Genomic DNA, 230,686 nt, shown 5'->3' with positions numbered 1-230,686 from the left:
CTCGCCACAGCCTCGGCCTTCCAAGATCTCCATGACCATAGAGCGCGCAACGACGTCGCGACCGGCCAAGTCTTTTGCGTTCGGAGCATAACGCTCCATGAAGCGCTCGCCGTCTTTATTGATCAGGTAACCACCTTCACCACGGCAACCTTCCGTTACCAACGTTCCTGCACCGTAGATACCGGTTGGGTGGAATTGCCACATTTCCATGTCTTGCATCGGGAAGCCAGCACGTAACGCCATACCAATACCATCGCCGGTATTAATCAGCGCATTAGTAGTTGAGGCATAAATACGGCCTGCACCGCCCGTAGCAAGAACCGTGGCTTTCGATTTAACGTGGACAACTTCGCCAGTTTCGATGCACATGGCGATACAGCCGACCACATCACCGTTGCTGTTTTTCACCAGATCTACCGCATACCACTCATTCAAAAACGTAGTGTTGTTCTTGAGATTGTTTTGGTAGAGCGTGTGAAGCAGCGCATGTCCGGTACGGTCAGCCGCTGCACAGGTACGCGCTGCCTGACCACCTTCACCAAAGTTTTTTGACTGACCACCAAATGGACGTTGATAAATACGGCCGTTATCGAAGCGCGAGAACGGTAGTCCCATATGCTCAAGCTCAAATACCGCTTTCGGGCCTTCTGAACACATGTACTCAGCCGCATCTTGGTCAGCAATGTAATCGCCGCCTTTGACGGTATCGTACATGTGCCAGCGCCAATCATCGTCCGGATCTGAAGAGGCGATAGCACAAGTAATACCACCCTGAGCAGAAACGGTGTGGGAGCGCGTCGGGAACACTTTGGACAGTACGGCTGTCTTTTTACCGGACTTAGCCAGTTCAAGCGCAGCGCGCAGGCCAGAGCCACCGCCACCAATAATAATGGCGTCAAATGTCAGGCTACGAAGGTTAGACATGTATCAAGCTCCCCACAGGATTTGAATGCCCCACACCAGGTATACGAAGATGGCCAGAATAATCAGCGTCTGGACACCCACGCGCAGGCGAGTGGACTTGAGATAATCGGTGGTGACCGTCCACAAACCGATCCAGGCATGCGCTGCAACGGAAACAAACGCTAGCAGCGAGAAAATACGCATCCAAGTTTGATCAAACAGTCCGCTCCAGGCGTAATAGTCCAAATTAGGATTAAACAGCAGGTAGGCGACGATAAAGACGGCATATATAGCCAGAATTACCGCTGAAACGCGCTGCATTAGCCAATCGGAGAGTCCACTACGACCAAAACTAGTGATGTTAGTTACCATACCCAAACTCCTGCTAGGATAATCAGAACGACACTGACGACAACAGTGATCTGTGCTTTTTTCACACCACCTTCAAGGGTCACACCGATATTCGCATCCATTAATAGGTGTTTGACGCCTGCTACAAGATGAAATGCCAGTGCGGATAACAATCCCCAGGCAATGAACTTGGCAAAAAAGTTATTGGCCAACGCGTTGCTGACGGCATCAAAGCCAGCCGGAGACGATAGTGATTTACCCAGCGCCCAGAAAGCGAAAATCAGACCGACGAAGAGGATGACACCCGTAATACGGTGTGTGATCGACGTTAGCGCCGGTAGTGGGAAATGTATCGTAGTAAGGTCTAAGTTTACGGGTCGTTTGCTATTCACGGCGTTATACACACTCTATTGGCCCGCTCTGCGACAGGTCGGGCATAGCCCGAGCGGGCAGTGGTTGCTGGAAGGGGCTCGGCCGTTGCCAAGTCGAGCACGACCTCCTATCTGCCGGTCGCGCGCCGTGGATTATAAGAACCTTCGCCCCTGCTGACAAACCGAACTCAAGCTTAACTCGACTATGGTGCAATAAAAATGAGGTCTACCCGAGTCGATTTTGCGTTGCAGCATGGTTATAGTGACAGGAGATTGAGGGTTTGGTAAGTCCGTTGACGTGTCGACAATCTCCTGACGTCACTTTACTATGAACTCCACAATAATCATATACAATAATTATACAGCACAACAACAGCTGCACAAGGATACCTAGCGCTTAGGCTAATTGACAAAATGTCGAACAATTCTATAGTAGGCGAGCCTTTTCGCCGGCGCGGTATGCGAAACTACGACATTACGTCCCAAACCGAATTCGAAAGGAGGCCAGCATGGCTGACAGGAAAGCGACATTGACGGTAGACGGTCTAGAAAAATCGATCGAGCTACCCATGTATTCCGGCACACTTGGCCCCGACGTCATTGACGTACGCGGCCTGGGTGCTGAAGGCCTGTTTACCTACGATCCCGGCTTCATGGCCACTTCTTCCTGCCAGTCCGCTATTACCTACATTGATGGCGGCAAGGGCGTGCTACTTCATCGTGGCTATCCCATTGACCAACTGGCCAAAGAGTCTAATTTTGTTGAAATGTGTTACACCCTACTGTTTGGTGAACTACCTAATGACCAACAGTACGCAGATTTCGAGTCGCGCATTCGTAACCACACCATGGTGCACGACCAAATCAATAACTTCTTCAAGGGGTTCCGCCGCGATGCGCACCCAATGTCCATTCTGTGTGGCGTCGTTGGTGGCCTAGCCGCCTTCTACCATGACCACATGGACATCACTCAAGAAGAAGATCGTGTAATCAGCGCTATTCGCCTCATTGCAAAAATGCCTACCTTGGCCGCAATGTCGCACAAATATAACGTTGGTCAGCCGTTCAACTACCCGCGCAACGACCTGAACTACGCAGAAAACTTTCTCTACATGATGTTCAGCAATCCTTGCGAAGAGTACAAGATTAATCCAGTGTTCGCGAAAGCCATGGACCGCATCTTTATGTTGCACGCGGATCATGAGCAAAACGCCTCCACTTCTACAGTTCGCTTAGCAGGCTCGACCGGTGCCAACCCATTTGCTTGCATCAGTGCAGGTATTGCAGCACTTTGGGGCCCAGCACATGGCGGCGCCAACGAAGCCGTACTAAACATGCTTGACGAAATTGGCGACGACTCTGAAGAAAATATTCAGCGCTTTGTCGACAGAGCAAAAGACAAAGATGACCCCTTCAAGTTAATGGGCTTTGGTCACCGCGTCTATCGTAACTTTGACCCGCGCGCCAAAGTAATGAAAGAGACCTGTGACGAAGTACTCGCTGAGCTTGGCTTAGCCGACGACCCGCAGCTTAAAATCGCCAAGCGCCTTGAACAAATCGCCTTGGAAGATGAGTACTTCATCGAGCGTAAGCTATATCCAAACGTCGATTTTTACTCTGGCATTATTCTCAAAGCCATGGGCATTCCGACCAATATGTTTACCGTTATTTTCGCGGTATCTCGCACTATCGGTTGGATTTCTCACTGGCATGAAATGCTTAGCGAAAGTTACAAAATTGGCCGCCCGCGCCAACTGTATATCGGCCACGATATGCGCGACTATCCTAAAAAATAACGCCGCACCAACCATACAGCGTCATTAGGATAATAAAAGGCCACCCGCGCGGGTGGCTTTTTGCTTGTTATAAATTCACTTTTTTGCTCTCCCTGCGCACTGACAAGATGCTCTAGCGCATCATCACTACCGTTGCCTTCATTGGCCTGAGCAAAAGAGCACGACGGCACCTCCACGCTACACCCAATGGAGCCGCCAACATCGCAGACCTTGTATAATATGCGTAAGCAACAACGACGTTAGGCAAGTGACTACTCTGGCAACGATGGCATCTTGAGCAGCATGGCAGCTGGCACTTACCTAATCGACCACACCACTGCTTCTGCAGATCTCGCTTTGAAACTAGATACTACCTGCCGTTAATAAGGTGCCGTCTTCTTGGATGCTACTGTCTCTAGCGGGTTACAAGAGGTGAAAAGTAGTAGTTAACCAAATCTGTACTGCTGGCTTGGTACAAGGCCTTGCCGAAGGCTTGCACTTTGCAGAACAATCATGGCTTCGCTGTGGACTGAATGTGCAGCGTAAGGATGGTGGACGTTGGGACACTTCGTCACTATTAAAGCGCCTACAAAGGCCAGAATAACGCTTGACTTTTAAGCGCCTCGATCTTGAAAAAGGTTTTCCACACTATCTGTGGATAACCCTGTTCACAACCACTACAAAACGTCCCACAATCGCCATGAACAGTGACCCAGCCTTAAATTGGTCATTTTTTAACCTAATATAAGATACTGATTTAAAAGAAATAATTCTAAATCACTGATTTTTTGAGACAACAACACAGGGTTGTGCACAACCCCTCTCGCAAAGTTACAAAAGTGGACAAGTCAAGCACAAAATCGTTAAAAAAACGATTGAAATGGGAGTGATTTCAACCCGTAATCACAATAATAGGAACGCAAAATCTGACAGATGAGTGACCCCATTGCCTTTAATTAAAATGCGTGTTTTGAGATATGTTTGCCGACAATAAATCTGCAAATAAATTTCGAGGAAATAGAAGATGGCGTCCCATAGGGGGTTCGAACCCCTGTTACCGCCGTGAAAGGGCGGTGTCCTAGACCACTAGACGAATGGGACGTTATGAACCTAAAAATGCGGCCTTAAAACGCTATATTGAAATCTCAGTGCCAAAAACTTTAAGTCGCTAGTCAAGCATTGAAACTTCCAATATTGGTGGAGCCTAGCGGGATCGAACCGCTGACCTCAACACTGCCAGTGTTGCGCTCTCCCAGCTGAGCTAAGGCCCCACATGTCTCTAAGACGGAGCGTAGGTTACTGATTATGCCCGCCTTCGTCAAGCCTTTCAGACATAGGAAGCGCCAAATTCCGTGATTTATGAGAAATTGGCGCTCCCTTGCATTGATCTAAGGCACCAATAAAGCAGGCTTACCTAAGACACCCCTGGGCATCCGCCAGTGCTACGCTTAAGGTCCAGCTAGTCATTAAAGGCCACGAAACTCTTTCTCAAAGCGTTTCGCCTGCTTCTTGGAGACTCCGCCCAGCACTTCAATAGCATTGCGGAGCCGCGCCCGCGTCACATCGGATCCTAAGATCGCCATCGCATCCATTACTGAAGTGCTTGAAGTGCTTCCTGTAATGGCAATAAAGACAGGGGCCAGGAAAGCTTTCATCTTAATATCAAAATGCTCAGCGAGTGATTTAACGTCAGCCAAGAGCGCCTCTTTCGTCCAGGCAGGCACAACTTCAAAACGCCACACCAAGAACTGAAGCAACTTAACCAGCTCTTCTTTCTCAAGCTTGACACTATCAAAATCGTCTTCCGCTAATACAGGCAGCCCAGAAAAAAAGTGCCCAGCCAGCGGTATTACTTGAGAAAGCGTTTCAACACGAGGACGCACCTGAGGAAGTATTTGCTTCACGTACTCCTCATTGAATGCCCACTCCCGAAGCGCCTGAAGCAATGCATTATCATCTAAGTCTTCACGAATGTAGACGCCGTTAAGCCAAGTTAGTTTTTCCAGATCAAACACCGGCCCACCCAACGATACCCGCTGGATATCAAACTCAGCCATCATATCTGACAGGCTAAACTTCTCGCGCTCATCGGGCATCGACCAACCCATGCGGCCCAAATAGTTAGTGACTGCCTGAGGCAAGAACCCCATCCGGCGATAGTAGTTAATCGACGTCGGGTTTTTACGCTTGGAAAGCTTGGACTTATCGGGATTGCGCAGCAGTGGCATATGACATAACTGCGGCATTTCCCAGCCGAAGTATTCATACAGCAACTGATGCTTTGGCGCTGAGTTAATCCACTCCTCGCCGCGCAGCACGTGGGTAATATTCATCAGGTGATCATCAACCACGTTCGCCAGATGATAAGTAGGCATACCATCCGACTTCAGCAGAATTTGTGCATCGACTTGCGCCCACTCAACTTCAATGGTGCCTCGCAGCATATCGTTAACAACACAAACGCCCGCACTGGGTACGTTCATGCGCACAACATATGGCCAGCCCTCCTGCTCACGGCGGGCTTGCTCATCCGGGGCCATCGCCAGGTCAACTGGCTTCAAGGCCAAGTGCATACCAGCCGCTTTGCGTGCTTCTCTAATCTCATCTAGCTCTTCGCTGGTGCGATAACACTTAAAAGCATGCCCAGCATCTAGAAGCTGCTGAGCATACTGGGCGTAAATATCACCACGCTCGCTTTGCCGATATGGACCATGAGGGCCACCAACATCCGGGCCTTCATCCCATTCCAAGCCAAGCCAACGCAAAGAATCTAAAATCATCTGCTCTGATTCGGCGGTAGACCGAACCCGATCGGTGTCTTCAATGCGCAAAATGAACTGGCCACCATGCTGGCGCGCAAAACAGAGATTAAACAACGCAATATAGGCAGTACCTACATGCGGATCACCCGTTGGAGAAGGCGCGATACGAGTACGAACGGTCATCAAGATGTCCTTTTGACAATAAAGCGTCACGGCATTATACGCACCCTTAAAGCAACCAACAGCACCTTGCAGGGAACGAGTTTAACTTAAAAGCGTCTGAACGGTTGCTAGTGGCTTGCCGACAGCAGGATGCGCGTTAGAGCACAATCGCTTAATATGGCGTAGCACCTATGATTCAAGTTCATCCTTCAAAGCGCCACGCGTTTTTTAGTATGCACCGAACGCCGCCGAATAGGGTGGAGGTCATTTAACGAGCTTATTGGGCTCATCAATAGGAAAACGAAATGGAATCGCTAGGCTCACGTATAAAGCAACTGCGACTTAGGGCCAAGCTCAACAAGGCTGCCCTCGCACGTAAAGTAGGCGTATCAGATGTCACCATTTCTTACTGGGAATCCGGTGCTATCAAACAGATCGGCCATGAGCGCCTTGTGGCGCTCGCCGATGCTCTTGAATGCTCTTTGGCAACGCTCTTAGAAGGTGACAGTGCACCTCCGCTGTTGACCCTGACGCATGCTGCTCCCCTCCCCTGGGAACAGGTTCAGGCAACAACGATGACGGTACCGCACCACCTGCCACTGAAAATTGACTGGAAAGCGCCCTGCGTAATGGTAACTCCCGGCCCAGAAACGGATTTCTCACCGGTGTCAGCAGGTGACTTAGTGCTATTAGGTCCTACCCATGTGTTTCACAAAGCTGGCCATTATTTAATCCAGCGTGAACAAGGTTATGTTATTGAGCACTTTGCAAAAGCGCCCAGTGACACCACCATCCATGCGGTACTGTTAGCACACTGGTCTCCTGCCTAAAGCACCTTTATCTCCCCACGTCCTACATTTCTTCAACCACGTCCACTTGGTCGCGCGTACGTCTTGGTTCACTGCCCACCAAGAAACTGCGCGAGTAAGTGGCAACCTGCCCTAGACCATGGCGAGTCTGGCTTACCAGCTCGCCAGCTAGGTATTCCCCTTCACTGCCGATGCGTGCTTGAACTGCGACTGGCTGCACTGAAGCTTCTGATAGCTGAACGCTCACAATGTACCTTCCATCTGGTAAGCCACTGCCAGAACCAAGAGGGCCAGCATTAAATTTTCCTTGCGAAACACTCGTGCGCTCCTGCCAGCGAACGCGGCTTATTTCACGCTCAATAGTTACCTGAATAAGAGCGCCATCTGGCAGGTTGGTTTCGCCTTCCACCATTAAACGACGATCAGAGCGCAAAGAAGCCATTGTCGAAATGGTCACAATGAGAGGGTCAACCGCCTCTTTGGGTTCAGCACTTTTTTGCGGGCTAGGTGTTTCGACGACCGCCTCAGGCGGCACAGAGGTCGGCTCCTCCTCCTGGCCGCCACAGCCAGTCAGCAGCAACACGCTCGCTAACACTAAACTGATACCACCTAGTGTCTTATGCATAGAGACTCCTCAACAACGTACAATCAGCTTACCACTGCCTAGCCCTCATCACATTGAATTAGACCGCTAAAAAAGCAAAGCGCTGCAAGGCTTACAATACTTATACAAAAACTAATCACAAATAGCACGACCCAGCACTTCCCTCTCCCGCATTTCGTCACCAATCTAGCTAAAATAGTACGGTTAACAGCATCGTTGCAGAAGGTGGATAGCAGCGCACTGATCATGGAACTAAAGAAGAGTAACTAGGAACTGATCAGAGTTAACATCGACCATCATCACATCGTTGTGACCCGCTATTCGGCACAAAACTCACTCCGTTTTTTTGCATGTCGCCATGGCTGAATTGGCTAGAGCACGCAAAGGGGCATAATTTATGCCTTGAACTTCTATCGTAGGTTAGCTCGGGCTGCCGATAATGTGCTTTGTACTCACCCCCGCTTTTTGCGTACAATCGCTCGCCGACGACTCCCCCGCTGCTAAGCAATTACGACAGGCTCATACCGCATTGAATGATGCAAGTGATTGATATGACCAAAGCAAGCCAAGCAGATGCAGCCCGCCTGTTTTCTGTGGCCCCCATGATGGATTGGACAACCCGAGATTACCGCGCGTTTGCACGCACGTTAACCAAGCGGACATTGCTGTATACCGAGATGGTGACCACCGGTGCCATTTTGCATGGGACACCCCGTGAGCGCTTTTTAGGCTATAGCGATGTTGAGCATCCGATTGCGTTGCAGTTGGGTGGCAGCGATGCGGGGGAGCTGGCCGAGTGCGCGGCTATTGCCGAGGCGTGGGGTTACGACGAGGTCAACCTGAATGTTGGCTGCCCTAGCGACCGGGTGCAAAACAATATGATTGGCGCTTGTTTGATGGGCTACCCCGAAAAAGTGGCAGCGGCAGTGAAAGCAATGCAGGCGACGGTGTCGATTCCGGTCACGGTGAAATGCCGCATTGGAATTGACGATCAGGATGAAGACGCTGACTTAGCACGGTTTATTGAGATCGTGGCAGATGCGGGTTGCAATGTTTTTACCGTTCATGCGCGCAAGGCGTGGCTGCAAGGGCTATCGCCTAAGCAGAACCGTGATGTGCCGCCCCTCAACTACCCCCGCGTGCATCGCCTAAAGCAAAGCCATCCAGAGCTACATATTGGCATTAATGGGGGTATCAAAACACTCGCCGAGTGCAACGCACACCTTGCGCACGTTGATAGCGTGATGGTGGGCCGCGAGGCGTATCAAAACCCTTGGCTACTCGCCGGGGTTGATGAGCAGCTATTTGGTGAAACAGGGCCTGCACGCACGCGCCTAGAAGCAGCTAACGCATTTCGCCCTTACATTCAGCAGCGGCTAGATGAAGGGGCCAAGCTGAACCACATTACCCGTCATTTGCTGGGCTTATTTCAGGGCTGCCCTGGCGGCAGGCGTTTTCGTCGTCATCTCTCTGAGCACGCGCATAAAGAGGACGCTGGGCTACGCCTTTTCGATGAAGCGCTTAGCCTTGTACGTGAGCCTGAAATGAATGGGCAAGCAGCGCCTGCCCTGTTATCAGCAGATTAATACATAGCATCTGGCTGCGGTGTCAGGCTTGATTGAAAGTTTTCAATCGCCGTTTCAGCTTCTTCAATTTCATCAAAACGGGCAATGTGATAAAGCGCTTCGCCTTCGTTCGCCAGTGGCAGGCGACTCATACCAATAACAATACCGTCAGCCATAGAGAGTACTTCACCTTCATCATTACCGAAGGGGTCTGCCACTTTACCGAGCACTTCGCCTTTTGCTACACGAGCACCTAAGCGCACCTTGGGTCGTAAGATACCGTCGATAGGTGCTCTCGCCCAGCTAGAGCCATTGGCAAGTTCTGCGGGCATCGCCGAGCGGCGGCGCTGCTCCCCCGCCAGCATGCCTAAGCGGCGCATTACCCGCAAAACACCACGCACGCCGGGTGCAATGGCCCACTCATCAAAACGTAGCGCTTCGCCGGCTTCATAGGTAAGCACAGGAATACCACGATTTTGAGCATAGTGGCGCAGGCTACCTTCACGCAGCTCTGCATTGAGTACAACGGGTGCGCCAAACGCATCAGCCATGCGCTCGGTTTCGCTGCCTGGCTGTAACTGAGCACGAATCTGCGGAAGATTAGTGCGATGAATAGCACCGGTATGCAGATCGATAATGTGGGTGGCGTGATCGACAATTTCATCGCGGAACAGTGCCGCAATGCGCCCACCTAGCGAGCCCTTTTCACTGCCTGGAAAGCAGCGGTTCAAATCGCGGCGATCGGGTAAGTAGCGCGTTTGCTGCAAAAAGCCGAAGACATTCACCACAGGTACAGCGATTAGCGTACCGCGCAAACTATTGATTGCTTTAGAACGCAGCAGGCGGCGAACAATCTCTACTCCATTAATTTCATCGCCGTGGATACCACCACAAACGAGCATGATCGGGCCCTCTTTACGCCCATGCACAACTTCAACCGGAATATGCAGCTGGGTGTGGGTATATAGACGTGCCACGGGCACATCAATTTGTAAGCGTTGGCCAGGCATTATAGTGTGCCCTGCTAGAGTAAAAGGTGCTCGCGCCATGCTGAAAATCCTATAGCGTGCGTAATGACAGTTCCGTTTCGAAACGGCGTTTCCAAATGAATCTTATACGCTTTTTACCGATAAATAACGAATTTGTTAACCCACGCTATGGGCTAATGCAATTAACCATACAGTTTTGAATGTAAAAAGTGGTGCACATAAGATAAAATAAACAGTCACGTGTCGATTACTGAGGCTGCGTTTTTATATGGCAAGAAAAACCAAAGCGGAGGCTGCTGCAACTCGCGAAGCGCTGTTGGATGCCGCTGAAGAGGTGTTTTTCGCAAAAGGCGTAGCTCGCACATCGCTGGAGCAAATTGCGCGTCATGCTGACCTAACGCGTGGTGCCGTTTATTGGCATTTTAAAAATAAAGGCGATCTTTTTATGGCGTTGGTGGAGCGTGTGCGTATGCCCTTCCAGTCGCTGATGGAAGAGGTGAATAACGCTGACTCAACCGTCTCGCCCTTGGTTGCTATACAGCTTGCCTGCCATGCTGGCCTCAATCGCTTGGAACAGCCGTCACATCAACGCATTTTGTCAATTCTTCTGCATCGCTGTGAATTCTTTAGCGATATCAACCCGATTCAGATGCAAGATGAGATTGCAGACGAATGTTTCGATGAAATGCTGATAGTATTTCAACTGGCCCAGCAACAGCAGTTACTACGTGATGATTTAACACCTGAAGTAGCAACGCGCCTTGTGCAGGCTGCGCTGGGTGGCTTATTCCATGATTGGTTGCGAAATCCTGAGTCTTTTTCACTGCGCGAACGCGGCGGTGAGCTCATCGACACACTCATCAAGATGATGCAGCGCTAACTCTCTCGCTGCAATGCAGCAATACACCTACACTAAGTGGGGCCAGCATAGGACTACTTTATGGATGCATTAGAATTTGTTCGTATCCGCGAACTTGATATCGCTGTCCGCATTTGGAATCCCGATGCTCCCCGCACGCTGATTGCCTGGCATGGCCTTGCGCGCCACGGCGGTGATTTCGAAGCGTTGGCCCATCAGTTGGGCAGTGAATGGCGCATTCTTGCACCAGATACGCCCGGCCGCGGTCTTTCTAGCTGGTCACTATTTCCTGCCCACGATTATCTCTACAGCCACTACATGACGGTGGCGGTAGGTGTTCTAGATCATTTTCAATTAAAACAGGTCGATTGGCTGGGCACTTCTATGGGTGGGCTATTGGGCATGCTGCTTGCTTCCAACCCGGCGCATAAACACCGGATTTCCAGGCTTATCCTTAACGATGTTGGGCCTGAACTGAATAAAGAGGGTCTCACCGCGCTCTCCAGTTATTTCAGCCTAACCCACCGCTTTACAAGCTTTGCAGACCTGCAAAAAGAGTTAACACAACACTACGCAAGCTTCGGGATTACCAGTGATGCTGAGTGGCGAGCCCTGGCATTGGGTAGCGCACGCCGCCTTCCGGACGGTAGCTGGACTTATCACTTCGACCCCCGCATTGGCGAACAGTTTGTCCATGATACGCCGCGAGATACATGGGCTGATTGGGCAAACATCCGCTGCCCTGTGATGGTCATTCGCGGAGCCGAATCGACACTACTGGATGCCGCAACGCTGCCACGGATGAAAGAGGTACAGCCTGACTTGGTTACCTTCACCGCGCCAGACTGCGGCCACGCCCCAATGCTGAACAATGCTGATCAAGTAACACCCCTGCGGCAGTTCCTTAATGCCCCATTGATCACCTTCAGGCATAACAAACCAGTCAACACCGAGCCAACTTCTTTGCCAATTACGCAATGGTTCGTTAAGCAGTGGCGCCGCTTGTTTGGTTAGATAACACTTCCAAGTATTTCGCTAGCACTCGGCACCTACTGGGTTGCGGGCCGTTTCCCGCTTTGCAATGTAACCAAAATGTGTGTTGTTAACTTAACGCTCATCATTTGTTGCTCTAAAACTTAGCTATCAGTGCCGCCCGCGCAGCTTATCTCTTAACGCCTGGAACCGACCTTTGACGTCATCAAGGGTATAGTTTTCGCTCATCAAACCACGAAGAGCCTGAAGCTGATGCTCAAATAACCCATGATTATGAAGATCTTCAGGGACCTCTTCTCGGCCAAGCGGCAGGATATTTTCAAAGTAGGTTCCCCCCAAAACACGGCGTAAAACACCTTCACCCAAAAATGCCTCATCACTGTTCAGAGTGCGAGTAGCCCGTAACAAACGACGCACATCGTATTGGCCCGGATAAATGTCAGGCACTTGCTTCTTGAGCCCAAGCAGGCTGTAAACCCCAATACGGGCAGTTCTAACCGAGCTTTCCAGGGTAAACACAACGTCGTTATGTGTTTCCACAAACTGACCCATGCAGGCTAGGTTTGTACAGCCATCAGGAACTACGTTAGGGCGATCTCCTTTGGCTCTTGGCATAAATTGAGCGGTGATATACGGCATTAACGCGATACGGGTTTTGGTGGCAGCCAGTATGGCATCGAGCTGATCAATCAAGCCAAGGTGATAGCACATCTCGGTCAATACTTCTTTCCCGGTACACTCTGGCATTGGCTTTTTGACATAATCGCCAGGCTTGTCAATCAACAATGCGTACGTCCACAGCACAATCACATCGTCGGGCTGGTCAGGAAAATGCGGCTGGCGGTTACACGTGAAGCTCATCAGCCAGGAGGAGTCGGTAAAGGTAATAATCCCACCTGTGGCTGTGAACCCTGAATAGGGGTCGTTAACCGACAGCGCTTTAAGCTTATCCATCAGAGGCGAGGGCTTACAGGTTAATGTTACTGACTCCCAGGTTGAGCGAGGGACATCCCCGCAGAATTTTTCTGGCTTTCCGAAGCTATCGGATTTTTCTGCGAGATTCTTCCAGAGTTGCCAGCCTGACCCCATGCCAGCCTGACGTTTATCTTTCAACTGAGGGACGGTGTCATCATCCCCGTAGGCCGTGTCTTCCGTCATCGAGCCGGTGGTGATAAACACCAGATCGCGGGCTTCAATATTGACCGTTTTGCGGCCTTCAATGCCGCGGCACTGAAGGGCGGTAACGGTTTTGATGCCATCCTGGGTAGCTAACTCCAAGTTCTCGACAACCGTGTCGTACTGGATAGTCACGCCCTGGTCTTTCAACCAGCTCATCAGTGGCCGGACAAAACTGTCGTACTGGTTGTACTTCGGAAACACCAGCGACGTCATGTCGTTAAGCCCATCCATCAGGTGGAGAAAACGATGCATATACAGTTTCATTTCAAGCGCTGAATGCCAGTTCTGAAAGGCAAACATGGTGCGCCAGAAGGTATAGAAATTGGTCTCTAGGAATCCTTCACTAAACCACTGCTCTACGCTGACATCATCTAGATCCTCTTTGCGCGCTAGCAGTAGCTTGATGATTTCCAGCTGCTGGCGTTTGGTAAGGTTCATAGTAGAGAAGTCTTTAATCTGGCCCTGTTTTTCCAGAAGACGCGCTTTTGACCAGTTTTTGTCGGCGTCATTTACAATGCGGTACTCATCCAACACTGTGAATGGCGGCGGCAACTCCAGCGCCGGTATTTCCGAGAAGACGTCCCAGAAGTTCTGATAGGTCATCTCCATTTCCCGACCTCCTCGCACGATATATCCCTCTTCCGCGTTACCCGCGCCATCTAGCGAGCCACCCTCTATGCCCTGCTCTTCAAGGAAGGTGATATTACCTGCGGGCATGTGCCCGTCACGAATCAGGAAGAAGGCAGCAGACAACCCTGCAATACCGCCGCCAACGATCCAGGCACGACGCTCCTCAATACCCTTAGACGGAAGTGGACGGTTATTGGTATAGCTTCCGTGCAGATCTGCAGGTGGAAATAGCGTGTCGACACCGTTGTGCAAGCGCCTTGAGGAGGCGTCTGGTGCGATATCGAGAGGCTGCTTCTCAAGTGCATCAATATGGACTTTTAACTTTGAACCTAATGCATCTGAGGCGTTAGAGTCGCTCATTGATAGATATCCTTTTCTGGGTAATCTCTATCAATCAAGTGTAGTTTAAAAAACTCAGCAAACGCTCAAAGCCATCAATGATTAACATAGAAAAGCGCTTAACTACCCGAATTTATTACAATAATTGGCAGTAACAGGGATAACGCGCTGCAAAAAAAGCGGGCACCATGAAAAAACATGATGCCCGCTAGCAGGTCGCCATACAGCGTTACGGTTGGTCGTTACCTAGCGCTGCCTGCTTACTGCTACTATCACGGTCAGGGTGGCGTTTGCGATACAGCCAATCGGACACCGTAGCAATCATGGCGTAGAAGCTTGGAATAAACAGGCTTCCTAGCACGGCCACAGACGCCATACCGACCGCGACGGTGGTACCTATGTGGTGACTGCTCACATCGCTCGCGCCAGAGGCCAGAGCCAACGGTAAGGTGCCAAAAATAAAGGCCAGTGACGTCATAACGATAGGACGGAAGCGAAGCTCTGCGGCAGTAACCGCTGCTTCACGAATCGATTTACCCTGCTCTTTACGCTGCATCTCAGCAAACTCAACGATCAGGATCGCGTTCTTAGCGGCTAAGCCCACGACCACCAGCATGCCGATTTGAACATAAACACTGGTATCCAGGCCGCGCAGCACAATGCCACTAATTCCCCCTAGGAAAGCGAACGGCGTAGCGGTCAGAACCGCCAGCGGTAGCGACCAACTTTCATACTGCGCCGCCAGAATCAGGAATACCATCAACATACCGAAAACGATGGCAAGCGTGGCGGTATTACCCAGGTTGGATTCTTGATACGCGGTACCTGTCCACCCCATCCCCCAGTTTCTACCTAACGTTTCCTGAACCACTTCTTCCATGGCTTCGATCGCCTGGGCAGAGCTGTAACCTGGCGCGGGGTTGCCCTGGAACTGAGCCCCCGCATAAACACCGAAACGAGAGACCACAGAGGGGCCCGTTTGGCGTTCAAGCGTCACAAACTCAGAAAGAGGAATACGCTCGCCATTGCCACCGCGAACATAAACGCTACTGACATCATCCGGTGTTTTACGGAATTCATCTTCATTCTGTAAATAGACCTGGAAGTTGCGGTTTTGGTAACTGAAGAAGTTAACAAAACCATTACCAAAGGTATTGGCTAGCGCCGAGTTGATATTCTCAAGCGCAACGCCATAGCTGAGCGCTTTTTGCTGATCTATATCCGCACGGTAAGAAGGCACGTTGACATTAAACGTGGTGAACACGCGGCTCAGTGCCGGATGCTGATTAGCTGCCTGCATAATTTGCAAAGACGCTTGATAAAGCTCACGTGTGGAAGCGCCCTCAAACGATTGCAGGTAACCGGTGAAGCCCCCCGTTGTCGAGAGCCCCATTATCGGCGGCACGTTAAACGCCATCGCCGACCCACCGTCAATGCTCGCGCCCAGCTGCATAATGCGGCCTACCAACTCATTTGCCGTCAGCTCTCGCTCAGCCCAGGTTTTCATGTTGATAAACATGATCCCTCGCGCGGTATTAACCGCACTCGAAAGAATGTCATAACCCGCGACCGCTGAAGAGTACTCAACGCCAGGAATGTCTTCGATCTGTGAACTAAGCTCGGCCATATAAGCTTGCGTTCGGCTAAGCGACGCGGCATCCGGCAGGGAAACGCTGACCAGTACGATACCTTGGTCAGTTTCGGGCACTAGCGTGGAAGGCGTATTCATATAGAGCCAGTAAGCGCCAGCCCCAACCGCCACGGTAAGCGCAAGCGCTAACACCCAGAAGCGCACCAATTTTTTCACGAACCACATATAAACGGCAGTAAAGCCGTCGAAGAAGCGGTCAAACAAACGCAGCGGCATGGTAATTGCCCGCCGAAATGCGGACTGTTTCGTTTTATGCAGGTTATGCTTGATGAAAATAGCCGACAGCGCGGGAGTAAACGTCAGTGCCATTAACGCGGACAGCGCCACCGATATCGCCACGGTAATCGCAAACTGCTGATAAATTTGCCCGGTGAAGCCACCCAAGAATGCTACCGGCACGAACACCGCCGCCATAATAAGCGATGTCGCAATCACCGGACCACCGACCTCTTTCATCGCGCGAATCGTCGCATCACGCACCGAAATATCATCTTCTTCGCTCAGTACCCGCTCGACGTTCTCGACCACTAGAATCGCATCGTCCACCACTATCCCTATCGACAGCACCAGGGCAAACAGCGTTAGCAGATTGATTGAGAAACCAAACAAGTAGAAGCCCGCAAAAGTGCCGATCACCGATACCGGCACAACCGACATCGCAATGACTGTAAAGCGCCAGTTCTGCAAGAAGATAAACAGAATAACAATAACGATCAGGAACGCTTCAATGAAGGTCTTGAGTACAGTTTCTACGGAGGCATCAATAAACAGCGTGGTGTCGTAAGGCGTTACATACTCAAGTCCTGGCGGGAAACGCCCGGCAAGCTCTTCCATGGTGGTGCGTACCGCATCTGCGGTTTCCAAGGCGTTGGCACCAGGCTGCTGGTTAATAATAATAGGCGTCATGGTGGCGCCATTTAAGCGGGCATCTACACCATAAAATGAAGCGCCTAACTCAATACGCGCCACATCTTCTAGACGCAGCGAAGAGCCATCCGGATTCGTCCGCAAGAAGATAGTGCGGAAGTCATCAGTACCCGATAGACGCCCACCGGCGGTAATTGTATAAGTATAAGCGCGCGGCTCACTTTGTGGCGTTGCCGCTAAGTTACCCGCAGGAATTTCGGTGTTCTGCGCCCGAATAGCGCGAGCCACTTCACTTGGCGTAAGGTTGTACTGAGCCAGCTTATCGGGGTCCATCCATACCCGCATCGCAAACTCACCGCCGCCTAACACTTCGGCATTACCTACACCGGGCACTTGGCGTAGCTCATCCAGGACATTAAGCGTGGCGTAGTTCTGCATATAAATCTTGTTGTAATCACCACTGGGTGACGTCAAAGCAACAAGCATCAATATAGAGTCAGAGCGTAATTCGACCGCCACCCCTTGAGACTGAACCGCCTCGGGTAGTTGCGAAAGCGCCCCCTGCACGCGGTTATTCACATTGATGGTATTGATATCGCCATCCGTGCCGATATTGAAAGCCACGCTGAGGCTCATGGTGCCGTTATCGGCGCTGTTTGAGGTCATGTACAGCATGTCCTCGACACCATTAATAGCCTCAGCAAGCGGTGCTGCTACCGTCTGCGCAACCGTTTCAGCATCTGCGCCAGGGAACTGAGCTTGCACCGACACCGTGGGAGGCACAACGCTGGGATACTGCTCAATTGGCAGTATCCGCATCGCCATCGCACCTACCAGCGTCAAGATAATCGCCAAAACAGTGGCGAAAATCGGTCGGCTAATAAAGAAGTTGGAAAAGTTCATTATTGCGCGCCCTCTTCCCCTTCAGCGGGCTGTGCCTCAGCCGCTCCTTCCTGCATGGCTTCGGCCTGCTCGGCTTGTTGCTGCGCTTCTTCTTGCTCAGCTTCTTCCACTAGCTCGCCAGCATCGCCTCGGAACGGTTGAGGGTCGATGGCCCTACCTGGCTCCAGACCCGCAGGGTCGCCGACAATGACGCGCTCGCCAGCGTTAAGGCCATCACGAATAATTTGCCATGGGCCAGCCACTTCACCGAGCTGAATCGTGCGCTCGCGGGCTTTATTGTCATCATCAACAATAAACACCTGCGGCCCCATTAACCCCTGTGTCACCGCTATCTCTGGCACAGCCAGTACATCGAAGCGTTTCAAGCCTTCAAGACGAACCCGTACAAACTGACCAGGCAATACCGCGCCATCTGGGTTTGCGAACGTTGCCGATGCTTGCACCGTGCTTGTGCCGGAATCTACACGTGAACCAAGGAAGTTCAGGCTGCCTACCAAATCAGCGTTATCGTCGCCATATTGTCCTGGCACGCTCAAATGTGCAGTGATGTCTGATGCGCTGCCGCCTTCGCCTAACTGGCGACGCAGCTCAAAGGCGTCACGCTGGGGTAGTTGAAAACGTACTTCAAGGGGATCAAGCGGCGTGATAGTGGCCAACTCAGTCCCAGGGGTTACCAAATTACCGACGTTTATCTGGCTCAAGCTGATCATCCCAGACACAGGGGCGGTGACGTTTGAGTAGCCTAAATCAAGATTAGCGCTGGTTAAGGCGGCTTCTGCCTGGGCAACACTTGCTTGGGCCACGCGCTGGTCAGCCAGTGCTTGGTCATACTGCTGGCGGCTCACTGAGTTTTGGCTCAGCAACTGTTCAAAACGCTGCGCATCGCGCTGGGCACGGGACAACTCAGCACGTGCACTTTGCAGGTCGGCCTCACGTTGATTAACCGTTGCCTGATAGAGGTCAGGTTCAATGGTATAGAGACGATCTCCCTGCGCTACCAGCTGGCCTGGCTCAAAATGGCGCTCTTCGAGAAACCCGTTTACACGCGCTACCAGCGTGACTTCACTATCGCTGCGCAGCAGGGATGGATAGGATTTATTAAGCGGAATATCCTGTCGCGCCATTTCGGTTACTTCTACTGCATAAGGCGGCGCTTCCTGCTGCCTTGCCTGCTGTTCTTTAGGCTGCTTCTGACCGCATGCGGCTAGCGCCAATGCCGCTATCAGCGTCACTAGACTCGCTCGACCTGAGTGAATCGTTTTCTTCATACGTCGGTTTCCCATTAATCTTTTCAACATTGACGGATAGCAGCACAGCACTTGATTGGTTTAGCGTGTTAGAAAACCAACGTCTCTTAACTTACGCACCCGGCGAGGGGGGAGCGCCTATCTCCATCGCCCGCTGGTAAGCGTCAGGTTCGCCGCTTTCTGGAAGCGTGAAGTTCACCTCATCGCCCGTTAGCCACGCATTAACGTCTTCAATCGCTGCAACGTCTAGCAAACCGGCCTGTTGACGCAGTGACAGCAGATTCACTACGTAGTCATAACGCGCTTCAGCATAGTTGGCGATGGCGTTATAAAGGTTTTGTTCAGCGTTCAACACATCAACAATATTGCGCGTACCTACTTCGTAACCCGCGCGGGTGGCTTCCAAAGCGCTACGGTTAGAGACAATGGCTTGTTGACGAGCCTCAACGGTATCGACGTTGTTGCTGACCTGCGTATAGAGAGAACGCACCTGTTGGATGGTGGTACGGCGCTGAGACTCGAAATCGTATTGGCTGCTTTCTAGCTGAAAAGTACCCTGACGAATACGCGCACTGGTGCTGCCGCCGGTATAAATAGGCACGTTTGCCGAGACGCCCACTTGACTCGACGTGTTGTAGCCACTCACCTGATCACTATCGCTATCCGAGTACCGGTAGTTAGCAAATGCCTGCACCGTTGGCATGTTTCCTGCTCGCGCAAGCTCCACACCTACGCGGGAAATCTCAATGCCCGCCTGCTGGGCCAATACCTGCGGATTACGCTCAATGGCTTGCTCTACCCAATAGTTACGATCCGTGGGCGTTGGCAAAGCAATCGGCATACTATCGCCCAACGCATCAATACTGGCGTAACGCTGCCCCGTCAGCTGTTCAAGCACCTCGAATGCCACCTGAAGATTACTTTCTGCTGCGATGCGATCAGCGCGAGATTGATCAAAGCTGGCCCGCGCTTCTTCTACCTCGGTGATCGCAATAAGGCCAACTTCAAACTGTTCCCGGGCTTGCTCAAGCTGGCGGCCAATCGCACGTTCTTGGGCTAAGCGCGCTTCGAGCACTTCATGAGCGCGCAAAATATCAAAATAGGCGCTAGCGACATCAATCAGCAACTGCTGCTCGGTGGCGGCCAATAGGTACACTTGTTGATCAATCTGACGTTCAGCCTGATTCACTTCCTGACGCGTAACGGCATTGAATAGTGTTTGGGTCGCTTCAAGCGTTAACGACACCGTGTTGAAACGATCGTCGCCCCCACCAGCCGCATTGATGTCGCCGCCGGCTCCAGCACCCTGCGCCCTAGAGGAGGACTGGCTTTCATACTGCTGGTTATGCGCGATGTTGCCGGAAGCATTTACCTGGGGTAACAGGGCGCTACTGGCCACATCACTTGCCGCTTCAACACTTGAAAATTCAGCGCGTGCCGACGCCAAAGCAGCGTTATTGCTGAGCGCGTCACGGGTGATGTTAATCAAATCTGCTGCGTGGGCAGGCAGTATGAAAGAAGATGTAAGCACTGCTAATAGCAGAGGACGAAAAGGGGCATTGACTGCCCAGTGTGCCAGTCGCATGGGATTGCCTCTAGGTGTCAACGAAGGGTCGCGAGTTTGGTAGCCATTCTGAGAGGGGCATTATAGTTACATTCATGTATGTATGCTAGACTTGAACTTAACTTAAATATATGAACAGCGTTAACTATTAATAGCCGCACTGTACAAAACTCTCTTTTACCTTAGTTCAAAGCCTTATGGACATGCCGTTTTTTAGCGGAAAAATTAATCCTGATAAGCTTCTAACGCTGCCACACAGCGCTCAACGGCACTGCGATAGCCCGAACCAAATAGCAGCAGATGATTAAGCAACGGGTAAAGCTGAAACAGCGCCTCACGTCTTGGCCAGTCGGCTGGCTTATCACCGTCCCAGTAGGCATCAAAAAAAGGCGCGCCTGGCGACCCAAATAGGGTCAGCATGGCCAAGTCAACGTCGGGATAATGTCGATAGACAGCAGGATCAATCAGCGCCGGGCCTTTTGACGTAGCCAGCACATTTCCCGACCACAGATCCCCATGAATAAGGCTGGCAGGCGCGTCTTTTAACCATGTTTCTAGTTGATCGGCTTGGCACTCAATGCGCCTACGCAAGGCAGCATCCAGCAGACCGTGCTGATAACAAGCTTGGCTGAGAGGCAGTAAACGCCGTTCACGTTGAAATACCCGTCCGTCTGCCAATGGGGAATTGGGCTGGGGCGTACGCCCGCAGGCATTGTCTTGATGCCAGCCATGGGTAGCACCTATCACACCATGCAGCTCACGCAGCCCTTCTCCCAAGGCAGCAAAATGGTGGGCATTTGCTGGTTTCGTATCAAGCGACTCTATCACCAGCCAGCCCATTGACTCCCCTAGTACCTCAGGTATTACCAGCGAAGTACCCGCCTCCTTAAGAGTGCGTAGCCCCTCTGCCTCTCCATGCAGTCGCGCTGAATCATCGTGCTTAATAACCACTTTTCCCTGGTGGGTAGCCAAGGCATAAACAGCTGCGCTGTCGCCGCCGCTAAGCGCCTGAAGACTGCCAGCCGGGGTCAATCCCAGCGTATCCAGCACGTCACGCAAATTGTCATCCATAGCACTCTCTCCACTTTGTCATCTTAAGTAGTCGTTACCCGCTTTAAACGTTACAAGTTGGTTCCACTGGTGAGCAATGCCACAGGTTAAGTTACTATTCCTACAGTAACGTTATCTTACTCGCGCTAACGTGGAGGCAGATTGAGATGTACAAGCTTGCTTTTTTTGTGCCCGTTGAAGATGCAGAGAGTGTTAAAGAAGCTGTATTTGAAACAGGCGCCGGCCGACTGGGTGATTATGAGGCCTGCTGCTTTCAAACCCACGGCACCGGTCAGTTCCGCCCGCTGGAAGGCGCGCAACCACATATTGGCCACGTAGGGTCACTTGAAGTCGTCGAAGAGGTTAAAGTCGAGCTCGTTTGTCAAGATGAGCATATACGGGCAGCGATTGCGGCACTAAAACTAGCCCACCCCTATGAAGAGGTGGCCTATGATGTTTGGCAACTGGCCGATCTGTAAGTCGGCGATGCACGGTACTCGTAGAGCGCTGTATGACTAGATGACTAGAACCTAGGCACTGCCAAAATAACGTTCCCTATCCTCAGGGGTAATCGAGCTAATGTGCAGTGGGTAGTGTGCATTTTTACGATCTTCATAAAAGTGCCGCAAGGTGCGTTCGATGGTAAGGAAAGCAAGTTCATCCCAAGGAATTTCATGCTCTTCGAACAGTGCTACTTCTAAACTTTCTGGACCTGCGCTAAAACCACCTAGAAGCTCAGCCCGAAAAATCATATACACTTGATTGATATGAGGCAGATCAATGAGCGTGTATAACCCCTCTAGTTTGACCTCTGCAAAGGCTTCCTCCCAGGTCTCGCGCGCGGCAGCCTGCTGAGTGGTTTCGGCGTTTTCCATATAGCCTGCAGGAAGTGTCCAATATCCTTTACGGGGGGAAATCGCCCGTTTGCACAGCAATATTTTATCGCCAACCACCGGCAGCGTACCTGCGACAATACGCGGATTTTGATAATGAATAACGCCACATGCATCGCATAAATAGCGCGAACGGTCATCGCCTTCAGGAACAGCAAAACGGACTTTTTCACCACACTGACTACAAAAATTCATCGCGTTTTCTCTACGTCTGATGGGTCAAGGCTTTGACGTACTTGACGCCAATAACCGCTGCTGAGTAAAAGAGAACAAAGCAAATGGAAGCCCTATGTTAGAGAAACTGCGCAAACAGCTGCAACAGCACTCTCCTCAACGACTAGACCACGTTGTGATGCCAGAGGCTGCCGTGCTAATGCCCATTGTTGAGCGTCCATCGCCCACACTACTGTTCACACGGCGGGCTAGCCATCTCACAACGCACAGTGGCCAAGTGGCGTTCCCCGGAGGCAAACGCGAGCCCTGTGATGCCGATCTCTATGCCACCGCACTTCGCGAGGCAGAAGAAGAGATTGCGCTAGCGCCCTCCTTTGTACAACCCTTGGGGAGGTTATCAGACGTTATTTCGCTGCATGGCATTCGAGTAACGCCGTGGGTCGGCATTATTCCACCAGATTTACCATTGGTAGCAGACCCTTCCGAATTAGACATTATTTTTGAAGTACCCCTCAGCCATTTTCTAGACGACAAGCGCACCCACACCGATGTAATAACGGTGGATGGCGTCGCTCATTATGTACCCAGCTATCATGTCGATGGCCACGTAATTTGGGGGCTTTCTGCCATGATGTTGGTGGAGCTGCTGGCTAAAGGATTTGGCATGGCTATTGATCTCCACCAGCGCCCGCCTGGAGCGTTACGTCACTATCCTGAACGACACAGCCGCTTGCCGACCAAGAGAACCATGAAATGATTGCCTATGCAGCGCCTAACTCTTCAGCAAATAGCCCGCTCGCGATTAACCCTATCGCCCATATTGCCCTGGTTGATGCGCTCGTTGAGCAAGGCTGGTACGTGGGTAACAACGTGATAGATCTTGCGCTTTGCCAAGCGTTACACCGTGAGCTGCACCATATGGCTGAACACCAAGCACTTGATGAGGCTGGCATTGGCCGTGGCAAAGAGCACCACCTTCGAAAAGACATTCGTGGCGATGCCATTCACTGGTTGGATAGGGAAAGCGAAGCCCAGCGCCGCTACCTTGACGCCATGGCAGAACTCCAACACTCCCTCAATCAGTCACTTTTCCTGGGGTTGTTCGAGTACGAGGCACACTTTGCCCACTATCCACCGGGCGCCTTCTATCAGCGCCACTTGGACAGTTTTCGAGGGCGAGCCAACCGGGTTATTTCAACCGTTGGTTACTTAAACCCTCAGTGGCCCACGGATGGCGGCGGAGAGATGATTATTTATCACCCCGACAGCCCTTCTCAGGAAGTCGCCCGCGTAGTGCCGGAAGCAGGCACCTTTGCCTGTTTTTTATCCGAAACCATTCCCCACGAGGTGCTGCCCACCCAGTATCCACGCGCCAGTATTGCCGGCTGGTTTAGGCGCAATGCCTCAATGGGTGGCGTGCTCGACCCGGCGAGCTAAATTGCTATGGATAACGAAGCCAAATTAATCGCCAGGATCAACGCGCTGGAAGCACAAAATGCGGCCCTGGCAGAAGAGAAGCGACATTATCAGTGGTTGGCCGAGAGCACCACTGATCTGATATCTCGCCACGCCCGCGACGGTACTTTTTTATATGCCTCCCAGGCGGCGCGAGATTTACTGGGGTACGAACCAGAAGCGCTGATCGGCGTATCAGCATATCAGCTGTTTCATCCTGCCGATTTAAGTGATCTGCTGAACAAATCACCCAGGGTCTACTATCACGACGGTTTTTATCAGCAAACGTATCGGTTTCGAGCGAAAGCAGGTCACTATATATGGTTTGAAACAACCAGCCGTACCCGCCGCGATGCGGCTACAGGCGAGCTAATTGATATTCTTTGTGTCTCTCGGGATGTGAGCCGCAGAGTCCATGCCGAAGCGACGAGAGAGCGCTTAGCGCAGGTGGTCGAATCCACCACCGACTACGTACTTTTTTTAGGGCCAAACCAGCAGATTTTTAGCGCCAATGAAGCGGCGCGGCGCTGCTTCTCACTCCCACGAGATACCATGCAAGTTGCCCTATCAGCACTTTACCAAGCGGACTCGCTAGCTCTGCTGGACCAGGTGGTCTTCCCTGCCGTTGAACGCTACGGCTCCTGGAGCGGCGAACTGGAAATGCGCAGCGCGAACGGCTCTACTCCCGTGCTTAGTGTTGTGCTTGCCCACCGCAGCCGAGGTGCTGAACCCGGGCACTTTGCATTGATTAATCGCGATATTAGCGTGCGTAAAACTGCCGAGGCCCAGGCGCGCAGGCACCAGGAACAAATTGCCCACGCCAACCGGTTAGCCGCCGCCGGAGAGCTTGCGTCTAATATTGCTCATGAACTTAATCAGCCTCTCGGCGCTATCGCTAACTACACTAGCGGCGCTCTTTTGAAAGCAAAGCACACGCCAAACTTACCCGCCAGCGAGCTACAGTTGCCACTGGCCCGCATCGATGAACAAGTACAGCGCCTTGCCCAGCGACTCCGTCATATGCGCAGCTTTGTGCGTAAACGCAGCCACTGCGTCAGGCCATTGATACTTGAACAGGTTGTTGCCGCGGCCTTTGAACTGTGTGACTGGCAGTATAAGCAGGCGTCTGTTCACCTAACCCAACAGTTGCCCCACGGGTTGCCACGTATTTATGCCGACCCTATTGCCCTTGAGCAAGTAATCGTTAACCTATTGCTCAATGCGCTAACCGCCAGCCGCGACACTCTTGGGGCCAACCAAGTCGTCGTATCCGCGCAAAAAAGCGGCAATCGGCAGCTTACCCTTAGCGTTGAAGACCAAGGCCCTGGTGTAGCACCAGCCCATCAAGACACTATTTTTGATGCCTTTTTCACCACGCGCGATGAAGGGCTGGGAATGGGGCTAGCGATTAGTCGTTCGCTAATGGAAAGCATGGGAGGAGCACTTACTCTGCGCTCTCAGCCAGGCACGAAAGGCACTTGCTTTGATATGACACTTCGCACAGAAACAAGCGCATGATCGCGCCATCAGTGCATCACCAGGAGCCTGTAATGACCAGCTGTGTTGAACGAAAATCTACCGCCACCATTGCGGTTGTTGATGATGATCAGGCACTGCGCGAATCGCTGATATGGCTGCTCGAATCAGTCGGATTAACCGCTCAAGCGTTTCATGGCGGCGAGCAATTTTTAGCCAGCCAGCATGATGAGCTAGGTGCACTGCTGCTTGATGTTCGTATGCCTGGAATGAGCGGTCTTCAAGTGCAGCAGCAACTGGTTGATCAAGGCGCTACCCTGCCCGTCATTATGATGACAGGCCATGGTGATGTCCCCATGGCGGTGGCTGCGCTAAAAAACGGCGCGTTTGATTTTATTGAAAAGCCGTTTAATCACCAGCAACTAATCGACAGCGTGCAGCAGGCGTTAGGCAGCGCTCAACAGCAGCAGCATGCCCAACAGCAGTTGGCACTACTGCGAGCACGCTACCAATCCCTTCGCCCCAAAGAGCAACGCATTGTCATTCATGTTGCAGAAGGCATGACCAGCCGGGAAATTGCCAAACACATGAACGTAAGCGGTAAAACCGTCGAGGTTTACCGACTTAGAGCGATGAAGACCATGCACGCTGCTAACTTGGCAGAGCTGGTGCGACAAGCGGTGGCGCTAGCGCTTGTGTCTCCGCTTAGCACCCCCCATTTTGACAGCGAACAGCCTAGCTAAGCGGAACAATCTGGCCATTGGCTTTTTCCAGCACATGACTCACCTGCTCGTAATCAATACTGTGCTCATCCCCTTCATGGGCCTCAATTAGGCTAACCACGTCTAACAGCATTTCCATACCGAAACTCTGCGCATCCGTGGGCGTAAAAGCCTGAACATAGACGTCACCGTTGCTGCCCCAACCCACTTTGACAGGTGTATCGATTATGTTCACCTGCGTTCCTACCGGAACACGCCAGAAAACAGACTCAATGTCTTCAGGGTGCATACGAATACAGCCTCGGCTAGCGCGCATGCCAATACCGTCTGGCTGATTAGTGCCGTGAATAAGGTAACCGGGAATATCCAACAAAATAGCGTATTGCCCTAACGGATTATCCTCACCGGGTGGAACAACCGCTGGCGCAGGGTCTCCGCGCTCGGCAGCTTCACGACGAATAGACTCAGGTGGGTACCATGCAGGGTTCTCAAGCCGCATAGTCGTCTGAGTAATACCCAGCGGCGTGTTAAACGCATCGCGCCCAATTCCAATGGGGTAGGTCTCTACCCGTTGAGCTTTGCCCTCTTCTACCTCTGGATAATAATAGAGGCGTAGCTCAGCGACATTAATCACAATGCCAGTACGTGGCTCGTCCGGCAGAATATATTGGCCAGGAATCGTCACCTCAGTACCTTCGCCGGGTATCCAGATACTCGTATCCGGATTGGCCATGCGAATCTCTTCGTAACCCACATTATGCTCACGGGCGATGTCGAGCAAGGTATCCTCTTTTGTAGCCGTAACGGTATACATCTCGCCCACTATATTTCCCTCTTCAGGAAACAAAAAGTGACCTTTGGGCAATTCGCTTTCACTAGCAACGGCACCAGAAGCAAACAGCCAAGCACCCAGGGCCGCGCTGCTAGCCCACATTTTTTTAACGTGTCGAAGCGTTTGATACTTCTCGGTAAGCGTCATGGGGGGTTTCCTTTATTATATGACCCCGAGGCGCTATCTGCTCGGGGGCAGCCTGCTTGGGGCAGTTTACGTACAAATATGGGCAAGGGGCCAGAGTGGGCCAACTCTACCGCCTGTCGCAGCCATCTCAACGCCCAACGCGGAAAGAGCGTTTTACTGACATTTACTTTAACGTTCGTTAATAATTCTAACACGCCTAGGTTTAACGCTGACGAGCAGTTGAGTTGATCTTAATTAAGAGTTCTTCACCGGCATTGCAAAACAGCACTCAGCACCTACCTTTATAAGTGCCTACGCACAGCAACGTGCAAGGTTTCACTCATCATCAACAGGAACAGTAGCACCACCCGATAAAAGGAACCTACCGGGTAGGGTTTGGCCAGCAGGAAGCATGAATAACGCCGACCAGCTTGACGCTACGACGTTACCTAGGGATTAACAGATCAACTGTTAACATCCTTTATAGAATTGCACGGAGCAAAACGATGAAAACGACTTTCCTTAGCACGCTGATTATCCCTACATTCATTGCCGTCGCTGGTGTTGCCAACGCGAGTGACGACAATCAGATTGGCATGGAAGCCTCTTATTTGACCCATGCGCCGCAAGGCACTTTCCACTCAGATTCTCTGACAGGCAACCAAGTAAGAAGCAGCGTTGAAAACGATGAAGATATTGGCACAATTAACGACCTTATCATCGACGAAGATGGGCAAATCAATGCCGTTGTTGTAGGTGTTGGAGGTTTCCTCGGTATGGGCGAAAAAGATGTCGCTATCGAATGGGATTCTCTTGAACTTACCAAAGATGAAGATAGCGAAAATTACGTTATATCGGTTAATGCATCTGAGGACGCCCTGAAAAATGCCGAAGAGTACAACCGTGAAAATGACATCGAGTAACGTGCGTTCTTAAAGCTGCTTTTCGCTAACGTAGCTTCCACTGCATTAGCTGCCCACTCTTGCGACTTACAAGGCCTTGCCTAGCAGCAAGGCCTTTTTCATGACTAGACAAAGCTAAAAAAAGCGCTGCTATTTTGCAGCGCTTCTTAGCGTTACCCCACGCTCGAATCAACCCTTCAATGTTGCTTCCATGGTAATGTCAGCATTTAGTACTTTGGAAACAGGGCAGTTCGCCTTAGCCGTTTCAGCAGCTTCTTGAAAGGCCGCGTCATCGGCTCCGCTTACGCTGGCCACAACGTCCAGATGAATATTGGAAATATCGAAGCCTTCTGCACTTTGTGAAAGCGTTACACGGGCGTTGGTATCAATCGCCTCAGCGGTAAAGCCTTTTTCGCCAAGAATCATCGAGAGCGCCATTGAAAAACAGCTTGCGTGAGCGGCGGCAATTAACTCTTCCGGGCTGGTGCCGGGCGCACCCTCAAAGCGCTGCTTGAACGAATAGCCAGCATCCAATGCTCCACTTTCCGTCGCTACAGTACCTTGTCCATCTTTAAGACCACCTTCCCAGCGTGCGCTTGCTTTACTATCCATTCCGTTCTCCTTTCCTTTGATAGTTAGCGTCAACTCGTTTTAAAGACGCATGCATTGCGTCTGTCAACTAAATCAGCGTAGCTGATTCTATCGTTGCTGCCGAATTTACTCGGCAGCCGTAATGACTATGGAATAGACTGCGCTGCCACTTCACGCTCTGCGTTGATCTGTTCTGAACTGCTCTGTTCTGAATTGCTCTGTTCTGAACTGCTCTGCATTGACCGTATAGAACGCTCCCCCCGATCTTCAAAAGAGTCATCAAGATCGATCTTTAACTCAACGCGGCGATTGACCGCTCGCCCTTCAGCTGTGTTGTTGGAAACCAGCGGCCTTGTATCGGCAAAGCCTTGTATCATCAATTTTTCTGGCGTTAGTTGTTCAGTAGCAACAAGCACATTCGCTACGGAAGAGGCTCGCAACGCGGATAAATCCCAGTTGCTTTGAAACCGAGACGTTTGAATTGGCACATTGTCTGTATGCCCTTCAATCGAAATCGTTCCGCTGACAGCAGCTAATACGGTCGACAACTCCGCTAGCAGACCAGCAAACGCAGGCATAACATCGGCGTTACCTGAACCAAATGTGCCTTGCTCCGAAATCCTGACAACCACGCGAAACTGATCGACCTCTATGCTGGCAACACCTTCTAACGACGATGCTTTGAGCAACGCTTCTAAGCTATCTGCTACTTGTAGAGTTCGCTGCCGCCGCTGGGCATCCAGCATGCTACGCATAGATTCCAGCTGTGGTTGCTGTTGAGTAGTTCGTTGACGCACTTCATCTAGTAAGGTTCGGTCAGGGACTGCGGGAGAAAAATGTTGAAGTACCGCACTGGTGCCCATGGGAATTTGGGTAGCCTCAACATCACGCTGCACGCCGAAGGCTTTTGACAGTTCCTCCGCTACACGGCGGAATTTTTCCGCATCAATTTCTGCAAACGATAATAGCAACACAAAAAAGCATAACAACAGCGACATTAAATCCGCGTATGTCACCATCCAGGCAGGAATATTGGTTTGTTTTTGCGCCATGGGGATTACGTTCGCTCGCCAGCGGAGCTGGTTTCATCTGAACCAGATAAGCCTCGGTGCTCAGGGGGCAGATAGATCGTTAGCATTTGCTCGAGAACACGCGGATTTTTATCGCTCTTGATGGCAATCAACGCGTCGATCCACAGCTCTTGCATTTTGGCTTCCTGATTCATTCGTACCCAAAGCTTTTGGGCAATCGGATTAGCGATCATCGTTGCAATCATTGCACCATACAACGTAGTCAGCAGAGCAACCGCCATAGCAGGTCCAATTGAAGAAGGGTCACTCATATTGGAAAGCATTTGTACTAAGCCCACCAGGGTGCCAATCATTCCCATGGCAGGGGACACTTCACCTAACGCCGAAAACACTTGGCCACCTGCTTCGTTACGCTCTAAAGTGAGCAGGCGCTCTTTTTCCATCATGTCTTTGATCATTTCGGCGCTATAACCGTCAGCCAACATTTGTAGGCCTTTTTTAAGAAACGGCGAGTTAACCTCTCGATTTTCTAATGCAATCATTCCTTCACGGCGGGCAACCTTGGCCAGCTCGACTAACTCATCGATACTTGCTTGAGTGCTAGGTAACTGGAATTTAAACGCCCGCGCCGCCGCTTTAAAAGCAAATTTGAATTGGGTGATACTAAACTTTGCCAGCACAACAAACAGACTTCCCCCAACCACTAGCAGCAGCCCAGTGGGGTTCATAAACACTTCAGGCGAAGTGCCCATGATGACAGAAGCCCCCACTAACACAGCAGCTCCTACCAATCCTATCAGCGTTGCGAGATCCACGGCCTTCCCTCAAGAATGTAAAAAAATGCTAACAAGCAATGGGCCGAGACATTAGAGTTTCCTTGTCACAGCGTCAACGCCAAATCCACAACGTTACGAAGATTGACAAACGTTTTAACTGCTTTTCATTAAAAACGATACACGACCAGTCTTGAGTATTCGCTTTCAGACACTTTATCGCTAAGCTAAGCGGCTCTATGACACTCGTCACACTTATGATCGCCGCAATTAATCTAAGGACACATCATGTCATCGGCTGATGCGCTGCGTTTGCTATTGCTATCTTCGCTATGGGGACTGTCTTTTATTTTTATGCGCGTTGCAGCACCCGAGTTTGGGCCAGTTCCGCTCGTATTGATAAGAATGGGCGTTGGCGCATTGCTGTTGGTGCCGTTGCTAATGAGCCTGCGCTATCTAACCCTCATATGGCAGCATAAAGGGCCGTTATTGATACTGGGCATCATTAATCATGTGTTGCCATTTTCATTACTGGCGTTAGCAACGACTCGTTTAGAGGCCGGTTTTACCTCACTGATTAATGCCACTACGCCGATTTTTACCGCGTTATTGGGCGCTGCTTTTTTTGCCACGCCCATTCAGCGCCAACAATATCTAGGGTTGGCGTTGGCGCTGTTTGGTGTGTATGTGCTTTCTGCTAATCGGCTAGACTTCGCCCTGGGGGGCGACGGCTGGTTTATTGTTGCCGTACTCGGCGCAACATTTTGTTATGGGCTCGCCGGTAACTACTCGAAAACGCGCTTAAGTCATCTTCCCAGCCGCGTGCTGGCGGCAGGCAGCAGCGCAATGTCGGCATTGGTGTTGCTTGTGCCTGGCTTATTGCTCTGGCCTAGCGAGCCAGTCAGCACACTTGCCTGGGGCAACGCCCTGGCGCTGGCAATGCTAAGCACCACACTCGCGTTCCTGCTTTACTTCGGGCTTTTAGCCAGCGCAGGCGCTACTGCCACCTCAACTGTCACGTTTTTAATTCCCGTTAGCGCACTGCTGTGGGGATATTTACTGCTAAATGAAACGCTCAGTCTTCAAGTGGTGACGGGCATGGTGATTACCCTGTCAGGCACCGCCATTGCTACCCGGTTACTACGGTTCAGGCCTCGCGGTGCGTTGACACCACCTCGTCCCCCACACGAATAGTGCTGCCTTGCCCTGCGGTTAGCGTGGCGTTTTGGCCAAAGTGAGCGCCTTTCAAGTGAGGCTGAGTGTTCAAGGAAAGCAGTGTTTTAAGCGGTTCTGCCTGCGCGGGTATACTGCCGGTCAGCTGATCAACGGTAGTGATTTTGCAGCGCTGACAGGGCTTGCGTAGCGTTAGTTCATAGCCACCCTGGCTTGTGAGTGTTGTCCACTGGTCTTCTGCCCAGGCATCGCTACACTCGACCACGATATTTGGCCGGAAACGGTTCATCGGTACGGGGGATTGCCCATTGGCAACAAGCGCTTGATTTAAGGCATCCAACGAGCCGGTGGTCGTTATCAGAAAAGGGTAGCCATCAGAAAAGTAGGTATGCGCCTCGCCTCCGGCCAGAAAATCCTCTTCAACAGCACGTGTAAACTCGGTGGCAAAGCGCACCAGACTGATGCCTTGTGCTTGCTCACCCAACGCCGCTTCAAGCCAGCGGGATACGTCCTGGCTTTCAGGCAATGCTTTGCAATGGTCATCCCAGACCTTTACCAGCCGCAAATTGCCCCGGGGTTCTTCAAGGGGAATCGAAATTGGGGCAACATTCGGATGAGAAAGCACCAGTGCTTGATCCGTTAACTCAACCGCAATAGTGGCAAGACTAGGCAACTGGCGTTGAGTGACAAACCGCTGCTGGGCATCCACCAGCATCCAACGACGATCCCAGGCCAGACCATGGCCGTAGAGTTCACTTTTCGTCAGATCAATGCCTTTCAGCGACTTCACCGGATAGACGGTGAGTTGGGTAATTTTCATGATGATCTCGCACGCGATATGGCAGTCTTTTTATGGCTTTTTAATGGCCAATCTTTAATTAGTAGCCTATCGAGTTTGTCGACTCGCCGCTAGCTAACCAAAAACTAAAGCGTGTTACCTGCCTCTATCCGATATCCTAAATCCATCACTTGGTGCTCAAGTAATTCGCCACGAATGCGCGACAACAGCGCTTTTGCGGCGGCTTCACCAATGGCTTGCCTAGGCGTAATAACGCTGGCAAGTCGCGGCGTCATCGCCTGGCCGACATCGTGCCCATGGAACCCGGCAATCGCCATTTGTTCAGGTACGTTGACATCATGGCGTAAACATTCGAAGTAAGCCCCCACCGCCACATCGTCATTGGTACAGAAAATACCATCGGCCTGCGGATAATCACGCTGAATGTCCTGCATCAGCGCCGCCCCGACGCTATAGGAAGAGCGCTGGCTGCTCTGCAGCGTTATCGGCATTAAGCCCTGCTCTTCCATGGCTTGGCGATAGCCTTGCTCGCGCTGGCGTGTCCGCTCATCCAGGCGCACCGCAAGATAAATCACCTGACGCCTGCCACGACGGATCATCTCACTCACCATATCGTACGCCGCTTGAACGTTATCGTAGCCCACCGCCTGCTGCAGTGGCGGGCGTCGAGTGTCCATAATTTCGACAATAGGAATACCCGCTGTCTCCAACATTCGCAGGCTTCGCGGCGTGTGGTCGCGGTCTGACAAGATGACGCCGTCCACGTTATAGGAGAGCAGCGAAGCTAGGCTACGTTCTTCAAGCTCTGGGCTGTAACCATAGTGAGATAGCATCAAGTGATAGCCTGCTGGTTCGGTATACGCTTCGATACCGACAATCACATCCGCAAATACTTGGTTGGTTAACGATGGCACCAACACGCCGATAGAATGGCTGGTAGCACGAGAAAGCAAATCTGGCGCCCGATTGGGAATATAGCCAAGCTGTTCAGCAACGCTAAAAATACGTTCGCGAAGCCCTTCAGATACCGTATCAGGGTCCCGCAAACAGCGGCTGACGGTCATTTTTGTCGCGTCAACGCGGTCAGCAATATCTTGTAATGTCGGGCGTTTTTTCTTCAATGGCGTCACTGATTATTCTGTTAAGCACGTAAGGCTGTTGGATATACATGTCTGTTAAATACACAGGTCTGTTAAATACGCAGGGGCCATACCATAGCGAATAGTAAGGCCCCTCGCCTATCCCATTCTTTAGCCTAATGAACGTGCGTTTTGGGTGCTAGCGCTGCCGTAAAGCGCTCGATAATCTCGCTAGGCGATAGCGCAATCGATACGGTCACCGCTTCTTCACTGCTTGGCGGCTCTAAATCAGCAAGCTGACTTGCCAGCATGCTATCACCTTTAAAAAAGTGACCTGCCCTGGTTTCTAAACGTTCACGCAATAACATTTGGCTTCCCTGTAGATATAAAACACGTAGCCCAGGATCACCTTCACGTAGCCGTTCACGGTAGCGTTTTTTAAGGCCGGAACACGCAATGACCACCGTTGTATCCCGCGCTTTATACGCCGCAAATAAATCGGCAAGCGTTGCCAGCCAGTCACGACGATCATCATCATTGAGCGGCGTACCGCTAGCCATTTTCGCCACATTAGCCGATGAATGATGGTCATCACCGTCAATAAACGTGGCCCCCAGCTCTGCCGCCAACTGCTGCCCAATATGGGATTTTCCCGACCCAGAAACGCCCATGACAAGAATACGATGTGATAGTTTATTCACTCGATGCTCCTATCAATTACCGCGCACGGCGGTGAGGTCAGGCAGCCAGGTAACGATGCCTGGGAACGCAATCAGCACCACCAGAACAACGATCAAGGCGGCGTAGTAAGGCAGCATGGCTTTTACCAGGGATTCCATTGAGACCTTGCCGACGCCACACCCTACATACAGGCAGGTACCCACCGGTGGGGTCAACAGCCCAATGCCTAAAATAAAAGCCATTAGAACGCCAAAGTAAGCAGCATCAACACCCACTGATGTCACGATTGGTGCGAGCATTGGTGCCATTATCACCATGGCTGGCGTTAGGTCCATCACGAAGCCCACCAACAGCAGCAGTCCCGCCACAATCAGCAGCAGCAAAAACGGCTCTTGGGTAATCGCCTGCACTTGGCGCACTAAGGTTTGTGGCACCATATTAATGGTTAAAAACCAAGCAATCACGGTGGCAAATGCTAGCAGCATCATCACCATGCCGGTAAGCCTTGCCGTGCGAATCAGCATACCGACTAACGCCGTTAGCTTAAATTCACGATATACCAGTAGAGAAATGGCCAGCGAATAAAGCAATGCCGCAACGGCTGCTTCGGTGGCGGTAAACACGCCGCCAATAATGCCGCCAATAACAATCACGGGCAGTACCAATGCTAGCCAGGCATCTTTAAAGGCTTGCCACAACCGGTCCCAACGGAATTGACGGACGCCGCCACCCTGCTTACTCGCCAGAATAAAGGTGGTCACCATTAATGCGGCACCTATTAACAGGCCCGGAATAATTCCTGCAATAAACAGACGACTGATCGATGTTTCGGTAACGATGCCATATAAAATAAGCGGTATAGACGGTGGAATAATAATGCCAATTACCGATGATACGGTGTTAATCGCCGTGGCGTTGGCAGCGGTGTAACCCTGCTGCTTCATCGAGGGAATCATCATGGCACCGGTGGCTGCAGTATCCGCTACCGCCGACCCGCTGATCCCGCCAAAAAACATCGAACCGGTAATTGCCACCTGGCCAAGCCCGCCACGCATAAAGCCAACCAACGCTCCCGCAAGCTCCATTAAGCGCCGTGCAATACCACCATTACTCATCACTTCGCCGACGAGAATAAAGAACGGTATCGCCAGCAACGGGAAGCTATTTACGCCACGGATCGACTGCTCAATCATAATCGATAGCGGGATATCAGAGAGCACCGCCATTACCAGGGCAGCTACCCCTAGGCCAAAGGCAATCGGCAAACCAATCACAATAGACGCCAATAATATGGCGAGAAAAATCCACAGCATGATTAATGCTCCCCTGGTAAGTCAGTCGATTGGCGATGCGGTTGACGAATAACACCCACGCTAACCCACATACGCCAGAGCGAAACCGCCGCGATAAAAATGACGCATATCACCAACGAAAGGCTGACCAAGCTTAACGGCACTCCCATGATGGCAGAGCGTCCGCTTGAGCGTGTGAGTACTTGATAACCACCCCAAATCATCACCAGCATCAGCCCGGCAATAATCAGGTGTTGCAAGAAATACAGCATGTGCGCGACACGCAACGGCAAACGCCTTACCAGCGCATCAACCGCAATATGCTCATAACGGGCAAACGCCGCCGCTGCGCCAATAAAGACCAGCCAAATAAACAGCATGCGCGCCAGCTCATCAACCCAAGGCAGTGAATGATTGAACACAGCGCGGCCAACGACATTACTGGAAACCGCCACAATCAACGCCACCAAAATAGCGCCAATCAAATACTCCATAGCGAGTGTTAACCAACGAAATAGCAAGGGGCCCTGGCGTGTCTCTGTATCAAGCTCAAGCAGCTTGCGATTAGGGTCGTTCAAATAAACCGACGGATCTTCCAAGGTTGGTGCTTCTGAGATCACCGCGTTTGGGGGTGTAGGAGAGGTAGTCATAAGAACTCCGAGGGGCACTGACAAGACGGGCAGGCACATGGGCCTGCCCGCTGGCGCGTTATACGAACCAGATTATTTGCTGCTTTCTTCCGCAATTTGCTGAATTTCAGCGATCAGATCTTCACCGATACGCGGTGCCCACTCTTCATAAACAGGTTGAACTGCGTCTTGGAAAGCGGCTAACTGCTCATCATCTAAACGGGTGATTTTCATACCACGTGCCTCTAGCTGTTCACGCGACCAGTCGTCATACTCGGCAGAGAGCTGGATTTCGTACTCAGCTGATTGACGAGCGGCTTCCTGAACCAGCGCTTGATACTCAGGCGCCATGCGGTCCCAGGTGCGCTCAGAGAGCATCATGATAAATGGCGTATACACATGGCGTGTTTCGGTGCCGTAGTCCTGCACTTCATTGAAGTTTGAAGTCAGGATAGTGCTCCATGGATTTTCCTGACCATCCACAACACCCTGCTCAAGCGCTGAAAATAGCTCACCGAAAGCCATTGGCGTTGGATTGGCACCCAGCGCTTCCCAAATTGCCAAGTGAACCGGATTTTGCATGGTACGAACGCTTAAGCCGCGAACATCCAGACCAGCCACATCGTCAGGCGATTCAACAGGACGCGCACTATTAGACAGCTGGCGGTAGCCGTTCTCAGAGAACGCCAGCGCCTTCATGCCAGTGCCCTCAAACGCATCCAGCATCCCCTGGGCCACATCACTTTGCATGACAGCAACCGCGGCTTCGCGACTCGGCAGCAGGAAAGGAAGGTCAAACGCAGAAAGCGCTTCCACATAACCAGTGGTAGCCGAGCTTGAAGGATAAGTCATATCCAGCGTGCCAGTTTGCAGCATTTCCATCATTTGGACGTCATCGCCCAACTGGCTATTGGGGAAAACATTGACCGTGATACGACCGTCAGTGCGCTGTTCAAGAATTTCGCCGAAGTACTGGCTAGAAAGAAACTGAGGTGACGTTTCCGACAGGCCAATTCCCATACGTAAGGTGTGGCTGCCATGGTCGGCCACGACCTCGCCTTCAATGGCGGGCGGATCAGAAAGCTCAGGGCTTTGAGCATGTGCCATGCCAAAAGTCAGGGTGGTCGCACCCACTAGGGTAAGCGTGCTGCGCCAAATCGTTGTCATGACGTTATCTCCAAAATAGTCGTTGTTGTTGGTGGGCTATTTACCAAAAGTCTATCGAATCGTATCGGCCAGCAGATTTGCGACTTATATTTCACTAAATTGTTACCGGTAACATCCGATAGAAGAAGGCTAGCTACCCCAGCACGTGGTGTCAAAACAAAACGTCCAACTTACGACTAACGTCTAGGGATGGCTACTCACTGCCCCCCGCGCTACATTACGCGTTATGCATCCTGTCTCGGAGTCGACATGCCTGCGCTAGACCCTTGTAGCGAACTAGAGCTAGATCACCAGCTTTGCTTTGCGCTTTATTCAACATCGCTGATGATGACCAAAGTGTATAAACCTCTGCTTAAAGAGCTAGGACTCACTTACCCGCAATACCTTGCCATGCTGGTACTGTGGCAAGAAGATGGCCTGACGGTAGGTGCCTTAAGTAAACGCTTACTAACAGACCCTGGCTCGTTAACGCCATTACTAAAGCGGCTTGAAGGTGACCAGCTACTTATTCGGCAGCGTAGTCTTCAAGATGAACGTGTCGTTGAGTTATTACTGACAGAAAAAGGCCGTTCGCTTCGTGAGCAGGCCCGCCATATTCCTAGCTGTGTCGTCAATGCCAGCGAAACGTCGGTGGAAACACTCAACCAGTTGAAGGAGGATTTAGTCCGGCTGCGCGAAAGCTTACAAAAAGTAAAATAATCCGTTAATCGCTGAGGTCAGAAGGTCACTTTCTTAGCCCATTTACTTGCGCACAAAATAAAGCTGCACTAAATTAAAAGCCCAAGCACGAGTTGTGACCCATAACAGCCATTCCATAACAACCATGCTTTAACAACCATGTAGAGGAATTGATCTATGTCTATTGAAACTGTTGCTTACCGCGCACACGCACACGCCACCGGTGGCCGCGAGGGCCATGCGAAGTCCTCTGACGGCGCACTGGATGTTCAGCTCAGCACACCTAAAGAGCTAGGTGGCGCAGGTGGTGAAGGCACTAACCCTGAACAGCTGTTTGCTGCGGGCTACTCCGCTTGCTTTTTAGGTGCCCTTAAACACGTAGCGAGCCAAGAAAAAGTCACTTTGCCCGACGATACTCAGATCGATGGCAGCGTAGGTATTGGCGCTATTCCCACCGGCTTCGGCATTGAAGTTGAGCTGAAGATCAGCTTGCCTGGCTTGGAAAAAGACGTTGCCCAAACGCTGGTCGACAAAGCCCATATCGTCTGCCCCTACTCTAACGCGACCCGCGGCAATATTGATGTCACGCTGACGCTGGTTTAATTACTCAGCGCCCAGTTCACCGCCTTGCTCGCGTGCAGGGCGGTGGTGTCGTAAAGCGGTACCTTGGTATGTTGCTGCTCGACCAACAACGCTATTTCGGTACAGCCAAGAATCACGGCCTGAGCGCCCTGCTGATGTAGCGATTCGATAATTTCCAGATAGCGCTGACGAGATGCGTTGTGGATACGGCCGTGGCACAGTTCGTCAAAAATGACCTGATGCACCACGATGCGTTCTTCTTCATTGGGAATAACGACGTCAATTCCAAAGCGCTCTTGTAAGCGCGCCTTGTAAAAATCTTGCTCCATGGTGAAACGGGTGCCTAATAACCCAACCCGCGTCACGCCATCTTTCTGGCATTGCTCCCCGGTCGCATCGGCAATATGCAAAAACGGGATTCGAAGTGCAGCTTCTATCGCAGGCGCGACGTTGTGCATGGTATTAGTAGCCAACAGCAAACATTCTGCCCCCGCCTTTTCAATACTGGTAGAAGCGTTTGCGAGTAGCTCGCCTGCAGTCTGCCAATCGCCCTGTTTTTGCAGTGCTTCTATCTCAGCGAAATCGACACTAACCATCACAATTTTCGCCGAATGGAAACCGCCGAGCGCCTGATTAACCCCTTGGTTAAGTGCCTGATAATAGCTTTGTGTTGACTCCCAGCTCATGCCACCTAACACGCCAATAGTCCGCATAACAACGCTCCATGGTTAATAACTATTTATTATCAGGCTAACAACCCACTATCCTTGTACCAGCGTTTTACGGTCCCATACAATCGTGGGCAGCCTAACAACACCGGGTGAGTCGCTGCACCACCCTTTTTCACTTGATTAAGAGAGTAGAAATCATGAGCGACAACACGACCTATACGCCACCGAAGGTTTGGAAATGGGAACCAGGTAACGGTGGTGAGTTCGCTAATATCAACCGTCCCGTGGCGGGTGCTACCCACGAGAAAGCATTACCCGTGGGTAAGCATCCGCTGCAGCTCTACTCGCTGGCAACACCCAACGGCGTAAAAGTCACGGTAATGCTTGAAGAGCTGCTGGAACAGGGAATTAAACAAGCTGAATATGATGCTCACCTGATACGCATAGGCGAAGGTAACCAGTTTGGCAGTGGCTTTGTTGAGATAAACCCAAACTCTAAGATTCCTGCGCTAATGGATCACACCACTACCCCGCCCCAACGGGTATTTGAATCAGGTGCGATTCTGCTTTACCTAGCAGAAAAGTTTGACGCCTTTTTACCCAGTGACCCAGCAAAACGCACTGAGTGCTTATCCTGGTTATTCTGGCAAATGGGCAGCGCGCCCATGCTTGGCGGGGGCTTTGGTCACTTTTATGCTTACGCACCAGAAAAATACCAGTACCCAATTGATCGCTACACCATGGAAGTAAAACGCCAGCTTGATGTACTCGACCGCCACTTAGCACATAACCGCTTTATGGCGGGTGATGAGTACACCATTGCAGATATGGCGATTCATCCGTGGTACGGCGCATTGGTAAAAAACCGCGTTTATGAAGCGGCGGAGTTTTTAGAAGCCCATACCTATAAAAACGTTTTGCGCTGGACCGAAGATATTGACGCGCGCCCGGCCGTTCAACGTGGACGCATGGTGAATCGCACCTGGGGTGAATCGAGCGAACAGCTACATGAACGCCACGACGCCAGCGACTTTACGCTTCAAACCCAGGACAAAGCCTAGTTAAATAATAAACTACCAAACGGCCCGGATGGGCCGTTTTGGTTTGCCTAGAGGTTATTAACCACGCCTTATCGGTGTTTGGATTAGAACGAGTATCGAACATTACCCATGATACGACGATGGTCGCCATCGCTAAAAACGAAGGCGCCTGAAGACAGCGGTTGCTTACTGGATGCGAGAGTTATTCAGCGCGTAATTCCATACGCGATAGAAGTAAAAAATATAACCAAGCCCAACCGTTAAAATCGAGATAATCATCCATAAAATGATATGGCCAATATTGCTAAAAATATTGATATCACAGACCATTTTACGCTCAGCACCGGTTACAAGATCCACCACTGAGGTACGATTAATCACAAAGCGTGAAAACGAATAGGGAAAGAAAAACAGGGCAATTCCAAAGGTAATGATGCTTAGCACTACCCAAATTAGTAGATGACCAATAATGTCTAAAATAGAGAGATTTGCTTTGATGTTCACGGTGCGTCCTTAACGTTAAAAAACGAAGTGGCGCAGATTACCACTCACGTATGTAAGCGTGAATAATAAAACACCGCAATAGCCATAAATTGATGGTTTTTAATAGTTTAGTGAGGGCCGCGAACACCGTTCAAGCTTGAACCCGTACCGCCTTCTTCCTGCTTAACGACGCTTAGCGATCCATCCGTTTCAAGCACCACGGCTTGCGCTGCTTCTAAGCTAGCGAGACCGCTGCTGCGGACAGCAGAGCGCACTTCGTCCTTGGTAACCCGCGCTCGGCGTAGCGAGGCCGTTAAAAATTTGCCCCGATACAACAGCATCAATGGTTCACCAGTCACCAATCGTTTTACCCAACTAACACGCGCACTGAGCCACGTGATTACAAACTGTAGTGAAATCAGCAAGCCCAGCGCTAAGGCCCCTTCCGCTAAGGCAACATCTTTTGAAAGCAACACGGTAGCCAACGTAGACCCCAACGCAACGGTCACAATCAAGTCAAAAGCATTCATTTTAGACAGCGTGCGATTTCCCGAAATACGCAAAAAAGTGACCAGCACGCCATAGGCAAGCACCCCGACAATCAACGTGCGCAGCAAACTTTCCCAGCCGCTATAAAAGGCCATATCCATATGAATCAACTCCCAAAGAGTTATTGATGGAGGTACACCTTGTGCCTCCCTGCATTCAGAATAGCAACCATCCTCTAGGAGTGCGATGCCTACCACTCTGCGTAACGTGGCCAACACCTAGTACTAAACCCGCTAGCGGTCCCTCAGTAGCCACTGAGGCGTTACTTCATGCTGGCCGTTTTCATCGGTAATAAATAGCGAGCCGTCGCTGATCATTACGGCCCAATTAATGGACCGCGGCAAACCCGCTGCAATGGTTACAAGTGCCTCTTGGGGTAGTCCCGCCACATGAACATTCTTAAGCGCTGCCACCGCCGGTAGCACTTTATTTTCCCACACATCGATTCGTCCATAAGCCAACAGTGACACCCGTTCTGCACGACGTGAACACCAAGTAAGGCGCTCGGCATCTGGCAAACCGACTTCTATCCAATGCAGCACGCGGCCATCCAAGCTTTTTTCCCACAAAGCAGGCTCGTCCACATCAGAAAGGCCGCGACCAAAAGCGAGCGCTTCGCTGTACCACAGTAAGTAAGCGATTAGGCGTGCGCACATCCGATCTTCAGTTTCTGAAGGGTGGCGAGCCACCGTAAAACGCAGCGTCTCAAAGACATTGCGATCAAGGTCCGTCAAGTTGACATCAACTTTATAAGGGGTAGCACTCAACGCCATTGGAGATATCCATCAAAAATTTGCGCCAGTGTAGCGGATTTATCCAAACACGGGGCAGTTCGAGGCGCAGATAAACGCGGCCCTTTGCATCGTGGCAGCTCGAAAGAAATCAGAAACGGTAAGCCTGAGCATAAAATGGGGGTGACGTTACCGCCACCCCTGAGTCCAACTACCTAACAGACTACCATCAGAAATTAGGCTTACGCTTTTCGACAAAAGCACTCATGCCTTCTGTCTGCTCTTCTCCTGCGAAACAGAACGCAAACAGGCTGGTTTCCAGCGCCAGCGCGCTATCAAGATCCTGATCCATGCCATCGTGAACGGCTTGCTTGGCACCGCGCACTGACTGCGGGCCGTTGCCCATCAGTTGCTTGGTCAACTCTGCCACGTAGTCTTCCAACTCCGCCTGCGGCATAACGCGGTTGACCAGGCCAATACGCAAGGCTTCGTTGGCGTCGATCTTACGGCCGGTGGTGACCAGATCCAGCGCCATGGCGGGGCCAACACGACGCGGTAAACGTTGGGTGCCGCCAAAGCCAGGAATCACGCCCAGCAATACTTCAGGCTGACCGAAGACAGCGTTGTCGCTAGCTACCGCCCAGTCGCAGGCCAATGCCAATTCGCAGCCGCCACCAAGGCAAAACCCGTTCACTAGCGCGACCACCGGCACGGGCAATGTTTCTAAGCGTTTGATCGTCCGCAGTGCTTGACTGGCGAAAGCACGTGCTTCTTCTGGAGTTTTATCGCGCATTTCAGCGATATCGGCGCCGGCAACAAACGATTTTTCACCGGCACCGGTAATGATGACGGCGCGTAAATGGGGATGAGCTTCAAGCTCCATAAGATGAGCTTCTAAGGCGCTTAGCACTTCACTATTAAGTGCATTCAATGCCTTAGGGCGATTAATTGTTAGGCGTACAACGCCATCGTTATCAACTTTTTCAATCACTGCATCGCTCATACAGGCTCCTTAATTGTTATTGCGCATTAACTATGAATACCTACCAACCCTAGCGAACGCTTGATTGGTAGGCAATCACTTCTTTTGTCGCGCTTGACTGACCTAATGCACTTCCCGCTGTTTACTCGTATATATGGAAACCGCGGCCGCTTTTTCGCCCCAGATACCCCGCATCCACCATGCGCTTTAGCAATGGGCAAGGACGATATTTAGGATCGCCAAACCCATCCTGCAATACGTTCATGATCGCCAGACAAACGTCGAGACCAATCAAATCCGCAAGCGCCAGCGGCCCCATTGGGTGGGCTGCGCCCAGCTTCATCGCTTCATCGATGGCCTTCGGCGTTGCGGTTCCTTCTTGAACGATAAAGGCGGCTTCGTTAATCATCGGCACCAACAAACGATTAACCGCAAAGCCCGGAGAATCGCCAACCGGCACGGCTGTTTTACCCAGCGCTTTTGCTAACGCTTCTATGCGCTCAACGGTGGTATCAGAGGTTTGTTCGGCACGAATCACCTCCACTAATTTAAGTACCGGCACTGGGTTGAAAAAGTGCATACCCACTACCCGCTCGGGTCGTTCGCAAACAGCGGCTAATCGCGTTAGCGAAAGTGACGAGGTGTTAGACGCAAGAATCGCGTCGCTACTTAAATGGCTAAGGTCACGAAACAGCTTTTCTTTCAGCGCGGGCTGCTCTGGGGCGGCTTCAATAATAATGCCGCAGTCACTCAACGCTTCGAGATCGGTAGTAGTAGAAAGCCGTGCCAGTGCTTCCTGCTTAGCTGACTCGCTCATTTTTTCTTTCGCGACCAGCTTGCCAAGGCCTTTCTCGATGTTGGCCAGGGCACGGGTAAGCTGTTCATCGGCGACGTCGTAAAGACGAACCGTAAAACCACTGGCAGCGACTACCTGGGCAATCCCCTGCCCCATGGTGCCTGCTCCCACTACCCCTATTGGTTGTTCACTCATCGTTGTTTTCCCCTGAATCAGTGCTGTTTTGCTTCTTCACGCAGCACAAATTTTTGAATTTTGCCTGTTGATGTTTTAGGCAGCTCACTAAAAATGATCGTCTTAGGTACTTTGAAACTCGCTAAATGCTCGCGACAGTGAGCAATAATGTCAGCTTCGCTAACCTCACCATAACCGATTTTTAATTTAACAAACGCGCAGGGTGTCTCGCCCCACTTTTCATCGGGCTTAGCCACAACGGCAGCTTCTTCTACTGCGGGATGACTATAAATGGCATCTTCCACTTCAATGGTAGAAATATTTTCACCGCCGGAAATAATGATGTCTTTCGAGCGGTCTTTAATCTCGATGTAGCCATCGGCGTGCCAAACGGCCAGGTCACCTGTGTGATACCAGCCCCCCTCCAGGGCTTTCTCAGTGGCTTCGGCATTCTTCAGATAGCCTTTCATCACGTTGTTGCCGCGCATCAAAATTTCACCAATGGTCTGGCCATCCTTCGCGACGGGTTCAAGGGTCAACGGGTCGGCGACACAAAGCGCTTCAAGCATGTGATAGCGCACCCCTTGGCGAGCCTTGATCTTGGCGCGGGATTCAAGCGGCAGCTCATTCCACGCCTCACGCCAAGCGCAAACGGTCACTGGGCCATACACTTCCGTCAACCCGTACACATGGGTAACTTCAATGCCAAGCTTCTCAACGCCAGCAATCACTGATGCAGGCGGCGCAGCACCTGCAGTAGTTACTTTAACGGGATGATCAAATTCGCGTTTCTGATCAGCCGCTAAATTCACAAGGCCGTTCAGCACAATCGGCGCACCGCTAAAGTGCGTGACTTTTTCATCCACAATCAAGTCGTTAATTCGTTTTGGATCCACTTTGCGTAAACACACGCTAACGCCGGCATTAGCGGCAATTGTCCAGGGGAAACACCAGCCGTTGCAGTGGAACATCGGCAGGGTCCAAAGGTAGATCGGGTGATGCGGCATGGCCCACTCTAGGATATTACTGACCGCGTTTAAGTAGGCGCCACGGTGATGATAAACCACCCCCTTTGGCTTGCCCGTGGTACCAGAGGTATAGTTCAGCGAAATGGCTTGCCACTCGTCCTCGGGTAGCTTGTAGGCATAATCAGCATCACCTTCTGCGAGCAGTGCTTCGTACTCAATCTCACCAACGCCTTGGGTTTCGCCTAAAAACTCCACATCGAACACGTCAATCATCAGCGGCTTATCATCTAATAAGGCAACCGCTTCTTTAACGACTTCAGCAAATTCCGGGTCAACAAGAATGGCTTTTGCTTCACCGTGGGCCAGCATATAGCTGATCGCCTCGGCATCCAGACGAATGTTTAAGGTGTTGAGCACACAGCCTGCCAGGGGCACCCCAAAATGGGCTTCAAACATGGCTGGAATATTCGGTAACATCGCCGCCACCGTTTGACCGGGTTTGAGGCCGCGTTTTTCAAGCGCTGACGCTAACTGGCGACAGCGAGCCCAGGTGTCTGCCCAGGTGCGTCGTGTCGCGCCATGCACCACCGCTGGATAATCGGGGTACACCGACGCCGAACGCTCTATAAACGTCAGCGGAGATAGCGGTACGTGGTTAGCCATCGCGGGCGGCATGCCTTGCTCAAAAATAGAAGCGTTCATAAATCACCTGTATATTATTGGTCAATAAGCACATTAAAACGATCGTTTAAAGACAGCTAAACGTAAGCCGCCGACCCAGAGGGCCGGCGGAAATTAACGAATGAAGCCATCCTGCTTCCTATCATCGTTTATGGCGTTAATTCGAAATCATTCAGGCATTGCATACCCGCTTCGATAACCGCGCGTTGCGCACGGCCAGCAGGCAGCCACTGGGTGATAACAAAATTGGCGCTGCACAACTTGGCGCGATAAAACGGCTCATCGCTGCCCTTTTGTAGCGCGCTGGTCGCGTGAAGTGCGGCATTGCCCATTTGCCAGGCGCACAGCACATGGCCGGCTAGGTTGAGCAACGGCGTTGCATAGGCCTGCACCGCATCCGGGCCAGTTTCCGGGTCACTACCTTGCTCAAGTACAAGCTTCATGGCGGCACGCAGGTCGTCAGCTCCCACCGCTAGTGCGCTGCCCATTGCTGCCAGGCTAGGCTCTGAACGCATGGCTTCAGCGGTTTTTTGCACCTCATCAATTAACGCAGATAACGCGGCACCACCGTCACGCTGTAGCTTACGCCCTGCTAAATCGAGAGCCTGAATGCCATTCGTGCCTTCATAAATAGGCGCGATTCGTGCATCTCGAAGTAGCTGGGCGGCACCCGTTTCTTCCACATAGCCCATACCGCCATGCACCTGAATACCCATTGAGGCAATATCCACCGCCTGGTCGGTCGAAAAGCTTTTGACGATAGGAATCAGCACATCGGCGCACGCCTGGGCAGTTTGGCGATCAGTGTCGCTTTTACTGTGCCGGGCAAGGTCGAGCTGACTAGCGCAGTAAAGCGCCAGGGCACGAAGGGCATCGGTACGGGCGCGCATCGAGAGCAGCATACGGCGTACATCTAAGTGGTCGCTGATCGTACATTCGCTGCCGCCACGAGATTTGGGAGAACGCCCTTGAATGCGATCCAAGGCATAAGCAAACGCATGCTGGCAAGCACGCTCTGCCACACCGATACCTTGAATACCGACCTTATGGCGTGCCTCATTCATCATGGTGAACATATGGTTCAAGCCACGCCCTTCTTCCCCTACTAAATAGCCAATAGCGCCGTCATTCTCGCCAAAGCTTAAGGTACAAGTAGGCGAGCCATGAATGCCCAGCTTGTGTTCGATAGAGGCACAGATCACGTCGTTACGCTCGCCCAGCGAGCCATCCGCGTTAACCAAGAACTTGGGCACTAGAAAAAGCGAAATTCCCTTGTTGCCTTCGGGCGCATCGGGTTTACGCGCCAGCACAAGGTGAATGATATTGTCGGCGGCGTCGTGCTCACCCCAGGTAATATAGATTTTTTGGCCGCTAATGCGGTAATGATCACCTTCGGGAACAGCTTTAGTACGCACTTTAGAGAGATCAGAGCCTGCCTGGGACTCAGTCAGGTTCATGGTACCTGTCCAGGTACCTTCAACCAGCTTGGGGAGATACGTCGTTTTTAGGGTTTCACTGCCATGATGCGCCAGCGCTTCGATCGCACCTGCCGTCAACATCGGGCAAAGCCCCAGGGCCATATTGGCACCGTGAAGCATTTCTTGAACGGCGCTGGCGACCACTTCGGGTAGGTTCTGACCACCTAGCGCTTCAGAAACACCAATACCGTTCCAGCCACCTTCAACATACGCCTGATAAGCCGCTGCGAAACCCTCTGGGGTGGTGACACTGCCATCCGTGTGGCGTTTAGCGCCTTGCCAATCACCAACGCTGTTTAGTGGTCCCCACACATCGCCTGCGAGTTTTGCTGCTTCTTCCAGCACCGCCTCGACTAAGTCGGGCGTGGCTTCTTCGAAGCCTGGCAGTGCAAGCGAGCGATGCGCAAGTAACTCTTCGAGCACAAAGCGCAGATCGCGAACCGGCGCGGCATAATAATTCATGGCAAAACCTCAGCGAAAATCGGTGATAAATAGCAATTAGTAAAAACACTATTATGAATAGTAGTTTCACTACTTTCATCACACCATTAGCCCAAGGTCTCACCTGATGAATTAACACCCGTTCTGCTTGCTGCATTTTTTGATTCAAGGCGGCCCTATTCAACTAAGCTGGTCATCATCGAACCGCTTATCAACGAACGTCAGTTTCCACATCATCGTAATAAGCAATATGGGTTTGATCTTCTGAGGGCGGGCCAACGATGGGTTCAACAGCATCCACGTCAGGTACGACGTCCGAAAGGTCTTCCAGGTGCTCGTGCTCAAGCGCGCCTTGCATCAGTTCCTCGGTAACCACTAATTCGGCACCTGCCGCCGTCATTGGCGTTGTCGGAGTAAAGGGAGCCACAGGTACAGGTGCAGGCCGCACGCTGCGCCGCCAGCTGAAAAACAAAACAAAGAACAGACTCAGCGAGCCAAACGCCCAGAACAGCCCCGCATCGCCCATGGCGGTCATTACCGGGGAAATCATTAGCGGGCTGATGGTAGCCCCAATCGAGTTGATCAACAGCAAGCCCTGGCTCATGCGAACCAACGCGCCTGCCGGGGCACGGTCGGCGGCATGGCTAACCGCCACTGGGTAAAGCGCAAAGACACCGCCACCCAGTAAAAATAGCAGCGCGGCCAACAAAGGAGTCGACAGCGGTAGCCATATCATGGCCACAGAAATCACCACACAAAAAGCGCTGATTCCGATCAAGACAATTTGGCGGTCATGACGGTCAGACCAGCGGCCAATAGGGTATTGGAGCAACATGGCGCCAAGAATCACGACGGCCATCATTTGCCCTACTTGATTGACGCTCATACCAATGCGCTGCAAATACAATGGCAGCAAGGTGTAAGCCGCCGCCACCACCATGCCAGAGCCTAAACTCCCCATTACCCCCGTCGGCGTCATGGTGATTAAGCGGAGCGGCGGAAGTGGCTCAGCGTGCTCAATAATGGGCGATACGCGTGGAATCATTGCCATTGGTAGAACGGACAGAGACGCCAATAGGCCAATTACCATAAAGGGAGCCGTCACTCCCATCGCATTGGTGACACCTAACAACAGCTGCCCCAGCACACCCGAGGCATACAGCGAGATCATGTACATCGCCAGCAAGCGGCCACGTACTTTTTGATCGCCTGATGTCAGCAACCAACTTTCAATTACCAAGTAAACGCCCACGGTGGCCCAACCGCCAATTAAGCGCAGTACAAACCAAGCCCAAGGGTCGAAAAACAACCCTTGCAGCAATACGGTGACAGCGACCAGCGAGGCAAAGCTACCGTAAGCACGGATGTGACCTATTCGCAGCAATAAACGGTCATTGACCAATGCACCTAATGCCAAGCCAATAAAATAAGCCGAGGAGACAATACCAATCACCGTTGCCGACTCGCCCGCAGCGTCTAAACGCACGGTAATCAGCGTGGCGAGAAAACCATTGCCAATCCCAAGAATAAACAGCCCTAGTAAGGGCGCTAGCGCCATGGCTAGCAGTTGCCGCGACATGTATACCTCACGTAGCCTGAATAATAAGAGCAGTTGGCCGCTAGCTCACCTATCTCAAGTAAATCGATCTCAAGTACGTCGATCTCACCAGACAGGCAGAAAACGGGCGGGCAATTATTGCTTTGGACGTCGCAAAGTCAATGTTTTTTCATGACATTGTCATATAAGTTAATGCTTTTTAAATATCGCCGTGTCATTGCCAGGAAATTCCACTGATAAACCTTGCTTTTCAGCCCACCAATAAAACGTCGTTTCACTAAAAAAGCATACATGGGTTGGGTCGTTAATGTAGTGCCAGCGGGCAAACGCTTCGGGAGTGCTGACACGCTTTGTCATTACCCCAAGATAACCACCAGGAACTAATTTCTCGGCCAGTTGATTAAGAACTTCGCCAGGCATTGCAAGGTGCTCTACCACCTCGGTGGCAGTAATAAAGTCATATTGCCGGCTGAGCACATCAACGTTTGGGGCATAAAAAATATCGTAAACCGCCATCGCGAACCCCGCCTCTTCAAACATCACCGACAACGTAGGACCTGGGCCACAGCCAAAGTCCAGCCCTTGAGCACCTTGCGGCAGTTTAGCCATGAGCGGGTCAAATAAACGCCCCAGGAAACGTCGATATCCCGTATCATGCGGCGAATTCTGGTGCTGGTCGTACTCTGCTTTTTCTTGAAATGCATCTAAATGCTGCTCAGCAGGCACAAACACTAAGGCGCACGTGGCACACTGGTAATAATCACGGCGACGGTCTTGGTGATAAAGCGTCGGGTGAGACGTATTGCATAGCGGGCAGCGTCGCATCATCGTATTCTCATGTTTTACGTTTGTATTTAAGGAAAGCGGCATGCTCTCAGGTTTAGATCATCTTGTTGTCACGGTGACCGATATGGGTCGCGCCGTGGATTTTTACTCCCGTGTGCTGGGGTTAGACGTGCGCTACCGAGATGCGCAGCGAGTGGATCTTATCCTTGGCGATACGGCACTGCGTCTACATCAAACCGACACCGATATTGCTCCTGTTTCTGCCACTCCCACCCCTGGCAGCCTGGACTTATGCTTACGCTGTTTGCTGCCACTGGATGAGTTCAAACAGCATCTGGATGCACTTGCTGTTGACGTAGAGCTTGGTCCGGTTGCCCGCCAAGGCGCTACTGGCCCCATTGAGTCGATTTACTTACGCGACCCCGACGGTAATTTACTGGAAATTTGCCGACCTGCTGCCCGCTAATGATAAGCCGCGCCACCCGCGTTATCATAATCAACTTAAACGGCGCCCCTGGGGCGCTTTATGGCGAATAGCAAAAAGGATCGGTTATGCGTGACGATGCCAACAAAGCACCGTTAGAAAATGAAGTAATCAATGAAAGCAAACCTTCAGAACAGCCTGACACCACCATGGCGATGGTGATTTATGCACTTTATTTGGCAAGCTTTTTAGTCGGTTTTACCTCACTGGTCGGCGTTGTTATCGCCTATGTTTATCGTGGCAAAGGCCCTGAGTGGTTAGATGAACACTACCGCTATCAGATCCGCACGTTTTGGATTGGACTGCTCTACGGCAGTATCGCCTCTCTTCTAACGTTTATTCTGATCGGTATCCCCATGCTATTGGCACTGGCCGTATGGTTTATTGTTCGCTGTGTGAAAGGCTTCAAAGGCCTGCAGGAGAAGCGTGCGCCAACCAACGTTGATAGCTGGTTCCTGTAACTTATGACTGAACAGTCACCTTCTAAAAAATCGCTTTTCCTGGCACGTACAATTACAAGCCTTTGGAAGCTACTGGCGGGTTGGTCACTTGCCGCGCTGTGGCGTATTGCCATGCTGTTAGGCCCGCTGGTCTATCGCTTTAGTAAACGAGAGCGCCAGGTGACACAAATCAACCTGGAAGTGGTCAACCCTGAAGCGACTGCCAGCCAGCGCAAGGCACTTGCCATACAAAGCCTGCGCCACTCAGCAGCTACTATGCTGGAACTTGGCCATGCGTGGATGGCGGCACCCAACAAAGTAGAAACCAGCATTTTATCAGTTCATGGCCGAGATAAGCTGGACATCGCCCGTGCTGATGGCCGCGGCGTGATTGTACTCGCCCCACACTTTGGCAACTGGGAAGTGCTTAACTTTTGGCTCTCAAGCCACTTTCCTTTCACCGCCATGTACGAGCCACCCAAAATTGCCGGTCTTGAGCCTGTTATTCGCCATGGCCGCGAACGCATGGGTGCACGTTTAGTACCCACCAATGCCAGGGGAGTCGCTGCCCTTCTTAAAGCGCTAAAGCGTAGCGAAGCCATCGGCATCTTACCGGATCAAGAACCAAATTGGGGCAGCGGCGTGTTCGCCCCTTTTTATGGACGCGATGCCTACACCGCAACACTGCTACCCAAGCTAGTCGCCCGCACTCAAGCAAGGGTGGTCACTGGCGTTGCCTTACGGGTGCCCGGCAAAGGCTTTGAAATTCATTTCCTTGATGCCGATGAGCAGGTGTACAGCGAGGATGATGTGGTATCAGCAAGCGGCGTTAACGCCAGCGTAGAAGCGTCAATTGCTCTTGATCCGGTGCAGTATCAATGGGAGTACAAACGTTATCGCAAAGTTATAGAGCAGCAACAAGGTCTGCCAAATGCAGACGATTTCCGGCTGTATTGATTAATCAAGAGGTAGTTTATGACCCAGCGTTATATTCCCGAAAAGGAAACGCGCCCGCTACAAATCATTTACGCGCTTTACTTAGCAGGCCTGGTAACCGCGAATATTACGCTGTTGATTGGTGTTATTGTCGCGTATGTATATCGCAATGAAGCAGCACCTTGGTTGCAGGCTCACTACCGCTATTTAATCCGCACGTTTTGGATAGGCTGCCTCTATTTTATCGTCATCTTTACCCTTAGCTTAATGTTAGTGGGCACCCTTTTATGGCCACTATTAATGGTGTGGCTCGGGGTGCGCTGCATTATTGGCTGGGTCGCGGTGCGCAAAGGACAACCGCCCGCACGTCCTGGCAGTTGGCTCTGGTAGCGCCATTGCCGTTACTCATCACTGCGGCGGGCGTATACGTCATCTAGCCGTTCGATATCGTCCTCCCCTAGATAGCTGCCCGACTGCACCTCAATCAACTCTAACGGAATTTTCCCAGGGTTTTCTAGCCGATGTAGCGCGCCAATGGGGATATACGTAGACTGGTTTTCACTGACGAGAAAGGTTCGCTCGTCAACAGTGACTTGGGCTGTGCCATTCACGACCACCCAGTGTTCAGCTCGGTGGTGGTGACGCTGCAGTGAAAGCCGCCCTCCAGGTTTCACCGTGATGTGCTTCACCTGATAACGTTCGCCACTATCCATGGCTTGAAAGCTTCCCCACGGGCGATGAACAAACGGCGCAGTGTGGGGCTCACGTCGCCCCGCTTGAGTAAGTGATACTACTAGCTGCTTAACCTGCTGAGCCTGATTGCGATGGGCAACCAGAACGCTATCGGATGTTTCCACCACGATCAGGTCTTCAACACCAAGCGTTGCCACTAAGCGGTGCTTGGCGATAACAAGCGAGCGTTGCGTGTTAGTCAACATCCCATCACCGCTAACCACATTGCCTGCGTTGTCGGGCGTTTGCGTTGCCCATAAAGCATCGAAGCTGCCAATGTCGCTCCATTGAGCATCCAGGGGGACCACCGCGGCGCAGTCACAATGTTCCATGACAGCGTAATCAATTGACTCGGCCGGAGAGGAGCAGAATGCGTCTTCGCCTAACCGTAAGAAATCCAAGTCACCGTGAGCTTCATCGACAGCTTTTTGACATGCCGCCAGCATGGCGGGCTGCAGTCGCTCAAGTTGAGAGAGATAGGTAGATGCTTGCAGCAAAAACATGCCGCTATTCCAAAGAGTATTACCTTCCTCTAACAAGTGCTGAGCACGCGCTGCGTTAGGTTTCTCGATAAACGATGAGACCTGGTGGCCAGCGCCCAAGGGGCTGCCGCACGCAATATAGCCATAGCCTGTTTCTGGATAGGTAGGTACAACGCCAAACGTGACGAGGTAGCCTTGGGCCGCAAGCGGTTCCGCGCAGCTTACGCTTTGGGTAAACGCCGCCAGATCGCCAATAACATGATCCGCTGGAAGCACCAGCAGCAGTGGATCTTCGCCCGTTTGGCGGGCTAAGAGCGCAGCACAAGCAATCGCCGGTGCCGTATTGCGCCCTTCTGGCTCTAACACCAACGTCCCTGACAGACCGCTCTCCCGCAACTGCTCTGCCATTAAGAACCGATGGGCATGGTGCCCCATCAATATTGGTGGCTGAGCACTTAACCCTTTCAAACGCGCCAGCGTTTGCTGCAGCAGGCTTTCGGACGACGTTAAACGCAGGAACTGCTTGGGCATTTGCTCGCGTGAAAGTGGCCACAGCCGCGTGCCGCTGCCACCGCTAAGAATGACGGGCTGGATCATGGTGCTTTCTCTGTTGTAACTAAAGACGTGGTTACTGAAGACGCATCAGACATTGACGTGCCAAAGTCTTGCTGCAACCAATGGCGCAGTTGGCTCATTTTCTCGGCATCATCTGGGTTTTCCAGTGCTGGCAGCATGCCATCAATAAAACCGCGAACCTTAAAAGGGGCTAACAGACTAGGGTTCCCGCTAATCACATGCACGGGAACCGCAGCGCTGGCGTTATCGCCGGTAATCAGCGGTGCAGCCTGATGATCACCCAATACAATCAGTAAGGTGTTGTCATCAACCACCCGCTCGGCCCAACGCCCGGTAACTTTCACAGCGTAGTCTATTGACCACGCGTAATGATCACGAATGCGCTCGATATCCTGCCAAAGCACTTCTGGCGGGTCACCTGCCGTTTCCCAGGGAGCGAAAATACGCCCATCGTCAATCAACGACCAATCTTCAAGAACAGGCAGAATTGGTGTCCAAGGCGCATGGCTAGAGATAAGCGCAAGCTGCGCGAATACCGGCGTATCACCCAGCAAATGTCGCTGGGTATAGTCCAACGTAAATTGGTCTGGCATTGTGACCCAGTTCAGCGGCGGCCCGGCATAGGGAATATCTTTTGCTGCTGCAATCTCGTCAAAACCATAGGCAACCCCTTCTGGCCAAGCCATCGTAATCGCCGGCATGACGCTGAGCGTCCGCTGCCCGGTGTTACTAAAATCATCAATCAATGTTGAATGATCGCTTTCCAGCATTAGCCGATACCATAGCTGGTTATCAATCCAGCGCCCGCTGAGTACCGTTGCATGGGCAAGCCATGACTGACCTCCCCGTATAGGCGCTTCAAGCAACCCAGAAACAACATGTAATTCTCTTTGGCCGAGCCGTTGCTGTATATCATCTAACGTTGGGAGTAAAACGCCGCTGTAACGCGGATTATTAATCGCCGATACACCATAAGATTCAATAAAAGTTAATAAGACGTTGCGCCCTAACAAACCAGGTAGTGATCTTGGTTGTAAAGGTGTACTTTCAAGCTGCTTTGCGAAAGCCTTTCTTGCCTGATGCGTCGCCACGATCTGCTCCCACTGGAAACGCGTGGTGTTGACAGCAGGCAACGTTGATTTAGCAATCAATCGTTTGCCGTTGGCTTCAGAAAACGCAAACCCTGTCGCAGAGATCGTTATCAGGATGGCAAGGATTCCGGTAGTCCGCCAAACCGGTAAATGTTGCGCAGGTAACAGCAACCGTAGCATCACCCATAAAACACCTAATAAAACTACGCTGCCCAACAACATCAGGAAAGTTGCGGCCAGTTGTCCTACATTACCTATTAACAAATGGTAGATAGAGCGTACCAACGGCACGTCCAAATAGAGGTTTAGTGATCGGCCAAACGCGGTGTGTGTCGCCGCGTCGCCTAGATTAGCTGCCGTTACTAACGCAAGCCAACCTACTATTAAGATGGCCAGCCAGCGACGGAAGTAGCTTGGGGGAACCAGCAACATGGCAGGTGCAATAACCCATGCTTCCCAAGCAATCAAAGGGGAGCCTATCTCGTTAAAGCGCCACCAAAGCGGCACTACCAGCAGAAAGTTGAGCGTTATACATGTGAGTAGAAGTCGAATCATGAGCGCTCCAACAGCATAGCAATCAGTTAAATGTTACACGCTTAATGGAGCTTAAAGCTTGCACGTGACCCTAAAAATCATATACCAATAGGCATCATGGTATAACTTTTGTTGAAATATTTCATATACTGATTTTATGGTTATCACGTTGGCATGTAATCGAAAGGAACTCGCCTATGAGTATTCGTACCGCTGCAAGATGGTTGTTGTCATTTAATTGCCTGATCGCCGTTGGCGCAGTTGCTAATGATGATGTTTTCGACCACGTAATTGAACGCGCTCAAACACTAGCTGATGCACCTTACCAAGCACCAGAGGCTTCGCTTCCAAGCGCTTTGGAATCTTTAAACTACGACCTATACCGACAAATCCGTTTTAAGCCCGAGCGCGCCTACTGGCAAGATGAAAGCCCTTTCAGTATGCAGCTATTCCACAGCGGGTTTATCTTCCAAACGCCTGTCACTATTAATGTGATCGAGAATGGAGACGTTCATCCACTCTCTTTCACGACAGATGACTTTCAGTACGATGGTGATGCCAGCCGCTTATTAGAGCACGACTTAACGGGAATTGGTCATGCTGGCTTTAGGCTGCACTACCCCATTAACAACGATGATTATGCCGATGAGTTCGCTGTTTTTCTTGGGGCAAGCTACTTTCGCTTGATTGGGCGCGACCAAGCGTACGGCCTTTCTACACGCGGACTAGCCATTGATACCGCGTTAGCCAGTGGCGAGGAGTTTCCTGAATTTCGCGAATTCTGGCTTTACAAGCCTGACTCACATTCCAACAGTGTCACGTTCTTGGCATTAATGGATAGCCCTTCGTTAAGTGGCGCCTATCGCATTACGTTAACGCCGGGCGAAAACACGGAAGCCGACGTAGAAGCAACCTTGTTTGCCCGCGCTGACATAGAAAAACTGGGTATTGCTCCTCTTACTAGTATGTTTGCCTTCGGGCAAATGAGCGCCGAGCGGCCAGATGACTTCCGCCCCCAAGTACATGATTCTGATGGCTTACTGATTCAAACAGGTGCTGACGAATGGATTTGGCGTCCATTGCAAAACCCCTCGTCGGTTCGCGTATCAGCGTTTATGGATGATAGCCCCACTGGGTTTGGTTTAATGCAGCGAGAACGCGACTTTGGCCGCTACTTGGATCTTGAAGCCCATTACCATCGCCGCCCCAGCCAGTGGGTCGAACCTCTTGATGACTGGGGGCCAGGTCATGTAGAGCTAGTGGAAATTCCGACGCCAGATGAAACCCACGACAACATAGTAGCTTACTGGGTGTCCGGGGATACGCTCAGTGCTGGCGAGTCTCGCCATCTTCGCTATCGAACGTTTACGCTCAATGAACAGCCCGAAGCTAATGCGCTGGGCAAGGTAGTGCGTACCCGTCATGGTAACGCCGCGGTTCCAGGTGAGGCCGATTCCCCGTCTGCTGATCAGCGGCAATTTGTTGTCGATTTCCAAGGCGGCAAGCTGGGTACACTTTCTTCAAGCGACACCATTGAGCTGGACATCAGCGTGCTTAATGGCGAGGTATCACTCCCTCAAGTCAAAACATTACCCAATAACGGACGACGAGCCACTTTCCGATTACCCCCTAGCAGCGAGCCTAGTGATATTCGGTTGCGCCTGATGGTTGAAGGAGACCCTATCACTGAAACCTGGAACTACGTGTGGTATCCCGATGCCTGACCTCCACGCGTTACGGCCTTCGATGCCATGGCTAAACGGGCGCCGAGCTTTTCTGGCGGTTGCGGTATTATCCACAAGCGTTGGTGGCTGTATCGCAATGGCAAAGGTCGTTGCCAATCTGGCCATTGGTTGGCAACTCACCATGCTGATACTGTTTGCATTCACGTTTAGCTGGATAGCGCTGGCTTTCTGGGGGGCACTATGTGGCTTTGTGCTCTGCGCACTACGCCGTGACCCCCTAAGCTTGCGCCGCCAAACCATTACATCCCCCAGTGCCAGCCTGCTAGTAAGCCGCACCGCGCTGGTAATGCCGATTTATGCAGAACCGCCCATTCCCACCATCGCGGGACTGGAAGCAACATGCCGCTCACTTTTACAACAAGCAAAAGAGTATGGTGCAGGCACGCCCAGTGCTATCCACAAGCACTTTGATGTGTTTGTATTAAGTGATACCCAAGATGCGGCAATGGCAGACGTCGAAGCGGCTCATGTGGCCGCCTTGCAACAGCGTCTTGCCGGGCAGATAGCCATTTATTATCGTCGACGCCCTAATAATGATGGCCGCAAAGCTGGCAACATCGCAGAGTTCTGCCGACGCTGGGGCCGCCGTTACGACTACATGGTCGTGCTTGATGCCGACAGCTTGATGAGTGGCGCCACACTGCTGCACTTAGTACACCGCATGCAACGCCAGCCCAGCGTAGGCCTTATTCAAACGGTGCCTATCCCGGTTGGCCAACGCACGTTATTTGGCCGTTTCACCCAACTAGCTTCGGCACTCTATAGCCCCATGCTGGCAGCCGGCCAAAGCTTCTGGCAGGGCGATGCAGCGAATTACTGGGGGCACAATGCGATTATTCGTACGCGGGCATTTATGGCCCACGCAGGATTACCTACCCTTTCGGGTAAGCCACCGCTAGGGGGCGAACTCTTAAGCCACGATTTCGTCGAAGCGGCACTGCTCAAACGAGGCGGCTGGCAGGTACTGCTGGATACTTCTGCGTCCACCGCCGTGTCGCGCCACAACCCTTACGCCAGCGCGTCACACAATAGCTTTGAAGCGATGCCAAGCAATATGCTCGATTTTGCCAAGCGTGACCGCCGCTGGCTTCAAGGCAACCTACAGCACTTACGCTTACTGACCGGCGCCGGTTTTCACCCGATTAGCCGGCTGCACTTTTTGTTTGGCGCGTTTGCTTATATTTCTTCGCTTGTTTGGCTTGGACTTTTGCTTTGCACCAGTCTTATGGTGGGCTATCAAGCCATCGACACCACCTCGAGCCCCTTGTTGCCTAAAGCGCTATCACTGGGACTGCTGAGCGTAACGCTGGGCATGCTGATTGCCCCTAAGCTGCTTGGTCTGTTACTGACATTTTGGCAGTGTCCCCATGCTTATGGAGGGCGACTAACGCTTATCACTAGCACGGTATTGGAAATTCTGTTTGCTGCTCTGATTGCACCGCTGATGATGGCGTGGCATAGCTTATTTATCATTAACGTGCTAACTGGCCGAGCCATTGACTGGCAAACCCAGCACCGCGGGGAACGTTCACTAAGTTGGGGCGAGACATGGCACCACACAGGATGGATGACACTGTGCGGTGTTGCTTGGGCAGGCACCATGATGCTTTTCTCTCCCTCAGCATTTGGTTGGTTAACGCCCGCTTGGCTTGGGTTGATCGGTGCCGCTCCGTTAGTGAAATATTCTAGCAGCGCCACCTGGGGAGGCGTTGTTAGTCGGAAGTTCGGCTTACTGCAAACGCCAAGTTCAGCACAACAACCGCCGCTTTTGAAGGACTTTGCCGCCTTAGAAAGCAATAGCCATCAATCCAGTGCCACGTTATCTCCCCCGCCCTTGCCACTGGCAGTTCCTCAAGAGCAGCTAGGCGATATGCCCTGCCAGTCGTTTCGAGATTACGTTCAAACAACCGCCACGCATGCACCCTCTGTTAAGGAGCCTTACTAATGCCTTCTGCTTTTTTGCAACGGTTGCGCAGTTCTAGTGGCATGGCACGCTCACTGTTTGTCTACTGGCGGCCAGGAAGGCAGCGGGGCCTGCAGCGCCTATATCGTTCATTTATTCAACCGGGTGATATCGCCTTTGATATTGGGGCTCACTTAGGCGACCGCAGTGCCGCCTTCCACGCACTAGGTGCCAAAGTAGTAGCGCTTGAGCCACAGCCAGCACTGGCCAAATGGTTTAAACGGATACTTAATCGACCTAACATCACACTCTTACCCTTGGCCGCCGGGCCACAGCCTGGTCATGCGGATATTGCCATAAGCGTTGGCAACCCAACGCTCTCCACCTTAGCGACCGACTGGCGTCATCAGGTTGGCGAGCGAAACCCCGGCTTTCAACACATACGCTGGGAACAGCAGCTAAGGGTGGAAGTCACTACCCTCGACCAGCTCATCGCCACTTACGGCGAACCAAGCTTCATCAAAATTGATGTGGAAGGGTTTGAAGCAGAGGTACTAATGGGGTTGAATCACCCCGTTGCGGCGCTTTCAGTGGAGTTTGTTGCAGGCGTGTTAGAGGTTAGCCATGCCTGCGTTGACCAACTGAAACGCCTTGGCGACTATCGCTTCAATGCGATTGCCGGTGAACAACGCCGTTTTCGCTGGGAAACCTGGCAATCCCCTGAAGCAATCACCCAGTGGCTCAACGATGGCGTTGACGGACTGGCGTCCGGGGATCTTTACGCCTGTCGCGTCGACCACCCGTTAGTAAACGCATCGGCTTAATTTCAAAGAACGAGAATCACTGCATGATTTATCACTGGCAAACCCTCACCGCCCCCCAGCTCGCTACGATTGCCAATGGTGATCCAGTCGCAGTGATCACCCTAGGGGCAATTGAACAGCACGGTACGCATCTGCCTCTGGGCACTGACCTGATCATTGGGGAAGGGTTACAAGCTGCCATGCTGGACCTGATCGACCCAGCGCTCGATGTGTTTTGCCTGCCAGCAATTGCCGTCGGCGCAAGCGACGAACACGCCAGTTTTCCAGGAACACTCAGTCTGCCCGCCCCGCTCGCCATCGCGACGTTAGAGGCTTATGGCGCGAGTGTGGCCCGTGCAGGTATAAAAAAGCTGGTGTTAATTAATAGCCACGGAGGAAATAAAGCGGTGATGGACCTTGCCGCCTTGACCCTGCGCCAGCAGTTTGAGATGCGCGTGGTGAAAGCCACCTATACACGCCTTCCGCCCCTGGAAGGCGCTATCGGAGCCGATGAGCTGCGCTATGGTTTGCATGGTGGTTTACTGGAAACCGCCATCATGCTGCATTTAGCGCCTGAGTTGGTGCAACTCGACAGCTACCAACCTACTTCACCGGCAACGCCTGAAGGTGGCGCCTTGGTCAGCCCAGAGGGTAGCGCTGCCTTTGCCTGGCTTGCCGAAGACCTCAGTATGTTTGGCGTTGCCGGTGATGCGACGGGTGCTCACCACGCACTGGGTGAACGGCTTGTGGCTCACTACGCCACCCAATTGGCGCAGGTGGTGGCTGAAACCGCCCACCTGCCGCCGCTCTCTACACGTAAAACGGTGAATTAACGCCCACGCCCTTCAAGCACCTCATCTAAGAAATGCCCTGCCCGGTTGGCTTTGGCACTTAGGTAGCGATGATTGTGGTCAGTCACGCTGCCATAGAGCGCTTGGCGCGAGACAATCTCAATACCGCCTTCACGCAGGGCTGCCATTTTTAGCGGGTTGTTAGTCAACAGCTGAACCTTATTTACCCCAAGCGCATTAAGCATATCCACCGCGACAGCGTACTGACGCTCATCTTCGCCAAACCCCAGCACTTGGTCAGCATCGACGGTATCTAAACCACCATCCTGCAGCGTGTAAGCGCGCAGTTTATTGGCTAGGCCAATTCCCCGCCCTTCTTGTGCCAAATAGAGCAACACACCGCCCCCCATGGCTTGAATATCGGCCACCGCATTGCGCAGCTGCTCACCGCAGTCACAGCGCAGGCTGCCGAATAGGTCACCAGTGAGACAAGCCGAGTGCATGCGCAAAGGAACCGCCTCAGGAATGGCGTCCAGATCGCCAATCACCACGGCCACGTGTTCTCGCAGGCCATCAGGTTCGCGAAACAGCACGAAGCGGCTCTCAGGTGCATCTTCAAGAGGAATACGCGCTTCGCTTACTCGCTTTAGCATCCCCGGCGCACCGGCTAAACACTTCTCTGCATCCCGGGCATTAACCTCTAACAGTTCCCCTTTCGATAGCTGCTGGGCAATATGATCGGCTGATGCTTCACTTACCTCAGCGCACAGCGCAGCGGGTATCAGTAGCGCGCGACGCATTAGTGCTACCGCACCTCGCTCTCCGACACCCGCAGGTTTCAGCCCACTTAACAGTGAATGAGAAATCTTAGATGCATCATGAGAAACAGCAAGATAATGCAAATCACGCTCACTGATTTGCTCGGTGAGCGGTAAGCAAGCCGCATCCGCTTTTAATGACATGCCCAGGGCTTCCAAACGATGACGCGTTAGCACCAGCGCTGGCCGTGAGCCGGAAAGTGTTGCCAGTGAATCTACTGAGACACTGCCTTCAAGTGCCTGCACCAACAGGCGTCGCTCTCCGGTATTGATGACGACGGGCAAGCCGCGGCGAATATCGAAAATAGCGCGTTCAATGTGATACATGTAGGCCTCCAAGTTGCCTGTTGGGGCGGACAACGTTTGCTTGCGTCGGGCAACATGGCCCCGCATGATGGGTTGCTGTTTTTTGAGTGGAGATACCATGCCTAACACCAATGAAATGACGATTGATATCGACCAAGCGTGGGCATGGCTGCTGGACGCTCAACAGGGCATTAAAAGTGACGTCACCATTAGCTTTGATTCTCACGGCGACTGGCACTCCCCTTACTCTGTGACAAGTGCTGCTCAGACGTTGCTGACGTGTTTGCTGCCACTGGTGCGTCATTCGAGCTGGGTGGTTGCCCAACTGGGGCAAAGCCTGGATGGGCGCATCGCCACGGAAAGTGGGCATTCCCACTACATCAATGGCTTTGAAAGTTTGGTGCACCTGCACCGGCTGCGAGCGCTGGCAGATGCCGTGGTGATTGGCGCGGGCACGGCGAGTGCTGATAACCCCCAGCTCACCGTACGTCATGTGTCGGGTAAGCATCCCACCCGCGTGGTGATTGATCCACGTGGCCGTGTTCCTGCCGAACTGACGCTGTTCACCACGCCTAGCGCACCGACGTTGCACCTCACTGGGCCAGAGGCAACGGTAGCGCGAACGACGGCCGAACACTGTGTGCTGACGCTGGATAAAAACGGGCAATTCAACCCTGCCGACGTTGTTGCCTTGCTGGCGGAGCGTGGCCTTACGCGGGTATTGGTCGAAGGTGGTGGCGTCACGGTCTCGCAGTTTATTGAAGCGAACACCGTCGACCGCCTGCATTTGTTGGTCGCACCGTTGCTGATCGGCTCCGGCAGACCTGGATTGCAAATGACCCCCATCGATACCCTTGAGAGTGCGCTGCGCCCTTCGATGCGCTCTTTCCGGTGTGGCGACGACACGCTGTTCGACGTACTGCTGAGCGGCCTCACTGCCTGACGACGAGTTGGGCGGCGCAGCGCGTGTTCGACTAGCCAGCGCTACCCAAATGCCGGGCAGACTGGATACCAGCACTAAAACACCATAAGCCATTGAAATTGCAACACCTTGCGCCGAAGGCAAGCCAACGAACATCCAAATGCCCGCAGCGGCACCTTCACGCAGCCCCCATCCAGCAATCGAAAGCGGCACCAACATGGCGAGCAGTAACACCGGTGCCAGCGCCAAAATATCTAACGCTGCCAGCTCCACTCCGATTGCCCGAGCAGCGCATACCATTACAAGGCCGTAGCTAAGCACAATAGAAAGCGAGGAGAGCAATTGCCGCGGCCAGACGCCACGCTGCAACAGTCCACGGCGCACATCCCTACCCAACGCTGAGCACCAAGCGGGTTGCGTTACCGCCGAACGGCGCAGCCAAATCCCCAGCGTCACACCAATCACCATCGCGATGCCCACCACCCCTGCCACAATCGTCAAACCACGCAGACCCAGAGCTGTTATCCAGAGTGGCGACGTCAACAACGCCACCAGCGTGTACAAGGCAATCGCCAGTTGCCCGGACGCACGCTCAATCACCACCGCACGCCAGGCGCTTCCCTTGGAAGAGGATTGACGAGCATGACGATGGGCACGACCGGCATCACCTAACACTCCGCCGGGCAGCAGTTGGTTGACTAACAATGCCAAGTAGTACTCTCGCAGTGCATAACGATAGCGCAGCGGCACGTCGATTAAGCCTGCGGTGAATTGCCAGCGCCACGCACTCAGCATCACTTGCAGCACACTGATTAACAGCGCCAGCGCCATCCAGCCCGGCGAGAAACGCTGCACTTGTGCTATTACAGCGTCTGGCTCTACCCACACAGCAACAACCGCCAGAAGACCTAAGCTAACTAGCCCTTTTTGCACCCACGGGATTTTCAGCCAGCGCCAGAGTCGCATCGCGTTAGCCCTCGTCCGCTGGTAGCGCCAGCAAGTCGCGATGCCCCACCCAAATACCCATTTTGCCCTCGGCCACTTTACGCAGGCGTTCATCTCGCCACTGGGCAATACGTGACGCCGCGCCAGGGGCTTGCTCAGTGGCAGCACTCGCCCACCCTTCAATCAGCGAGCACATTAAGGGGTACTGCGCTGATTTACCCGCCGTTAAGCACCACGGTGTTTCAGCCTCGCTAACACGGTAATTGTAGTGAGCCATCGCGCTGACTAGCGCTTGATGAGCATCGCCCCCTAGCGCCTCGCCTAACCCCTTATCTCGCCGCTGATGCGCGTTGAACAGCTCACTGATCCAACGATCATCAGGATCATTCAACGGCTGTTGTTGAGGATTGGTAAAGCACCATTCGCCAGTAATGCTTAAGGTAATAAGAAGTGCTTGCCGGTGTTTAGCACACTGGGCAGCCAAGGCATCAATCCATTCTTGAGACACCAGATCAATCAGTGCAGATGCCGTTACCACATCGCAATGGGTTAGCGCGGGATGATCAATGTTTTCAAGAGAGACACAGTGGGTTTCCACCTGTAGCGATTCACTTTTGCCTGTGCTCAACTGGCTGGTACGCGAATAGGCTTCGTTAAGTAAGGCATCGTCATGATCAATCAGCATCCACCGCTGCCCATGGTGCAAACGAGGCGCAAGAAACTGGCTATTGCTACCGCGTCCGCAGCCTAGATCTGCCAACGTAATGGGTTGCGAAAATGCTGATGACTGAGAAGATTCTGCTAACGACGAGTGCTCTACTCGCCGTTGATTTTCTGATAACAATTTAGCGTCTAACCAGTTCGCTAGCGCACCCACTAGCGCCTGACTACGTGAGTTAACATCGACGTTTTCACGCAGCGATAACCAATCTGCGGCAAACTGGCTTCCCGCCGTTAATGTCGAAGGTGGCTGCATTAGCGCCTGTGAAAACGCCACCCCGGCAGCCTGCCAGTCAGCTAGTCCGCCGCGCGCAGCGGCGGCGCCTGCACATAGTTCAGTGCGTAGCGCCTCATCATGGCAGAAATTTTCCAGAGCTCTCGTCAGCGCCTCAACATCACCAGGCGTTACACTGATGCCAGCCCCGTTGGGCAGCGTATCCCGCAGCGCCCCACCAGTGGTGGTAATAACCGGCAAACCGTGGGCGAGCGCCTCGGTCACCACCATGCCGTAACCTTCATACCAAGAAGGCAATACCAGGGCGTGGGCATGCTGATAAGCGTCCTCCAGGGTCGCGCCATCGCACTCGCCGTGCAGCGTAACCCAGTCGCCCAACTGGTGTTCGTCGATCAGCGTTTGAACGCGTTCCGTGAACACCGCATCACGCGCACCGCCAAAGCAGTCACATCGCCAGTGCCCGCGCTCAACGCCCGCTAAGGCTTGAACCAAAACATCCTGCCCTTTACGCGGCGTCAGCGTTGCCACGCATAACAGGCGAATAGGTTCGTTGGGCGGCGCTGCTGGGCTGACTGGAGCACGCACAACCCCTGGTTCCACCACGGTGATAGGAGCACTGAAAGGTAGCGCATAGTGTTCGGCTAACGCCTTTACGCGACGTTCGGTAAAGCAACTGGTCACAATCACTCTATTCACATGTGCCAGGCCGCGCAGTTCACTTCGGTGGAAACGCTGCTGATCCCTATCACTCAAGCCCTGCTCGTCCCCCAGCGGGTGATGCAGCAGTGCAGTGATATCAAGACGTTTAGCGTGGACAGCGACCACGCCGGGTAGCGCCCCCATGGCAAGGCCATCGATAATCACCCGCGCATCATCCGGCAACGTCGCCAGCGTTGCGGCAAGCGCCTGGGCAGCCTCATCATCGGCATCCGGAAAACGCCCCGCCACCCCCATCACATCGATATAGAGGCCACGTTCGCGCAGTGCAGCGACAATATGGGCATCGTAGATGTACCCGCCGGTACGCTGGTCAGGATCGCCAGCCACTACCAGCGTCCATGTCTGACTCATAGCGCCCCTTCAAAGCTTGCCCACGCTACATGAGACTCATGCAGCTTGATCTCCATGTGCGTGAGCCCTTGAGCAGTGGCGCCCATTTTCCCCGCTTTAATGGCCTCGGCTAGCTGGTCAAAAATCACCTTAGCCATAAACTCTGTGGTGGTGTTTTTACCGGTAAATTCGCTCACTTCATCGAGGTTGCGGTAGTTGTAGTCTGCCAGCACTTCTTTGACAGTTTCACTTGCCAAGCCGATATCAATCACCAGTCCGTCTTGATCAAGCTCAGGGCGTTGAAACACTACATCAACCACATAGGTTGCGCCGTGGGTTCGTTGGGCAGGGCCAAATATTTCCCCATTAAAACTATGGGCAATCATAAAATGGTCACGAACACATAAACGGTACATAGACACTCCTATCGTGTTGGTTACGTCTTAGTAACTAAATTCAAGTAACTAAATCTAAGCAAATAAAGCTAAGTCATTAAATCTAAAAAACAAAGCATGTTTGGTTAAGCGGGCAATGGGTAACGAATTCGATGACAAAGCGCTGTACTACCAGGGCCGAACAGAGCAGGTGCCAGCGTTGGAAAATCGGCAAAATCGCTTTCACCACTGATCAGCGCATCTAACCGCTGGTCGGCGAGTAAGCGAAGGGCGAGCGCTAACCGGCGGCGGTAATTCCAACGCGGCACCAGCTTGGCAGGCAACTGCCCTACTTGGCTGGCGCTAAGCGTTAAACGTTGAGAATGAAAAGCGCCACCAAGTGGCAGCAACACATCGCCCTGGCCAAACCAACTCATTTCAATCACGCGGCCTTCGTTGCCTAGCAAACTCATAGCCAGCCGAAGGCCATCTGGTTGGCCACTGGCGTGAATCACACAGTCCTGATCGGTGGGTGCCTGCTCGGGCATACAGAAAGGGACGCCTAAATGCGTTGCCAAGGGTTCTCGCTCGGGGTTAATGTCGATCAAACGCACATCTACACCAGGAATTTGCGCACACAGATAGGCCACAAGCGCACCAACAACACCTGCACCGACCACACATATGCGCTCGCCAAGCATGGGGTTAGCATCCCACACGCCATTAATGGCAGTTTCCATATTGGCTGTTAACACTGCACGGTAAGCGGGAACGTCATCGGGGAGCGGCAAAACAGCGTCTGCAGGTACTACATAGTGGTCCTGATGCGGAAAGAGGCAAAAGACAGTTTTATCGAGTAGAGAGTTTGGCCCTTGCTCCACATAGCCAATACTGCAGTAACCATATTTAACAGGGAACGGAAATTCGCCCGCCTGAAAAGGGGCACGCATACGCGAGTATTCACTTTCGGGAACTCTTGAATTAAACACCAGCGATTCGGTGCCACGGCTAACGCCGCTGTAAAGGGCACGTACCCGCACCTCATTTTCGCTGGGTGACGTTAATGGCTCCTGCTTTAGCTCGCCATGCAGGGGGCGGGTCACCCAAAAAGCCGTAGCGGTATTAGGCGGCAACATGACATTTCCTTATGGTTAATGCTTCATCCATCCTCATAGCGTAGCTCAGGAAGCGAAGCGGTTGCTTAACCCATGTAAAGGCTTGAATGATTTTAAACAAACGTGATCACATCATGGACAACTTTACCTTCTTATACAAGAATGGTACATAGTAAAAAAATTGCACATTTTATTTCAACCGCAGGCCATTGCGCCGCTTTGCGAGTAAGCATGTCCTCTTTTTCGAATACCTCCAGTGCCTCAATACCCAAGCGCGTTTACACCCTGGCGGAAACGGTGCTGGCTAGCTTATTACTCGTTAGCCTGGGCATGCTGCTATCGACAATGGTTGCCAGCGCTGCGAACTGGTGGCTAGCCACTGGCTTTTACCTAGTAATGAGTGCGCTGGTAGTAAGTTTTTGGCCTTATGGGCCGTTAGGTTGGGCAAACCGCGTAACACTTGTACGCGGTGTATTAGTAGCCATAGTAATAGGTGCTCTGCCAGCGAATGCTTTTACTAATGCGATTTGGCTATGGCTAGCAGTGGCCGTTATTGCGCTGTTACTAGATGGAGTAGACGGCTGGATTGCCAGACGCACAAACACCCATACCCCGTTTGGGGCGCGCTTTGACATGGAACTGGATGCGGCATTGATTCTGATACTCTGCATCGGCTTATTGCAGAGCGAGCATTTGGGCGTTTGGGTACTGCTGATTGGCGGCATGCGCTATTTATTCGTTGCCGCTAGCTGGCCGTTTCCATGGCTAAAGGCACCGCTGTTTGCAAGTTTCCGGCGCAAAGCGGTGTGCGTTTGGCAAGTCGCTGCCCTGCTGCTGGCATTAACGCCGCTCACTTCCCCCTTTGCCACCAGCCTGCTTGCGCTGAGTGCGCTACTAACCCTTATCTACTCATTTGGGTTTGATGTGTGGTGGTTGTTTAAACAGCACCGTTAATTGCTTTATCGACACCAGCCCCCGCCACAAACCCGCCACACAGCTGGCTTCAAGCTGTACTGTTCACGCCTAAGGGAGTAGGGTAGCCATCCGGATCGGCCCACCCTGCGCTTTATTAAAGCTCACTGTGTGCGTTAATCCGACCCTTCTTAAGGCGCTTTTAACCAACGCCTGACTTATGCACGACCAGACTGCCAACCGCAGTCACCTTTCGCTGCAGATAGAAAGATAATCTGTTTTTTTGCTTACTTCCTGTGGCACCGCTCCATTAATGGATCGCTGGCTGCTATTTAGGATGCTAAGGCTGCAAAGCCTATGGGTATTCAATGAACGAAGAAAATTTCTATCAATTCTCGACGCTGACTGTTCTCGCCTTATTGGTGTTTTTTTACGGCGGCACTTACCTGCTGACCCTGCTGATTAAAAAGAAAAAGGAAAATACTGACGCCTTTATGGTGTCCAATCATCAGATAGGCTTTGGCCTAGGCGCTGCCAGCATGACCGCCACCTGGATATGGGCAGCCTCGTTCTACGGCGCCGCCACCTCGGGTTATACCTACGGCATTTCTGGGCCTTTGCACTACGGGCTATGGGGTGCGCTGATGATTCTGTTCATCTACCCCTTCGGCCGTCGTTTTCGCAAACTGGCACCCAATGCGCACACCCTGGGCGAGCTTATTCATGCTCGGCATGGTTCTTCCAGCCAACTGATTCTAGCCTCTTCTAACATCCTGGGTAGTATCATCAGCCTGATGGTTAACTTCACCGCTTCCGGCGCGCTAGTCTCGGTGCTTTCGCCCCTCTCCTTCCAGGCGGGCGTGATCATTGCGGGGGTTGGGGTGCTTTGCTACACGCTGTGGTCGGGCTTCCGCGCCTCGGTGCTGACTGACTTTGCTCAGCTAATGGCAATGATGGCCGTCGCCATTCTGATTATTCCAGCGGTGATGTTCGCCCTCGGCGGCCCGCAAACGCTATCAGAAGGCATGAGCTTACTCACGCCAGAGCAAGCCAACCTGTTCTCGATGGACGCGATTCTCAATCAAGGTGCCCCCTTCTTTGTGGCGGTGCTGGCCTATGCGATTGGTAACCAGACAATCTCCCAACGGCTATTCGCCGTGCGTGAAGACCACATTAAACCGACCTTTATCACCGCCACCATTGGTTACGGCGCGATTGTTATTGGGTTGGGCATGATTGGTTTGATGGCGCTGATGACCGGCATGGAGCCCATCGGTGGCGACATGAACAACCTGATACCGCAAATGGTGTCGATGTACCTCTCGCCGGTGTTTATCGCGCTGTTCTTTATTCTGGTGATTGGCTCGCTCTCCTCTACTGCCGATTCGGACCTTTCCGCTATGTCCGCGATTGTGATGGCCGATGTGTACGGCAAGAACATCGCTAAAAACAAACCCGACCCGACCAAGATGCTGTTTATTGGCAGGCTGACCATGATCGTCGCAACGCTGATCGGGGTAATTCTCGCCAGCTTCTCGATGGATATTCTGATCATGCTGGTCTTCGTTGGCGCACTCTGGGGTGCCATTGTGTTCCCAGTTATCGCCAGCTGCTTCTGGGATCGAATCACCAATACAGCCTTCACCTCGGCGGTAATTGCAGGTTTAGTAATGTTCTGCATCGCACGCTTTGAGTTGCTGCCCTTGGTCGGCGTAGTCGGCGGACTATTCGAATTACTCGCCGCCGTGGGCGGTGGCGTGGTGCTCGGCCTAATGGCATTCGGCTTCTGCGGACGCCGGGTAGGGTTGGTGTTCGGCACACTCTGCGCCATCGCGCTGGCCTACTTCAGCATTGGCTTCCTGAGGGACTACACGGTGCTGCTGGCTTCACTGATGGCCTACGGCGTTAGCACGATTGTTTGCATCGCGGTCAGCCTGATGAGTTCCAGTAAGTTCGACTTCTCACAAATTGATCAGAAAGTGATCAACTACGACCCAGCCAAGCCCGCTGCTAAAGGCTGAGCCACGTCACGCTAGCGTCACTTCAAATGCTGGTGTGCCATCGCGCACCAGCCAACTAACGGGAAAGCACATGCAAACTTTTATATTAGCGCTATATGTCCTTATCTGGCCGTTAATCTCCCTCGCCATCTTCGCGGTTATCGGCATCGCCACCGTAAAAGACATACGCGCCGCTAAGCGCAATAAGCGAGAGCTGGTGTAAGCGCCACTTGGTTAACTAAACAGCCCACTAGGGCTGTTTTTTTAAGGGCGCATTTTAGGGCTGGGTATTCTCCATCAAATATTCAGCTACCGCCTGATAGGCAGGCAGCGATGTTGGGTCGTTAGCGGCATTGCCTGCCACTGGGTCCTCAATATAGCGAGAACCACTGCGGCATTAGCGCCTGAACCGCCTTTTAAACCTTGTTAGATTGATCCACGTTAGATTGATCCACGCACTGGGATGGCAATGGGATGTCAGAGCAGCATAACAAGAGGAGATAGACATGCAGACGATTGATCTCTACCTGCTGCACTGGCGAGGCCAGTACCCACTAAGCGAAACCGTGGAAGCCTTTGAGCGGCTGCGCAAGCAGGGCAAGATACTGCGTTGGGGTGTATCAAACTTTGACGTTGACGACCTAGCCGAGCTAGACGCGCCAGCGTGCGCCACCAATCAGGTGTTCTACAACCCCGAATCACGGGGCATTGAGTTCGATCTGCTGCCTCGGCAAGCCCAACACAACATGCCGCTGATGGCCTACTGCCCCATCGGGCAAGGTGGCGCGCTGCTGCACAACGCCACCCCGGTGTGATTGCTATTCCGAAAGCCGTGGGCCTGGACCACCTCAAACAGAACGCCAACGCAGGTAGCATCCGGCTCGACGAAGACGATTTGGCACAGATCAACGCCGCTTACGCGCCGCCAACACGCAAACAGGGTTTAATGATGGTGTGACCAGACGAACCTTTCAAAGATGTTGGCAAACCAGCCCCCAAAAGACAGACTCGCGAGTTAATGCAGAGCGTTGCGGCAATTTTGGAGCCGCGAGGCGGTGGAAAAATCGTCCGGCAACAGCGGCTGGTTGTGCATTATTCGTAGTGGCTCCAGAGCCTAAGAACTTTCACCACTCGCTCGTCCTCAAGCACTTGGTAGACCAAACGATGCTGAATAGTGATGCGGCGTGAATAGGCCCCCGCAAGATCACCAATGAGCTTCTCAAACGGAGGCGGCTTGTGGAATGGATCTTCCGCTATCAGCGCTAACAATTCTTGGGCGTTTGATTTGAGGCCGCTGGAGGCCAACTTCTTTGCATCTTTCTGGGCTTGCTTGGTGTAAACCAACGTCCATGTCACCAGTCCAGCTCCTCATCGCATTCATCCACGGGGGTATCCATCCCCTCACGAATGGACTCCCTCATACCTGGCACGGAGAGCAGGTAAAGTGTTTCCTGAATGGCGGACCAGTCTTCTTCGGAAACCAGGACGGCTTTGTTGCGCTTACCCATGATGACGATGGGTTGGTGGGACTCGGCGGTCTCGTCGATCAACCGATAAAGGTTGCTCCGCGCCTCAGTGGCTGTGATTCCAGTCATGACGCACCTTTTGCGTGTTCAACATTCAACAAAGTGTACGCCTTTAGGTACGTACGTCAAGACGGACGCTCTGCATAACGCGGAGCGCACCGGTGGCCTTGACTCAGCGAAGCGGAGGCAAGGGCGTCCGAGTGCCGCGTTTGGTTAACTGGTTTGCTGGATATTGGCACGGCGTTTCCGCTCCTGCTCAGTCAGTTGTTCCTGGCGCTCCTCAAGGGAATTCAGCCCAAGACGCGCACGGCGTTCATTAACCGTAGCAGAGTCTTCAATGGGAAACGGTGTTGGCCACCCATTCTCATCAGTATCAAACTGGGTACCGTAGTATTGAGGCTTCCCAGATAAAGTGAGCACCCGATCCTGAAGGAACGCCAATTGCCAACCCGCCACATCCTCTCTGGCAACGGCCTCTTCAAGCAGATCAACACATTTCGCCATGAACTCGGCATCTGAAACAGAATGCTGAACGACTAACCAAGCAGCTTTCGCACCCTCTTCCCAAGCTAGCGAAATGCCGGGCCAGCCGTGATCACCAATAATCTCCTTCAGCCGGGAAGCATTGTGCTCATGCAGGGCTTTCATCCGGGGATGATAAGACTCGGATGGTAGCTCTCCAGAATCGAAGAGTTGCTGCAACAACCGCTGGTCTCCCGTCATCATTGTAACCAGCTCATCCGCAAGATTCTGTTTCATGGGCTCCCTCCCAGTTAACGCTTTGCTCACCGGCACATACTACGGAGAGCGTTTTTGTGTAGAATGGAGCGCAGCGACTACACAAAAACGAGCGTGGTAGTATGTGTCCGTGTGCAGCATATTGTTAGCTCAGGAGTTTGGCTACAAGAGCCGACCCCTTTGCAACTTGGTCGGTTGCTCCTAATTCATTAAACTCTGCAAGTACTTGTTGAAGTGATTCACTAAGAATTTCACTAGATAAATCTACGTTTGGTAATTCCGAAAATTTTTGCTCTATTTCTTGATGAGCACCTGCTATTTTTATACTAGCCACCATTGCCACATAAAATTTGATATTCGTGGTAGTCTTTCTTTCTAACTGAATCTCGCAATTTTCTGGCTTCAGGTATGCTTCAACAGCTTTCATTATTTGAACTGCTTTGAGGTATATATCAATGGGCTTATCTAAGCTAAATATTTTTTTATATTCGACGTCAGAATTTATCAACGTTGAAGGGCGAGCCCTTGCGCTATCAGGTTTTAAAAGCATGATAGCCATCATTGCTTGCGCCATATAAGAAATACTTATGATCTTAGCAACTGGCATTCCCTGGTTTTTGTAAAAATTTTTCTTCCTGTCGTAGTAATAACCGTTTGACTTAAGAAAGTCTTCAATATTTCTATGGATGTCATCGGAGCTTCTTAGTGAAGCAGGCGGAATAGATGTTTGACTGTTGGTGGCTCGTATAATTCGGTCTCTAGCTTCTTCATCTTGTTCGCATATCACTCTTACAAGCACGGCTCTTTCATCACCATCGTGATTCTCCAGCTGCGAGAAATATTGGTATAATTCATGTGATGTCTGCAGCCCATTAACAATTTGAGGATCTTCAATTGTAAGTTGTTTTCCTGCCATTACTGCTTTAGGGGTAATAATAGTTACGCCATTATTCAGATACCAAAAGTTTTCTGATTCTTTATTCTCAAGTGTCTTCCTTATTCCCGTATTGACTACAACGCTACCCTGATAATCTCGAACATTCGATTCGAATATACTGCGTGCCAACGACCCAGAATCAGATATGAACTCGTAGTATTTAGACAGACTAACTAGGCATAGATAACTACCGGCAGTTGTGCCAATTGGTGACTCCGCAACCTCAAGCACTCTCGAAGTAGACGGTACATTCCTAGTCATCTCAAGAAGTTCAGACGCACCTATAAATTCAAATGAAAATTCAGCACCACCAAACATTTTTACAATATCTTCTTGAAGCTTTGACACTTTCCCTGACACATTATGGTGCACGTCATCGCCCTGCGTAGCATAAAAATATCGTATTTCGATTTTTGGAAATGTCTTTGCTAACTTTGCATATAAATCTCTAAAAAGCTTAACCTTATCAATCAGATCAGCATTGTAGCGTGCAGCATAATCGTCTGGATTATTCGCCAAGTTAAACAAATCTTGAGCTGACTCTCTGAATTTTATTACAGCATCCTCTTTAAAGGAGGCCGAAGTCTTCGATTGAATTATAATCAGTTCAATATGGTTCTTTTTCTGGTTGGTATTTACTGGCGTATCTTCTTTTAATGGCTCGCCATTTATAAAGGTATAGATTGAATCAATTCCACCATCCCCACCATCACCTACTATCCCATAGAAAATGTCATCATAGGTAAGGTCATAATTCTTAAGTATTTCTGATGCAGAATATATCTCGAAATACTCCGACAGGGTCAGTTCATCGCCAGACTCAGCACATCGTTCCTTGATTATCTGCTCAAGAATTATCTGATCATTTGTCTTTTGGGCCATTTTTATTCCTTGGTAATGTGATGCTTACGCGCCCTCAAGGAGCTAACGCCCGCGTCACAGGCAAAATTTTAGTTACGACTTTTTTGCGATAGTGGCGAAGCCACGCACAAAAGGCGTGACAGAAATTTTGTCCTTGTGCACGCGCTTTTTAGTTTTATTCTGGATTAACATACATAAAATAAAACACAAATAAGCACTTAATCAAATGATTCAGCTTGTGCATTTCTCTATAGGCTAATAATATCTTCCGGCTAAAGTCTAAAAAGTACATTTCTTCGGACTTCTCTTGCTTGATGCCTTCTCTCTTTGGAAAGTAGGTCAATTTTTGGCTTACATCATCATACTCTGCTTTAAAATGAGCAATTGAATTTCGTAATTGATTATCAGCCACTTCTTTCGATATTGAATGCCAAGGGTCATCTAAAAGCTCAAGCTTTTGCCCAAAAGCTACGTCTGCATATTTATTTAGAGATGTAGGCACTTTCATTTTTTCGAGTGGCGCAAAAGAATTATGATCACCTCTCTTTTCTAAATTATTAACTGCTGCAATCAAAACGAGTTGTCGGGATAACACTTCCGATATATCTTTATATAGGTCTTTTATTTCATCAAAGTCATGTGAAGACACCCTATATGCCATTCTTGAATTTTCATATGTATTGTCAAAATCAAGAAACAAAGCAGGCCTAAATATTAGCTCAAAGTCCAACATTTTAGGGTATAACTGCAAGCAATCGTCTTGTAAGTTTTTCAAGAAGCCTGACCCTACCAACTCCTCAAGTAGTTTTTCGAATTCCGTTCTTTTATTTTCAGCGAACCATATGATCTTCTCCGTATAACCTTCAACGGTTTCAAGATTCTTTGTGGGTTCATTGAACGGAGAAAAACACCTTTCAAGTAAGTGATATAACGCGTAGTTCTGATCGATTTTCATTTTACAGTCAATATTAGACTCCAAAAAAGACAAGATCCGTTTCCTGTATAGTTTTTCCTTATTATTTCGATATAGCTTGATGATCTTTTTTATTTCAGGAGTTCTTTCAGAAATCTCATTCAAGGTATTCACACGAAAAGCATGAATTTGCATATTCTCATGACCGCATCTTTGGGATGCCATCATGAAGGGTGTCATACCCATTATATATTTATCAAAAGCAACAGGAAAATCCAAATGTAAGTCAACAAATGCAGTTTCGGAATCGAAAGGCCCTTTTGTTTCGATTTGATTTGCCCCTTCTATGGTTATTCCTTGGCCTAAATTTACGTTAATATCAATTGGCGAAAGACACTCTTCACAGACAAAGCGCAAGGGCTGAAGCCTTCGGTTCGACATGCCGACTCTACAATTTATGACTGTATTACAATCATCACATACTACAGACATATTAATATTCATCGAGATATATCCTTACTGCCGAAAACTAACAGTGATTATATGCCTCGCTACAAAATCCCAATAAACGCGACGTCACATTTATTGGGGTTTTGTAGCCACCCAATTTGACTCTACCCCATTGATTCCCATGAGGGCAAAGCCAATTTTGGCAGCATATCCAAAATTCGCGTGCTTGCGCGTGCCCCTTGCATCTCGTCTCTCCTCCTCCTAGACTGCTTTCACTAATTGCTTGACGGGGTGCCGGTGAATCCGGCTGAGATGGCGCAGGGCGTATCAACTTGATACTGCCAAAGCGTTGGTCCCGCTGAACCTGATCCGGCTAATGCGCTGCGGCTTACATAAGTTCGCAATGCGGGTACCGGCGTAGGGATCAAGCGATGGCCCCGGCTAGCTCTCTCTCACGATCGCACGCCACCTTCCGCGCCATCTTCTCGATCTCCGCCTACCTCCGGATCACGACTACCGGAGGCACCATGGGCTACCGCTTTACCGATCTTACCGATGCTTGCCAACACGACTGGCGTGCCTATATTGAGCACGATTTTGTCCGCCAGCTAGGCACCGCCGCGCTACCCGAACCCTCGTTTCGCCACTATTTAAAGCAGGATTACCTGTTTTTGATTCACTTCGCCCGCGCCTACGCGTTGGCCGCCTATAAAAGCACAACCTTAGCTGACCTGCGCCAAGCCCATGAAGGTTTAAAAGCCATTGTGGATGTGGAGCTGGGCCTGCACGTGGGCTTTTGCCGCGAGTGGGGCATCAGCGAAGACGAGCTAGCCACGTTGCCGGAAGCCCGAGCCACGCTGGCCTACACCCGCTATGTATTAGATACCGGCAACCGTGGCGACCTGCTTGATTTGCACGTGGCACTGGCCCCTTGCCTAGTGGGCTATGGCGAAATTGCCAACTGGTTGAACGCTCAGCCATTCACCCTGCGCGGCGCACGAAATCCTTATGACGCCTGGATCGCCATGTACGAAAGCGAGGAATTTCAGACCGCCATGCAGGCGGAGCTTGAATGGCTCAATGCTCGCCTTGCCGATGTCACCCCCACCCGCTTTGTCGAACTGAGCAAAATCTTCCGCGATGCCACGCGCCTGGAAATCGATTTCTGGCAGATGGGCCTAGACCTGATAGATGACGACCTTACCCATTAAACCAACACAACAACCATAATCAACAACGAAGGAAGACCGCCGTAATGACTAAGACGTTAAAAACTGAGACCTCAAAAAGTAAAACCAGCCACTTTCTCGCCGAAACCGCCCAAGTCGATGCTGCTGCTATTGCGCCGCTACCCGCCTCGCGCAAGGTGTATGTTGAAGGCTCACGGCCGGATATCCGCGTGCCGTTTCGGGAAATCACCCTGTCGCCGACCAAAACCAGCAGCATTGATGAAGAGAACCCGCCGCTGCTGGTGTACGACACCTCTGGCCCTTACACCGATCCAGCGGCCAACAACGATTTACGCCAGGGCTTACCCGCGCTGCGCCAGGCCTGGATTGAAGAGCGTGACGATACTGAGTTCCTAGCTGGCCCAACCAGTGAGTACGGCAATCGCCGCGCTAACGACCCAACGCTAGCCCAGCTGCGCTTTGATTTAACCCGCACCCCACGCCGGGCACTCTCTACAAAAGACGGCAGGCCAGGAAACGTCACCCAGCTGCACTATGCGCGCCAAGGCATTATTACCCCGGAAATGGAATTTATTGCCATCCGCGAGAATCAGCGTCGCCAGACGTTAGGCACTGCTGAGGTTGAACGCATTCTGGGCCATCAGCATCCCGGCCAAAGCTTTGGTGCAAAACTGCCAGACGAAATCACGCCGGAATTTGTGCGCGACGAAGTGGCCCGTGGGCGGGCGATTATTCCCAATAATATCAACCACCCTGAGTCCGAGCCGATGATTATTGGCCGTAACTTCCTGGTCAAGATTAACGGCAACTTGGGTAACTCAGCGGTCACCTCGTCGATTGAAGAGGAAGTCGACAAAATGACCTGGGGGATCCGCTGGGGATCGGACACCATCATGGATCTCTCGACCGGACAGAATATCCATGAGACCCGCGAGTGGATCATCCGCAACTCGCCGGTGCCGATTGGCACGGTGCCTATCTATCAGGCGCTCGAAAAGGTCAACGGCGTGGCTGAAAATCTAACGTGGGAAATCTTCCGCGACACCTTAATTGAACAAGCAGAACAGGGCGTCGATTACTTCACCATTCACGCAGGCGTACTGTTGCGCTATGTGCCACTGACGGCCAACCGCGTGACCGGTATTGTCAGCCGTGGCGGCTCGATCATGGCGAAGTGGTGTTTGTACCACCACCAGGAAAGCTTCCTATATACCCACTTCGAAGAGATCTGCGAGATTTGCAAGCAGTACGACGTAGCGTTTTCTCTTGGCGACGGCCTGCGTCCCGGATCAATTGCCGATGCTAATGACGCAGCGCAGTTCGCTGAGCTCGAGACGCTGGGTGAACTGACGAAGATCGCCTGGAAGCACGATGTTCAGGTGATGATTGAAGGCCCCGGCCATGTGCCCATGCACCTGATTAAGGAGAACATGGACAAGCAGCTCGAAGCGTGTCACGAGGCGCCTTTCTATACTCTAGGCCCGCTCACCACTGATATCGCCCCTGGCTATGATCACATTACCTCCGGCATTGGTGCGGCGATGATCGGTTGGTTTGGCTGTGCGATGCTTTGCTATGTCACGCCGAAAGAACACTTGGGCCTGCCAAATAAAGATGATGTTAAAACCGGCATTATTACCTACAAAATTGCCGCCCACGCGGCGGACTTGGCCAAGGGCCACCCGGCGGCACAGCGCCGCGATAATGCGCTTTCCAAGGCGCGCTTTGAATTCCGCTGGGAGGATCAGTTCAACCTGGGGCTGGACCCGGACACCGCCCGCGAATACCACGACGAGACCCTGCCGAAGGATTCCGCCAAGGTGGCGCACTTCTGCTCGATGTGCGGGCCGAAATTCTGCTCGATGAAAATAAGCCAGGAAGTACGCGATACCTACCGGGATCGCACGCCGGAAAATGCATCCGAAAGCGACGCTGACGCTGTTAAGCGCGGTATGCAGGAACAGGCGGAGAAGTTCCGCCGGGAAGGCAGCGAGCTGTATCAGGAGATTTAAAACGTCTCCTTAAACAGCCTCGCTGTCTAACATGGCCCTTGAGTGTTACTGGAGAATTACGAGACCTCAAGGGCTATTTTCAACACGCCGTCGCGCTGATGGGAGAACAGATCATAAGCATCAACAATATTTTCCAGGGCGTAGCGGTGGGTCACCATGGGGCCAAGATCTAATCGCCCTGCGGCAATAATGCTCATCAGTCTGCGCATGCGCTCTTTGCCGCCAGGGCAAAGTGACGTGATGATTTTGTGGTCGCCAAGGCCGGCACAGAAAGCACCCAGCGGTATTGTCAGGTCTTCGGAGTAAACGCCAAGGCTTGATAGCGTGCCGCCGGGTTTTAGCACCCGCAAGGCAGATTCAAAGGTTTGCTGCAGGCCGAGTGCTTCAATCGCCACATCAACACCGCGCCCACCCGTGAGTTTAAGAATTTCTTCGACGACATCTACTTTGCGGAAATCCACCGTTACGTCAGCACCCATCTGCTTGGCCATTGCTAAACGCTCATCGACACCGTCGACAGCGATGATCATGCCCGCTCCGCGTAACCGTGCCCCCGCCGTGGCACACAGCCCAATCGGGCCTTGCGCGAATACCACCACGATGTCACCAATTTTAATACCCGCTTTTTCGGCACCGGCAAAACCAGTTGACATAATATCGGGGCACATCAGTACCTGTTCGTCAGTCAGGCCGTCGGGGACAGGCGAGAGGTTTGCTTCGGCATCGGGCACCAAAAGGTACTCGGCTTGGGCACCGTCGATGGTGTTGCCAAAGCGCCAGCCACCCATCGGTTTGTACCCATGGCTATGGTGGCCACCATCTTGCGAGGAGCAGCCATCTTGGCAGGCGTAAGAGGTAAAACTCGGACAAATTGCTCCAGCGATGACTCGCTGGCCTTCTTGGTACCCTTTTACGTTGGCACCCAGCTTTTCAATCACACCCACCGGCTCATGGCCGATGGTTAAGCCGCGCTCAACCGGGTATTCACCTTTAAGGATATGAATATCGGTACCACATATGGTGGTGGTGGTCACGCGCATCAACGCATCGTTGGGACCGATCTCGGGAATGGGTTTGTCGTCAATTTCAATACGACCAGGCTCGACAAAAATGGCAGCTTTCATCATGGTAGGCATGGAACACGTCCTCAGTGAGGTTAGTCATGGCACATGATCATTAAGCAACAGCAAACAGCCAGTAATAGTGAGCTATGTCATCCTTTGTATCGCCATAAGAAACCACATAGCGCCCCTTCTTTTACGCTCAACAACCGGAACCCTGGGTTCCGGTTGTTGATATGAGAAAAGCGTAAAATATTACTTTTTCTTAGTCTTCTCCTTGAAGTCACCTTTGCCCTTTTGCAGTTCGCCTTTTACTTGCTGGGCTTTTCCTTTGGCTTCTGTTTTGCCACTTCCCGTTACTTTACCTGCCATTTCCTTTGCTTTTCCGGCGACTTTATTAGCACTACCTTTTGCTTTATCTTCTTTGCCGCTTGCCATGACGAACACCTCTAATCCGTTAGTGGGGATAATGTCGCTCACTAAGTGAATAATGACTTCGAAAGGCGACTCCTTTATTAGCGTAGCCTTTGCTGGAAAAGTTACCTCAATTACTTTCAGGTAGACGCGTTAGCACCCAATAATTCAGCAAGCGGTGCAAACACGCCTTTACCAATAAGATGCCCTCTAACGCCAGGAAGGCCCACCCATAACATCGGGTAACCAAAGCGCAATTTCTGGAAACGATAACACCAAGGCCAACACGACAAGCTGAGCCAGGATAAAAGGCACAACGCCTTTATACATATGCTTCAGCGTCACTTCAGGCGGGGTAATCGCTCGGAGGTAGAAAATAGCAGGCGCTAAGGGTGGTGTCAGATAGCTAGTTTGCAGCACCACCAAGAATGCGACACAGAACCAGATCTCATCAAAGCCCAGCATCCTTACAATAGGCATGGCCACAGGGATAATGATAAGTACCACCGAAATCAAATCCAGCACGAACCCTGCGATAAACGCAATCAGCAGGATCAGGCCTAAAATCATCCAAGGGCTAAAGCCTGTGTCCATCAGCAATGCCTGAACCGTCGCCATTCCGCCTGAGGCAAAAAACACCCCAGCAAACATACTGCCGCCCATCACAATCAGCAGAATCATGGCTGAAATACTCACGGTCTTAACCGCAGAACTCCACAATACCGGCACGCTCAAGTTCCGATAGGCAGCCGCCAGAATAATCGCGCCTAACGCACCACACGCCGCAGCTTCGGTGGGCGTTGCCATGCCCATCAGAATGGTGCCTAGCACGGTAAAAATCAGCAGCATGGTCGGCACTAACGCGACTAGCGTAATACGTATTTTTTTACCTAGCGCAATGTCCGGTTCCTGCTCTTGGATGCGTGGCGCCATTTCTGGCTTGAAGTACGCAACCCCGATGATATAGGCCATAAACATAAAAGCCATTAAGATCCCGGGGATCAGCAAACCACTAAACAGTGATCCCACCGATACCCCTGCGACAGGTCCAAGTATTACCACGGTAATAGAAGGCGGTATTGCAGTGCCCAGCGAACCACTGGCGCAAATTGTTCCTGACATCAGGCTCTTACTGTATTGATGTTTGAGCATAACGGGAATGGCCAGCATACCAATCACCGCTTCTGTGGCACCAACAACGCCACTGGAAGCAGCAAACAGGGTGCCTAAAATAATGGCACCGATACCTAGCCCGCCGGGCAGGCGGCGCGTCCACATATGAATCGCTTCAAACAACCGCTCGGCAATGCCTGAACGCTCTAGCATTGCGCCCATAAAGATAAATAGCGGTACTGCTGCAAGAATTGAATTAGATGCCGTGTCTTCAATCTTGGTCAACAGCTGATAAGCCGCAACATCGCCAAACTGAATGATGCCGAAGCCGGTTGCCACTAGAATCATCGAGAAAGCGATTGGAAAACCAGCAATGATTAACGTCATCAAGGCAGGGAACATCAGCAACGCAAGATAGCTACTCATTCGGCTGACTCCTCAGATTGATGTCTACCGGTTAACAAACACAGTGATTTCAGTAACTCAGCGAACACTTGAAGTGCCAACAGCGCAAAACCAACAAACCATACCGTGAAAATTGGCCATACCACTGGGTTCCAGGCGGAACGTCCTGAACGCTCATTGGTTTCAAAAGCAGAGAGTGCGTATTTAGAAAGCTCCCATACCAGCCATACCAACACCGGCAGGAAAAGCACATAGCCAATTGCCCGTATGGCGGCATTTGCGCGTTTGCTCAGCTGTAGAGAGACAATGTCCACACTGACGTGTTGGCCTATGCGCAAGGCATTGGCCATACCCAGCATAAACATCGCTCCCATGACCATGTAACTGACTTCAAACGCCCATAACGTAGGGCGGCCTGCCACGTACCGGCTCAGCACTTCAATGATCAATGCGCCAATTAAAGGCAGTACAAGAAGAGCGCCCAACCAGCCAGCAAAGCGGGTCAGCGCTTCTATGGATCGGATTAGTTTCATGACGGGATCTCTGCGTATAGGGAGGGGGAACAGGAAGCAGACGCCAACAAAAGAGAGGCCCGCGAAGGCCTCTCTGATCATTTACTCAAAAAATGCTAGCGGCCCATAACACCGATCGGCAGACGATATTCCGACCAGCTGTTCATGCCATTCTTAAAGGAGCGCTGAGATTCAAGAACACGGGCAAACCACTCGTTTTCAGCGGCGTATTCATCTTCCCACTTGGTCGTTTCTTCATAGATAGCATCGATGAAAGACTGGTCTAACTCGACAATCTCATTAGGACCATCAACTAGCTCTTGATAGGCTTCCAGGTCAGCATAAGAGCTAGCAAGCCATGTATCGAAAACCGACAATTTACCAGCAAGGCGCAGCATGCTCTGGTCATTTTCGCTTAGCTCTTCCCAGGTGTCGCTATTGACCTGACACTCAAGAAAGCCACCCGATTGGTGCACGCCAGGCGTAATAACGTACTGCGCGACTTCCTGGAACCCTGTTGGACGGTTCATTTCAGGGCTTCCCCACTCGGCAGCATCAATCACGCCACGTTCAAGGGCGCTGTAGATATCACTACCTGCCATAACAACCGTAGAAGCACCTAAGCGAGACGCAATTTCAGCCCATGCGCCGGAAGTACGCAGGCGCAGCCCCTGAAAATCTTCAAGCGTTCTGACAGGCTTATTTGAGTGAAGGAAAATTTCGGTGCCGAGAATGGCACACGGGAACGCGACGACATCAAACACTTCAAGACGATACTCTTCGTAAAGGTCAGCACCACCACCTTCGTACATCCACAGCATGAACTCTTCAGGCGTTAGACCGCTGGAGTGGCCAGCTAACAGAGCGGTGGTCGGGTCGGTGCCATAGTCATAGTTAATATAGTTATGGCTTACCTGAGCAACGCCCGATTTCACGGTGTTGGTAACACGCAGTGCACTGCCTAGCGTGCCGCCAGGATAGACTTCGATTGCGATCTTTCCGTTTGTCAGCTCGGCAACGCGGTCTGCAAACATCTGCGCATCGCGCTCAAGCCACGGGCCACCGCTCCATGGTGTTGCCATACGCCAATCAATTTCAGCGGCACTTGCAGTTGTTGCAAGGCCAGCACTAAGTCCTACTGCCAAGGCAATTTTACTAATGTTATACATGGTAGTTTCCCTTTGTAGAGCGTTATGAGGTTGTTCGCTGGCTACCTGTAGTAATAGTTATTAATTATTAACACTATCAGCTTCGCAAGCGCAGCATTTGGCCCAAACTCTGAAAAGATATGCTCATCCTCAGGCATGCGGGCCAATGCAACCCACTACCTTCAGCGAAGAGAAAACCGCCACCTATCGAACGACAAATATTCACTATTTTTCAACAACGAGCACATATAAAAAGCCCCTACTACGTCAATGCGTGATAGGGGCTTCGCTATGTGGCGGTAACCAAACGGGTATACCAGTACAAATTAATGTCTATGCCCTGGCACATTTCGGTGAGGGCTCACCTCTGTAAAAAACGCAATTTTCCGACCCAACTTGCGTGTAATTTCTTTTTTTCTCTCTTGCTTACCGACCTTTAGAAAGGCTAAGCACCACAATGCCGCCAACGACCACTGCCCCACCAACCAATTGGCTTGGGCTTAGCATCTGACCTAACACGATATAACCGAGCAACAAGGACGCTACCGGCTCGAAGTTCATAACCGGGGCGTTACGGGCCATATCCAGGCGCGGCACAAAAATAAACAGTAAGGAAAAAGCGCTGCCATATAGCAAGGCCAACAGCGACAGCCCAATCCAGCCGGCGCTGTTATCCGGCAAACTCATGCCGCCGGGTACCGCACCGAGCAACCCACCAATCATCATGACAATAAAGACAGTTTGCATGGTCAGCAGGCTGCGTAACGTGCTGCCCACCCCGGCTAAACGGTGCTCGGTGACCCACAGCGCGCAAGCAAACGCAAAGGCAGCACTTAACCCAAACCCAATACCGACTACCCACTCAGGCCCCATAGCATTGGCATCCGCGAACCAACTCGGTATATCGAGCACCACTAACAGACCAATCAAAATAGTGCCCATAATCAGGCAGCTGCGCAGCGAAGGCCTAGGACCGCCCAGCACCCAACTTAACAGCGCTAATTGAATGGGAAAGGTGTTGACCAGCAGCAGCGCAATAACCACTGGCAAGCGTGCAACCGCTGAATAAAGGCTCACGCTTTGAATGGCAATCAGAAGCCCCACCGCCAACTGCCACGGCCATGTGCCGGGCGGCAACCAAAGTCGCTTTTTCTGAACCACTACTAGCGTCAGCAAAATCAAACATGCCACCCCGGAGCGCATCAGCACCGCAAGCAGCAAACCAGTGCCGTTATCAAACGCCAGACGCGCGGACACATGGTTAGCTGCAAACATGGTGGCCACCGACATCATCAGCAAAATGGCTAGATGGCGAGGCAATAACGTGGGTAACGACGTAGTAGACATAGAAAAAAAAGGCTCGCGATAAGTAGAGTAACAACCAGAATGACGACATTTTATGGCGAAGGCTAACGAATACTGCGCTAATATCTTGCAGTGCAGCATGTTAAACTAAGGTCTACCCTTATTTTATGCTAACTACTTTACAAAGGTTGTTATGAATACACCGGTGCTGGTCATTAACTGCGGCTCTTCTTCTATTAAATATGCGTTGATTGATTCAGACCCTAAGGCACCGCGCTTAGCCGGTCTAGCAGAGCGTTTAGGCAGTGGCGAGGCACGATTGAAAGGTAAGAACAGTGCGGGCGAAGGTTTTACCCAACCGCTGCCTAATGCTGATCACGCTGAAGCGCTAAGCGCTATTCTAAAGCGCCTGGAAGGTCGAGTACCCGGCGCGGTTGGGCACCGTATTGTTCACGGCGGTGAGCGCTTCACTCAGGCAGCCATGATTGACGATAGCGTAATTGCCGCCATTGAAACGACGGCAACACTCGCGCCGCTGCATAACCCGGCTAACTTAGCGGGCATTGCTGCCACTCGACGCGTTTTTCCAGACCTGCCCCAGGTAGCGGTATTTGATACCGCTTTCCACCAAACACTACCGCCACGCGCCTACCGTTATGCCCTACCGGAAGCGCTGTATAGCGAGCATGGCATCCGTCGATACGGTTTCCATGGCACTAGCCACGCGTATGTCAGCCAGCGCGCCAGCGAACTCAGCAGCCGTGGCGCAGGTGGCTGGCTAACCGCTCACCTGGGCAATGGTTGCTCTACCAGCGCCATATGGAACAACCAAAGCCTGGATACCAGCATGGGCCTTACGCCGCTGGAAGGGTTAGTGATGGGAACCCGCAGCGGTGATGTTGACCCTGGCTTGCATGCTCATCTTCACCGTCAGCTTGGCTGGTCGCTGGAAGAGATCGACAACGTGCTCAACAAACAGAGTGGTTTGTTAGGCCTTTCTGGGCTGACCAATGATATGCGTGAAATAGAAGACCAAGCACTGGCTGGCCATCAAGATGCCAAACTCGCACTGGAGGTATTCTGCTACCGAGTTGCTAAATCGCTGGCCGCCCTCTCTTGTGCTTTACCTCAACTGGATGGCGTCGTGTTTACCGGTGGCATTGGCGAGAACTCACCGTTCGTTCGCCGTAACGTATTGGCGCTATTGCCCCATTTTGGTTTCAGCTTAGATGAAATGGCTAACGAAGCCACTATTCGCGGTAAAGAAGGCACGCTGGACAACGCTGACCACACTGGTCCCGAAGTGTGGGTAATTCCTACTGATGAAGAGGGCCGTATCGCCATGGAAACCCGCCACTGCGTGGAGACATCTAAATGAACAGCTCTGCCGAGCAGCCTCAAGCCATTTTACTGGTACCCACCAGCATGGGCGCTGGGCTAACCTCCGCTTGCCTGGGGTTAATTCAAGCACTGGATACCATCGGTCTAAAAGCCGGTTTTTTGAAGCCATTTATGCAAAATGAGCTGAACGGCCCAGGGCTTGACCGTTCAACCGCGCTGGTGTCGCGCACGCTGAATCAACGCCCACCGTCACCCATTTCCCAAACGAGACTTGAACGCTTACTGCGCGATAATCAAACCGATGAGCTAATGGAAAATGTCATTGAGCTTTTTGAACAGGTCACTCAGCAAGCCCATCGGGACGGCAGCGCGCTAGACTTAGTAGTGGTAGAAGGCGTTGTTCCCACCCAACACACCACCTACGCCACCCAAACCAACGCCCAGTTGGCAGATGCCCTTAACGCGCGAATTATTCTGGTGGGCACCGGCGATTTAAACGAGCCGCAGCGGCTTGCCGAAGAACTGGACATGCATGCCAGAAGCTTTGGCGGCGTTAGCTCCAGCCGTACCCTGGGTGGTATTTTAATGCGCATGAAGAACCTGCCTTATGGACAGGAAGACGACCTTTCTGCGGCCCCAGGTACAATTAAGCCACACCTTGAAGAGCCAGTACTGAATGAACTGCGCCGCTTTTCTCCAGCGCTAGCAACAGACCGTTTTCATCTGATTGGCGTGGTACCTTACAGCAATACCTTGAGCGCACCGCGCACGTTAGATGTGGCGCGAGCGCTGAATGCCAAGATGCTCAATGAAGGGGAAGCCGCCACCCGCCGCGTGCTGTCCACCAGCCTATGCGCACGAAGTGCCGCCAATGCGCTGCATATTTTCAAACCGGGTAGCTTGGTCGTCGCCTCGGGTGACCGTGATGATGTTGTTTTGGCATCGGCGTTGGCCACCATGAATGGCACTCAGCTAGCAGGTATCTTGCTGACCAATGGCTTCCTGCCAAACGACAACATGATTGAAATGTGCCGGCCGGCTCTTAAAACGGGTCTTCCGGTACTGGTAGTGGAAACTGACAGCCTGACCACCGCTCAGAATCTCAGCCAGCTCAGCCGTGAAATCCCCATGGATGATTTCGAAAGAGCCGAACAGGTGGCACGCTTTGTGGCTGCCCACATGGATTTAGAGTGGCTTAAAGCCAAACTCAACCTTGGCTACATTCATCGCCTATCGCCATCCGCATTTCGCCACCAACTTGTCAAAGTTGCTCAGCAGGCTAAGAAGCGCATTGTGCTGCCTGAAGGCGATGAGCCACGCACCATTGAAGCCGCGATTGTTTGTCAGCGGCGAGGAATTGCCGACTGCGTGCTGCTCGGCAAACGTGAGGACATCGAAAACGTTGCCCGTCATCGCGGTCTGACGCTACCCGATACGCTAACGATTATTGACCCTGAAAGCACCCGAGCCCGCTATATCAGCCCAATGGTAGAGCGTCGCCGGGGCAAACTTAACGAATTAACCGCCGAAGCCCAACTGCAAGACAACGTGGTGCTGGGCACTATGATGCTGCAGCTAGATGAGGTTGATGGCCTAGTATCAGGCGCTGTGCATACCACGGCGAACACCGTGCGCCCAGCATTTCAGTTGATCAAAACGGCGCCTGAATACAATCAGGTGTCTTCGATCTTCTTTATGCTGCTGCCTGAACAGGTGGTGGTGTACGGCGATTGCGCCGTTAACACTGACCCAGACGCAGAAACCCTGGCCGAAATTGCCCTGCAAAGCGCACGCTCCGCCGAAGCGTTTGGTATTGAACCGCGGGTGGCGATGATCAGCTACTCCACCGGCGACTCTGGCACCGGTGCGGATGTTGATAAAGTGCGCGAAGCTACTCGCATTGCCAAGGAGCGTGCCCCACATCTCGCTATTGATGGACCGCTACAATACGACGCCGCCGCCATTGAAAGTGTTGGTAAACAAAAAGCACCGGATTCACCTGTCGCGGGCAAAGCGACCGTGTTTGTGTTCCCTGATCTCAACACCGGCAACACAACCTATAAAGCCGTACAGCGTAGTGCCCGTGTGGTCAGCGTTGGCCCGATGCTGCAGGGTTTAAACAAGCCAGTGAATGATCTTTCCCGCGGTGCGCTAGTAGACGATATCGTTTACACCATCGCCCTCACCGCAATTCAAGCCAGCCAGCGGGAAAGCTAGCCCGCCAGCAACTTCCTATACGCGCTGATAAAAACGCCCCGAACAGTGATGAACCGTTCGAGGCGTTTTGGGTTTAACAGTGAACCATCACACCCACATAGGCACCATCGCTTCCAGCACCATCACTAAGCTCATTGCGGTAATCGTCAGAATCGAGACGCCGAACACCTTTTTGGCCCAGCGCACGTCATCACCCAATCGAAAACCACTCAGGGCTAGGTACAGCCAGTAGCCGCCCATTGCTAATGTGACGCACAAATAGCCAGTGCCCGCTTTGCTCGCTAACACCAAGGCAAGCGACGCGGGAATAAATGCAACGATGTAGCCCAGGATGTGATGTTTTGCCCGTTTGATACCATGCACCACTGGTAGCACAGGAATTGATGCCCGGCGATAATCCGCATAGCGGAAAATCGCAATGGCATACGAATGCGGCATCTGCCACAGGCAGAAGATAACCAACAGCATGAAAGCACCGCTATCAAACTGCCCCGTCACCGCGCAGTAACCGACAACCGGCGGCATCGCTCCTGAAAGGCTACCTACCAACGTGCCGTATTCAGAGTGGCGCTTCATATAAAGGCTGTACACCCCAACGTAGACACCCCAACCAATCACCGCTAACGCCACGGTCAAACCGTTGGTGCCCAGCGCCAAACACACAACGCCGGCAACCCCAAGCAGCGCAGAAATGCCTAACGCCTGAGTAACAGAGATACGTCCCTTGGCTAAAGGTCGATGTCGCGTGCGCGCCATCAGCGCATCAATATCACGGTCAATAACGTTATTACAGGCGCAGCCGGACGCAATGACCAGTGCAATACCCAACATGACCGCACTAAACGTAACCCAATCGAATGTACCGTGGGCAGCTAAAAAGTACCCCCCTAAAGTAGCAATCAAATTGCCGCCAATAATGCCGGGTTTTGTCAGCGCGAGTAGATCACGCCAACGGCTAGGCACCACCGTTAGCTGATCACCATGTTGAGACGCAGATGCTGCTTGATCCATAAAGACCCCCCTACCAACAGGACGGATATCGCCAGTATGTAGACAAAGAAAACTAAGCCTTTGCCTGGTTTGTTGTTCTTATACGTGATCTCAGTTAGCAATAAAGATAGCAGAAGTCTGTCTACTTACGATTTAACGCTTCTCAGGGGAAAATTAACAGTGCCCATCTCACCTGTACGTAAACGATGTCAGGCAACCGTCACGCTTAGCGATGCCTTCGGTAGACAATCTAATAACTCAGGAGCGTGCTCGTCATCGGTCACGACGATGTCGAAATCGGATAGCGCGGCAAAATAGGCGGGGCGCACTAACCCAAATTTACTAGCATCGACAATCAACAGGCGCTGCATGGCAGTCGCAATGGCGGCCTGTTTTGGTGCTACTTCGTGAAAATGAAAACAACTAACGCCTCGCTCACAATCCACCCCCGCCGCTGAAATCAGTGCTTTATTAATGCCTAAACGCTCAATAGCCGCTCGCATACCATCACTGCCAAACGACTGGGATGAAGCGTAAAACAACCCACCTAGCAGCACTAACCGCACATTAGACAGCGTGGCCACTGCGTTAGCCACGTTAAGGGCATACGTTACCACGGTGAGCTCGCGGAAATGGCTAAGCTGGCTAAGCAACGGAATCAGTGTCGACCCGCAGTCAATAAACAGCGTATCGCCTTCTTCAATAAAACTGACAACCCGCTGACAGAGACGGTGCTTTATCTGGTAGTGGCTCGCCTGCTGTTCAGTCAAATCGTACACCGGCGTGACGCCAGGGTAATTTGCCATGACTAACCGACCGCCCAGCAAGCTAATTGCCGAAGGCTGCGTCGTAACATCCCGGCGGATCGTCATTTCAGAAACGCCGCACAGCTCAGCAGCATCGCGCACATGCAATGTTCCCCCACTGGTAAGCGCTTCTTGCAACATTGCCAGGCGCTGAGCGCTTCGGTCGTTCATAGCAACTCTCCTTAGTTTATGTTGAAACCTATGCTGAGCCAGCCCTCACATTATTTCCACTACCAAACACCGTAATTCGACTATTTGAGAGCTTTATTACACCTTGGTAGCGTTGATGTTGTGATACTTGCAAATCAGCGTTAAAAAAATAACACTGAATGTTATAATTTTAACATTAACGCCAGCCCACACGACCCATCACAACCCTGTTGAGGCTTTCATGTCCGTTCATACTTGTTCTCGTTCTTCCTTCGTCGCGCTTGGCGCTGGCGTTTTTCTGGCAAGCTCTGCACTAGCAACTCCGGTATTGGCAAACGATACTCAGCCCCAGCCACTTGACCGTCTATGGTCATTCGCCAACGTATCGGTCAATTACCTGGATTGGTCAAACGGCACTGAAGCACGTACGGCTAGCAACGCCGCGAAAAGCGATTTTACGTTTGTCGAAATCGAAGGTGGCGTCGGCTATCGCTGGGGTGAGTTCTATGGTTTCTTCGATTTCGAGAACCCCACCAATGATCAGTTTGATAACGCCAGTGGTGGCACAGATAACTTCCGTACTGCGGGTAAAATCACTTCACACATTTATTTAGGTGACGGCCCACTGTCAATCTACGCACACCTTTACGACTTCCGCGATTATGGCTACAACGCCCGAGAGCAAGATCAAATTCTCGGACTTGGCTACCGCACAACGTTCGACAATGGCCTATGGTTCAAACCCTTTATTGGCGCAGCGCGCGTACAGAGTGACGGCTACACCGGCATGAATGGTTATATGGCGGGCTGGGTCGCTGGGTATGACTTTTCAACGCTCAACCAGAACTTCAGTGTCACCAACTGGCATGAACAAACCTTTGGCCGTGACGACGAGTACCTGGAACAAAACTACGTGAACGGTAAAGCAGGCAGCGTGGGTACCAATGGTGCATTCAGCTTGTGGTGGCACCCTTCTGATCTAATTACCACTGGCGTGCAGTATCGCTACTCAGAGAATAAGCTGGGTACCCCGAACGCTTACCAAAATGCGATGATTTATTCAGTAAAGCTAAACTTACTGTAATCGCTCCACTTTACACGCTCGGAAGGTACTGAAATGACCCTCATCATGAGCCTGGTAGGTATGGTTACGCTGGTAACCATCGCCATCATCTTCTCTTATGACCGTAAATCGATTCGGCTGCGCACCGTGCTTGGCGCATTTGCTATTCAAGCGGGTATCGGTGCATTTGTTCTTTACGTGCCATTTGGCCAAGCCGTTCTGCAGGCTATCTCGTCGGGCGTTAGCCAGATACTGGTCTACGCCAATGATGGTATCGGCTTTCTATTTGGTGGCTTAGCCGATGTCGACAACGTCGGCTTTGTGTTCGCCATTAAAGTATTGCCTGTGATTATCTTTTTCTCGTCACTCATTGCAGTACTTTATTACATAGGCATCATGCAGTGGGTCATTCGGATTTTAGGCGGCGCGCTGCAAAAAGCCCTCGGCACCTCGCGTACCGAATCGCTGTCCGCTACAGCAAACATCTTTGTTGGCCAAACCGAAGCGCCGCTGGTGGTACGTCCGTTTATTGCCCGCATGACCCCTTCTCAGTTATTTGCGGTGATGTGCGGTGGCCTGGCATCAGTGGCCGGTTCAGTACTGGCGGGCTACGCCGCGCTGGGTATTCCCATGGAATACTTGGTCGCTGCTTCGTTCATGGCAGCGCCGGGTGGTCTACTATTTGCCAAACTGATCATGCCTGAAACCCAGGACGCAACCGATAGCGACAGCGTTTCTAAAGTGGAAGAAGAGCTTAAAGAGCAAGAAGACAAGCCCGCCAACGTATTGGATGCGGCAGCAGCAGGTGCAACGTCAGGCATGAAACTTGCCGCCAATGTGGGCGCCATGCTGTTGGCGTTTATTGCGCTTATCGCCCTAATTAACGGCATTTTAGGTGGCATTGGCGGCTGGTTTGGCTTTGAATCACTCAGCCTTGAACTGATTCTCGGCTGGCTGTTTGCTCCGCTCGCCTTCTTACTGGGCGTTCCTTGGGAAGAAGCCACGCTGGCGGGTTCGTTTATCGGTCAAAAGCTGGTGGTTAATGAGTTTGTGGCCTTTATCAACTTGGCCCCCTACATTGATGGGGAACAGGTCGTGGCCGCTACAGGTCAAATGATGACCCCACACACCATGGCGATTCTTTCCTTTGCGTTATGTGGCTTTGCTAACCTGTCGTCGATTGCCATTTTGCTAGGCGGTTTAGGCAGCATTGCCCCGACTCGCCGCAAAGAGATCGCCCGTTTTGGCGTGAAGGCCGTATTGGCCGGTACACTCTCTAACCTAATGTCGGCCTCTATTGCTGGCTTCTTTATTGCGTTGAGTAGCGCCACGGCTTAACACAGCAAGCACGACACTCTGCAACGGGCGCTGCTGTATTCACGCAGTGCCCGTTTTGTCTTTTATTAATTTGCGAGATTTCCATGACTGCGACTGCCCCTACCCAGCTTACTCAAGCCCAACTTATTCAGGCTGCCCGCCAAGCACTCACCCTCATGGATTTGACGAGTCTGAACGATAGCGATACCGACAGCACGATTGAAGCGCTGTGCCAGCAAGTTAAAACACCTTTTGGAAACCCAGCAGCGGTATGCGTTTACCCGCAGTTTGTAGTCACGGCGCAACGCGCACTCACCGCTCACAAGCTCAACGACAACGTTAAAATTGCCACGGTGACCAACTTTCCTGACGGCGGTGACGACATCATGGGCGCCGCCCGTGAAACCCGTGACGCCGTCGCTTCCGGTGCCGATGAAGTCGATGTGGTATTTCCCTACCGCGCGTTGATGGCAGGCGATGAAGCAACGGGTCTTGAGCTGGTCGAAATGTGCAAAGCCGCTTGCGCTGGTCAAGCAAAACTAAAAGTCATTATTGAGTCAGGCGTACTCAAAGAGCCCGCGCTTATTAAGCGTGCCAGTGAACTGGCCATTGAAGGCGGCGCTGACTTCATTAAAACATCGACGGGTAAAGTCGACACGAATGCCACCCTGGAAGCCGCCAAGATCATGCTCAACGCGATTAAAGCCAGCGGTGAAGAGGTAGGATTTAAAGCCGCGGGCGGCGTTCGTACCACCGAAGAAGCCGCCGAGTATTTGGCACTTGCCACGACCATTATGGGCGCGCAGTGGGTTACGCCTGCCCACTTCCGGTTTGGCGCCTCTAGCCTGCTGGGTAATTTATTAAAAACGCTGAGCGGCGCTTCACAAGATGTTCCGCTCTCCACCACTCGTGGAGGCTACTAAGATGTCGTCGACCGCATCTCATCATGCGCTGTTGCCGCAGGAGCTAATTCGCCTGAAGCGTGATAGCCAGCCACTACCGGCGGAAGAGATCAACGCTTTCGTGCAAGGCATTGCCGATGACCGCATCAGCGATGCTCAAATCGGCGCCTTCACGATGGCGGTGTTCTTAAACGGCATGAGCCGTGAAGAAGTGGTGGCACTGACGACGGCAACCCGCGACTCCGGTCATGTCATGCAGTGGGATTCATTGAATCTGCCCGGCCCAATTGTCGATAAACACTCAACCGGCGGCGTCGGCGATTTAGTGTCACTGGTACTTGGCCCTTGGGTGGCCGCTTGCGGCGCGTTCGTACCGATGATTTCAGGTCGTGGCCTAGGTCACACCGGCGGCACGCTGGACAAGCTGGAATCGATTCCTGGTTACGACCCCTACCCCACTCCCGAGCGCTTCAGCGACATCGTCAAATCAACCGGGGTGGCGATCATCGGCCAAACCGGCAACTTGGCACCCGCTGATAAACGTATTTACGGCGTGCGTGATGTCACCGCCACGGTGGAATCCATTCCGCTGATTACTGCTTCTATCCTGGGCAAAAAGCTAGCTTCTGGTTTAGATGCCCTGGTGATGGATGTAAAAGTCGGCAGCGGCGCCTTTATGCCTACGCCGGAAAAATCCCGCGAGCTTGCCAAAAGCATCGCCAACGTGGCCACTCAGGCCGGCACTCCGACCACGGCCCTGCTCACCGACATGAGCCAGCCGCTGGCCCCGTGCGCGGGTAACGCGGTTGAAATCGTCGAGACCCTGGCCCTGCTGCGCGGTGAACGGGCCAACAGCCGTGTAATGCAGGTTACCCGTGAACTCGCCGTCGAAATGCTGATCGCAGGCAAGCTGGTTACAAGCCGCGAAGAAGCGCTGACCAAGCTGGAAAAAGCACTTACTTCTGGTGCCGCCGCCGAAGTTTTTTCCCGCATGGTACGCGAGCTGGGCGGCCCCGCCGACTTTATGGAACGCCCAGATAGCTACCTGGCGACCGCGCCGGTCATACAGGCGGTGCACCCCGAGCAAGGTGGCATCGTACAGCGCATCGACACCCGTGCTGTCGGCATGAGCGTAGTCGAGCTGGGCGGTGGCCGCCTGCGCAACGACGCCAGCGTCGACCACAGCGTCGGCTTTAGCGATATCGCCGAAATTGGCGACCGCGTTGATAACCAGCGCCCACTCGCTATCGTTCACGCCCGCAGCGAAGAAGCGGCCGCTCGCGCCACTGCTCAGCTGCGCGCTGCCATGACGCTTGGCGAAGAGGCTGCCGTAGCGGACACACTGCTTCAAGACACCTTTAGAGGAGAAGCCTAATGCGCCGTGCGATTGTCTTAGTCCTTGATTCCTTCGGAATTGGCAGCGCCCCGGATGCTGAAAAGTTCGGCGACCAGGGGGCTGACACCCTCGGCCACATCGCTGCCGCCTGTGCCCGCGGTGACGCCGACACCACAGAGCGTTCAGGCCCGTTGACGCTACCGAACATGGCCGCGCTAGGCCTGTTCCATGCGCACCGCGATGCCACAGGGCAAGTGGCCGAAGGCGTTAACCTACCGGCACAATTGGAAGGCGCGTACGCCCACGCTAAAGAAATTTCCAGCGGCAAGGACACGCCTTCCGGCCACTGGGAAATTGCTGGCGTGCCAGTGCGTTTCGACTGGGGCTATTTTCTTGATAAAACCAACAGTTTCCCCGCTGAGCTGTTGGAAAAAATCGTACAACAAGCCAACCTGCCTGGCGTGATTGGTAACTGCCACGCCTCTGGCACCGAGATCATCGCCCGCTTAGGCGAAGCGCACATCCAAAGCGGCAAGCCGATTGTCTATACCTCGGCAGATTCCGTGTTTCAGATTGCTGCCCATGAAGAGCACTTTGGCCTAGAGCGCCTCTACACGCTGTGCGAAACCGTGCGCGAGCTTCTCGAGCCCTACAACATTGGCCGCGTGATTGCCCGCCCCTTTACTGGCGATGACCGCGAAAGCTTTGCCCGCACCGGCAACCGCCGTGACTACAGCGTTGAGCCACCCAGCCCCACTGTGCTGCAGAAACTGGCAGATGTGGGCGGTGAGGTCGTCTCAATTGGCAAGATCGCGGATATTTACGCCCATTGCGGCATTACCCATAAGGTTAAGGCCAGCGGTCACGACGCGCTAATGGCGGCCACACTTGCCGAAGTAGCGCGCACCGCTAAAGAAACCAGCGACCACCCAACCATGATCATGACCAACTTCGTGGATTTTGATTCGGTTTACGGCCACCGCCGTGATGTGCCGGGTTACGCAGCCGCGCTTGAGCATTTCGATGCCCGCTTGCCGGAACTGCTTGCGGCACTCAGCGATGACGACCTGCTGCTGCTCACCGCCGACCACGGCTGCGACCCCAGCTGGGAAGGCACCGAACATACCCGCGAGTACGTGCCGGTGATGGTGCATGGCGCAGGGTTTGCTCCCGGTCCGCTTGGCGAACGCCATACCTTTGCCGATATCGGCCAGACGTTGGCGGAGTTCTTCGCGGTTGAAGCGATGGAAGACGGCAAGAGCTTTTTACCCAACGCTGCCTGAACCGCGGCGTTTAACGAATTAATCTGAGTAAAAAACGATCAACAGGAGCGTTTAATGGCGACACCACATATTAATGCCGAACAGGGCGATTTCGCGGATACCGTACTGATGCCCGGCGACCCGCTGCGCGCCAAGTACATCGCCGATACTTACTTGGAGAACGTGCGCCAGGTAAACGATGTGCGCAGCATGTTCGGCTATACCGGCACTTATAAAGGCCGCGAAATTTCGGTCATGGGACACGGCATGGGCATTCCATCGGTGTCTATTTATGCCAAAGAGTTGATTACCGACTACGGTGTTAAGTCGATTATTCGTGTAGGTTCCTGCGGCGCAGTGCGCGACGATGTTAACGTGCGTGACGTGGTCATTGGCATGGGCGCCTGCACCGATTCCAAAGTCAACCGCATGCGCTTTAATGACCATGACTTCTCGGCCATTGCCGATTTTGACCTCACCAGCCACGCTGTTGATGCCGCTAAAGCGCAGAACGTAGCAGTGAAAGTCGGCAACATCTTCTCAGCGGATCTGTTCTATAACCCGCAGACCGACATGGCCGAACTGCTCAAGCGCTACGGCATCGTGGGCGTGGAAATGGAAGCAGCTGGCCTTTACGGTGTTGCTGCCGAGTTCGGCGCTCGCGCACTGACGATCTGCACCGTATCCGACCATATTCTTAAAGGCGACTCGCTCTCCAGCGCCGACCGACAGACCACCTTCAACGATATGATGGTAATTGCACTGGACACTGTACTGCGCGATGACGCCGCTAAGGCCTGAACGCCACTAACGCAGCGCCAAAAAAGAGGATATAACGCCATGACTCAAGCGAATCAGGCATTGGTGGACACGCTGTTAACGACCCTAGGCAATGCCTATGCGCCCTACTCCAACCACCCAGTGGCAGCGGTAATGGAGTGCCCGGATGGTCAGCAGTTTGCCGGCTGCAACGTGGAAGTGGCGCACTATAAAGGGCTCTGCGCGGAAGCCTCGGCGATTTCTGCGATGGTTACTGCTGGCCAGCGCACGCTTGCCAAGGTGTACGTGATGGGCCCTGGCGAGCACCTGTGTACGCCGTGCGGCGACTGCCGCCAACGCATCCGTGAATTCGCCACACCAGATACGCAGATCATGGTACTTTCACATCAGGGCGAGGTGCTAAAAACCTACACCATTGAAACGTTACTGCCCGACGCCTTCGGCCCGGAGCAACTACAGCCGCGTTAATCTTAACGTTGTTATAAAACATAAAGAAACCGGGCAATTAATTGCCCGGTTTCTTTATGTTTATGAAACTTAACCAGCTTTTGATACTTAACTAGCTTTTGGTACTTAACTAGCTTTTGGTACTTAACTAGTAGTAACCCGTTCCACGCGGCATCATGCCAAGGTGGTTTTCAACACTCTTGACGCCCTGGGTATTCTCAGCCGCGACGGTTACCGCTTGCTTCTGTTCTTCTGACTCTACTAGCCCCCAAATTTCTACGTTTCCGCCATCCACAATCACGCTGAAGCTTTCGGTTCGGACACCGGTGTTACTGTCAATCTCTTCAATAATGGCTTCACGGATAGAGCGATCATCCTCAGGCGACCGAGTGGGTGCGACAACCGCATTAGCAATCCCTTGAAGTAAGTTTGCGCGGCTGACAATGCCAACGAGTTTACCATCTCGCAACACTGGCACACGCTTGATGTGATGCTTTTCCAGCAAATGAGCAATGGTATGCAGCGGTGCATTTTCTTCGACGGTTAATGGATTCGGTGTCATTACCTCATGCGCTTTACGACCATGGGATTTAATGTATTCCCCCGCATCTTTGCCGCCACTGAAGAGCGATAGCCACCAAGAACGGTTGTCATCTGTTTCATCCTTCACTCGACGCATCAAATCGCCTTCGCTCACAATACCCAGCACCCTGCGCTCATCATCGACAACCGGCACGGCACTGATACGGTGTTCAAGCAGAAGCTGCGCTATGTCACGCACGTTTGCATCGGGGTCTACACACACCACGTTGGGTGTCATTATGTCGATAGCTTGCACAGTATCCTCCTGGCGACAACGTCGCAGTCGCAAATTACATTGCCCACCTTATGAGATTAGTGTGCTATCGGTGGTTTCGCTATGCAGGGCTAACTTCAGTGACATTCTATTGATCCAACGCAGTTTATTTGCTGATTTTATCGACACTTTCCTCAGCGACTTTCTCGACATCGACAATGCCTGAACGGCTAACAACCACTTTCCAACGAGCTAGATAGGTTGTGTCTTCGCTACCGGTCTCACGGATGACCAAGTTAAACAGGTGACGCCTTTCAACACTTTCTCTAACGGCCTGCCCTTCCTTTAGGCGATAAATGTGGTGCTTCTCTTTGCTCATTAAGCGCGTCAGCATAGAAAGGTCTATGTGCAGCGTTTCACGGGTATGCTCATAACCACTTAAAAAGCGGGTCGGTGACATACGCGAGCTGGAACGATAATGAAGTACCACTTCTTCACGCTGAGCGACCGTGCGACGGCGCATTTGCTGGATATCAGTATCCAGTGCGGCATAGCGTTTATAGTCGAACCACTCTAACTGCCGGCCCACCGTTTGATCACGAGTAGGGTCGATATATTGCCGACGCCATTTTGGCCTACCGCGACGTAACCAACGCCACAACGTGTTACGCAGATCGTCTTTAAACACTTCCCGCATGGCATAAAGTAACGCCATGGCAAGCACAAACAGTGCGGTAATATCACCGATCACATCACGCAGGTGCAAAATTCCCAACGACACAAACGCCATCACTACCGCGGTAGCAAGAGCCTTGACCGCCTTTTGTTCACCACTCCCCAGCTCAAGCGCCCGCTGTTTTAAGGTAATAGGGTGTTCAATAAGCCGCCGTAGTAAACGCATTTTATTCGAGATGCGGGTAGGGTCTTCCATCACCCGTTCAGAGTTGTACTCTTGCTCTTTTCGATAGTTACTCTCACGCTGGCAGACAATGATAAAACGACGCTTTATCTCACTAAACTCGCCGCCACGAGGCATATGGGCTACCAGCGCCAACAGTTGCTGCTCAGTAAACCACGAAAGGTAATTATCAATGTTGGCAAAATATTTATAGAGCCGCTCGTCGGAGGGGGAATTGCGACGCAATCGTTTAAGAATGCCTTCGCTTAAGTCGCTCATTTCATACAGTTGATCACGTAGCGCATCGGCCAGTTCTTGACGTTCACTGTTTTCTTCACGCTGATCACTGGTTGCATGGCGTAGTTTTCGGGCGCTGACCAACATTGCCTGTGTTGTTCGCTCTAACGCCCCAACGTATTGGTAAGCATACAAACTTAAGCTTAACCGATAAGAATCACTGCCTAGCTGGTTACGGCTCGCTAAACGACTATGAACCAGCGGCAAATGATATTCATCACTGTAATAAGTGCGTGAAACACTGATCGCGCCGTGATAGAACGCCTCTTCTGAAATCACATGGATGCTAAGCCCAAGCTCTTTAGGCACAAATAGGTAAACATCGAGCGTGTGCGACGTTTCTTCCTTGAGCCGTCGAGTGAGCCTCAGCTGGAAGCTATTTTTACGCTCAACATTGATCACCTAACGAATCTCCTACTTCATTGCCTAACGCGATGATATACCATGAACAATCATTATCAGGATGGCTGTTTAAGCGACGCTGCGGTCACCGTTTTCACCTTGGAGCCAGGGAATGTCCATTGCCCGTTTTTCACCCTTTGAGCTGTTGCTGCTAAAAAGCCGCAGCCAAGTGGATACGGCAACACTATTACTGCTAGCCTGGGTGCTTGTGCATCGCCAACAGGTGTCTGAAGGCCAGCGGCGGCGGCGACTGGCCCAGGTCACCGCGCAATTTCGCCACGGGCACGAACTCGGGCCAGTAATGGGTATTGCCCATAGCCAAGACCTTCAAGCCATTCAACTAGCCGCCGAGGTGGTGCGCAAAGAGTGCTCCAGCGAGCGCAGTCTCAGCATACTTCACCAAGCAATTACCGTTGCCACGGACGATGGTGAGTTATCTCTGAGTAACCATTATATTCTGGGCTTTCTTGCAGATTTACTGAATGTCACGCCCGCCACGTTCAACATCCTCTTTCATGAGTTGACGGGTAAACCTCTGCGACCAGCAGAAGACCCCAGTCGAGACGCCTACTGGCAGGTGCACGATCCAGAATATCACGCACACAAGGCAAACACTGCTAAGCAGAAAGCAGATGAGGCCCGTGCGAAGGCCGAAGAGCGCCAGCGTGCTAATGCAGAACAACAGCAACAAAATCAGCAAAATAAACAACGCCAAAAAGAAAAAGCACGCCGCGAAAAAACAAAACAGGAGCAAGCCAAGCAAGAACAGGCCAAGCAAGAACAAGCCAAGCAAAAAGAGCGCCGCAAGCGACAAGAACAGACTCAACAGCAAGAGCGTCGGCGCTGGCAACAAGAGCAGACGCGACAGGAAGAATCACGTCGCCAACAGCGACAGCGGGAACACCCCTCTTCACCGCCCGACCGCACCACACGGGCACTAGCTGTTTTAGGGCTGACACCTGGAGCGAATCGTGCCGATATACGCCGCGCCTATCGCCGCATGGCCCAGCTACACCATCCCGACCGCTTCTATTCGGGTAGTGAACATCAAATAGCACTGGCATCAACACGCTTTCAGCGCGTCAAAAGTGCCTATGATTATTTGATGCAAAACACCTAACTGACAGTGAGTATTTACTCGACCATTATGCGCGATTTGTATCAACGACTGACATTGACACCCGACGCGAGTGCCCAAGACATTAAAAGCGCGCTGGCACGCTGCCCAAACAGCGCGTTGCGCCAGGATGCCGAAACGGCGCTGGGCGATGCGGAGCACCGCGACGCTTATAACAAGCTCCACAAAACGGTCAGTGATATAGGTCAACTGCGGGCAAGGCTTGGACTAACCCACGGTGCTCATTGGCAGGGAGATGTGGCCAACGACTTTTCCCTGCCGCCCGACAATGCGATTTCACGCCATGACGAGCTGATCGATCGCGTTAGTCTTGCGGTATCACTTTATAACCGTTGGAGACGTTTTAAAGGCCCCTGGCTACTCGTCACCCTCTTTGCCATTGGTGCTGGCATAGGCCTCGCCTTTGGGCTCACCTTGGGCATTGGGCTTGGTATGAGATGATACCCCTGCCCTCGCGCGCGCATCTTGGCGTGTTTCTGCCTCTGTTGGGCGCGGAGCAGGTTTAGGCGGCGTAGGCCGCTTATGCGAGCTACCATCGCTAGTCTTACTTCCCGCATATGGTTTTCCCTTTGGCTCGTCAAGCGTGAAATCCGTGCCGGTGCCCTCATCAGGCATATTATCTTGCGAACGGTCTTCTGAATGCGCTTCCATGCTGACGCTTAGACGCGGCACACCTAGGTCAATTTCTTGTGCTTCCATGCGTTGCTTCAATAGTAGGTTAAAGGCACGCGATACGTCCCACTGCATTTCGGGTGCCGTGCGAAAACGCATCCGCAAAATGGGGCAACCATCCTCAAACCCTTGAATACCCTGCATCTCTAAGGGCGACCAAATATAGTGGCGCATCATCGGGTCTTTGCGTAGCTCTTGCGCTGTTTCTTGCATCAACGTAATTGCATCGTCAATTTTCATCGTGTAAGGGATACGAATCCGCATTAGCGCAATCCCGAACTGGCGCGACATATTATGTATCGACTCGATGCGGCTAAAAGTAATGATATGCACAACACCATCTAAGTCGCGCAGCTTCACCGTACGCAGTGTTAAGCCCTCAACAGTTCCCATATGGCCATTAATCTGAACAAAGTCGTCCACCGCCAGTGAGTCTTCAATCAGAATAAAGATGCCGGTGATCAAATCCTGCACCAACGTTTGGGCACCAAAACCAATCGCCAAACCAATAACACCCGCACCCGCAAGTAACGGTGTAACGTTAACGCCAAGATTTGCTAGCCCGGAAATCACCGCAATGATCAAAATCGTGACAAAAATCACGTTGCGAATCATCGGGGTAATTGTTTGCGCACGGGCTTGATTCACTCGCCTACCCCGAGACCGCGCAGATGACGTTAGTGCTCGCTGAATAGCCGTATCAGCAAAAATCCATACCAGCCACGCCAGCAAAATAGTTGAACCCAAACTTATCAGGGCTTGGCCGATACGGGCACTGGCTACCGCTTGCTGGCCAAGCCCGAAAAGCGACCCTCCCCAAACCTGCATAAACAGTTCAGCGAACACCATCCAGGCACAAAGATGGGCAAGGACAAAACCGAAGCGCTCTAAACGCTTACGATATTGGCTGTAACGGCGGCGATGGCGGCGTTTACCTAAGCGCTCCGACTGACGTCTCAGTAAGCCAGTCACCACTAACGTCAACACCAATAAGCTTGCCGAAATAATCGAGCGTGCAAGCGCTGTTCCCACATCACCCACGGTGATAAAAATCGCCAATAATGAGCCACCCACCATCAGCAGCGCTGGTATATGCCAGAGACCTCCCAACGCACGAATCATCTCAACCGCGGCACTGGCATCTCGGCGCTGCTTGTAAGGACGGTTACAGATCAGATGACGAACAGGCCGTTTAAATTTAAAGATAAAACGAGCCGAAAGCAGCGCAGCCAGCATATTGGCAAGGACAGAGACTAAACTCGAAAGCTCGCTACCCAACACCTCGACCAAGCGGGTGGAGTTAACCGCATCACCCAAAGCGATTAGTGCACCAATAACAAACAGGCCACGCAAGGCTTTATGTTGCAGCACCTGCACCGCGGTAAAACGATGGCCTCGGCTGAAAAATGCAATAACCGTTTCTATCACCACCGACAACGCGCGACCGCAAACACACACGTAAGCGATAACCAACACCATCGTTCGACCAGGGCTGTAAGGTAATATCTGCCCAATCCCCAACGTAATCGCGAACGACAACGCCCACGGCAGCATGCGGCGTAAAAAGTGGACTGCCAACAACCATCCTTTTGGGTCTCGAGGCAAGTCCAGCGGCCACTCCCGCCGCGTAGCGATCAAGCGCCCAATGGCAATCATCACAATCAACAGTACAATCCAAATAAACGCAAGAACGGCACCATCTGCCACTGCGCGTACAGCTTCTCCCTGGTCAGCACCATCATTTAATGCGCGTAAATCAGCAGCCCCCTGAACCAATTGACGTGACCATTCGTCAATCGGTGAATTTCCTGCCTGGGCATGCGCGCCAATATCGGTCAGCGTATCTGCTAATGCGCCCAGCAGGCCTTGGTGAACAATGCCGTCCTCTTTAGACGCTTCGGTGGCAAGCTGCAATTCACGCAGGGAGTCGAGCAGCGCTCTACGCTGCTCTTCGTTATCCAGCATTGTGATCACATCGTTAAGCGAATTTTGGAAGCTTTCACTACTCACGTTCTGCTCTTCCGACGCATCATTACCCCCACCCAGGCTAGGCAGGGAAACGCCCTGCGCCTGGGCTTGAGTCATCAGGCCTATGAGTAGCGTCAGAAAAACGCTCAACACGATATTGATTGTCCAGTGCTGTCGCACGTGTGACTCCTAGAAATGAACCGACACGACACGTCGGTTGGTTAGCGTTTACTTAACTTAATACCCTCAGCCTTAATGCGTGACTATGATAGGCTGACGGCCTAAACGTTCACCTCAAGGATACCGAGATGACACTGCAAGCTCCCCCCACGCTTACCAACAGCGACGGAAAAACAAGGCGTATCGGTGTAGAAATTGAATTCGCCGGACTTCCGCCGCGTGATACCGCTGAATTGGTACGCGAGCTATTTGGGGGTGAGCTTAACGTGGTAAGTCCCCATCGGCTACTGGTAGAAGCGACGCGATGGGGAGAGTTCGGTATCGAACTGGATACTCAATATGCTCACCCTGATAAGACGCTACTGGAAGAACACCATGAAAATGACAGTGAATGGGCTCGCCAGCAGCACCAGCGGCGAATAGAGTTCCACCAAAAAACCCGTGAGCTTATTGGTGATATGGTGACAGGGTTAGTGCCTACAGAGATTGTCTGCCCGCCGGTACCATGGGACGAGCTTGAAGAATTGGACAAACTTTTTGACGCGCTGCGTGATAAAGGCGCGAAAGGCACAGATGCCAGTTTACTCTACGGATTTGGACTTCATCTAAACCCTGAAGTAGAACGACTTGACGTTAATTATCTTCTAGCAATGATACAAGCGTATTTGCTCCTCGCCAGCTGGCTACGTACTGAAATCAAAGTCGACATTACCCGTGAAGTACTGCCTCACGCGAATCCGTTTCCTAAAGAGTACGCGCTTAAAGTGCTGGATTCCGGTTATCAGCCCGACTTAGATACGTTTATCGATGACTATTTACACTACAACCCCACTCGGAATAGGGAGCTAGACCTACTGCCATTGTTTGCGCACCTGCGCCCTGACCATCCTCATGAATTGTTGCATAGTCAGCTCACCAAACCGCGTCCGACGTTTCATTACAGGCTACCGAATGCGCAGCTTTCACAGCCCGGTTGGGGGTCAGTTGTAGAGTGGAACCGCTGGGTTGAAGTAGAAAAGCTAGCCGCAAACAGTGACGCACTGCGTACACGCTGCGATGAGTATATTGCTGAGCACAACCAGCCTTGGTGGAGACGCTGTAAAACAACGCTACTTGGCCTATTCAAATCGTCTTAAACACACTGCCTTCGTGAGAACTTGCCAGCATGCCTCGACCGCTTATTGGGATTACCACTTCTGATCAAAAAAGCCACTTAGCATGGTGGTTTGACTGGTTTGCCGTATGGCGGCATGGCGGCAAACCGCTTCGCTTGTCCCCTTCACGCCCCCTGCCCGCGCACTTAGATGGGCTAATTATTGGTGGCGGCGATGATATTCAAGCACATCTTTACGGCGGGGAAGTGCAGCTAGACGTGCGGCTGGACCCAGCCCGCGATGAACTGGAACTCAACCTACTTGGCAAATTTATTCCACAAAACACCCCCGTACTGGGAATTTGCCGAGGGGCCCAGTTAATCAACGTCCACTTGGGCGGCACCCTCGACTCGGATATTTACACCACGCATGAAGGCTTGAAGCGACGGCGCACGGTTCTACCGCGCAAGACAGTGGATATTGTCGGGGGGAGCAAGCTTTATCAGCATTTAGGGGTGACGTGGTGCCGCGTGAATAGCCTGCACCACCAGGCGGTCGATAACGCAGGTAACGGCATCAATATTGTTGCTCGCGACCGGGACGGACTGGTGCAGGGAATTGAATCCACAAAACATGATTTTTTGATCGGCGTTCAGTGGCACCCAGAGTGGCTTATTTTCAACCGCCCCCAGCAGCGCCTAATTAGTGCACTGGTGGCGGCGGCTAAGCGTGACAGTAAGGGTAACGGTTAAGCACATACGCGCTACCCCTCGTGCATAGCTTGCTAATTGGTCTTTTTTGGCTAGCTTTTTAGAGACGCTAACGCTGAGTCATAATCAGGTTCGTTTTTCAGCTCGCTCACCAGCTCACTGTGCAACACTAGGTTGTCCGCATCGAGCACGACCACGGCACGGGCGCACAGTCCTTCCATAGCACTATTAGCTAACGCGACACCCCAGGCTTCTTGGAACTCTCGGTGGCGAAAGGTAGACAGGGTTTCAACATTATCCAGCCCCTCTGCGCCGCAAAAGCGCTTGGCTGCAAACGGTAGGTCAGCCGAAACGACTAACACTACGGTGTCATCCAGTTGAGAAGCCAGCTCATTAAACCGTCGAGTAGACACCGCGCAGGTGGGGGTATCAACACTCGGGATAATATTCAGCACTTTGCGCTTGCCCGAATAAGTATCGAGAGTGACATCTTCTAAATCGGCATTGGTGAGCGTCATCAGCGGAGCCGTTTGGCCTTTGGCAGGCAGCGTACCTGAAACGTCCATGGGCTCGCCAGCACGCGTTATCTTTTGCATAGTAGGTTCCTAATATAAAGTGAAAAAGGTGTATAGTGAGCATCATCACCTTACAGGGTAATGCCCTGATTGGGCTAACCTTTCCTCCCTAACCTTTCCTCTGCTAATCTTTCCTCTGACAGAACAACGAGAACGCCATGGCCTCTTTAGTCATTATTAAAACCGGTGATGCCTTCCCTGACGTGGTCGATCATTACGGTGATTTCGAGCAACTCTTTATCAATCAGCTTTCGACGGCACTGCCTGAACATTTATCGCTCGAGGTTTGGGATGCCCGCCAACAAGGTGTTCCCCCTGCTCCGTCATCCTTTGCCGGTATCATGCTAACAGGTTCCCACAGCATGGTGAGCGAACAGGCACCGTGGAGCGAGGCGCTAAAACCTTGGCTTCAGCAGGCGTTGGACGAGAACGCTCCCATGTTTGGCGTATGCTATGGCCACCAGTTAATGGCGTCAGCATTCGGCGGCATTAGCGATTACCACCCCGCAGGAAGAGAGTCAGGAACGCGCAGCGTAAGGCTTACCCAAGCAGGTCATCAAGACCCTCTTTTTGGCAAACTGCCCACGCCCTTCCCTGCTCATTTGAGCCACGCGCAATCCGTCATGCAACTTCCCCCCAACACCACTGTTCTGGCTCATAATAGTCACGATGCCCATCAAGCATTACGTTATGGGCCTCGCCAGTGGAGCGTGCAGTTTCATCCAGAGTTCACTCCTTCCGTCATGCATGCTTATATCGAGCGCCAGAAAGCCGCCTTGCGCGACCAAGGTGAGAACCCTGACGCGCTCATAAACGCTATTACCGACACTCAAGCGGCCACTGGCTTACTGCGACGCTTCCTGCGCTTTACGTAGCTCACTTCTGGTCACGTCGTGAAGCAAGCCGGTCCGCTAGCCGCGTGGGTTCTGGTAACTTGGTGCGCCCTAAACAGCGCACCACCCAGTCCAGTGACGTTTCAAGGGTTAATCGATGACCAGGCGACACAAACACGGGCTTTACATTTGCTCTCGAACGCAGCACAGCACCAATCACGTCGTTACCTGATGTTAGAGGTACCCAGTCACCTCGCGTATTGCCCACCTTTCCATGCAGGCCTGTTAACCGGGACTTAGCAATGCCGATAGTCGGCAAATTTAGCCACAGCCCCAGGTGAGCGGCAACACCAAGTCGCCGTGGGTGGGCGATTCCCTGGCCGTCGACCATGACTAGCTGTGGTGTGATTGTCAGCTTAGCGAAGGCTTCCAGCGCTGCTGGAATCTCGCGAAAAGACAGCAAACCAGGAATATAAGGTATACGCGTTGGCTTGCGATGAACCACCTGTTCCACTAGCGCCAAGGGCTGCATGGCCTCAGGTTGCCACTTTAGAACAACGACCGCCGCGCGAGTGATCTCCCCGCCCGCTTCAAAGCCGATATCCACCCCAGCAATGTGCTGAACAGGCTCGATACGATCAACCGTTTCGAGCCGCTTCGCCAGCAAAGCTTGCAGCGCGATGGCTTCCTTTGGAGCTAAATTCCATTCATGTAACGGAGCGTCCATGCACCCTCCTTTCGATAATAAAAAAATCCCCTGATGCCGTTGGGCATTAGGGGATAGAACGATCGTTAAACGTCGTTTAAAGCGCCATTATGTGGCGCTATACATCACATCAAGCGCGTTCGCGACGACGAACCGGCGCATCACCTTCATCACGACGACGACGTGGAGCACGCTCAGGTGCGCTGTCTTCACTGATTTCTAACGGGCGGCCAGCAACGCGGGCACGTGCCATTTTCGCTAGAATAGTGGAAGGCAGGCCGCTGGGTAATTCAACTACCGAGAATGCGTTGCGAATGTCGATACGACCGATACGCGCGCCTTCGATACCACCTTCATTCGCCAGCGCACCAACCAGTTGACCAGGCTTAACGCCATCTTTATGGCCAACGGAAACACGGTAGCGAATCATACCTTCGCTGGGCGCGCTTGAACGCTCGCGACGGCCACCTGGCTTACCACCAGGCGCGCTATCACGCGTGGTACGCTCTTTACGCGGTGCCTGCAAGCGACCAATAGGCGCTTCATCAGCACGCGCCATCGCGGCAAAGGCACAGGCTAATTCAATGGCGTCGTGGCCTTCTTCTACCAGCCGCTCAACCAATGCACGTTGCTCTTCAGCACCTTTAGTCAATGCCGCCACAACGCGATGATGGAATACTTCATCGCGGTGGGCACGAATAGCCGCTTCGTCCGGAAGTGGCATTTCGGTCATTTTCTGACCAGTAGCCTGCTCCATCCAGCCCACTTTGCGGCCTTCACGGAAACCAGCAAACGTAATCGCGATACCGCTACGGCCGGCACGACCGGTACGGCCGATACGGTGCGTATACGCTTCTGCATCTTGCGGCAGATCGTAGTTAATAACGTGCGTGATACGAGACACGTCAAGGCCGCGCGCCGCTACGTCAGTGGCGATCAGTACGTCGACTTTGCCACGCTTCAAACGCGTAATGGTACGCTCACGCAGGCTTTGGTCTAGATCACCCGACAGGCCAGCGGCGTTAACGCCACGAGCAGTCAACTGCTCTACTAGTGTGGTACAAGCTGCGCGGGTACGTACGAAGACAATAGCGCCATCGACCGGCTCAACTTCAAGAATACGCGCGACCGCTTCCAGCTTGGCGCCACCATCAACGCGTACAATACGCTGTTCAATGTTTTCGCCAGTGGTAGTGCCAGACTCAATTGCAACTTTCACTGGGTTAACCAGGTAACGGTTAACAATGCGCTCAATTTCAGTCGGCAGCGTTGCCGAGAAGAACACACGCTGAGCATCTTTAGGGGTATCGGCAACCACGCGTTTTACGTCGTCGATAAAGCCCATGCGCAGCATTTCGTCAGCTTCGTCTAACACTAGCGCCGACAAACCGTCGAGTTTCAAGCTACCGCGGTCAAGGTGATCGATAATACGGCCAGGGGTGCCAACAATGACTTGGGCACCGCGCTTTAGCGCGCCTAACTGTTCACGGTATTCTTGACCACCACAAAGGACCGCTACTTCAAGACCTTTAAGGTTTTGACCATAGTTACTGAACGAAGCCGCAACTTGTTGAGCAAGTTCACGGGTCGGAGCCATAACCAATACTTGAGGCTCGCGACGGGTAAGTTCTAAGCGCGATAACAATGGCAATGCAAACGCAGCGGTTTTACCAGTACCAGTTTGTGCCTGGCCTAGCATATCGCGGCCTTCCAGCAACGCAGGAATTGTCTGCGCCTGGATCGGCGAGGGAATTTCGTAGCCTTGTGCTTCAACAGCAGAGAGAACGGCAGGCAACAGAGCAAGATCGCCGAAGCTCGGCGAAGCGACAGAAGTCGAGGTCATTAATCACACCTTGGTAGGCCGGCTGTACCGGCAAAAAACATCGTAAGCGTCTCTGACTCTGCTTGTTAATACGCGTGACAGTGCATATTAATAAGCAAGGGATCCGCGAAGCGGATATCATCATCAGTGGAGTCGGAGACGCCGGTCGCACCTAGCATCCGGTTAGCAAACACCGCAGTAGCGGGCTAACCGCTGTGGCGACCTTCTGCGCCGATTTCACCCGTTTGGTGAAATACTGGAGGCGCGCCATCTTCACAGCAATGAACATCTGCAGTTGGCAAGATGTTCCCGCAAGCGTTTCACTGCGTAGTCAACGCTACATAGGAAATCGCTTATCGTCATGATGGAGGGGTCAACACATGCGAGGAAGACGCACTTTAACACTGCCAGTAGCTCATGACTAGTTTTTTCACATTAATCGTTATTAACATTGTGGCTTGCACATATTCACTGCTCGTCTAATCTGAAGAGTGCCTAATGATGTTCACTATTCTCAAGGAGCGATGCAATGAACTGGGATCAAATTGAAGGCAAATGGAAAGAGATGAAAGGTAAAGCCCGTTCTCACTGGGGCGAACTCACCGATGATGAGTTAGATCAAATTGGTGGAAAGAAAGACCAGCTTGTCGGGAAGCTTCAGCAAAAGTACGGCCTTGAGCGCGAAGAAGCAGAGCGCCGGGCAGACGAATGGGCTGACAAGCACTAGTTACTGATTTATTAGTTGTCATTTATTTATCGTAGCTACATGGAGAGATGCTATGCGTAAAACAATTGTTACAACAATCCTCACAACACTGATGGGCACCGCCCTGATAAGTAGCGTTGCTTCGAATGTTCATGCATCCAATGCACCGCAAGGCATGTACTCTGCCGACGACATTCTCGATGCAGACGTTTTTTTCGCTGGCGGTTCTGGTGAAGAGATTGGTGAAGTGGAAGACATTCTTTTTGATGAAGACATGCGCGTTTCTGCGCTGGTGGTTGAAAGTGGTTCCGTACTAGGCTTGGGTGGCCGTGAAATTGTCATTAACACCGACCAGTTCACACTTGAAACCCATACCCAAAGCGACGGCGATACCGAACACCGCATCATGCTAGAGGCTTCTCAAGAAGAGATTGAAGCATTCCCAACCTATGACCGTGATTGGTGGGAACAAACTAAAAGCAATGCACGTGATGCATGGCAGACGACGAAAGATGGCGCTCAAAGCGCTTGGCAATCGACTCGCGACGCCGTTAACGATAACAAGTAGGCTGCCAGCTTAATCTCGCGGTAAATAAGTCAAGAGGGCCATCCAGTTGCTGGATGGCCTTATTTAGTTGCAGCGACTTTTCACAAAGCTATTGTTCGTTAACCATCATACCCGGCGACGAATGCCCTGACCGGGTAGACGTTCACGGTCATGAGGGCGCTCTAAACCCAAAAGCGGACCGGCAGGCACAATACGTGTTGGGTTGATGGCGTCGTGACTGTAGTAATAATGGCGCTTTATATGATCCATATTGACCGTCTCTGCAATGCCCGGCCACTGGTATAGCTCGCGAACGTAATTGGCGAGATTCGGGTAGTCTTCAATACGTTTTAAATTGCACTTAAAATGGCCGTAATAAACGGCATCGAAGCGAATCAGCGTGGAGAAAAGCCGAATATCCGCTTCTGTTAACCACTCGCCCGCCAAATAACGATGCTCGCTCAACCGTTTTTCCATGCGCTCCAAGGCATCGAACAGTGCCTGCACATGTTTCTCATACACGTGCTGTTCCGTCGCAAAACCCGACTTGTAAACACCATTATTAATGTGGTCATACACGTCGTCATTGACGTTATCGATAAGGCTACGCAGGTCTTCAGGATAAAAATCTAAATCGTTACCGGTCAATTCATCGAACGCACGATTAAAAATGCGCATCAAATCAGCCGACTCATTATTAATTATCGCACTACGCTGCTTATCCCAAAGCATGGGTACTGTGACGCGCCCCGTATAGGCTGGGTCAGTCATGGTGTAGAGCTGATGATGATACTCGACGTGATTGATAGGATCTCCGCTGGCGCCTTCGCTTTGGTCATACGTCCAGCCTTTATCCAGCATTAGCGGGCTAACATGCGAAGTACCGATGAGTGACTCTAGCCCTTTCAACTTACGCATAATAAGGGCACGGTGCGCCCAAGGGCAGGCTAGGGATACATAAAGATGGTAACGGTCTGCCTGCGCGGGGTAGCTCTGCCCTTTTCCCTCTTTATCTGCTTTTGTGTCCATCAAGGCATCGTCACCCACCCAGTCGCGAAGTTGGGCAGACTCACGAACAAACTCTCCACCATGCTTCTTGGTGTCGTACCACTGATCAACCCATTCGCCGTTAACAAGCAGTCCCATCGGCCGCCTCCTGTCATATATCGCATGCGATAAACGTATTAATATTGCTAAAGACGTTTAGCATACGCCCGCTTCCTCGATGCTCAAGCGGATGTTTTACGGCGATTCATTCGAGGAAATCGAATCCTTAGGACAAAGCTCCCTTACCCCTCGCTTCAACGCCTGTGCCATAGCATGAGCTGCGGGACCGGCCCGATCTCGGTCTCTAAATATTAGCTGCATGGGCACCACTCGTATCCCGCCAGCACTGAGCGGTAAAGGTTTGAGCTGCCCACTTGAAAGTTCATCGGCAATACGGGTTTCTGGCATCCAAGCAAATCCTAACCCACGTTTCAGCATGTCTAATGATGTGTGCAAATGGCTCACCGTCCAACGCTGCTCAGCTTTAAGCCAACCCGCATTGGTTGACTGACGTAGCGCTGAGTCACGAACCACTAATTGGCGATGCTGCGCTAGGTCGCGTAAATCCAGCGAACGTCCAATCTGGTGTAACACGTGGCTAGGGTGCGCAACCGCTATAAATCGAACATTAACCAACGGCTCCCCTAAAAAACCTTGCGCTTCAATACCAGAGACCACGAGGTCAGCACGGCCATCGTGAAGCATTTCCGTACCGCCATTTAGCACACTTTCATGCAGCTGCACTCTGACCTGAGGGTACGCCTCTGAGAAGCGCTCAAGTGCTTTCGCTTGGGCAGCGGCTGGAAAAATCTGGTCAATTGCGACGACCACTTCCGCTTCCAGACCTGCAGCCAAACGTGTAGCAACATCTTCTAAAGAAGCAGCACTTTCAATTAATTGACGTGCCCGACGTAGCAAAAGCTCGCCTGCTTCGGTCAAGCGTACTTGCCTGCCTACCGGCTCTAGCACTTGAACGCCTAATTGTTCTTCTAGCTTGTGCACGGCATGGTTAAGCGTAGATGGGCTTTTGTGGATAGCTTCTGCCGCTCGCGCAAACCCACCATGGTCAACAACGGCTGCCAGCATCTGCCACTGTGCAAGAGTTACTCGAGACATTTCGATTCCCTCGACGCTAAACAGCGAAATAGTTCGCTTAATCTTCGAAAATCCTTATAGAATGCCAGGAAACAGCGCTGAGTACTTGCTTGTAAACAATTTTTTCCTATGAATCAGGCTACCAGGTAAGGATGTCTGATACTGCCCCTGCCCCTACCCCTGCCCCTGCCCCTGCCCCTGCCCAACAAATTACCGCCAATCGACAACAAATCTGTCAAACACGGCAAAAGAACAATTCATTACAAAAAAATAAACTTTGATACCCGGTAGCCCTTAAGAACTTTTAAGATAATTACTTAAAAGACATTTCACAGAAGTGATAGACTTTTAGGCATCCTTAAATTATACATTTCTTATACATAATTGTTACAAAAGCATTGCATTGCTAATTTAACCTTTTTATTCTTGCAAACAACGACGATTACCGTTAGTTTCCTATGGTCAATTAGTAAGCAAGCTAATCTCTCAAATCGTTTCCATTAAGTTACTTTTATTAGCGAACGGCGTTCATAAATAAATTTACTTACTCATTACTTTCATATTTCGATGGAAGTATCTTTAGTGTACGGGCATACAGTCTATTCTCGCCTATCGTCATAAGGTAAGGTTCCTGGGTTTACTTTCTTTCATGTTACTTATTTATCACGAACTCGGCGGTCCATTTACCCATGTTGCGAATTCTTCATTCGCTGCCCCGCACGCATAAATTGTTATTGTTACCCGTGGCTACGATGGTCACTGTGCTGGGCACACAAAAATTAGTTACTACTTATCACGACTTAAACCAACCCCACACATCGCTGGAAAGCGTGCTCGTACCGCTTTCCAATGATTCAGCACCTGGGATTCCTTCGTTGCGCCAAGAGCGCACTCCAGTTGCTGAAGCCATCGGTCGCGCTACGCGCGCTATTGATGCCACGCGTGAACATATCCCGCTGCAAGACCTCGCGGCCACGGAAATTGTCGATCTCGACATTATTCCAAGCGCGGAAGCTTCGATGGCTGGTCTCGCAGATGAAACTCATACGAATACCCAGCTTGATGACGGCGCGCTTCACATGGCGGTGGTGGTAGGAACGCTATCTAGCGGTATGCTTGATAACGACAACACCGCATCCGTTGAAATCGCAGATGCCACTTCTTATGAAGATTATGGTGTTGAGTTGTTTGGTGACATTTCATTTCTCGAGATGGAAATTGCTGCAGAAGAGCCCTACATTCCTGAATGGAAAACGCACATCGTTGAGTCGGGCGAAACATTTGCACTGCTAGCCCAGAATAAACTCGGTCTTGGTTACAGCGAAGTGCTCGCGCTGCTGGAGGATCTTCCTGATCCGCGCATTTTTACTCACTGGCAATCGGGGCACAGTTTCGATTACAAATTAGATGAAGATGGTCGTTTACTGTCTTTGCGCATGATGATGAATATTCGAGATGGTGTTCTGCTTGACAGTGAAGGGGAACATTTTGCAGTTACTACCATTGAGCGCCAGGGTGAAGCAGTACAGCGTCTCTATGCAGGAAGTGTAAGCGGCAGTTTTGCCCGCTCTGCTCAAGCCACCGGTTTGGCAAGCAGCAGTGTCACTGAGCTAACTAGACTGCTTGAAAAGAAGCTTGATTTTCGGCGTGACAGCCGCCGCGGTGACCGCTTTCAGGTGCTCGTCGAGTCGGACATGATTGACGGTGAATCACTAGATTCTCGTGTACTGGCCGTTCATTACGAAGGCGAACGAATGGATTTGACGCTTCTTCGTAATACGTCTGACGACAATTTTTATACGCCCGAAGGAAGTAGCTTAGACCCGGCTTTTTCGCGCTATCCGTTTGAAGGCAATTACCGCCTAAGCTCTAATTTTAATCCGCGCCGCAAGCACCCAGTGACAGGCCGAATAAGCCCTCATAACGGAACCGACTTTGCGATGCCTATTGGTACGTCTATTGTCGCGCCAGCCAACGGCCGTGTGGAAAAAGTGGGTAACCATCATGCGGCGGGGCGCTACATTGTCGTTCGTCATGATAATGGCTATCAAACCCGCTATCTCCACCTCTCTCGCCCTCTAGTTTCCGAAGGCGCGCGAATTGAAATGGGTGAGCGCATTGCGCTTTCAGGTAATACAGGGCGTAGCACTGGGCCCCATCTACATTATGAAGTCATCGTCAATAACGCCCCAGTAAACGCGATGAACGTAGAGCTACCTGAAAATACCAGCCTCAGGGGCGATACATTGATTGCCTTCCAGCGCCAAGCTGAGCCCATGCTGGCCGCATTGAATAGCGGTGAAACAGGCACAGTTAGCGTTGCAAACTACGAGCGCCAAGATGAGCAGTAAGCGTTTCGTTCAGCTGCAAACAGTAACGCCGCCCCAAAGGGCGGCGTTACTGTTTTAAAGTTGATCTTTTTAACAGCTGTTTAACACATCAACAGACCAACACGCTATCCGTCGCGTTATGCGGCCTGAGACAAAGCAGCTAACAGGTCGGCGTCACGACGGTAGATGTCATCACGAAATTCCACGTCTCCCTGAGCATTTGGCCAAGCAGTCAAGTAGTGCAATGCCACAGGAATACGCTGAGGCAAATTAACATTACGATCACTTCCACTGCTGTTAAGCAACGAAGATAGCTGATAGCGACTACCACTATCTTGCAGCAATAGCTGCGCAAATTCCGTTACGCCTTCAACACGCACACAACCAGAGCTTAGCGCCCGCTGATCGCGTTGAAACAAGCCTTTCGCTGGCGTGTCGTGAAGGTAGATCATTTCACTGTTAGGAAAACGCACCACTACGCGGCCTAGCGGATTACTACTACCCGATACTTGACGCAGCATCACCGCGCCAGGCCGCTGCCAGTCAATGTTATTAGCATCTAACCGCTCACCGGATAGACTTAACACTTGAATATTCCGCCGTGCTAAATAGCCAGAATCTCTTCGCACCTGAGGCAATACATCCTCGCGCATAATGGTCGGTGGAATCGTCCAAGAAGGATTGACCGTCAAGTGGCTAATTGCCGAATGAATAATAGGCGTTTCGCGCCGCGGGGTGCCAACCACCACGCGGGCATCCCAATGCTCACCATTGGGTCGTACGTAGTGCAATCGGTAACCTGCAATATCAACCCACACCCGCGGCTCATTGGTTTCAGTGGGCTTAATCCACCGGGCCCGCTCTAAGTTGACAATAAGCTGGTCAATGCGCGAAGTGACCGGCGTATTCAACGCAAGTCGCGTACGCTTACCCACAATGCCATCTTGTTGCAACTGATGACGACGTTGAAAGTGCTTAACTGCCCTTTCTAACTCAGCATCATAGATACGTTGATTGCTGACCGCTGATTGAGCTTCTATCTGTGGATAAGCACTTTTATCCGCCGCCAGTAAGTTGCTTTCTCCCCAGTATGCCAAGCGCTGCCGCAGTACGGGAACATCGTCACTAGTATCTCCTGGACGCAACGCCTCATCTTGGCCCGTCAGGTAGGGAACACTGTCTTTCTCGGCCAGCGTGCGATAATAACGTAGCGCATCGCGAAGCTGTGCGTACTCAGCCGATGAAGGCCTTACATAATCAAACACGCCTTGAATATCCCCATTTTCCAATGCATGGACAACACGCAGTAATGAGTAGCGACGTTCAGGCCGGGGGCGGTCCCATTTGGGCTCGACCTCATTTGGATTCACCTTACCCCGCGAAAGATGTTCAAGCGCAAGTAGTAATGCTGTTGTGGCCTGGATATCAAAATCAGCTTGCGCCAACATATCTGCTTGCTGGCTAGCCTGAAATGCATCCAGCAAGGTGTCCGCACGATAATCACTGGGAGCCAAGCCATCATCCTCAAGACTCGTTAACGCGTCCACCAGCGCTTCAACGCGATTGATATCTTGCCAGACGGGCTGTTGATTTAGCTGTTGGTAAAAATCTTCCACAGGCAGTAACGCGCTTGTTTGAGCATCAACACGCTGAGCTAACGCCTGCTCAAGTGAGCCTGTATCAGCTTGCGCGCTGGTGATCAGCTGAGGCGCTTGGATCAGCGCCAGACATAGAGCCACCCCTATCGCCCATCGTCTTGTTAACGTTGTCTCGTTCATGGCTCCTCCTTGCGTTACTATTCATCGTCGCTATTCATCATTGCTATTCATTATTATTACGCTACACCTAATTATCATAGCCGTTTATATGTCTCTTTCGTCGATATCCATTGCAGGATTACACTCTATGTCTTTTTGCCTACGCGCTTCTACCGCCCTTTTTTCGCTTCCACTGGTATTGCTGAGTATTCCTTTACAGGCCGCTAGCTTTTTTTCACAGGCAGCGTCTTCAGCACCTCCCGGCGTTTCGCCCTTGCATCATCAACTACTCCAGTTAGCGCCATCGGCGACACCAGAGGCGCTAAGACTCGCCGCGCAATCAATTAGCTGCGCTGACCCCACCGCTGAGCGTTTAGCCGTCATTGATTACTCGCTTCCTTCTACCGAGCCACGGCTGTGGGTCTTCGATCTACATCAACATAAACTGTTATTTGAAGAGCTTGTTTCCCATGGGCAAGGCTCCGGCGATGCATTGGCAGAGGTGTTCTCTAATACCCCCGAGAGTCACCAGTCCAGTATCGGTCTCTTTCGCACAATGAATAGTTATTATGGCCGTAATGGCTACTCATTACGACTGGACGGCTTAGAGCCAGACGTCAATGATCTTGCATTTGAGCGGGCGATCGTGATCCATGGCGCTAACTATGTTAGCGATGACTTCATTACGCAGACCGGCAGGCTAGGACGTAGCCACGGGTGCCCTGCTGTGCGCGAAGACATTACTTATCCGCTTATCGACAGCTTAAAAGAGAACCAGTATGTGTTTGCTTACTACCCAGATGAAGAGTGGTTAGCGACATCACAGTTTCTGCGCTGTCCAAGCGATAATGCTCCCAACTTAGCCCAGCGCTAACAACCTTCTCAATTAGAATACCCGAGCGGAAAAGTCGCCCGGTTTGTCAGACCGGCTCTTGAGACTGGTGCTTGAGACTGGTGCTTGAGACTGAACTAAAGACACTAAGAAACACAAACCTAAACTGCCCAAGGGACTGGTTTTCATCATTATTACAAGGTAACTCCAGCAAACGCGGCAACCACCTGCAATACTTTGTGACAAAACATCACAAAGCTATTTTGTAGGTACTGGCCATGTTTGCTTTTCTGCACCCTTATCAAACAATCCATCGCCTAGAGCAACAGGTGGCGGCATTGAATGCTCAGTTAGATGCCGAAAGAAAGCGTCCCCGCTGTCGTGCGATCAGCTTGATGACTCCCGTTGAGTCACTCAGCATGCTTCAGGCAAGAGGTGCGGATATGCTTTGCTCGTTGAGCAAAGGCGTGGAAGTGCACGCTCAGCATCTTGCTGCCGAGCAATCTACACTTACCGACACCTTCGAACGGCTTCATAAAGCCGAGCGAACCTTACAGACATTGCAACAACACCGCCAACGCTGCCAGCAAACAGACGCGTATTTGTCGTCTTCTTTAATGACTGAGAAAGCCTTTCACGATATACGCCAGCTAAGTATCGACTTAGGACATAACGCAGGCCACACTCGAGCGTTAGCTATTACTGCTGCCTTGGAAGTCGCCCACTTCCATGAGCAACCGGCAGGTATGCCTGCCATTGTTCGCGATCTGCAACAGATTTCCGAACACTCTCAACAATTAGCTCATCAACTAGCACAGTGGATTGAGCGCACCACATCGCAAGTCAACGAAAATGCAAAAATTCGAAATTATCAGCAGCAGGAAGTAACGGCTTTAACCAGCGCCGCCCAATCAGCCGAGCAGGTAATTGAGCAGCTGATAGACCAATCTCGCCATATGTATAAGGTCATACACCACAGCTCAACTACTGCTTATTTGCACGCCGCCAAACTTGAGCATGCCGTATGGAAAAGTCGCCTTTACAAACAGCTACTTTCTGCCCATCTAGAAGAAAGTTTAGAAGATCATCAACACTGCACGCTGGGGCATTGGTATTTTGTGGGAGATGGTCGCCGCTATAAACACACGAAAGCCTACAAAGCGCTGGCGGCGCCACATAAGCGTTTCCATGAAAGCGGTTTAGAAGCGCTTAAATTTGCCCGTCAGGGTGATCATAACGGCCAGCTTGCGGCACTGGCCGTTATGGAAGAGGCTAGCAGCCAGCTAGCGCTTCAACTTGATAAACTAATGGAGCATGCCGTTTATGAGGTTCCCCTTTCAACAGGACGCCCCTCGCCATTAGCAGATTCACCTTAATGACGTGCTGTGCGTATTTTGTGCTGCGCGCCTTCTTGGCGTACACATATCACACGCTTTTATGCCATGCTGAGTGTCTTCCTCTTTTAATCACCCACTCAGCAGGGAACAGCTATGCCGCAGATCAAAAAATTAGATCTCGCTTTACAGGGCGGAGGATCTCACGGTGCTTACACCTGGGGTGTCATCGACCGATTGCTTGAAGACGACCGTATCGAAATAGAGGGTATCAGCGGAACAAGCGCCGGCGCGATGAATGGTGTGGTCATGGCTGACGCCCTCACCCGCGGCAACAAAGAGACGGCTCGGCAAGCGCTGCACCAGTTCTGGAAAGCAGTTAGTCGAGCGGGCATGGCAAGCCCAATTCGACGCTCGCCATTAGACATGTTAACGGGCAACTGGAGCCTCGACAATTCGCCGGGCTACGTGGCCATGGATCTGTTAAGTCGGTTGGTATCTCCCTACCAAATGAATCCTCTTAATATTAATCCACTGCGCGATATTGTCGCTGAACATATTGATTTCGAACGCGTAAGGTGCTGCGAACAGCTTAAGCTGTTTGTAACGGCCACTAACGTTCGCACGGGAAAGCAGCGCGTCTTTCACCGCGAAGAGATGAGCGTAGATGCGGTCATGGCTTCTGCTTGCTTACCTTTTGTATTTCAAGCGGTTGAGATAGAAGGCGAAGCGTACTGGGATGGCGGTTATATGGGTAACCCAGCGCTATTCCCTTTAATGGAGGAGTGCAGCGCACGAGATATTCTGTTGGTGCAAATTAATCCTATCATCAGAGAAGAGGTTCCCACCTCTGCGTCGGCCATCATGAATCGCTTAAATGAAATTACCTTTAATTCAGCCCTGATTAAAGAAATACGCATGATTGCAATGCTCAAGCGCACGCTGGATGAACAAGGGATTGAAAACTGCTACCAACAGGCACTCTTCCACCGTATCAGTGGCGAACAGGCGCTGGAGGATCTCTCGGTGTCTAGCAAAATGAATTCAGAGTGGGCATTTCTATGTTATCTGTTTGACCAAGGACGCGACGCCACCGAGCGCTGGCTAGAGACGAATTTTGAAGCAATCGGTAAGCGCTCAACACTGGATATTGACGCTGTTTATTTGCACGAATAACCAGCTCTCACGTGTCGCAATTCTTTATCACGAGCGCCCAACTTGGTGACAGTGAACCGCTAGGGTGGTGTCTATTCAGATCTATTTGCCAAACTAGGCGGCTTAAAAGATCGAGTATGCTGGCTGTTCATCGCTTTGGCGTATGAAGGGATAGCGCTCATTGCTTTTCCACAAGTGAAGATGTTAAGCCCTTTATCACGAAAAAAGCACTGCAGGCCCTTCGATATTCGATCTCTCATCCATGCTTAAACGCAACAAGAAAAGTATGCACGCTAGCTAAAAAACGCGTTTGCAACAATGAGGGCTATTAGCCATTCTGATACTTCATCCAACCGAATGAGCTAGGAACCCATACTATGCAGAACCGTGTCTTGATGATCACTGGTGCCTCAAGCGGAATTGGTGCCGCCACCGCGCGAGCCGCCTCACGTGAAGGCTACAAGTTAATACTTGCCGCCCGCTCTACCGACAAACTCACTGCACTGGCCCAGGAACTTGGCCCAGAAAACGTGCTGACATGCGCCCTTGATGTCACCAACATGGCACAGCAGCAAGCCATGGTCGACCAAGCGCTTGAAAAATTTGGGCGTATAGATGCCGTCTTTGCAAACGCTGGCCGCGGAGGGTCTCCCGGCGGTTTCAGTAGTGCGGATCACGACGCCTGGCGCGACATGATCCTAACCAACATTTACGGCGTAGGGCTGACGCTTCAGGCGTGTCTTCCCGCGCTAAAGCGAAGCAAAGGGCATGTATTATTAACCGGTTCATCGGCTGGGCGAACCACCATTCCAGGCTCGATGTACAGCGCCACAAAGTGGGCTGTAACGGGTATAGGCTATAACCTGCGTGAAGAACTTCGCGGAACAGGTATGCGCGTTACCTTAATTGAACCCGGCATGGTCGATACTCCGTTTTTTGATAACCCCCCCGAGCATGCGCTTGTAGATCGCGATATTGCCAACGCCGTCATTTATGCACTTTCTCAACCAGCGCACGTCGATGTAAACGAAATTTTAATCCGGCCAACACCACCCACTGATTAATCGGCACTGACTTACCAACGCTGATTTACCAACACCCCTGACACCTTGCATTTCTATTGCCGTGCCCACATAACACCGGGATACCTAGCGTGCTAATTAACTGCACGAGTAACTTTAGCCAACCATTTGTTTTTAAGGCAGGTGTCCCATGAGTCAACTCGCTAACACCGCTCTTTCCGTGCTGGATCTAGCCCCGATTCGCCAAGGCGGTAGCGCTGAAGAAACCTTTCGCAACAGCGTATCGCTAGCTCAACGGACAGAACAGCTCGGCTATACCCGTTACTGGCTGGCTGAACACCACAACATTGCTGGCATCGCGAGCGCAGCAACTGCCGTATTGATTGGCCATGTTGCTGGGCAAACCTCCACCATCCGTGTCGGCAGCGGTGGCATTATGCTGCCCAACCATCCGCCCCTGGTGATCGCTGAGCAGTTCGGCACCTTAGAAACGCTTTACCCTGGCCGGATTGATTTGGGTCTAGGCCGTGCGCCTGGTTCTGACGGTGCCACCATGCAGGCAATGCGGCGCAATGCACAGGCAGGCGTTGATGACTTTCCACACCTGTTAAATGAACTGCGCAGCTACTTAACGGATGCCGACCCACAGCAACGCGTAAAGGCCGTACCCGGACAAGGCACCCACGTGCCTATCTGGTTACTTGGCTCTAGCGGTTATAGCGCGCAATTGGCGGCAAAACTTGGGTTGCCTTTTGCGTTTGCAGCACAATTCGCGCCTGGTTACTTATTTGAAGCATTACGGCTTTATCGTGATAATTTCCGGCCGTCAGAGCACTTAGACAAACCCCATGCCATGGTGGGGCTGCCCATTATTGCCGCAGAGAGCGATGCCATGGCTCATTACTTGGCAACGACCTCTCAGCAGAAATTTCTTAGCCTTATTCGTGGGAAACCAACGCAGTCGCTGCCCCCCGTTGAACAGCTCGACTGGTCACCGATGGAACGCTCTCAAGTTAGTCAATTCCTAGGTGCTGCCATCATTGGTGGGCCTAACACGGTCAAAGCAGAACTAGAGGCTTTTCAAGCGCGGACAGGAGCCGACGAGCTAATGATCAACAGCGACTTTTACGACCATGCCGACCGCTTGCGTAGCTACGAAATCGTGGCAGGCATCGCTCGGTCATCACTCAACTAAACGCAAAAGAAAAGGCGTTGCCCTGTGGCAACGGCTGGGGTTCGCAATAGTCGGCACTATTCCCAATACCTATCGGCATGCATCCCTTGGTTTAGTCGGTAGCTACGCGATGTATAAAGCGCTTTAATGGTCACGTGATAAAAAAGCGATGCTTATAGGTCGGGCATCATAAATAAGGCATGGGCTTATTTAAGGCAGCGCTGCAATAACTTTTCAGCAGTGTTGCTGCCTAACGCGGTTAAATGGGCAATATTGCGCTCAGGGATTTGCGCCGTATCACCGTAAAAAGCAATGGCTTTTTCAACGCTTTCCTCGCGCAGCAGATGAACCATCGCATAGGGAGAGCGGTTGGTGTAATTGGCTGCGTCTTCAGGTTCAGCATCGGCAAAGCAGTAGTCAGGATGGAAAGTTGCCAGCTGATAAATACCTTCATAACCCAGTTCAACCAGCAGGCTCTCAGCCAGCTCGACATAATCCAGGTAGTGATCAAAGCTTTTAAACAGCGAGGGAAACACCAACAGCGTGGTTTCCGTTTCAGGGTGTTCGTTTAACCACTCCACTTCGGTAATAAGTTCTTCCAGTGCCACGTCGACTTTTTTTGACCGTACCACTTCAACCCGAACGTTACCCCCTTCAAGCTCACGTTTAGCAAACGGGCAAATATTGTGTTCGACAATAAACGTGCGAACCCATGTTAACGTCTGCTCCGCTATTTGATTATTCGCCTCTTGCATTATGCCTGTTACCTTACATTAAAGTAGCTACAACCACGGCTATAAGCTCCCGTGTACCAATAGAAAGAGTGTACCTGCAAGAACATGCAAATGCTTCAGGCGTGCGCTTGGTACCGTGCCAGCGCCACCTCATAAGACTTATGGATATGGTCATCCATTAAGGCCCGAGCCGCTTTGCCATCTCGATTGAGCGCCAACTCAACCAATTCGTGGTGCTGCTCATCCAGCTCTTGACGTATAGAGGGCATTTTAGGCCCCAAACGGCGATAGCGATCAAACTGGTCGTGAAGCTGTTCTATAAACCGAAGCAACCACACCGATCCACAAGGCGCGACCAGCGTGCGATGAAACTGGGTGTGCAGACGCTCCCACTCCTCTCCTTTATCGAGTGACACATCCGCACGCCTTAAGCGGTGAGCCGCCGCTAATAAGTCGGCTTCCCACACCGCATCGCCGTGGATAATAGCCCGCTCAAGCGCCATTCCTTCAAGTTCTATGCGCAAATGCGCAATATCATCCAATTCCTCCCGCGATAGCTTTGGAACTTTAAAGCCGCGTTGATTTTCTTGGATTAATAACCCATACGCTGCCAATTTATTTAACGCTTCACGCAGCGGGCTAAGCCCTACTTGGTAATGCTCTTTCAGCGCATTAATGGCCAGTTTTTCTCCAGCCGCAAAGCGGCCGCCTACTAAATCTCTGCGCAACGCATCGTAAATAGGACTGGAAGCGGTATCAGCGGGAGGTTGGATGTGTTTGTTCATTCCGTGATCCTTTTGCGTGTCTTCGCGACCGCGTCTGTTAACGGAGATTCTACGACCATAGGTTGACGACTCACAACCGGCTACTTATATTCTATTTTAGATAAGATAATCGATTTTTTATAAAATAAACGATAACTAGGCAAACCTGATGCTTTTAATTGAAACAACGACTCTAATGGCAATGGGCACATGAAACAGTCGGCACTCTTTTGGGCTTTCTTCCGCGTAGGCATTTTTGGTTTTGGTGGTGGCCCCGCCATGATACCGCTGGTACGTGCCGAAGTCGTTACACGACACAAGTGGTTAACCGATGAAGAATTTGCCGATGTACTTGCCATTGGCAATACGTTGCCTGGACCTATCGCGACTAAGATGCCCGGCTATATCGGTTATCGGGTTGCTGGCGTTAGTGGCTGCGTAGCGGCGGTTGTTGCCGTCATTCTGCCAATGATCGTTGCCATGATTATTATGCTAGGCATTTTTAGCCGCTATCGTGACGTTGCCTGGATACGCGGCATGGGGCAGGCAGTCGTCCCTGTCGTTATGGTCATGATGGGGCAGTTGACCTGGGATTTTTTCGACAAATCTCAAGCAGCCCTTGGCTGGCTGGCGAGCGCGCTTATGGCAGTCATCGCAGGCGGGCTAATTTATTGGTTGGGCGTACACCCTGGCTGGGTAATTAGCGCCATCCTGCTAACCGCTTTGCTGCGGCCAACGGGTAAAAAACCTAGGGAGGGCTCTGCATGATCTATTGGGAGCTTTTCTTAGCGTTTTTCATTCCTAACATTGTTGGCTATGGTGGCGGCCCTGCAATTATTCCTCTCATTGAAGCCGAAGTGGTGGGTCGCTATGGCTGGATGACCTCTCAAGGGTTTGCTGAAACCTTGGCACTGGGCAATGCTCTCCCCAGCCCTATTGCGACTAAAATGGCAGGCTATGTTGGCTATGAAATTGCTGGCATTGGCGGCGCATTTGTGGCTGTTTCCGCCACCGTTATTCCCTCTTTACTGCTGATGCTCGGTGCATTGGGGTTACTTTATCGTCACCGTGACTCTCCTCGCGTCAAGCGTATGAGCCAGTGGGTACGCCCGGTAATCGCCATAATGATGGCCTGGCTAACCCTTGGTTTTTTGCTAGAAAGTTTAAACACCAGTGGTGCCATTCATACGCTGATTATTGGGATTGCTGCCGCTATCGCTTTAATACATTTCAAAACACACCCCGCTTTTGTTGTTATCGGCGCTTTGATTTACGGCGCACTTTTCATTAGCTAACAAAAACGCGAGACCCCCTATGCAAAACGATGCACTCTTTTACCCAAGCGCTTCACGTCGCATGGCAACGTTTGGCAAACGCGGTATGGTCGCGACCTCTCAGCCTCTGGCTGCTCAGGTAGGTATCAACATTTTACAACAAGGTGGCAACGCCATTGACGCTGCCATTGCCACGGCGGCGGCGCTCACCGTGGTGGAGCCGACCTCAAACGGTATTGGTAGCGATGCCTTCGCCATTGTATGGGTTGATGGCAGATTACATGGCCTTAACGCCAGTGGCCCTGCTCCTCAAGCCGCGTCTATCGATGCCTTTAAGTCGCTAGGGCTCGACGCGGTGCCTAACCACGGCATGCTGCCTGTAACCGTGCCTGGCGCGCCGGCCGCCTGGGCAGCGCTTTCTGAGCGTTTTGGTACGTTACCGTTTGCGCAATTGCTAGCCCCAGCCATCGCCTTGGCTGAAGAAGGCTTTGCGGTAACGCCCGTTATACATCAAATGTGGCAACACGCCTTCCACAACTATGCCACTTACTCCGACGCAACCTTTAAGCCCTGGTTCGATACTTTCGCGCCAAATGGTCGCGCCCCTCATCCTGGTGAGCTGTGGTCGTCACCTGATCACGCAAAAAGCTTAAAAGTCATTGCTGACACTAAAGCAGACGCTTTTTATAAAGGCGAACTGGCAGATGCCATTGATACGTTTTCTCGAGAGCATGGCGGCTTACTGCGCAAAGAAGATCTTGCGAGCTATCAACCCGAGTGGGTAGACCCCATTAGCGTTCGCTATAAAGGACACGATATTTGGGAAATTCCCCCCAATGGCAGCGGTATGATCGTGCTCCAAGCGCTCGGTATGCTAGAACATTTAGAAGCGTGTCCAGGTGATACCATAGAGACCCTCCACCGCCGCATCGAAGCCACGAAACTGGCTTATATGGATGGTTTCAAGCACATCACCGAGCGTGCAGAAATGGCCCCTAGCACCGAACAAATGCTAGATAATGGCTACTTAAAAGCCCGCGCCGCGCTAATTGGCGAGCAAGCCGTCGACCCTGCCCATGGCAACCCATTACAAGGCGGCACTGTCTATCTTGCTACCGCCGACAACGACGGCAACATGGTGTCGTTTATACAGAGTAATTTTGAAGGCTTTGGCTCTGGCGTGGTGGTGCCCGGCACTGGCATCAGCCTGCAGAACCGCGGTTGGTCGTTCTCCCTTGATCCTCAGCATGCCAATGCCTTGGCCCCCGGAAAACGCACCTATCACACAATTATTCCAGGGTTTATCACCAAGGATAACCAAGCCGTAGGCCCGTTTGGCGTGATGGGAGGCTATATGCAGCCCCAAGGCCAGCTACAGGTAGTCACGGCCATGCTGGAAGACCACTTAAACCCGCAAGCCGCATTGGATATGCCGCGCTGGAAGTGGACAAAAGGCAAAACGGTTGAGGTTGAAGCCGACTTTCCTAATCACCTTGCCCTAGCGTTGGCACGACGCGGGCATCACATTGTGAAAGTAGCCGATTCGATCAGCTTTGGCCGCGGTCAAATTATCATTCGCGACCCAGACACTGGGGTTCTGCAAGGCGGCACTGAACCTCGCACCGACGGTGCGGTGTTGCCTCTTTAGAACACCTTTCAACACTGTGTTTCCAGCACCGTGCTGTTCAATACCGCGCTTCCTAAAACAGTTTTTTCTAAAAAAGTGCTTCCATGCCTACTACTGAGCAATCCCGCATAAATAGTAGGCTGGCTATCAACGTTAAAGCACCTCATCATGTTAGCCACTTTTACAGGTTATGTTGCTGACCAATGACACCACCCTCTTCTGCACCCCCTCACTCCCCTTTCAGTGGTTTCTTTAGTGTGTTTCGCTATAGTCGGAGGGCGCTTGCGCTGGTGTGGGAAACCTCGCGCTGGATGATGCTAGGCTTAGCGATATGCACCTTGATAGCTGGGGTGCTGCCTGCGGTTGCCGCTTGGGTCGGCCAACTGATTGTGGATGGCGTCGTAGCGGCAATGGAAAGCTATCAGGCAGCTAGCTCACCTAATCTTTGGGAAACGCTCACCCCGGTATTAGGCTTAGTGGCTCTGGAAGGATTGATTATTGCGTTTATTGCCCTGGCTCAGCGCGGGCTGTCAGCCCAGCAATCGCTATTGCGTGCGCTGTTAGGCCAGAAAGTCAATGTAATGATTTTAGAGAAAGCCGGCACGTTATCACTCAGTCAGTTTGAAGACTCCGAACTTTACGACAAGCTCACTCGTGCACGCCGCGAAGCATCTACACGCCCGCTTGCCCTGGTAAATAAAACCTTTGGGCTGCTACAGAATGCTATTTCGCTGGTCAGTTTTGGATTCCTACTGGTGCAATTCTCGCCATGGGCGATATTGATACTGATAGCGGGAGCGCTGCCGGTATTTCTCTCAGAAGCTAAATTTTCCGGCGATGCCTTCCGGTTGTTTCGCTGGCGTTCTCCGCAAACCCGCATGCAGATGTACCTAGAAACCGTGCTCGCCCGGGAAGACAGTATTAAAGAAGTAAAGCTGTTTGGCCTAGAAGGCCTTTTCCTACAGCGCTACCGAGATATTTTTACTCGTCTATTTGCCGAAGACCGCCGCCTAACGCTACGCCGGGAAAGCTGGGGATTTATCCTCGGCTTGCTGGGCACGCTCACGTTTTACGCCGCTTACGGCTGGGTGGTGGTCGAAACAGTGGCAGGGGCACTTACCCTGGGCCAAATGACCATGTACTTAATGGTATTTAAACAGGGCCAAGGAGCGTTATCGGCAAGCCTGACGGCCGTCAGCGGCATGTACGAAGATAACCTTTACTTATCGAATCTTTACGAATACCTGGAGCAACCAACGGAAACGGAAGAAGGCCAGCTCACCCAGGGCACCACACCAGGAGACGGGCTTCGCTTTGAGCACGTCAGCTTTTCTTACCCTGGTGGCAGCGAAGTATTGCACGATATTTCGCTGCATTTAGCCCCAGGCAGAAGTATTGCGCTCGTTGGCGAAAACGGCTCGGGAAAAACCACGCTAATTAAGCTCTTAACACGGCTTTATCGCCCCACCAAGGGAAGAATTTTGTTAGACGGCAGCGACCTTAATCACTGGAATACTCAGGCATTACGGGAACGGGTTGGGGTTATTTTCCAGGATTTTGTACGTTATCAGCTTTCCGTAGGTGAAAACTTGGGCGTTGGTGATACGCATGCCTTTGGCGACGAGCAACGCTGGCAGCAAGCTGCCCACGATGGCATGGCCGATAGTTTTATCGACCGCATGCCACAGGGTTACCAAACCCAGCTTGGCCGCTGGTTTAAAAATGGCCAGGAACTTTCAGGCGGTCAGTGGCAGAAAGTAGCCCTATCGCGCGCCTATATGCGAAAAAATGCTGACATTTTAGTGTTAGATGAGCCAACTGCTGCCATGGATGCCGCAGCGGAAGCAGAAGTGTTCGCTCGTTTCCGCGAGCATAGCCGCGATAAAATGACGATTTTAATCTCCCACCGCTTCTCGACGGTGCGCAGCGCCGACCAAATTATTGTGATTGACCAAGGGACAATTATTGAACGCGGCACCCATGAAACGCTGCTAGCAGCGAATGGCCAATATGCGTTGTTGTTTAACCTTCAGGCAGAAGGCTATCAATAAAAAAGCCGACCCAGTAGGTCAGCCAAGCTGATGAGAGCTGCTCGGTACAAAGGTCGGGCAGTATAATGCCTGGGAAGGCATCGCCAAAGCGCCTGCTTAGGCGGCTTGGCGATGCCCTCGTCCCGCCATATTACCTTTGTGAGAGCAAACTTTGTTAGAGCTACCTTTGCGGGAATAGCTACCTTTGCCTTTTTTTGGTGTTTGCTGCTGCATTTTGAACATGGGCGTTCGCAGCTGCGCTTTTAGCGCGTTATCGCGTATCTTGCCTTTTTTCACATCGTACTCCTGAGTCTTTAAAAAAAACGTTAACAAACGCTTAACGAGGCGACGCTATTGTTCTCGCCATTTATGGGACCAAATTAGATTGGCCAAGTTCCGGGCACCTTACGATGCCCCCTGATCACCGCAAGTGACTAACGTGTTTGCAACAGGGCTTTCTGCCACCATGCTCACTACGCTGCCCACCATGATCAGGCACGGCGAGGGCAATGGTTGAGCAGCGAGCAGCCTGGGCATATCCGCCAACGTGCTCACCAAGGATTGCTGTTCAGGCTGGCTAGCGTTTGCTACCAGCATGATAGGCCACGTATCCGGCAGCCCCGCCTGGCGAAGGCCATGGCAGATAGCAGCTACTTTGGAAAGTCCCATATAGAACACCAAGGTTTCGTCCTGACGGGCAAGGGATGCCCAATCCGGCGTGCCGCCTTCCCGGCACAGCTGCGCAGTAATAAAGCGCAGCTGTTGGGCGTGGCCACGGTCGGTTAGCGGAATTCCCATGCCCGCAGCGGCTGCCGAGGCAGCGGTAATGCCAGGCACTATTTCGGCTGATATTGAAGCTTTCGCTAACGCCTTCAATTCTTCACCCATGCGCCCAAACACACCTGGATCGCCGCCTTTCAAACGCACAACCGACTTACCTGCCTGTGCCAGTGAGACGACCAGCGCGCCTATCTCAGCCTGGGGCACACTATGATGGCCGCGTGCTTTCCCCACATAATAGCGTTCGGTGCCTGGCGGTATGAGCCCCAGCACATCGTCACCCACTAAGCGGTCATAGACGACTGCATCGGCCTGCATCAGCAGCCGCGCAGCTTTCAGGGTGAGCAGCTCCATATCACCACTTCCTGCACCGACTAAATACACCGTTCCAGAGCGGCATTCACCACTAAGAGGAAGGCGTAAATGCGTGGCTGATTCGCGGCCAAAGGACGCTAAAACCCGCTGGCTAAGGCGCATCAAGGCCTCAGGCCATTTCTGGGTTAGTTGTTTGCTTAGCGCACGCATTTGGTCGTTCCTCTTCAAGTAATGATTTTAGTTATAAAATACAGCTTCTGCGCTGAGTACCAAAGGCCAGCTGAGCGCGCGAGCACGCCACCACCGATGCTAGCCAATCACTCTGAAAGCTGGCCTAGTAGCATTTTCCTGAGTCGCTGCTTGGCTGAGAGAGTCAAGATACCTGCTTTTCGATGACGTCACTCCCGCCGCGGAATAGTGGCTGAATAGGTGTTCAAGCTCAAGAAATGTTCATCCGCCTGCTGCAAAGCGTCTAACGCTTTTGGTCGGTCATCTTCTGCCAGTAAGGTGCAAAGTACCTCAGAGATGGCTAAGGCGGGCGTTAATGTATGAAAGAAGCTGTAACTTTCAGTGGGGCAAAAAATCGTCTGATCCGACATGCCTACCAGCGGCGATACTTCGCTATCGGTGATAGACACAATCGTCAGCCCCTTGTCTTTTGCCAACTGGGTAAGCTCCAGCGTCGCGACGGCATAAGGTTTAACTGAAACAACAAACAAGACATCTTCGAGTGTGGCACGAATTAGCCCATCGCCACCCGTTCCCGCGGGTCCGTCTAGGTGAACTGAGCGATCACCCAACAATGACATCACATAATGAAAATGCCACGCCACGGAATGGCATGAGCGCAACCCTAGCACATACACTTTTCCCGCCGATTCCAGCGTATGAGCAATGGCTTTCAGCCGCTGTAGCGAGTCGGGTTCACAGAGCTTGGTCATCTGAGCACTCAGCCCCTGAAGCATATGCGCAGCGATATTCTCATTGACCGTCTCTGGGGCAACGTCGCCCCGCTGGCGAACTTTCGCGGCGAACCCATCACTTCCCCGCCTCAGCGCTGCCACATAATGTTCTCGGATATCATCGTACCCCTGCATTCCCAAGAACTTTGCCAGCCGAGTCATGGTGGCGGGTTGCACTGCTGCATGGCGCGCTAATTCACGCATAGAAACCAGTGCCACTTCATCCGGGTGTTCAAGCACGTAGCGGGCTGCCTGCTGAAGCTGCGGCGACATAGCATCGTACTGGGCGATAATCTGTTCCCTTAAAGGGTCGCGCTGCGGCATGTGTGTTGCCTCTTATACGGCTTGCTAAAACAGCATCCGATTTAAACGTTACTGTTCTCAAAAAACAATGATCTATATGTTTTAAGATAAACATAAATGATTCATTTGTTGCATTTATCGGCGAGGTTGTGCCAATCTGATCATCATGGCGTGCTCACATCGCTTGGTGACTATAAGGAACCGCTTTCATGACTCGTATTCTTCATCGCAGCATCGGCCCAACCCTACCCCATGCCGCATCGGCCCAAGGCGTCTATATCACAGACACCAACGGGCGCCAGTATTTGGATGCCTCGGGAGGTGCTGCAGTCACCAGTGTGGGGCATGCCCATCCAGAAGTATTAGCGGCGATGCGCGCTCAGATCGATAACCTCTGTTACGCCCATACATCTTTTTTCACCACCGACGCTGCCGAAGCGCTTGCCGAGAAGCTTGTCGACTTAGCCCCCGAAGGGCTGAATTACGTCTATCTGGTGTCGGGCGGATCAGAGGCCGTTGAAGCGGCGCTGAAAATGGCTCGGCAATATTTTGTAGAAATTGGCGCTCCCCAGCGTAGGCATATCATTGCTAGGCGCCAGAGTTACCACGGCAACACCATTGGTGCGTTGGCAACGGGTGGCAATGCCATGCGGCGCAAACAGTTTCAGCCCATTTTGCCTGAAACTCACCACGTCTCTCCCTGCTATGCCTATCGCGATAAAGGCGCTGATGAATCACCGGAGGCTTATGCCGCTCGGCTGGCAGACGAACTCGAAGCGAAAATTCTCGAACTTGGCCCTGAAGAGGTCATGGCCTTCGTTGCCGAGCCCGTCGTAGGTGCTACCCTTGGCGCTGTTGCTTCTGTCGCTGATTACTTTAAGCGCGTGCGTAAGATTTGCGACAAATATGGGGTATTACTGATCCTAGACGAAGTGATGTGTGGCATGGGGCGCACCGGCACTGTCTTCGCTTGCGAGCAAGATGATGTCATCCCGGATATCATCACGATAGCCAAAGGCCTGGGTGGCGGTTATCAACCGATTGGCGCGGTCATGTTGTCGGAAAAAATTTATGACAGCTTTGCCAACGGTTCGGGCTTGTTTCAGCACGGGCATACTTACATTGGCCACCCGGTTGCCGCCGCAACTGCCAATAAAGTCGTTGAAATTATTGCCCGCCCCGAAACAATGGCTAACGTTAATGCCATGGGTGCGAAATTACAGAGCGGCTTGGAAGCCGTTCTCGGTGCTTCTCCCCACGTCGGCGACATCCGCGGAAGAGGATTATTTCGCGGTATCGAAATTGTAGCCGACCGTGACACTAAAACGCCTTTCGATCCAAGCCGAAAAATTCACGCCAAGATTAAGCGACAAGCCATGGCACGGGGCCTAATTAGCTACCCAATGGGTGGCACTATTGATGGCGTTCACGGTGACCATATCCTGTTGGCACCGCCTTATATCATTGCCCCACATGACGTCGATCTGATCATTGAGCGCCTTGCCGACGCCATCAACGCCGCCATCGCCGAGTGATGGCACGAACCCTATCTAAATGGAGCTCACCCATGACGCCCTCTCCCTGCCCACCGATCTCTGATGCCGATTGGCCAACCGAAATCGCCGATTTACGCGATGACTTTGCTGGTGCGCTCAATGTTTATCGCACCATGGCCCATCACCCGGCCTTGCTAAACGCCTGGGCACCTTTGCGCCAGCATGTTGTTAAAGAAAATGCGCTAGGGCCAGAATTAACCGAAGTGGTAATTCTGCGCGCGAGCCTGCGCATGGAGTCGAGTTATGAGTGGGCGCATCATGTCAGCCGAGCCCTCGCCCTAGGGTTTTCCGAGGCGCGGATTAATGCGATTAGAGAGATGCCCGATGGTGTTGACGGCCTTATTGTTAGCGCGGTAAATGCATTATTCGACCAGCGAATGCTGTCTCCTGAGCAAGAAGCAAAGCTCGCTGATGCTATTGGGCGCAAGGCCGTTATCGACCTGATCGCTATGGTAGGGTTCTATACGGTGTTGGGCTATCTGCTCAAGACTTATCACACACCGCTGGATGACAACATTCAAAAAGAAGCGGAAATAATGCCAGCGCTATTTTCGCTGGCACCTTAAACCTTCCGCAGCCCTGGTGCATGCCTCAAGCGGCTCCAGGGCTGGCTGCTAATAAAATCACTGACATTGCGACCAATGATATTGCTATGCTTGCCGGCCTCTTGAATAGGTAATATCGGAGCAAAACGGTCGTGAAAACAGAATCCCGCACCTTAGCTTTTTCCGCTTTTATGGCACTGCTGATTGGCTGTGCAGGTATCACTGCGACGCTGGCGTCTAACTCCCAGGCTATTTTGTTGGATGGTTTATTTAACCTTATCTACTTTAGCGTAGCGCTGGTCACCATTAAGGTGAGCAAGCTAGCCAGCCGCCCCGATAGCGAATCCTATCCGTTTGGCTACAGCTACTTCGAGTCGTTAGTAAACCTATGCAAAGGGTTATTGATATTAGGTGTTTCCATCTTTGCGTTGGTGGATGCCGTTGCTGCACTGCTGACGGGTGGGCGGGAGATTTCAGCGGGGCTTGCCGTTATCTACGCACTGTTTGCCACCGTAGCCTGCTCGTTCACCGCTTGGGTGATGCACAGCAGTCAGCGTCATGTGAGTAGCCCGCTAGTCGCTGCCGACAAACTTAACTGGCTGGTAAACAGTATTATTTCGGCGGCCGTGTTAGCGGCATTCTGCTTAGTTATGCTGTTTGAACGGTTAGACTGGCGGGTAATCGTGCCCTATGTCGACGCAATACTGGTGATGGCCGTTGTGCTGCTATGCCTTGGCGTCCCCGTGCGCATGGCCTCTCAGGCACTGCGGGAACTGCTCAATAAAACGCCCGATGAAGCGATTGCCAAGCCAGTACGTCAAGCGGTCGCTCGCGGGCTTGCGGATATAGATACCCAAGAAGTGCGAGTGCGCATGGTTCGCCCTGGCCGTCTTTTATATATCATGGTTCATGTGGTGCTCCCCAAATCACTTCACAACTCAACACTTGCTCATCAAGACACGCTACGCCAACTCATTGATGAAGAAGTGCGGCGCATATACTCCCCCGTCGTTTGCGATGTGATCTTCACCGAAGATGATCGCTGGGCAGCACCTTCCTGCGGGCAGTTAGTGAAGAAGCATGCTTAATCGCACCACTAAAAAGCGGCCCGTAGGCCGCTTCAAATAACGCTTGTACCGATGACGACCTATTATAAAATCTCCGAAACAGCGGCATAGGCAACCATCTCTACCAACATCTCTTCTCGCGCAAAACCAGACACAATAATGGCGGCCCGATTGGGGTAAGGTGCGGTGACGTATTCCGCATAGATACGATTAACCGTGGCCAGATCTTCACGCTGAGTCACATAGATCAATACCTGAGTCAGTTGCTGCATGCCAGCGCCAGCACTTTCCAGAGTGTGTTGCAGATTATCCAGCGTCTGGCGGGTTTGTGCTTCAATCCCGCCTTCCACCACAGCGCCATCGGCGCCGATGGGAATTTGCGCAGTGAACAAAATACCATTGCCGACCACAGCCCATTCGAGTGGGGCCTTTGCCGCGTAGAGATCCGTTTTTACCGGTTGAATCATGGTAGAGCTCTCACTTATCCATTAATCGTTGTCGTTGACGCCTGCGCCCGCACCACCTCGGGAAGCCTCGGAAGACTCCACCAGAATACGATGCGCCAGGGTTTTCAAGCGTGTCCAGATAGCATCGTCGACATCTATCCCTTCCTGCAGCGAGCGTTCCCGGCAGGCCATCAGGTCAGATTCCGAATGGCGCGCCAGCAGGTTGAGGTCATGGTCTACCCCTAGAGAAGGCAGGAGTTCGACGTGGTTGGCCATCACCAGGGTAATGCCGTCGTTAGGTTCGTTTTCTTCCGGCACATCGCGAACCGAATAAATGCGCACTTCCGGCGTGGGATGGCCCGCGCGAAAGCCCACCACCTGCTCGGTTAGTGGCTCCTGGGCATTCCGCCAGAAGGCGGTAATGTTGATACCGCGCCCGGCCAGGCGTGACAGATAGCCCATGATCAGCTGACGGTTGTGGCAGCGGCGAATCTTGACCACCGATAGCCCTCGTGCGCGGGCCTTTGCAAACCCCAGCTCCGTCGCCAGGCTGATACTACGCAGTACACTCTGACCATGGCCATCCAGCACTGCCAAATCGCCGTCCTGATAAATTACTTTGGGGAGCGCTTCGGGGTCTTCTTCCAGCAGAAAATCCAGGCCGCGATTGAGCTGGTCTATCGCGTTAAACCCGTGGCACTGCATCCACGCCACCATGTCGGCGGCATCGGCCGCGTCGCCGTCTTCAAAACCAATCCCGGTAAAGGCTTTCCGGCACAACCCCTGTAGCTCATTAAAGGAGACTTTCATAACCTTTCTCCACGAGCAGGTTAATTTGCAGATATTTCCGCTGAACCGGCATGGGGCGATAGCCCGGCAGGATCAACGGTGCCGTTTTTAAGCTGCGGCTGCAGCGGAAAGCTCCAGTCATCAAAGTGGCTGAGATCTTCCGGCTCAGCGTTAAGTTCTTCTACCAGAGGAGCGCCCTGAAACAGCGTAATACGCACCCAGCGATCAGATTTCGGGTCAAACCGGCTGGCTCCGAAAAACGCCAGTTTGGTGCGCAGCAGGTGCATGGGCTTCATATCCTGATGCCAGAGGTTGGCGTGAATATCGCCATAGGTGTCCCTTACCAGCGTCTGTACCCGGCGGATGATTTCTTTGTGGCGGGGCTTGGCGAGCAGAAAATCCACGACTTTGGCACGCGGCGTTTCTTCAAGGAACTCACAGATTGCCGCGTGGCTGTGAGCCACCCTTGGTCCCATGGCAATCAGCACTTCCTTCTCGGCGCCAGGCTCTTCATGGCGAACGCCTAGGCGGGGCTCTTCTTTCTCTGCCGAACGGTACCAGAACCAGTAACTGCCTTCTCGACTGGTGTAATCATGCTCCAGCGCCCAGTTGTAGTGGGTTTCTATCAACTGGCGAAGATGAATCAGCGACATGTCTGGCGTCAGATCGAGGTTTTCTGTAACACCCATCTGCTCTTCCAGCGGGTCAGCCAGTTCAGGGTACAACTCAATTAGCAGGGTATTGATCAATTCCTGCGCTTCCAGCGATAGCGTCCGCTCGCTCCAGGCCACCAGCTGGGCCCAGAGATCTTCTTCCAGCGGCGCACTTTCCAGCCAGGCCAGCACATCGGGCAGGCTGGCCACGGTCTCCGCATTGCGCTCGCTTTGTTCGGCGTCTTCGGTCTCGGTTTCAGCCAGATGCTGCAAGGCACGCCGGAACAACGCAATCAGCCGTTTGCGGTCTTCGCTAGTCGGTGCCTGACGCCTGGCCAGCGCCAGCGCTGTTTCCCGCTGATGAACCCACTGGGCAATCAGTTGCGGATGATGGATCAGAAACGGCGCCATGCCCAGGCCAGTGGAGTTGCCGATGCCCAAATAGCGGCGCAGCTCGGTGGCCAGTTCACAGGCGGTTTCCGGTGCCTGGCTACGCGCCAGATGCTCCACTTGTTCGATGGAGAAGTGGCGCAGCAGGTAAACGCCTGCCATTTGTGGCGAAAAAGGCCGACGGAAATCCGGGTTTTCATGCAGGCGGGCAAAGTCGGCAATGCCGAATTTGCCGTTGCCGTAAACCGCCGTGGTGCGATACAGATACCCCACCCGGGTTAGCCACTTGGGGTCTGGCTGCTGGCCGTTGGCCAGCGCTTCTACAAAGTGAGCAAAGTTACGCAGGCTTTTGTTGGCACGCGAAAGCACTAGTAGGCGCGGATGCTGACGCCCCGCCTCCTGCAGGGGGACATTTGCCGCCATTTGTTCCAGCAGGCTGTCATCAACGTCACCTTCCACCAAGCCAAAGGTGACATCCCAGGCGTCGGCAATGACCCGATCAGAACGGCGCGTCTCATCCAACGCCTGGGCAAACATGACGCCGTGATAGCGCCCATAAGGCGTTTGCAGGCGGTAAATGGCCGTACCGTAGCCGTTTTCATCCAGATCAAAACGTTCCCGGCTGACTTGCCAACGCTGACGCCCCATCTGACGCATCAGCGTACGCACAAAGCTCAACCGACAGGCGTGCAAACTGCCCAAACGCTCCAGCTGCATAACGTCGTCGGCGGGACGCAGAGCCAGGGGCGCCAGTGGTGCCAGCGCCCAATCGCGGTTATTCATGAACAATGACCTTCTTACGCGTTGTCAGCCCCTGTTCGCGAGCCATCGCATACGCCGCTTTTGGCCCTAGCCACAGCGATGGCAACAACACCAGGGAGACAGGAATGGCAGTGATCACGATAAACTGCTGCAACACACCAATCTGCCCGGACCCCATGTAAAGCAGAATGGCTGCCATCAGCGCCATGGTGATACCCCAGAAAATCCGCACAGCGGTATGCGGTTCATCGTGGCCGGTACATACCACGGCAATTGCATAGCTCATGGAGTCACCCGTGGTCGCCACGAAGATAGTGGTCAACACCAGGATCGCCAGGGCCATAAAGACGCCGCCCGGCAGCGCCTGAGCCACCGTCAGAGTCGCGACATCAAACTGGAAGTTATTCAGCGCTTCTGCCAGATCAATGGCGCCGCTCATCTGGTAATAGATGCCGGACCCGCCAAGCAGGGTAAACCATACGGTGGTGGCAATCGGCGCCATGACCGCAACCGCCAGAATCATCTCGCGAATCGTGCGGCCACGGGAAATACGTGCCACGAAAATCGCCATCAGTGGGCCATAACCGATAAACCAGGCAAAGAAGAACACCGTCCACCACTGCATCCACCAGCCCGGCGCGGTTTCCGAGGTCACGGTGGCCATGGCGAAGAACGAGGTGATGTACTCGCCAAAGCCTTGCAGGTAAGCATTAGTGAAGAACAACGTTGGTCCGAAGACGAAGATCACCGCCGCAATCGCCAACGCTAGAAAGACATTGAAGCGGCTGAGGATCTGAATACCTTTATGAATACCGGTAGCCGCCGAGGTCACATAGACCGCCCCCAGTACAAGCAGAATCACCAGCTGAGTCGTATAACCTTCGCTGATACCAAACAGTTCATGCAGACCAAAGCTGACCTGAGTGGCCAGAAAACCAATCGGGCCAACGGTGCCCGCTACCACGGCAATCACGCAGCAGGCATCCACCACGCCGCCCAGCCAACCACGCATCAAACGCTCGCCCAGCACCGGGGTGAGCAGCGTGCGCGGCTGCAGCGGCAGGCCACGCTCATAATGCCAGTAGGCCAGCACAATGGCTGTCAGCGAGCCAAGTACCGCCCAGGCCAGAAAGCCCCAGTGCATAAAAGATTGCGCCAACGCACCAGCAATGGCTTCCACGGTACCGGCTTCAGTATCAAATGAAGGCGGTGTCACCACAAAGTGATAGACCGGCTCACCGGCAGCAAAGAACACACCACCACCGGCCAGCAAGGTACACATGATGATGGACAGCCACTTGAAGGTACTCAGCTCCGGCTTGTCCAGGCCTCCTATCTTGGCGCTAGCCGCTGGCGAAATCGCCAGACCAATCGCAATAAAGAAGGTTAGCAGCAAAAACAGCTGAAAATACGACCCCAGCACGGCGGCCGTCCAGGCGAACCCGGTGGAAATGACACTGGCCACGCCTTCCATATTGATCAGTGAGAGCAATACAAAAAGAACCACAAAACCGCCACTCAGCGCGAGTACGACCGGGTCGCCGAACTTGCCAAGCCCGGAGGCTTTGTCCTTGTTTTGGGACGTGTTAGGGGAAGAGTCCATGGAAAACCTCATTATTGATTATTGTTAGTGGATCGTTTTGAAAGTGACTGGCGTTTTTAGTGTTAATCAACGCAAAGGCGTCGTGGAGCGCTCCAGCAATTCGACCCAGTTGCGCCCCATGATGCGGGCGACTTCCTGCTCGGCGAATCCTTTAGCACGTAACCCCTCAATCAGATTGGGAAAGTCGCGGCTATCGCGCAGCCACGCCAGCGGTTTTGGCCAGCCCGCGTTATTGGCGCTGCCTTCGCCGTAATCCATCTCTTTTGACCAGCGGCCATTGCGCATCCATTCCAGCACCGAGGTTGGCTGGTTCTGACATAGGTCCGTGCCCAGCCCGACGTGCTCAATGCCCATCATGTCGACCGTGCGGGCGATCATGTCGCAGTAGTCTTCCAGGGTGCAGTCAGGGCCGTTTTTCAAGTGGAACGGATAGGCGGAAAAGCCCAGCAGGCCATCATTTTCAGCAATCGCCTTGAGCACCTTGTCGGACTTGTTACGCTTGGCGTCTTGGAAAAAGCTGGGGTTGGCATGAGAAATGATCACCGGACGCTCAGAAATCTCGATGGCTTCCAGGGTCGAGCGCTCGCTGCTGTGAGACATATCGATCACCATGCCGACCCGATTCATCTCGCGAATCACCTGGCGACCAAAACGGGTAATCCCGCTGTCTTCGCTTTCATAACATCCACAGGCCAGCAGGCTCTGGTTGTTATAGGTGAGCTGCATAATCAGCAAGCCCAACTGGCGCAGCACGGCAACCATGTCGATATCGTCTTCAATCGGCGAGCAGTTCTGGGCACCGAAAAAGATACCCACCTTGCCTGCATCACGAGCGCGCTGAATATCGCCTGGCGCTTGCACCGGCATAATCAGGTCGCTGTGGGCTTCGAAACGGCGGTTCCATTCCCCGATGCGTGTCAGGGTCTCCCGCAGAGTTTCATGGTAGACCAGGGTGGCGTGGACGGCGTCCACACCGCCCTCGCGCATCTGTTCAAAAATTTCCCGGGACCAGTTGGAGTACTGCAACCCATCCACGGTCAGCATCTGTTTGGACATGCGCCGCTCCTTAGGCTTTGACGTAGCAGGTCTTGACCACGGTGTAGAACTCACGCGCATAGCGCCCTTGTTCACGCGGGCCGAAGCTTGAGTCTTTGCGGCCACCAAAGGGCACGTGATAGTCGGTGCCAGCGGTGGGCAGGTTGACCATCACACAACCGGTCTCGGCTTCTGCCTTAAAACGGTTGGCCAGCGCCAGGGAGTCGGTAATGATGCCAGCGGTCAAACCGAAGTTAGTGTCGTTGAGCATGGCAATCGCTTCGTCCATGTCCGCTACCTTGATCACACAGGCAATCGGGCCGAACACTTCTTCACGGTTGATCGCCATGTCGTTGGTGGTATCGACAAGCAGCGCTGGGGCCATGAAGTAACCTTCACTGGCACACTCGACCCGCTCGCCACCGAAGGCCAGTGTCGCGCCGTCGGCCTGGCCACGCTCAATCCAGCTCAGGTTGGAATCCAGCTGGCGGGCATCTGCCACGGGACCGATCTGCACGCCTTCTTCCAGCGCCGGGCCGACCTTGGCTTTCGCCAACCGCGCCGTCAGTTTTTCGACAAAGGCGTCATGCACGGCGGCATGTACGATCAGGCGCGAAGACGCGGTGCATTTCTGCCCGGTGCCAGAATAAGCGCCGTTGAAGGCAGCCTCCACGGCCAAGTCAAGATCGGCATCTTCTGCCACGATTAGAGCGTTCTTGGAGCCCATTTCCAGCTGGCACTTGACCAGATTACCGGCGGTGGCAGCGGCCACGCGGCGGCCGACTTCCAACGAGCCGGTAAAGGTCAGTGCGTTAATGGCGGGGCTTGTGATCAGCGCTTCACCGACGCTACCGCCGCTGCCCATCAGCAGGTTGAAGGTACCCGCAGGCAGTGCCTGACGGCTGATGATCTCGGTCAGCGCCCAGGCACTCGCCGGTACCAGGTTGGCGGGTTTGAAAATCACCGCGTTACCAAAGGCCAGCGCTGGAGCGATTTTCCAGACCGCGGTCGCCATGGGGAAATTCCAGGGGCTGATGATGCCGACGACGCCCACCGGCTCACGGCGGGTATCGACTTCCACGCCAGGGCGCACGGAATCGACCCGCTCATCAATCTGGCGCAGCACTTCGGCGGCATAGTAATGGAAGAATTGCGCCGAACGCCCCACTTCCCCCATGCCTTCCGCCAGCGGCTTGCCTTCCTCGCGGGATAACAGACGGCCCAGCTCTTCCTTGCGGGCCATCAGCTCGTCGCCAATCGCCATCAGGATGCCATAGCGCTGTTCCAGGCCACTTTTCGCCCATTCTTTCTGGCCGTTGCGTGCCGCCTTGATGGCATCTTCTACCTGAGCCGGGCTGGCTTGAGCATAATCGCCAATCACATCGGTCAGGTCTGAAGGATTGTTATTGGTGATATGGCTATCGCCGTCGACCCATTGGCCGTTGATATAAAGTGCATGGACTGATGACATAACGCGCTCCTTTAAATGTTGACGACATGCTAAAGAAGGCGGGAAGATAAGGGTAATCAATAATTCAGATAAAATGATCAGAAAAACTTACCATGCTCCCCGAACTGAAACTGGCACCTTTACGCTATGTGCTCGCTATCCTTGATTCGGGCGGCTTTCACGCCGCCGCCAAACAGTTACACCGTAGCCAGCCAGCTGTTTCTATGGCTGTGCGCGACCTGGAAGAGCGCCTTGGTCAACCGCTCTTTGAGAAAGGCGGCGGCAAAGCCCTGTTAACGCCCTTTGGCCGCTGGTGCGAACCACGCTTTCGCGAATTAGTCGCCCATCACGACCGGGTGTGTCGCGATGCGCTAGCGATTGCTCGTCAGCAGCGTGGGCGTGTAGATATTGCCGCGGTACCGTCGGTCGCCAGCCGGCTAATGCCCGCGCTGTTAGCCGGATTTCTGGAGGCCTATCCTGGCATTGATATCAGCCTGCAGGACGGTCACTCCGAGCGGGTCAATGAGATGGTGTTAAAAGGCGAGGTAGAGCTCGGCATCACCAGCTTATGGCTACCCGATGACACCCTACGTTTCGATGCGCTATTGCACGATGATATTGGCGTGGTATGCCGTGATGACCACCCTTTGGCCCAGCAAAATGCTCTGCATTGGCGTGCATTAAAGCCGTATACACTTATTCGTAACGGCACCTCGCGCCTGCTTGAAGGGTCGCCAGCCGCAGAGTTGTTAACCCATAGCACACTGTATATTTCTAACATGATTTCGCTGACTGCCATGCTGGAAGCTGGCATCGGTGTGACTACCCTGCCCCGGTTAGCATTTCAGGAAGAGCATCAGAGGCTGCGCTTTATCCCCCTCGCCACCCCGCGCTTGGAACGCCGGATTGGCTTATTACGACGAGCGAGACAAAGCCTTTCACCTGCTGCTGATGCGATGTATGGCTATTTATTGACACAGTTGGCAGGGAGGATATCGCTGAAGCGCTAGGCCAACCCTCATGACCAAACTAGAGGGTTGGCGACGCATTGCTGCTTTACAGATGCGATAGCAACAGCAAAGGCTTATTAAACCCCGATATCGCGGTAGTGACGGGCTACTTTCTCGATGGCAATCACATAGGCCGCCATGCGGTAGTCGTTAACTTTGGGGTTTTCATTACGCGTGCGAATAATCTCTTGCAGCGCCAAACGCATGGTGTCGTCCAAACCAGAACGTACCAGATCAAACTCGTCGGCGCCGCGCGCCAGCTCATCGGCCAAATGATCTGGCACCTTGTGCCCAGTTGACTCTTCAATCGCCTGAATGATGTGCTGACCGCGTGCTTCATGAAAGCGTTTATCGAGCCTTCCAAAGCGAACGTGATTCAAGTTACGAATCCACTCGAAATAAGAAACCACCACGCCACCGGCGTTGCAGTAAGCATCGGGGAGAATCTCGACACCCCGCTCTCGAAGAATTTTATCTGCCTCAAAAGTAATCGGGCCGTTAGCCGCTTCAGCAATAAGCGGCGCTTGAATACGAGGTGCATTTTCTGTGGTGATAACGCCTTCCAACGCCGCCGGAATAAGAATATCGCAAGCGAACGCTAATACCTTACTACCATCTTCCCGGTACTCGGCATGCGGGTACCCTTTCACTCCACCGGTCTCGGTGATGTACTCACGTACCGACTGGACATCCAGGCCATCCTCGTTGATCAAAGCACCGTCGCGTTCAATAATAGCGGTAATCAGACAGCCATCTTCGGTCTGCAAGAAGTGCGCAGCGTGATAGCCCACATTTCCTAACCCCTGCACCACAACGCGTTTACCAGATAAGCTGCCAGACAAACCACAACGTTTGATTTCTTCGGGATGACGGAAGAGTTCGCGCAATGCATACTGCACCCCGCGCCCGGTCGCCTCGTTACGCCCCCGCACACCACCATGTTCGACTGGTTTACCGGTTAACGCACCCATGTAGTTGATGTCATTCGGGAACATTTGGCGGTAAGTATCAACCATCCAGCCCATTTCTCGTGGCCCGGTGCCCATATCGGGAGCAGGAACGTTAGTGGCAGGGCTTAGATACCCCTTGTTGATCAGCTCACGGGCGAAACGCCGCGTAATGGCTTCCAGTTGTTTGGCAGTGTACTTGCGCGGATCAATGACCAAACCGCCTTTGGAACCACCAAACGGCACGTCGACAATCGCACACTTATAGGTCATCAGCGCTGCCAGCGCCTCGACTTCGTCCTGATCGACCATCATTGCAAACCGAATGCCGCCTTTTGAGGGCAGGCGGTGATCGCTATGGGTGGCCCGCCAGCCAGTAAACATTTCAATTTTGCCTTCGATATCAATCGGAAACGATACCTGCACCACGCTCTGACATACCTTCAGCGCATTTCCAATTCCCTCTTCCAGCTCCATGATGTCGATAGCGTGATCCACCATGTGCTCGACGCTTTCGCGAAAAGACATACCCTGTTGGGCGAACTTGGTATCACTCATTAGTGGCGCTCCATTGCTGTTGCGTTTTTTATTAATATTGCTGTTCGTACTGTTAGCAGGACTGCTATCAGGACTTTTCCGGTATCAGCACTTTTTCGGAAAAACCAACACTTATCGTTTGTGCCGTAGGATGTCAGTTGGTTTAAGCTCACCTACTCGTTGACTTTACCAAAGCCTCTTCGCCATTAACTTTTAACTATTATTAAATACTGCTCTATTATTCAACTCTCACTTAATTCACCTCAACCACCAAGTTCGGCTTGAACAACGCGGGAGTAAACTCGTAGGGATAACCACCCGGATTAGCGATGACCCGCGTGCCGTTACATAAACTATCGACTGGCTCATGGACATGGCCATGCACCCACAGATCCATCTTGCCCATCAATTGGGGCAGATGAGAGGCAAAGGCTGGGGACAGTGCATCACCGACATATTGCTGAGGAATGCAACTGCGCAAAGGCGCGTGATGGCTAATGACGACGCGTGGGCCATCGAAGGGTTGCTCAAGCTCATTGCTCAGCCAGTTAAGCGCTTCAAGGTGTAATTCTTGGCTAGCTAGAGGGGTAAAAACGTGGCCTGGGGCGGTTGTCACAATGCGAAAATCAGGCATATAACGTAATGCTTTAGCGTTGGTCTCTTCTGGGTTATACGTTGGATCATCGGCATAGAGCGAGAAATCCGTCCATAACGTGGTGCCATAAAAACGCACCCCGCCAATAGTGACAGCTCGATTATCCAGCAACTCAATCTCATGGCGCTCAGCTTCGACGGCAAGCTCTTCACGGAGTAACGGCATGCAGGTGCCGTAAAACTCATGGTTTCCCGGCACATATAAAATTGGCCTTTCTGGAAACCGTTGCCTGGCCCAGGCAAGCCCTTCGGTTCTCTGATGGATATCGCCTGCCAAAATGATCAGGTCGGCCTCTACTTTCGGTAGCTCACGGTCACCATCAAAAAACTCCAGATGAAGATCGGATAAAAGTCGCAAGCGCATAGCGTTCCTCACTTCTCGCTAAATAACAGCCGCCTTACAGCGCAAGCCGCGCGATAAACTCACTAACATAGTTAACGACTGCCGCTTCTGCTTCACGGTGGGGTACATGACCAACGCCCGGCAGAATTTCGCAGTGCGCGGGACCACTGGTATGTCGGGCAATGCATTCTGGTTGACGATGCGAGCCATACTCGTCTTTTTCACCATGAAGCACTAGTGTGGGGCAATTAACGCGCTCAAGAGCGGGGATAAGCGACCAGTGTTCAAAAGCAGGATGCAGCCAAGTATCCGTCCAGCCATTCAGTACCCAGTGCGCTTTATCGCCATGATATTTTTCTAATTTGGCGAATTGCGCCGGCACTTGAAAAACAGCCTGCGCCTCTTTAATACCTTGTCGCGTACGCGGTTCATTTAATGCCTGAGCGGCAATGGTAATCAGTCCTACGCATTGCTCTGCATACTGTCCTGCGCAGTGCACCGCCATACAGCCCCCTACGCTATGCCCCAATGCAATAAAACGCGTTAATTGAAACGCACGCTGAAGTGCCGCAAAGCTCGCCGTGGGTTCATCGTCGATAAAGCTCAGTGGTGGCGGCACCAGGCACGCATCAGAGCGCCCAAAACCCAGTCGGTCGTAAGCAATCACTCGCCGTCGAGTCGCCGCACATATCGCTGCCGGGAAACTGCGCCATAGATCAACACAGCCCAAAGAGTCGTGAAAAAGTACGATAGGCACGTCAGAGTGCCCAGATGGTGTTTCCCAAGTTCGGGTAAACACGCGGCCATGAGGGGTTGTTAGCCAGCGATCATGGAAGGTAGGTTCAGAATAAGCAGTATTAGGATCGATAGTTGATAGCACCATTATATAACTCGTTGTTTTATTAATTAGTTATCGATATTTAGTCAACACATCATTCTAGACACACAAGATGATGGATCGCTTGTTTTTGTGAACATCAGTTAAAAATGCTGCACCGCAACAAAAATAGCCTATACTCTAGGTGTGTTCCAATAGGAGGATCACCATATGACTTCTACCTTTGCATTATCTACCCAATATGACGAAGTACTTGCTTTTTGGCGCCTACAAGCCAACTGGCAACAAGCTGCCAATGAAGCATTAGCGGCCTATTTCGGCTAAAAGTAGCGTTTTTAACCGCAACCTCCCCTCTATAGACCAAAAGATAACCACATAAGCCGACTTTTTAGTCGGCTTTTTTATATTATGAAAATCTATTCCATTCAAAGGCATAGATGGGTAGTTTTCACTTTTGTAAGCCATTTCTTACAAAACATAGCAGTTCTCCTACATCTTTAGGACTAGCTTTAAAGGTTGAGATGCGCATAAACTCTAACCCGCAGCTAATTTGCTGCGACGCACAAAACAAATCATGTATAACTAAACTAGGGTCAACAAAGCCCATCATGGCTGAACCGTCCCTCAACCTCTGAATTAGGAGTACTCGCTATGTCATCTTTCGCTGCTCAAGATCAGACAGTAGAAGTGGATGTGATGCAAGTCTGGGCTAATTGTGCCCAACAGCAACGTGCAGCTTTCGATGCCATCGTCGCTTATATGCGCCAGCAGTAAGCAACAACGCCTCAGCCCTTGGCTTGGTTAGCTTTCGGCCTGAGGCGTTTTCGTTCTGGTCAATCGATAATCAAAAACAGATCTGTACAAATCTTGGCGCTTTCCCCAAGTCCAGTGACTGTTCCCTGGCTTTCTATCAAGCTAGTTGCGCTAAGTAAGTGTCTTGTAAAATATACATCCGCTTCACATCGCGGTATTTGCCGTTGATAAAGAACTCTTTAACCAAATGTCCTTCCTCAATGAAACCACTCTCCTCGTAAAGATGAATCGCTCTAACGTTCTCCACCGCCACTATCAAATATATTTTGTGTAGATTTAAAATCGTGAACGAGTAGTGCAACGCTTGACGGATCAATGACCGCGCAAACCCCTTACCTTGGTGTTCTGGCGTGATAATGATCTGAAATTCACCACTGCGATGAATGTAGTCGATTTCAATTAGTTCGACTAAACCAATGGCATGCCCACTGCTGTTCTCTGCTACGAAGCGCCGCTCAGCGTTGTCGTGAATGTGTTTGTTATAAAGCTCCTCCAGCTCATCAAATGATTCGTAAGGCTCTTCAAACCAATACGACATGATGTTCTGGTTATTATTTAACTCATGAACAAAGCGCAAATCGTTCCGCTCTAACGCACGTAAATAAAGTTGATTGTCCATCACTTGCTACTCTTAGGCATCGTTATTCAAATTACCCGTTATACATGGATGTGCTATAGGTGTTGCGGGGCTATCTCTTCTACGGAGTTATCTCGTTAGTCGCTGGAATGAAAAAAGCGCTGCCAGGGGGTGCTGCTTGCCTTCAATCAACGCCCGCAGCAGTTTGGCACCAATCATGCTGTAGCTGATTCCATTGCCGCCATAGGCCATCGCAAAATGCACCCTTGAACCGTGTGATTCATGGGGACCGAAAAACGGCAGGCCATCGTCGGTTTCTGCAAAGGTGCCACCCCAGGAAAACGTTGGGTTAATTTCAAGCTTAGGCCACAGCGCCTCGACCTTAGCGGCCAGCCCTTCGGCTTTTTTCTCCACTTGTGCGTCACGACGCTTGGGAATATCGTCATCGTCATCGTCGCCGCCCACTAGCAGCCGGCCGTCTCGGGTAGTGCGCATATAAAGGTAAGGTCGTGCAGATTCCCACACCATGGTGTGGCGCAACTTGCCTAATAATTCAGGCGGTAGCGGGTCGGTGATAAGTGCATAGCTGCTGCGATTGACGGCCACCGATTCGGGCAACCAGGCTTGTGACTCATACCCGGCGGCCATCACCACGTACTGACAACGCAGCTTGGCACCATTAACCAGCGACAGTGTGACGCCATGCTCATCCGGCGTCATCGTCTGCATGTGTGTGCGATCGTAAACCTCTCCCCCTCGCTCAACAACCCTGGAAAACAGCTGATACGCCATACGATACGGGTCAATAGTGGCGGCTAACTGGGTAAGAATAGCGCCAGGTGCCACAAAACCGTACTCTGCCAATACCGCCTCGCTTTCAAGCCAGTCAGCCTCGAAGCCGTGCTTTTGGCGTAGCGCCAACTCCTCCTTTAATGGCACTACGTCTTCTTCATGGCTGGCGTAATAAAGACTTTGTTGACGTTCAAAGTCGACATCGCCTAGTCCGGCAGCCAACGTTTCAATTTCCCCAATGGCATCAGCACAGGCGCGATAAGCAAGCACCGCATCGGCTTCCCCATAGCGCTTGGCTAACTCGGTCATATGGGTATCAATTTCGTATTGCAGTAACGCCGTGCTGGCGGCTGAACTTCCCCACCCCACGTCACGACGCTCAAGCACCACCACATGATGGTCATTGCGGCTGAGCTCATCGGCAATCAGCGCGCCGGTAATGCCACCGCCAATCACCACTACTTCACTTTGATGATTGCGGGTCAGTTGCGGGAAGGCTTTTAACAAGCCATTCTTCACGGCCCAAAAGGGGTAGCCACTTTTCAGATCCATCTGCTTGCCTATGCTAGGTTGCCCTGGAGTATTCTATGGTTGATAAACGTATGCTGTTAACCATAGATGGTTCCTGACAACTTGCTCGGTAAAGCGTCTTAACGTGACCAAACCCAAAAGGAGTTTTACATGATTGACCTACGCAGTGACACGGTGACCCGTCCTACCACTGCCATGAAGGATGCCATGATGGCCGCTCCAGTGGGCGATGATGTATGGGGCGATGACCCAACGGTCAACATGTTTCAAGAGAAACTAGCCGAACAAGCAGGCAAAGAAGCGGCACTGCTTTTTCCTAGCGGCACACAAAGCAATCTAGTGGCACTAATGGCTCACTGTGAGCGCGGCGATGAGTACATCGTTGGTCAATCAGCCCATACTTACCGCTATGAAGGCGGCGGTGCTGCGGTGTTAGGCAGTATCCAGCCACAGCCAATTGAAAATGCCGCCGATGGCACGCTGCCATTGGAAAAAATTAGTGCCGCCATCAAGGCCGATGATTTTCACTTCGCCCGCACACGTCTTTTAGCGTTAGAAAACACCATTGGTGGCAAAGTACTGCCTGCAGACTATGTATTAAAAGCCACTGAACTAGCTCGCGAGCGTGGACTGGCAACACATTTAGACGGTGCGCGGCTGTTTAATGCAGCGGTAGCCACAGACACTTCACTTAAGCAGCTTTGCTTGCCGTTTGATAGCGTGTCACTGTGCTTTTCGAAAGGCCTGGGCACCCCTATAGGCTCTGCTCTAGTAGGGCCTCAAGCGTTAATCGACCGCGCACGGCGCTGGCGTAAAATGGTCGGTGGCGGCATGCGCCAATCGGGTATTATCGCCGCTGCCTGTCAGTATGCGTTGGATCATCATGTAGCTGACTTGGCCCATGACCACCACCGCGCAGCGCGCCTATCGAAAGGTTTGGCGAAGCTGCCTGGGGTCGAGATTACCGCCCAAGCAACTAATATGGTGTTCGCGCACTTTCCTGACGAACATGTAAAGCCACTCTCCGCTTGGCTAAAAGAACATGGCATTTTAATTGAGCTACTCTACGCCACCCGTTTTGTTGTCCACCGGGATATTGATGATGCCAATATCGATAAAGTAATAGCCGTTATGCAAAGCTATTTTAGCCGCCACTAATAAATGTTATGGCCTGTCAAAGCAGCGTAGAACCCAGCGCCAGATGTATTGCGATGGCCGCCATCATCAGGCCAATTAGCCCATCAATAGTACGCCACGCTCTAGGGCGGGAAAGCCAAGGCGAAAGCGCAGCCCCGCCCCACGCTAGCAGGCTGAACCAAAGAACAGAGGCCGTCGACGCACCTGCAACGAACACACCGGCACTTTCCTGTTGGGCACCAATGGCCGGAATTAACAATAGGGTGTCCAGATACACTTGGGGATTCAATACAGTGACAGCCAACGTTGCCAGCAATACACCTCGCAAGCTGCGGGCTTTTACGCTACCTGCTTGCAACCCTTCGCGCCCGCTAACAGCCCGCAGTAGTGCCTGAGAAGCCAACCAGCTCAAAAACACCACGCCTACCCACCGCATAGCTTCCATCGCGTTTGGCATCGTCAGTAAAAATGCGCTGGCACCAAACATACCGGCAGTTAGCAAGATAATATCTGCGCTCATGCACAACCCAGCTGACCACCAGTGATATTCACGACGCACCGCTAACCCCAGCACGTAAGCATTTTGCGCCCCAATCGCCATGATGATGCCGCCAGATACCACCAACCCTGTTAAATAGCTTTCCCACATTGCCCTGTCCCCAGTACCAGAATTAGCGTCGCTTTAAATAATCGTGGCACTAAGATAGCGGGCAACCTGAATAACTAAAAATCATCTTGCTAATAGGGTATTCGTTTTGCTTATCACCGTCTCAGCCCCAACAACAAGTAGGCACCGCCTATCAACGAGGCGACTAGGCCTATCGACCCGGCTAAGTAGCTGATCGTAAATCATCGTGTATTATTGATATTTAGCCCACTGAAACGGATAAACACATGGCAAGACGCCGCTTCGTTGCTCCTCTCTCGGAGTCTGAGCAGCAGACACTGGCTTAAGCCTGCCAAGCCATTAAGGTGGTGGTCTGATGCTGGTAGCTAAATGACGTAATTGAACCACTATAAAGAACAATCGTTTCATTCTATCTATGCCAAAAAAATGCCGCTATAGGCCTGCTTCCAATCGCCTCAGCGCTACTCTTGGGAACATTTTATTCCTGACGCTGCATTTCTTCTTCGCCTTGCCTCACGTCACTATCATTATTGAGAAATTCCGAACTAGTGGTGGATTGGCTACCTTCAGCACTCTGGCTAGAATTGACATCTAGTGCGGCTTCCGCATTGTCACCCAATGTCATTTCAATTTGCTGCCAATTATTCGCAGAGATACTTGTATTGCTGTATATCCTAGTCGACCCTGCGGCCTGACCTAGGCTGCCGCTTTGCTTGCTCTCATAGAGGATCAGCGCAGATTGAGCACTACGCGCCGGAAAATTATAAGGCTTCGGCCCGATCAGTGAGCCCTCGCTGGCCATGGCAAGCGAGGGAAGTGTCATCATGGCGAACAGGACGCCGTAAACCATCAAGCCGATTCGAAATAGATAAAGCTTCATGGGGTCTCCTCCGCTCCGGAGGGCTGACGCCAGCCCTCCGGCTCCCTAGTGGTGAAAATTATAAATTGCCGCCCACATTAACGCTCACGTTGTTGCCAACCGCTGTGGCAACAGAGCTGATGTGAGGGCCTGTGAAACTTTCAGGTGCTGCCACGCTGAGAGTTACATTGTCTACGGTTGAGTAGGCCGAGATATCACCTACGCCAGTTTGCACGACGTTGGCCAGCAAGACAGAGTCAAAATGCCCGGCCGCATCAAAATCGACTGACAAGTTATTGGCCACAGCCGTGGCGACGCTGTCAACCGTCATGTTGTTGATGTTTGCCACGTATGATGAAGCATCTATGGTGCCGGAGCCTTGCCAGAACTGATTGGCATCAATATTGGGCATGACTTCCGAGGACAGGCTTGCGTTATTGGCGACGGCCGTCGCTGCGCTTTCGATAGCGCCCAGCTCACCTAACCCCCAATCCGAGTTGTCGATATCAGTCACAGTGCTGACTGCTGTTAGGCTCCCGTTGAAGTCCTGATCAATCTCGACCAGTGTTATACCGCCAGGATTATTAAAATGATCATTGATAGTGATATGCTCAGTGATAATAGTTTGGACGTCCAAGTCCCAATTCCAGTGACTTCTATCAAAGGCCTGTGCCTGAGACAGGCCCAACATCATGACGCTTGCAGCGCCGATAGCTACGGTGAGTGTATTAAGTTTCATTGTGGTTTACCTCATGGTTAGCGACTACAGGATACCCGGCTTCCGGCTCGCACGATTTCCCCTCGGGGAGTGGAAGACCTAGGCCTTCGGTCAGGATCTGAAAAGCACTCATCTCCACGACCGATCGAACACCGAGCTGTAAAGGTTCATTTCTCACAGCGCCGGTATCGAACTCGATAAGCTGATTTCCAAAAAAGCGATAAACGCCCGATTCAACCTCGTAACCAACAACCTGCTTCTGCAGGCTTGATACATACAAGGTTCTAAATGTCCTGACATCGACCAGGCGAAGATCCAGGCCAACATTGATAACGGCGGTGCGTATACCGCCGCCTATACCGCTCACGAAGAGACGAGCGCCTCCGGTGGAAATGTTGTAATTAAGCTCAGTCAAAGCGCCTAAAATCACGAAATTCGCCGGCATTACCGCAATGGGCTTGGGGGCGTACGCCAAGGCGTTCTGCTCGAATAACTGTTGCTCGGCCAGAGGAATTCTGACGTCCAAGCGTTCAGTCAGGTTCACCTTGCCCGTTTTATAGAAAGCGCTGATCAACATTTCAGAAACGCCTTGAGTCAAGGCGCTGCTTTCAGTAACGGTGCTGTAGGTCTTTTGCCCCGTTTTATCGCTGATCTGTCCAACCGCGATAACGGGAAGGTTGTTAGCCTCATAACTGTCTCGCAGATCAGCTAAGCATTGTGAATACGGGGTATGATTAGAAGTAACAGGTGGACCTATGAGCGGTTGTACGGTGTTCACGTTTGGTTCAATAGATGCACAACCACTGATAATATTTACCAAGCAGCATGCAAAACTGTATTTATATATTTTCATTATAAACGCCCTGGCTTGTTCCCTAGCAGGGTCAAGGCAGAACGCGTGCCAAAATATAATTTAACTTTTATTTTCAATATATTTTCTGAATATTGCTATAGCGTATTTTTTTTCATTCGCATTTTGCAATTCGTTTTAATATATAATTTTTAAAATGCACTACTTTAAAGGCGAGCATCCAACAGGCTTGATTAAAAGTTAGCACAAGTATGATTTTTTTCATACTCAATAGAATTAATAAAACAATTAAAAAATTAATTAAAAAAATTAAAGAACCTACTTCTCTAACGACCAAAAATAATTTTTTTGCAGCATAAAAAAATCAAAAATTGCTTATGAATATTATTATCAGTAGCTATGAAAATAGCTTTATTTAAATGTGATAATTAAATACTTTAGTTTTAACCATGTGTGCTACGCTTTAATTTTGTAAAAATTTAATTACCGCGACCAAGGCGCTAAAGGTTCAAAAATGAATCAATATATTTTTCATAATAAAAATATCAATACTCTCGAAGGGAATACGACAAAACAGGCTTTCATAGGTAGTTCAGCAAAGATGGGTGCGCTTTACGAGTTACTTGATCATTTAGCTAAATCCGATGTGCCGGTTTTTCTAACCGGCGAGAGTGGGACTGGAAAAGAACTGTGCGCGACCATGCTCCATGAGAAGAGCGCCAGGTGTGATAAGCCATTTATTGCTGTGAATTGTGCGGCAATTCCATTTGATATTTTTGAGTCTCAATTTTTTGGCCACCTAAAAGGTACTTTTACGGGAGCAATCTGCGATAGTATCGGTTATGCAAGAGCGGCGGATGGGGGAACTCTCTTCTTAGACGAAATTGCAGAGTTAAGCCTGACCATGCAAAGTAAACTACTAAGATTCCTTCAGACAGGTCAGGTAATGCCGATAGGTTCGACAACTACTTATGCGGTGAATTGTCGTATCGTGTGTGCAACCAACGTAAATCCGTTAGAACAAGTTAATGCGGGTTTGTTCAGATCAGATCTTTATTATCGCTTGAATGTATTTCCTATAAAGCTTTATCCATTGAGGGAGAGAGGGCGAGATGTTATTGAAATTGCTTATAAACTTTTGAAGCGCTATTCTTTGGAAGAGAAAAAAAAGTTTCAGCGCTTTTCCGCTGATGCTGAAAAAATATTACTTGAACACTCGTGGCCTGGAAATATCAGAGAGCTTGAAAATGTTATTAGAAGGGCGGTGATAATGTATAGCGGCCTAGTGCTTACCTTGGAGATGCTAAATTTAGATAATGCGTTTGAAAATTATTTGAGTAAAAACAATCAAAATGAAGGTGAAGTTTGGCCCCACTCAGTTTTGCCGCTGTGGCAGGTAGAGAAAAAGGCGATTGAAAATGCTATTAGAATATGTAACGGCAATATTCAGCGTGCGGCTTCATTGCTAGAGATTGCCCCTTCAACACTTTACCAGAAGCGGCATGCATGGAAGTTTTCCTCTGACAAAATTTAAGATAAGTAATTGATTATGAATAATTAATCATGCACTTCGTCTCACTATCTTCCAGCAAGCGATGGAATTCACTTCAGAACCGGTTAAATGAGAGATAAGCTCCCGAGGGCAGCCAGCCTATTTACGCTTTCGACCCTGCTAACTCAGGGCTTACGCTATCTCAATCAACGCACAGGCATAAGAGGATGAAAGCAAGCTAAAACAGTGATTAACTACGACTTAACGGTTGATGCACCATGATATCGCTAAACGTTGTTACTTATTCACTTTGGGAAACTCCCATGCTTGACTACAAACTTCTCCATGCATTGGCTACGGTAGTGGAGTGCGGCGGCTTTGAACGGGCCGGAGATATTTTGGGGCTTTCTCAATCAGCTATTTCTCAACGTATAAAAGCGCTTGAAGTGCGCTTAGGCCAACCGGTGTTAACACGTCACCCCAAGCTTTCGCCGACGCCGGCAGGGCAGCAACTACTCACCCACTACCAGCAAGTACACTTGTTGGAACGTGACCTACATCAGACGCTCCCTACACTGGATAATGCAACGACCCGGCTACGCATTGCGATCAACGCTGACAGCGTCGTGACATGGTGGGCAACCGCCGTAGCAGATATCTGTCAAGCCGAAGACTTATTGCTCGATTTAGTCATTGAGGATCAAGATGTTGGGCTTAAACGCCTGCGAGATGGTGATGTAGCAGCCTGCCTTTGCGCGACACCAACGCCTATCGCGGGTGCCCGGTGTATTAAAGTAGGCGAGATGCGCTATCTCCCGCTAGCATCGCCTGCCTACGTGAAACGCTACTTTCCTGAAGGCCTTTCCCCGGATGCCTTTCAGCAGGCACCGGTGATTGTGTTCGGCCCTCATGACCAACTTCAGCACCAGTTTCTTGCCCAATGTGGTTACCATGGCCATTTTCCCTACCACCTTTGCCCTTCATCAGAAGGGTTTGTGCGACTAGCCAGCGCAGGTATTGGCTACGGAATGATTCCGCACTTACAGGCACTTGAACAACTGCAAAACGGCCATCTTGTTAGCATTGCTTCTGGGCATTCGCTTACCGTGCCACTTTATTGGCATTTCTGGCGTCACAGTGGACAGCTAATTCAGCGACTAACTGAAAGACTGAGCACTCTCATGCTTTAGCCTCATAGTCGGTCGGTCGCATAAAAGGCGTCTATACTTTGTTTTGGAGAAATTCGCGCCCAAGTTAGACAAGGGAACCTAGGCACCAAGACCTAGAGGCAATAAAGCCCAACGCAAAAAAAACCAAATAGCGATATTTATGGATGTTAACTGTTGGTTAAAGCGCCTTTCGGCAGGCTTGTTAGCGCTTATTATTTGCTGGTGCAGTCATAGTAGTGCAGCAACTACCATTGCCGTCTCTTCTGAGCAGCCACGTTATGATTTAAATGAGGTTAGTAGTTATTGGCACACCTCAGAATCATTGAACCTGCGTGATGTTTTAGCGTTATCTCCCTCATTTCAACCAGTCCGTCACGCTTCTGATTTACATTTCGGCTATACGCAAAGTGACACATGGCTTAAAACACACATTCATAATGCCTCTGCCTCCCCTACGAGATGGATGGTTAAGTTCGAATACCCTTTCTTAGACTATGTCACGCTGTATACGCTGCGTGAAAACGCTAGTGGAGTTCAGCATAGCGGAAGCGCCGTGCCAATTGATGAGCGCTCAATCGCTCACCGCCAGGCGGTTTTTCCTCTAACGCTGGCGGGTGGAGAGACCGTGACGCTTTATACCCAGGTGAGTGCCACAGGCAGTAAGTTTCTGAGCTACAGTTTAATGACGCCAGAAGCTTTTTATACTCAGAATGATCGTCATAATTTCTGGCTGGCGACCTACTTCGGCATGCTGCTGGCATTAAGCACTTACAACCTGTTGCTTTTTTTTGGACTTAAAGAGCGCGTATTTCTTTACTACGCCCTATTTGCCTTCGGGTTTACGCTGGCAATCTTGACCTTCAATGGCATTGGTACGCTGATGTTTTGGAGCTTTTTGGGCGATAACACCGCACGTTTAGTGGCGATTGGCTTTACGTTTGCCTCTACAATGGGAAGCCTATTCGCTCAAAGTTTCCTCAATACAGCCACCTATTGCCCGCGCTGGCACCAAGTTATCACGCTGTTTCGCGGTTACTGCTATTTAGCGCTAATAGCGGTGATCTTCTTGCCTATTCAACCTGCCCTACGATTAATGGATATCACAGGATTTGCTGCCTCGCTATTAATGCTTGTATGCGGTATTTATTGCAGTTGGCGCCGCGTGCCTAGCGCGGGTATTTTTGTGCTCGCTTGGTCAATATTTCTAATCGGTGCCGCCGTATTTGCGCTAAGAAACCTGAGCGTTCTACCTGCCAATTTCATTACGCTTCACGGTGTACAGATCGGCTCAGCCATTGAAATGTTGCTACTGTCTTTCGCACTGGCCGCTCGTTTTAATCGATTAAAATGGCAAAAAGAGCGCGCCCAAGCAGAAACGGTTTCAATGCTAAAAAAGCAGGAAGCTGTTCTAGAGGCTAAGGTAGCCGCTCGTACCCAGGCACTAGAAAAGCTTGCCAATCACGATATGCTCACCGACCTACTTAATCGCAACGGGCTGGCACGCTGCGCAGAAACGGCCCTTGAACGTTGTAAAAAAACGCATTCGCCTTTGGCACTAGTCATGTGCGATCTTGACTGTTTTAAACCAATTAACGACCAGTATGGCCATGAAATAGGCGATTTCGTGCTTCAGCAAGTTGCCAAACGCCTAGTACACGTCGCACGAGAAAATGATCACTGTGCGCGCTTTGGCGGCGACGAGTTTATTATCTTGCTAGAGGGAGTATCTGATCAGTCTGCATTAGAAGAGATGCGCAACCGTATCGAACAGGCCGTTGGCTCACCTATCAAGCTGCCTTGCAACACACTAGTTAGCGTAGGTGTCAGCGTAGGTTTTAGTATCAGCCGTGGAAATAACGATACGCTGGCCAGCCTACTTCGCGAAGCGGACAGCCAGATGTACGCCGTTAAACCCCGCCAAACCACCCGTGATTACGGCTGTGATTCGGCGTGATCACTGTAGACATTACGCTATATTATTCAAATAAACTCATACGTTTCATGACGTTATCCCGCTTGATACGCCAATGAAACAAAGCACCCGCAATATGCAATGTAATAAGCACGACCAGCGCCCACCCTAATCGCTCATGCCAAACAAACAACGTTTGCGAAAGCGCTTCGTTTTTCCCCAATATCCCTGGCAACTGCCATGTAAAAAACTCAACAGGAAAGCCGCCGGTAGCGGTGGCTGCCCAGCCAATTAATGGCATGGCCACTAAGGCCACATAGAGCAAGTGATGCACACTAGTGCTGACTACTCGCTCGAAGACATTGAGCGGTGGCTCGTGGTCGGGCACAACGAAGGCTAACCGTGTAATAATTCTCAAGGTCATTAGCAACAATATCGCAACACCTAGGGTTTTATGGCTGGTGTAGAGCACGTTGGTAAGGGCATTCCCCAGCAATTCGACAGTGCGTTCATAGCCCAGAAACCCAAGCGTCAAACCGCTTGCCAATGACAGGAACACAGCGCCTGCCACTAACCAGTGCAACACTCGGTGCGGATAAATGTAATGATCTAGCTCGTGCATTCAGAACTCCTAGCCCTGTAGCGTCATAATAGTTAGCTTAGCTCAGTACGGTTCCGTTAGAAAAACTAATTATCAAGCTTCTCACTTAGCCGTATCACGATCAGCCCGCATTTGGACGCATTTTTCTTGGGTTATTTATTAAAAAACACCTGCACGTTCACCAGATCTTACGCTGGCGTGTCACTTGAACCAACTCGATAATGGAAGGAACCTTCACAATGCCATGGAGCGAGGCTTTGCGATGCTTCAAACAACATATCTTCAGGCTCAACCACGTGCAACTGGTGCTCATCTACCCCCATAAAACCAGCCATTGAAAGGCCGTCAGCTTGTCCTGCGTGTACAGCGTCGTTACTTTCAAGCAGCATCAACAAGTAATACCTAAACAACAAAACCCCCTGCTGCTGCCAGCAAGGGCGTTGTTCGCTGTTCGACGCGCGCTAAATTACGCGTCTGGCTGCATTTCTGTCGGTTCGGCACTGACTTGTAGCTCAAACATACCGCTGCCACTAACAGAGAAACCACGTGCAATAACGGTGTACGTTCCCGGCAAGAGCGCCTGCTCTAAACGAGAATCAGTGCCATTACCGCCGTCATCATCGCTGTGAGAATCGCTTTCGCCGCGTAGTTCTAAATACGTATCAAAGTCCGCTGAACGCAAACTAAGCGTTACTAAAGAACTTTCTTCTAGCGTGAGTTCATAGGTTAGCGGCTCACCGCCATACCAGCCATTGAGCGTTTCATTGGGCGTTAACTCGCCTTCATTACGCAGCTCTACATCATCTGGCAATTCACGTGGCTCCACTGAAAGCGTAAACAGACCGCTGCCGGAGCCATACGCAGTGCGCGCCGTTAGCTGATAACTACCCGGCGCCAAGAAGTCAGCAATACTGGCGTCATAATTGCCGCCACTGTCGTCATTTTCGCGGAGATAGCCATTAGATCCTTCTAATACCAGGTAAGAATCGATATCGCTTGAGCGCATATCGATTTGATACATACCCGCTTCTTCAATTTCTAGCTGATAACCTAATTCCTGACCGCTAAACCAACCGCTAAGCGTATCGCTAGGCATAACACTACCGTCGTTGCGTAACTCGCCATCGTTCGGTAATTCGCGCGGTTCGGCACTCAACGTAAACACACCATTGCCCTCTCCAAAGGCAGAACGCGCAGTAATGGTATAGTCACCGGGAGCAAGGAAGTCTGAAATACGTGCGTTTAAGTTTCCAGCACCATCATCATCTTCACGGTTATAGTTGTTAGGGCCAGACAACTCAAGATACGCATCAAACTCATCAGCACGCATCTCAATTTGATACATACCTGCTTCCTCGATGGTCAACGCCACCTCCCGGGAGGCACCCTCTAGCCAACTATCCATCGGCGTGCCAACGTCAAGCGTGTCAGCATCGCTCAGTTCAATAGTGCGACTGTTAAGGGTAAATGGGCCATAGCTACGCGCGTCTGCCCCACTAACAATCACCACGTAATCTCCATCTTCCTCAACATAGTGGTGAACGGTTTCTGCGCTTTCCAGCAGTTGTAGGTGATCGTCATAGAGAGCGACCACACCCTGCAAAGCTCCGCTTAGCGAAATTTCTACTAACGCCCCCTCTTCAAGAGTAATGGCATAACGTAAGTAGCGGCTTCCATCATTGCCGTTTAGCTCACCCGCCGAGGTAAGCTCACCTCGGATACGCTCGCCTAGCGTAATGTTATCGAGCCCTACTAATGCTTGGGGGGCTTCTACCTGTTCCATACTGGTAGATTCTTCGGCGGCGGCCATTGCGGTAAAGCTGGGAGCTACTTGCGCGGCTAAAACCCCAGCAGCAACCCCGCCTGCGGCAACCAAAACCAGCGTTGGAGAAGAGAATTTGGCCATAGGTTCATCCTTGTTTATTGGCAGAAATTTAAAATCAAGCATGCGCTAATTATATGATGTCCACCTGATAAAAGTGAGTGTTTATCTAAAAATTGCATTAGACACAAAACTCAGACGCTTTATATCAACCACACTTCGTTAACTTGCTGAAATGCAACGGCACTAGAGAAAGATGCAAAAATTCATAATTAAGAAGCTAATTGCGTCGATCTTCTTAAAGCTTGCCGTATCAAAAAGAGCACGTTACTATCAAGAGATATGTTCGGTAACACACCGACGCGTAAAGATTTCGCACTACGTAAAACTGAGGCACTCCAATGGGAGCATCTAAACGTTATATCCGAACGAGTTGTGCAGCGGCATTACTCATCTTTCTTACCGCTAGTCACGCGTATGCCACTGAAATCAAAATTAAAGAAGGTGTCGCATCCTTCTACAGTGATCGTTTTCAAGGTTCTCCCACTGCCAGTGGAGTCCCCTTTGATCAACAAGCACTGACGGCAGCTCACCCTACGCTCCCTTTTGGCACCAAGGTGCTAGTGACTCGCCCTGATACCGGTCAAGAAGTTGAAGTACTGATTAATGATCGCGGCCCCTTTGTTAAGGGTAGGATAATTGATCTTTCCAAACGTGCAGCTCGCCAACTTGGCATGATTCGACGTGGCGTTGCCCCTGTTATGATCACTTTGGTCGATTAACGGATAACACACCCGCAAGCGTGTGATACCCCTTAAGCAACAGCATTGAATAAAAATCAGTTTGACTGGAAGCGGCTTCTACAAGCCGCTTTTTTATTGCGTTACCCATTATTTTTTGACGAACTTGAAAGCGCGCTAACTGTCTTTAGGCGACGATGAGATTCGTTTTTAATCACATAAGCAGGAGGCGCCCATGCAATCTCGCTTTTTTACATTAACCCATTACCCTATCGGCTTACCTGAGCGCGAATTATTTGCGCTGCAAAGCCAGGAACTTCCCGACCTTGGCGAAGGTGAAGTGAGAATTCGCAATCGTTGGCTATCTGTTGATCCTTACATGCGTGGACGCATGACGGGAACGCGTACTTACATTGCTCCTTTCGAACTGGGCAAGCCGATGGAAGGTGGCGCCATTGGCGTCGTTATTGCATCTAACCACCCAACGATTAAGGAAGGCGACAAGGTAAGCCACATGGGCGGTTGGCGTGATATCGCTCAGGTGCCAGGCGACAGTGTCACCGCCCTACCAGACAGTGACGTGCCCGAACAAGCTTACCTAGGTGTACTGGGCATGCCAGGCATGACTGCGTGGACAGGCCTGAACCATATAGCCGAATGTAAGCCTAGCGACAATGTACTGGTAAGCGCTGCCAGTGGTGCCGTTGGCTCGCTGGTTGTACAGCTGGCGAAAGCAAAAGGTTGCCATGTAGTCGGTATTGCTGGGGCTGCCCATAAACTTGCGTGGCTTGAGTCATTGGGCGTAGAACCGGTCAGTTACCAAGACCGTAGTTCACAGGAACTAAGCGATGCTATTAAGCTAGCTAGCCCCGATGGGATTGACGTGTATTTTGAGAACGTTGGCGGCATTTGCCTAGAGGCGGCACTAAACCAGCTCAACGACGGTGCTCGTATTGCCGTATGCGGCATGATTGACAGCTATAACGCCGAAGCACCGACGCCAGGGCCGAGCAATCTTTCCCAGTTGGTAATACGTAAGGCTAAAATGCAGGGTTTTATTGTTGCCGATCACTGGGCTAGCTATCGCTATTTTCTCAACGAAGTCGCTCCCCAGGTAGCAAAAGGCAAAATTGTCTATAAAGAAACCGTCAAAGAAGGTCTCGAAAGCACTCCTAATGCTTTTTTAGCGCTTTTTGAAGGCGGCAATACTGGCAAAATGCTGGTGAAGCTAACTGACTAAACCATGCTTACGTTGAGTTAAAACAACCCAGCTTCTGATTCCCAATGATAAAGCTGTATCAGCGTCGAAAAGAGCCGGTGAAACGCATATTTGCAGGCACCCACCACTGATCAGCATCCCAGGGCGGCACTTGGCCGCCCGATTTTTCGCTTATTAAAAACTCAGCTTAAGAACTTGGCTTAAAAACTTAGCTCTACGCCGCCATATACGCTACGGCCAGGAGCTGGCTCGTAAAAGCGGCCAAACGTACCGTTTAAGCGCACATTAGCGTAGTGCTCTTCATCAAGCAGATTGCGCAGACCAAGATAAGCGCTTAGCCGCGTATCTTCGGTCAACTGCCAGCCATCGCCTACCCGTAGATTGAGAAGCCAGTAACTATCTACCGCTGTCTCATTAACGTTATCCGCTACTAAATCGCCAATGTATTCGGTTTCTAACGTTGCGAAACGCTGATCGAGGTTTCCCCAGGTCAACTGATTCACCCACGTTTGCTCTGGCAACCCAGGAATCCGGTTGCCATCAAAGCGCTCACTAGGTGTTGCAAACTTGTCGAACTCATAGCGCGCGAGGGTCAACGCGCTGTTAACACGCCACTGGTCGGCAAGCTGCCAGCCCAGCGCCAGCTCAATACCATCGCGATGTGTGTCGCCTGCATTCTGATAGAAGGTACGGCCACCTTCATCATAGGGCACCAGCTCATCACGCACGCGTACCGAAAATAGCGCGAGATCATAATCCATTGCCAACGGCCCAATGTAACCACGCAGCCCTATTTCGCGGTTCCATGCCTTTTGAGGCTTAACAGTAGGATTAAAGCCGCCGCCTAAAGGGTTGGAAAACTCAGAAAATGTTGGCGTTTCAAAGGCCGTCCCGGTGTTAATGTACGCTTGATGCTGCGGACGATAACGGTAGCTAAGCCCCGCCGAACCACTCCACTCATTAAAAGTACGCTCCCCGCTTTGATCTTCGTCGGCAAGAAACGTGTCGTCGACATTGAGCGCCACCCGGTCAAACCGCGTGCCCAGCGATAACGTAAACTGTTCCGAGAGCGCTAAATCTCCCTGAGCAAACACGCCCGCGGAAGTCGCTGTTTGGGTTTCATCCGCTAGCGGCTCGCCAACTGCTCCTTGGGCACCAACATCATTGCGAAACCGATCATCCTCCTGACGTGCCACATCCATGCCCACAATATAGCTAAGCGGCAGGCTCCCTATCGTTATCTCGTGATGGTATTCAGCGCTTGCACCCATATAGTCGCGTTGATAGCCCAAGCGGCTACTGCCCACAAAGGGAAGCTGCTGTTCAAAACGGCGCTGAGCAATAAAACCGTTGAGATACAGCTCGCCATCTCCTACCGCTAAGTCTTCATACTGTAGGCCGAACAGCTGTTGATCGACAGTTTGCCCGGCATCCAATGCAATCGAGTTGGGCGCTGCCTGATGTCGTCCAGCGGCAACTTCGCGGGCATTAAGCGCGCCAGGGTCTTCAGATCGGGGATTATCCAGCAAGTTAATAATCGCGGTAACTGCCCGCTCACTGCTTAGCTCTCGACGTAGTTTCGCATTCAGTAAATATTTTTCGGTTGAGCCTTGGTCACGATAGCCATCAACATTAAGGGCTGTCAGGCTAATGTGGTGCGACCAATCCCCCTGAACACCCCCATTTTGCAGCGCAACTTTCTGGTAGCCATCACTACCCGCGCCCATTCGCAGCCGCGAACCAGGGTTATCACGCCCATCGGCGGTAGTAACGGCAATCACTCCGCCAGCTGCATTGCCATAAAGCACTGAAGACGGCCCGCGGATCACTTCAATACGCTTGGCACTGTCTAAATCAATGGCATCCAACTGCGCCTGGCCATCCGGAAGCGTGTAAGGAATGCCATCCACCATGACGGTAATCCCACGCACCCCAAAGGGAGCACGCGCACCGAAGCCGCGAATAGCAATTCGCTGCCCTTGGGCGAAGTTATCACGGTTTTGTAAAAATACCCCAGGCACCCGGTTAAGCGACTCATCCAACCTAACGCGCTGCTGACCTTGGGCAATCTCCCCACCCTCCAAAGTAGAGACTGCCGCTGGCGTTGCATATAGCTCGCGGGCTAATCGTGGAGCACTTACCTCTACCGTAGGCAGCACTGCTTTCTCGCTGCTGGTTGCCTGCGCCCACACCGGGCTGACTAGAACAGTGCAAGCAAGTAACAGTGGCGATGGTAAATGATGTCTCATGGCGTCCCTTCTTAATCAGTCGTCAGCAGGGTTGGTAGACATACTTGCTCAGGCATGTGAACGAAGAAGAATAAAAAGCATCATAACTATGACTTATTAATTCACTAAGCGTAATCGTTGCCGTTACACTCACGGTCGTAACGACAACCTACTGTTATCAAAGCCGCTATCAAACACTACTACCACCAAACATTACTATATTTGTACGCAAAGGAGGCTTCATGGCATTTACCGCGACGGACCCGATCAAGATGATCTTTGCCGTTATTCTGCCCCCGTTAGGGGTGTTTTTTGAGGTTGGTTTCAAAGGGCATTTCTGGCTGAATATCATTCTGACGTTGTTTGGCTTTGTGCCGGGCATCATTCACGCGTTTTATGTCATCTTGAAGCATTAGGCGTAGATAGGTACTGATATACTTCATACCGAGTTAACCAACATCGCCTTGTTGAAACAAGGCGATGTTTTGACTTGGTTGGCCGCAAACTGCCCACTACTTCTTTCCAGTCGCTTAAACCGATCATGCATGTAAGCGACGATGCAAAGCATGTACGTGCTCATCCAGCCCAGGCACCGGGCCATCCACAGCCAAACCAGGCACTACTTCATTAATCGACAAGGTAGCGACAGGCGGTGGTGCTACGCCCAGCTCAGCCAACCAAGCACTCAGCTGCTCAGAAGAACTTACGTAAACGATACGCCCTAGGCCCACCCACCCATGGGCCGCCGCACACATAGGGCAGTGCTCCCCAGACGTATATACGGTCGCTTTCGCACGCTCTGCAGGCGTCATATGATTCGCTGCCCAGCGGGCCAGCGAAAATTCCGGGTGCTGAGTAGAATCTCCGCCAGCAATACGATTGCGGTCTTCGGCTAACACCTCGCCATCGGCATTTACCAACAGGCTACCGAATGGCTCATCTCCCGCATTTAAAGCCTTTTCTGCCAAGGCCACAGCGCGCTTCAAGTAGGTCAATTCGTATTCGGCAATCATAAGATGCTCCTTGTGTTGAAAACGTGCCTTACCGATAGGGTTGGCGTTTCAAAGATACCCTGCTAACGATATCATTTTAATCATAGCGATCTACTTCACCGTAGCGCACTCATTCACTAACTCACTCAAAGGAGTATCATTGTGAACACCATCAACCCAGATAAACTCCACAACAGCAAGTGGACTGCCGTGCAGCCTCGCAATAAAGAAAAGCATTTCATCGTCACCCAACTCCTACGCAATGAAGAAGAGCAGGTTGTGGAGGTGGTGATTGAAGCTATTCACTCAAACCGCGAAGCCATCCTTGCTTGGCAAGACTTAAAAGACACGAGCGCTTGGAAAATGGGTTGGAAATAACCGTGCCCTGGGACACCGCCCTCAGAAAATATTCACAAAAGGCTTTGACGGAAAGGAAAAATCATGTCAGAGTAACTGCAGTTGGTTAGCAAGCAGCATGGTTTCAGAAGTGTACGATCTATTTCGGCAGCCTGACATTGTATTCCTTGTTTCACCCGCTACTTAATCATCTGGGTAATACCAGGAACTTTATTACGGCGCATTAGCGCGAAAGGATCTACATCATGGCAACTGGCACAGTTAAATGGTTTAACGACACTAAAGGTTTTGGTTTTATCGCTCCTTCTGACGGTGGCGACGACCTTTTTGCTCATTTCTCTGAAATTCAGTCTGACGGTTTCAAAACCCTTCAAGAAGGTGCTAACGTTTCCTTTGACGTTACCCAGGGTAAGAAAGGCCTTCAGGCTTCTAACATCAAGCAAATGTCCTAAGTCCTAACGGCTTAAGAATTTGCTCGAACCCTAACCGGTTCGGATAACAAGGCCCGCCTACGCGGGCCTTGTTGCGTTTGGAGTTTAATAATAAGAGAGTGATTAGGTGATTGCCCCCCTCTTTTGTACTCACGTCCTTATACTTACGCTTTATTTCCGTTCGTATATCATTAGCTTGGCATCTACCGTCAGTATGAGCTCATTAAGAGCAGCTGCACGTGCACGACCTTCCTGACTGGCGCGGTAAAGATGTGGCGTCATCGACAGTAAATCACCAATCATCGCTTGGCCCTCCAGCGTCACTTGATAGCTGATTGATTCGCCTTGCAAATAAGCAAAACTCTCTGGCAACACTCGCTCTATTGCCACCTCTGGTTTAAGCGTGGGATAGATAACTTCCCGTAGCTCACGCAAGTGCCCTGCCCCTGCCTCAACCTGCACCAACAGACCTCCTGGCTTTAACACACGCGCAAACTCGTGATGTACTGGAAAGCCAAACATACACAGCACACAGTTAAGTACTGCCGTTTGAACAGGCAAGTGAGCGTTGCTGCCGACCACCCAATTGCACAGCGGCGATGTTTTATCATCTTGCTTGGCCCCCGACAGCACTGCCCACTTGGAAATGTCTAACCCTATCAGTGAAAGTGGCCGGACACTTGGCGAAGCGCGAGCTAGCTCACGCAAGTAATAGCCTTCACCACACCCAGCATCCAGGCAACCGAATAGCGAACTGTCAGATTGAACTTCAGCGTGGTTAAACAGATGTTTGCTTACCGTCTGAGCGATGGGCTGATAATAACCGGCGTCAAGAAAACGCTGCCGCGCCGCCACCATCAATTTACTGTCGCCAGGGTCGCTAGAACGCTTTTGCTGTACTGGAAGCAAGTTGACGTAACCTTGTTTAGCAACATCAAAACTATGACCGGCAGAACAACGCCATACGTTACCTACCCGGTTTAATGGTTCGCCATCCAGTGGGCAGGCCAGCGCTTGAAAAGGGGTGCTACTCATAACAATAAAGGCTCATAAAATGTGTACGCTCGACATATTCAGCAATAAAAACAGCTTTTATACACGGTTACTTTTTTGATACGACCCACGGGCAACATCTTTAAACAACGTTGATTGCCACTGACGAACGGCCAACACCGAGGTGGTGCCAAAACGCTGGTGAATGGGCAACCCGCTTTCACGTTCACACAAGGCGTGAAACTCGTTCGCCAGCCGCTGCATCGTTTGCTGCCATTCCACATTACCCGCATGGGAAAGCAGGCCGTTCAGCACAATAAGCTTTTCGTTGTCGCCATCAAAACGTGAGTGGAAAAATTCCGTGGCAATATATTGCTGAAAAAACCGCTGAATAGGCCCACCAGGTCGCCAGCGAAAATTAGCGGCCACTCGTCGTCGGATTCGATTGCCCGGCAATAGGTCAATCAGCTTTAGTCGTTCTAGCGCCAGCAGCTGACGAGTACACTGTGCCTCGCTGAGTTGATACTGACGATGAATTTCATCAAAGCGATAGCCGTTAATGACACACACCGCGACCAAAAAAAGCTCACGATCATCGACTATGCTCTGCTCTTGCGCCTGAGTAAGCTCCTGCAAGCGGTGCTCTTCTTCTTGCATGGCTTGCACCAGCTCAGAGAATTCCAGGTTAAGCTGATCGCAAATACGTTCTAGCCGCTCTAGGGTGATGTGCTGCTCAGCAAACAGCCGCTTGACTGAGGCTTCGCTTAACTCAAGCCAACTCGCCACATCCGCGTAAGTTTTACCTTGAGAGCGCAGCTGGCGTTTTAAGGTATCAATAAGTGCGCTTGTCTGAGACACCTCACCTCCAAACAGATAAAGTAGCGTATAACGATACCTTAAAGCCCAAATAACACAACTTTGACCGCAACAGTTGCAACATTATCACCAGTTACCGAAAGTGTCCTAACTTCTGGTTTACAAGGCGTCATTTCATGCAACCTCTACTTCGCATCGTCGGTGTCTGGCCCTATTTAATTGCCATTTTCTTAAATGCCTTTGTAGATTTAGGGCATAAAATCGTTATTCAAAACACGATTTTTAAAAGCTACAACGGAGAAACTCAGGTAGTGCTCACTGCACTGGTCAATGGGCTTATTCTTCTGCCGTTTATATTACTGTTTAGCCCGGCAGGCCACGTGGCAGATAGCTACCCCAAAGTGCGTATTCTAAGGGTTTCCGCCTGGGCCGCTGTTGCCGTTTCACTGGGCATCACTGCCGCTTACTACCAAGGCTGGTTTTGGCTGGCGTTTGCCATGACGCTGGTCTTGGCAATTCAATCAGCCTTCTACTCTCCCGCGAAATACGGCTTGGTAAAAAAGCTATTTGGCAAACCGCGCCTGGCAGAGGCCAATGGGCTTATTCAGGCCGTCACTATTGGTGCCATTTTGGCAGGCACCGTGGTCTTTACCGCCTTGTTTGAAAGCTGGATTTTAACTAACGCTCAAACGCCCAGCGAGTTATTGCGCAACATCGCGCCGCTGGGTTGGCTGCTGGTACTGAACAGCGTCATCCAAGTAATAGCGCTTTATCGACTGAAATTGGATAACGCGCAGCCCTCTACGACCCCGCTCACTTGGCAGCGCTACATCAAGGGCACGGCCCTAAAAGACAACCTGAGCATTCTGGGCCGCCAACCGGTACTGCGGCTGTCCATTATCGGCCTTGCGACCTTCTGGTCGGTGGGCCAGGTGCTGCTCGCCGCGTTCCCCGCTTATGCCAAGGATGCGCTCAACATTGATAACACTTTGGTGCTTCAAGGAATTCTTGCCGCTAGTGGTATTGGGATTGCACTAGGATCACTGCTAGCCAGCAAACTTTCTCGTAACCGCATTGAGACCGGTTTGATTCCATTAGGGGCCGTTGGGGTTGCCGTTGGCCTGTGGTGCCTGCCACTGCTCACCACAACTACCAGCCAAGCGCTAAACTTTGTGTTTATTGGCACGATGGGCGGGCTATTTATTGTACCGCTCAATGCACTGATTCAATTCCACGCTTCAGACCATGAACTAGGCACCGTTTTAGCTGCTAACAACTGGATTCAGAACCTTTCCATGCTGGGCTTTCTAGCGCTGACCGCGCTGTTCGCCCTAGCCGGTGTGGATAGCCACTATCTGCTGCTGCTAGTGGCTATCGTTGCCATGGTGGGAGGTGGTTACACGATCTTCAAACTGCCCCAAAGTCTGGTGCGTTTTCTGCTCAGCTTTCTGATTACCCGCCGCTATCGTGTCGATGTGCATGGGCTGGAAAACCTGCCTGCCCAAGGTGGGGTGCTGCTACTTGGCAACCATATCAGCTGGGTAGACTGGGCGATGGTGCAAATTGCCAGCCCTCGACCTGTCCGCTTTGTCATGCTGAAGGATATTTATCAACGTTGGTACTTACGTTGGTTTTTCAAAGCGCTGGGCTGCATTCCTATTGAACGGGGCGCAGGCGCCGATAACGCCTTAGCCGCCGTTGCTGAACAGTTGAATAACGGTGAAGTAGTATGTCTTTTTCCAGAAGGTGCGATTAGTCACAACGGCCAGCTAGGTGAACTTCGCCGGGGCTACGAACGAGCCTGTGAGATGGCAAACGCCGAGGTCCGCATTGTGCCATTTTACCTGCGCGGACTTTGGGGTAGTCAGTTTTCTCGCTCCTCCAGCAAGTTAAAAGAGCTGCGTAATGCCCCTATCCATCGCTCGGTTGTCGTCGCGTTTGGTAAGCCATTACCTAAAGATACCCCTGCCGACGTGCTCAAACAGCGCATCTTCGAACAAGCAACGAACTCGTGGCAACATGCTATCGATGAACTGCCCTCGCTGCCCGACGCCTGGATTCGTAGCGTCAAACGCAACCTCAGTGCGCCCGCCCTCACCGACTCTATTAGTCAAACGTTTACTGCTAGCCACACGCTTACCGCAGGCCAAGCGCTTACCACCAGCCTGCTTATTGCCAAGCGTATTCACACACTGGCTCCAGGGCAAAACGTGGGCCTACTGCTGCCCAATAGCAGCATGGGCGTGTTGGCCAATATGGCAACACTTCTAGCGGGTAAAACCTTGGTCAACCTCAATAACACCGCTAACCAAGCAGCGTTTATTTCGGCACTTACTCAGGCCAACATCGACACTGTGTTTACCTCGCGTCACTTCGTTGAAAAGCTTGATCAACAAGGGCACAACATCAGCCAGCGGCTGGCTAATACGCAAACGATTTACCTGGAAGATTTACAAGCTGGCATCCACCGTAGTGAACGCATCAGCACATGGCTTGCTGTCCGCCTGCTACCTACGTGGCTGCTTCAACGCCTTTATTGCCACAATAGAGATACTGAAGCCACCGCTGCCATTGTGTTTCCAAGTCAAAACGAAGGGCAGCCTAGAGGCGTCATGCTCAGCCACCGCAATCTAATGGCCAATATCAAGCAGATCTCTGATGTTCTTAACACCCAGCACGATGATGTGGTGATGGGGTCGCTGCCCCTGTTCCATGCCTTTGGTCTCACGGTTACCCAATTACTGCCACTGATAGAAGGTCTTCCGCTGGTTTGCCACTCAGACCCAGACGACCTTTCCGGTATTGCCAGCGCTGTCGCCAAGCACAAAGCCACCCTGATGTTTGGCACAACAGGCTTTCTACAGCGGTTGAACCACAGCTCAAACGTGAACCCACGCATGCTGGAAAGCCTACGGGCGGTGGTGATCAGTGCCGACCCCCTGAATGCAAGCGCATGCAATGATTTCACGCATAAATTCCATAAGCCGATTTACATCGGCTATGGCGCAACTGAAACCGCGCCCGTCGCATCGGTTAACCTGCCGGATGCACTGGGCAGGCATAATCAGCAGATACAGCAAGGCAATAAAGCGGGCACTGTGGGGATGCCACTTCCCGGCACCAGCTTTAAAATTGTGGAGCCGGAAAACTTTGTAGAACAGCCAACCGGTGAAGCCGGCATCATTTTGATCAGCGGCCCCCAGGTAATGCAGGGCTACCTAAACGACCCGAAACGCACCGCCGCCGCCATCAAAGAACTCGACGACCAGCACTGGTTTGTCACAGACGACAAAGGGTTTATCGATAAAGATGGTTTCTTGACGCTGTGTACATAGCCAAAGTCTCAGCAAAATAAGCAGCGGCGCTTGCCGCTGTCTATTCAAAGCTGCCTACTCAAAGCGGCTTATTCACAGTTGCCTATTCACAGTTGCCTATTCACAGTTGCCTATTCACAGTTGCCTATTTACTGCTATTTAGACGGCTGCTCATCAGCGCTATCCGCTTTCTGCGAGCGTTTTCCTTGAGCTTCTCCACGCGCAAAGTCCTCATGGCTGATAACCACGATTTCCCTGGGCCACCACTCTGGATGGTTATCGCGGATAAAGGCTAGTAGCTTCTCGCGCAAGTTCATCTCGGCTGTCCAGCCAGCCATGGGGTCTGACGTCATTAAATAGCAGGTGATGGTTTGGGCCGTGCCGGTTTGCGCTGTCACGTAACACAACAGCTTGTGGTGCTCGATAACGCTCTCTTCCTCTTTAGCGAATTCGAGAAACTTATCTCTTAGCAGTCCTACATCGGCATTAAGGTGGAGCGTCAGCACCAGAGATCGATACATCTTGGTACTCTTCACCGATAAATTATCGAAAGGCTTAGAGGTAAAGTAGGTGACGGGGACAATCAAACGCCGCTCGTCCCATGACCTCAATCGAATAAAGGTATAAAAGATGCCTTCGACATAACACCACTCGCCCTCAAAGATTACTAGGTCGCCAATACGAATGGGTTTGGCAAACGACAGCTGAAAAGAGGAGAGAATATTACCAAGCACCGTTTGGCCCGCCACACCGACGAGTACTGCCAATACGCTGGCAGATGCCAGGATAGACAAGCCAAGGGTTTCGAAGAGCTGAACCTGGCCCAGGATATAGATAGATACGCCAGTCACGGCGATCAGAATAATAGCGCGGCGCAGTGCGTACAGTGAGGTTAACAGCTTTCGCTGGTCTCTGGGCTTGGTGTCATCAATTTCCCCGACTAGGCGTCGTGTTAAGCGCAGCATGATCGTGTCGACCAAGCTCAGCGCAATGACACCTGCGCCCCAGGCCATAATAGAGATCAACAGAACACGGAACGTTGTCGTCGCAATGGCGGAAAACGATACGACGTAGTCCAGCAGCATCTGCGTTACCAGCGACATGACAATCATCGCCACGGGCACGCCAATTTGATCGGCAAAAATAGTAAATACGCCCGAAGGTAGGAGACGAGCCACTAGCCCAACAGCGTAGTAAGTGATCACTCCCACCGTGCCAATGACGATTAAAAAAATCGGGATCGCTAACCATTCCCAAATTTTTAACATGCCAAACGACGCTTTTAACCGCTCGGGAATATAGCGTTCCAACATTGAAGGCCCATACTCTTCGTAAAGAATCGGAATAAACGACACGCTTTCTGGCATCACTAACCAAACAGGATCTTCTTCCCCCACGCGGTAGCGGCCCAGCCGAACATCGTAGGCTTGGCCATCTACCGTTAGGGCTGCCAGCTCAATATTGCGCTGAGGCTCGCCTGCCTGAGGGTTTTGACCAGAGGCGTCTTCAATCGCCGCGTCTTGACGGCCGGACATATTAGACGCATCCAGCCACTCTCCACGCATTAATACCTCAGCCAATTGCCTAGCGAACTCAGCACCCTGTTCCTGCTGTTCGCCTGGGTCAATATCGTTGAGATTAAGTAAATGCGCTGCGGCGGCGTAGTTTTTGCTTTCGGTGAACGATAAAAAACTGCGAACCATCTCTCGTGGCGACATTCGCGTAGCCTCTTCAGGCGGATCGCCTAACCCTGCATTAAGCGCATCAATGGCGAACCATCTTTTATTCTCGCTCTCATCTCCTTGAGTTTGTGCCGCGCAGAGGCCGGAAAACACCAGGGTGACAACCATTGCCACCCACACAAGCCACGAGCTGTTTATAGTCATACAAACCTTATTAGTGAAAAGTGCGCCGATTTTAGACCACCAACTGGCCAATAAAGCCACCAGTTCCACGCCGAACGTCCATGTTAGTCATCGAATAAAGTACAGACTACGCTCTCCAATCGAGCAAGAAGCTAGTGTTCTAGCAACCCATACTGATCGCGCCGCTAACTGCGACAGATGACGCTTGCCAACACAAACATCACCTTTCCATCTCTCCTAGGCGGTTTAGCGACGCATCGTGTAGCGCCACTAACAGCAGCTCGCCGTGTTCGTTGGCTCGGAACTGGCCGTAGTGGGCAGGCTCAAAACGCTCGGCGTGGCCTTCTTGGAAGAAGAACGCATCAGTGGCAAAACGCACTTCGCCATGGCGCAGCCGATAGCGTAAACGCCTTTCGTCGTCGCCTAGCGGCATACCGTCATCCAAGCGCTGGAAGTGGGCAATCGATGCCTCATCCAAACGAACCACCACGCTGCCATTGGCTGCTGTTTGCATTGCATTTACAACCGACTCTTGATGTCGATTGATCGCGCGCTGCATGCGGATACGATCGGCCAACGCAAAGCTAAGCGCCATGTAGTCCCCCTGCATTAACGAGCGCGGATCAACGGGGGCAAGCTCCAAGTAAACTATCTCGCCTTCAGCTAAATGATGCTCTTTCTGCCAAATTGCCCAGTTAACCACCGCTAGCACAATGGCAGTAGCGGCAATCACTATCCAACGGTTTCGCTTAACGTTACTGCTCATTGGCATCTCCTACCGCCACGGACTTATTCAATGTTAACCACCGGTTTAGCAACCAACGCTTCAAAGCCAAGCGAAGGGTTAACAACAACGCCCCCATGGCCAGCAACATGAGTGATTTCATCAACAGCGTCACGTCCAGCCAGTAGTAGTAACTGCTAACCGCCATTAGAAGTAGCAAAACACCGCTCCCCATTAACAACCAATGACCAATCGCAAACCCGAGCAGTAGCACGGTCACCCCAGCGCCAAACCCAGGCATATAAAAAGATAACACCGCCACTAGGGCAACCGCGCCATACATCGCCAAACGTTGCGCAATGGCAGGCTGAGAATGCTGACGAAATGCCTGATGAATAACACCCGATAAGGCCAGTGCCACCAACGCAATGCCCAGCCAATTGGCGAGCCATGGGCCAATCCACTGAACGCCCAAATCTAAGAACCAGCCACGTTGACCCGAGTACGCCTGCCCTTGAAGCACCAACAGCCCCGCTAACAAGCCTACCCCCCATGCCTGAATCGCACTTATCCACCCCGGCCAACGACACTCATTCAACCAGAGCAGCGTAAGCACCAGTACTACCAAGCCAATTGCCACCGGTTCCAGCCCATGGGCCGCCAGCGCCATCGCCAATGCTAAACTCGCTAAAAACGCCGACATACTGCGGTGAACCTGACTAGGCATGACCAGCGCCAACGCGCACTGCAGTGCCAGCAATACCCACCATAGGTTTGCAGAGACGCCCCACATTTCGGCTGCTGGCCAAGCCACTAATATCTGTCCGGCTAAACTAAACGCCAATGCCATGTGTTCCAACACATCGCTTCGCGCTGCGCGTAGTAGCGCAAACGCCCCACCCATCAACAAACTGCCTACCACAAGAGAAACCAACGGGCTTTCCATTACAAACACCACACCCGTGGCAATAAAGCCCAACAAAAACAGCGCCGCTAACCAGCCAGAAAACGCCTGCAAAGCGCGCACGAACCAAGGAGATGGCAACGATGCAGTTGATGAAGGCTCGTTCAACGAAACACTCGCCAGCGTTAATTGCTGCTTTAAGGTATTTATGGGCTGGCTCATGACACGTCCTCAGCGTTTAATCGTTTCAACCACGTTACCGCTGCCGCCCCCATGGCAAACACAGCACCTGCTAGCAATAGCAAGCTGCCTTCATGCCACTGTCCTGACCACACCCCTCCTTTCCACAGCACCGTGCGGGCTAGCAGTAATGTGGCCACCGTGATGATTGATACGCAGCCCCCCGCCAACATAAACAGCTCAAGCCGCCACTGACGATAAACGCCATACAACGCTGCCAACCACACGGGATATACCACTACAATCGGTGTCAACGCATACGTTTCCGCACTCACCCACGCCACCATCAGTAGCGTCAGCGGTACGCCGCTACCCAGTGCCAGCAAGCACACTGCCCAACGCCCTGGCCAACCCCTTCGCTGCGCGCCCCACTCCCAAACCGCTTGAGCCGCCAGGTTGATAACCACCAGCCCCCATAAACCCGCGTTATTGGCAAAGAGCCCACTGCCCAAAATACCGCCCCAAGTACTGCTATAAAGCCATATTGATAGGTTCAAAAGCCCTAGCCACAACACCCAAAGCGCATCAAAGCGTGCTACCCCCACCCAAGGCAGGGTGAGCAATGCCCAAATGAAAAATAACTGCCATGGGTCAGCGCCGGTTTGGTAAACCTGACCCAACAGCGCCAGCAATACCCCCGCCAACAGAAACGCCGCGGTTAACGCCACCCGAAACAGCATCACATTAGCGCTGCCCCATACCGCTACCCCCACCGCCAACACCAACGCGGCCTGCACTAACGCGAAACGCGGCAGACGGCCCATATCCGACCAGTTGAAAGCCACAAAAAACAGCACCGCGCAGGCCAGCGACAAGCCTCCCAGCCACAGCAACAGCCGGTCAATTAACAGCGCCCATTCTCGGGTTGACGGACGAATTCCCGCCGCTTTAACCGCTAGTGGCACTTGATCAGGGGGTATTACGCCCTGCTCAATTAATGACATAAGTTGACGGCGTATAGTGGCCATAGGCGCTCTCCTTGCTGAAATACGCGTATTGATATTAATGAGGACGTTATCACTGACATCACTCTATTGTTCGGGTCCCCGTGACACATTTGTGAACTTTGCACGGTACACTCAGTATCACTCCATGACGCCCCCGTGATGGTGCGCGCCTAGGATAGTTCTGAATCTCTCTGTTGGCGAGTAGCAACTAATCACGCGTAGATACGCGCCTAGAGCCATTATAACGCTATGGCGCATCAAGCGGACTTAGCACAAAAAACGATGATACGAACACTTATGACACGAAACGTACTGATTATTGAGGATAACCCAGGTATCGGTGAACTCGTTCGTATGCATGTAGCTGAACTTGGCATGAACCCCATTCTTTGCGAGCGGGGTGATACCGGGCTTGCGCGTTTTCGTGAAGGGGGCATCGATCTCGTGATTCTCGATCTGATGCTGCCCGGCCTGGATGGGCTGTCGATTTGCCGTGAAATCCGCTCCGGCCCAGGCTACGTTCCGGTACTGATGCTAACGGCTAAAAGTACTGAGCTTGATCGGGTTCTAGGGCTGGAAATAGGGGCGGATGATTACCTCACGAAACCTTTTAGTGTGGCTGAACTATCGGCAAGGGTGAAAGCTTTATTCCGCCGTGTAGACGCTATGGCATCCGCAGCAGTTGCGGAGCCCAGTCGGCAAGAGTTAATTTCTGATGAGCTGCGGATTGACTCGTTGCGTCGGCGAGTATTTATCAAGGATCAGCCTGTCGAACTCACCGCCCGGGAGTTTGACCTACTATGGCATTTTGCCACGCACCCAGGTCAGGTATTTAGCCGTGCCCAACTGCTCGACACCGTATGGGGCTACAGCCACGAAGGCTATGAGCATACCGTCAATACCCACATCAACCGCCTTCGGGGTAAGATCGAAACTGATCCCGCAAACCCCGCGTTTATCCAGACAGTTTGGGGGGTCGGCTATCGCTTCCGTGAATAAGTTATGTTGAAAACACTCTATACCCGGCTAGCCCTAGGCCTGTTTCTATTACTGCTCGTCGTTGGCCTGCTTTACACTTTCATCAGCCTCTATTCGCTGCGTGAATACAGTGCCTCGGTCAACCAGGCGTTACATCAAAACCTGGCCAAAAACCTGGTATCAGACAGAAATCTAGTTAGCGACGGAGCGCTTGATCGGAGCGCCCTAGAAGAACTCTTCGCGCTGTATATGGCCATTAACCCCAGCATTGAGATCTACTTGCTGGGGCTGGATGGCACCATCCTGTCTTATTCTGCAGACCCGTCGAAGATCAAGCGCAACCAAGTCTCGATGGCTCCCATTCACAGGCTGATGGATGACATGCGCCTTTATCCGATACTCGGCGACGACCCCCGCAGTCATGATCGGCAGAAAGTCTTTTCCGTAACGCCGGTGCCTACCGCAGACAATCCAGAAGGGTACCTTTATGTCGTGTTGCGGGGTGAAGAGTACGACGCGGCAGAAACCATGGCCCGTGGTGGTAAATTACTGAAAATGAGCGCCTGGGCGTTATTGGTCAGCCTGATAGTGGCGATGGTCGCAGGGCTGACTATTTTCCGCCTGCTAACCCGCCGCCTTAGAGCGTTAGCACGACGGGTGGAAGCGTTCGAGAACAACGACATAAGCCAGCCCCGGCTCGATAAGCCGCACGCAGTTCGTGACGAGATCGATTATCTGGATATTACCTTTGACAACATGGCGCGTCGGATCGCCTCCCAGATCGAACAGCTGACAGAAAAGGATGCCCAGCGCCGCCACTTGATCGCCCAGGTATCCCACGATCTGCGCACTCCGCTCGCGTCGATGCAAGGTTATATCGAAAGCCTGAAATTAAGACGTGATCGTCTCAGCCTGCAAGAGCAGGATCGCTTCCTCGATATCGCCCTCAAAGAAGGCCGCCGTTTAAGCCGCTTGGTAGATGAACTCTTCGAACTTGCCGCACTCGAGGCAAAAGAAAAGCAGCCAGTGCCCGAACCCTTCCCGCTGGCAGAACTGGTACACGACGTGGTTCAGAAACACGACCAAGCCGCACGCGACAGCCACTTGGCGCTAACGCTGAGTGGAAACCCAGCACTGCCAACCGCTTACGCCGACCTCGCCATGACCGAACGCGTGTTGGATAACTTGATCAGCAATGCCATTGCCTATAGCCCCGCGGGCGGCCACATCAACGTTGTGCTTGGCCAAACGAACGGCGAACCACAGGTGTGCGTCAACGACAGCGGCCCAGGCATTGCGGAACAGGATCTGCCGCATATCTTTGATCCCTTTTATCGCGGCGAAACCGCTAGCGGCGCTGGCCATGCGGGGCTCGGGTTGGCCATTGCGCGCAGAATCATGACGCTTCAGGGCGGTGATATTGGTGTCGAAAACCTCGCCACTGGCGGAGCAGCCTTCTGCATACGGCTACCTACCGTGCCCTCTTCATCCAACGTTATAAATACGTAATAACCTTGAGAGCTGGTTGTGATAAACCTCATGCAAACTGGCCGCAGCTCACACACCTTTCCCAAAGCGAGTGGAGACACATTATGCTAATCAAGATTGCCAAACCGAGTGATTTACACGAATCCGATGTAACACCGGAATCTATTTACCTCTCCCGGCGGCGCTTTATGGGTGGCATGGCAGGGTTGGGCGCCGGGCTCGCCCTCTCCGGCCACGTCCGTGCCAACGAAGATTATTCTGACGTGCCAGCGGGCGATGCCCCAACTTGGCTAAGGGAAAAAATCAGCGATACCCAGTGGCGCGCCATCACCCCCAGTAATCCCGAAAAAGATAAAATCGCCCCCTTTGATGATGCCAGTGGCTACAACAACTTTTTCGAGTTTGGCACTGATAAACGTGACCCTTCACGCCATGCCGGCAGCCTGGAAACCCAGCCCTGGAGCGTGGTGGTCGATGGCGAAGTAAATAACGGTGGGCGCTTTTCACTGGAAGACTTCGCTAAGCCCTCACAATTTGAAGAGCGCATTTACCGCCTGCGTTGCGTAGAGGCATGGTCGATGGTGATTCCCTGGCTAGGCATTCCTCTTGCCGAGGTGATCAGGCGTGCCGACCCCACCAGCAAAGCCAAATACGTGCGTTTTGAAACCCTGGTAGACCCGGAGCAAATGCCCGGCCAGCGCTCCTCGTTCTCGATCATCGACTGGCCGTACGTGGAAGGGTTGCGCCTAGACGAGGCCATGAACCCGCTGACACTTCTGGCCATGGGCATGTATGGCCGCGAACTGCCTAACCAGAATGGCGCACCCTTACGGCTGGTGGTGCCCTGGAAGTATGGCTTCAAAAGCATCAAATCGATTGTGCGTATCTCGCTAGTGGAAGAGCAGCCGGTTAACTCCTGGCAGCAAATCGCCGCTAATGAGTACGGTTTCTACGCTAACGTTAACCCGCAGGTTGACCACCCGCGCTGGAGCCAAGCCACTGAGCGGCGGCTACCCAACAGCCTATTCAACTCCAATACGATTGATACGTTGATGTTTAACGGCTATGGCGACGAGGTCGCCGAGTTATATGCCGGTATGGATTTAAGGAAACACTACTAATGGCAACGCCACGCGTATGGTTGCTATGGCGAATAGGAGTGTTCCTGGCGGCGTTAGCGCCGCTGGTATTCTGGGGCTGGCAGGTGGCGATTAACGCCGCTGGCCCCGAGCCAGGAAACTACCTGCTGCTGAATATCGGCATTGGCGGGCTATGGATGCTACTTCTCACGCTAAGCCTTACACCGCTCACCAAACTCACCCGCTGGAAAGGCTTTGCATTAATCCGCCGCCAACTGGGGTTGTGGACACTCGCCTACGCCACCCTGCATATGCTCAGCTACGCGCTGTTTATTCTCGGGCTTAACTGGGCGCTACTCGCTAGCGAGCTAGTCAAGCGGCCTTACATCATCGTCGGCATGATCGCGCTGATCGGCCTTGCCGTATTAGGGGCGACCTCTAACAAATGGTCGATGCGCCGTTTAGGCAAACGCTGGAAGCCGCTGCACAAATTTTCCTATGTCATTTTAGGCCTGGTGCTGCTGCACTTTTTCTGGGTAGTGCGTGCCGACATGCAAGAGTGGGCAATGTATGCCGCCATTGCCGCGTTAGTCATGGCCACCCGCCTGCCGCCCGTCGCCCGTACGCTGCCGAAACTACGCCATCGGTTGAGTCGTGCTTAGGGCTTCTAAAAGCTACACACCCAACCCATCAACGCGGTTTATTACCGCCAAACCACCCTTCCCAACGCACACGGCTATTTGTGGAGTTTCTAGCAGAACGTTTATTTACCTAAAACCCCAGCAAGCGTTTACGAACAGGGCGAATAGAAAACAGCACCAACGCGCCTAAAGCCAGCCACTCTAGCCATACGGGTAACAGCTCCTGAACTTGGCTCGCCTGTTGAACAGGATTCCAGCCGGTCATCGCAAGCCCCTGGTCAAACACCCAGCCGATCAGCACCGTTACCAGCAGAATGCTGCCCAGATACACCACCAATGCCTGGCTGCCAAGCTCACGGCGCAAAATGGCCAGGGTTGCCAGGCTGGTCACAGGGCCCGCCAGTAGAAAAACCAACGCCATTCCCGGCGAAATGCCCGCCAAGAGCAAGCCAGCGGCAACCGGGGTGGCGGCGGTCGCACAGATGTATAAAGGAATGCCGATCACCGCCATAAGAACGAGCGCCAACAGCCCTCCTGAAAACCCCACCAGGGTTTCTGGCGGCACAAAGGTCACCAGCACGCCCGCCAGCAATAAACCGGCAAACATCCAACGGCTGATGTCATCAAGCAAATCACTGAAGGCATATTTCAATCCGGCGATTACCTCTGTTGACTCAGTGGCCTGTTCATTGGCCTCGGCATCGTCTTGAGAAGTGCAGCCTTTTGATGCACAGCAACGGCTAACGGGGGTATTTTTCGACACTGCTGACTGGCTGGTAAAACCCACTAAAATGCCCGTCACTATCGCGGTTACCAATGCCCCCAGCACACGCGCTAGCGCCATTAATGGGCCTAGCAACACACTGGTGATCAGCATGGAATCCACGCCCACGCCTGGGGTACTAATTAGAAAAGACGTGGTTGGCCCACGGCCTGCCCCGCCCCGATGCAGCGCCAGCGCCGTGGGAATCGCCCCGCAGGAACACAGCGGCAACGGCATACCAATCACCGCTGCGCGTAAGATGCTGCCCACCCCACGCCCGCCCATCCAGCGCTGTAATAAGTGCTCTGGCATCAACGCCTTTATCAGCCCCGCAATCACCAAGCCCAGCATTAACCAAGGCGCAGCACTCAGCGCAATACTTAATAGCTCATTGATCAGCGTCATCACCGGTTACCTACTTGTGAGTCAAGAGAATAACCACTAGCCTAAACCTTGTAATCGTTACAGGGTCAAGCCAATGAAACGCCACTATCGTATTGGGGAAGTTGCCAGCCGAACCGGATGCTCGCCGGAAAGCATTCGCCATTATGAAAAGCTCGGATTACTGGCACCGCCGCAGCGGGGTGAACAAGGCTATCGGTCTTACGATCAGGCAGCGCTGGCACGCATTGGCTTTATTCGTCACGGCCGCAGCCTGGGGTTAGACCTGCACAGTATCCAGGAACTATTAGCACTTTCTGATAATCCTGATACCGACTGCACCGCCGCCGACGATATCGCCAGCCGACATCTCGAACACTTAGAAGAGCGCATCGCCGCTTTACAATCACTAGCGGGAGAACTACGCCAAGTGGTTCACCAATGCCGAGGTGGAAAAACGGCCAATTGCCAGATCATTCAAACACTGTATAACCACCAGCCCGCCTGTACTGAACGGGGTTGTGGAGACGTGAAAGCGTAAGGTTTGACCTTCTGCAGCATCGAATTTCGTGCAACCGTCGACGACGGTTATGCCAGCACCGCTAAAAAGGAACGCCACATGATCGAGACACGGGAAGAACTCGACGCCATTAGAAAATCATGCTATTCAATGGTGACCAAAAGCGCAGGGATCTCGGCGGGCACCGCCATCATTCCTATACCCGGGCTGGATATCGGCTCAGATGTCGTCATCTTAATGAGGATAATTCCTCAAATTAACAGCAAATTTGGGTTATCGCCTGAACAGATCGAAGGCCTTGACACCGAAACCAAGCTCTTTGTAATGACCGCTATTTCCAATACAGGCAGCAAGTTAGCCGGAAAATACATCACCAAAAAATTAATCCTCGTGCTGCTCAACAAAATGGGCGTTAAGGTTGCTGCCAAAGGGGTTTCAAAGTTTGTGCCCTTCATTGGCAGTGCCGTGGCAGGCAGCATTAGCTTCACCGCCATGAAGCTCATGGGTAACAGCCATATCGAAGATTGCTACAAGATTGCCTTAGCTACTTTGGAAAATAAGCAGCGACAACCCATGGCTGAACCTGAGGCCTACATCGACGCTGATGACCCATCGATTACCCCGCCGTATTAACGCCGGCTGATTCAACCCACGGCACGCTTCACATGGCAGCGCTTGTTGGCGATGTTATGCTTTAGCAACTTTTCATAGTACGCCAGGAGAAAGAAATGCCCGCTTATATTGTACTAACCCGCGAGCACACCCACGACAGCGAAGAAATGCAGCGCTACAGCGAAAAAGCCAAAGCCGCCCGCGAAGGTCATGACCCACAACCGCTGGCCTTTTATGGCGATTTTGAAGTACTGGAAGGCAGTGCGATGGAAGGTGCCGTCATTCTACGCTTCCCGGATATGGCCGCCGCCCGCGCTTGGTACGAAAGCCCCGCCTACCAAGAAGCCCGCAAGCACCGCTTTCTAGGCGCCGACTACCGGGTGTTTTTAGTAGATGGCATTGAAAAGGCGTGATGCGCTTTTAGACGCCTGACGCATTGCACTCAGAAAGCCGTGCGATTGAATGCCTGCCCACACGTTTAAAACTGCAAAGATCTATTCGACTCACATATTGAGCCGAATAAGCGCTGTAATCGGCTCAATCGAGCAGCTGGTTGTACTCGATGAATATCAACTATCTCGCAATAAACAAGTCGTTCGGCAAGTGGCTAAGTCCAGCTTAGCCGTTGGGCAGCGTGATTTTACCCGTTAAATAAGGCGCTACGCAGCCTTTAATAACCACCCGCTCGCCTTCTACAACGCAGCTAAGCGCGCCTTGACGTGCCCCACCTTGGCGGGCAGTTAGCACTTGCTTACCCAGGCGCGCCGCCCAGTACGGTGCAAGCGAGGTATGGGCCGAGCCGGTCACAGGGTCTTCTTCCACGCCCACCTTGGGGCCAAACCAACGCGAAACAAAGTCCACATCATCACCTTTTGCGGTGACGGCCACACCCCGCCCTGGTAATTGTTTAAGCCGCTGCATATCCGGTGCAAGGCGTTCAACCAGGCCCGCATTATCAACCACCACCACAATGTCATCCGAGATCAACAGCTCTTCAATCTCGATACCGCCTAGGGCAGCAGCTACCTCCGCGTGCATTTCAAACGGCGCTAACGTTTTCGCGGGGAAATCCATTGCCAGTTCGTCGCCTTCACGCCGCACCAAAAGCTGGCCGCTGCGCGTTTCGAAATGCAGCGTTTCAGCGCTACTGCCCAGCGCATTAAAAATCACCCACGCCGCCGCTAAGGTGGCATGGCCACACAGATCCACCTCCACCGAAGGCGTAAACCAGCGCAGATGGTAGCCAGATTCAGTCGGCACAAAGAAGGCTGTTTCAGAGAGGTTGTTCTCCGTGGCTATCGCCTGCAACAACGCATCATCCAGCCACGCTTCCAACGGGCACACCGCCGCTGGGTTGCCTTCAAAAGGCTTTGAGGCGAAAGCATCCACTTGGTATAGGTCGATTTTCATAGCATTCAACTTGGTAAATAAACATTCGAAGATAGCAACGTATGTGTACGTAGATTACCCATTAGGATTGCCAGAGCGCCACCATATAACGGGTGCTGCGCCCACCGCCGGGTAGTTTGTAAAGGCAGCCTTTTTCCAGCAATTCTGCCAAATCCCGCGTTGCGGTGGCTTTACTCACTTTGGCCAACGATTGGTACTTACGCGCATTGATACCCTGCGCAAACTCCTCCCCTGCGGTATCCAACAAACGGTTCAGCACCTTAATTTGCCGTTCGTTCAGCACGGTGGTGGCATGGCGCTGCCAGAAGGTCGCTTTCGTTAACACGCGGTCGATTCTTAACAGCGCCTGCTCAAGCGCCTCTTTAAGCGTATCGAGGAACCACAACAGCCAAGGCGTAATATCGAGGCTGCCTTTCTGAGTGCTTTCGAGGTGATCGTAATAAGCGTTGCGTCGCGCCATGATGGCAGCGCTTAGGGAATAGAAACGCACGGATTGTCGCTCTGCTTGGGCAAGCGCGCGATCTGTCACCGCACGGGTAACACGCCCATTACCGTCATCAAAGGGGTGCAAGGTAATCAACCAGAGATGGGCAATACCGGCACGAACCAGCGCATCAACTCCCTGGGGCGGATGGTTAAACCACGTCAGAAACGCATCCAATTCCGCCTCCAACTGCCCACGGGGTGGTGCTTCAAAATGGACGATAGGCCGATCAAGCCGCCCCGACACTACCTGCATAGGGTGATCGCCACGCAACTCGCCTACACGTACATTGCCAAGCACGCCGGGGCCTTGCACGAATAGCATAGATTGCCAGAGGCACAACTGTTCGCGAGATAGCGACTCATCCAACTGGTGCGTGGATTGCAGCAACAGCTTTATCAGCGCCTCAGATTCTGGTGTTGCTCTGACAGACATACCGGCCTGCTCTAATCCCAACTGACGAGCAACGGAAGACCTCACCGAGCCAACGTCCAGCCGCTCACCTTCAATTTCGCTGGTACGAAGTGCATTCTGGATCAGAGTATCCATCTCCACGTCTAAGTCCACTTTTTCCGGGGCCGACTCAGTTTTACCCAGCACGCGGCCCTGCAGAAGCCTCACGGCATCCAACGTAGGCCGAAGAACGGAGTCATTCCACTCAAAATGCGGCCAACTGTGCTGTCCCCAGATATACATGAGCCGATCGCCTCGATTATTCAGATCATATTATGAGCCGATTATGGGTTATATTCGGCTCGTAGGCTAGTCAAAGAGCTTGTGAGGAGTCTTGTCTTTCTTGTCAGCCCCGCCTATATTCATATTTGTTACTTTTGAATATAGGAAGAAAATCATGGCTACGACCAGCCTCAGCTTAGGGGATCATTGGGAAGTCTTTATCAGAAATGAAGTCGCCAGCGGCCGCTACGGCTCCGCAAGTGAGGTTGTGCGTGATGCGTTACGTGCCATGGAAGAGCGCAAAAGCAAACTTGAAGCGCTTCGCACTCACTTGGCCCAAGGTGCCGAGCAAGCGAGAACCGGTGAATTCGTGGATGATTTTTCGATGGATGCCTTAATCAACGACTTGGATAGCGAGGCTTGATGCCCACTTTCCATATCACACCGAGAGCAAGAGACGACTTAAAAAATATCGGCCGCTATACGGCGTGGCAGTGGGGCAAGAACCAACGAAATACCTATCTAAAGAATTTTGAAAAACGGTTTCACTGGCTCGCAGAAAATCCCCTGTTAGGAAAACATCGCTCCGACATCAGCGAGGGTTATTACAGCTACCCCCAGGGCCAGCACGTTATCTTTTACCTGATTGGCCAAGGGAGCATTGAAATAATCGGCATTCCTCACAAAGAGATGGATATTGTTGCTTATTTTCAGCCTAAATGAGCCAAAATAGTTTAACGACTGCCTGCTTAAATGTTTGCCAAGCGTACATCCTGAATAGCCTTCAGCGTTTTTCCATTAGCATCCTTCCAGGCCAGCCGACCGTTAGCGCTACCGCCAACCAAAACGCCTGCCGCTGTTGAGGGAGACGAAAAGCGGAAATCCTGAGTGAATACCAGCTTTCCATCCAGCGGCGCCAGCACGCCGCGCTCCTGTAGAAGTTGGCGCTGCTCGCGCATGTAATCGTGGATAGACACCGTCTCTTCAGCACGAGCCAATGAGCCTTTTAGCACCACAAAACCATCGGCGACTTCTCTACCAGTGCCTTCGGCCCCGCGTTCGTAGAGGTAAAGCGCAAGTGGCGGCTCTTTTTGCACTGAAGATACCCCTGCGGCTTGGCTGCCAGCCGCTTCAAACGCATCAATGCCCAATAGCGGAAAAATCACCAACATCTCGGCTAAAAACCATTCGGCATCGGCGCGGTCGGCTTCCGAAAGCGGAGGTGGTGCAGGAAAGGTACCGTTATCCAACGCCCACTGGTTGGCAGTCTTTGCCAAGGTGAGTAAGCGCGCTTCCAAGTAACGCACATTGGCTTTGTTCAAGCCTTCGTTGGTGCTGGTAAACGCCACAGTCCGCGTCCAAAATTCCTTACCCGAGACATGCTGCTTAATACGCTCACCCAGCGCATCGGCTTCGCCCACGTATAGCTTGGCCGCACCGTCATCAGTTAACCCAGTGAGCACATACACGCCCGGCTGAGCCATTTCGCTTCTTGCCAATGCACGCTCAAGCTGGGAGCGGTTAGCCACTACCGCCCTGCCCGTCCAGTTGGATTTCTCAACCACGCGCAAGCCTTCAGGCGTGCCATCAGCCAGAAAAATACGAATGGAAGTTGGGCGGGCTTGAGTAGGTGTCATGTTAATTCCATATTGAGGAAAGATTTAGATATTGCTAGAAATCACATTCAAGCTTCCCAGGTTGAACTATGCCGATTACAAACGGTTGCCAAACCCCGGTCTTGGAAGCGCCTTCTTGATACTTTGATAGAAAGAAGCTTTAAACGTAGGGTCTTGAGCATGCAGTTTGTAAATAACACTTTAACATGGCGTCAGCGCATCGTTAGCCCCCCCTCAACTGGCTCGGACCCTTTTAAGACACTTTGATGGTCACCTCCACAGCTAGGCAACAAGCACGACAGCCTTGAGAGGTTACTGCTATAATAAAAGCTATAGATTTAGCTCTAGGAGCATTGAGATGGTTCGTAAGACCCCAGCCGATAAAGTTATGGTTTCCCGTGAGCGTATTTTGCGTGCAGTGGCCAGCTCAAGCGCGATTGAAACAGGCGAGCGCACGGCAGTTATTGAGAAGCGCCTCAAGTCTCATACGCGTCGATTTACCAAGTTAACCCTAGCCCTCTGAAACTATCAGCTCGCTCTCACTGCATTTCCAAAACATCCCGGTTTAAATCGAGTGGCTAAGTACCCGCTTTGATAATTATCACATCCAGTAACAAGCCTCCGTGCTCCACAAACTTCTATTTGATACTTTTTGCGTGCCATGCTGCTCCCAATGAGCATACCCACAACATACAAAAGGCCGCTCGATATTTCGAGCGGCCCGGAAGCGTCTAGCCAACCAACACTCTAGTGGATGCGATCACTCCCACTCAATAGTAGCAGGCGGCTTGCTGCTTACATCATAAGTTACCCGCGAAACGCCTTCCAACTCATTGATAATCCGGTTGGAAACTTTCTCCAGCAGCTCATAGGGCAGGTGCGCCCAGCGGGCGGTCATGAAGTCGATGGTTTCGACAGCGCGTAGCGCGATGACCCATTCGTAGCGGCGGCCGTCGCCTACTACACCAACGGATTTCACCGGTAAGAAGACGGCGAAGGCTTGGCTGGTTTTATCGTACCAGCCGGAAGCGCGTAGCTCTTCGATGAAGATGGCATCGGCATCACGCAGGATGTCGGCGTAGTCCTTCTTCACTTCACCCAGAATGCGCACGCCCAGGCCGGGGCCAGGGAACGGGTGGCGGTAAACCATATCGTAAGGCAGGCCGAGTTCGAGGCCGAGTTTGCGCACTTCGTCTTTAAACAGTTCGCGCAGCGGCTCGACCAGCTTAAGCTTCATGGTTTCCGGCAGGCCACCGACATTGTGGTGGGATTTGATCACGTGCGCTTTGCCGGTTTTAGAGGCAGCGGATTCGATCACGTCCGGGTAGATGGTGCCCTGGGCCAGGAAGTCGACGCCGTCGATTTTGCTGGCTTCTTCATCGAACACGTCAATAAAGGTGTTGCCGATAATTTTGCGCTTGGCTTCGGGGTCGTTTTCGCCCTTAAGCTTACCCAGGAATAGGTCTTCGGCGTCTACACGGATCACTTTCACGCCCATGTGCTTGGCGAAGGTTTCCATCACTTGGTCGCCTTCGTTTTTGCGCAGCAGGCCGTTATCCACGAACACGCAGGTCAGCTGGTCGCCAATGGCTTTATGCAGCAACGCCGCCACCACGGAAGAATCGACACCGCCAGAAAGGCCCAGCAGTACGTGGCGGTCGCCGACTTGCTCGCGTACGCGACTCACTTGGTCTTCGATGATTTGCGCAGGTGTCCACAGTTTTTCAGCACCGCAAATTTCCAGCACGAAGTGCTCAAGAATCCGCTGGCCTTGCTGGGTGTGGGTCACTTCCGGGTGGAACTGTACGCCGTAGAACTGTTTCTCTTCCCAGGCCATGGCGGCAATTGGGCAGCTGGGGGTAGATGCGGTGACGGTGAAAGTGTCGGGCGCTTGGGCGACTTTATCACCGTGGCTCATCCACACATCCAGCAGCGCTTTGCCAGTGCTGGGGTCGACGTGATCTTTAATACCTTTAAACAGCGCGGTTTCGGCGTCAATTTGAATCTGGGCATAGCCAAACTCGCGCTGGTTTGAACCTTCAACTTTACCGCCAAGCTGCTCGGCCATGGTCTGCATGCCGTAGCAGATACCAAACACCGGCAGGCCCATTTCGAACACGCACGCGGGTGCTCGCGGGGAATCCAACTCGGTCACGGATTCCGGGCCACCGGCCAGGATGATGCCGTTAGGGTTGTAGTCGCGAATTTCTTCTTCGGTGATATCAAAAGCGCGGATTTCGGAGAATACGCCGATTTCACGTACACGGCGGGCAATCAGCTGGGTGTACTGGGAGCCGAAGTCGAGAATCAGGATCTTATGGGCGTGAATGTCACTCATGGCGGGGTCTCGGTTAAGCGGTGTAGGTGCCGCTGGTAAGGCCAAAAAGCAAGCGGCGAGCAATGCCCGCCGCCGTATTATCTAAACGCGTTGGTTAGCTCACCCGATAGTTGGGCGCTTCTTTAGTGATCTGCACGTTATGAACGTGGGATTCGTTAAAGCCAGCGCCAGTAATTTGCACAAATTCCGGCTTGGTGCGCATTTCTTCTATATCGCGGCAGCCGGTGTAACCCATGGAAGCGCGCAGCCCACCCATCAGCTGATGAACGATAGCGCCCATCATGCCTTTATAGGGTACGCGGCCTTCAATGCCTTCCGGCACTAGCTTCTCGGCACCTTCGGCTTTGTCTTGGAAGTAGCGATCGGCGCTGCCCTGATTTTCTGACATAGCCCCCATGGACCCCATGCCACGGTAAGCTTTATAGGTACGGCCCTGATAAAGCTCGACTTCACCCGGCGCTTCTTCAGTACCGGCCAGCAGGCCACCGACCATCACGGCGCTTGCGCCAGCGACGATGGCTTTGGCTAAATCGCCCGAGAAGCGAATACCGCCATCTGCGATCAGCGGAATATCAAATTCTTTCAGCGCTTCGGCAACATTAGAAACGGCGGTGATTTGCGGTACACCAACGCCTGTCACAATACGCGTGGTGCAAATAGAACCGGGGCCAATGCCCACTTTAACGGCGTCCGCGCCTGCTTCGGCCAGCGCTTTCGCGGCAGCGCCCGTGGCGATGTTGCCGCCAATCACCTGAATTTGCGGAAAGTTCTCTTTAATCCAACGCACGCGGTCGATGACGCCTTTGGAGTGACCGTGGGCGGTATCCACAATGATGACATCCACACCGGCTTCAGCCAGAGCAGCAACGCGATCCGGGGTTTCCGGGCCGGTGCCTACGGCGGCGCCTACCAGCAAGCGGCCATCGCTATCTTTAGCAGCCATTGGGTAGGTGCGGGCTTTTTCGATGTCTTGGAACGTCACCAGGCCACGCAGATGGAAAGCGTCGTCCACAATCAGCATTTTCTCGATGCGGTGTTCACGCATCTTGGCTTTGCTGGTTTCAAGATCGGTGCCTTCTTTTACAGTAATCAGCCGATCGCGGGGGGTCATGATGTCCGCAACGCTGTCGCCATGGTTGGGCTGGAAGCGCATGTCACGCTCGGTCACGATACCGACCAGCGTTTCGCCTTCTACCACGGGGAAACCAGAGAAGCCGTTCTCACGCGCCATTGCCAGCAGGTCTTCCAGCTTCGCCTTGGGGCTAACAGTGACCGGATCTTTTACAATCACGCTTTCGTGCTTTTTAACCTTGCGCACTTCAGCGGCTTGCTGGCTCATGGCCATGCTCTTGTGGATAATGCCAATGCCGCCTTCCTGTGCCATCGCAATCGCTAGACGCGCTTCGGTGACGGTGTCCATTGCAGCGGAAAGCAGCGGAATATTGAGTGAAATATTGCGGGTCAGGCGGGTTTTGAGGCTGACATCCTTGGGCAGAACATCGGAGAAGCCGGGAACGAGGAGTACGTCATCGAACGTAAGTGCTTCTTGGGCCATACGTAGCATAGCGGCAACACCCTGATTGGAGAGGAAGTGGGGCGTGGAAAGTTAATCCCCCATTGTAACGTTTTGAAGGCCCTACCAGCAATGTGAAGAAGGTTTTCAATTCCGACCAATGGCTAATAAGCTAAGATTGTTGCGAAAATCACCAGATCGTTGTTTCTCTTTCGAAGGTTAAATTATGCCTGATACCCCCCAAGCGCTCTCTGTTAGCCAGTTGAACCAGCGTGCCAAGCAAACCCTTGAGCGTGATGTGGGCGAAGTGTGGGTGGAAGGCGAACTTTCCAATGTTTCTCGCCCGGCTTCGGGGCATATTTACTTCACATTGAAGGACGACCGCGCGCAAATTCGCTGTGCGCTGTTTCGCCAGCGGGCTCGTTTTGTGGCGGCCCCCATGCGCGATGGTGACCAGGTAAAGCTGCGTGGCCGAGTCTCGCTGTTTGAGCCACGCGGTGACTATCAGTTGATTGCCGACGCCGTTCAGGCCGCTGGGCTGGGTGAGCTACTGGCGGCGTTTGAGCGCCTAAAAGCGCAGCTAGACAGCGAAGGTATGTTTGCCAATACCCGCCCCCTGCCCTTTCCACCCCGCAAGATATTGATTTTGAGCTCCGCCAGTGGCGCGGCCATTCGTGATGTGTTGGCGGTGTTGGAGGCCCGCTGGCCCCTGGCGGATGTGACGTTGATACCAGTGTCGGTACAAGGAACCGAGGCCGCCCCTGCGATGATTTCTGCGCTGGGGCTATTAAATCGTCAGGCACGCTTAGACCCTGACCAGGATGTGGTGCTAATCACCCGTGGTGGCGGCAGCTTAGAAGATTTGTGGGCGTTTAATAATGAGCATCTGGCACGGGCGATTTTTCACTCTCGCTTGCCGGTGATGTCGGCGGTGGGCCACGAAGTGGATGTCACCCTAGCAGATTTCGCAGCAGATATGCGTGCCCCAACGCCCTCGGCGGCGGCTGAGCGTTTAGTACCCGACCAACAAGCCCTTAAGCAGCAATTAACACAGGCGGAAAGCCGCTTAATGCGTGCCATGCAAGCCCGTTTAGAGCGCGATAGCCAACGATTGGATACCCTACGCGCCCGCCTTCGCCACCCAGGCGAGCAACTTAACCTTCAGCGCCAGCACGTTACCGGCCTTAGCCAACGACTGCAGCGGGCGATGCAGCAGAACATTGAGCAGCAGCAAGCGCGAGTTATGCAGTTAAGTAAACGCTTGACGAGCCAAGACATGGCGCGCCTGCACCGCACAGAGCAAACGCGTGTTAGCCAGCTACAGCGCCGTTTAGCCACTGCTATGCAGCGGGCGCTGGAAGTACGTCAGTCACAGTTGAGTAGCGCCGCCCGGGAGCTACATGCTATCAGCCCCTTGGCGGTGTTAGGTCGCGGTTACGCCATTGCCCAGGATGAAAAGGGCAATGTCATCCGCCGAGCAGATGACACCGCCCCCGGCCAGAAGCTTTCGCTGCGGCTAGGGGAAGGTAGGCTCAACGTGGAAGTAAAACGGCGCTACAAGAAGTAGCGCCGCGTGGAGTGGCCGTTAGTTTGCTGCTATTTGAAACAAACTCGTTATGGCCGTGGCGGCTGGTTGCTTGGTGTTGTCGCCGTACCGGTAAGCGTACTATCGCTTAAGGTGCTTTTGCTGGGTGTGCTTTCACCTAAGGAGCCTGCACTTGAGGTACCTGCGCCTGAGCCACTCAAGCCTGAAGCACCTGTATTTGAGGTACTTGTGCTTGCAGCTCCTGTACTACTACTACTTTCGCCAGTGCTTAGGGTAGGTTGCGTCGAATCCTGCTTTCCAGCCTGCTGTTTAACCGACTCGGCTTTTTCATGGATCGCCTGCTGGGCTTTGTCTACTTGTTCTTCGCCCGCCTCGGCCGCTTTATCCACCATCTGATCGCGGTATTCGCCAAAGTATTCATCTTCTTTACGGGTTGTTGGGCAAATGCCTGCCAACGCAGCTCCTAAGGCAAACCCCAGCGCTGCCACTACCATCGGATGCTCCTGTATAAAATCCGATGAGTAGTCGCTGGCCTGATGGGCACGCTCTTTCATATGATCAAAGCGGTCATGGGCCCCCTGCTGGGCATGAGAAAAAGACTCCTGCATATGACCTCCCATCTGTTGGGTTTTTTCGCCCAGGTGCTGCGCTGCGCCTTTAGCGCTATGGCTGATATGTTGAGCGCTCTCTTTAGCCTGTTGCATTCGGCTGCCGCTATCCTGCTCTCCACCGTTTTGACCCGAATCTTGAACAGCATCCGGGCGTTGAGAATAAGAACGTTGAGAATAGGAGCGTTGAGAATAGGGAAATTGAGAATGAGGCGGTTGAGACGCTGCGGCAGGCTGTCCTAAAAACTCGGAGGTAGCGTGTACATTGGTCGCATAACGAGGCGTTTCTGCCTTGGGGTTACTTTGGCGTAACATTAGCCAGCCAAGCCCAGCACCGGTCAATAGCACCGGCACAGGGTTTTGCTTAATAGTCGTACCCAGGTTAGAAAAGAACTCGTTGGCACCGCCTTTGCGAAGGTAATTATAGGTGGTGTTTAGCAGCTGATCGGGGGAAAACCGTTCTTCAATTTCATGCAGCGTAGAATCCAGCCGCTCCCGCGATTGATGAATATCTTTTTCGATTTCATCTGGATGACGCTGCTGATTGTGTTCGCTCATTTCACCTCCTCCTTGACGTGACGCTGATGCGCTTTAGTAAGCTCTTTGTCGCTACGCAGGCTATCGATGGTGCGATTAGGCATTAGCCCTTGGGCGCTCACCTTACTCAGCCCAGCCTTGAGCATTAACACGCCTATCAACGTAACGACACCACCTACAATAATGGCTGAAAGCCACGGCCTGGTTTCCGGCGGCAACACCTCATTTAAGAGCATCACTACCGCCGCCAGTAGGGTTAAAAAGCCACCGAGAAGCACCGCGCCAGCAAGGGCAATGGCCGCGACACCCGCTACTGCTTGATGGGTTTTTTCGGACATTTCAGCTTTGGCTAGTTCCGCTTCGCCGCGCACTAAAGCGGTTATCTCATTGAGTAGCGTTGAGAGTAGCGAACCGACTGAGCCGGTCATTTTGCTATCTGAATCCATTCTGTATCTCCCGCATACTGTTGCTTTTTAGTTTAGCGTCCTGCCTGCACTAAGCGCGGTTTACCTGCACATCGCTGTGCTCATCGGCTTGGTGCTGAGGGTCGCTATTAGCAGTGTGAGAATGAGATGAGGAACTGCGCAGAAACCGTGTGACCAAAAATCCCGCAGCAATTGCGCCACCGATAAACAGTGCTGGCTCTTTTCGTCCGTAGTTTTCCGCCTCTTTGCACACGCTGCGCAGGTCCTTTTCACGCATCGTTTGTGAAAAACGGTCTGCCGTTTGAGCAAGCTTCCTTACCTGCCGTGAACAAAAAGGCTGTTTCTGACGATCGAATTCGTCCGCTGCCTTCTGGAGCACAGCACCCACTATTTTCGTTTGCTCGGCAGCACTCTCCCGCTGCTTAGCAAACGCGCTTTCAGCCTGTTGCTGAGCAGCATCTTTTAACTCCTCAACGCTCTCCTGGCCTTTTTGTTTAAGCGAATCGTCATCATGTGAATGATTATGCTGTCCTTGTTCGGTCATAGTAACGCCCTCCGTGTCGTTCAATCTCTTCGAAAATGACCTATCCTACAAAACTATAGCGGGCTATCTTTAGCTTTCAATTTAAAGTAGCCGGATTATCAAATAAACCAATACAACCTAACAAATATCAACATCATTAATAACTTAAATTAAATCAACAAAAATTAAGTCAACGGATTTTAAAAAGAAGCACTTAAAATCAGGAAAATAAAAACAGGAAAATAAAATTTTTATCATTAAAAAAATTATCATCAAAAAACTTATCAAAACATCGTATAAAAAAAGGCGCTACTGTTAGGTAGCGCCCGGCATAAGATAAAAATATTCGATTAGTGATTAGATTTCTTAGTAGACGACTTATCGTCGGCGTCAGGATTGACGTGATGCGTATCAGGCATCGGGTTGGCATCATCGTGATGATCTTGGCGCTGATCTTTCTTGTGATCGTTTTTTTGATTGTCTTTATCAGGTTGTTGCATATTACCTCCTATTCCTTGGTAGTCGCCGTTTCGCCTAATGTGCCAGAGGATATGAATTGGCTTGTTAACTATAGTCGCTTGTAACCTACTTGCCATTACCCGTAACACGCCCCTTCGCAGTACAGTGCAAACGTCTGGCCTACAAAACCAACAAAACAAACACTTGTGATAGAAATGCGATATAAAGATTGTTTAAAAAAACACGCCGAATAGTGCTTATTAATTTTTGTTCATGAAGTTCGCTCGGTGTATGTGTACCTTTGCAAGTAAAGAGTTGTTTCACATGAATGGCCAAACGCTGCACGTAAATAGTGACGTTGTTTTGGAAACCTGAATTTGAATATTTGAACTAAGCAACAAAGCGGACTTTGCCGCCTTGTTAGCGTATTTCGATATCCAGTTCGCTGATAAATTGATCACGCCGCGAGATTGCCTTGCCCGCTTCATCTCCCGCCAGCGTCGCGCAGGCATTAATCAGGCACTCCATAGCAGCAAAATAGGCCACCATGCTGTTGGAAATAAAACTGCTTTCATGGGGCACCAAGATAGATACTTGCGAATACTCGACCAGCGCGGAGCTGGCGTAGTCAGTTACTGCCAACGTGTGAATACCATGTGTTTGCGCCATTCGGCACACATCAACCACTTGGCGCGTATAGGGCTGACAGCTAGCGGCAATCAATACGTCACCTTCAGACAACGACGCCAGCCCTTCTGCGACTCCATTGGTAGCATCGCTAAGCAGCGCCACATCCGGGCGCAGCATGCCTAATCCATAGGCAGAAAAACTGCATAACGCGTGAAACTGACGCACTCCGTACAATCGAACCCTGGGCGCATCGATTACCGCTTGGGCAAACGCTTCGATATCAGCATGTTTCACGCCTTGTAGAAAGCGATCAATGTTGTGTTGGTTTTCAGCGCATAACTGTTGCGCCTGGGCATGCAAACTACGTTTATCTGCGGTCAATGCGCTGGCAGCATGATCACGGTAGAAAGAGGCTGACGAGGTAAAGCTTGCGCTTAATAAGACCTTTTGAAGATCGCTAAAACGAGCATAGCCCAGCGACCGCGCTAAGCGCGAAATACTCGATGGGTTAACCCCTAGCCGGCGGGCTGCTGAAGAAATAGACAACAACACCTGATCTCCCTGAAGGTCGATCAGGCGTGCCAGCACTTCCCGGGACTTGGTACCAAGCCGCAGCTCGCTCTCGCTGCGTGCAATGCTGAGTGCCAGTTCACGCAACCCATCAACGGTTTCTGGGGGGCGGTGTGAAGCGTTAACGTTCGAAACAGAGTTTTCCTTCATAAGCGGGCGGCGCTCCAGGGTGATCATAAAGTTGCCATGCTACACCATCCGCTTCAAGACGCATGACCGCCGTGACCAGCGTATTTTCGTGATCGGGGTCGTCCGCACTAAGTCGCAGGATTGGCAAACCGTTGGTTTGTTGATCATGCAGAATAACCAGCGGCGTCGTTTCTCCCTCGGCCAACAACTGATCCCCTCGCTGTTGGCGGTCTCGGGAAGACTCGGTAATCCATTGCGATGCTAAACCACTTGGGTGATACAGCGCATGATTGGCATGCAGACTGGGGGTAGTCAGAGCCATCTGGGCAACATCACCACCACCAAACTCAATACTAATCACCTCTGGTCGGCCACACTCCGCTAGTGAAAAGTGAAAACCTCCGCAATCATTGTAACGCTGCAACAATGCCACAACGTCGTCCACATTTGGCTGGTTTAAAGCGGCACGCCCCAACACCATTCGGGGCACCTTGGGGGTCACCTTCAACAACCGCAAATTATTGACTGCCTGAACCCAGCCCTGGCGCGTAAACGCCAGGGTGTGCCCAGGTATCGAGCCTGGATAGCAGAAAGCCGTAAACCCATTCCCTATGCCTGGCGCTACCTCAGCCATAAAGCAGTGGCCACGAAAAAACGGCAAACCATCTTCATTGTGAGCAACAACGGGTGTTTGTCCGGGAAGAATTACCGTGGTGCAGCCGTCCGGTGCATGGGCTAACAAATCGCCCCGACAGTTCCAGGCAAAGACCGCTTCAATGGGCAGTTCGAGGCCCTCCGCCAAGCCTTCTAACTCCTCCCATACCTGCGGAAAATCGCGCTGTGTATTAGCTGCCATCAATGCAACCGCCTCATGATGAGCCGAGTCGTTGATCTCAGCCCAAATAGCGCTTGGCAGCAGGAACCGATGCACCGCATCGCGCCCTGTACGGCCAAGAGCAATGCCAATATCGCGTGGCTCTCCATTAATAGTCTGCCAACCAATGGCGCTTGCTGGATTAGACATGGCGCAGGAAATCCTCCATGCGTTCATTAGGTGGATTATCGATCACATCAGCCGGACTACCATCAACAGCGATTTTTCCGTGCTCCATAAAGATCAAGCGTGTACCTACCTGCTTGGCGAACGACATTTCATGGGTCACCACCACCATGGTCATCTGCTCTTCCGCTAGTTGACGCATGACATTCAATACTTCTTGCTTGAGTTCAGGGTCTAGTGCTGAGGTAGGCTCATCAAACAGCATCACTTTAGGTTTGATTGCCAGCGCCCGGGCAATGGCGACACGCTGCTGTTGGCCTCCGGAAAGCTCGTGGGGATAGTGCTGGGACTTATCACCTAGACCCACTTTTTCTAACAGTTCCTGAGCACTTATTTTCGCGGCTTTGCGCCCCATTCCGCGCACATGGCGCTGGCCAAAAGCAATATTTTCCAAGGCGGTCATCTGTGGAAACAAGTTGAACTGCTGGAAGACCATGCCCGCTTCCTGACGAATCTCGCGCAGGATTTTGTTTCCTCCTTTGACGCTCTGGCCATCAACTAAAAGATCTCCCGATGTGATCATTTCCAGCCCATTAATACAGCGCAACAACGTTGATTTACCCGAGCCGGACGGCCCTATCAGCACCACAACTTCGCCACGATTGATCTCAAGATCAACCTCTTCAAGCACCTTAAGCGGACCAAAGTGCTTGGATACATTTTTGAACTCTATGATGGCGCTCATAAGATCTTCATCCGTTTCTCAATGATGCGCAGCAGCAACGACAACGTGCCGGTCATGATCAGATAGAACACGGCAACCGCCGTCCATATTTCAACCGCACGGAAGTTAGCGGCCATGATTTCCTGGCCGGTGCGCGTTAATTCGCCAACGCCGATAACAATAAACAACGAAGTATCTTTCAGGCTGACAATGCACTGGTTACCCAGCGGTGGAATCAAACGGCGAAAGGCCAGCGGACCAACGATATAGACCACCACCTTCCAGCGTGGCAGGCCAATGGCGCGACCTGCCTCGGTCAATCCCTTAGAAATCGACAACACCGCACCACGGACGATCTCGGCAACGTACGCACCTGCATTAATGACAATGGCAAGAATTGCTGTCGTCATCGGGTCAATACGGATATCCACTAACACCGGCAAGGCGAAATATAGAAACATCACCTGGACAACAATCGGCGTACCGCGAATGATTTCGACGTAGATAAATGCCAGTGTATTGAGAAAGTAGCCACCGTAAGCGCGCATCAGGCCGATCAAAGCACCTAATGAAATACCACCAATCAAGCCGATAACGGTGATGTACAGCGTTATTTTTGCCCCATGAAACAGTTGAGGCAGGAAATTAATAATGATCGACCAATCAACATTCATTGCGAAACTCCTGATAGTTCAAACTCAGCGGAGGGAAAGCAGATATCCCTCCGCAGGATGCAGAGAATCAATCAGGCGTTATTCAGTCGGCGCTTCACCAAACCACTTGGCGTAGATCTCGTCGTAGCGGCCGTCTTCACGCATAGCCGCGAGCGCACCGTTAACCGGCTCAACCAGCTCGCTGCCTTTGGGAAACGCAATACCATACTCGTGCGCCATCATCTGCTCACCCACCGCTTTTACTTGTCCGTCACCCGCGGTGGCAATGTAATAGAGAACATTGGGCGTATCATGCATGGCGGCATCCACGCGGCCGGTGCGTAATTCCAGATAGGCATTATCGATATTGGGGAACTGACGTAGCTCGGTATCTTTGAAGTTGTCCCGCGCATAATCGGCAGCGGAGGTTCCAGTGCGCACCGCAAGCATTTTACCCGCCAAGTCTTCAGCGCTTTCGATATCACTATCAATCGGCACCATGATGCGGAAGCCGCTCTCGTAGTATCCATCCGAAAAATCGATAACCTCAGCACGATCTTCGCGGATAGTGATGCCCGCCAAGGCAACATCTAATTGACCAGTTTGCAGGCCAGGAATAATGCCGTTGAAATCCATTGGCCGTAGTTCAAAGTCCAGTTCGAGTTCTTCAGCAATCATGGTCCACATATCGATATCGAAACCGACGTACTCACCATCTTGGGCGAATTCAAAGGGCACAAAAGCAGTATCAGTGGCAACGACCAACTTCTCAGCAGCAGCAGTTGCTGCGGTAAGAGAGAAAGTAGTAGCAACCATTAACGTGGTTAGGGTCTTCATGGGGAAATCCTCGTGACGTCGATGTTATTAATCATTTGTGAGTGACGTGGCGTGCAGAGAACGGCGCTGTTGTTGGTTTGATCCCGATGGGATTGACATAAGGTTGCCGAACCTACATGCAAATATAATTGCACAAATATAAAAAATGACCAAATATTTGCATTTATTTTTCAAACGCAGGCGAAACCGGGTGACATTACGTCACCCGGTTCTATGAGTGTTTTCTCTTTAAATAAGCGCTCTTAGGTTAGATTTTTCACCAGCACCTTGGATTTTCGGGCGTGGTTATAGGCTTCGCGTTTTAGCGGCGGCAGGTCATCTAGGCTAGCCGCCCGAAAGCCGCGTTCGACAAACCAATGGGCTGTGTGGGTGGTCAGCACAAACATTTCGGAGAGCCCATGCTGGCGGGCGCGTCGTTCTAACGCTTCTACCAAACGCTCGCCACGCTCGCCGCCACGGTAATTACCGTGTACCGCCACACAGGCCATTTCCCCTACCGTGGTGTCTGGGAAAACATGTAGCGCGGCACAGCCAATCACCATGCCGTCCCGCTCTATCACCATGTAGTCGTCGATTTCGTGCTCTAATCGTTCCCGCGAACGAGCCACCAGCATGCCACGTCGCTCAAGGGGGTCCAGCAGTTCTAACAAGCCAGCGACGTCGTTTAACGTGGCTGGGCGTAACTGCTCGTAGCGATGCTGGGTGATCATGGTGCCAACGCCATCACGGGTAAACAGTTCCCCCAACAGCGCATCGTGGTTGCGCCAGGACAGCAGGTGGGTGCGCGCAACGCCTTCTCGGGCGGCGGTGCAGGCGGCGTTTAAGTGGCGTGCCAGCTCACTGCCCAGTAGCGCCTGTTGTCGCCGCGGTTCAGCTTCTGCCGGGGAAAGCTGACGCAACAGAGCACCTTGCTCATCTTCTAACCCTTCCGACTCGCCTAGCAGAATAAGTTTGTCCGCTTTCAATGCGACGGCAGCATGGTGCGCCACTTCCGAGGCGTCTAGATCAAACACTTCTCCCGTACTGGAAAAGCCCAGCGGTGGCAGCAGCACCAGTGAGCCTTTTTCCAACAGCCCTTCAATGGCGCTTGCGCGTACCCGGCGCACTTCGCCACTATGATCAAAGTCTACGCCTTCACGAACACCGAGTGGCTTGGCGGTCACTAAGTTGCCAGAAATCACGCTAAGCTCTACACCGTGTAGCGGCGTGCTGGGCAGGCCTAAAGAAAGCCGTGCCTCTAACCATAACCGCTGGTGCGCGGCTACCTGTTCTACATGAGCCATCACCGTTCGGTCGGCTACCCAGCGGCCATCTACCCGCGTTGGCTCAACACCAGCCGCCGTTAATGCATCATGCACTTGTGGGCGAATACCGAACACCACGACTAGCCGCACGCCTAGGGTGTGCAGCAGCGCTAAGTCCTGAATCAGCTGCTCCCCTCGACCAGACGCCATGGCTTCGCCCTCAATTAAGATGACAAAGGTTCGCCCCCGGTGCGCGTTAATGTAAGGGGAAGCGTTACGAAACCAATCAACAAAAGGGAAGCGTGTGTCCAAGGGCCGCTCTCCGGCAGCAGATGAATGAAAGTATCAGCGTTTACTTTAACAGAGCACAAAAAACAGCGGCACCTTCTTGTGTAAAAGAAGGTGCCGCTGCGGGTTTGGTTAAGCAGTAACGTGCTGGACCAGTTTTCCCAATCTTAACCAAACATGCCTTTAAACATAAAGAAGAACAAGATGGCCAAGCCGGCACCGGCGGGCAGCGTGATCAGCCAGGACATCACAATCGTGCCGATAACTCGAAGGTTTAGGGCTGCCATACCGCGCGCTAGGCCCACGCCCAATACCGCACCTACAAGCGTATGGGTGGTTGAAATCGGCAAACCAGTACCGGATGCCAACACAACCGTCGTGGCCGCTGCTAATGTTGCAGCAAAGCCACGGCTAGGAGTGAGCTCAGTAATGCCGGTACCAACGGTTGCAATGACCTTATGGCCGAAAGTAACCAGGCCAACCACAATGCCGCCGCCACCAAGCACCAGCACCCACCAGGGCACTAACGCTGCGCTATCAATAACACCTTCACTACGTACCACACTTATTACCGCTGCGAGAGGACCTACGGCGTTGGCAACATCGTTAGAACCGTGGGCGAACGCCATCGCACACGCCGTAAAGATCATCAGTACACCAAATACCCGCTCAACATTGGCGTAGCCAAAATGATCGCTGGCATTCTGTACGTACTTAATACGGCGCTCCATAACCACGCCCAGCGCCATAATGATGATGCCAATTAAAATAGAAAGCAGTAGGCTCTGACCAAAGCTCAGATCTAGACCAATGTGCTTCAAGCCTTTGGTCAGTGTCACCATCGCAACAATAAAGCCGACCAGAAAGATATACCCCGGCACATAACGCTTTGCAGCAGCAAAGGGGTCTTTGTTTTCAAAAATCAGATGGTGTACCGACTTAAACAGTACAAAACCAATGGTACCGGCAAGCAGCGGCGAAATAAGCCAGCTGGAGGCAATTTGGCCCACTTTGGCCCAAGCGACGGCTTCCATTCCAAGGCCTACGGCGCCAAAACCAACAATAGCGCCCACGATAGAATGGGTGGTAGAAACCGGCCAGCCACGCGCCGATGCGATCATCAGCCAGATAGCAGCTGCCAGCAGCGCAGAAAGCATGCCGTAAACCAATAGCTGAGGATTGTCCGCTAACAATACGGGGTCAAGCATCCCGCCCCGGATAGTCGCGGTCACTTCACCACCCGCTAACCACGCACCTAAAAACTCAAAAATAACCGCAATAATAATGGCTTGTTTGATGGTGATGGCCTTCGACCCTACCGAAGTACCCATCGCATTGGCTACATCATTAGCACCAACGCCCCAAGCCATAAAAAAGCCAAACACACAGGCCAGGATAATGAAGATTTCACTGTTCTGGACAATAATCTGCATGGGATCCCCTTAGCGTGCGGTCAAAATCTGCAGGCGGCTGCCCACGCGTTCTGCGCGATCGGATAGTTCGCCGACCCAATCGATAATCTTGTAAAGAAAGATCACATCAACCGGGGGAAGCTGGCTTTCAAGCGCAAACAACTGTCGCCGAATGTTCACCTGCTGATCATCCGCTTGGTGTTCAAGCGTGTGCAGCTCGCGAATCATTTTGTGCATCACATCGGAAACATTGCGCCCAAAACCGGACTCAAGCAGATCTTTTAGCTCTTCTAACGCTTGGCGTGCCTGAGCCACGCAAGCCACACTGGTGCGAATATAATCACGCATGGGGTCGGCCAACTCATCGGGTACCCGCATTTTACGTCCCAGCATAATGCCGGTAATGTCGCGCACCTTATTGGCGATTTTATCCTGCACACTGATAAGGTCGAGCAAGTCAGAACGCGAGACGGGCAGGAACATCGTATTGGGCAGGTTAAGCCGTAGCTCTGTTTTCAACGTATCAGCGTCATGCTCTAAGCGAGTGACGTTTTCACGCAGTTCAGCTGCGGTATCCCAGTCTCCGACAAGTGATGCCTCAAAGAAAGGCAACAGTTGATCGGCACATTCATTTGCTTTAACGATGTGTGCCAGCAGCGGCTGGAATGGCGAGCGGCCAAACATCGCGGAAAAAGGGTTGGAGGTAACCATAGTGCCTTTAGCCTGTTTTCGGTGAGCCTGGAAATGGCGGCGCCAGTATAAAGAGTGCGCTCGCTGCCGTCATAAAAAGTTCACAATGTCATCAAAAATTAACTAAAACGTCACAATAAAAGGTGGCTAATGTCATGAAAAATTCTGTCTATACTTCGGATTCTAAGTCAGCACCTACCGAAATCGAGCTTAAACTCGCCGTTGCGACAGCCCAGATCGATACGTTGCTATGTCACGCCGCACTCGCTGAACCACCTCAACAGCAGCACCTTGCGAACACCTATTTCGATACCTCTGCAGGTGATATGGCGAATGCACGGATTGCTGTGCGTTTACGTCAAATAGATGATCGCGTGCTACAAACAGTGAAAACCGCAGGCCACGGTGGCGGCGGCCTTTCCACCCGGCATGAGTGGGAGTGGCCAGTTTCTGGCCTACAGCTTGACCAACATGGATTGGCCGCCCTACCGCCTTTCGAAGGCTCGCTTGGCACAAAGATTTCAGCGCTACGCCCTGCATTACGCACCGACTTTACTCGGCGCAGCTGGCAAATCGACTGGCAGGGTAGCCATATCGAGCTAGTGCTGGACGAGGGGGAGATTGTCAGCGGTGGTGCTCAAGCGGCTATTTGCGAGGTCGAGCTAGAACTCAAAGCGGGTGAATCTGAGGCCCTCTGGTTGCTGGCTTTGACGCTTGCAGAAAGCGTCCCGCTGCGCCCTTCTGACACCAGCAAAGCTGCTCGCGGGAATGCGTTAGGCGCGCAGCAATGGCCACTACCCAAGGCTAAAACACCGGCTCAGTGGCTACACAGGGCTACGGTGGCACTAGATGCTTATCACGACAGCGGTCTTGCAGAGCACTTAACCACCGCGCAGCAGGCGTTAACGACACTGGCCGCCCACTCGCAGTTGGATGAAAACTCCCGCCATCAGGCTCAAGCGATGACCAAAGCACTGAGTGACAACGGCCAGCCAACGGCTGCTTACGGCGTTGCTGCGTTAACGCTGGCGTATCGCTTCGCCTATCAAACAACGCTACGCTAGCAGCATTCAGCCCATTTCAGGATGACACGATGAGTTTTCACTTAACTCCCGGTGCAGAAGGACTTCGCACACGTCTTTTCCATATTATTTTTGAGTCGGACACGCCGGGATCAAAGGCATTTGATATTGCACTGATTATTGCCATCTTAACGAGCGTCGCCGTTATTTTGCTGGACAGCGTAGAGAGTTATTCAGATCGCTTTGGTCACATTTTTTTCTATGTGGAGTGGATGTTTACTCTGCTGTTTACCGTCGAACTTGCAGTAAGAATCTACTGCCTTGAACGTCCTACTATTTATTTGAAAAGCTTTTACGGTGTCGTGGATGTAATTGCGATCATCCCCACCTGGCTGGTGCTATTGGTGCCTGGAGCCCACGGGTTAGTCATCGTTCGTTTACTGCGTGTACTGCGCATTTTTCGTATTTTGCGCTTAATGGAGTTTGTTGGAGAAGCGCGTCTGCTACTGGATGCGTTAAAACGCAGCTTGCGCCAAATACTGCTGTTTTTTTGCAGCATTTTTATGGTGGTAACGCTCTTCGCGGCACTGATGTACACCATCGAATCGCCAGAAGCTGGCTTTACCAGCATTCCTATGTCGATGTATTGGGCGATTGTCAGTATGACTACCGTGGGCTATGGCGATATTGTGCCAGCCACCTCAGTGGGCAAAGCCATCACAATGATTTTGATGCTGATGGGGTACTCGATTATCGCTGTGCCTACCGGGGTATTTTCCGCTCAAGTTCTCCGCTCTATTCGCGAAGATCGTTATTCAGAAGAAGCCTGCCCTGGCTGTGGCCATGACCGCCATGAAAAACGCGCTCACTACTGCCTGCGGTGTGGCACATGGTTGGATGAAGAGAGCGAAGACCCGCGCAAGAAAGAAGAGAAAAAAGACGACGATCAACAGAAAGGCGGCGATCAAAACACATCGCAAGATTCTTGAAGCCAGGAAGAAGTCGCTTTAGCGGGCACCCTATTCCCCTGGCAATCCAGGGGTGAGGTGTATGCCTTTCGTGCTAAAGCGGCTTCCTGCGAGTTTAGGCAGCCTTACATTACCCAACTTCCAAACACGCCTAGGATTCAAACGGCGTAATATCGCCGCGGCCTTCCCGGACAATTTTGGGCGGCAGGTCACGGAGGTCAATCACGCTTGTGGGGTCAAGGTGGCAGGCACCGCCATCGATAATGGCATCAAGATGCGCCCCAAAGCGGTCACGAATTTCTTCAGGATCACTCATTGGCAGAGAATCCCCTACTGGAATCAGCGTAACGCTCATCAGTGGTTCGCCAAGCGCATCAAGTAGCGCGTGGGTAATACGATGATCGGGTACCCGTACGCCAATGGAACGGCGCTTCGGGTGCAGCAACAGGCGCGGCACCTCTGTGGTGGCGTCCAAAATAAAGGTGTAAGGGCCTGGGGTATAGGCTTTTAGCAACCGAAATACTGCGTTATCCACTTTAGCGTAAGTGCCAATCTCGGAAAGGTCCGAACACATCAGCGTGAAATTGTGCTTATCGTCTAGCGAGCGCAACCATTTAATTTTCTCGATGGCCTTTTTTTCGCCCAGATGGCAGCCTAACGCATAGCCTGAATCGGTCGGATATGCGACCACACCCCCTTTGCGGATGACTTCTATGGCTTGATCAATCAAGCGTTTTTGCGGGTTTTCGGGGTGAATCTGAAAATATTGACTCATCGCTTGCTCCTGCTCGTGGGCATATCGTTGTCCAATAAGTGTTTAGGTTAACCGATACGTGGTTTAAGACCCAGCACCTAACATACCACTGGGCGCATCGCGCAGATGAACCAAGCGCGGGTGCTCCCAAATAGGCGGCGCAGCGGTGCGCGGTATCAGGCTCATACTGCCAGGGGCGGCGTGACTGCCAGGAAAATGAAAATCGCTGCCCATGGAGGCATATAAATCGCGTTCCACTAATTGCCGAGCAAGATCACGTGTACTGTCAGGATTTTGCTGGCCACTTACTAACTCGACGCCCTGCCCCCCTGCGGCTTGAAAAGTATCCATTAGCAAACCGCGCTTGCGCCGAGTAAGCCCATAGCGCAACGGGTGCGCCAGCACCGCCACGCCGCCTGAAGCCACCACCCAGGCCACTGCGTCACTGATTTCCGGCCAATGGGCTTTTACATCGCCTTTCTTGCCGCTACCTAAATAGCGTTTGAAAGCACCTGTCCAGTCAGCAACAACACCTTCAGCGACTAGCGCACGGGCAAAGTCGGGCCTACCTAAAGGACGATCGCTACCTGCTTGGGCGCGCGCCTTTTCCAGCGCATTAGGTAAGCCCATTTTTTCTAATCGCTCGGCAATTACTTCGGCGCGCTTAATACGCGCTTCACGCTGCTGTTCAAGCCCTTCTATCAGTGGTCCTTGCAAGCCGCCAGGCATAAGCGCCACGACGTGAATATTGATTCCCTGCCAACGCGTGGATAACTCGCAGCCAGGAACTAAGCAAAGCCCAGCTTGCTGAGCGGCGATGCCGGCCTCTTCAATGCCATCCATCGTGTCATGATCGGTCAGCGACATGTGGGTAAGACCACGTTCAGCACACAGCTTCACCAGCTCAGTAGGCGTGAGCGCGCCATCAGACACGGTGGAGTGCATGTGTAAATCCACCGTGTAACGCTGGTCGGCATCAAACACGCGGGGAAGATGGTTCGCAGGAAAATAGTTCGCAGCAAATAGGGGCATAAGCATGACGCCGTGTGGCGAGTTTGTCAGAATAAGGTGGTGTGAATAAAAAGTGGTGTGAACAAAACAGGCATCCTGTTTTCCTTTAACGGTACACAGGCGTTCGCTATGGTGCGCGCTTACAAGGGCGCGGTCAATTCGACACTGGACAACCGCCCCAGCATTCAAGGAGTTACCCCATGCTTTACGCTATTATGAGTGAAGATGTATCCAACAGCTTGGAGCGCCGATTGGCAGCCCGCCCAGATCATCTTGCCCGCCTGGAAAAGTTGCGCGATGAAGGACGCTTGGTCTTAGCTGGCCCCCACCCCGCTATCGATACCGATAACCCAGGTGATGCTGGCTTTAGCGGCAGCCTAGTCGTTGCCGAATTTGAGAACCTTAATGATGCACAAGCATGGGCTGATGCTGACCCTTACATTATTGCTGGGGTCTATGCCAAGGTAATTGTTAAGCCGTTTAAGAAAGTTATGCCTTGACCAATAAAGGCGAATGTGAGGAGTCCGCCTTCTTTTTCACAGAGCCTGTGGAAAACTCTGTGAAAACTCGGCGGACGCTTTTCTCTAAGCGAGAGATAACGCCCTTATCAACAAGTTGGTTATTTTTTAACCAACTCTGATTCCTTTTTTATCGGCATGGGATAACTGCGTGACCCAACGCTCCACTGATCTGCCCCCGCTCGCGGCATTATCCGCCCCTTCACTCACTTGGAACGAAACGTCTCCTCATTCAGACGCCTTCGACGATGTGTATTTTTCTAGAGAAAACGGGCGCGCTGAAACCGAGCACGTCTTCCTGGGGGCAAATCAACTTCCCAAACGCTTTAAAGAGTGGCAGCAATCACGCGCATTTGTGATTGGCGAAACGGGCTTTGGCACTGGGCTGAATATACTCTGCGCGTGGGATTGTTTCGAACAATACGCACCAAGCACCGCGCGTCTACATCTATTATCCACTGAGAAATTCCCACTCAACCGGGCATCTCTTGAGCGGGCTCTAAGCGCTTGGCCTTCTTTAGCACACTACGCGCAGGTGCTGTGCGCTCAGTGGCCTGAAGCTGTTAGCGGCATTCACCGCCTCCATCTCAACGATCGTGTCACCCTTGACCTGCACTTTGGCGACACCACCGAACGATTGACCCTGCTAGACGGCCTCGTCGATGCCTGGTTTCTAGACGGCTTCGCGCCCTCTAAAAATCCAGAAATGTGGCAACCAGAACTGTTTGAGGCCATGGCTGCGCGCTCCCGTCCTAGTGCCACATTTGCCACGTTCACCTGTGCAGGCATCGTCAAACGGGGATTAAAAGCAGCAGGATTTAACTGGCAAAAAGTAGCCGGGTTTGGGCGTAAGCGGGAAATGTTAGCGGGCCATATCGACACGCCGCCTAACGACACCCGCCGCCAATCCACCCCATGGTTCACGCCGCCTGCGCCAAGGCCCGCTAATCATGTCGCCGTGATTGGGGCAGGTATAGCCGGTTGCAGCGTGGCAGCGGCGCTAGCCAAGCGGGGTATTCAGGTAACGGTCATCGAGCGCGACGCGCCCGGTGCGGGTGGTTCCGGCAATCGCCAGGGGGCTCTGTATGTAAAGCTCGCAGCGGAAACGAATAATCAGAGTCGATTCTATTTATCAGGCCTTCTCTACAGCCAGCGCTGGCTTAGCCAGCAGGTTCCACCATCATCGGAAACGCCGCTGTGGCAGCCATGTGGGGTTGTACAACTCGCATTAGGCGACAAAGAAGCCGTTCGCCAGCAACGTTTTATGGCACGCCATCCGCTGCCAGAAGCGGTGGTATCTGCTCAAACTGAGAGGCTTAGCGAACTGGCGGGTGTGCCTGTCTCAGCACGCCATGGACTTTTTTATCCCCAGGCAGGTTGGGTGCGCCCTAAACTGCTCTGCGAACAGCTGTTACAGCACGCTAATATCACCTGGAAACAAGGGGAAGTGACGAACCTGCAGCAGCACGCCAACACTTGGCAGGTCGAACTAGCCAGCGGCGAAACTCTGACCGCTGATCATGTTGTGGTGGCCAATGCGTCGCTGGCTAACCGCTTTGAGCAAACCGCAGCGCTTCCGTTACAGCAAGTTCGTGGTCAGGTGAGCGAGGTCAAGCTTCCCAAGGGGGTTCAAGGCCCACAACGGGTGGTGTGCGCTGGCGGCTATGTGTCGCCGCCGGTAGAAGACGTGCTGACGTTTGGGGCAAGCTTTGTGCCCAATAACGCCACAAATGAGGTCACCCCAACAGACCACCAGCGCAATATTGATGAATTGCGCCAAGCACTGCCTGACTGGGTCGCCGCGCTTGAGACTGCTGGCGTAATGCTAAGCCCCGACACCCTTGCAGGCCGCGCTGCCGTTCGGGCAGCAAGCCCAGACAAAAGCCCCTACGCCGGCCCAGTGCCCCATGCTCAGGCATGGCAGCAGGATTACGCGGCATTGCGAAAAGATGCGTCTAACGTGCCTGACATTCACGGTGAGCACTGTTCGGGGCTGTGGATATCTACCGCACACGGCTCTCGGGGCCTTGCCAGCGCCCCGCTCTGCGCCGAGGTCATTGCCTCACGAATCTGCGATGACCCAATGCCGCTAGAGCTATCGCTAGTGGATTATTTGCACCCAGGACGGCGGATTATCAGCGCACTAATACGCGCTCAGTAATCACCTTCTTCCTCATCATCGGCAAGATCTCGCCCGAAGGAGCGCCACTGGGCAAGAGTCATCACTTCAGTCATTTCCAACTCAAGATCGTGAGCAATAATCAGCTCGTGACGCTCAAGCTGCTGCTTCAGCTCGACCACCCAGCCATCCATGCCCGCGCCAGTATCGGTGGTATCATAGCCCTGACGAGTCACAAATGCTTCAAGCAAAGCATCCAATGTTTCCGGCGGCAGCATGCGCGCAGGCACTTCTATAAAACGGCTCATTCACTCTACTCCCATGCAGCTAGACGTTCGATAAAGGTGGCTTCATCGATCACCTCAACGCCCAGTTGCTCTGCTTTGGTTAACTTACTGCCTGCGGCCTCGCCCGCCACAAGGCAGGTGGTTTTCTTTGAAACACTGCCAGCCACTTTAGCGCCTAGTGCTTGCAGCCGCGCTTTGCCTTCATCACGGGTCATGGTGTCCATCGTGCCGGTAAGCACCCAGGTTTGGCCCGCCAAGGGCGTCGGGCCTTGCGTAATTTCACTCTCTTGCCAAGTGATACCAGCATCAAGCAGTGCTTCCAGCGTTTCTAAATTATGGGGTTGACGGAAAAAAGTGTGAACATGAGTAGCGACAATCGGGCCAACATCATTAACGGCTTCCAGCGCTGCTTGATCAGCATCTTGCAGTGTTTGTAGGGTACCAAAGTGGCTGGCTAAATTTGCCGCAGTGGCTTCGCCTACTTCGCGAATACCTAAGGCGTAAATAAAGCGTGCCAGCGTGGTGTGCTTAGCCTTATCCAGTGCATTTACCAAGTTAGTGGAGGACTTTTCTCCCATACGCGGCAGCGTCTGCAACTGCGAAGCCGTCAGGTGAAATAAATCCGCAGGGGATTTAACCCAGTCCAGATCGACCAACTGTTCAATCAGCTTCTCACCTAACCCATCCACATCTAGCGCTTTGCGGCTGACAAAATGCTTTAGCGCTTCTTTACGTTGAGCAGCACAGTAAAGCCCACCCGAGCAGCGAGCTACCGCTTCGCCTTCCAATCGTTCAATATCCGAACCACACACTGGGCAGTGCACAGGAAAGGTAATGGCACGCGCCTGCGCAGGGCGTTTGTCGATATCGACCCGCACCACTTGGGGAATCACGTCTCCCGCGCGACGAATGGCCACTGTGTCACCAATCATCACCCCTAGGCGATTAATTTCATCGGCGTTATGCAGCGTGGCGTTAGATACTGTCACACCAGCAACGGTGACGGGCGCTAGTCTGGCGACCGGGGTAATCGCGCCGGTACGGCCTATCTGAAACTCGACATCGTTTAACGTCGTGACTTCTTCCTGGGCAGGAAACTTAAACGCGACTGCCCAGCGTGGCGCGCGAGCCACAAAACCAAGCTCTCGCTGGTGGCGCAGGTCGTTGACTTTGATCACGACCCCATCAATGTCGTAACCCAACTGGTCGCGCTTTTCTCCCAACTGCTCGCAGTAGTCAGCCACCAATACGGGGCCACTGACGGTGCGAAGCTCTGCACTGGAGAGAAAACCCCATTTTTTAAGCCTTTCCATTTGCTGGCTATGGGTTGTCATTGCGCTATTGCCCATTGCGCCATCGTCAAGATTCGCCATATCGATTCGGGCAACTTGATAGGCATGAAACTCCAAGGGCCGAGTTGCGGTAATGCGCGGATCAAGTTGACGCAGGCTGCCAGCCGCCGCATTGCGCGGGTTAGCGAAGACCTTGCTACCTTCTTCCCTGGCGCGATCATTAAGCGCTTCAAAGCCGGCGTGGCGCATAATAACTTCGCCACGCACTTCTAATAACGCTGGAATATTACTCCCCATCAGCTTTAATGGCACAGAGCGCAAGGTGCGTAAGTTCGACGTAATACCTTCGCCGGTACGGCCATCTCCGCGTGTTGCGCCACTAACCAGTATGCCTTGCTCGTAAACTAACGATATTGCAGCACCGTCGAGCTTTGGCTCACAGCTAAATTCAATATCTTCAGCCTGGCACTCCAGTCGTTCAGCCACTCGCTCGGCAAACGCAGTAATATCGTTACGACTGAATGCGTTATCCAAGGACAGCATAGGGATCGCATGAGCGACCTCAGGGAATCCTTCTGCCGGTGCTGCGCCAACCCGCTGAGTAGGGGAATCTGGTGAGACTAACTCAGGGTGTTTAAACTCCAACTGCTTCAACCGCTGCAGCTTGCGGTCGTAGTCTGCATCGGTCAGCTTAGGTTCATCTAAGATATAATAACGGTAATTAGCGTCATCCAACTCGGCACGCAGTCGACTAATTTCTTCCAGATTCTTTTGCTCAGGCTGACTCATTCAGATATTCCGACATACAAGAAAACAGGTGTGTAGTAACAAAAACACCCGCCTTCTTGAGGAAGGCGGGTGTTGAAGCGACGCGGCGTTTAGCGTGCCTGCATATGACGATGCAGGCGATGGCGACGTTCAAATTCATGAACGCGCTGGCGCGCAAACTCAATGGTTTGTGCCGTCATCACGCTACGGTTTTCATCTTTAAGTTCACCGCCCATATGGCGTACAACAACCATTGCTGTTTCAACCATTGCTTCAAACGCTGCAGAACTATCTTCAGCGCCAGGAAGTGGCATCAGGAACGTAATGCCAGGGGTCATAAACTCACCCATTTCTTCAATGGGAAACGTACCCGGCTTAAGTACATTCACCATCGAGAACTGCAGTTCGCTATCGAAGCTTTCCGTTTCAAAACGGTGGAAGACACCCATTTCACGGCTATAACGAAGACCGCAGGCCATGATTAACTCAAGCAACTTCGTACCATCAAAACCTTCAGGCTCCCGAGAAAGCACGCTGATCACCACCATTTCAGAAGCATCGGTAAGCGTATCTCTGGCGTGCTCGCTATTAACATCGTGACGAAGCGCTTTTTCTAGCGTGGGATGCGTGCGGACCACATTATCTCGGTACCCTGTTTCAGCTTCGTAATCGTCGTAGTCATCCACATCGTGATAACTATTGTCCTGATAACTATTGTCGTGCGCAGAAATCGTTGGTTCATTAAATTGCGCAGTTTCACGCTCAGCGGCGGCGGCCACAGCAGCAGCCTCACGTGCTTCAGCTTGCTCTTGGGCAATACGAGCTTTCTCGGCTTCAGCTGCTTCTTTTGCTTCACGGCGCTGTTGTGCTTCGAGGGCTTTGCGCTCAGCTTCTAGTGCCTTACGCTCTGCTTTCTGCTTAGCTAGAGCTTCCGCACGTTTAGCTTTCTCTGCTTTCTTACGCGCTTTTTCTTGACGACGCTCAATTAGGCGACGCTTAAAAGAACGCCCAATGCCTTCAAAGTCTACTAAGCGATATTCATCAACTTCATCGTCATCTAACTCTCGGTCTTCACCAACCGTGTCTGAACGCAATTGACGGCGCTTGGGAGTGTCAGAGTAGTGATGCTGGGCAAATACAGCATCTTCAGGTTCGGCTCTTAGCGTCGGCTCTGGGTCTACGCTCTGGCGAGCTGCCGCGTTGGCTTCTTCTGCTGTTTGTTCGGCTGACGTTACTGTGCTTGGCGACGCTGGACCGGGCGTTGACGTAGCTTGTTCTTCCGTTACTGCTAACACCGCTTCTGCGCGGTTATTAGCTTCAATATTAGAAGAATCTTGAGCGACCGCAGGCTCTTGCTCGACGCCTGGTTTTACTTTTTCGACGTGTGCTCTATCAACAGCCTCTTCTTTATCAACATCCGCATTCTGAGCATTGGTGCTTGTGGTTAGGCGAACAGCGTCAGTCTGCTGAGTTTCAGAGCTAGCGACATTGTTAGAATTTTCGTCAACCATAAATACACTTGGCTCCCGGCGCTCGGGTTCAGGAATAGCAGACTTGCCTCGCGTGTGCTCGACTGAGGCGATATCTAACTGAACTGATGAATGATCCGCCGAGCTGGGATGCACGCTAGCTGACGATTGACTGTGTTTTGGAGACTCTGCTTCACGGGACTCATTATTTCGAGACCATGATGAAAAATGCGCGTTGGCTTTTGACTTAGCTGAATTAGCAGAGTTAGAGAAAGAGCGACGGAATTCAGACAGCACTTTGGAGGGCCCTGGGTGCTCTTGGCGCTCCAGCTTAGGTTTTTGCCCAAGGTTGCTATAGTCCGCAGGTTTGACAACCCGTGCGCCACCGTTAGGCAACTCCCAATTTATTTCGGCTTCTTTGACTTCATCATTAAATTCTTCGTATTTAGCGGCTGGCATATCTCTGCCTGCTTGATCCAGACGGGGCACACGGCGTTGGCGCTGAAGCCTGCGAATACCGTCAACAACAATGAGCGATACCAGTGCCAGTCCTAGAATGATTAACCACTCTCTTAGTTCCATGTCGAGCATTCCATGGGTCAATATACCGGTTGCAAAGGCACTATGCCTTGTGAAGTAACATATCCGATGTTAGCTAATTGTCACCAAGCATAGCGCGGTTGCTACGAAAAGGGCCACTTTTTGAAGTTTTTCACGCTTCAACATCGTAACAGATGATTTCGAACAAAATATTCGACTGTATCTACCCAAAAAAGTGCCGTTTTAGCGCTAATATATACCGATAGGGCTCATCATCACATCAATTGTTCGCTGTCACCAAGGGAGATTTTCGTTTCCTTGCTCGCTTTTCACACCTTAATAAAATGAGCCCACATCCGAACGCGTATAACGAAACGCCACTGTCTTACAAAGACTGATCTGCAAAGACTACCCTATCGACGGCCGTTCTCAGGAACGGTTGTCAAAGAAGTTATTAAAAATGCTCCTTAGAAAAACGCCTCCGTGAAGAACGTACTTTATAGCTAATGAAATCATAGCACATATGTTTTAAACCCTTAACTGACACCGAATGAAGATAATAAAAGTTCACATTTCGGCTTTATCTGCTTTAGATAAATATGCATGCTGAGTTACAGAGAGCACTTTACTTGGCGGCGTCGCCAGCGACATGAAGACCCCTGAAAAACAAAAAAGTTATAAAAATAAATTACTGATAAATATATAATTTTATAATTAAAATAAAAATAAGAGCCGCTGTAAATGACAACTAATGAACGTAGTCTGGGATAGCTAGTCAACGTCGACTATAAAGCAGGAGCTCTCATTATCTATTCAACAAACAACCGAAAACAAGCTCGCTCAACAGCTATTTCTTCACATTTCCCGAGACATTTAAGGAAGGGATTCGTTTAATTCGTTGCAATTGGACGCACAGCTTTTATTGATAAAACCCTTAATCAACTAGCGCTGCAGCCTCATCTATACCCACTGATACCAGCCTCGACACACCCGGCTCCTGCATGGTGACACCCATCAAACGCTCGGCGGCTTCCATAGCGATTTTGTTGTGCGTGATATAGATGAACTGAACGCTTTCCGACATTTCTTTAACAAGCTTGGCATAGCGCCCTACGTTGGCATCATCCAGCGGGGCATCTACCTCGTCCAGCATGCAGAAAGGCGCAGGGTTCAACTGAAAAATCGCAAAAACTAAAGAAAGTGCAGTTAACGCTTTTTCGCCACCCGACAGCAAGTGAATGGTGCTGTTTTTCTTACCTGGCGGTCGCGCCATAATTGCCACACCGGTTTCCAGCAAATCATCCCCGGTAAGCGTTAACCAGGCCGCGCCCCCGCCGAAAACCCGTGGAAATAACGTCTGTAGCCCGGTATTCACTTGATCAAATGTTTCCCGAAAACGGACGCGGGTTTCCTGATCGATTCGTTTAATCGCGCGTTCTAGGGTTTCCAATGCTTCCGTAAGCTCAGCGTGCTGCGCTTCCAGGTAATTACGCCGTTCGGCCTGCTGATCGTACTCTTCAATCGCTGCCAGGTTGATAGCGCCTAAACGACGAATCTTATCTGACGTATTTTCCAATCGTTCTTGCCACGCAACTTCACCGGCATCGCTAGGCAAGTGCTCAGCCAGAGCATCAGGGTCATGGCCCAGTTCTGCTAATTGCTCATCTTGGGTAGCCGCTTTCAGCGCCAGCGCTTGGACATCCATCCGGCGCTGCTGTAATTGTTCACGGCTTTGTTCCAAATTACGTTCATGCTGCTGGCGAGCCAGCTCGTCGTTGCGTAGCTGTTCAGCTAAGGCCTGGGCCTGCTGACGGGTATCATTGAGTCGACGCTCCTGCTGTTCACGCTGGAGCAGCAACGTTTCTAACTCTTCAGCGGCCAATTCATCTGGCTCTATCAGCATTTCCCGTGACTCTTCTAACTCAGCAATACGCAGCGAAAGACGCTCTTCGGTGTCGCTGCTACGACGTTGCTGGGCATGTAGGCTATCCCGCTCAGCATTTAATCGCTCACGTTCTAATGCCAGCGCCTGCTGACGCGCCTTCATTGGTGCATGCTGTTGATTCAATTGGCCGCGCTGCTCACGCTGTCGGTTGCGATGCTCAGCACTGGTTTCACGGGCTTCGGCTGCGGCTTCTAGTTGCTCCATCGCGGCATGCCACCGAGCACGCTGCTCTTCTAACGTGAGCGCTAACTCCACTTCATCTTCTTGTAACTGGGAAAGTTCAGCATCCAGCTCAGTAGCGCGGCTCTCTAAATGCTCTAGGCGTTGAGCCAGCCGCTGCTCTTTCACGGCAAGTTGCTGTAGCGCGACGGCATGGGCTCGCTCTTGTTCGGCCTGTTGCTCACGCGTTTGCTCAAGCGCTTCAATGGCTTCGCTTGCGGCTTCACACTGCTCATCCATTAACGCTAACGCACCTTCATCTTGGGCGAGACGGGCGTTTAATTCATCAAACCGACGGCGTGTTACCAGCAGTGCATCGACGCCTTCACCGTTGGCCTGCTGATGCAGCCAGCCATGCCCACGCCATACGCCTTCTCGGCTGACAATGCTTTCTCCTGGCGCTAAGTGAGCTAACAGCGCCTCAGCCTCGTCGTTCGTTTCGGCATAGTGAATCCGTGATAACCATTCTGCTAACGCGCCAGCTCCTGACACCAGCGAATTCAAGCGCTGTGCTGATGACGTTGGCGGCTCGGTTTGATCAATTAAGCACCAATCAGTGGCAAGGGCGTTAGGCAGCGCGGTTAGCTGGTTCGCGGTCACTAACCGGGCGTTTAACCACGGCGCAAGCAGCCAGGAAATTACCCGCTCCCAGCCAGAAGCCACACTAATCGCTTCACCGAGGCGAGGTGCATCGGCTAAACCGTGAGCAGCTAATGCGTTGCTTACATTAGGGTCGTGATCTGCCAGAGCGGCATTTATCAATGCCTTTAATGATGCGAGTTCGCCTTGATGTTGACTGAATTCAGCACGCTGTTGATCGCGAGCCTGGGTGGCCTGCTGATACGCATTTTTGGCATCGCTGTAGCGCTGCTGCCACTGGTCACGTTCGGCTTGGATGGCTTCAGTCCGCTGCTCAGCCTCTTCCCGCTGGGCCTGACATTCAGCGTGTTCGCTGCGTAGTTCAGTAACATCCGCGAGTTCGCCACGCTGCTGGCGGCGGCGCTGGTTCTCGGCCTGTAGGCGCGCGATGCGTTGCTCTAAGTCGCGTAACTGGTCTTGGCATCGGTCCGCTTCCCGACTGGCATCGCGCCAGTGGTTTTCTGCATTTTCCCACTGCTGTTCTGCAGCTTCCAGAGTGGGAGTTGCATCAGCTAACGTTTGCTCAAGTGTCTCTAGCTGCTCTTCAAGAGCTTCATGCTCGGGAAGCAAATCCTCTAAACGAGTCTCTATGGCGGCAAGACGTTCCTGGTCGCCTTCGCTGACTTGGCGCTGTTCGTCAAGGTCGCGGTGCGTCGTTGCGATGTCGCTTGCTAACTGAGCCTCACGACTGCGTCGGTGCGCTTGATCTTGCTCCAGGCGGGCAATACGAGTGGTGGTTTCAAAAAACTGCTGCTGGTGGCGATCCAGTATGTCAGCCAATTCATCGTGCTGTTCGCGTGCTTGTTCTAGCCGCGTTTCACACTGACGGACACCAAAGACATCTTTCTCAACCGCTATTTCCAGTTCGCGCACTCGGCTCTCTTGATGAGATTGCTCAGCGCGCAATGCACGCCCGCGCACTAACGCCAGCTCACCTTTTAACCGGTACTCCTGCTGCTTTAACTCTTGATAGCGTTTGGCTGCTTCTGCCTGACGCTTGAGACGTTCGAGCTGTTTGTCCAATTCTTCACGAATATCATCCAGTCGCTCCAAGTTCTCCTGGGTGCGGCGCATGCGATTTTCGGTTTCCCGGCGGCGTTCCTTGTATTTTGAAATACCGGCGGCCTCTTCAAGCGTGGCACGCAGGTCATCGGGACGCGCTTCAATTAGCCGTGAAATCATCCCCTGGCCGATAATGGCATAAGAACGTGGGCCTAAACCGGTGCCCATGAATAGATCGGCGATATCCCGCCGACGGCACTTTTGACCGTTAAAGAAGTAATTGGATTGGCCGTCGCGGGTGACTAAACGTTTTACCGCAATTTCTGAGTACTGAGCGTAAACCCCGCCCATGCCGCCATCGCGGTTATCGAACTTCAGCTCGATAGAAGCTTGACTGATCGGCTTACGCCCGGTGGAGCCGTTAAAGATAACATCAGCCATCGACTCACCACGCAGAGTTTTAGCTGAGGATTCTCCCATTACCCAGCGTACCGCGTCGATGATATTGGACTTGCCACAGCCATTTGGCCCAACGATGGCCGTCATATTGCCATCGAAGGGCACCGTTACTGGATCAACAAAGGACTTGAACCCAACAAGACGAATAGAGGTTAAGCGCATTGCGACCCTTAGCAGCGATTGTTTGCTTGGACGTTATTCAAAAACGCGATCAATAACAACATTTGCCGTCTCATCTTCACTAATAGGCCCAACGTTTACGCTCTCCAGATCACCAAAGAGATCACCAGGCTGAGGGGTTGCCTGGCCAGACTGAGAAACACGAACGACTAAGCGTGCTTCACGCACCTGAGAGATTTGCGCCTGGGGTGACATCGCAGCGGTGTCATCCAATACTACGGTCATAGGAAGTTCTGACACCTGAGCACGAATAACAGCGAGCGGTGGCAATTCGCCCTCGATGTCTCGTGCAGTAATAAACACGCTCGCATCGCCACTTACGTTATCTAATAGCGCTTTGTCTAACGATACGTTCACACGCACGCCCTGACGTTGGGCAGCTTCAACCGCCGCTGTTTCCGGCGATATCCCTAAACGCTCTTGAGCAACGCGAATACCTTCACGCAAAGAAGATGCCGTATCGGGATCTTCGATATTTGCGACAGCGCGACGCCAGCGGTCTATTGCCGTTTCATAGTCACCATTATCAAACGCATGAATACCAAGCAAGCCTAGCACCGTGGGCTGTCGCGGATCTTGCGCGAGTGTCTCGTCCACTAACGACTGTACCTCGGGAGTCAACTCACGTTCCGCCATAAAAAAACGTAGTTGGGCAAGCTGGGCAAGCAGCGGAGGGACTCGCCCCTCAATGGCAATCAATCGCTCTAATGCATCAGCGGCCTTGTCTGCCTGACCGGTTTCACGATAAAGCGGAAACAGTGAACTCCATACATTTGGGTTATTCGGCTGACGCGCGGCTTCTGCTTCCATGCGCTCTAGATACATAGCCAGTGAGCCATCAGGGTCGCTTTGCACTTCTTGCTGAATAGCGTAAAGCGTTAAATCGCCTTCTGCGCCGTTTTGCTGATACCAAAACGTACTCGCCCCCACCACAGCCACCATGACCAAGGGAACAGCCAGCCTGCCTGCCGTCGCCGCTCTTAAAGGGCGCTTAGTGCGGGTAGCCGTGTCTTCTAATAAGCTGCGCTCAAGCTCCAGGCAGTCTTCTTTAAACCGCTCCTCATCCATATCGCCACGTTCGTGGGCAGCTTCTAACGAGGCCAAACGGCGCTTAAAAATTGCCACGTTTTGCTCATCAGCGGTATCGTTAGCTTCAAAGTGATCTAGCTTGTCGCGCAACGTGCGGGCACCGCGCATCGGCGCTACTAATAACCAAAGCGCGGGCAATAATAATAAAGCAATCGCAATCCACAGCGGTGTCATGAAGACCTCTCGCGGTTAATCAGGGCATCCAGGCGGGCACGTTCTTCGGCGCTTAGCGCTTTCGCTGAGGCATTACGCCGAGCGCGGACCATCATCACGACGACAACCACGCCAAGCAGCACTAACGCTATTGGCAATCCCCATAGCAGGTAAGTGCGGTTTTCTAAACGCGGGTTGTAAAGGATGTACTCTCCAAACCGCTGCACCATGTGATTAACAATCTCGATATCCGATTGACCATCCTGGAGCAATTGATAAACACGTTCACGCATATCACCAGAAATCGGTGCATCAGAATCATCAATTGCTTGGTTTTCACACAAAGGACAGCGCATCGAAGCAGTCAGGTCGCGGTAACGCTGCTCCGTAACAGGATCGTCAAACTCACGTATCTCGATACCAGCTGCCATCACGCTGCTAGCCAATGCCAGCAGCGCGATAGTCAGCATTAAGCGTATTAACGCCATTTTTCCACCTCCGGCAGAATGCGCTCACGAACATCTTCCGGTGACACGTAGCCTTTGTGGTGGTAACGAATGACACCGTTCGCATCGACCAAGAACGTTTCCGGCGCACCGTAAACCCCCAGATCAAAGCCAAGGCTACCTTCTGGGTCAAAGACATTCACATCGAAGGGATCACCAAACTCGCTCAAGAATTCCAGTCCTTTTTCGCGAGTATCTCGATAGTTAATGCCGACCATACGAATTCCTTGGTCAGCCAGTTCTAGCAGCTGCGGCATTTCCTGCTTACAGGCGGGGCACCACTCGCCCCATACATTCACCAGAGTGACGTCGCCGGTTAGCAATGTTTGATCCACTTGACGATTTTCATCGCGCAGTGTTGTGGCCTCAAACGCTGGAAACTGCCTAGCCATTAACGCAGAATCGCGGTGCGAAGGGTCACGCCCAAGCCCTTGATAAAGAAAGAGCGCGACCCCCAAGAAGCCAATAGGCAATAGTAAAAGCAACAGGCGACGTGTCATACGGTAGCTTCCTTAGACGTTGCAGACCCAGACGTTGAAGCCCCAGGCGTTGCAGAAGCTGCCTTAGCAGATGATTTGCGCGATACAGCACGGCGGTATCGCTTATCGACTATCGCCAGAATGCCACCGAAGGCCATCAGCAACCCACCAAGCCATAGCCAGCGTACAAACGGTTTGTATTGAACGCGCATTGCGTAGCTACCATCGCCTAAGTCTTCGCCCATGGCCACATAAAGGTCACGGAAAAGCCCCGGGCGAAGCGCCACTTGGGTCATAGGCATGCCCGTCGCAATATAGAGGCGTTTTTCAGGGCGCATCACAAAGCTGCGCCCGGCGTCGCCACGCTGTACCTGGATAATGGACGTGTCTGCCAGGAAGTTGGGGCCTCGGCGGTTTGTCAGCTCTGTCATGGTGAACTGATAGCCTGCCACTTCAACAGTAGTGCCTGGCGACATACGCACGTTGCGCTCGATGTTGTAATTGGAAACAACCGCCACACCAACGATGGTGACCGCAATTCCCACATGACCAAGCACCATGCCCCAATATGCTAACGACAGCCTACGCAGCCCGGCCATAAAGGAGCTGGCATGGCGAGTTTTATCAAATAGATCGCGCACGATCGGCAGCACGATCCAGAGTGCCGAAACAATCCCTAGGGAAACCCACACATTCCATTCGCCGCCATATAGCAGCGGCATAACCCCGCCCAGCACTAGCGCGGCAGCGCCTGATAGCCATAGTTTTCGCCACAGCTCACTGGCATTCATGCTTTTCCAGCGAGCGATAGGCCCCAGCCCCATAAACATGCACATGAGTACCGTTAACGGCACAAACAGCGCATTAAAATACGGAGGCCCGACACTGATCTTGCCTAAGCCAAGAGAGTCTAGAATGAGTGGATAGACCGTTCCTAACAGCACGGTGACTGTCATAATGACCAGCATAATATTATTGACCAACAGCAACGAGTCACGGGATAGCCAATTAAACCCGACTTTATGGCTCACCCGGGGTGCACGCAGAGCAAAGATCAGCAGCGACAACGTCACAGTAATTGCCAACAACATCAAAATAAAAAAGCCGCGGGAGGGATCGTTAGCAAATGCGTGCACTGAGGTCAGCACGCCAGAGCGCACCAGGAACGTACCCATCAGTGACAGCGAGAAAGTAGAAATCGCCAGCAGCACCGTCCAGCTTTTAAACGAGCCGCGCTTTTCTGTAACCGCTAAGGAGTGCACAAGTGCTGTTCCTGTTAACCAGGGCAGCAAAGAGGCATTTTCAACCGGATCCCAGAACCACCAACCGCCCCAGCCAAGCTCGTAGTAAGCCCACCAACTTCCCAACGCGATGCCTACGGTAAGAAATGCCCAGGCCACATTGGTCCAGGGGCGCGCCCAACGGGTCCAAGCCGCGTCTAAACGCCCGCCCAGGAGCGCGGCAATCGCAAATGCAAATACCACAGAGAAACCCACATACCCCATGTAAAGCATAGGAGGATGAATAACCAACCCAAAATCCTGCAGCAACGGATTAAGATCGGCCCCATCTTGAGGCATATTGGGCAACAGACGCTCGAATGGGTTGGAAGTCATTAAGATAAACAGCAGGAAGCCAACGCAGACCATCCCCATAATGCCTTGCACGCGCGCCACCATGTCACGGGGTAAATCGCCGGAAAACACTGAAGCAGCATATCCCCAGCCTGCTAGCATCAAGCTCCACAGCAATACCGACCCTTCATGGTTTCCCCATACGGCACTAAACTTGTAGTACCAGGGCAGCAGTGAGTTTGAGTTATTAGCGACGTTTGCCACGCTGAAGTCATCCAGCATGTAACTAGACGTTAGGCACACATAGGCAATAGCAACAAAGAAAAACTGCCCTGTCGCCATCGGATGACCATACGCCATCCACAGTGGACGGCGCGTCGCCGCACCTGCAAGCGGCATCACCGCCTGAATGACGGCCATCAACAAGGCAATAACTAGGGCAAAGTGGCCTATTTCAGGAATCATTTTGATGAACATGAGCGCTCCGAATTAGCAGTGGGCATCACCGTCTGCCTGACACAATAAGACATTAATATTCGCTCGCTTGGGGGGTGCCTTCTTGCTCCAAACGCTTACCCACTTCAGCCGCTTTTGCCTGGAAATCTGCCGGGGAGTAACCTGCTTCTTCTAGCGCTTGCGCTACCTCGGGCGGCATATAGTTTTCATCGTGGCGAGCTAACACCTTATCGGCATATAAGCGCCCATCTGCCTGTAATTCACCTACCACCACGACGCCCTGCCCTTCACGGAAAAGATCCGGCAGAATCCCGCTGTAATAGACCTCCACGTCATCGACGTAGTCGGTCACGGTAAATTCAACATCCAGACTTTCGGGATCCCGAGACACTGACCCCTCTTTAACCATTCCACCCGCCCGAATCTGACGCTCCATGGGCGCATCGCCCTGAGCAATTTGCACTGGGCTAAAAAATAAGTTGATGTTGGAACGCAGCGCATAAAGCGTCAGCCCCACCGCTATCGCGGTTAATGAAACCAACCCTAAAATAACGAACAGCTTCTGTTTACGTTTAGGCGTCATTGCGAACATCCCTTTGAGCAGAGTTAACCGGTACTTGCGTGGACTGGGAATGCGCGTTTTGACGACGCACGCGACGTTTTACGCTTTTCAAAAGTTGACTGCGCTCTTGGCGCGCATGCCAAACTATGACCAGCATCAACAACGCAGTGATGCCCCAAGCCCCCCAGACATAAAGTCCGTGGCCACCCATGGCAAAAAATTCATTAAGCGAGGAAAAAGCCATTATCTCACCTCCTCCACTAACTCTTGCACCCAGCGCTTATTGGTTTCACGACGCAATATTTCGCTGCGAGTACGCATCAACGTCAGCGCAATAAAAAAGCAGTAGAAGCCCAGCACCATAATGAGCAGCGGTGCCCACATCTCCATGGGCATTGCCGAACGCCCAGTAATCGTAAACGAAGCGGGTTGGTGAAGGGTGTACCACCAGTCCACCGAATATTTGATAATCGGAATATTTATCACGCCCACCATCGCCAGCACAGAAGCTGCCCGCGAGCCGCTATCGCGGCTATTGAAAGCACCGCGTAGCGCAATAACACCTAAATACAAAAACAGCAGAATGAGCATGGAGGTTAAGCGCGCGTCCCACATCCACCAGGTTCCCCAGGTCGGCACTCCCCACACTGCGCCTGAAAAAAGCGCCACAAAAGTCATCGCAGCGCCCAACGGTGCCATTACGGTGGCTGCCATATCGGCCACCTTGATTTTCCAGACCATAAATACCAGGCCTGAAATCGCCATCGAAACAAAAATGGATTGCGCTAAGAAGGCAGCAGGAACGTGGACATAAATAATGCGAAAGCTATTGCCCTGCTGATAGTCAGCAGGAGCAAATGCCAGCCCCCAAACAGTGCCCACCAGCAACAGGAGTGCCGCCGCCGCCCAGAACCAAGGCTGCAGTTTGGCGCTAATCGAGTAGAACCACTTGGGTGATCTCAGTTTATTAATAAAGGCCCACATGGTGTTTTCGTCCTTTAACCGTTGATGCTGATGCGTAGCGATGCGGCGATAGCCCAGGGTGCTAGCATTAACGAAATCGCTAAAAGTGCGCCTAAAATAGCAATATGAGCTGCAATACCATCGCCTAGAATGGCGGCTTGTACGGCGCCTGCGCCAAAAATAAGCACCGGAATATAGAGCGGTAATACCAGCAACGACAACAGCACACCGCCTCGCGCTAGCCCTACAGTAAGCGCCGCGCCAATCGCACCAATCAGGCTAAGGCTTGCGGTTCCCAGCGCCAGCGAAAGCGCTAGAATCAGGTAACTACCGGCAGGGAGTGCCAGCATGATACCTAAAATCGGCGCCATGAGCGCCAATGGTAGTCCTGTCAGCAACCAGTGAACGGCCACTTTCGCAAGACTCAGAGCCGCCAGCGGCTGAGGGGCTAAAAGTAGCTGCTCCAAACTGCCGTCGTCGTAGTCGCTCCGGAACAGACTATCCAGTGAAAGCAGTGCCGCCAGCAACGCGGCCACCCACAGCAGCCCAGGCGCTATTTCTGCCAGCAACTGGGGGTCAGGTGAAATGCCGATCGGAAAGAGCGTAATCACCAAAGCAAAAAACACCAATGGGTTAAGCACTTCACCACGGCGGCGCAGTAAAAGCGTTAGATCTCGCTTAAAGGTGGCACTAACGGCAACCATGAGCCCACCGGAAGGTGCGTGCATCGACATGTCTGTGATGCCTGTCGTGGCGTGTGAGCTTGGCAACGCTGTCTCCTTCTAACCCAATTGAACGCGCCTAAGCACGGGTGATTCGGCTAACTCATGGTGTGTCGTCACTAATACACAGCCTCCCGCGTTGGCATGAGCAACAAGCTGAGCTTCTAATGCTGCCACTCCATGGCGATCAATGGCTGTGAAAGGCTCATCTAATACCCATAGCGCCCGCTGGGTAAGCGTTAACCTAGCAAGAGCCACTCGCCGCTGTTGGCCTGCCGAAAGCTGGCCGGCAGGCACATCTTCAAAACCGCTAAGCCCCACCTGAGCCAATGCTTCTTCGCGCTGACAATCGTTTCCCTGATCACCACTGAGCGCTTGGTACCACGTTAAGTTTTCCAGCGGAGTAAGGCCCGCTTTCACGCCAGGGGCATGCCCTAAATAGAGTAGATTAGCGAGAAAATGTTCACGCACCTCGCGCATTGAGTCGCCATTCCAATAAATATCGCCATGGTAGTCGCTCAACTGGCCAGAGAGAATTTTCAGCAACGTGGTTTTCCCGCTCCCGTTAGGGCCTTCAATGCGGACAATTTCGCCACGATGAATATCAAGGTCTAGCCCCTCAAACAGCCAGCGGTCGTCGCGCTCACAGGCTAGCTGTCGGGCTTGCAGGCAGAGGCTCAAGGATATCTCCAGGCACGTAGATTTTGCGGGGAACTCTACACGGAAAGCCCCTTTCTCGCCAGTCGCTCTCTGCGGCCTGGGGTCGCAGCACGACCCCACCCAGCGTCGCTTAAGAGCAATAGATAATTCAGAGCACTAGAACTGTATGCAAAAACAGGCCTATACTACGAACACTGTATGAAAAAACATTACCGATCATAAACACAGCAATCTGCTCAATTACACGCCTAGGGAGCGGGCGCTGCATTGGAGAAACAGCATGACGATGTCAATGCCAACACCCCTGAACGTTACTCAACCGTCACTTACTCAACCGCTGTCTCAAGGGCTTTCTCAAGGGCTTTCTCAAGGGCTGTCTCAAGGGCTGTCTCAAACGACGTCAAATGTCGGTCACGTTGTTTATTCGACATCTCGTGTAACGCGGCGCAATACCTATGCGCTTCGTGTGCGCGGCAACAGGATGTGTGAATGCAATCTCTTCGATGGCGATGTCATTATTATTCGCCGTTATCAGCAAGGTAGCCATCAAGAAACTGCGGTTGCGACGATTAATCAGCACGAAATGGCACTAAAGCAACTTTCAATTAGCCGTCTGGGCGTTCATCTATGGCCCGAAGATACGGCGATGCCAGCCGTTTTCCTGCATAATAGTGATATCCAGGTGCTGGGAATGGTCATGGGCGTAGAGCATGGCGTTAGTCATACTCGGCACCATTAATTCGCTGCCCAGGAGCATTAATTGCGCTACCAAGTTCCAGACTTAGCACCGGAGACATGGCATAGCACTGAAAATGAGGTTGAAAAAAGCCGTTTTCTCACGTGGATATGCCATGCACCCAACACCGCCAACTATCATGCATTGCTGCAGGCGGCAAAATCCGCTCACCCCAATGCAAGCCATCATTGCACGGCTTTTATTGCTGGTCCTCCTGGAGAACAAACGCATATTGGTTTCTCTGATGATGGCGAACCGGGCGGTACGGCAGGCAGACCCATGTACCAAGCCTTACTAGGCAGCCAGATGGGGGAAATAGCCTGTGTGGTGATTCGTTACTTTGGGGGCACCAAGCTGGGCACTGGCGGCCTTGCCCGGGCTTACGCGCAATCGGTTAACAGCGGACTTGAAACGTTACCCACACGCGAAGTCGTCGAACGAGATAGTTATCTGCTTCGCGTTGATTTTGCCTACGAAGCAGTAGCGCGCGCTTGGTGTAACGAGCAGAAAATCCCCGTTCAACATGCTGAGTACGGCAGTGGCGGTGTATGTTTAACCATTGGCTGGCCAAGGGATAACGCTTTAAATCTCGCCATGCTTGAAAACCGCCTAAAGACTGCCCTCGATATTCAAAAAGTGACGCCGTAGTGAAGCCAGTGACACGTCCAACAAAAAACGCGACTTACGCGAGCAATTGCTCGGTAAGCCGCGTTTTACATGCTGACAATTACGTAGCGATAGCTGCGCAATGTCACTACCCGTGAGTCTTAGCCTAAATATTTAATCATCACACCCGCCGCGACAGCAGAACCGATAACCCCAGCCACATTGGGGCCCATGGCATGCATCAGCAGGAAGTTATGCGGGTTCGACTCCAAGCCAACCTTATTAGCAACGCGAGCGGCCATCGGCACCGCAGAAACACCCGCAGCACCAATCAGCGGGTTAATCGGCATTTTGCTCACCATGTTCAACAGCTTCGCCATCAACACACCTGCGGCGGTACCAATACCAAACGCCACAATACCTAGGCCTAAGATACCCAGCGTCTCAAATGACAGAAAGCTTTCTGCCATCAGTTTAGAGCCGACCGCCAAACCTAGAATAATGGTGACGATATTAATCAAGGCGTTTTGTGCGGTATCCGATAAGCGCTCCACCACACCGCACTCGCGCATCAGGTTGCCAAAGCAGAACATCCCTAGCAGCGGCGCTGCATCAGGTAAAAAGAGCGCAACCAAGATCAACAATACGAGCGGGAAGACAACTTTTTCCAGCTTCGATACCGGACGCAGTTGCGTCATCTTAATTTGGCGCTCTTTCTGAGTGGTCAGCAGACGCATGATCGGCGGCTGAATCAGTGGCACAAGCGCCATGTAGGCGTAAGCAGCTACTGCAATAGCGCCAAGCAGCTCTGGGGCCAATACACTCGCAACGTAAATAGACGTCGGACCGTCAGCCCCCCCGATAATACCAATGGCCGCCGCTTGATTAAGGGAGAAGTCCATCACCCCCATCGACGACAGCGCAACAGCACCAAACAGCGTGGCAAAAATACCAAACTGAGCAGCCGCTCCTAAAAAGAGCGTGCGCGGGTTAGCCAATAACGGGCCAAAGTCGGTCATTGCCCCTACGCCCATGAAGATAATCAGTGGGGCAATGCCAGAGGCAATCGCTACGTTATAAAAGCTGTAAAGCATGCCATCGCCATAACCTACGTTCATGACGATATCTTTCGCCGCGCGTAACTGATCCGGGGCAGCGGCATCGTGGGCGATCGCCTTCAGCGACTCCCGCCAAGCTTCCACACCGCTTAATGGATCAAGGGTGGCGCCCAGTGCAGAGGCAATCTGTTGCAGTACTGCGGGTTTTGCCACCCCAATCGCCTGATCGAGCGCTGAAATTGCCAAGCCCGCCTCAGGTATATTGGCAAGAATGCCGCCAAACCCAATTGGCACCAGCAGCAGCGGCTCAAACTTCTTATAGATAGCAAGGTAGAGCAGCCCAAGCCCTACCAAAATCATAACCGCCTGACCAAGCTCGAGATTATAAAGACCAGAGCCTTCCCATAAGGTGATTAACTTATCCATTGCCGAATGCCCTTAAAGCTCGATCAGCGAATCGCCGACGGTGACGCTGTCACCCTCGCTGACGTTAACTTTCGATACGGTGCCGGCACTGCTGGCACGTACTTCGGTTTCCATTTTCATGGCTTCCAAAATAATCACCACGTCGCCTTCCGCCACTTGGTCACCAGGACGCACATTGACCTTAAAAATATTGCCAGCGAGCGGAGCATCAATGCTTTCCCCACTGGGTGCAGCAGCCTCCTCTTTGGGTGCGTTAGTGCTAGCGGCTACCTGCTCTTGCACCTCACCTATCTCTCCACCCTCAGACACCTCCACCACAAAGGCTTTACCATTAAGCTTGACGGTATACGTTTCCGGGCCACTTGAAACCACAGGCGCTTTGCTTTCAGTTTTTTTCGGTACGTTAGCGCTTTCTGCTTCAACCGCCTGGGGTGCAGGCTCGAAAGCATCCGGGTTGTCACGGTTTTTAAGGAATTTCAAACCGATTTGTGGGAACAGTGTGTATGTCAGCACATCGTCTATTTTCTGTTCGCCGTCAGCAATGCGAATGCCGTCTGCGCTGGCCTTCTCTTTGAGCTCGGTCGCTAGTTTGTCCATTTCTGGCGCCAGATTATCTGCCGGGCGGCAAGTGATCGGTTCGCCGCCTTCAAGCACGCGCTTTTGCAGCTCTGCATTAAACGGCGCGGGCGCAGAGCCGTATTCACCTCTTAAGATCGCTTGGACTTCTTTGGAAATGGACTTGTAGCGCTCACCCATCATGACGTTCATCACCGCTTGGGTGCCGACAATCTGGGAGGTCGGTGTTACCAAAGGAATAAAGCCAAGGTCTTCACGAACGCGGGGGATTTCATTCAACACGTCGTCAAATTTATCGCCAGCGCCCTGCTCTTTTAGCTGGCCTTCCATGTTAGTAAGCATGCCGCCAGGCACCTGGGCGATCAAAATACGTGAATCAATACCGCGTAACGAGCCTTCAAATGCCGCATATTTTTTACGCACTTCACGGAAATAGCTGGCGATATCCTCTAACAACTCCAGGTCAAGACCAGTGTCGCGATCGGTATCTTTAAGCATAGCAACGACGGATTCAGTCGGACTATGACCGTAAGTCATGGACATCGAAGAGATCGCGGTATCAACATTATCGACCCCCGCTTCAACGGCCTTCAAAATTGTCGAGGTCGATAAACCGGTAGTGGCATGGCAATGCAAATGAATAGGGATAGACAGTTCTTTTTTCAGCCGCGAAACAAGATCATAAGCGATATAAGGCGTCAGGAGCCCCGCCATATCCTTGATAGCCAGTGAGTCGGCACCCATTGCAGCAATGGTTTTAGCGAGCTCTACCCAGCTATCCAGGGTATGTACCGGGCTAACCGTATAGCAGATAGTGCCTTGTGCGTGACCACCTACTTTAAGAACTGCCTTGATGGCACGCTCAAGATTGCGCGGGTCATTCATCGCGTCAAATACGCGGAACACATCAACCCCATTGGTCTTGGCGCGTTCAACAAATTTATCAACCACATCATCAGCGTAGTGGCGATAGCCTAATAAGTTTTGGCCACGCAATAACATCGCTTGAGGTGTATTCGGCATGGCTTCTTTTAATGCCCGAATGCGTTCCCAAGGGTCCTCACCCAAATAACGAATACACGAATCGAACGTTGCTCCACCCCAAGACTCTAATGACCAGTAGCCAACGTTATCGAGCTTCTCGGCAATCGGCAGCATGTCATCAAGACGCAAACGAGTGGCAAATAGCGACTGATGGCCGTCGCGAAGAACAACATCAGTGATCCCCAGAGGACGTTTTGTTTCATTCATGGTCGTAGCTCACAGTTTTACGTTATGGATTTTTAGTAAATTTAACAAAGTAATTATTAATTGAGCGGAAAGATGACTACAAAACTGGTGTTTTATTTACGGCGCGAAGAACGATAACGATGCACTGCAGCACTAATTACCGCCATCACTTCATCATCTTGGCCTTTCGGTGTAGATGATTTTGCGTTATTACGACCGTTAGGCGCTGCCACCTGAGCAGGCTGAAAACGGCCAATCAATTTCGACATTAGCGTAACGCTAATCACCAAAACTGTAAGAAAAACAAACACAAAGCCCATACCCATCCCCATAAGGGAAAGTCCTTCTTGGAGTAACTCTGGCTCTTGCATACCGCATTCCCCCTCTTTCAAATGTTTATCGGCACACTGACAGCCTCTAAAGGCGCTTGGCGCAATGAGGCATATACACTAACCTGCCACATCCAGGATAGATTGCAATCGCGCCATAGTGGAAGTCATGGTTGTTAATTTACTACATAAAGGCAGGATAGGCCTAGCGCCTATGGAAGGCGTCATCGACGCATTAACGCGTGACCTACTGACTCAGCAGGCAGGGTTTGACTGGACAGTGACAGAGTTTGTCAGGGTGGTTGACGCACGCCTCCCACCTCGCGTGTTCTATAAACATTGTCCTGAACTGACAGCGGATCGCGTCGCTACTCCTAGCGGTGTTCCCGTGCATCTGCAGCTTTTGGGGTCAGATCCCGAAGCGCTCGCCAGCAACGCGCAACAAGCGCTTTCGTTGGGCGCCATCAGCATCGACCTTAATTTTGGCTGCCCCGCCAAACTGGTCAACCGCCATGATGGTGGTGCATCACTGCTACGCCAGCCCGACCGGGTCTATCGTGCCGTAAAAGCGGTTGCTGAAGCCGTGGAGGGCGCAATCCCTGTGACGGCTAAAATTCGCCTTGGTTTTTCTGATCGTCGCTTAGCAGTAATCTGCGCCCAAGCCACCGAAGCTGGCGGCGCTGCGCAGCTCGTCGTTCATGGCCGCACGCGCGATGAAGGTTATCGCCCGCCTGCTCACTGGGAGTGGATTGGCAAAGTCCGCCACCACGTATCGATTCCTGTCGTTGCAAACGGCGATATCTGGACACTAGAAGACTACTGGAAAGCTCGCACGCTTTCAGGCTGCCAGGATGTCATGCTTGGGCGCAGCGCCCTCTCAGACCCTTGGCTTGCGGCTCGCATACGCCATTGGCAGCGTACAGGCGAGCGTCTACCTGACACCACCTGGGCAATGCGCGCCAGCGTATTAAAGCAATACGCTGACTTACAACGGCAACACTTGCCAGAGCGGGTGGTGGTATCTCTGGTCAAGCAGTGGCTGGCACAAATGCGCCAAGGCAATACCGAAGCTAACCAACATTTTCAGCGCTTAAAACGCCTCACGGACCTAGATACACTGCTCGACAACCTGATTCCCAGCACATCACGTTGCAGCGAGCCCGTATAAGTTGTTCTCGACGTTAGATTAAACAAAAAAAAAGCGCCCACCGCTGTTTCTGCGGAAGGCGCTTTAAAACGATCGCAAGACCAAAGAAAAAGCCACATTGGTCAGGCTAAAATGAAAAAACCCGCATTCAACAGAAAGCGGGTTTTCAAAATTTGGCGCGCCCGGGAGGATTCGAACCTCCGACCCCCTGATTCGTAGTCAGGTACTCTATCCAGC

Annotated in this window: 215 protein-coding genes, 2 tRNA genes, 3 pseudogenes and 1 riboswitch (1 of these 221 cut by a window edge); of the genes and pseudogenes, 90 read left to right on the top strand and 130 right to left on the bottom strand. The window is 52.1% G+C overall.

Going from position 1 to position 230,686, the window contains the following annotated elements:
- The 3 genes in view from sdhA to sdhC are tightly spaced (at most 3 nt apart) and all read right to left on the bottom strand, a layout consistent with a single transcriptional unit that may run on beyond the window.
- A protein-coding gene (gene sdhA / locus ELY33_RS03600) for a succinate dehydrogenase flavoprotein subunit (protein WP_126944064.1) crosses the window boundary here: on the bottom strand, nt 1–924 show its 5' portion. It extends 849 nt beyond the left edge of the window; 924 of the gene's 1,773 nt are visible here — the first part of the coding sequence; its start codon is at nt 922–924; the stop codon falls past the left edge of the window.
- Between the two features lie 3 nt (nt 925–927).
- A complete protein-coding gene (sdhD, locus tag ELY33_RS03595; protein WP_126944061.1) occupies nt 928–1,275 on the bottom strand; it encodes a succinate dehydrogenase, hydrophobic membrane anchor protein in 348 nt (115 codons plus the stop codon).
- Entirely contained in the window at nt 1,269–1,646 is a 378-nt protein-coding gene (gene sdhC / locus ELY33_RS03590) for a succinate dehydrogenase, cytochrome b556 subunit (RefSeq protein ID WP_208644194.1), read from the bottom strand. The genes sdhD and sdhC overlap by 7 nt, the downstream gene beginning before the upstream one ends.
- A 488-nt stretch (nt 1,647–2,134) precedes the next feature.
- Between sdhC and gltA the strand changes: the two genes are divergently transcribed.
- Nucleotides 2,135–3,421 carry a citrate synthase gene (gene gltA, locus ELY33_RS03585; protein WP_126944055.1) on the top strand — a complete coding sequence of 429 codons (1,287 nt, stop codon included), beginning with the start codon at nt 2,135–2,137 and terminating at the stop codon, nt 3,419–3,421.
- A gap of 1,004 nt (nt 3,422–4,425) precedes the next feature.
- Here the strand turns inward: gltA and ELY33_RS03575 are convergent.
- The 3 genes from ELY33_RS03575 to gltX form a co-directional block, all read right to left on the bottom strand.
- A tRNA-Glu gene (locus tag ELY33_RS03575) sits at nt 4,426–4,501 on the bottom strand.
- A gap of 94 nt (nt 4,502–4,595) precedes the next feature.
- A tRNA-Ala gene (locus ELY33_RS03570) sits at nt 4,596–4,671 on the bottom strand.
- Between the two features lie 195 nt (nt 4,672–4,866).
- A complete protein-coding gene (gene gltX / locus ELY33_RS03565; protein ID WP_126944052.1) occupies nt 4,867–6,345 on the bottom strand; it encodes a glutamate--tRNA ligase in 1,479 nt (492 codons plus the stop codon).
- Nucleotides 6,346–6,629: 284 nt separating this feature from the next.
- On the opposite strand from gltX, the gene ELY33_RS03560 reads away from it, so the two are divergent.
- Nucleotides 6,630–7,154 (top strand): helix-turn-helix domain-containing protein, encoded by a 525-nt coding sequence (locus ELY33_RS03560; RefSeq protein ID WP_126944049.1) that lies wholly within the window; start codon nt 6,630–6,632, stop codon nt 7,152–7,154.
- A 22-nt stretch (nt 7,155–7,176) separates the two neighbouring features.
- Here ELY33_RS03560 and ELY33_RS03555 read toward each other — a convergent pair whose 3' ends face one another.
- Nucleotides 7,177–7,758: a hypothetical protein gene (locus ELY33_RS03555; RefSeq protein WP_126944046.1), complete on the bottom strand. Its 582-nt coding sequence runs from the start codon at nt 7,756–7,758 to the stop codon at nt 7,177–7,179.
- A gap of 530 nt (nt 7,759–8,288) precedes the next feature.
- On the opposite strand from ELY33_RS03555, the gene dusA reads away from it, so the two are divergent.
- Nucleotides 8,289–9,323, top strand: coding sequence for a tRNA dihydrouridine(20/20a) synthase DusA (gene dusA, locus ELY33_RS03550; protein ID WP_126944043.1), 1,035 nt, complete (start codon nt 8,289–8,291; stop codon nt 9,321–9,323).
- Here dusA and ELY33_RS03545 read toward each other — a convergent pair.
- On the bottom strand, nt 9,320–10,351 hold the full coding sequence (locus tag ELY33_RS03545; RefSeq protein ID WP_126944040.1) for a succinylglutamate desuccinylase/aspartoacylase family protein: 1,032 nt from the start codon (nt 10,349–10,351) through the stop codon (nt 9,320–9,322). The two genes, dusA and ELY33_RS03545, sit on opposite strands and share 4 nt — an antisense overlap.
- 208 nt (nt 10,352–10,559) lie before the next feature.
- On the opposite strand from ELY33_RS03545, the gene ELY33_RS03540 reads away from it, so the two are divergent.
- Nucleotides 10,560–11,171, top strand: a complete 612-nt coding sequence (locus ELY33_RS03540) for a TetR family transcriptional regulator (RefSeq protein WP_126944037.1) — start codon at nt 10,560–10,562, stop codon at nt 11,169–11,171.
- A gap of 60 nt (nt 11,172–11,231) precedes the next feature.
- Entirely contained in the window at nt 11,232–12,164 is a 933-nt protein-coding gene (locus ELY33_RS03535) for an alpha/beta fold hydrolase (RefSeq protein WP_126944034.1), read from the top strand.
- Between the two features lie 129 nt (nt 12,165–12,293).
- Here ELY33_RS03535 and ELY33_RS03530 read toward each other — a convergent pair whose 3' ends face one another.
- The 5 genes from ELY33_RS03530 to ELY33_RS03510 form a co-directional block, all read right to left on the bottom strand.
- Nucleotides 12,294–14,312: an oleate hydratase gene (locus ELY33_RS03530; protein ID WP_126944031.1), complete on the bottom strand. Its 2,019-nt coding sequence runs from the start codon at nt 14,310–14,312 to the stop codon at nt 12,294–12,296.
- 208 nt (nt 14,313–14,520) lie between these two features.
- Complete coding sequence (locus ELY33_RS03525) at nt 14,521–17,712, bottom strand: efflux RND transporter permease subunit (RefSeq protein WP_126944028.1); 3,192 nt, start codon at nt 17,710–17,712, stop codon at nt 14,521–14,523.
- Entirely contained in the window at nt 17,712–18,980 is a 1,269-nt protein-coding gene (locus ELY33_RS03520) for an efflux RND transporter periplasmic adaptor subunit (protein WP_126944025.1), read from the bottom strand. The genes ELY33_RS03525 and ELY33_RS03520 overlap by 1 nt, the downstream gene beginning before the upstream one ends.
- Nucleotides 18,981–19,071: 91 nt before the next feature.
- Nucleotides 19,072–20,544, bottom strand: a complete 1,473-nt coding sequence (locus ELY33_RS03515) for a TolC family outer membrane protein (RefSeq protein ID WP_126944022.1) — start codon at nt 20,542–20,544, stop codon at nt 19,072–19,074.
- Nucleotides 20,545–20,748: 204 nt separating this feature from the next.
- Nucleotides 20,749–21,594, bottom strand: coding sequence for a fructosamine kinase family protein (locus ELY33_RS03510; protein ID WP_126944019.1), 846 nt, complete (start codon nt 21,592–21,594; stop codon nt 20,749–20,751).
- Nucleotides 21,595–21,740: 146 nt separating this feature from the next.
- On the opposite strand from ELY33_RS03510, the gene ELY33_RS03505 reads away from it, so the two are divergent.
- Nucleotides 21,741–22,052, top strand: a complete 312-nt coding sequence (locus ELY33_RS03505; protein ID WP_126944016.1) for a YqfO family protein — start codon at nt 21,741–21,743, stop codon at nt 22,050–22,052.
- Nucleotides 22,053–22,103: 51 nt separating this feature from the next.
- Here ELY33_RS03505 and ELY33_RS03500 read toward each other — a convergent pair whose 3' ends face one another.
- Nucleotides 22,104–22,661: an NUDIX hydrolase gene (locus ELY33_RS03500; RefSeq protein ID WP_126944013.1), complete on the bottom strand. Its 558-nt coding sequence runs from the start codon at nt 22,659–22,661 to the stop codon at nt 22,104–22,106.
- 94 nt (nt 22,662–22,755) lie between these two features.
- Here ELY33_RS03500 and ELY33_RS03495 point away from each other — a divergent pair, with 94 nt between their 5' ends.
- The 4 genes from ELY33_RS03495 to ELY33_RS03480 are packed head-to-tail and all read left to right on the top strand — an operon-like array spanning nt 22,756 to nt 26,314.
- Nucleotides 22,756–23,397, top strand: a complete 642-nt coding sequence (locus ELY33_RS03495; protein ID WP_126944010.1) for a CoA pyrophosphatase — start codon at nt 22,756–22,758, stop codon at nt 23,395–23,397.
- Nucleotides 23,394–24,077 carry a 2OG-Fe(II) oxygenase gene (locus ELY33_RS03490; protein ID WP_126944007.1) on the top strand — a complete coding sequence of 228 codons (684 nt, stop codon included), beginning with the start codon at nt 23,394–23,396 and terminating at the stop codon, nt 24,075–24,077. The genes ELY33_RS03495 and ELY33_RS03490 overlap by 4 nt, the downstream gene beginning before the upstream one ends.
- Before the next feature lie 6 nt (nt 24,078–24,083).
- Entirely contained in the window at nt 24,084–25,613 is a 1,530-nt protein-coding gene (locus tag ELY33_RS03485; RefSeq protein ID WP_126944004.1) for a PAS domain-containing sensor histidine kinase, read from the top strand.
- 32 nt (nt 25,614–25,645) lie between these two features.
- Entirely contained in the window at nt 25,646–26,314 is a 669-nt protein-coding gene (locus ELY33_RS03480; RefSeq protein WP_126944001.1) for a response regulator transcription factor, read from the top strand.
- Here the strand turns inward: ELY33_RS03480 and ELY33_RS03475 are convergent.
- Nucleotides 26,307–27,272 (bottom strand): L,D-transpeptidase family protein, encoded by a 966-nt coding sequence (locus ELY33_RS03475; protein WP_126943998.1) that lies wholly within the window; start codon nt 27,270–27,272, stop codon nt 26,307–26,309. The two genes, ELY33_RS03480 and ELY33_RS03475, sit on opposite strands and share 8 nt — an antisense overlap.
- 485 nt (nt 27,273–27,757) lie before the next feature.
- Here ELY33_RS03475 and ELY33_RS03470 point away from each other — a divergent pair, with 485 nt between their 5' ends.
- Nucleotides 27,758–28,174: a PRC-barrel domain-containing protein gene (locus tag ELY33_RS03470; protein WP_126943995.1), complete on the top strand. Its 417-nt coding sequence runs from the start codon at nt 27,758–27,760 to the stop codon at nt 28,172–28,174.
- A gap of 168 nt (nt 28,175–28,342) precedes the next feature.
- Here ELY33_RS03470 and ELY33_RS03465 read toward each other — a convergent pair whose 3' ends face one another.
- The 3 genes from ELY33_RS03465 to ELY33_RS03455 all read right to left on the bottom strand — a co-directional run bounded on the left by ELY33_RS03465 (nt 28,343) and on the right by ELY33_RS03455 (nt 30,590).
- Nucleotides 28,343–28,765 (bottom strand): OsmC family protein, encoded by a 423-nt coding sequence (locus ELY33_RS03465; RefSeq protein ID WP_126943992.1) that lies wholly within the window; start codon nt 28,763–28,765, stop codon nt 28,343–28,345.
- A gap of 125 nt (nt 28,766–28,890) precedes the next feature.
- Nucleotides 28,891–29,796 carry a flagellar motor protein MotB gene (locus ELY33_RS03460; protein WP_126943989.1) on the bottom strand — a complete coding sequence of 302 codons (906 nt, stop codon included), beginning with the start codon at nt 29,794–29,796 and terminating at the stop codon, nt 28,891–28,893.
- A gap of 5 nt (nt 29,797–29,801) precedes the next feature.
- Nucleotides 29,802–30,590, bottom strand: coding sequence for a MotA/TolQ/ExbB proton channel family protein (locus ELY33_RS03455; protein ID WP_126943986.1), 789 nt, complete (start codon nt 30,588–30,590; stop codon nt 29,802–29,804).
- A gap of 246 nt (nt 30,591–30,836) precedes the next feature.
- Here ELY33_RS03455 and ELY33_RS03450 point away from each other — a divergent pair, with 246 nt between their 5' ends.
- On the top strand, nt 30,837–31,742 hold the full coding sequence (locus ELY33_RS03450) for a DMT family transporter (protein ID WP_126943983.1): 906 nt from the start codon (nt 30,837–30,839) through the stop codon (nt 31,740–31,742).
- Here the strand turns inward: ELY33_RS03450 and ELY33_RS03445 are convergent.
- From ELY33_RS03445 to ELY33_RS03420, 6 genes are all read right to left on the bottom strand, one after another.
- Entirely contained in the window at nt 31,696–32,541 is an 846-nt protein-coding gene (locus tag ELY33_RS03445) for an MOSC domain-containing protein (RefSeq protein ID WP_126943980.1), read from the bottom strand. The two genes, ELY33_RS03450 and ELY33_RS03445, sit on opposite strands and share 47 nt — an antisense overlap.
- Before the next feature lie 104 nt (nt 32,542–32,645).
- Nucleotides 32,646–33,641, bottom strand: coding sequence for a gluconate operon transcriptional repressor GntR (gntR, locus tag ELY33_RS03440; protein ID WP_126944274.1), 996 nt, complete (start codon nt 33,639–33,641; stop codon nt 32,646–32,648).
- 134 nt (nt 33,642–33,775) lie between these two features.
- Nucleotides 33,776–34,300 carry a gluconokinase gene (locus tag ELY33_RS03435; RefSeq protein WP_126943977.1) on the bottom strand — a complete coding sequence of 175 codons (525 nt, stop codon included), beginning with the start codon at nt 34,298–34,300 and terminating at the stop codon, nt 33,776–33,778.
- A gap of 12 nt (nt 34,301–34,312) precedes the next feature.
- Nucleotides 34,313–35,593, bottom strand: a complete 1,281-nt coding sequence (locus ELY33_RS03430; protein ID WP_126943974.1) for a TRAP transporter large permease — start codon at nt 35,591–35,593, stop codon at nt 34,313–34,315.
- A 2-nt stretch (nt 35,594–35,595) separates the two neighbouring features.
- Nucleotides 35,596–36,222 carry a TRAP transporter small permease gene (locus ELY33_RS03425; RefSeq protein WP_126943971.1) on the bottom strand — a complete coding sequence of 209 codons (627 nt, stop codon included), beginning with the start codon at nt 36,220–36,222 and terminating at the stop codon, nt 35,596–35,598.
- Nucleotides 36,223–36,294: 72 nt separating this feature from the next.
- The gene (locus tag ELY33_RS03420) at nt 36,295–37,368 is read right to left on the bottom strand and encodes a TRAP transporter substrate-binding protein (RefSeq protein WP_126943968.1); all 1,074 of its coding nucleotides are present in this window, start codon (nt 37,366–37,368) and stop codon (nt 36,295–36,297) included.
- A gap of 249 nt (nt 37,369–37,617) precedes the next feature.
- Between ELY33_RS03420 and ELY33_RS03415 the strand changes: the two genes are divergently transcribed.
- Both ELY33_RS03415 and ELY33_RS03410 read left to right on the top strand, forming a co-directional pair.
- Nucleotides 37,618–38,067, top strand: a complete 450-nt coding sequence (locus tag ELY33_RS03415; protein WP_126943965.1) for a MarR family winged helix-turn-helix transcriptional regulator — start codon at nt 37,618–37,620, stop codon at nt 38,065–38,067.
- Nucleotides 38,068–38,223: 156 nt separating this feature from the next.
- On the top strand, nt 38,224–38,649 hold the full coding sequence (locus tag ELY33_RS03410; RefSeq protein ID WP_126943962.1) for an organic hydroperoxide resistance protein: 426 nt from the start codon (nt 38,224–38,226) through the stop codon (nt 38,647–38,649).
- On the opposite strand, the gene ELY33_RS03405 is transcribed toward ELY33_RS03410, so the two are convergent.
- Complete coding sequence (locus ELY33_RS03405; RefSeq protein ID WP_126943960.1) at nt 38,646–39,341, bottom strand: aspartate/glutamate racemase family protein; 696 nt, start codon at nt 39,339–39,341, stop codon at nt 38,646–38,648. The two genes, ELY33_RS03410 and ELY33_RS03405, sit on opposite strands and share 4 nt — an antisense overlap.
- Nucleotides 39,342–39,496: 155 nt before the next feature.
- Here ELY33_RS03405 and yghU point away from each other — a divergent pair, with 155 nt between their 5' ends.
- Nucleotides 39,497–40,360, top strand: a complete 864-nt coding sequence (yghU, locus tag ELY33_RS03400) for a glutathione-dependent disulfide-bond oxidoreductase (RefSeq protein WP_126943957.1) — start codon at nt 39,497–39,499, stop codon at nt 40,358–40,360.
- Nucleotides 40,361–40,525: 165 nt separating this feature from the next.
- Here the strand turns inward: yghU and ELY33_RS03395 are convergent, their stop codons facing one another.
- From ELY33_RS03395 to ELY33_RS03355, 9 genes are all read right to left on the bottom strand, one after another.
- Nucleotides 40,526–40,843 carry a DUF6693 family protein gene (locus tag ELY33_RS03395; protein WP_126943954.1) on the bottom strand — a complete coding sequence of 106 codons (318 nt, stop codon included), beginning with the start codon at nt 40,841–40,843 and terminating at the stop codon, nt 40,526–40,528.
- 107 nt (nt 40,844–40,950) lie between these two features.
- Nucleotides 40,951–41,472, bottom strand: a complete 522-nt coding sequence (locus ELY33_RS03390) for a DUF421 domain-containing protein (RefSeq protein ID WP_126943951.1) — start codon at nt 41,470–41,472, stop codon at nt 40,951–40,953.
- A gap of 132 nt (nt 41,473–41,604) precedes the next feature.
- Entirely contained in the window at nt 41,605–42,144 is a 540-nt protein-coding gene (locus tag ELY33_RS03385) for a YaeQ family protein (protein ID WP_126943948.1), read from the bottom strand.
- Between the two features lie 187 nt (nt 42,145–42,331).
- Nucleotides 42,332–43,105: an enoyl-CoA hydratase-related protein gene (locus ELY33_RS03380; RefSeq protein WP_126943945.1), complete on the bottom strand. Its 774-nt coding sequence runs from the start codon at nt 43,103–43,105 to the stop codon at nt 42,332–42,334.
- A 121-nt stretch (nt 43,106–43,226) separates the two neighbouring features.
- Entirely contained in the window at nt 43,227–44,075 is an 849-nt protein-coding gene (locus ELY33_RS03375) for a 3-hydroxybutyryl-CoA dehydrogenase (RefSeq protein WP_126943942.1), read from the bottom strand.
- A gap of 17 nt (nt 44,076–44,092) precedes the next feature.
- Nucleotides 44,093–45,724 (bottom strand): acyl-CoA synthetase, encoded by a 1,632-nt coding sequence (locus ELY33_RS03370; RefSeq protein WP_126943939.1) that lies wholly within the window; start codon nt 45,722–45,724, stop codon nt 44,093–44,095.
- Between the two features lie 128 nt (nt 45,725–45,852).
- Entirely contained in the window at nt 45,853–47,643 is a 1,791-nt protein-coding gene (locus ELY33_RS03365; RefSeq protein WP_126943936.1) for an acyl-CoA dehydrogenase, read from the bottom strand.
- A 190-nt stretch (nt 47,644–47,833) separates the two neighbouring features.
- Nucleotides 47,834–49,201, bottom strand: coding sequence for an MFS transporter (locus ELY33_RS03360; RefSeq protein WP_126943933.1), 1,368 nt, complete (start codon nt 49,199–49,201; stop codon nt 47,834–47,836).
- A 168-nt stretch (nt 49,202–49,369) separates the two neighbouring features.
- Entirely contained in the window at nt 49,370–50,008 is a 639-nt protein-coding gene (locus ELY33_RS03355; RefSeq protein WP_126943930.1) for a class I SAM-dependent methyltransferase, read from the bottom strand.
- A gap of 40 nt (nt 50,009–50,048) precedes the next feature.
- Between ELY33_RS03355 and ELY33_RS03350 the strand changes: the two genes are divergently transcribed.
- The 4 genes from ELY33_RS03350 to ELY33_RS03335 all read left to right on the top strand — a co-directional run bounded on the left by ELY33_RS03350 (nt 50,049) and on the right by ELY33_RS03335 (nt 52,216).
- Nucleotides 50,049–50,432, top strand: a complete 384-nt coding sequence (locus tag ELY33_RS03350; RefSeq protein ID WP_126943927.1) for a VOC family protein — start codon at nt 50,049–50,051, stop codon at nt 50,430–50,432.
- A gap of 86 nt (nt 50,433–50,518) precedes the next feature.
- The gene (locus ELY33_RS03345; RefSeq protein ID WP_126943924.1) at nt 50,519–50,911 is read left to right on the top strand and encodes a DUF4870 family protein; all 393 of its coding nucleotides are present in this window, start codon (nt 50,519–50,521) and stop codon (nt 50,909–50,911) included.
- A gap of 3 nt (nt 50,912–50,914) precedes the next feature.
- On the top strand, nt 50,915–51,847 hold the full coding sequence (locus ELY33_RS03340) for a lysophospholipid acyltransferase family protein (RefSeq protein ID WP_126943921.1): 933 nt from the start codon (nt 50,915–50,917) through the stop codon (nt 51,845–51,847).
- Between the two features lie 18 nt (nt 51,848–51,865).
- Nucleotides 51,866–52,216: a DUF4870 family protein gene (locus ELY33_RS03335; RefSeq protein WP_126943918.1), complete on the top strand. Its 351-nt coding sequence runs from the start codon at nt 51,866–51,868 to the stop codon at nt 52,214–52,216.
- Between the two features lie 11 nt (nt 52,217–52,227).
- Here the strand turns inward: ELY33_RS03335 and ELY33_RS03330 are convergent, their stop codons facing one another.
- Together ELY33_RS03330 and ELY33_RS03325 are read right to left on the bottom strand one after the other, a co-directional pair.
- Nucleotides 52,228–53,637: a mannose-1-phosphate guanylyltransferase/mannose-6-phosphate isomerase gene (locus ELY33_RS03330; protein ID WP_126943915.1), complete on the bottom strand. Its 1,410-nt coding sequence runs from the start codon at nt 53,635–53,637 to the stop codon at nt 52,228–52,230.
- Entirely contained in the window at nt 53,634–55,262 is a 1,629-nt protein-coding gene (locus tag ELY33_RS03325; RefSeq protein WP_126943912.1) for an alkaline phosphatase, read from the bottom strand. The genes ELY33_RS03330 and ELY33_RS03325 overlap by 4 nt, the downstream gene beginning before the upstream one ends.
- 176 nt (nt 55,263–55,438) lie before the next feature.
- Here ELY33_RS03325 and ELY33_RS03320 point away from each other — a divergent pair, with 176 nt between their 5' ends.
- From ELY33_RS03320 to ELY33_RS03305, 4 genes are read left to right on the top strand one after another with little or no spacing between them, the layout of a single operon-like run.
- Nucleotides 55,439–56,965, top strand: coding sequence for an OpgD/OpgG family glucan biosynthesis protein (locus ELY33_RS03320; RefSeq protein ID WP_126943909.1), 1,527 nt, complete (start codon nt 55,439–55,441; stop codon nt 56,963–56,965).
- A complete protein-coding gene (mdoH, locus tag ELY33_RS03315) occupies nt 56,958–58,931 on the top strand; it encodes a glucans biosynthesis glucosyltransferase MdoH (RefSeq protein ID WP_126943906.1) in 1,974 nt (657 codons plus the stop codon). The genes ELY33_RS03320 and mdoH overlap by 8 nt, the downstream gene beginning before the upstream one ends.
- Nucleotides 58,931–59,713, top strand: coding sequence for an FkbM family methyltransferase (locus ELY33_RS03310; RefSeq protein ID WP_126943903.1), 783 nt, complete (start codon nt 58,931–58,933; stop codon nt 59,711–59,713). Before mdoH ends, ELY33_RS03310 begins: the two co-directional genes overlap by 1 nt.
- Before the next feature lie 23 nt (nt 59,714–59,736).
- Nucleotides 59,737–60,525 (top strand): creatininase family protein, encoded by a 789-nt coding sequence (locus tag ELY33_RS03305; RefSeq protein ID WP_126943900.1) that lies wholly within the window; start codon nt 59,737–59,739, stop codon nt 60,523–60,525.
- On the opposite strand, the gene ribA is transcribed toward ELY33_RS03305, so the two are convergent.
- Nucleotides 60,522–61,628, bottom strand: a complete 1,107-nt coding sequence (gene ribA / locus ELY33_RS03300) for a GTP cyclohydrolase II RibA (protein ID WP_126943896.1) — start codon at nt 61,626–61,628, stop codon at nt 60,522–60,524. The two genes, ELY33_RS03305 and ribA, sit on opposite strands and share 4 nt — an antisense overlap.
- Nucleotides 61,629–61,692: 64 nt before the next feature.
- Between ribA and ELY33_RS18050 the strand changes: the two genes are divergently transcribed.
- A complete protein-coding gene (locus ELY33_RS18050) occupies nt 61,693–62,550 on the top strand; it encodes a RibD family protein (RefSeq protein WP_340148099.1) in 858 nt (285 codons plus the stop codon).
- Between the two features lie 72 nt (nt 62,551–62,622).
- Here the strand turns inward: ELY33_RS18050 and ELY33_RS18045 are convergent.
- The 4 genes and pseudogenes from ELY33_RS18045 to ELY33_RS03275 all read right to left on the bottom strand — a co-directional run.
- Nucleotides 62,623–63,495: pseudogene (locus ELY33_RS18045) on the bottom strand (lysylphosphatidylglycerol synthase transmembrane domain-containing protein); the annotation flags it as partial.
- Between the two features lie 4 nt (nt 63,496–63,499).
- Nucleotides 63,500–65,500 (bottom strand): glycosyltransferase, encoded by a 2,001-nt coding sequence (locus ELY33_RS03285; protein ID WP_126943893.1) that lies wholly within the window; start codon nt 65,498–65,500, stop codon nt 63,500–63,502.
- Nucleotides 65,497–65,895, bottom strand: coding sequence for a 6-pyruvoyl trahydropterin synthase family protein (locus ELY33_RS03280; protein WP_126943890.1), 399 nt, complete (start codon nt 65,893–65,895; stop codon nt 65,497–65,499). The genes ELY33_RS03285 and ELY33_RS03280 overlap by 4 nt, the downstream gene beginning before the upstream one ends.
- Before the next feature lie 104 nt (nt 65,896–65,999).
- Nucleotides 66,000–66,989: a zinc-dependent alcohol dehydrogenase gene (locus tag ELY33_RS03275; RefSeq protein ID WP_126943887.1), complete on the bottom strand. Its 990-nt coding sequence runs from the start codon at nt 66,987–66,989 to the stop codon at nt 66,000–66,002.
- A 210-nt stretch (nt 66,990–67,199) separates the two neighbouring features.
- On the opposite strand from ELY33_RS03275, the gene ELY33_RS03270 reads away from it, so the two are divergent.
- The 4 genes and pseudogenes from ELY33_RS03270 to ELY33_RS03260 all read left to right on the top strand — a co-directional run.
- Nucleotides 67,200–67,922: a CDP-alcohol phosphatidyltransferase family protein gene (locus ELY33_RS03270; protein ID WP_126943884.1), complete on the top strand. Its 723-nt coding sequence runs from the start codon at nt 67,200–67,202 to the stop codon at nt 67,920–67,922.
- Nucleotides 67,923–68,248: 326 nt separating this feature from the next.
- Nucleotides 68,249–69,901, top strand: a complete 1,653-nt coding sequence (locus tag ELY33_RS03265; RefSeq protein ID WP_126943881.1) for a sodium:solute symporter family protein — start codon at nt 68,249–68,251, stop codon at nt 69,899–69,901.
- 70 nt (nt 69,902–69,971) lie between these two features.
- Nucleotides 69,972–70,103: a putative transporter small subunit gene (locus ELY33_RS18040; RefSeq protein ID WP_244208555.1), complete on the top strand. Its 132-nt coding sequence runs from the start codon at nt 69,972–69,974 to the stop codon at nt 70,101–70,103.
- Nucleotides 70,104–70,392: 289 nt separating this feature from the next.
- Nucleotides 70,393–70,838: pseudogene (locus ELY33_RS03260) on the top strand (aldo/keto reductase); the annotation flags it as partial.
- A gap of 134 nt (nt 70,839–70,972) precedes the next feature.
- On the opposite strand, the gene ELY33_RS03255 reads toward ELY33_RS03260, so the two are convergent.
- From ELY33_RS03255 to ELY33_RS03235, 5 genes are all read right to left on the bottom strand, one after another.
- Complete coding sequence (locus ELY33_RS03255; RefSeq protein WP_126943878.1) at nt 70,973–71,236, bottom strand: Txe/YoeB family addiction module toxin; 264 nt, start codon at nt 71,234–71,236, stop codon at nt 70,973–70,975.
- Complete coding sequence (locus ELY33_RS03250) at nt 71,233–71,475, bottom strand: type II toxin-antitoxin system Phd/YefM family antitoxin (protein ID WP_058092928.1); 243 nt, start codon at nt 71,473–71,475, stop codon at nt 71,233–71,235. The genes ELY33_RS03255 and ELY33_RS03250 overlap by 4 nt, the downstream gene beginning before the upstream one ends.
- A 144-nt stretch (nt 71,476–71,619) precedes the next feature.
- A complete protein-coding gene (locus tag ELY33_RS03245; protein ID WP_126943875.1) occupies nt 71,620–72,165 on the bottom strand; it encodes a DUF6624 domain-containing protein in 546 nt (181 codons plus the stop codon).
- A 124-nt stretch (nt 72,166–72,289) separates the two neighbouring features.
- A complete protein-coding gene (locus ELY33_RS03240; RefSeq protein ID WP_126943872.1) occupies nt 72,290–73,963 on the bottom strand; it encodes an AIPR family protein in 1,674 nt (557 codons plus the stop codon).
- 154 nt (nt 73,964–74,117) lie between these two features.
- Nucleotides 74,118–75,359, bottom strand: a complete 1,242-nt coding sequence (locus ELY33_RS03235; protein WP_126943870.1) for a hypothetical protein — start codon at nt 75,357–75,359, stop codon at nt 74,118–74,120.
- 223 nt (nt 75,360–75,582) lie between these two features.
- A riboswitch (TPP riboswitch) is annotated at nt 75,583–75,746 on the top strand.
- Between the two features lie 86 nt (nt 75,747–75,832).
- Between ELY33_RS03235 and tenA the strand changes: the two genes are divergently transcribed.
- Nucleotides 75,833–76,516, top strand: coding sequence for a thiaminase II (tenA, locus tag ELY33_RS03230; protein ID WP_126944268.1), 684 nt, complete (start codon nt 75,833–75,835; stop codon nt 76,514–76,516).
- Nucleotides 76,517–76,560: 44 nt separating this feature from the next.
- Nucleotides 76,561–78,507, top strand: a complete 1,947-nt coding sequence (gene thiC / locus ELY33_RS03225; protein ID WP_126943867.1) for a phosphomethylpyrimidine synthase ThiC — start codon at nt 76,561–76,563, stop codon at nt 78,505–78,507.
- Nucleotides 78,508–78,563: 56 nt separating this feature from the next.
- On the opposite strand, the gene ELY33_RS03220 is transcribed toward thiC, so the two are convergent.
- The 6 genes from ELY33_RS03220 to ELY33_RS03195 form a co-directional block, all read right to left on the bottom strand.
- A complete protein-coding gene (locus tag ELY33_RS03220; RefSeq protein ID WP_126943864.1) occupies nt 78,564–79,643 on the bottom strand; it encodes an NAD(P)-dependent alcohol dehydrogenase in 1,080 nt (359 codons plus the stop codon).
- A 180-nt stretch (nt 79,644–79,823) separates the two neighbouring features.
- Entirely contained in the window at nt 79,824–80,006 is a 183-nt protein-coding gene (locus tag ELY33_RS03215; protein WP_126943861.1) for a CsbD family protein, read from the bottom strand.
- Nucleotides 80,007–80,192: 186 nt separating this feature from the next.
- Nucleotides 80,193–81,521 (bottom strand): TRAP transporter large permease, encoded by a 1,329-nt coding sequence (locus ELY33_RS03210; protein ID WP_126943858.1) that lies wholly within the window; start codon nt 81,519–81,521, stop codon nt 80,193–80,195.
- Complete coding sequence (locus ELY33_RS03205) at nt 81,518–82,033, bottom strand: TRAP transporter small permease subunit (RefSeq protein ID WP_126943855.1); 516 nt, start codon at nt 82,031–82,033, stop codon at nt 81,518–81,520. Before ELY33_RS03205 ends, ELY33_RS03210 begins: the two co-directional genes overlap by 4 nt.
- A gap of 95 nt (nt 82,034–82,128) precedes the next feature.
- Nucleotides 82,129–83,181 carry a type 2 periplasmic-binding domain-containing protein gene (locus tag ELY33_RS03200; protein ID WP_126943852.1) on the bottom strand — a complete coding sequence of 351 codons (1,053 nt, stop codon included), beginning with the start codon at nt 83,179–83,181 and terminating at the stop codon, nt 82,129–82,131.
- Between the two features lie 405 nt (nt 83,182–83,586).
- On the bottom strand, nt 83,587–84,507 hold the full coding sequence (locus ELY33_RS03195) for an EamA family transporter (RefSeq protein ID WP_126943849.1): 921 nt from the start codon (nt 84,505–84,507) through the stop codon (nt 83,587–83,589).
- A gap of 151 nt (nt 84,508–84,658) precedes the next feature.
- Between ELY33_RS03195 and ELY33_RS03190 the strand changes: the two genes are divergently transcribed.
- On the top strand, nt 84,659–85,843 hold the full coding sequence (locus ELY33_RS03190; protein WP_126943846.1) for an acetate/propionate family kinase: 1,185 nt from the start codon (nt 84,659–84,661) through the stop codon (nt 85,841–85,843).
- Nucleotides 85,840–88,023, top strand: a complete 2,184-nt coding sequence (gene pta / locus ELY33_RS03185) for a phosphate acetyltransferase (protein ID WP_126943843.1) — start codon at nt 85,840–85,842, stop codon at nt 88,021–88,023. Before ELY33_RS03190 ends, pta begins: the two co-directional genes overlap by 4 nt.
- A gap of 87 nt (nt 88,024–88,110) precedes the next feature.
- On the opposite strand, the gene cyoE is transcribed toward pta, so the two are convergent.
- Entirely contained in the window at nt 88,111–89,034 is a 924-nt protein-coding gene (cyoE, locus tag ELY33_RS03180) for a heme o synthase (protein ID WP_126943840.1), read from the bottom strand.
- Nucleotides 89,035–89,222: 188 nt separating this feature from the next.
- The gene (locus ELY33_RS03175; RefSeq protein WP_126943837.1) at nt 89,223–89,990 is read right to left on the bottom strand and encodes a DeoR/GlpR family DNA-binding transcription regulator; all 768 of its coding nucleotides are present in this window, start codon (nt 89,988–89,990) and stop codon (nt 89,223–89,225) included.
- A gap of 220 nt (nt 89,991–90,210) precedes the next feature.
- Between ELY33_RS03175 and ELY33_RS03170 the strand changes: the two genes are divergently transcribed.
- The 7 genes from ELY33_RS03170 to cdd all read left to right on the top strand — a co-directional run bounded on the left by ELY33_RS03170 (nt 90,211) and on the right by cdd (nt 97,097).
- Nucleotides 90,211–91,053 carry an outer membrane protein OmpK gene (locus ELY33_RS03170; protein ID WP_126943834.1) on the top strand — a complete coding sequence of 281 codons (843 nt, stop codon included), beginning with the start codon at nt 90,211–90,213 and terminating at the stop codon, nt 91,051–91,053.
- Between the two features lie 33 nt (nt 91,054–91,086).
- A complete protein-coding gene (locus tag ELY33_RS03165; RefSeq protein ID WP_126943831.1) occupies nt 91,087–92,370 on the top strand; it encodes a NupC/NupG family nucleoside CNT transporter in 1,284 nt (427 codons plus the stop codon).
- A gap of 83 nt (nt 92,371–92,453) precedes the next feature.
- Nucleotides 92,454–93,272: a deoxyribose-phosphate aldolase gene (deoC, locus tag ELY33_RS03160; protein WP_126943828.1), complete on the top strand. Its 819-nt coding sequence runs from the start codon at nt 92,454–92,456 to the stop codon at nt 93,270–93,272.
- A 1-nt stretch (nt 93,273) separates the two neighbouring features.
- Complete coding sequence (gene deoA, locus ELY33_RS03155) at nt 93,274–94,626, top strand: thymidine phosphorylase (RefSeq protein ID WP_126943825.1); 1,353 nt, start codon at nt 93,274–93,276, stop codon at nt 94,624–94,626.
- Nucleotides 94,626–95,870 carry a phosphopentomutase gene (locus ELY33_RS03150; RefSeq protein WP_126943822.1) on the top strand — a complete coding sequence of 415 codons (1,245 nt, stop codon included), beginning with the start codon at nt 94,626–94,628 and terminating at the stop codon, nt 95,868–95,870. The genes deoA and ELY33_RS03150 overlap by 1 nt, the downstream gene beginning before the upstream one ends.
- A gap of 54 nt (nt 95,871–95,924) precedes the next feature.
- Nucleotides 95,925–96,650, top strand: coding sequence for a purine-nucleoside phosphorylase (gene deoD, locus ELY33_RS03145; RefSeq protein ID WP_126943819.1), 726 nt, complete (start codon nt 95,925–95,927; stop codon nt 96,648–96,650).
- A gap of 39 nt (nt 96,651–96,689) precedes the next feature.
- The gene (gene cdd / locus ELY33_RS03140) at nt 96,690–97,097 is read left to right on the top strand and encodes a cytidine deaminase (protein ID WP_126943816.1); all 408 of its coding nucleotides are present in this window, start codon (nt 96,690–96,692) and stop codon (nt 97,095–97,097) included.
- Nucleotides 97,098–97,224: 127 nt separating this feature from the next.
- On the opposite strand, the gene ELY33_RS03135 is transcribed toward cdd, so the two are convergent.
- Together ELY33_RS03135 and ELY33_RS03130 are read right to left on the bottom strand one after the other, a co-directional pair.
- Nucleotides 97,225–97,914, bottom strand: coding sequence for a CBS domain-containing protein (locus ELY33_RS03135; RefSeq protein ID WP_126943813.1), 690 nt, complete (start codon nt 97,912–97,914; stop codon nt 97,225–97,227).
- 124 nt (nt 97,915–98,038) lie between these two features.
- Entirely contained in the window at nt 98,039–99,469 is a 1,431-nt protein-coding gene (locus tag ELY33_RS03130) for a hypothetical protein (RefSeq protein WP_126943810.1), read from the bottom strand.
- A gap of 112 nt (nt 99,470–99,581) precedes the next feature.
- On the opposite strand from ELY33_RS03130, the gene ELY33_RS03125 reads away from it, so the two are divergent.
- Both ELY33_RS03125 and ELY33_RS03120 read left to right on the top strand, forming a co-directional pair.
- Nucleotides 99,582–100,589 carry a J domain-containing protein gene (locus ELY33_RS03125; RefSeq protein ID WP_126943807.1) on the top strand — a complete coding sequence of 336 codons (1,008 nt, stop codon included), beginning with the start codon at nt 99,582–99,584 and terminating at the stop codon, nt 100,587–100,589.
- 27 nt (nt 100,590–100,616) lie between these two features.
- Nucleotides 100,617–101,048, top strand: a complete 432-nt coding sequence (locus ELY33_RS03120) for a hypothetical protein (protein ID WP_126943804.1) — start codon at nt 100,617–100,619, stop codon at nt 101,046–101,048.
- Here the strand turns inward: ELY33_RS03120 and ELY33_RS03115 are convergent.
- Nucleotides 100,965–103,427: a mechanosensitive ion channel family protein gene (locus ELY33_RS03115; protein WP_126943801.1), complete on the bottom strand. Its 2,463-nt coding sequence runs from the start codon at nt 103,425–103,427 to the stop codon at nt 100,965–100,967. The two genes, ELY33_RS03120 and ELY33_RS03115, sit on opposite strands and share 84 nt — an antisense overlap.
- A gap of 128 nt (nt 103,428–103,555) precedes the next feature.
- Here ELY33_RS03115 and ELY33_RS03110 point away from each other — a divergent pair, with 128 nt between their 5' ends.
- Both ELY33_RS03110 and ELY33_RS03105 read left to right on the top strand, forming a co-directional pair.
- Nucleotides 103,556–104,563, top strand: coding sequence for an amidoligase family protein (locus ELY33_RS03110; RefSeq protein ID WP_126943798.1), 1,008 nt, complete (start codon nt 103,556–103,558; stop codon nt 104,561–104,563).
- A gap of 29 nt (nt 104,564–104,592) precedes the next feature.
- A complete protein-coding gene (locus tag ELY33_RS03105; RefSeq protein ID WP_126943795.1) occupies nt 104,593–105,273 on the top strand; it encodes a gamma-glutamyl-gamma-aminobutyrate hydrolase family protein in 681 nt (226 codons plus the stop codon).
- Nucleotides 105,274–105,323: 50 nt separating this feature from the next.
- On the opposite strand, the gene tpx is transcribed toward ELY33_RS03105, so the two are convergent.
- The gene (gene tpx / locus ELY33_RS03100) at nt 105,324–105,827 is read right to left on the bottom strand and encodes a thiol peroxidase (RefSeq protein WP_126943792.1); all 504 of its coding nucleotides are present in this window, start codon (nt 105,825–105,827) and stop codon (nt 105,324–105,326) included.
- Between the two features lie 137 nt (nt 105,828–105,964).
- On the opposite strand from tpx, the gene ELY33_RS03095 reads away from it, so the two are divergent.
- Nucleotides 105,965–106,681, top strand: coding sequence for a glutamine amidotransferase (locus ELY33_RS03095; protein WP_126943789.1), 717 nt, complete (start codon nt 105,965–105,967; stop codon nt 106,679–106,681).
- A 1-nt stretch (nt 106,682) separates the two neighbouring features.
- Here the strand turns inward: ELY33_RS03095 and nfi are convergent, their stop codons facing one another.
- Nucleotides 106,683–107,366: a deoxyribonuclease V gene (nfi, locus tag ELY33_RS03090; RefSeq protein ID WP_126943787.1), complete on the bottom strand. Its 684-nt coding sequence runs from the start codon at nt 107,364–107,366 to the stop codon at nt 106,683–106,685.
- Nucleotides 107,367–107,475: 109 nt separating this feature from the next.
- The gene (locus ELY33_RS03085) at nt 107,476–109,188 is read right to left on the bottom strand and encodes a DEAD/DEAH box helicase (protein ID WP_126943784.1); all 1,713 of its coding nucleotides are present in this window, start codon (nt 109,186–109,188) and stop codon (nt 107,476–107,478) included.
- A 508-nt stretch (nt 109,189–109,696) separates the two neighbouring features.
- Here ELY33_RS03085 and ELY33_RS03075 point away from each other — a divergent pair.
- Both ELY33_RS03075 and ELY33_RS03070 read left to right on the top strand, forming a co-directional pair.
- Entirely contained in the window at nt 109,697–109,894 is a 198-nt protein-coding gene (locus ELY33_RS03075) for a CsbD family protein (RefSeq protein WP_126943781.1), read from the top strand.
- Nucleotides 109,895–109,946: 52 nt separating this feature from the next.
- Entirely contained in the window at nt 109,947–110,441 is a 495-nt protein-coding gene (locus tag ELY33_RS03070) for a PRC-barrel domain-containing protein (RefSeq protein WP_126943778.1), read from the top strand.
- A 105-nt stretch (nt 110,442–110,546) separates the two neighbouring features.
- Here the strand turns inward: ELY33_RS03070 and ELY33_RS03065 are convergent, their stop codons facing one another.
- Nucleotides 110,547–111,566 (bottom strand): glutathione S-transferase family protein, encoded by a 1,020-nt coding sequence (locus ELY33_RS03065; RefSeq protein WP_126943775.1) that lies wholly within the window; start codon nt 111,564–111,566, stop codon nt 110,547–110,549.
- A 96-nt stretch (nt 111,567–111,662) separates the two neighbouring features.
- On the bottom strand, nt 111,663–112,583 hold the full coding sequence (locus tag ELY33_RS03060) for a LysR family transcriptional regulator (protein ID WP_126943772.1): 921 nt from the start codon (nt 112,581–112,583) through the stop codon (nt 111,663–111,665).
- Between the two features lie 668 nt (nt 112,584–113,251).
- Here ELY33_RS03060 and ELY33_RS03055 point away from each other — a divergent pair.
- Nucleotides 113,252–114,913, top strand: a complete 1,662-nt coding sequence (locus tag ELY33_RS03055; RefSeq protein WP_126943769.1) for a peptidoglycan DD-metalloendopeptidase family protein — start codon at nt 113,252–113,254, stop codon at nt 114,911–114,913.
- A gap of 116 nt (nt 114,914–115,029) precedes the next feature.
- Here ELY33_RS03055 and ELY33_RS03050 read toward each other — a convergent pair whose 3' ends face one another.
- The gene (locus tag ELY33_RS03050) at nt 115,030–116,670 is read right to left on the bottom strand and encodes a L,D-transpeptidase family protein (RefSeq protein ID WP_126943766.1); all 1,641 of its coding nucleotides are present in this window, start codon (nt 116,668–116,670) and stop codon (nt 115,030–115,032) included.
- A gap of 127 nt (nt 116,671–116,797) precedes the next feature.
- Between ELY33_RS03050 and ELY33_RS03045 the strand changes: the two genes are divergently transcribed.
- The 6 genes and pseudogenes from ELY33_RS03045 to ELY33_RS18035 all read left to right on the top strand — a co-directional run.
- Nucleotides 116,798–117,523: a murein L,D-transpeptidase catalytic domain family protein gene (locus ELY33_RS03045; RefSeq protein WP_126943763.1), complete on the top strand. Its 726-nt coding sequence runs from the start codon at nt 116,798–116,800 to the stop codon at nt 117,521–117,523.
- A 236-nt stretch (nt 117,524–117,759) separates the two neighbouring features.
- Nucleotides 117,760–118,857 carry a CZB domain-containing protein gene (locus ELY33_RS03040; protein WP_126943760.1) on the top strand — a complete coding sequence of 366 codons (1,098 nt, stop codon included), beginning with the start codon at nt 117,760–117,762 and terminating at the stop codon, nt 118,855–118,857.
- A gap of 114 nt (nt 118,858–118,971) precedes the next feature.
- Complete coding sequence (locus ELY33_RS03035) at nt 118,972–119,991, top strand: patatin-like phospholipase family protein (protein WP_126943757.1); 1,020 nt, start codon at nt 118,972–118,974, stop codon at nt 119,989–119,991.
- A gap of 356 nt (nt 119,992–120,347) precedes the next feature.
- Nucleotides 120,348–121,034 carry an SDR family oxidoreductase gene (locus tag ELY33_RS03030; protein ID WP_126943754.1) on the top strand — a complete coding sequence of 229 codons (687 nt, stop codon included), beginning with the start codon at nt 120,348–120,350 and terminating at the stop codon, nt 121,032–121,034.
- Nucleotides 121,035–121,182: 148 nt separating this feature from the next.
- Entirely contained in the window at nt 121,183–122,187 is a 1,005-nt protein-coding gene (locus ELY33_RS03025; RefSeq protein ID WP_126943751.1) for an LLM class flavin-dependent oxidoreductase, read from the top strand.
- 16 nt (nt 122,188–122,203) lie between these two features.
- Nucleotides 122,204–122,314: pseudogene (locus tag ELY33_RS18035) on the top strand (GNAT family N-acetyltransferase); the annotation flags it as partial.
- A gap of 58 nt (nt 122,315–122,372) precedes the next feature.
- Here the strand turns inward: ELY33_RS18035 and ELY33_RS03015 are convergent.
- Nucleotides 122,373–122,921 (bottom strand): DUF1415 domain-containing protein, encoded by a 549-nt coding sequence (locus ELY33_RS03015; protein WP_126943748.1) that lies wholly within the window; start codon nt 122,919–122,921, stop codon nt 122,373–122,375.
- A 95-nt stretch (nt 122,922–123,016) separates the two neighbouring features.
- Complete coding sequence (locus tag ELY33_RS03010; RefSeq protein ID WP_126943745.1) at nt 123,017–123,685, bottom strand: GntR family transcriptional regulator; 669 nt, start codon at nt 123,683–123,685, stop codon at nt 123,017–123,019.
- A 189-nt stretch (nt 123,686–123,874) separates the two neighbouring features.
- On the opposite strand from ELY33_RS03010, the gene ELY33_RS03005 reads away from it, so the two are divergent.
- The 4 genes from ELY33_RS03005 to ELY33_RS02990 all read left to right on the top strand — a co-directional run bounded on the left by ELY33_RS03005 (nt 123,875) and on the right by ELY33_RS02990 (nt 128,616).
- A complete protein-coding gene (locus ELY33_RS03005; RefSeq protein WP_126943742.1) occupies nt 123,875–124,432 on the top strand; it encodes a chromate transporter in 558 nt (185 codons plus the stop codon).
- Complete coding sequence (locus ELY33_RS03000) at nt 124,429–124,959, top strand: chromate transporter (protein WP_126943739.1); 531 nt, start codon at nt 124,429–124,431, stop codon at nt 124,957–124,959. Before ELY33_RS03005 ends, ELY33_RS03000 begins: the two co-directional genes overlap by 4 nt.
- Nucleotides 124,960–124,978: 19 nt before the next feature.
- Nucleotides 124,979–126,586 carry a gamma-glutamyltransferase family protein gene (locus ELY33_RS02995; RefSeq protein ID WP_126943736.1) on the top strand — a complete coding sequence of 536 codons (1,608 nt, stop codon included), beginning with the start codon at nt 124,979–124,981 and terminating at the stop codon, nt 126,584–126,586.
- Between the two features lie 182 nt (nt 126,587–126,768).
- Entirely contained in the window at nt 126,769–128,616 is a 1,848-nt protein-coding gene (locus tag ELY33_RS02990; RefSeq protein ID WP_126943733.1) for an ABC transporter ATP-binding protein, read from the top strand.
- Nucleotides 128,617–128,712: 96 nt separating this feature from the next.
- On the opposite strand, the gene arfA is transcribed toward ELY33_RS02990, so the two are convergent.
- The 3 genes from arfA to ELY33_RS02975 all read right to left on the bottom strand — a co-directional run bounded on the left by arfA (nt 128,713) and on the right by ELY33_RS02975 (nt 130,976).
- Complete coding sequence (gene arfA, locus ELY33_RS02985; protein ID WP_126943730.1) at nt 128,713–128,892, bottom strand: alternative ribosome rescue factor ArfA; 180 nt, start codon at nt 128,890–128,892, stop codon at nt 128,713–128,715.
- 108 nt (nt 128,893–129,000) lie between these two features.
- On the bottom strand, nt 129,001–129,900 hold the full coding sequence (gene cobA / locus ELY33_RS02980) for a uroporphyrinogen-III C-methyltransferase (protein WP_126943727.1): 900 nt from the start codon (nt 129,898–129,900) through the stop codon (nt 129,001–129,003).
- 188 nt (nt 129,901–130,088) lie between these two features.
- Nucleotides 130,089–130,976, bottom strand: a complete 888-nt coding sequence (locus ELY33_RS02975; RefSeq protein ID WP_126943724.1) for a MurR/RpiR family transcriptional regulator — start codon at nt 130,974–130,976, stop codon at nt 130,089–130,091.
- 188 nt (nt 130,977–131,164) lie between these two features.
- Here ELY33_RS02975 and ELY33_RS02970 point away from each other — a divergent pair, with 188 nt between their 5' ends.
- The 3 genes from ELY33_RS02970 to ELY33_RS02960 all read left to right on the top strand — a co-directional run bounded on the left by ELY33_RS02970 (nt 131,165) and on the right by ELY33_RS02960 (nt 134,144).
- The gene (locus ELY33_RS02970; protein ID WP_126943721.1) at nt 131,165–132,490 is read left to right on the top strand and encodes an aspartate aminotransferase family protein; all 1,326 of its coding nucleotides are present in this window, start codon (nt 131,165–131,167) and stop codon (nt 132,488–132,490) included.
- A 32-nt stretch (nt 132,491–132,522) separates the two neighbouring features.
- On the top strand, nt 132,523–133,077 hold the full coding sequence (locus ELY33_RS02965) for a carboxymuconolactone decarboxylase family protein (RefSeq protein ID WP_126943718.1): 555 nt from the start codon (nt 132,523–132,525) through the stop codon (nt 133,075–133,077).
- A gap of 131 nt (nt 133,078–133,208) precedes the next feature.
- Entirely contained in the window at nt 133,209–134,144 is a 936-nt protein-coding gene (locus tag ELY33_RS02960; RefSeq protein ID WP_126943715.1) for a cation diffusion facilitator family transporter, read from the top strand.
- Nucleotides 134,145–134,206: 62 nt separating this feature from the next.
- On the opposite strand, the gene ELY33_RS02955 is transcribed toward ELY33_RS02960, so the two are convergent.
- The 6 genes from ELY33_RS02955 to ELY33_RS02930 all read right to left on the bottom strand — a co-directional run bounded on the left by ELY33_RS02955 (nt 134,207) and on the right by ELY33_RS02930 (nt 141,272).
- A complete protein-coding gene (locus ELY33_RS02955) occupies nt 134,207–134,590 on the bottom strand; it encodes a RidA family protein (RefSeq protein ID WP_126943712.1) in 384 nt (127 codons plus the stop codon).
- A 21-nt stretch (nt 134,591–134,611) separates the two neighbouring features.
- On the bottom strand, nt 134,612–135,379 hold the full coding sequence (locus ELY33_RS02950) for a DUF3726 domain-containing protein (RefSeq protein ID WP_126943709.1): 768 nt from the start codon (nt 135,377–135,379) through the stop codon (nt 134,612–134,614).
- Between the two features lie 20 nt (nt 135,380–135,399).
- Nucleotides 135,400–137,184, bottom strand: a complete 1,785-nt coding sequence (locus ELY33_RS02945) for a hypothetical protein (protein WP_126943706.1) — start codon at nt 137,182–137,184, stop codon at nt 135,400–135,402.
- Complete coding sequence (locus ELY33_RS02940; RefSeq protein ID WP_126943703.1) at nt 137,177–138,766, bottom strand: BCCT family transporter; 1,590 nt, start codon at nt 138,764–138,766, stop codon at nt 137,177–137,179. The genes ELY33_RS02945 and ELY33_RS02940 overlap by 8 nt, the downstream gene beginning before the upstream one ends.
- Nucleotides 138,767–138,832: 66 nt before the next feature.
- Nucleotides 138,833–139,822, bottom strand: a complete 990-nt coding sequence (locus tag ELY33_RS02935) for a dipeptidase (protein ID WP_208644197.1) — start codon at nt 139,820–139,822, stop codon at nt 138,833–138,835.
- 10 nt (nt 139,823–139,832) lie between these two features.
- Nucleotides 139,833–141,272 carry an aldehyde dehydrogenase family protein gene (locus ELY33_RS02930; RefSeq protein WP_126943700.1) on the bottom strand — a complete coding sequence of 480 codons (1,440 nt, stop codon included), beginning with the start codon at nt 141,270–141,272 and terminating at the stop codon, nt 139,833–139,835.
- A gap of 92 nt (nt 141,273–141,364) precedes the next feature.
- On the opposite strand from ELY33_RS02930, the gene ELY33_RS02925 reads away from it, so the two are divergent.
- Nucleotides 141,365–142,261, top strand: a complete 897-nt coding sequence (locus ELY33_RS02925; protein ID WP_126943697.1) for a LysR family transcriptional regulator — start codon at nt 141,365–141,367, stop codon at nt 142,259–142,261.
- Nucleotides 142,262–142,338: 77 nt separating this feature from the next.
- Here the strand turns inward: ELY33_RS02925 and ELY33_RS02920 are convergent, their stop codons facing one another.
- From ELY33_RS02920 to ELY33_RS02910, 3 genes are all read right to left on the bottom strand, one after another.
- Complete coding sequence (locus ELY33_RS02920; protein WP_126943694.1) at nt 142,339–143,766, bottom strand: Glu/Leu/Phe/Val family dehydrogenase; 1,428 nt, start codon at nt 143,764–143,766, stop codon at nt 142,339–142,341.
- Between the two features lie 232 nt (nt 143,767–143,998).
- Complete coding sequence (locus tag ELY33_RS02915; protein WP_126943691.1) at nt 143,999–144,763, bottom strand: metallophosphoesterase; 765 nt, start codon at nt 144,761–144,763, stop codon at nt 143,999–144,001.
- Between the two features lie 34 nt (nt 144,764–144,797).
- On the bottom strand, nt 144,798–145,625 hold the full coding sequence (locus ELY33_RS02910) for an alpha/beta fold hydrolase (RefSeq protein ID WP_126943688.1): 828 nt from the start codon (nt 145,623–145,625) through the stop codon (nt 144,798–144,800).
- A gap of 606 nt (nt 145,626–146,231) precedes the next feature.
- Between ELY33_RS02910 and ELY33_RS18190 the strand changes: the two genes are divergently transcribed.
- Complete coding sequence (locus tag ELY33_RS18190) at nt 146,232–146,354, top strand: hypothetical protein (protein ID WP_279629862.1); 123 nt, start codon at nt 146,232–146,234, stop codon at nt 146,352–146,354.
- A 136-nt stretch (nt 146,355–146,490) separates the two neighbouring features.
- Here ELY33_RS18190 and speG read toward each other — a convergent pair whose 3' ends face one another.
- Together speG and ELY33_RS02900 are read right to left on the bottom strand one after the other, a co-directional pair.
- Entirely contained in the window at nt 146,491–147,012 is a 522-nt protein-coding gene (gene speG, locus ELY33_RS02905) for a spermidine N1-acetyltransferase (RefSeq protein ID WP_126943685.1), read from the bottom strand.
- An 87-nt stretch (nt 147,013–147,099) separates the two neighbouring features.
- Nucleotides 147,100–148,314 (bottom strand): NAD(P)/FAD-dependent oxidoreductase, encoded by a 1,215-nt coding sequence (locus tag ELY33_RS02900; protein WP_126943682.1) that lies wholly within the window; start codon nt 148,312–148,314, stop codon nt 147,100–147,102.
- A gap of 129 nt (nt 148,315–148,443) precedes the next feature.
- Between ELY33_RS02900 and ltaE the strand changes: the two genes are divergently transcribed.
- Nucleotides 148,444–149,451, top strand: coding sequence for a low-specificity L-threonine aldolase (gene ltaE, locus ELY33_RS02895; protein WP_126943679.1), 1,008 nt, complete (start codon nt 148,444–148,446; stop codon nt 149,449–149,451).
- A 16-nt stretch (nt 149,452–149,467) separates the two neighbouring features.
- Here ltaE and ELY33_RS02890 read toward each other — a convergent pair whose 3' ends face one another.
- The 4 genes from ELY33_RS02890 to ELY33_RS02875 all read right to left on the bottom strand — a co-directional run bounded on the left by ELY33_RS02890 (nt 149,468) and on the right by ELY33_RS02875 (nt 152,488).
- Nucleotides 149,468–150,079: a LysE/ArgO family amino acid transporter gene (locus tag ELY33_RS02890; protein ID WP_126943676.1), complete on the bottom strand. Its 612-nt coding sequence runs from the start codon at nt 150,077–150,079 to the stop codon at nt 149,468–149,470.
- 457 nt (nt 150,080–150,536) lie between these two features.
- Nucleotides 150,537–150,938 carry a hypothetical protein gene (locus ELY33_RS02885; protein WP_126943674.1) on the bottom strand — a complete coding sequence of 134 codons (402 nt, stop codon included), beginning with the start codon at nt 150,936–150,938 and terminating at the stop codon, nt 150,537–150,539.
- A gap of 58 nt (nt 150,939–150,996) precedes the next feature.
- Nucleotides 150,997–151,656: a hypothetical protein gene (locus ELY33_RS02880; protein ID WP_126943671.1), complete on the bottom strand. Its 660-nt coding sequence runs from the start codon at nt 151,654–151,656 to the stop codon at nt 150,997–150,999.
- Nucleotides 151,646–152,488, bottom strand: a complete 843-nt coding sequence (locus tag ELY33_RS02875) for a CsgG/HfaB family protein (protein WP_126943668.1) — start codon at nt 152,486–152,488, stop codon at nt 151,646–151,648. The genes ELY33_RS02880 and ELY33_RS02875 overlap by 11 nt, the downstream gene beginning before the upstream one ends.
- A gap of 472 nt (nt 152,489–152,960) precedes the next feature.
- Here ELY33_RS02875 and ELY33_RS02870 point away from each other — a divergent pair, with 472 nt between their 5' ends.
- From ELY33_RS02870 to ELY33_RS02860, 3 genes are all read left to right on the top strand, one after another.
- The gene (locus ELY33_RS02870; RefSeq protein ID WP_126943665.1) at nt 152,961–153,980 is read left to right on the top strand and encodes a sigma-54 interaction domain-containing protein; all 1,020 of its coding nucleotides are present in this window, start codon (nt 152,961–152,963) and stop codon (nt 153,978–153,980) included.
- A gap of 281 nt (nt 153,981–154,261) precedes the next feature.
- Nucleotides 154,262–155,128, top strand: coding sequence for a LysR family transcriptional regulator ArgP (locus tag ELY33_RS02865; protein WP_126943660.1), 867 nt, complete (start codon nt 154,262–154,264; stop codon nt 155,126–155,128).
- Between the two features lie 139 nt (nt 155,129–155,267).
- Nucleotides 155,268–157,061 carry a sensor domain-containing diguanylate cyclase gene (locus ELY33_RS02860; protein ID WP_126943657.1) on the top strand — a complete coding sequence of 598 codons (1,794 nt, stop codon included), beginning with the start codon at nt 155,268–155,270 and terminating at the stop codon, nt 157,059–157,061.
- Between the two features lie 22 nt (nt 157,062–157,083).
- Here the strand turns inward: ELY33_RS02860 and ELY33_RS02855 are convergent, their stop codons facing one another.
- The 3 genes from ELY33_RS02855 to ELY33_RS02845 form a co-directional block, all read right to left on the bottom strand.
- Nucleotides 157,084–157,641, bottom strand: coding sequence for a cytochrome b (locus ELY33_RS02855; RefSeq protein WP_126943654.1), 558 nt, complete (start codon nt 157,639–157,641; stop codon nt 157,084–157,086).
- A 167-nt stretch (nt 157,642–157,808) separates the two neighbouring features.
- A complete protein-coding gene (locus ELY33_RS02850) occupies nt 157,809–158,009 on the bottom strand; it encodes a hypothetical protein (protein ID WP_126943651.1) in 201 nt (66 codons plus the stop codon).
- 77 nt (nt 158,010–158,086) lie between these two features.
- Nucleotides 158,087–159,526: a hypothetical protein gene (locus ELY33_RS02845; protein ID WP_126943648.1), complete on the bottom strand. Its 1,440-nt coding sequence runs from the start codon at nt 159,524–159,526 to the stop codon at nt 158,087–158,089.
- 317 nt (nt 159,527–159,843) lie between these two features.
- Here ELY33_RS02845 and ELY33_RS02840 point away from each other — a divergent pair, with 317 nt between their 5' ends.
- Nucleotides 159,844–160,224, top strand: coding sequence for a septal ring lytic transglycosylase RlpA family protein (locus tag ELY33_RS02840; protein ID WP_126943645.1), 381 nt, complete (start codon nt 159,844–159,846; stop codon nt 160,222–160,224).
- A 193-nt stretch (nt 160,225–160,417) separates the two neighbouring features.
- Nucleotides 160,418–161,422, top strand: coding sequence for an NADP-dependent oxidoreductase (locus ELY33_RS02835; RefSeq protein WP_126943642.1), 1,005 nt, complete (start codon nt 160,418–160,420; stop codon nt 161,420–161,422).
- A gap of 179 nt (nt 161,423–161,601) precedes the next feature.
- On the opposite strand, the gene ELY33_RS02830 is transcribed toward ELY33_RS02835, so the two are convergent.
- Entirely contained in the window at nt 161,602–163,650 is a 2,049-nt protein-coding gene (locus ELY33_RS02830; protein ID WP_126943639.1) for a TonB-dependent receptor family protein, read from the bottom strand.
- A gap of 221 nt (nt 163,651–163,871) precedes the next feature.
- On the opposite strand from ELY33_RS02830, the gene ELY33_RS02825 reads away from it, so the two are divergent.
- Nucleotides 163,872–164,045: a YqaE/Pmp3 family membrane protein gene (locus ELY33_RS02825; protein ID WP_009722289.1), complete on the top strand. Its 174-nt coding sequence runs from the start codon at nt 163,872–163,874 to the stop codon at nt 164,043–164,045.
- 123 nt (nt 164,046–164,168) lie between these two features.
- On the opposite strand, the gene ELY33_RS02820 is transcribed toward ELY33_RS02825, so the two are convergent.
- The gene (locus ELY33_RS02820; protein WP_126943636.1) at nt 164,169–164,642 is read right to left on the bottom strand and encodes a nucleoside deaminase; all 474 of its coding nucleotides are present in this window, start codon (nt 164,640–164,642) and stop codon (nt 164,169–164,171) included.
- A 141-nt stretch (nt 164,643–164,783) separates the two neighbouring features.
- On the opposite strand from ELY33_RS02820, the gene ELY33_RS02815 reads away from it, so the two are divergent.
- Both ELY33_RS02815 and ELY33_RS02810 read left to right on the top strand, forming a co-directional pair.
- Nucleotides 164,784–164,999 carry a TIGR02450 family Trp-rich protein gene (locus tag ELY33_RS02815; protein ID WP_126943633.1) on the top strand — a complete coding sequence of 72 codons (216 nt, stop codon included), beginning with the start codon at nt 164,784–164,786 and terminating at the stop codon, nt 164,997–164,999.
- A 224-nt stretch (nt 165,000–165,223) separates the two neighbouring features.
- Nucleotides 165,224–165,430, top strand: coding sequence for a cold-shock protein (locus tag ELY33_RS02810; RefSeq protein ID WP_009722287.1), 207 nt, complete (start codon nt 165,224–165,226; stop codon nt 165,428–165,430).
- Nucleotides 165,431–165,580: 150 nt separating this feature from the next.
- Here ELY33_RS02810 and ELY33_RS02805 read toward each other — a convergent pair whose 3' ends face one another.
- Both ELY33_RS02805 and ELY33_RS02800 read right to left on the bottom strand, forming a co-directional pair.
- Entirely contained in the window at nt 165,581–166,444 is an 864-nt protein-coding gene (locus ELY33_RS02805) for a putative RNA methyltransferase (RefSeq protein ID WP_126943630.1), read from the bottom strand.
- 57 nt (nt 166,445–166,501) lie between these two features.
- The gene (locus ELY33_RS02800) at nt 166,502–167,260 is read right to left on the bottom strand and encodes a helix-turn-helix domain-containing protein (protein WP_126943627.1); all 759 of its coding nucleotides are present in this window, start codon (nt 167,258–167,260) and stop codon (nt 166,502–166,504) included.
- Nucleotides 167,261–167,394: 134 nt separating this feature from the next.
- On the opposite strand from ELY33_RS02800, the gene ELY33_RS02795 reads away from it, so the two are divergent.
- Nucleotides 167,395–170,553, top strand: coding sequence for an acyl-[ACP]--phospholipid O-acyltransferase (locus ELY33_RS02795; RefSeq protein ID WP_126943624.1), 3,159 nt, complete (start codon nt 167,395–167,397; stop codon nt 170,551–170,553).
- A gap of 134 nt (nt 170,554–170,687) precedes the next feature.
- On the opposite strand, the gene ELY33_RS02790 is transcribed toward ELY33_RS02795, so the two are convergent.
- The 4 genes from ELY33_RS02790 to ELY33_RS02775 form a co-directional block, all read right to left on the bottom strand.
- Nucleotides 170,688–172,418 (bottom strand): mechanosensitive ion channel family protein, encoded by a 1,731-nt coding sequence (locus ELY33_RS02790; RefSeq protein WP_126943621.1) that lies wholly within the window; start codon nt 172,416–172,418, stop codon nt 170,688–170,690.
- 199 nt (nt 172,419–172,617) lie between these two features.
- On the bottom strand, nt 172,618–173,163 hold the full coding sequence (locus tag ELY33_RS02785; RefSeq protein ID WP_126943619.1) for a GDYXXLXY domain-containing protein: 546 nt from the start codon (nt 173,161–173,163) through the stop codon (nt 172,618–172,620).
- Nucleotides 173,153–174,247: a DUF4401 domain-containing protein gene (locus ELY33_RS02780; RefSeq protein ID WP_126943616.1), complete on the bottom strand. Its 1,095-nt coding sequence runs from the start codon at nt 174,245–174,247 to the stop codon at nt 173,153–173,155. Before ELY33_RS02780 ends, ELY33_RS02785 begins: the two co-directional genes overlap by 11 nt.
- A complete protein-coding gene (locus ELY33_RS02775; RefSeq protein ID WP_126943613.1) occupies nt 174,244–175,233 on the bottom strand; it encodes a DUF2157 domain-containing protein in 990 nt (329 codons plus the stop codon). The genes ELY33_RS02780 and ELY33_RS02775 overlap by 4 nt, the downstream gene beginning before the upstream one ends.
- 276 nt (nt 175,234–175,509) lie before the next feature.
- Between ELY33_RS02775 and ELY33_RS02770 the strand changes: the two genes are divergently transcribed.
- The 4 genes from ELY33_RS02770 (at nt 175,510) to msrQ (ending at nt 179,419) form a co-directional block, all read left to right on the top strand.
- Nucleotides 175,510–176,211 carry a response regulator transcription factor gene (locus ELY33_RS02770; RefSeq protein ID WP_126943610.1) on the top strand — a complete coding sequence of 234 codons (702 nt, stop codon included), beginning with the start codon at nt 175,510–175,512 and terminating at the stop codon, nt 176,209–176,211.
- Between the two features lie 3 nt (nt 176,212–176,214).
- Nucleotides 176,215–177,699 carry a sensor histidine kinase gene (locus ELY33_RS02765; protein WP_126943607.1) on the top strand — a complete coding sequence of 495 codons (1,485 nt, stop codon included), beginning with the start codon at nt 176,215–176,217 and terminating at the stop codon, nt 177,697–177,699.
- An 83-nt stretch (nt 177,700–177,782) separates the two neighbouring features.
- Nucleotides 177,783–178,799, top strand: a complete 1,017-nt coding sequence (gene msrP, locus ELY33_RS02760; protein ID WP_126943604.1) for a protein-methionine-sulfoxide reductase catalytic subunit MsrP — start codon at nt 177,783–177,785, stop codon at nt 178,797–178,799.
- Nucleotides 178,799–179,419 carry a protein-methionine-sulfoxide reductase heme-binding subunit MsrQ gene (gene msrQ / locus ELY33_RS02755; RefSeq protein WP_126943601.1) on the top strand — a complete coding sequence of 207 codons (621 nt, stop codon included), beginning with the start codon at nt 178,799–178,801 and terminating at the stop codon, nt 179,417–179,419. Before msrP ends, msrQ begins: the two co-directional genes overlap by 1 nt.
- 109 nt (nt 179,420–179,528) lie before the next feature.
- Here the strand turns inward: msrQ and ELY33_RS02750 are convergent, their stop codons facing one another.
- Complete coding sequence (locus ELY33_RS02750) at nt 179,529–180,566, bottom strand: SO_0444 family Cu/Zn efflux transporter (protein ID WP_126943598.1); 1,038 nt, start codon at nt 180,564–180,566, stop codon at nt 179,529–179,531.
- 73 nt (nt 180,567–180,639) lie between these two features.
- On the opposite strand from ELY33_RS02750, the gene ELY33_RS02745 reads away from it, so the two are divergent.
- The 3 genes from ELY33_RS02745 to ELY33_RS02735 all read left to right on the top strand — a co-directional run bounded on the left by ELY33_RS02745 (nt 180,640) and on the right by ELY33_RS02735 (nt 182,087).
- Nucleotides 180,640–181,083, top strand: coding sequence for a MerR family transcriptional regulator (locus ELY33_RS02745; RefSeq protein WP_126943595.1), 444 nt, complete (start codon nt 180,640–180,642; stop codon nt 181,081–181,083).
- A gap of 78 nt (nt 181,084–181,161) precedes the next feature.
- Nucleotides 181,162–181,695, top strand: coding sequence for a hypothetical protein (locus ELY33_RS02740; RefSeq protein ID WP_126943592.1), 534 nt, complete (start codon nt 181,162–181,164; stop codon nt 181,693–181,695).
- A gap of 95 nt (nt 181,696–181,790) precedes the next feature.
- Complete coding sequence (locus ELY33_RS02735) at nt 181,791–182,087, top strand: DUF1330 domain-containing protein (protein WP_126943590.1); 297 nt, start codon at nt 181,791–181,793, stop codon at nt 182,085–182,087.
- 205 nt (nt 182,088–182,292) lie between these two features.
- On the opposite strand, the gene ELY33_RS02730 is transcribed toward ELY33_RS02735, so the two are convergent.
- Complete coding sequence (locus tag ELY33_RS02730; protein WP_126943587.1) at nt 182,293–183,084, bottom strand: PhzF family phenazine biosynthesis protein; 792 nt, start codon at nt 183,082–183,084, stop codon at nt 182,293–182,295.
- A gap of 61 nt (nt 183,085–183,145) precedes the next feature.
- A complete protein-coding gene (locus ELY33_RS02725; protein ID WP_126943584.1) occupies nt 183,146–184,264 on the bottom strand; it encodes a Fic family protein in 1,119 nt (372 codons plus the stop codon).
- A 154-nt stretch (nt 184,265–184,418) separates the two neighbouring features.
- On the opposite strand from ELY33_RS02725, the gene ELY33_RS02720 reads away from it, so the two are divergent.
- Together ELY33_RS02720 and ELY33_RS02715 are read left to right on the top strand one after the other, a co-directional pair.
- Nucleotides 184,419–184,667 carry a type II toxin-antitoxin system ParD family antitoxin gene (locus tag ELY33_RS02720; protein WP_126943581.1) on the top strand — a complete coding sequence of 83 codons (249 nt, stop codon included), beginning with the start codon at nt 184,419–184,421 and terminating at the stop codon, nt 184,665–184,667.
- Nucleotides 184,667–184,966, top strand: coding sequence for a type II toxin-antitoxin system RelE/ParE family toxin (locus ELY33_RS02715; protein ID WP_126943578.1), 300 nt, complete (start codon nt 184,667–184,669; stop codon nt 184,964–184,966). Before ELY33_RS02720 ends, ELY33_RS02715 begins: the two co-directional genes overlap by 1 nt.
- Before the next feature lie 26 nt (nt 184,967–184,992).
- Here the strand turns inward: ELY33_RS02715 and ELY33_RS02710 are convergent, their stop codons facing one another.
- The gene (locus ELY33_RS02710; protein ID WP_126943576.1) at nt 184,993–185,880 is read right to left on the bottom strand and encodes a GIY-YIG nuclease family protein; all 888 of its coding nucleotides are present in this window, start codon (nt 185,878–185,880) and stop codon (nt 184,993–184,995) included.
- A 337-nt stretch (nt 185,881–186,217) separates the two neighbouring features.
- Between ELY33_RS02710 and ELY33_RS17780 the strand changes: the two genes are divergently transcribed.
- Nucleotides 186,218–186,382 carry a hypothetical protein gene (locus ELY33_RS17780; protein ID WP_167470034.1) on the top strand — a complete coding sequence of 55 codons (165 nt, stop codon included), beginning with the start codon at nt 186,218–186,220 and terminating at the stop codon, nt 186,380–186,382.
- A 237-nt stretch (nt 186,383–186,619) separates the two neighbouring features.
- Here ELY33_RS17780 and guaA read toward each other — a convergent pair whose 3' ends face one another.
- Complete coding sequence (gene guaA / locus ELY33_RS02705) at nt 186,620–188,197, bottom strand: glutamine-hydrolyzing GMP synthase (RefSeq protein ID WP_126943573.1); 1,578 nt, start codon at nt 188,195–188,197, stop codon at nt 186,620–186,622.
- A gap of 94 nt (nt 188,198–188,291) precedes the next feature.
- A complete protein-coding gene (gene guaB, locus ELY33_RS02700) occupies nt 188,292–189,761 on the bottom strand; it encodes an IMP dehydrogenase (protein WP_126943570.1) in 1,470 nt (489 codons plus the stop codon).
- Between the two features lie 175 nt (nt 189,762–189,936).
- Here guaB and xseA point away from each other — a divergent pair, with 175 nt between their 5' ends.
- Nucleotides 189,937–191,277 (top strand): exodeoxyribonuclease VII large subunit, encoded by a 1,341-nt coding sequence (gene xseA, locus ELY33_RS02695; protein ID WP_126943567.1) that lies wholly within the window; start codon nt 189,937–189,939, stop codon nt 191,275–191,277.
- A 47-nt stretch (nt 191,278–191,324) separates the two neighbouring features.
- On the opposite strand, the gene ELY33_RS02690 is transcribed toward xseA, so the two are convergent.
- The 12 genes from ELY33_RS02690 to ELY33_RS02640 form a co-directional block, all read right to left on the bottom strand.
- Nucleotides 191,325–192,422 carry a DUF3618 domain-containing protein gene (locus tag ELY33_RS02690; protein ID WP_126943564.1) on the bottom strand — a complete coding sequence of 366 codons (1,098 nt, stop codon included), beginning with the start codon at nt 192,420–192,422 and terminating at the stop codon, nt 191,325–191,327.
- Nucleotides 192,419–192,847, bottom strand: a complete 429-nt coding sequence (locus tag ELY33_RS02685; RefSeq protein ID WP_126943561.1) for a phage holin family protein — start codon at nt 192,845–192,847, stop codon at nt 192,419–192,421. The genes ELY33_RS02690 and ELY33_RS02685 overlap by 4 nt, the downstream gene beginning before the upstream one ends.
- A gap of 49 nt (nt 192,848–192,896) precedes the next feature.
- Nucleotides 192,897–193,370: a hypothetical protein gene (locus ELY33_RS02680; RefSeq protein ID WP_126943558.1), complete on the bottom strand. Its 474-nt coding sequence runs from the start codon at nt 193,368–193,370 to the stop codon at nt 192,897–192,899.
- Nucleotides 193,371–193,699: 329 nt separating this feature from the next.
- Entirely contained in the window at nt 193,700–193,849 is a 150-nt protein-coding gene (locus tag ELY33_RS17775; RefSeq protein ID WP_167470033.1) for a hypothetical protein, read from the bottom strand.
- 379 nt (nt 193,850–194,228) lie between these two features.
- Nucleotides 194,229–195,158 (bottom strand): MurR/RpiR family transcriptional regulator, encoded by a 930-nt coding sequence (locus tag ELY33_RS02675; RefSeq protein WP_126943555.1) that lies wholly within the window; start codon nt 195,156–195,158, stop codon nt 194,229–194,231.
- Nucleotides 195,130–196,161, bottom strand: a complete 1,032-nt coding sequence (locus tag ELY33_RS02670; RefSeq protein WP_126943552.1) for a C45 family autoproteolytic acyltransferase/hydrolase — start codon at nt 196,159–196,161, stop codon at nt 195,130–195,132. Before ELY33_RS02670 ends, ELY33_RS02675 begins: the two co-directional genes overlap by 29 nt.
- Nucleotides 196,154–196,882 carry a glutamine ABC transporter ATP-binding protein GlnQ gene (gene glnQ, locus ELY33_RS02665; RefSeq protein ID WP_126943549.1) on the bottom strand — a complete coding sequence of 243 codons (729 nt, stop codon included), beginning with the start codon at nt 196,880–196,882 and terminating at the stop codon, nt 196,154–196,156. The genes ELY33_RS02670 and glnQ overlap by 8 nt, the downstream gene beginning before the upstream one ends.
- Complete coding sequence (glnP, locus tag ELY33_RS02660) at nt 196,879–197,535, bottom strand: glutamine ABC transporter permease GlnP (RefSeq protein ID WP_126943546.1); 657 nt, start codon at nt 197,533–197,535, stop codon at nt 196,879–196,881. Before glnP ends, glnQ begins: the two co-directional genes overlap by 4 nt.
- A gap of 78 nt (nt 197,536–197,613) precedes the next feature.
- Nucleotides 197,614–198,351, bottom strand: coding sequence for a glutamine ABC transporter substrate-binding protein GlnH (gene glnH, locus ELY33_RS02655; RefSeq protein ID WP_126943543.1), 738 nt, complete (start codon nt 198,349–198,351; stop codon nt 197,614–197,616).
- Between the two features lie 242 nt (nt 198,352–198,593).
- Complete coding sequence (gene argA, locus ELY33_RS02650) at nt 198,594–199,907, bottom strand: amino-acid N-acetyltransferase (RefSeq protein ID WP_126943540.1); 1,314 nt, start codon at nt 199,905–199,907, stop codon at nt 198,594–198,596.
- Nucleotides 199,908–200,050: 143 nt separating this feature from the next.
- Entirely contained in the window at nt 200,051–201,316 is a 1,266-nt protein-coding gene (locus ELY33_RS02645; protein WP_126943537.1) for an inorganic phosphate transporter, read from the bottom strand.
- A gap of 9 nt (nt 201,317–201,325) precedes the next feature.
- On the bottom strand, nt 201,326–202,006 hold the full coding sequence (locus ELY33_RS02640) for a TIGR00153 family protein (protein ID WP_126943534.1): 681 nt from the start codon (nt 202,004–202,006) through the stop codon (nt 201,326–201,328).
- A 134-nt stretch (nt 202,007–202,140) separates the two neighbouring features.
- Between ELY33_RS02640 and ELY33_RS02635 the strand changes: the two genes are divergently transcribed.
- Both ELY33_RS02635 and ELY33_RS02630 read left to right on the top strand, forming a co-directional pair.
- Entirely contained in the window at nt 202,141–203,049 is a 909-nt protein-coding gene (locus tag ELY33_RS02635; protein WP_126943531.1) for a CYTH domain-containing protein, read from the top strand.
- Nucleotides 203,050–203,078: 29 nt separating this feature from the next.
- Entirely contained in the window at nt 203,079–203,996 is a 918-nt protein-coding gene (locus tag ELY33_RS02630; RefSeq protein ID WP_126943528.1) for an ion transporter, read from the top strand.
- Nucleotides 203,997–204,126: 130 nt separating this feature from the next.
- Here the strand turns inward: ELY33_RS02630 and ELY33_RS02625 are convergent, their stop codons facing one another.
- Nucleotides 204,127–204,750: an L-threonylcarbamoyladenylate synthase gene (locus tag ELY33_RS02625; protein WP_126943525.1), complete on the bottom strand. Its 624-nt coding sequence runs from the start codon at nt 204,748–204,750 to the stop codon at nt 204,127–204,129.
- Nucleotides 204,751–204,813: 63 nt separating this feature from the next.
- Nucleotides 204,814–205,761 carry a PHP domain-containing protein gene (locus ELY33_RS02620; RefSeq protein WP_126943522.1) on the bottom strand — a complete coding sequence of 316 codons (948 nt, stop codon included), beginning with the start codon at nt 205,759–205,761 and terminating at the stop codon, nt 204,814–204,816.
- A gap of 179 nt (nt 205,762–205,940) precedes the next feature.
- Between ELY33_RS02620 and ELY33_RS02615 the strand changes: the two genes are divergently transcribed.
- Nucleotides 205,941–206,240: a YciI family protein gene (locus tag ELY33_RS02615; RefSeq protein ID WP_126943519.1), complete on the top strand. Its 300-nt coding sequence runs from the start codon at nt 205,941–205,943 to the stop codon at nt 206,238–206,240.
- A gap of 169 nt (nt 206,241–206,409) precedes the next feature.
- The gene (gene mnmC, locus ELY33_RS02610; protein ID WP_126943516.1) at nt 206,410–208,419 is read left to right on the top strand and encodes a bifunctional tRNA (5-methylaminomethyl-2-thiouridine)(34)-methyltransferase MnmC2/FAD-dependent 5-carboxymethylaminomethyl-2-thiouridine(34) oxidoreductase MnmC1; all 2,010 of its coding nucleotides are present in this window, start codon (nt 206,410–206,412) and stop codon (nt 208,417–208,419) included.
- Here mnmC and ELY33_RS02605 read toward each other — a convergent pair.
- The 13 genes from ELY33_RS02605 to ccmA all read right to left on the bottom strand — a co-directional run bounded on the left by ELY33_RS02605 (nt 208,413) and on the right by ccmA (nt 224,362).
- Nucleotides 208,413–208,685, bottom strand: a complete 273-nt coding sequence (locus ELY33_RS02605) for a YheU family protein (protein WP_126943513.1) — start codon at nt 208,683–208,685, stop codon at nt 208,413–208,415. The two genes, mnmC and ELY33_RS02605, sit on opposite strands and share 7 nt — an antisense overlap.
- 5 nt (nt 208,686–208,690) lie before the next feature.
- Entirely contained in the window at nt 208,691–210,745 is a 2,055-nt protein-coding gene (ligA, locus tag ELY33_RS02600; protein WP_126943510.1) for an NAD-dependent DNA ligase LigA, read from the bottom strand.
- Between the two features lie 89 nt (nt 210,746–210,834).
- Nucleotides 210,835–212,775: a cell division protein ZipA C-terminal FtsZ-binding domain-containing protein gene (locus ELY33_RS02595; RefSeq protein ID WP_126943507.1), complete on the bottom strand. Its 1,941-nt coding sequence runs from the start codon at nt 212,773–212,775 to the stop codon at nt 210,835–210,837.
- An 892-nt stretch (nt 212,776–213,667) separates the two neighbouring features.
- On the bottom strand, nt 213,668–217,159 hold the full coding sequence (gene smc, locus ELY33_RS02590; RefSeq protein ID WP_126943504.1) for a chromosome segregation protein SMC: 3,492 nt from the start codon (nt 217,157–217,159) through the stop codon (nt 213,668–213,670).
- Nucleotides 217,160–217,192: 33 nt separating this feature from the next.
- On the bottom strand, nt 217,193–218,440 hold the full coding sequence (ccmI, locus tag ELY33_RS02585) for a c-type cytochrome biogenesis protein CcmI (protein WP_126943501.1): 1,248 nt from the start codon (nt 218,438–218,440) through the stop codon (nt 217,193–217,195).
- Entirely contained in the window at nt 218,437–218,907 is a 471-nt protein-coding gene (locus ELY33_RS02580; protein WP_126943498.1) for a cytochrome c-type biogenesis protein, read from the bottom strand. Before ELY33_RS02580 ends, ccmI begins: the two co-directional genes overlap by 4 nt.
- Complete coding sequence (locus ELY33_RS02575) at nt 218,898–219,425, bottom strand: DsbE family thiol:disulfide interchange protein (RefSeq protein WP_126943495.1); 528 nt, start codon at nt 219,423–219,425, stop codon at nt 218,898–218,900. The genes ELY33_RS02580 and ELY33_RS02575 overlap by 10 nt, the downstream gene beginning before the upstream one ends.
- Complete coding sequence (locus ELY33_RS02570; RefSeq protein WP_126943492.1) at nt 219,422–221,455, bottom strand: heme lyase CcmF/NrfE family subunit; 2,034 nt, start codon at nt 221,453–221,455, stop codon at nt 219,422–219,424. Before ELY33_RS02570 ends, ELY33_RS02575 begins: the two co-directional genes overlap by 4 nt.
- 52 nt (nt 221,456–221,507) lie before the next feature.
- The gene (gene ccmE, locus ELY33_RS02565; protein WP_126943489.1) at nt 221,508–222,017 is read right to left on the bottom strand and encodes a cytochrome c maturation protein CcmE; all 510 of its coding nucleotides are present in this window, start codon (nt 222,015–222,017) and stop codon (nt 221,508–221,510) included.
- Entirely contained in the window at nt 222,007–222,240 is a 234-nt protein-coding gene (ccmD, locus tag ELY33_RS02560) for a heme exporter protein CcmD (RefSeq protein WP_126943486.1), read from the bottom strand. The genes ccmE and ccmD overlap by 11 nt, the downstream gene beginning before the upstream one ends.
- The gene (locus tag ELY33_RS02555) at nt 222,240–222,980 is read right to left on the bottom strand and encodes a heme ABC transporter permease (protein WP_126943482.1); all 741 of its coding nucleotides are present in this window, start codon (nt 222,978–222,980) and stop codon (nt 222,240–222,242) included. The genes ccmD and ELY33_RS02555 overlap by 1 nt, the downstream gene beginning before the upstream one ends.
- 14 nt (nt 222,981–222,994) lie before the next feature.
- Nucleotides 222,995–223,693: a heme exporter protein CcmB gene (gene ccmB / locus ELY33_RS02550; RefSeq protein WP_208644195.1), complete on the bottom strand. Its 699-nt coding sequence runs from the start codon at nt 223,691–223,693 to the stop codon at nt 222,995–222,997.
- Nucleotides 223,694–223,741: 48 nt separating this feature from the next.
- The gene (gene ccmA / locus ELY33_RS02545; protein ID WP_126943476.1) at nt 223,742–224,362 is read right to left on the bottom strand and encodes a cytochrome c biogenesis heme-transporting ATPase CcmA; all 621 of its coding nucleotides are present in this window, start codon (nt 224,360–224,362) and stop codon (nt 223,742–223,744) included.
- A 259-nt stretch (nt 224,363–224,621) separates the two neighbouring features.
- On the opposite strand from ccmA, the gene ELY33_RS02540 reads away from it, so the two are divergent.
- Entirely contained in the window at nt 224,622–225,080 is a 459-nt protein-coding gene (locus tag ELY33_RS02540) for a LexA family protein (RefSeq protein ID WP_126943473.1), read from the top strand.
- A 21-nt stretch (nt 225,081–225,101) separates the two neighbouring features.
- Entirely contained in the window at nt 225,102–225,725 is a 624-nt protein-coding gene (locus tag ELY33_RS02535) for an IMPACT family protein (protein WP_126943470.1), read from the top strand.
- 119 nt (nt 225,726–225,844) lie between these two features.
- On the opposite strand, the gene ELY33_RS02530 is transcribed toward ELY33_RS02535, so the two are convergent.
- From ELY33_RS02530 to ELY33_RS02520, 3 genes are all read right to left on the bottom strand, one after another.
- Nucleotides 225,845–227,167 (bottom strand): sodium ion-translocating decarboxylase subunit beta, encoded by a 1,323-nt coding sequence (locus ELY33_RS02530; RefSeq protein WP_126943467.1) that lies wholly within the window; start codon nt 227,165–227,167, stop codon nt 225,845–225,847.
- A gap of 12 nt (nt 227,168–227,179) precedes the next feature.
- On the bottom strand, nt 227,180–228,994 hold the full coding sequence (gene oadA, locus ELY33_RS02525) for a sodium-extruding oxaloacetate decarboxylase subunit alpha (RefSeq protein ID WP_126943464.1): 1,815 nt from the start codon (nt 228,992–228,994) through the stop codon (nt 227,180–227,182).
- 92 nt (nt 228,995–229,086) lie between these two features.
- Nucleotides 229,087–229,344: an OadG family protein gene (locus tag ELY33_RS02520; protein WP_126943461.1), complete on the bottom strand. Its 258-nt coding sequence runs from the start codon at nt 229,342–229,344 to the stop codon at nt 229,087–229,089.
- 127 nt (nt 229,345–229,471) lie between these two features.
- Between ELY33_RS02520 and ELY33_RS02515 the strand changes: the two genes are divergently transcribed.
- On the top strand, nt 229,472–230,470 hold the full coding sequence (locus ELY33_RS02515; protein WP_244208553.1) for a tRNA dihydrouridine synthase: 999 nt from the start codon (nt 229,472–229,474) through the stop codon (nt 230,468–230,470).
- The last annotated feature ends 216 nt before the right edge of the window (nt 230,471–230,686 follow it).

It is taken from the genome of Vreelandella andesensis (assembly GCF_003989795.1).
GTDB lineage: Bacteria > Pseudomonadota > Gammaproteobacteria > Pseudomonadales > Halomonadaceae > Vreelandella > Vreelandella andesensis.
Note: the sequence above shows the minus strand (reverse complement) of the source record. Positions and strands in the feature narration are given on the sequence as shown.

What these genes read in the sequence shown, in the direction of transcription:
- sdhD (WP_126944061.1), bottom strand. Translation starts at nt 1,275, where the DNA reads ATGGTAACTAACATCACTAGTTTTGGTCGTAGTGGACTCTCCGATTGG.
- gltA (WP_126944055.1), top strand. Translation starts at nt 2,135, where the DNA reads ATGGCTGACAGGAAAGCGACATTGACGGTAGACGGTCTAGAAAAATCG.
- gltX (WP_126944052.1), bottom strand. Translation starts at nt 6,345, where the DNA reads ATGACCGTTCGTACTCGTATCGCGCCTTCTCCAACGGGTGATCCGCAT.
- ELY33_RS03560 (WP_126944049.1), top strand. Translation starts at nt 6,630, where the DNA reads ATGGAATCGCTAGGCTCACGTATAAAGCAACTGCGACTTAGGGCCAAG.
- ELY33_RS03555 (WP_126944046.1), bottom strand. Translation starts at nt 7,758, where the DNA reads ATGCATAAGACACTAGGTGGTATCAGTTTAGTGTTAGCGAGCGTGTTG.
- dusA (WP_126944043.1), top strand. Translation starts at nt 8,289, where the DNA reads ATGACCAAAGCAAGCCAAGCAGATGCAGCCCGCCTGTTTTCTGTGGCC.
- ELY33_RS03545 (WP_126944040.1), bottom strand. Translation starts at nt 10,351, where the DNA reads ATGGCGCGAGCACCTTTTACTCTAGCAGGGCACACTATAATGCCTGGC.
- ELY33_RS03540 (WP_126944037.1), top strand. Translation starts at nt 10,560, where the DNA reads ATGGCAAGAAAAACCAAAGCGGAGGCTGCTGCAACTCGCGAAGCGCTG.
- ELY33_RS03535 (WP_126944034.1), top strand. Translation starts at nt 11,232, where the DNA reads ATGGATGCATTAGAATTTGTTCGTATCCGCGAACTTGATATCGCTGTC.
- ELY33_RS03530 (WP_126944031.1), bottom strand. Translation starts at nt 14,312, where the DNA reads ATGAGCGACTCTAACGCCTCAGATGCATTAGGTTCAAAGTTAAAAGTC.
- ELY33_RS03525 (WP_126944028.1), bottom strand. Translation starts at nt 17,712, where the DNA reads ATGAACTTTTCCAACTTCTTTATTAGCCGACCGATTTTCGCCACTGTT.
- ELY33_RS03520 (WP_126944025.1), bottom strand. Translation starts at nt 18,980, where the DNA reads ATGAAGAAAACGATTCACTCAGGTCGAGCGAGTCTAGTGACGCTGATA.
- ELY33_RS03515 (WP_126944022.1), bottom strand. Translation starts at nt 20,544, where the DNA reads ATGCGACTGGCACACTGGGCAGTCAATGCCCCTTTTCGTCCTCTGCTA.
- ELY33_RS03510 (WP_126944019.1), bottom strand. Translation starts at nt 21,594, where the DNA reads ATGGATGACAATTTGCGTGACGTGCTGGATACGCTGGGATTGACCCCG.
- ELY33_RS03505 (WP_126944016.1), top strand. Translation starts at nt 21,741, where the DNA reads ATGTACAAGCTTGCTTTTTTTGTGCCCGTTGAAGATGCAGAGAGTGTT.
- ELY33_RS03500 (WP_126944013.1), bottom strand. Translation starts at nt 22,661, where the DNA reads ATGAATTTTTGTAGTCAGTGTGGTGAAAAAGTCCGTTTTGCTGTTCCT.
- ELY33_RS03495 (WP_126944010.1), top strand. Translation starts at nt 22,756, where the DNA reads ATGTTAGAGAAACTGCGCAAACAGCTGCAACAGCACTCTCCTCAACGA.
- ELY33_RS03490 (WP_126944007.1), top strand. Translation starts at nt 23,394, where the DNA reads ATGATTGCCTATGCAGCGCCTAACTCTTCAGCAAATAGCCCGCTCGCG.
- ELY33_RS03485 (WP_126944004.1), top strand. Translation starts at nt 24,084, where the DNA reads ATGGATAACGAAGCCAAATTAATCGCCAGGATCAACGCGCTGGAAGCA.
- ELY33_RS03480 (WP_126944001.1), top strand. Translation starts at nt 25,646, where the DNA reads ATGACCAGCTGTGTTGAACGAAAATCTACCGCCACCATTGCGGTTGTT.
- ELY33_RS03475 (WP_126943998.1), bottom strand. Translation starts at nt 27,272, where the DNA reads ATGACGCTTACCGAGAAGTATCAAACGCTTCGACACGTTAAAAAAATG.
- ELY33_RS03470 (WP_126943995.1), top strand. Translation starts at nt 27,758, where the DNA reads ATGAAAACGACTTTCCTTAGCACGCTGATTATCCCTACATTCATTGCC.
- ELY33_RS03465 (WP_126943992.1), bottom strand. Translation starts at nt 28,765, where the DNA reads ATGGATAGTAAAGCAAGCGCACGCTGGGAAGGTGGTCTTAAAGATGGA.
- ELY33_RS03460 (WP_126943989.1), bottom strand. Translation starts at nt 29,796, where the DNA reads ATGGCGCAAAAACAAACCAATATTCCTGCCTGGATGGTGACATACGCG.
- ELY33_RS03450 (WP_126943983.1), top strand. Translation starts at nt 30,837, where the DNA reads ATGTCATCGGCTGATGCGCTGCGTTTGCTATTGCTATCTTCGCTATGG.
- ELY33_RS03445 (WP_126943980.1), bottom strand. Translation starts at nt 32,541, where the DNA reads ATGAAAATTACCCAACTCACCGTCTATCCGGTGAAGTCGCTGAAAGGC.
- ELY33_RS03430 (WP_126943974.1), bottom strand. Translation starts at nt 35,593, where the DNA reads ATGCTGTGGATTTTTCTCGCCATATTATTGGCGTCTATTGTGATTGGT.
- ELY33_RS03425 (WP_126943971.1), bottom strand. Translation starts at nt 36,222, where the DNA reads ATGACTACCTCTCCTACACCCCCAAACGCGGTGATCTCAGAAGCACCA.
- ELY33_RS03420 (WP_126943968.1), bottom strand. Translation starts at nt 37,368, where the DNA reads ATGACAACGATTTGGCGCAGCACGCTTACCCTAGTGGGTGCGACCACC.
- ELY33_RS03415 (WP_126943965.1), top strand. Translation starts at nt 37,618, where the DNA reads ATGCCTGCGCTAGACCCTTGTAGCGAACTAGAGCTAGATCACCAGCTT.
- ELY33_RS03410 (WP_126943962.1), top strand. Translation starts at nt 38,224, where the DNA reads ATGTCTATTGAAACTGTTGCTTACCGCGCACACGCACACGCCACCGGT.
- ELY33_RS03405 (WP_126943960.1), bottom strand. Translation starts at nt 39,341, where the DNA reads ATGCGGACTATTGGCGTGTTAGGTGGCATGAGCTGGGAGTCAACACAA.
- yghU (WP_126943957.1), top strand. Translation starts at nt 39,497, where the DNA reads ATGAGCGACAACACGACCTATACGCCACCGAAGGTTTGGAAATGGGAA.
- ELY33_RS03390 (WP_126943951.1), bottom strand. Translation starts at nt 41,472, where the DNA reads ATGGATATGGCCTTTTATAGCGGCTGGGAAAGTTTGCTGCGCACGTTG.
- ELY33_RS03385 (WP_126943948.1), bottom strand. Translation starts at nt 42,144, where the DNA reads ATGGCGTTGAGTGCTACCCCTTATAAAGTTGATGTCAACTTGACGGAC.
- ELY33_RS03380 (WP_126943945.1), bottom strand. Translation starts at nt 43,105, where the DNA reads ATGAGCGATGCAGTGATTGAAAAAGTTGATAACGATGGCGTTGTACGC.
- ELY33_RS03375 (WP_126943942.1), bottom strand. Translation starts at nt 44,075, where the DNA reads ATGAGTGAACAACCAATAGGGGTAGTGGGAGCAGGCACCATGGGGCAG.
- ELY33_RS03370 (WP_126943939.1), bottom strand. Translation starts at nt 45,724, where the DNA reads ATGAACGCTTCTATTTTTGAGCAAGGCATGCCGCCCGCGATGGCTAAC.
- ELY33_RS03365 (WP_126943936.1), bottom strand. Translation starts at nt 47,643, where the DNA reads ATGAATTATTATGCCGCGCCGGTTCGCGATCTGCGCTTTGTGCTCGAA.
- ELY33_RS03360 (WP_126943933.1), bottom strand. Translation starts at nt 49,201, where the DNA reads ATGTCGCGGCAACTGCTAGCCATGGCGCTAGCGCCCTTACTAGGGCTG.
- ELY33_RS03355 (WP_126943930.1), bottom strand. Translation starts at nt 50,008, where the DNA reads ATGATGCGACGCTGCCCGCTATGCAATACGTCTCACCCGACGCTTTAT.
- ELY33_RS03350 (WP_126943927.1), top strand. Translation starts at nt 50,049, where the DNA reads ATGCTCTCAGGTTTAGATCATCTTGTTGTCACGGTGACCGATATGGGT.
- ELY33_RS03345 (WP_126943924.1), top strand. Translation starts at nt 50,519, where the DNA reads ATGCGTGACGATGCCAACAAAGCACCGTTAGAAAATGAAGTAATCAAT.
- ELY33_RS03340 (WP_126943921.1), top strand. Translation starts at nt 50,915, where the DNA reads ATGACTGAACAGTCACCTTCTAAAAAATCGCTTTTCCTGGCACGTACA.
- ELY33_RS03335 (WP_126943918.1), top strand. Translation starts at nt 51,866, where the DNA reads ATGACCCAGCGTTATATTCCCGAAAAGGAAACGCGCCCGCTACAAATC.
- ELY33_RS03330 (WP_126943915.1), bottom strand. Translation starts at nt 53,637, where the DNA reads ATGATCCAGCCCGTCATTCTTAGCGGTGGCAGCGGCACGCGGCTGTGG.
- ELY33_RS03325 (WP_126943912.1), bottom strand. Translation starts at nt 55,262, where the DNA reads ATGATTCGACTTCTACTCACATGTATAACGCTCAACTTTCTGCTGGTA.
- ELY33_RS03320 (WP_126943909.1), top strand. Translation starts at nt 55,439, where the DNA reads ATGAGTATTCGTACCGCTGCAAGATGGTTGTTGTCATTTAATTGCCTG.
- mdoH (WP_126943906.1), top strand. Translation starts at nt 56,958, where the DNA reads ATGCCTGACCTCCACGCGTTACGGCCTTCGATGCCATGGCTAAACGGG.
- ELY33_RS03310 (WP_126943903.1), top strand. Translation starts at nt 58,931, where the DNA reads ATGCCTTCTGCTTTTTTGCAACGGTTGCGCAGTTCTAGTGGCATGGCA.
- ELY33_RS03305 (WP_126943900.1), top strand. Translation starts at nt 59,737, where the DNA reads ATGATTTATCACTGGCAAACCCTCACCGCCCCCCAGCTCGCTACGATT.
- ribA (WP_126943896.1), bottom strand. Translation starts at nt 61,628, where the DNA reads ATGTATCACATTGAACGCGCTATTTTCGATATTCGCCGCGGCTTGCCC.
- ELY33_RS18050 (WP_340148099.1), top strand. Translation starts at nt 61,693, where the DNA reads ATGATGGGTTGCTGTTTTTTGAGTGGAGATACCATGCCTAACACCAAT.
- ELY33_RS03285 (WP_126943893.1), bottom strand. Translation starts at nt 65,500, where the DNA reads ATGAGTCAGACATGGACGCTGGTAGTGGCTGGCGATCCTGACCAGCGT.
- ELY33_RS03280 (WP_126943890.1), bottom strand. Translation starts at nt 65,895, where the DNA reads ATGTACCGTTTATGTGTTCGTGACCATTTTATGATTGCCCATAGTTTT.
- ELY33_RS03275 (WP_126943887.1), bottom strand. Translation starts at nt 66,989, where the DNA reads ATGTTGCCGCCTAATACCGCTACGGCTTTTTGGGTGACCCGCCCCCTG.
- ELY33_RS03270 (WP_126943884.1), top strand. Translation starts at nt 67,200, where the DNA reads ATGTCCTCTTTTTCGAATACCTCCAGTGCCTCAATACCCAAGCGCGTT.
- ELY33_RS03265 (WP_126943881.1), top strand. Translation starts at nt 68,249, where the DNA reads ATGAACGAAGAAAATTTCTATCAATTCTCGACGCTGACTGTTCTCGCC.
- ELY33_RS18040 (WP_244208555.1), top strand. Translation starts at nt 69,972, where the DNA reads ATGCAAACTTTTATATTAGCGCTATATGTCCTTATCTGGCCGTTAATC.
- ELY33_RS03250 (WP_058092928.1), bottom strand. Translation starts at nt 71,475, where the DNA reads ATGACTGGAATCACAGCCACTGAGGCGCGGAGCAACCTTTATCGGTTG.
- ELY33_RS03245 (WP_126943875.1), bottom strand. Translation starts at nt 72,165, where the DNA reads ATGAAACAGAATCTTGCGGATGAGCTGGTTACAATGATGACGGGAGAC.
- ELY33_RS03240 (WP_126943872.1), bottom strand. Translation starts at nt 73,963, where the DNA reads ATGGCCCAAAAGACAAATGATCAGATAATTCTTGAGCAGATAATCAAG.
- ELY33_RS03235 (WP_126943870.1), bottom strand. Translation starts at nt 75,359, where the DNA reads ATGAATATTAATATGTCTGTAGTATGTGATGATTGTAATACAGTCATA.
- tenA (WP_126944268.1), top strand. Translation starts at nt 75,833, where the DNA reads ATGGGCTACCGCTTTACCGATCTTACCGATGCTTGCCAACACGACTGG.
- thiC (WP_126943867.1), top strand. Translation starts at nt 76,561, where the DNA reads ATGACTAAGACGTTAAAAACTGAGACCTCAAAAAGTAAAACCAGCCAC.
- ELY33_RS03220 (WP_126943864.1), bottom strand. Translation starts at nt 79,643, where the DNA reads ATGCCTACCATGATGAAAGCTGCCATTTTTGTCGAGCCTGGTCGTATT.
- ELY33_RS03215 (WP_126943861.1), bottom strand. Translation starts at nt 80,006, where the DNA reads ATGGCAAGCGGCAAAGAAGATAAAGCAAAAGGTAGTGCTAATAAAGTC.
- ELY33_RS03210 (WP_126943858.1), bottom strand. Translation starts at nt 81,521, where the DNA reads ATGAGTAGCTATCTTGCGTTGCTGATGTTCCCTGCCTTGATGACGTTA.
- ELY33_RS03205 (WP_126943855.1), bottom strand. Translation starts at nt 82,033, where the DNA reads ATGAAACTAATCCGATCCATAGAAGCGCTGACCCGCTTTGCTGGCTGG.
- ELY33_RS03200 (WP_126943852.1), bottom strand. Translation starts at nt 83,181, where the DNA reads ATGTATAACATTAGTAAAATTGCCTTGGCAGTAGGACTTAGTGCTGGC.
- ELY33_RS03195 (WP_126943849.1), bottom strand. Translation starts at nt 84,507, where the DNA reads ATGTCTACTACGTCGTTACCCACGTTATTGCCTCGCCATCTAGCCATT.
- ELY33_RS03190 (WP_126943846.1), top strand. Translation starts at nt 84,659, where the DNA reads ATGAATACACCGGTGCTGGTCATTAACTGCGGCTCTTCTTCTATTAAA.
- pta (WP_126943843.1), top strand. Translation starts at nt 85,840, where the DNA reads ATGAACAGCTCTGCCGAGCAGCCTCAAGCCATTTTACTGGTACCCACC.
- cyoE (WP_126943840.1), bottom strand. Translation starts at nt 89,034, where the DNA reads ATGGATCAAGCAGCATCTGCGTCTCAACATGGTGATCAGCTAACGGTG.
- ELY33_RS03175 (WP_126943837.1), bottom strand. Translation starts at nt 89,990, where the DNA reads ATGAACGACCGAAGCGCTCAGCGCCTGGCAATGTTGCAAGAAGCGCTT.
- ELY33_RS03170 (WP_126943834.1), top strand. Translation starts at nt 90,211, where the DNA reads ATGTCCGTTCATACTTGTTCTCGTTCTTCCTTCGTCGCGCTTGGCGCT.
- ELY33_RS03165 (WP_126943831.1), top strand. Translation starts at nt 91,087, where the DNA reads ATGACCCTCATCATGAGCCTGGTAGGTATGGTTACGCTGGTAACCATC.
- deoC (WP_126943828.1), top strand. Translation starts at nt 92,454, where the DNA reads ATGACTGCGACTGCCCCTACCCAGCTTACTCAAGCCCAACTTATTCAG.
- deoA (WP_126943825.1), top strand. Translation starts at nt 93,274, where the DNA reads ATGTCGTCGACCGCATCTCATCATGCGCTGTTGCCGCAGGAGCTAATT.
- ELY33_RS03150 (WP_126943822.1), top strand. Translation starts at nt 94,626, where the DNA reads ATGCGCCGTGCGATTGTCTTAGTCCTTGATTCCTTCGGAATTGGCAGC.
- deoD (WP_126943819.1), top strand. Translation starts at nt 95,925, where the DNA reads ATGGCGACACCACATATTAATGCCGAACAGGGCGATTTCGCGGATACC.
- cdd (WP_126943816.1), top strand. Translation starts at nt 96,690, where the DNA reads ATGACTCAAGCGAATCAGGCATTGGTGGACACGCTGTTAACGACCCTA.
- ELY33_RS03125 (WP_126943807.1), top strand. Translation starts at nt 99,582, where the DNA reads ATGTCCATTGCCCGTTTTTCACCCTTTGAGCTGTTGCTGCTAAAAAGC.
- ELY33_RS03120 (WP_126943804.1), top strand. Translation starts at nt 100,617, where the DNA reads ATGCGCGATTTGTATCAACGACTGACATTGACACCCGACGCGAGTGCC.
- ELY33_RS03110 (WP_126943798.1), top strand. Translation starts at nt 103,556, where the DNA reads ATGACACTGCAAGCTCCCCCCACGCTTACCAACAGCGACGGAAAAACA.
- ELY33_RS03105 (WP_126943795.1), top strand. Translation starts at nt 104,593, where the DNA reads ATGCCTCGACCGCTTATTGGGATTACCACTTCTGATCAAAAAAGCCAC.
- tpx (WP_126943792.1), bottom strand. Translation starts at nt 105,827, where the DNA reads ATGCAAAAGATAACGCGTGCTGGCGAGCCCATGGACGTTTCAGGTACG.
- ELY33_RS03095 (WP_126943789.1), top strand. Translation starts at nt 105,965, where the DNA reads ATGGCCTCTTTAGTCATTATTAAAACCGGTGATGCCTTCCCTGACGTG.
- nfi (WP_126943787.1), bottom strand. Translation starts at nt 107,366, where the DNA reads ATGGACGCTCCGTTACATGAATGGAATTTAGCTCCAAAGGAAGCCATC.
- ELY33_RS03085 (WP_126943784.1), bottom strand. Translation starts at nt 109,188, where the DNA reads ATGACCTCGACTTCTGTCGCTTCGCCGAGCTTCGGCGATCTTGCTCTG.
- ELY33_RS03075 (WP_126943781.1), top strand. Translation starts at nt 109,697, where the DNA reads ATGAACTGGGATCAAATTGAAGGCAAATGGAAAGAGATGAAAGGTAAA.
- ELY33_RS03070 (WP_126943778.1), top strand. Translation starts at nt 109,947, where the DNA reads ATGCGTAAAACAATTGTTACAACAATCCTCACAACACTGATGGGCACC.
- ELY33_RS03065 (WP_126943775.1), bottom strand. Translation starts at nt 111,566, where the DNA reads ATGGGACTGCTTGTTAACGGCGAATGGGTTGATCAGTGGTACGACACC.
- ELY33_RS03060 (WP_126943772.1), bottom strand. Translation starts at nt 112,583, where the DNA reads ATGTCTCGAGTAACTCTTGCACAGTGGCAGATGCTGGCAGCCGTTGTT.
- ELY33_RS03055 (WP_126943769.1), top strand. Translation starts at nt 113,252, where the DNA reads ATGTTGCGAATTCTTCATTCGCTGCCCCGCACGCATAAATTGTTATTG.
- ELY33_RS03050 (WP_126943766.1), bottom strand. Translation starts at nt 116,670, where the DNA reads ATGAACGAGACAACGTTAACAAGACGATGGGCGATAGGGGTGGCTCTA.
- ELY33_RS03045 (WP_126943763.1), top strand. Translation starts at nt 116,798, where the DNA reads ATGTCTTTTTGCCTACGCGCTTCTACCGCCCTTTTTTCGCTTCCACTG.
- ELY33_RS03040 (WP_126943760.1), top strand. Translation starts at nt 117,760, where the DNA reads ATGTTTGCTTTTCTGCACCCTTATCAAACAATCCATCGCCTAGAGCAA.
- ELY33_RS03035 (WP_126943757.1), top strand. Translation starts at nt 118,972, where the DNA reads ATGCCGCAGATCAAAAAATTAGATCTCGCTTTACAGGGCGGAGGATCT.
- ELY33_RS03030 (WP_126943754.1), top strand. Translation starts at nt 120,348, where the DNA reads ATGCAGAACCGTGTCTTGATGATCACTGGTGCCTCAAGCGGAATTGGT.
- ELY33_RS03025 (WP_126943751.1), top strand. Translation starts at nt 121,183, where the DNA reads ATGAGTCAACTCGCTAACACCGCTCTTTCCGTGCTGGATCTAGCCCCG.
- ELY33_RS03015 (WP_126943748.1), bottom strand. Translation starts at nt 122,921, where the DNA reads ATGCAAGAGGCGAATAATCAAATAGCGGAGCAGACGTTAACATGGGTT.
- ELY33_RS03010 (WP_126943745.1), bottom strand. Translation starts at nt 123,685, where the DNA reads ATGAACAAACACATCCAACCTCCCGCTGATACCGCTTCCAGTCCTATT.
- ELY33_RS03005 (WP_126943742.1), top strand. Translation starts at nt 123,875, where the DNA reads ATGAAACAGTCGGCACTCTTTTGGGCTTTCTTCCGCGTAGGCATTTTT.
- ELY33_RS03000 (WP_126943739.1), top strand. Translation starts at nt 124,429, where the DNA reads ATGATCTATTGGGAGCTTTTCTTAGCGTTTTTCATTCCTAACATTGTT.
- ELY33_RS02995 (WP_126943736.1), top strand. Translation starts at nt 124,979, where the DNA reads ATGCAAAACGATGCACTCTTTTACCCAAGCGCTTCACGTCGCATGGCA.
- ELY33_RS02990 (WP_126943733.1), top strand. Translation starts at nt 126,769, where the DNA reads ATGACACCACCCTCTTCTGCACCCCCTCACTCCCCTTTCAGTGGTTTC.
- cobA (WP_126943727.1), bottom strand. Translation starts at nt 129,900, where the DNA reads ATGCGTGCGCTAAGCAAACAACTAACCCAGAAATGGCCTGAGGCCTTG.
- ELY33_RS02975 (WP_126943724.1), bottom strand. Translation starts at nt 130,976, where the DNA reads ATGCCGCAGCGCGACCCTTTAAGGGAACAGATTATCGCCCAGTACGAT.
- ELY33_RS02970 (WP_126943721.1), top strand. Translation starts at nt 131,165, where the DNA reads ATGACTCGTATTCTTCATCGCAGCATCGGCCCAACCCTACCCCATGCC.
- ELY33_RS02965 (WP_126943718.1), top strand. Translation starts at nt 132,523, where the DNA reads ATGACGCCCTCTCCCTGCCCACCGATCTCTGATGCCGATTGGCCAACC.
- ELY33_RS02955 (WP_126943712.1), bottom strand. Translation starts at nt 134,590, where the DNA reads ATGATTCAACCGGTAAAAACGGATCTCTACGCGGCAAAGGCCCCACTC.
- ELY33_RS02950 (WP_126943709.1), bottom strand. Translation starts at nt 135,379, where the DNA reads ATGAAAGTCTCCTTTAATGAGCTACAGGGGTTGTGCCGGAAAGCCTTT.
- ELY33_RS02945 (WP_126943706.1), bottom strand. Translation starts at nt 137,184, where the DNA reads ATGAATAACCGCGATTGGGCGCTGGCACCACTGGCGCCCCTGGCTCTG.
- ELY33_RS02940 (WP_126943703.1), bottom strand. Translation starts at nt 138,766, where the DNA reads ATGGACTCTTCCCCTAACACGTCCCAAAACAAGGACAAAGCCTCCGGG.
- ELY33_RS02935 (WP_208644197.1), bottom strand. Translation starts at nt 139,822, where the DNA reads ATGTCCAAACAGATGCTGACCGTGGATGGGTTGCAGTACTCCAACTGG.
- ELY33_RS02930 (WP_126943700.1), bottom strand. Translation starts at nt 141,272, where the DNA reads ATGTCATCAGTCCATGCACTTTATATCAACGGCCAATGGGTCGACGGC.
- ELY33_RS02925 (WP_126943697.1), top strand. Translation starts at nt 141,365, where the DNA reads ATGCTCCCCGAACTGAAACTGGCACCTTTACGCTATGTGCTCGCTATC.
- ELY33_RS02920 (WP_126943694.1), bottom strand. Translation starts at nt 143,766, where the DNA reads ATGAGTGATACCAAGTTCGCCCAACAGGGTATGTCTTTTCGCGAAAGC.
- ELY33_RS02915 (WP_126943691.1), bottom strand. Translation starts at nt 144,763, where the DNA reads ATGCGCTTGCGACTTTTATCCGATCTTCATCTGGAGTTTTTTGATGGT.
- ELY33_RS02910 (WP_126943688.1), bottom strand. Translation starts at nt 145,625, where the DNA reads ATGGTGCTATCAACTATCGATCCTAATACTGCTTATTCTGAACCTACC.
- ELY33_RS18190 (WP_279629862.1), top strand. Translation starts at nt 146,232, where the DNA reads ATGTCATCTTTCGCTGCTCAAGATCAGACAGTAGAAGTGGATGTGATG.
- speG (WP_126943685.1), bottom strand. Translation starts at nt 147,012, where the DNA reads ATGGACAATCAACTTTATTTACGTGCGTTAGAGCGGAACGATTTGCGC.
- ELY33_RS02900 (WP_126943682.1), bottom strand. Translation starts at nt 148,314, where the DNA reads ATGGATCTGAAAAGTGGCTACCCCTTTTGGGCCGTGAAGAATGGCTTG.
- ltaE (WP_126943679.1), top strand. Translation starts at nt 148,444, where the DNA reads ATGATTGACCTACGCAGTGACACGGTGACCCGTCCTACCACTGCCATG.
- ELY33_RS02890 (WP_126943676.1), bottom strand. Translation starts at nt 150,079, where the DNA reads ATGTGGGAAAGCTATTTAACAGGGTTGGTGGTATCTGGCGGCATCATC.
- ELY33_RS02885 (WP_126943674.1), bottom strand. Translation starts at nt 150,938, where the DNA reads ATGAAGCTTTATCTATTTCGAATCGGCTTGATGGTTTACGGCGTCCTG.
- ELY33_RS02880 (WP_126943671.1), bottom strand. Translation starts at nt 151,656, where the DNA reads ATGAAACTTAATACACTCACCGTAGCTATCGGCGCTGCAAGCGTCATG.
- ELY33_RS02875 (WP_126943668.1), bottom strand. Translation starts at nt 152,488, where the DNA reads ATGAAAATATATAAATACAGTTTTGCATGCTGCTTGGTAAATATTATC.
- ELY33_RS02870 (WP_126943665.1), top strand. Translation starts at nt 152,961, where the DNA reads ATGAATCAATATATTTTTCATAATAAAAATATCAATACTCTCGAAGGG.
- ELY33_RS02865 (WP_126943660.1), top strand. Translation starts at nt 154,262, where the DNA reads ATGCTTGACTACAAACTTCTCCATGCATTGGCTACGGTAGTGGAGTGC.
- ELY33_RS02860 (WP_126943657.1), top strand. Translation starts at nt 155,268, where the DNA reads ATGGATGTTAACTGTTGGTTAAAGCGCCTTTCGGCAGGCTTGTTAGCG.
- ELY33_RS02855 (WP_126943654.1), bottom strand. Translation starts at nt 157,641, where the DNA reads ATGCACGAGCTAGATCATTACATTTATCCGCACCGAGTGTTGCACTGG.
- ELY33_RS02850 (WP_126943651.1), bottom strand. Translation starts at nt 158,009, where the DNA reads ATGCTGCTTGAAAGTAACGACGCTGTACACGCAGGACAAGCTGACGGC.
- ELY33_RS02845 (WP_126943648.1), bottom strand. Translation starts at nt 159,526, where the DNA reads ATGGCCAAATTCTCTTCTCCAACGCTGGTTTTGGTTGCCGCAGGCGGG.
- ELY33_RS02840 (WP_126943645.1), top strand. Translation starts at nt 159,844, where the DNA reads ATGGGAGCATCTAAACGTTATATCCGAACGAGTTGTGCAGCGGCATTA.
- ELY33_RS02835 (WP_126943642.1), top strand. Translation starts at nt 160,418, where the DNA reads ATGCAATCTCGCTTTTTTACATTAACCCATTACCCTATCGGCTTACCT.
- ELY33_RS02830 (WP_126943639.1), bottom strand. Translation starts at nt 163,650, where the DNA reads ATGAGACATCATTTACCATCGCCACTGTTACTTGCTTGCACTGTTCTA.
- ELY33_RS02825 (WP_009722289.1), top strand. Translation starts at nt 163,872, where the DNA reads ATGGCATTTACCGCGACGGACCCGATCAAGATGATCTTTGCCGTTATT.
- ELY33_RS02820 (WP_126943636.1), bottom strand. Translation starts at nt 164,642, where the DNA reads ATGATTGCCGAATACGAATTGACCTACTTGAAGCGCGCTGTGGCCTTG.
- ELY33_RS02810 (WP_009722287.1), top strand. Translation starts at nt 165,224, where the DNA reads ATGGCAACTGGCACAGTTAAATGGTTTAACGACACTAAAGGTTTTGGT.
- ELY33_RS02805 (WP_126943630.1), bottom strand. Translation starts at nt 166,444, where the DNA reads ATGAGTAGCACCCCTTTTCAAGCGCTGGCCTGCCCACTGGATGGCGAA.
- ELY33_RS02795 (WP_126943624.1), top strand. Translation starts at nt 167,395, where the DNA reads ATGCAACCTCTACTTCGCATCGTCGGTGTCTGGCCCTATTTAATTGCC.
- ELY33_RS02790 (WP_126943621.1), bottom strand. Translation starts at nt 172,418, where the DNA reads ATGACTATAAACAGCTCGTGGCTTGTGTGGGTGGCAATGGTTGTCACC.
- ELY33_RS02785 (WP_126943619.1), bottom strand. Translation starts at nt 173,163, where the DNA reads ATGAGCAGTAACGTTAAGCGAAACCGTTGGATAGTGATTGCCGCTACT.
- ELY33_RS02780 (WP_126943616.1), bottom strand. Translation starts at nt 174,247, where the DNA reads ATGAGCCAGCCCATAAATACCTTAAAGCAGCAATTAACGCTGGCGAGT.
- ELY33_RS02775 (WP_126943613.1), bottom strand. Translation starts at nt 175,233, where the DNA reads ATGGCCACTATACGCCGTCAACTTATGTCATTAATTGAGCAGGGCGTA.
- ELY33_RS02770 (WP_126943610.1), top strand. Translation starts at nt 175,510, where the DNA reads ATGACACGAAACGTACTGATTATTGAGGATAACCCAGGTATCGGTGAA.
- ELY33_RS02765 (WP_126943607.1), top strand. Translation starts at nt 176,215, where the DNA reads ATGTTGAAAACACTCTATACCCGGCTAGCCCTAGGCCTGTTTCTATTA.
- msrP (WP_126943604.1), top strand. Translation starts at nt 177,783, where the DNA reads ATGCTAATCAAGATTGCCAAACCGAGTGATTTACACGAATCCGATGTA.
- msrQ (WP_126943601.1), top strand. Translation starts at nt 178,799, where the DNA reads ATGGCAACGCCACGCGTATGGTTGCTATGGCGAATAGGAGTGTTCCTG.
- ELY33_RS02750 (WP_126943598.1), bottom strand. Translation starts at nt 180,566, where the DNA reads ATGACGCTGATCAATGAGCTATTAAGTATTGCGCTGAGTGCTGCGCCT.
- ELY33_RS02745 (WP_126943595.1), top strand. Translation starts at nt 180,640, where the DNA reads ATGAAACGCCACTATCGTATTGGGGAAGTTGCCAGCCGAACCGGATGC.
- ELY33_RS02740 (WP_126943592.1), top strand. Translation starts at nt 181,162, where the DNA reads ATGATCGAGACACGGGAAGAACTCGACGCCATTAGAAAATCATGCTAT.
- ELY33_RS02735 (WP_126943590.1), top strand. Translation starts at nt 181,791, where the DNA reads ATGCCCGCTTATATTGTACTAACCCGCGAGCACACCCACGACAGCGAA.
- ELY33_RS02730 (WP_126943587.1), bottom strand. Translation starts at nt 183,084, where the DNA reads ATGAAAATCGACCTATACCAAGTGGATGCTTTCGCCTCAAAGCCTTTT.
- ELY33_RS02725 (WP_126943584.1), bottom strand. Translation starts at nt 184,264, where the DNA reads ATGTATATCTGGGGACAGCACAGTTGGCCGCATTTTGAGTGGAATGAC.
- ELY33_RS02720 (WP_126943581.1), top strand. Translation starts at nt 184,419, where the DNA reads ATGGCTACGACCAGCCTCAGCTTAGGGGATCATTGGGAAGTCTTTATC.
- ELY33_RS02715 (WP_126943578.1), top strand. Translation starts at nt 184,667, where the DNA reads ATGCCCACTTTCCATATCACACCGAGAGCAAGAGACGACTTAAAAAAT.
- ELY33_RS02710 (WP_126943576.1), bottom strand. Translation starts at nt 185,880, where the DNA reads ATGACACCTACTCAAGCCCGCCCAACTTCCATTCGTATTTTTCTGGCT.
- ELY33_RS17780 (WP_167470034.1), top strand. Translation starts at nt 186,218, where the DNA reads ATGGTTCGTAAGACCCCAGCCGATAAAGTTATGGTTTCCCGTGAGCGT.
- guaA (WP_126943573.1), bottom strand. Translation starts at nt 188,197, where the DNA reads ATGAGTGACATTCACGCCCATAAGATCCTGATTCTCGACTTCGGCTCC.
- guaB (WP_126943570.1), bottom strand. Translation starts at nt 189,761, where the DNA reads ATGCTACGTATGGCCCAAGAAGCACTTACGTTCGATGACGTACTCCTC.
- xseA (WP_126943567.1), top strand. Translation starts at nt 189,937, where the DNA reads ATGCCTGATACCCCCCAAGCGCTCTCTGTTAGCCAGTTGAACCAGCGT.
- ELY33_RS02690 (WP_126943564.1), bottom strand. Translation starts at nt 192,422, where the DNA reads ATGAGCGAACACAATCAGCAGCGTCATCCAGATGAAATCGAAAAAGAT.
- ELY33_RS02685 (WP_126943561.1), bottom strand. Translation starts at nt 192,847, where the DNA reads ATGGATTCAGATAGCAAAATGACCGGCTCAGTCGGTTCGCTACTCTCA.
- ELY33_RS02680 (WP_126943558.1), bottom strand. Translation starts at nt 193,370, where the DNA reads ATGACCGAACAAGGACAGCATAATCATTCACATGATGACGATTCGCTT.
- ELY33_RS17775 (WP_167470033.1), bottom strand. Translation starts at nt 193,849, where the DNA reads ATGCAACAACCTGATAAAGACAATCAAAAAAACGATCACAAGAAAGAT.
- ELY33_RS02675 (WP_126943555.1), bottom strand. Translation starts at nt 195,158, where the DNA reads ATGAAGGAAAACTCTGTTTCGAACGTTAACGCTTCACACCGCCCCCCA.
- ELY33_RS02670 (WP_126943552.1), bottom strand. Translation starts at nt 196,161, where the DNA reads ATGTCTAATCCAGCAAGCGCCATTGGTTGGCAGACTATTAATGGAGAG.
- glnQ (WP_126943549.1), bottom strand. Translation starts at nt 196,882, where the DNA reads ATGAGCGCCATCATAGAGTTCAAAAATGTATCCAAGCACTTTGGTCCG.
- glnP (WP_126943546.1), bottom strand. Translation starts at nt 197,535, where the DNA reads ATGAATGTTGATTGGTCGATCATTATTAATTTCCTGCCTCAACTGTTT.
- glnH (WP_126943543.1), bottom strand. Translation starts at nt 198,351, where the DNA reads ATGAAGACCCTAACCACGTTAATGGTTGCTACTACTTTCTCTCTTACC.
- ELY33_RS02645 (WP_126943537.1), bottom strand. Translation starts at nt 201,316, where the DNA reads ATGCAGATTATTGTCCAGAACAGTGAAATCTTCATTATCCTGGCCTGT.
- ELY33_RS02640 (WP_126943534.1), bottom strand. Translation starts at nt 202,006, where the DNA reads ATGGTTACCTCCAACCCTTTTTCCGCGATGTTTGGCCGCTCGCCATTC.
- ELY33_RS02635 (WP_126943531.1), top strand. Translation starts at nt 202,141, where the DNA reads ATGAAAAATTCTGTCTATACTTCGGATTCTAAGTCAGCACCTACCGAA.
- ELY33_RS02630 (WP_126943528.1), top strand. Translation starts at nt 203,079, where the DNA reads ATGAGTTTTCACTTAACTCCCGGTGCAGAAGGACTTCGCACACGTCTT.
- ELY33_RS02625 (WP_126943525.1), bottom strand. Translation starts at nt 204,750, where the DNA reads ATGAGTCAATATTTTCAGATTCACCCCGAAAACCCGCAAAAACGCTTG.
- ELY33_RS02620 (WP_126943522.1), bottom strand. Translation starts at nt 205,761, where the DNA reads ATGCCCCTATTTGCTGCGAACTATTTTCCTGCGAACCATCTTCCCCGC.
- ELY33_RS02615 (WP_126943519.1), top strand. Translation starts at nt 205,941, where the DNA reads ATGCTTTACGCTATTATGAGTGAAGATGTATCCAACAGCTTGGAGCGC.
- ELY33_RS02605 (WP_126943513.1), bottom strand. Translation starts at nt 208,685, where the DNA reads ATGAGCCGTTTTATAGAAGTGCCTGCGCGCATGCTGCCGCCGGAAACA.
- ligA (WP_126943510.1), bottom strand. Translation starts at nt 210,745, where the DNA reads ATGAGTCAGCCTGAGCAAAAGAATCTGGAAGAAATTAGTCGACTGCGT.
- ELY33_RS02595 (WP_126943507.1), bottom strand. Translation starts at nt 212,775, where the DNA reads ATGGAACTAAGAGAGTGGTTAATCATTCTAGGACTGGCACTGGTATCG.
- smc (WP_126943504.1), bottom strand. Translation starts at nt 217,159, where the DNA reads ATGCGCTTAACCTCTATTCGTCTTGTTGGGTTCAAGTCCTTTGTTGAT.
- ccmI (WP_126943501.1), bottom strand. Translation starts at nt 218,440, where the DNA reads ATGACACCGCTGTGGATTGCGATTGCTTTATTATTATTGCCCGCGCTT.
- ELY33_RS02580 (WP_126943498.1), bottom strand. Translation starts at nt 218,907, where the DNA reads ATGGCGTTAATACGCTTAATGCTGACTATCGCGCTGCTGGCATTGGCT.
- ELY33_RS02575 (WP_126943495.1), bottom strand. Translation starts at nt 219,425, where the DNA reads ATGACACGTCGCCTGTTGCTTTTACTATTGCCTATTGGCTTCTTGGGG.
- ELY33_RS02570 (WP_126943492.1), bottom strand. Translation starts at nt 221,455, where the DNA reads ATGTTCATCAAAATGATTCCTGAAATAGGCCACTTTGCCCTAGTTATT.
- ccmE (WP_126943489.1), bottom strand. Translation starts at nt 222,017, where the DNA reads ATGACGCCTAAACGTAAACAGAAGCTGTTCGTTATTTTAGGGTTGGTT.
- ccmD (WP_126943486.1), bottom strand. Translation starts at nt 222,240, where the DNA reads ATGGCTTTTTCCTCGCTTAATGAATTTTTTGCCATGGGTGGCCACGGA.
- ELY33_RS02555 (WP_126943482.1), bottom strand. Translation starts at nt 222,980, where the DNA reads ATGTGGGCCTTTATTAATAAACTGAGATCACCCAAGTGGTTCTACTCG.
- ccmB (WP_208644195.1), bottom strand. Translation starts at nt 223,693, where the DNA reads ATGTCGATGCACGCACCTTCCGGTGGGCTCATGGTTGCCGTTAGTGCC.
- ELY33_RS02540 (WP_126943473.1), top strand. Translation starts at nt 224,622, where the DNA reads ATGACGATGTCAATGCCAACACCCCTGAACGTTACTCAACCGTCACTT.
- ELY33_RS02530 (WP_126943467.1), bottom strand. Translation starts at nt 227,167, where the DNA reads ATGGATAAGTTAATCACCTTATGGGAAGGCTCTGGTCTTTATAATCTC.
- oadA (WP_126943464.1), bottom strand. Translation starts at nt 228,994, where the DNA reads ATGAATGAAACAAAACGTCCTCTGGGGATCACTGATGTTGTTCTTCGC.
- ELY33_RS02520 (WP_126943461.1), bottom strand. Translation starts at nt 229,344, where the DNA reads ATGCAAGAGCCAGAGTTACTCCAAGAAGGACTTTCCCTTATGGGGATG.
- ELY33_RS02515 (WP_244208553.1), top strand. Translation starts at nt 229,472, where the DNA reads ATGGTTGTTAATTTACTACATAAAGGCAGGATAGGCCTAGCGCCTATG.